174 protein-coding genes, 7 tRNA genes, 2 pseudogenes, 1 riboswitch and 1 other annotated feature (2 of these 185 only partly in view) are annotated in these 230,686 nt (G+C 32.3%); of the genes and pseudogenes, 29 read left to right on the top strand and 154 right to left on the bottom strand.

Features of this window, described 5'->3' with window-relative positions; translation table 11 throughout:
• From nifH (EHE19_RS09510) to EHE19_RS09355, 32 genes are all read right to left on the bottom strand, one after another.
• Positions 1 to 572, bottom strand: partial view of a nitrogenase iron protein gene (gene nifH / locus EHE19_RS09510; RefSeq protein WP_137696164.1) — the 5' portion only. Its footprint begins 292 nt before the window's first position; only the first 572 of its 864 coding nucleotides appear in the window; the start codon lies at positions 570 to 572; its stop codon lies beyond the left edge, outside the window.
• Between the two features lie 544 nt (positions 573 to 1,116).
• A complete protein-coding gene (locus EHE19_RS09505; protein WP_137696165.1) occupies positions 1,117 to 2,073 on the bottom strand; it encodes an ABC transporter permease in 957 nt (318 codons plus the stop codon).
• Complete coding sequence (locus tag EHE19_RS09500) at positions 2,070 to 2,870, bottom strand: ABC transporter ATP-binding protein (RefSeq protein WP_137696166.1); 801 nt, start codon at positions 2,868 to 2,870, stop codon at positions 2,070 to 2,072. The genes EHE19_RS09505 and EHE19_RS09500 overlap by 4 nt, the downstream gene beginning before the upstream one ends.
• Before the next feature lie 28 nt (positions 2,871 to 2,898).
• The gene (locus tag EHE19_RS09495) at positions 2,899 to 3,975 is read right to left on the bottom strand and encodes an ABC transporter substrate-binding protein (protein WP_137696167.1); all 1,077 of its coding nucleotides are present in this window, start codon (positions 3,973 to 3,975) and stop codon (positions 2,899 to 2,901) included.
• 370 nt (positions 3,976 to 4,345) lie between these two features.
• Positions 4,346 to 5,923: a nitrogenase component 1 gene (locus tag EHE19_RS09490; RefSeq protein WP_137696168.1), complete on the bottom strand. Its 1,578-nt coding sequence runs from the start codon at positions 5,921 to 5,923 to the stop codon at positions 4,346 to 4,348.
• A gap of 5 nt (positions 5,924 to 5,928) precedes the next feature.
• The gene (locus EHE19_RS09485; RefSeq protein WP_137696169.1) at positions 5,929 to 7,263 is read right to left on the bottom strand and encodes a nitrogenase component 1; all 1,335 of its coding nucleotides are present in this window, start codon (positions 7,261 to 7,263) and stop codon (positions 5,929 to 5,931) included.
• A gap of 230 nt (positions 7,264 to 7,493) precedes the next feature.
• Positions 7,494 to 8,423: a cysteine synthase A gene (cysK, locus tag EHE19_RS09480; protein WP_137696170.1), complete on the bottom strand. Its 930-nt coding sequence runs from the start codon at positions 8,421 to 8,423 to the stop codon at positions 7,494 to 7,496.
• 18 nt (positions 8,424 to 8,441) lie between these two features.
• Positions 8,442 to 9,317, bottom strand: a complete 876-nt coding sequence (gene nifH, locus EHE19_RS09475) for a nitrogenase iron protein (protein ID WP_137696171.1) — start codon at positions 9,315 to 9,317, stop codon at positions 8,442 to 8,444.
• 522 nt (positions 9,318 to 9,839) lie between these two features.
• The gene (locus EHE19_RS09470) at positions 9,840 to 10,202 is read right to left on the bottom strand and encodes a NifB/NifX family molybdenum-iron cluster-binding protein (protein ID WP_137696172.1); all 363 of its coding nucleotides are present in this window, start codon (positions 10,200 to 10,202) and stop codon (positions 9,840 to 9,842) included.
• Between the two features lie 92 nt (positions 10,203 to 10,294).
• Entirely contained in the window at positions 10,295 to 11,176 is an 882-nt protein-coding gene (locus tag EHE19_RS09465) for a radical SAM protein (protein WP_137696655.1), read from the bottom strand.
• Between the two features lie 193 nt (positions 11,177 to 11,369).
• Positions 11,370 to 11,855, bottom strand: coding sequence for a GNAT family N-acetyltransferase (locus tag EHE19_RS09460; RefSeq protein WP_137696173.1), 486 nt, complete (start codon positions 11,853 to 11,855; stop codon positions 11,370 to 11,372).
• Between the two features lie 582 nt (positions 11,856 to 12,437).
• Positions 12,438 to 12,836 (bottom strand): pyridoxamine 5'-phosphate oxidase family protein, encoded by a 399-nt coding sequence (locus EHE19_RS09455; protein WP_137696174.1) that lies wholly within the window; start codon positions 12,834 to 12,836, stop codon positions 12,438 to 12,440.
• 232 nt (positions 12,837 to 13,068) lie between these two features.
• The gene (locus EHE19_RS09450) at positions 13,069 to 14,151 is read right to left on the bottom strand and encodes an ABC transporter substrate-binding protein (protein WP_137696175.1); all 1,083 of its coding nucleotides are present in this window, start codon (positions 14,149 to 14,151) and stop codon (positions 13,069 to 13,071) included.
• Between the two features lie 94 nt (positions 14,152 to 14,245).
• On the bottom strand, positions 14,246 to 14,926 hold the full coding sequence (locus EHE19_RS09445; RefSeq protein ID WP_137696176.1) for an ABC transporter ATP-binding protein: 681 nt from the start codon (positions 14,924 to 14,926) through the stop codon (positions 14,246 to 14,248).
• Positions 14,923 to 16,140 carry an ABC transporter permease gene (locus EHE19_RS09440; protein ID WP_137696177.1) on the bottom strand — a complete coding sequence of 406 codons (1,218 nt, stop codon included), beginning with the start codon at positions 16,138 to 16,140 and terminating at the stop codon, positions 14,923 to 14,925. The genes EHE19_RS09445 and EHE19_RS09440 overlap by 4 nt, the downstream gene beginning before the upstream one ends.
• Positions 16,112 to 16,552, bottom strand: a complete 441-nt coding sequence (locus tag EHE19_RS09435; protein WP_137696178.1) for a DUF4418 family protein — start codon at positions 16,550 to 16,552, stop codon at positions 16,112 to 16,114. Before EHE19_RS09435 ends, EHE19_RS09440 begins: the two co-directional genes overlap by 29 nt.
• 319 nt (positions 16,553 to 16,871) lie before the next feature.
• Positions 16,872 to 17,657 carry an ABC transporter ATP-binding protein gene (locus EHE19_RS09430; protein ID WP_137696179.1) on the bottom strand — a complete coding sequence of 262 codons (786 nt, stop codon included), beginning with the start codon at positions 17,655 to 17,657 and terminating at the stop codon, positions 16,872 to 16,874.
• Positions 17,651 to 18,685: an ABC transporter permease gene (locus tag EHE19_RS09425; protein WP_137696180.1), complete on the bottom strand. Its 1,035-nt coding sequence runs from the start codon at positions 18,683 to 18,685 to the stop codon at positions 17,651 to 17,653. Before EHE19_RS09425 ends, EHE19_RS09430 begins: the two co-directional genes overlap by 7 nt.
• Before the next feature lie 240 nt (positions 18,686 to 18,925).
• On the bottom strand, positions 18,926 to 19,786 hold the full coding sequence (locus tag EHE19_RS09420) for a Cof-type HAD-IIB family hydrolase (protein WP_137696181.1): 861 nt from the start codon (positions 19,784 to 19,786) through the stop codon (positions 18,926 to 18,928).
• A gap of 239 nt (positions 19,787 to 20,025) precedes the next feature.
• Positions 20,026 to 20,184 (bottom strand): YezD family protein, encoded by a 159-nt coding sequence (locus EHE19_RS09415; RefSeq protein WP_137696182.1) that lies wholly within the window; start codon positions 20,182 to 20,184, stop codon positions 20,026 to 20,028.
• Positions 20,185 to 20,836: 652 nt separating this feature from the next.
• Positions 20,837 to 21,877 (bottom strand): NAD(P)-dependent alcohol dehydrogenase, encoded by a 1,041-nt coding sequence (locus EHE19_RS09410; protein ID WP_137696183.1) that lies wholly within the window; start codon positions 21,875 to 21,877, stop codon positions 20,837 to 20,839.
• A 381-nt stretch (positions 21,878 to 22,258) separates the two neighbouring features.
• Positions 22,259 to 23,272, bottom strand: a complete 1,014-nt coding sequence (locus EHE19_RS09405; protein WP_137696184.1) for a sugar ABC transporter substrate-binding protein — start codon at positions 23,270 to 23,272, stop codon at positions 22,259 to 22,261.
• 87 nt (positions 23,273 to 23,359) lie between these two features.
• A complete protein-coding gene (locus EHE19_RS09400) occupies positions 23,360 to 24,361 on the bottom strand; it encodes an ABC transporter permease (RefSeq protein WP_137696185.1) in 1,002 nt (333 codons plus the stop codon).
• 1 nt (position 24,362) lies between these two features.
• A complete protein-coding gene (locus tag EHE19_RS09395) occupies positions 24,363 to 25,874 on the bottom strand; it encodes a sugar ABC transporter ATP-binding protein (RefSeq protein ID WP_137696186.1) in 1,512 nt (503 codons plus the stop codon).
• A 433-nt stretch (positions 25,875 to 26,307) separates the two neighbouring features.
• Positions 26,308 to 27,435, bottom strand: coding sequence for an ROK family transcriptional regulator (locus tag EHE19_RS09390; protein ID WP_137696187.1), 1,128 nt, complete (start codon positions 27,433 to 27,435; stop codon positions 26,308 to 26,310).
• A 786-nt stretch (positions 27,436 to 28,221) separates the two neighbouring features.
• Positions 28,222 to 28,863, bottom strand: a complete 642-nt coding sequence (locus EHE19_RS09385) for a DedA family protein (RefSeq protein ID WP_137696188.1) — start codon at positions 28,861 to 28,863, stop codon at positions 28,222 to 28,224.
• Between the two features lie 497 nt (positions 28,864 to 29,360).
• Positions 29,361 to 30,455 carry a serine hydrolase gene (locus EHE19_RS09380; RefSeq protein ID WP_137696189.1) on the bottom strand — a complete coding sequence of 365 codons (1,095 nt, stop codon included), beginning with the start codon at positions 30,453 to 30,455 and terminating at the stop codon, positions 29,361 to 29,363.
• 162 nt (positions 30,456 to 30,617) lie between these two features.
• Positions 30,618 to 31,364: a GntR family transcriptional regulator gene (locus EHE19_RS09375; RefSeq protein WP_137696190.1), complete on the bottom strand. Its 747-nt coding sequence runs from the start codon at positions 31,362 to 31,364 to the stop codon at positions 30,618 to 30,620.
• 251 nt (positions 31,365 to 31,615) lie between these two features.
• Complete coding sequence (purB, locus tag EHE19_RS09370) at positions 31,616 to 33,043, bottom strand: adenylosuccinate lyase (RefSeq protein ID WP_137696191.1); 1,428 nt, start codon at positions 33,041 to 33,043, stop codon at positions 31,616 to 31,618.
• 364 nt (positions 33,044 to 33,407) lie between these two features.
• Positions 33,408 to 34,409: a M42 family metallopeptidase gene (locus EHE19_RS09365; RefSeq protein ID WP_137696192.1), complete on the bottom strand. Its 1,002-nt coding sequence runs from the start codon at positions 34,407 to 34,409 to the stop codon at positions 33,408 to 33,410.
• Between the two features lie 109 nt (positions 34,410 to 34,518).
• Entirely contained in the window at positions 34,519 to 35,574 is a 1,056-nt protein-coding gene (locus EHE19_RS09360) for a M42 family metallopeptidase (RefSeq protein WP_137696193.1), read from the bottom strand.
• A gap of 204 nt (positions 35,575 to 35,778) precedes the next feature.
• Complete coding sequence (locus EHE19_RS09355) at positions 35,779 to 36,831, bottom strand: M42 family metallopeptidase (protein ID WP_137696194.1); 1,053 nt, start codon at positions 36,829 to 36,831, stop codon at positions 35,779 to 35,781.
• Between the two features lie 846 nt (positions 36,832 to 37,677).
• Here EHE19_RS09355 and EHE19_RS09350 point away from each other — a divergent pair.
• The 6 genes from EHE19_RS09350 (at position 37,678) to EHE19_RS09325 (ending at position 43,680) form a co-directional block, all read left to right on the top strand.
• Positions 37,678 to 37,754: transfer RNA gene (locus EHE19_RS09350), tRNA-Ile, on the top strand.
• Between the two features lie 44 nt (positions 37,755 to 37,798).
• Positions 37,799 to 37,874: transfer RNA gene (locus tag EHE19_RS09345), tRNA-Phe, on the top strand.
• A gap of 395 nt (positions 37,875 to 38,269) precedes the next feature.
• Positions 38,270 to 38,629: a hypothetical protein gene (locus EHE19_RS09340; protein ID WP_137696195.1), complete on the top strand. Its 360-nt coding sequence runs from the start codon at positions 38,270 to 38,272 to the stop codon at positions 38,627 to 38,629.
• Between the two features lie 287 nt (positions 38,630 to 38,916).
• A tRNA-Tyr gene (locus EHE19_RS09335) sits at positions 38,917 to 39,001 on the top strand.
• 994 nt (positions 39,002 to 39,995) lie between these two features.
• Positions 39,996 to 41,876 (top strand): ABC transporter ATP-binding protein, encoded by a 1,881-nt coding sequence (locus tag EHE19_RS09330; protein WP_137696196.1) that lies wholly within the window; start codon positions 39,996 to 39,998, stop codon positions 41,874 to 41,876.
• Positions 41,848 to 43,680, top strand: coding sequence for an ABC transporter ATP-binding protein (locus tag EHE19_RS09325; RefSeq protein ID WP_137696197.1), 1,833 nt, complete (start codon positions 41,848 to 41,850; stop codon positions 43,678 to 43,680). Before EHE19_RS09330 ends, EHE19_RS09325 begins: the two co-directional genes overlap by 29 nt.
• A gap of 193 nt (positions 43,681 to 43,873) precedes the next feature.
• Here the strand turns inward: EHE19_RS09325 and EHE19_RS09320 are convergent, their stop codons facing one another.
• The 4 genes from EHE19_RS09320 to EHE19_RS09305 all read right to left on the bottom strand — a co-directional run bounded on the left by EHE19_RS09320 (position 43,874) and on the right by EHE19_RS09305 (position 47,053).
• On the bottom strand, positions 43,874 to 44,437 hold the full coding sequence (locus EHE19_RS09320) for a hypothetical protein (RefSeq protein ID WP_137696198.1): 564 nt from the start codon (positions 44,435 to 44,437) through the stop codon (positions 43,874 to 43,876).
• 151 nt (positions 44,438 to 44,588) lie between these two features.
• Positions 44,589 to 45,089, bottom strand: coding sequence for a hypothetical protein (locus EHE19_RS09315; protein ID WP_137696199.1), 501 nt, complete (start codon positions 45,087 to 45,089; stop codon positions 44,589 to 44,591).
• Positions 45,090 to 45,092: 3 nt separating this feature from the next.
• Positions 45,093 to 46,019 (bottom strand): 4Fe-4S double cluster binding domain-containing protein, encoded by a 927-nt coding sequence (locus tag EHE19_RS09310; RefSeq protein WP_171003489.1) that lies wholly within the window; start codon positions 46,017 to 46,019, stop codon positions 45,093 to 45,095.
• Between the two features lie 257 nt (positions 46,020 to 46,276).
• A complete protein-coding gene (locus tag EHE19_RS09305; RefSeq protein WP_137696201.1) occupies positions 46,277 to 47,053 on the bottom strand; it encodes an MBL fold metallo-hydrolase in 777 nt (258 codons plus the stop codon).
• Between the two features lie 505 nt (positions 47,054 to 47,558).
• Here EHE19_RS09305 and EHE19_RS09300 point away from each other — a divergent pair.
• Positions 47,559 to 48,836 carry a nucleotidyltransferase gene (locus EHE19_RS09300; RefSeq protein ID WP_137696202.1) on the top strand — a complete coding sequence of 426 codons (1,278 nt, stop codon included), beginning with the start codon at positions 47,559 to 47,561 and terminating at the stop codon, positions 48,834 to 48,836.
• 128 nt (positions 48,837 to 48,964) lie between these two features.
• Here the strand turns inward: EHE19_RS09300 and EHE19_RS09295 are convergent, their stop codons facing one another.
• The 8 genes from EHE19_RS09295 to EHE19_RS09260 all read right to left on the bottom strand — a co-directional run bounded on the left by EHE19_RS09295 (position 48,965) and on the right by EHE19_RS09260 (position 63,376).
• Positions 48,965 to 50,632 (bottom strand): ribonuclease J, encoded by a 1,668-nt coding sequence (locus EHE19_RS09295; RefSeq protein WP_137696203.1) that lies wholly within the window; start codon positions 50,630 to 50,632, stop codon positions 48,965 to 48,967.
• 85 nt (positions 50,633 to 50,717) lie between these two features.
• A complete protein-coding gene (locus EHE19_RS09290) occupies positions 50,718 to 51,908 on the bottom strand; it encodes a glycosyltransferase family 4 protein (protein WP_137696204.1) in 1,191 nt (396 codons plus the stop codon).
• A gap of 651 nt (positions 51,909 to 52,559) precedes the next feature.
• Positions 52,560 to 52,633: transfer RNA gene (locus EHE19_RS09285), tRNA-Gln, on the bottom strand.
• A gap of 111 nt (positions 52,634 to 52,744) precedes the next feature.
• Complete coding sequence (gene addA / locus EHE19_RS09280; RefSeq protein WP_137696205.1) at positions 52,745 to 56,623, bottom strand: helicase-exonuclease AddAB subunit AddA; 3,879 nt, start codon at positions 56,621 to 56,623, stop codon at positions 52,745 to 52,747.
• A gap of 3 nt (positions 56,624 to 56,626) precedes the next feature.
• Positions 56,627 to 60,094: a helicase-exonuclease AddAB subunit AddB gene (gene addB / locus EHE19_RS09275; RefSeq protein ID WP_137696206.1), complete on the bottom strand. Its 3,468-nt coding sequence runs from the start codon at positions 60,092 to 60,094 to the stop codon at positions 56,627 to 56,629.
• 66 nt (positions 60,095 to 60,160) lie between these two features.
• Positions 60,161 to 61,153: a CPBP family intramembrane glutamic endopeptidase gene (locus tag EHE19_RS09270; protein ID WP_137696207.1), complete on the bottom strand. Its 993-nt coding sequence runs from the start codon at positions 61,151 to 61,153 to the stop codon at positions 60,161 to 60,163.
• A gap of 169 nt (positions 61,154 to 61,322) precedes the next feature.
• The gene (locus EHE19_RS09265; RefSeq protein WP_137696208.1) at positions 61,323 to 61,547 is read right to left on the bottom strand and encodes a hypothetical protein; all 225 of its coding nucleotides are present in this window, start codon (positions 61,545 to 61,547) and stop codon (positions 61,323 to 61,325) included.
• Between the two features lie 92 nt (positions 61,548 to 61,639).
• A complete protein-coding gene (locus tag EHE19_RS09260) occupies positions 61,640 to 63,376 on the bottom strand; it encodes a flavin monoamine oxidase family protein (RefSeq protein WP_137696209.1) in 1,737 nt (578 codons plus the stop codon).
• A 387-nt stretch (positions 63,377 to 63,763) separates the two neighbouring features.
• Here EHE19_RS09260 and EHE19_RS09255 point away from each other — a divergent pair, with 387 nt between their 5' ends.
• The 3 genes from EHE19_RS09255 to EHE19_RS09245 all read left to right on the top strand — a co-directional run bounded on the left by EHE19_RS09255 (position 63,764) and on the right by EHE19_RS09245 (position 68,790).
• Positions 63,764 to 64,183, top strand: coding sequence for a CBS domain-containing protein (locus tag EHE19_RS09255; protein ID WP_137696210.1), 420 nt, complete (start codon positions 63,764 to 63,766; stop codon positions 64,181 to 64,183).
• 645 nt (positions 64,184 to 64,828) lie between these two features.
• On the top strand, positions 64,829 to 66,565 hold the full coding sequence (locus EHE19_RS09250; protein ID WP_137696211.1) for a putative bifunctional diguanylate cyclase/phosphodiesterase: 1,737 nt from the start codon (positions 64,829 to 64,831) through the stop codon (positions 66,563 to 66,565).
• Between the two features lie 488 nt (positions 66,566 to 67,053).
• Positions 67,054 to 68,790 carry a putative bifunctional diguanylate cyclase/phosphodiesterase gene (locus EHE19_RS09245; protein ID WP_137696212.1) on the top strand — a complete coding sequence of 579 codons (1,737 nt, stop codon included), beginning with the start codon at positions 67,054 to 67,056 and terminating at the stop codon, positions 68,788 to 68,790.
• A 480-nt stretch (positions 68,791 to 69,270) separates the two neighbouring features.
• On the opposite strand, the gene EHE19_RS09240 is transcribed toward EHE19_RS09245, so the two are convergent.
• On the bottom strand, positions 69,271 to 69,777 hold the full coding sequence (locus tag EHE19_RS09240) for a flavin reductase (RefSeq protein WP_137696213.1): 507 nt from the start codon (positions 69,775 to 69,777) through the stop codon (positions 69,271 to 69,273).
• 301 nt (positions 69,778 to 70,078) lie between these two features.
• Between EHE19_RS09240 and EHE19_RS09235 the strand changes: the two genes are divergently transcribed.
• The gene (locus tag EHE19_RS09235; protein WP_137696214.1) at positions 70,079 to 71,785 is read left to right on the top strand and encodes a putative bifunctional diguanylate cyclase/phosphodiesterase; all 1,707 of its coding nucleotides are present in this window, start codon (positions 70,079 to 70,081) and stop codon (positions 71,783 to 71,785) included.
• Between the two features lie 213 nt (positions 71,786 to 71,998).
• Here EHE19_RS09235 and ppdK read toward each other — a convergent pair whose 3' ends face one another.
• The 17 genes and pseudogenes from ppdK to EHE19_RS09150 form a co-directional block, all read right to left on the bottom strand.
• Positions 71,999 to 74,632, bottom strand: coding sequence for a pyruvate, phosphate dikinase (gene ppdK, locus EHE19_RS09230; protein WP_137696215.1), 2,634 nt, complete (start codon positions 74,630 to 74,632; stop codon positions 71,999 to 72,001).
• A gap of 341 nt (positions 74,633 to 74,973) precedes the next feature.
• Positions 74,974 to 75,171 (bottom strand): annotated as a pseudogene (gene rpoZ, locus EHE19_RS19745) (DNA-directed RNA polymerase subunit omega); the annotation flags it as partial.
• Between the two features lie 229 nt (positions 75,172 to 75,400).
• A complete protein-coding gene (gene gmk, locus EHE19_RS09220; protein ID WP_137696217.1) occupies positions 75,401 to 76,006 on the bottom strand; it encodes a guanylate kinase in 606 nt (201 codons plus the stop codon).
• A gap of 9 nt (positions 76,007 to 76,015) precedes the next feature.
• Positions 76,016 to 76,294 carry an extracellular matrix/biofilm regulator RemA gene (remA, locus tag EHE19_RS09215; protein ID WP_137696218.1) on the bottom strand — a complete coding sequence of 93 codons (279 nt, stop codon included), beginning with the start codon at positions 76,292 to 76,294 and terminating at the stop codon, positions 76,016 to 76,018.
• A 347-nt stretch (positions 76,295 to 76,641) separates the two neighbouring features.
• On the bottom strand, positions 76,642 to 77,523 hold the full coding sequence (locus EHE19_RS09210; protein ID WP_137696219.1) for a YicC/YloC family endoribonuclease: 882 nt from the start codon (positions 77,521 to 77,523) through the stop codon (positions 76,642 to 76,644).
• 217 nt (positions 77,524 to 77,740) lie between these two features.
• Complete coding sequence (locus EHE19_RS09205; protein ID WP_137696220.1) at positions 77,741 to 78,112, bottom strand: response regulator; 372 nt, start codon at positions 78,110 to 78,112, stop codon at positions 77,741 to 77,743.
• On the bottom strand, positions 78,084 to 78,872 hold the full coding sequence (locus EHE19_RS09200; protein ID WP_425314302.1) for a 16S rRNA (uracil(1498)-N(3))-methyltransferase: 789 nt from the start codon (positions 78,870 to 78,872) through the stop codon (positions 78,084 to 78,086). The genes EHE19_RS09205 and EHE19_RS09200 overlap by 29 nt, the downstream gene beginning before the upstream one ends.
• On the bottom strand, positions 78,833 to 79,786 hold the full coding sequence (prmA, locus tag EHE19_RS09195) for a 50S ribosomal protein L11 methyltransferase (protein ID WP_137696221.1): 954 nt from the start codon (positions 79,784 to 79,786) through the stop codon (positions 78,833 to 78,835). The genes EHE19_RS09200 and prmA overlap by 40 nt, the downstream gene beginning before the upstream one ends.
• Positions 79,787 to 79,905: 119 nt before the next feature.
• Positions 79,906 to 81,042: a molecular chaperone DnaJ gene (gene dnaJ / locus EHE19_RS09190; protein ID WP_137696222.1), complete on the bottom strand. Its 1,137-nt coding sequence runs from the start codon at positions 81,040 to 81,042 to the stop codon at positions 79,906 to 79,908.
• 747 nt (positions 81,043 to 81,789) lie between these two features.
• Positions 81,790 to 83,643 (bottom strand): molecular chaperone DnaK, encoded by a 1,854-nt coding sequence (gene dnaK, locus EHE19_RS09185; protein ID WP_137696223.1) that lies wholly within the window; start codon positions 83,641 to 83,643, stop codon positions 81,790 to 81,792.
• Positions 83,644 to 83,702: 59 nt separating this feature from the next.
• A complete protein-coding gene (grpE, locus tag EHE19_RS09180; protein WP_137696224.1) occupies positions 83,703 to 84,299 on the bottom strand; it encodes a nucleotide exchange factor GrpE in 597 nt (198 codons plus the stop codon).
• A 29-nt stretch (positions 84,300 to 84,328) separates the two neighbouring features.
• Complete coding sequence (gene hrcA / locus EHE19_RS09175) at positions 84,329 to 85,384, bottom strand: heat-inducible transcriptional repressor HrcA (RefSeq protein ID WP_483313997.1); 1,056 nt, start codon at positions 85,382 to 85,384, stop codon at positions 84,329 to 84,331.
• Between the two features lie 396 nt (positions 85,385 to 85,780).
• Entirely contained in the window at positions 85,781 to 86,641 is an 861-nt protein-coding gene (locus EHE19_RS09170) for a DUF7847 domain-containing protein (protein WP_137696226.1), read from the bottom strand.
• 26 nt (positions 86,642 to 86,667) lie between these two features.
• Positions 86,668 to 87,495 (bottom strand): aminotransferase class IV, encoded by an 828-nt coding sequence (locus EHE19_RS09165; RefSeq protein ID WP_137696227.1) that lies wholly within the window; start codon positions 87,493 to 87,495, stop codon positions 86,668 to 86,670.
• 299 nt (positions 87,496 to 87,794) lie between these two features.
• Complete coding sequence (gene yfbR, locus EHE19_RS09160) at positions 87,795 to 88,385, bottom strand: 5'-deoxynucleotidase (protein ID WP_137696228.1); 591 nt, start codon at positions 88,383 to 88,385, stop codon at positions 87,795 to 87,797.
• Positions 88,386 to 88,788: 403 nt separating this feature from the next.
• Positions 88,789 to 89,931 carry an HD domain-containing protein gene (locus EHE19_RS09155; protein WP_137696229.1) on the bottom strand — a complete coding sequence of 381 codons (1,143 nt, stop codon included), beginning with the start codon at positions 89,929 to 89,931 and terminating at the stop codon, positions 88,789 to 88,791.
• 532 nt (positions 89,932 to 90,463) lie between these two features.
• Complete coding sequence (locus EHE19_RS09150) at positions 90,464 to 90,979, bottom strand: hypothetical protein (RefSeq protein WP_137696230.1); 516 nt, start codon at positions 90,977 to 90,979, stop codon at positions 90,464 to 90,466.
• A 217-nt stretch (positions 90,980 to 91,196) separates the two neighbouring features.
• Here EHE19_RS09150 and EHE19_RS09145 point away from each other — a divergent pair, with 217 nt between their 5' ends.
• On the top strand, positions 91,197 to 92,039 hold the full coding sequence (locus EHE19_RS09145) for a hypothetical protein (RefSeq protein ID WP_244648367.1): 843 nt from the start codon (positions 91,197 to 91,199) through the stop codon (positions 92,037 to 92,039).
• 26 nt (positions 92,040 to 92,065) lie between these two features.
• On the opposite strand, the gene EHE19_RS09140 is transcribed toward EHE19_RS09145, so the two are convergent.
• The 7 genes from EHE19_RS09140 to EHE19_RS09110 form a co-directional block, all read right to left on the bottom strand.
• Complete coding sequence (locus EHE19_RS09140; protein ID WP_137696232.1) at positions 92,066 to 92,830, bottom strand: energy-coupling factor transporter transmembrane component T family protein; 765 nt, start codon at positions 92,828 to 92,830, stop codon at positions 92,066 to 92,068.
• Positions 92,827 to 93,627 carry an energy-coupling factor ABC transporter ATP-binding protein gene (locus EHE19_RS09135; protein WP_137696233.1) on the bottom strand — a complete coding sequence of 267 codons (801 nt, stop codon included), beginning with the start codon at positions 93,625 to 93,627 and terminating at the stop codon, positions 92,827 to 92,829. The genes EHE19_RS09140 and EHE19_RS09135 overlap by 4 nt, the downstream gene beginning before the upstream one ends.
• A gap of 107 nt (positions 93,628 to 93,734) precedes the next feature.
• Positions 93,735 to 94,574, bottom strand: a complete 840-nt coding sequence (locus EHE19_RS09130; RefSeq protein WP_137696234.1) for an energy-coupling factor ABC transporter ATP-binding protein — start codon at positions 94,572 to 94,574, stop codon at positions 93,735 to 93,737.
• An 87-nt stretch (positions 94,575 to 94,661) separates the two neighbouring features.
• Positions 94,662 to 95,222 carry a tryptophan transporter gene (locus EHE19_RS09125; protein ID WP_137696235.1) on the bottom strand — a complete coding sequence of 187 codons (561 nt, stop codon included), beginning with the start codon at positions 95,220 to 95,222 and terminating at the stop codon, positions 94,662 to 94,664.
• Positions 95,223 to 95,486: 264 nt separating this feature from the next.
• Positions 95,487 to 95,903, bottom strand: coding sequence for a YjdF family protein (locus EHE19_RS09120; RefSeq protein WP_137696236.1), 417 nt, complete (start codon positions 95,901 to 95,903; stop codon positions 95,487 to 95,489).
• Positions 95,904 to 96,072: 169 nt separating this feature from the next.
• Entirely contained in the window at positions 96,073 to 96,666 is a 594-nt protein-coding gene (locus EHE19_RS09115; protein WP_137696237.1) for an HD domain-containing protein, read from the bottom strand.
• A gap of 140 nt (positions 96,667 to 96,806) precedes the next feature.
• Entirely contained in the window at positions 96,807 to 97,685 is an 879-nt protein-coding gene (locus EHE19_RS09110; protein ID WP_137696238.1) for an AraC family transcriptional regulator, read from the bottom strand.
• Positions 97,686 to 97,809: 124 nt separating this feature from the next.
• Between EHE19_RS09110 and EHE19_RS09105 the strand changes: the two genes are divergently transcribed.
• The 3 genes from EHE19_RS09105 (at position 97,810) to EHE19_RS09095 (ending at position 100,984) form a co-directional block, all read left to right on the top strand.
• Positions 97,810 to 98,979, top strand: coding sequence for an iron-containing alcohol dehydrogenase (locus tag EHE19_RS09105; protein WP_137696239.1), 1,170 nt, complete (start codon positions 97,810 to 97,812; stop codon positions 98,977 to 98,979).
• An 11-nt stretch (positions 98,980 to 98,990) separates the two neighbouring features.
• Positions 98,991 to 100,016, top strand: a complete 1,026-nt coding sequence (locus EHE19_RS09100; protein ID WP_137696240.1) for an SDR family oxidoreductase — start codon at positions 98,991 to 98,993, stop codon at positions 100,014 to 100,016.
• Positions 100,017 to 100,249: 233 nt separating this feature from the next.
• On the top strand, positions 100,250 to 100,984 hold the full coding sequence (locus EHE19_RS09095) for an SDR family NAD(P)-dependent oxidoreductase (RefSeq protein WP_137696241.1): 735 nt from the start codon (positions 100,250 to 100,252) through the stop codon (positions 100,982 to 100,984).
• A 368-nt stretch (positions 100,985 to 101,352) separates the two neighbouring features.
• Here the strand turns inward: EHE19_RS09095 and EHE19_RS09090 are convergent, their stop codons facing one another.
• From EHE19_RS09090 to EHE19_RS09065, 6 genes are all read right to left on the bottom strand, one after another.
• Positions 101,353 to 102,264 carry a dockerin type I domain-containing protein gene (locus EHE19_RS09090; RefSeq protein WP_244648365.1) on the bottom strand — a complete coding sequence of 304 codons (912 nt, stop codon included), beginning with the start codon at positions 102,262 to 102,264 and terminating at the stop codon, positions 101,353 to 101,355.
• A gap of 121 nt (positions 102,265 to 102,385) precedes the next feature.
• Positions 102,386 to 103,513, bottom strand: a complete 1,128-nt coding sequence (locus EHE19_RS09085) for an AraC family transcriptional regulator (protein ID WP_137696242.1) — start codon at positions 103,511 to 103,513, stop codon at positions 102,386 to 102,388.
• Between the two features lie 773 nt (positions 103,514 to 104,286).
• Positions 104,287 to 105,762, bottom strand: coding sequence for a carbohydrate-binding protein (locus EHE19_RS09080; RefSeq protein WP_137696243.1), 1,476 nt, complete (start codon positions 105,760 to 105,762; stop codon positions 104,287 to 104,289).
• A 138-nt stretch (positions 105,763 to 105,900) separates the two neighbouring features.
• Positions 105,901 to 107,601 (bottom strand): extracellular solute-binding protein, encoded by a 1,701-nt coding sequence (locus EHE19_RS09075; RefSeq protein WP_171003490.1) that lies wholly within the window; start codon positions 107,599 to 107,601, stop codon positions 105,901 to 105,903.
• Positions 107,602 to 107,782: 181 nt separating this feature from the next.
• Positions 107,783 to 109,492 (bottom strand): response regulator transcription factor, encoded by a 1,710-nt coding sequence (locus EHE19_RS09070; protein WP_137696245.1) that lies wholly within the window; start codon positions 109,490 to 109,492, stop codon positions 107,783 to 107,785.
• A 64-nt stretch (positions 109,493 to 109,556) separates the two neighbouring features.
• On the bottom strand, positions 109,557 to 111,317 hold the full coding sequence (locus EHE19_RS09065; protein WP_244648364.1) for a sensor histidine kinase: 1,761 nt from the start codon (positions 111,315 to 111,317) through the stop codon (positions 109,557 to 109,559).
• Positions 111,318 to 111,850: 533 nt separating this feature from the next.
• Positions 111,851 to 111,948, top strand: a riboswitch (guanidine-I (ykkC/yxkD leader).
• Positions 111,949 to 111,999: 51 nt separating this feature from the next.
• On the opposite strand from EHE19_RS09065, the gene sugE reads away from it, so the two are divergent.
• Positions 112,000 to 112,323, top strand: a complete 324-nt coding sequence (gene sugE / locus EHE19_RS09060) for a quaternary ammonium compound efflux SMR transporter SugE (RefSeq protein WP_137696246.1) — start codon at positions 112,000 to 112,002, stop codon at positions 112,321 to 112,323.
• A 365-nt stretch (positions 112,324 to 112,688) separates the two neighbouring features.
• Here the strand turns inward: sugE and EHE19_RS09055 are convergent, their stop codons facing one another.
• From EHE19_RS09055 to EHE19_RS09035, 5 genes are all read right to left on the bottom strand, one after another.
• Positions 112,689 to 113,261: an HD domain-containing protein gene (locus EHE19_RS09055; protein WP_137696247.1), complete on the bottom strand. Its 573-nt coding sequence runs from the start codon at positions 113,259 to 113,261 to the stop codon at positions 112,689 to 112,691.
• A gap of 84 nt (positions 113,262 to 113,345) precedes the next feature.
• A complete protein-coding gene (locus EHE19_RS09050) occupies positions 113,346 to 114,620 on the bottom strand; it encodes a glycosyltransferase family 4 protein (RefSeq protein ID WP_137696248.1) in 1,275 nt (424 codons plus the stop codon).
• A 152-nt stretch (positions 114,621 to 114,772) separates the two neighbouring features.
• Positions 114,773 to 114,848 (bottom strand) — tRNA-Thr (locus EHE19_RS09045).
• 234 nt (positions 114,849 to 115,082) lie between these two features.
• Positions 115,083 to 116,405: a GDSL-type esterase/lipase family protein gene (locus tag EHE19_RS09040; RefSeq protein WP_171003491.1), complete on the bottom strand. Its 1,323-nt coding sequence runs from the start codon at positions 116,403 to 116,405 to the stop codon at positions 115,083 to 115,085.
• A 591-nt stretch (positions 116,406 to 116,996) separates the two neighbouring features.
• Positions 116,997 to 118,661, bottom strand: a complete 1,665-nt coding sequence (locus EHE19_RS09035; RefSeq protein WP_137696249.1) for a CehA/McbA family metallohydrolase — start codon at positions 118,659 to 118,661, stop codon at positions 116,997 to 116,999.
• Between the two features lie 645 nt (positions 118,662 to 119,306).
• Here EHE19_RS09035 and EHE19_RS09030 point away from each other — a divergent pair.
• Together EHE19_RS09030 and EHE19_RS09025 are read left to right on the top strand one after the other, a co-directional pair.
• The gene (locus tag EHE19_RS09030) at positions 119,307 to 120,959 is read left to right on the top strand and encodes a flagellinolysin (RefSeq protein ID WP_171003492.1); all 1,653 of its coding nucleotides are present in this window, start codon (positions 119,307 to 119,309) and stop codon (positions 120,957 to 120,959) included.
• A gap of 144 nt (positions 120,960 to 121,103) precedes the next feature.
• Positions 121,104 to 121,340: a hypothetical protein gene (locus EHE19_RS09025; RefSeq protein ID WP_137696251.1), complete on the top strand. Its 237-nt coding sequence runs from the start codon at positions 121,104 to 121,106 to the stop codon at positions 121,338 to 121,340.
• Between the two features lie 128 nt (positions 121,341 to 121,468).
• Here the strand turns inward: EHE19_RS09025 and EHE19_RS09020 are convergent, their stop codons facing one another.
• From EHE19_RS09020 to ileS, 4 genes are all read right to left on the bottom strand, one after another.
• Positions 121,469 to 122,101: a TraR/DksA C4-type zinc finger protein gene (locus tag EHE19_RS09020; protein WP_137696252.1), complete on the bottom strand. Its 633-nt coding sequence runs from the start codon at positions 122,099 to 122,101 to the stop codon at positions 121,469 to 121,471.
• A gap of 450 nt (positions 122,102 to 122,551) precedes the next feature.
• Complete coding sequence (locus EHE19_RS09015) at positions 122,552 to 122,866, bottom strand: DUF5665 domain-containing protein (RefSeq protein ID WP_137696253.1); 315 nt, start codon at positions 122,864 to 122,866, stop codon at positions 122,552 to 122,554.
• Positions 122,867 to 123,184: 318 nt separating this feature from the next.
• Positions 123,185 to 124,264: a 3-dehydroquinate synthase gene (aroB, locus tag EHE19_RS09010; RefSeq protein ID WP_137696254.1), complete on the bottom strand. Its 1,080-nt coding sequence runs from the start codon at positions 124,262 to 124,264 to the stop codon at positions 123,185 to 123,187.
• Between the two features lie 297 nt (positions 124,265 to 124,561).
• Positions 124,562 to 127,354 (bottom strand): isoleucine--tRNA ligase, encoded by a 2,793-nt coding sequence (ileS, locus tag EHE19_RS09005; protein ID WP_137696255.1) that lies wholly within the window; start codon positions 127,352 to 127,354, stop codon positions 124,562 to 124,564.
• Between the two features lie 192 nt (positions 127,355 to 127,546).
• Positions 127,547 to 127,930 (bottom strand) — a binding site (T-box leader).
• 432 nt (positions 127,931 to 128,362) lie between these two features.
• On the opposite strand from ileS, the gene EHE19_RS09000 reads away from it, so the two are divergent.
• The gene (locus EHE19_RS09000) at positions 128,363 to 128,869 is read left to right on the top strand and encodes a hypothetical protein (protein ID WP_137696256.1); all 507 of its coding nucleotides are present in this window, start codon (positions 128,363 to 128,365) and stop codon (positions 128,867 to 128,869) included.
• 32 nt (positions 128,870 to 128,901) lie between these two features.
• On the opposite strand, the gene EHE19_RS19575 is transcribed toward EHE19_RS09000, so the two are convergent.
• On the bottom strand, positions 128,902 to 129,060 hold the full coding sequence (locus EHE19_RS19575) for a hypothetical protein (protein WP_171003493.1): 159 nt from the start codon (positions 129,058 to 129,060) through the stop codon (positions 128,902 to 128,904).
• A gap of 166 nt (positions 129,061 to 129,226) precedes the next feature.
• Positions 129,227 to 130,651, bottom strand: coding sequence for a MocR-like pyridoxine biosynthesis transcription factor PdxR (gene pdxR, locus EHE19_RS08990; protein WP_137696257.1), 1,425 nt, complete (start codon positions 130,649 to 130,651; stop codon positions 129,227 to 129,229).
• A 142-nt stretch (positions 130,652 to 130,793) separates the two neighbouring features.
• Between pdxR and pdxS the strand changes: the two genes are divergently transcribed.
• Together pdxS and pdxT are read left to right on the top strand one after the other, a co-directional pair.
• Entirely contained in the window at positions 130,794 to 131,672 is an 879-nt protein-coding gene (gene pdxS, locus EHE19_RS08985) for a pyridoxal 5'-phosphate synthase lyase subunit PdxS (protein ID WP_137696258.1), read from the top strand.
• A 116-nt stretch (positions 131,673 to 131,788) separates the two neighbouring features.
• Positions 131,789 to 132,367, top strand: a complete 579-nt coding sequence (gene pdxT, locus EHE19_RS08980; RefSeq protein WP_137696259.1) for a pyridoxal 5'-phosphate synthase glutaminase subunit PdxT — start codon at positions 131,789 to 131,791, stop codon at positions 132,365 to 132,367.
• 205 nt (positions 132,368 to 132,572) lie between these two features.
• Here pdxT and EHE19_RS08975 read toward each other — a convergent pair whose 3' ends face one another.
• From EHE19_RS08975 to EHE19_RS08965, 3 genes are all read right to left on the bottom strand, one after another.
• On the bottom strand, positions 132,573 to 134,495 hold the full coding sequence (locus EHE19_RS08975) for a rhomboid family protein (protein WP_137696260.1): 1,923 nt from the start codon (positions 134,493 to 134,495) through the stop codon (positions 132,573 to 132,575).
• A gap of 197 nt (positions 134,496 to 134,692) precedes the next feature.
• Positions 134,693 to 135,343 carry a response regulator gene (locus EHE19_RS08970; protein WP_137696261.1) on the bottom strand — a complete coding sequence of 217 codons (651 nt, stop codon included), beginning with the start codon at positions 135,341 to 135,343 and terminating at the stop codon, positions 134,693 to 134,695.
• Entirely contained in the window at positions 135,343 to 136,527 is a 1,185-nt protein-coding gene (locus EHE19_RS08965) for a sensor histidine kinase (RefSeq protein WP_137696262.1), read from the bottom strand. Before EHE19_RS08965 ends, EHE19_RS08970 begins: the two co-directional genes overlap by 1 nt.
• Before the next feature lie 483 nt (positions 136,528 to 137,010).
• Between EHE19_RS08965 and EHE19_RS08960 the strand changes: the two genes are divergently transcribed.
• A tRNA-Lys gene (locus EHE19_RS08960) sits at positions 137,011 to 137,086 on the top strand.
• 77 nt (positions 137,087 to 137,163) lie between these two features.
• Positions 137,164 to 137,239, top strand: a tRNA-Lys gene (locus tag EHE19_RS08955).
• 356 nt (positions 137,240 to 137,595) lie between these two features.
• On the opposite strand, the gene EHE19_RS08950 is transcribed toward EHE19_RS08955, so the two are convergent.
• From EHE19_RS08950 to EHE19_RS08910, 9 genes are all read right to left on the bottom strand, one after another.
• Positions 137,596 to 138,018, bottom strand: a complete 423-nt coding sequence (locus EHE19_RS08950; protein ID WP_137696263.1) for a hypothetical protein — start codon at positions 138,016 to 138,018, stop codon at positions 137,596 to 137,598.
• 298 nt (positions 138,019 to 138,316) lie between these two features.
• Positions 138,317 to 138,934, bottom strand: a complete 618-nt coding sequence (locus tag EHE19_RS08945; RefSeq protein WP_137696264.1) for a cyclase family protein — start codon at positions 138,932 to 138,934, stop codon at positions 138,317 to 138,319.
• A gap of 242 nt (positions 138,935 to 139,176) precedes the next feature.
• Positions 139,177 to 139,815 carry a phosphatase PAP2 family protein gene (locus tag EHE19_RS08940; protein ID WP_137696265.1) on the bottom strand — a complete coding sequence of 213 codons (639 nt, stop codon included), beginning with the start codon at positions 139,813 to 139,815 and terminating at the stop codon, positions 139,177 to 139,179.
• Positions 139,816 to 140,104: 289 nt separating this feature from the next.
• Positions 140,105 to 140,647 carry a rubrerythrin gene (gene rbr / locus EHE19_RS08935; protein ID WP_137696266.1) on the bottom strand — a complete coding sequence of 181 codons (543 nt, stop codon included), beginning with the start codon at positions 140,645 to 140,647 and terminating at the stop codon, positions 140,105 to 140,107.
• 249 nt (positions 140,648 to 140,896) lie between these two features.
• Positions 140,897 to 142,417 carry a GH39 family glycosyl hydrolase gene (locus EHE19_RS08930; protein ID WP_137696267.1) on the bottom strand — a complete coding sequence of 507 codons (1,521 nt, stop codon included), beginning with the start codon at positions 142,415 to 142,417 and terminating at the stop codon, positions 140,897 to 140,899.
• A 493-nt stretch (positions 142,418 to 142,910) separates the two neighbouring features.
• Positions 142,911 to 144,281 (bottom strand): AAA family ATPase, encoded by a 1,371-nt coding sequence (locus EHE19_RS08925; protein WP_137696268.1) that lies wholly within the window; start codon positions 144,279 to 144,281, stop codon positions 142,911 to 142,913.
• A gap of 291 nt (positions 144,282 to 144,572) precedes the next feature.
• Positions 144,573 to 145,760, bottom strand: coding sequence for a P-loop NTPase (locus EHE19_RS08920; RefSeq protein WP_137696269.1), 1,188 nt, complete (start codon positions 145,758 to 145,760; stop codon positions 144,573 to 144,575).
• A 493-nt stretch (positions 145,761 to 146,253) separates the two neighbouring features.
• Positions 146,254 to 147,999, bottom strand: a complete 1,746-nt coding sequence (locus EHE19_RS08915; RefSeq protein WP_137696270.1) for a putative bifunctional diguanylate cyclase/phosphodiesterase — start codon at positions 147,997 to 147,999, stop codon at positions 146,254 to 146,256.
• A 1,266-nt stretch (positions 148,000 to 149,265) separates the two neighbouring features.
• Complete coding sequence (locus EHE19_RS08910; RefSeq protein WP_190530508.1) at positions 149,266 to 149,757, bottom strand: hypothetical protein; 492 nt, start codon at positions 149,755 to 149,757, stop codon at positions 149,266 to 149,268.
• A gap of 119 nt (positions 149,758 to 149,876) precedes the next feature.
• Here EHE19_RS08910 and EHE19_RS08905 point away from each other — a divergent pair, with 119 nt between their 5' ends.
• The gene (locus EHE19_RS08905) at positions 149,877 to 150,230 is read left to right on the top strand and encodes a DMT family protein (RefSeq protein WP_137696272.1); all 354 of its coding nucleotides are present in this window, start codon (positions 149,877 to 149,879) and stop codon (positions 150,228 to 150,230) included.
• 7 nt (positions 150,231 to 150,237) lie between these two features.
• Here EHE19_RS08905 and ybaK read toward each other — a convergent pair whose 3' ends face one another.
• The 24 genes from ybaK to EHE19_RS08785 all read right to left on the bottom strand — a co-directional run bounded on the left by ybaK (position 150,238) and on the right by EHE19_RS08785 (position 183,001).
• Entirely contained in the window at positions 150,238 to 150,714 is a 477-nt protein-coding gene (gene ybaK / locus EHE19_RS08900; protein ID WP_137696273.1) for a Cys-tRNA(Pro) deacylase, read from the bottom strand.
• A 67-nt stretch (positions 150,715 to 150,781) separates the two neighbouring features.
• Positions 150,782 to 151,480, bottom strand: coding sequence for a DUF1287 domain-containing protein (locus EHE19_RS08895; protein ID WP_137696274.1), 699 nt, complete (start codon positions 151,478 to 151,480; stop codon positions 150,782 to 150,784).
• Positions 151,481 to 151,630: 150 nt separating this feature from the next.
• Complete coding sequence (locus tag EHE19_RS08890) at positions 151,631 to 152,764, bottom strand: glucose-1-phosphate adenylyltransferase (RefSeq protein WP_137696275.1); 1,134 nt, start codon at positions 152,762 to 152,764, stop codon at positions 151,631 to 151,633.
• Positions 152,765 to 152,886: 122 nt separating this feature from the next.
• Positions 152,887 to 153,063 (bottom strand): hypothetical protein, encoded by a 177-nt coding sequence (locus tag EHE19_RS08885; RefSeq protein WP_171003494.1) that lies wholly within the window; start codon positions 153,061 to 153,063, stop codon positions 152,887 to 152,889.
• 366 nt (positions 153,064 to 153,429) lie between these two features.
• Positions 153,430 to 154,284, bottom strand: coding sequence for an orotate phosphoribosyltransferase (locus EHE19_RS08880; protein WP_137696276.1), 855 nt, complete (start codon positions 154,282 to 154,284; stop codon positions 153,430 to 153,432).
• A gap of 200 nt (positions 154,285 to 154,484) precedes the next feature.
• Positions 154,485 to 155,186 (bottom strand): histidine phosphatase family protein, encoded by a 702-nt coding sequence (locus EHE19_RS08875; RefSeq protein ID WP_137696277.1) that lies wholly within the window; start codon positions 155,184 to 155,186, stop codon positions 154,485 to 154,487.
• Between the two features lie 324 nt (positions 155,187 to 155,510).
• The gene (locus tag EHE19_RS08870) at positions 155,511 to 156,431 is read right to left on the bottom strand and encodes a dihydroorotate dehydrogenase (protein ID WP_137696278.1); all 921 of its coding nucleotides are present in this window, start codon (positions 156,429 to 156,431) and stop codon (positions 155,511 to 155,513) included.
• Between the two features lie 153 nt (positions 156,432 to 156,584).
• A complete protein-coding gene (locus tag EHE19_RS08865; RefSeq protein ID WP_137696279.1) occupies positions 156,585 to 157,379 on the bottom strand; it encodes a dihydroorotate dehydrogenase electron transfer subunit in 795 nt (264 codons plus the stop codon).
• A 522-nt stretch (positions 157,380 to 157,901) separates the two neighbouring features.
• Positions 157,902 to 161,114, bottom strand: a complete 3,213-nt coding sequence (gene carB / locus EHE19_RS08860) for a carbamoyl-phosphate synthase large subunit (RefSeq protein ID WP_137696280.1) — start codon at positions 161,112 to 161,114, stop codon at positions 157,902 to 157,904.
• A gap of 54 nt (positions 161,115 to 161,168) precedes the next feature.
• Positions 161,169 to 162,248 (bottom strand): carbamoyl phosphate synthase small subunit, encoded by a 1,080-nt coding sequence (locus EHE19_RS08855; RefSeq protein WP_137696281.1) that lies wholly within the window; start codon positions 162,246 to 162,248, stop codon positions 161,169 to 161,171.
• 139 nt (positions 162,249 to 162,387) lie between these two features.
• Positions 162,388 to 163,341 carry an orotidine-5'-phosphate decarboxylase gene (gene pyrF, locus EHE19_RS08850; RefSeq protein WP_137696282.1) on the bottom strand — a complete coding sequence of 318 codons (954 nt, stop codon included), beginning with the start codon at positions 163,339 to 163,341 and terminating at the stop codon, positions 162,388 to 162,390.
• Between the two features lie 110 nt (positions 163,342 to 163,451).
• The gene (locus EHE19_RS08845) at positions 163,452 to 164,738 is read right to left on the bottom strand and encodes a dihydroorotase (protein ID WP_137696283.1); all 1,287 of its coding nucleotides are present in this window, start codon (positions 164,736 to 164,738) and stop codon (positions 163,452 to 163,454) included.
• Entirely contained in the window at positions 164,722 to 165,663 is a 942-nt protein-coding gene (locus tag EHE19_RS08840; protein WP_137696284.1) for an aspartate carbamoyltransferase catalytic subunit, read from the bottom strand. The genes EHE19_RS08845 and EHE19_RS08840 overlap by 17 nt, the downstream gene beginning before the upstream one ends.
• A gap of 12 nt (positions 165,664 to 165,675) precedes the next feature.
• Positions 165,676 to 166,212: a bifunctional pyr operon transcriptional regulator/uracil phosphoribosyltransferase PyrR gene (gene pyrR / locus EHE19_RS08835; RefSeq protein ID WP_137696285.1), complete on the bottom strand. Its 537-nt coding sequence runs from the start codon at positions 166,210 to 166,212 to the stop codon at positions 165,676 to 165,678.
• A gap of 326 nt (positions 166,213 to 166,538) precedes the next feature.
• Positions 166,539 to 167,453 carry an RluA family pseudouridine synthase gene (locus tag EHE19_RS08830; protein WP_137696286.1) on the bottom strand — a complete coding sequence of 305 codons (915 nt, stop codon included), beginning with the start codon at positions 167,451 to 167,453 and terminating at the stop codon, positions 166,539 to 166,541.
• Positions 167,454 to 167,499: 46 nt separating this feature from the next.
• Positions 167,500 to 167,985, bottom strand: a complete 486-nt coding sequence (lspA, locus tag EHE19_RS08825; RefSeq protein ID WP_137696287.1) for a signal peptidase II — start codon at positions 167,983 to 167,985, stop codon at positions 167,500 to 167,502.
• 323 nt (positions 167,986 to 168,308) lie between these two features.
• On the bottom strand, positions 168,309 to 170,006 hold the full coding sequence (locus tag EHE19_RS08820; protein WP_137696288.1) for a peptide ABC transporter substrate-binding protein: 1,698 nt from the start codon (positions 170,004 to 170,006) through the stop codon (positions 168,309 to 168,311).
• Positions 170,007 to 170,064: 58 nt separating this feature from the next.
• The gene (gene pgeF, locus EHE19_RS08815; RefSeq protein WP_137696289.1) at positions 170,065 to 170,931 is read right to left on the bottom strand and encodes a peptidoglycan editing factor PgeF; all 867 of its coding nucleotides are present in this window, start codon (positions 170,929 to 170,931) and stop codon (positions 170,065 to 170,067) included.
• A gap of 292 nt (positions 170,932 to 171,223) precedes the next feature.
• Positions 171,224 to 172,009: a TIGR00282 family metallophosphoesterase gene (locus EHE19_RS08810; RefSeq protein WP_137696290.1), complete on the bottom strand. Its 786-nt coding sequence runs from the start codon at positions 172,007 to 172,009 to the stop codon at positions 171,224 to 171,226.
• A gap of 170 nt (positions 172,010 to 172,179) precedes the next feature.
• Positions 172,180 to 173,742, bottom strand: a complete 1,563-nt coding sequence (gene rny, locus EHE19_RS08805; RefSeq protein WP_137696291.1) for a ribonuclease Y — start codon at positions 173,740 to 173,742, stop codon at positions 172,180 to 172,182.
• A 428-nt stretch (positions 173,743 to 174,170) separates the two neighbouring features.
• Positions 174,171 to 175,025, bottom strand: coding sequence for a bifunctional methylenetetrahydrofolate dehydrogenase/methenyltetrahydrofolate cyclohydrolase FolD (gene folD / locus EHE19_RS08800; RefSeq protein WP_137696292.1), 855 nt, complete (start codon positions 175,023 to 175,025; stop codon positions 174,171 to 174,173).
• Positions 175,026 to 175,196: 171 nt separating this feature from the next.
• On the bottom strand, positions 175,197 to 177,290 hold the full coding sequence (locus EHE19_RS08795; protein ID WP_137696293.1) for a YgiQ family radical SAM protein: 2,094 nt from the start codon (positions 177,288 to 177,290) through the stop codon (positions 175,197 to 175,199).
• 1,154 nt (positions 177,291 to 178,444) lie between these two features.
• Complete coding sequence (locus EHE19_RS08790) at positions 178,445 to 180,235, bottom strand: tetratricopeptide repeat protein (protein ID WP_137696294.1); 1,791 nt, start codon at positions 180,233 to 180,235, stop codon at positions 178,445 to 178,447.
• A 150-nt stretch (positions 180,236 to 180,385) separates the two neighbouring features.
• Positions 180,386 to 183,001, bottom strand: coding sequence for an FtsK/SpoIIIE family DNA translocase (locus EHE19_RS08785; protein ID WP_137696295.1), 2,616 nt, complete (start codon positions 182,999 to 183,001; stop codon positions 180,386 to 180,388).
• A 460-nt stretch (positions 183,002 to 183,461) separates the two neighbouring features.
• Here EHE19_RS08785 and EHE19_RS08780 point away from each other — a divergent pair, with 460 nt between their 5' ends.
• Complete coding sequence (locus EHE19_RS08780; RefSeq protein ID WP_137696296.1) at positions 183,462 to 184,088, top strand: hypothetical protein; 627 nt, start codon at positions 183,462 to 183,464, stop codon at positions 184,086 to 184,088.
• A 551-nt stretch (positions 184,089 to 184,639) separates the two neighbouring features.
• Here EHE19_RS08780 and EHE19_RS08775 read toward each other — a convergent pair.
• The 7 genes from EHE19_RS08775 to EHE19_RS08745 all read right to left on the bottom strand — a co-directional run bounded on the left by EHE19_RS08775 (position 184,640) and on the right by EHE19_RS08745 (position 190,166).
• Positions 184,640 to 185,104: a DivIVA domain-containing protein gene (locus EHE19_RS08775; protein WP_137696297.1), complete on the bottom strand. Its 465-nt coding sequence runs from the start codon at positions 185,102 to 185,104 to the stop codon at positions 184,640 to 184,642.
• A 122-nt stretch (positions 185,105 to 185,226) separates the two neighbouring features.
• On the bottom strand, positions 185,227 to 186,012 hold the full coding sequence (locus tag EHE19_RS08770; RefSeq protein ID WP_137696298.1) for a YlmH family RNA-binding protein: 786 nt from the start codon (positions 186,010 to 186,012) through the stop codon (positions 185,227 to 185,229).
• Between the two features lie 23 nt (positions 186,013 to 186,035).
• Positions 186,036 to 186,323 (bottom strand): YggT family protein, encoded by a 288-nt coding sequence (locus tag EHE19_RS08765; RefSeq protein ID WP_137696299.1) that lies wholly within the window; start codon positions 186,321 to 186,323, stop codon positions 186,036 to 186,038.
• 29 nt (positions 186,324 to 186,352) lie between these two features.
• Positions 186,353 to 186,814 carry a cell division protein SepF gene (locus tag EHE19_RS08760; protein WP_137696300.1) on the bottom strand — a complete coding sequence of 154 codons (462 nt, stop codon included), beginning with the start codon at positions 186,812 to 186,814 and terminating at the stop codon, positions 186,353 to 186,355.
• An 81-nt stretch (positions 186,815 to 186,895) separates the two neighbouring features.
• Positions 186,896 to 187,603, bottom strand: a complete 708-nt coding sequence (locus EHE19_RS08755) for a YggS family pyridoxal phosphate-dependent enzyme (RefSeq protein ID WP_137696301.1) — start codon at positions 187,601 to 187,603, stop codon at positions 186,896 to 186,898.
• Complete coding sequence (locus tag EHE19_RS08750; protein ID WP_137696302.1) at positions 187,600 to 188,853, bottom strand: biotin/lipoyl attachment domain-containing protein; 1,254 nt, start codon at positions 188,851 to 188,853, stop codon at positions 187,600 to 187,602. The genes EHE19_RS08755 and EHE19_RS08750 overlap by 4 nt, the downstream gene beginning before the upstream one ends.
• Before the next feature lie 23 nt (positions 188,854 to 188,876).
• Positions 188,877 to 190,166, bottom strand: coding sequence for a methionine gamma-lyase family protein (locus EHE19_RS08745; protein ID WP_137696303.1), 1,290 nt, complete (start codon positions 190,164 to 190,166; stop codon positions 188,877 to 188,879).
• A 541-nt stretch (positions 190,167 to 190,707) separates the two neighbouring features.
• On the opposite strand from EHE19_RS08745, the gene EHE19_RS08740 reads away from it, so the two are divergent.
• Both EHE19_RS08740 and EHE19_RS08735 read left to right on the top strand, forming a co-directional pair.
• Positions 190,708 to 191,607: an RluA family pseudouridine synthase gene (locus tag EHE19_RS08740; protein ID WP_137696304.1), complete on the top strand. Its 900-nt coding sequence runs from the start codon at positions 190,708 to 190,710 to the stop codon at positions 191,605 to 191,607.
• A 250-nt stretch (positions 191,608 to 191,857) separates the two neighbouring features.
• Positions 191,858 to 192,448 carry a MerR family transcriptional regulator gene (locus tag EHE19_RS08735; protein ID WP_137696305.1) on the top strand — a complete coding sequence of 197 codons (591 nt, stop codon included), beginning with the start codon at positions 191,858 to 191,860 and terminating at the stop codon, positions 192,446 to 192,448.
• A 132-nt stretch (positions 192,449 to 192,580) separates the two neighbouring features.
• Here the strand turns inward: EHE19_RS08735 and EHE19_RS08730 are convergent, their stop codons facing one another.
• From EHE19_RS08730 to yicI, 19 genes and pseudogenes are all read right to left on the bottom strand, one after another.
• Positions 192,581 to 194,257 carry a pyridoxal-dependent decarboxylase gene (locus EHE19_RS08730; RefSeq protein WP_137696306.1) on the bottom strand — a complete coding sequence of 559 codons (1,677 nt, stop codon included), beginning with the start codon at positions 194,255 to 194,257 and terminating at the stop codon, positions 192,581 to 192,583.
• A 960-nt stretch (positions 194,258 to 195,217) separates the two neighbouring features.
• Positions 195,218 to 196,483, bottom strand: coding sequence for an ACP S-malonyltransferase (fabD, locus tag EHE19_RS08725; protein ID WP_137696307.1), 1,266 nt, complete (start codon positions 196,481 to 196,483; stop codon positions 195,218 to 195,220).
• Between the two features lie 245 nt (positions 196,484 to 196,728).
• A complete protein-coding gene (locus EHE19_RS08720; protein ID WP_137696308.1) occupies positions 196,729 to 198,318 on the bottom strand; it encodes a hypothetical protein in 1,590 nt (529 codons plus the stop codon).
• Positions 198,275 to 199,024 carry an ABC transporter ATP-binding protein gene (locus tag EHE19_RS08715; RefSeq protein WP_137696309.1) on the bottom strand — a complete coding sequence of 250 codons (750 nt, stop codon included), beginning with the start codon at positions 199,022 to 199,024 and terminating at the stop codon, positions 198,275 to 198,277. The genes EHE19_RS08720 and EHE19_RS08715 overlap by 44 nt, the downstream gene beginning before the upstream one ends.
• 317 nt (positions 199,025 to 199,341) lie before the next feature.
• Positions 199,342 to 199,530 carry a cold shock domain-containing protein gene (locus EHE19_RS20140; protein WP_425314309.1) on the bottom strand — a complete coding sequence of 63 codons (189 nt, stop codon included), beginning with the start codon at positions 199,528 to 199,530 and terminating at the stop codon, positions 199,342 to 199,344.
• Positions 199,531 to 199,556: 26 nt separating this feature from the next.
• Complete coding sequence (locus tag EHE19_RS08705) at positions 199,557 to 201,698, bottom strand: TIGR03986 family type III CRISPR-associated RAMP protein (protein WP_137696310.1); 2,142 nt, start codon at positions 201,696 to 201,698, stop codon at positions 199,557 to 199,559.
• Between the two features lie 16 nt (positions 201,699 to 201,714).
• The gene (locus tag EHE19_RS08700; RefSeq protein WP_137696311.1) at positions 201,715 to 202,119 is read right to left on the bottom strand and encodes a hypothetical protein; all 405 of its coding nucleotides are present in this window, start codon (positions 202,117 to 202,119) and stop codon (positions 201,715 to 201,717) included.
• Complete coding sequence (locus EHE19_RS08695; protein WP_137696312.1) at positions 202,110 to 203,567, bottom strand: RAMP superfamily CRISPR-associated protein; 1,458 nt, start codon at positions 203,565 to 203,567, stop codon at positions 202,110 to 202,112. Before EHE19_RS08695 ends, EHE19_RS08700 begins: the two co-directional genes overlap by 10 nt.
• A 1-nt stretch (position 203,568) precedes the next feature.
• Positions 203,569 to 205,194 (bottom strand): RAMP superfamily CRISPR-associated protein, encoded by a 1,626-nt coding sequence (locus tag EHE19_RS08690; RefSeq protein ID WP_137696313.1) that lies wholly within the window; start codon positions 205,192 to 205,194, stop codon positions 203,569 to 203,571.
• Positions 205,195 to 205,205: 11 nt separating this feature from the next.
• Positions 205,206 to 205,844 (bottom strand): RAMP superfamily CRISPR-associated protein, encoded by a 639-nt coding sequence (locus EHE19_RS08685; protein WP_137696314.1) that lies wholly within the window; start codon positions 205,842 to 205,844, stop codon positions 205,206 to 205,208.
• The gene (locus tag EHE19_RS08680) at positions 205,841 to 207,388 is read right to left on the bottom strand and encodes a Cas10/Cmr2 second palm domain-containing protein (protein ID WP_137696315.1); all 1,548 of its coding nucleotides are present in this window, start codon (positions 207,386 to 207,388) and stop codon (positions 205,841 to 205,843) included. The genes EHE19_RS08685 and EHE19_RS08680 overlap by 4 nt, the downstream gene beginning before the upstream one ends.
• A 4-nt stretch (positions 207,389 to 207,392) precedes the next feature.
• Positions 207,393 to 209,342 (bottom strand): TIGR02221 family CRISPR-associated protein, encoded by a 1,950-nt coding sequence (gene csx2 / locus EHE19_RS08675; protein ID WP_171003496.1) that lies wholly within the window; start codon positions 209,340 to 209,342, stop codon positions 207,393 to 207,395.
• A gap of 648 nt (positions 209,343 to 209,990) precedes the next feature.
• Positions 209,991 to 210,233 carry an RNA 2'-phosphotransferase gene (locus tag EHE19_RS20055; protein WP_342343343.1) on the bottom strand — a complete coding sequence of 81 codons (243 nt, stop codon included), beginning with the start codon at positions 210,231 to 210,233 and terminating at the stop codon, positions 209,991 to 209,993.
• Positions 210,202 to 210,486, bottom strand: a pseudogene (locus EHE19_RS20050) (RNA 2'-phosphotransferase); the annotation flags it as partial. The pseudogene EHE19_RS20050 and the gene EHE19_RS20055, both read right to left, overlap by 32 nt.
• A 951-nt stretch (positions 210,487 to 211,437) precedes the next feature.
• Positions 211,438 to 211,818 carry a hypothetical protein gene (locus EHE19_RS08665; RefSeq protein ID WP_137696317.1) on the bottom strand — a complete coding sequence of 127 codons (381 nt, stop codon included), beginning with the start codon at positions 211,816 to 211,818 and terminating at the stop codon, positions 211,438 to 211,440.
• A gap of 18 nt (positions 211,819 to 211,836) precedes the next feature.
• On the bottom strand, positions 211,837 to 212,109 hold the full coding sequence (locus tag EHE19_RS08660) for a hypothetical protein (protein ID WP_137696318.1): 273 nt from the start codon (positions 212,107 to 212,109) through the stop codon (positions 211,837 to 211,839).
• A gap of 259 nt (positions 212,110 to 212,368) precedes the next feature.
• The gene (locus tag EHE19_RS08655; RefSeq protein WP_137696319.1) at positions 212,369 to 212,590 is read right to left on the bottom strand and encodes an RHS repeat-associated core domain-containing protein; all 222 of its coding nucleotides are present in this window, start codon (positions 212,588 to 212,590) and stop codon (positions 212,369 to 212,371) included.
• 379 nt (positions 212,591 to 212,969) lie between these two features.
• Entirely contained in the window at positions 212,970 to 215,117 is a 2,148-nt protein-coding gene (locus EHE19_RS08650; protein WP_137696320.1) for a beta-glucosidase, read from the bottom strand.
• Between the two features lie 685 nt (positions 215,118 to 215,802).
• Positions 215,803 to 218,148 (bottom strand): alpha-xylosidase, encoded by a 2,346-nt coding sequence (yicI, locus tag EHE19_RS08645; RefSeq protein ID WP_137696321.1) that lies wholly within the window; start codon positions 218,146 to 218,148, stop codon positions 215,803 to 215,805.
• 599 nt (positions 218,149 to 218,747) lie between these two features.
• Between yicI and EHE19_RS08640 the strand changes: the two genes are divergently transcribed.
• Positions 218,748 to 220,325 (top strand): sensor histidine kinase, encoded by a 1,578-nt coding sequence (locus EHE19_RS08640; RefSeq protein WP_171003497.1) that lies wholly within the window; start codon positions 218,748 to 218,750, stop codon positions 220,323 to 220,325.
• 6 nt (positions 220,326 to 220,331) lie between these two features.
• A complete protein-coding gene (locus EHE19_RS08635) occupies positions 220,332 to 221,873 on the top strand; it encodes a response regulator transcription factor (protein WP_137696323.1) in 1,542 nt (513 codons plus the stop codon).
• 390 nt (positions 221,874 to 222,263) lie between these two features.
• Here EHE19_RS08635 and EHE19_RS08630 read toward each other — a convergent pair whose 3' ends face one another.
• The 6 genes from EHE19_RS08630 to EHE19_RS08605 all read right to left on the bottom strand — a co-directional run.
• A complete protein-coding gene (locus EHE19_RS08630) occupies positions 222,264 to 223,730 on the bottom strand; it encodes an alpha-L-fucosidase (protein ID WP_137696324.1) in 1,467 nt (488 codons plus the stop codon).
• A 330-nt stretch (positions 223,731 to 224,060) separates the two neighbouring features.
• Positions 224,061 to 224,873: an alpha/beta hydrolase gene (locus tag EHE19_RS08625; protein WP_137696325.1), complete on the bottom strand. Its 813-nt coding sequence runs from the start codon at positions 224,871 to 224,873 to the stop codon at positions 224,061 to 224,063.
• A 214-nt stretch (positions 224,874 to 225,087) separates the two neighbouring features.
• Positions 225,088 to 227,109, bottom strand: coding sequence for a beta-galactosidase (locus EHE19_RS08620; RefSeq protein ID WP_137696326.1), 2,022 nt, complete (start codon positions 227,107 to 227,109; stop codon positions 225,088 to 225,090).
• A 572-nt stretch (positions 227,110 to 227,681) separates the two neighbouring features.
• Positions 227,682 to 229,460: an extracellular solute-binding protein gene (locus tag EHE19_RS08615; protein WP_137696327.1), complete on the bottom strand. Its 1,779-nt coding sequence runs from the start codon at positions 229,458 to 229,460 to the stop codon at positions 227,682 to 227,684.
• Positions 229,461 to 229,539: 79 nt separating this feature from the next.
• Positions 229,540 to 230,448 (bottom strand): carbohydrate ABC transporter permease, encoded by a 909-nt coding sequence (locus EHE19_RS08610; protein ID WP_342343342.1) that lies wholly within the window; start codon positions 230,446 to 230,448, stop codon positions 229,540 to 229,542.
• 73 nt (positions 230,449 to 230,521) lie between these two features.
• Positions 230,522 to 230,686, bottom strand: partial view of an ABC transporter permease gene (locus EHE19_RS08605; RefSeq protein WP_137696329.1) — the end only. Its footprint extends 792 nt past the window's final position; the window shows 165 of its 957 coding nt (coding positions 793-957); its start codon lies beyond the right edge, outside the window; its stop codon occupies positions 230,522 to 230,524.

The raw sequence follows: 230,686 nt of genomic DNA, 5'->3' as shown, positions 1-230,686 counted from the left end.
CTGTTACAGATGATTCCGCCTAAACGAACGCCACCTTTTTTTGCATATTTTTGAATACCCTTTGCAATATTGTTAGCCGCATATAATGCCATCATCTCTCCGCTTGCAACTATGTATATCTCCTTTGCTTTGCCTTCTCTAATTGGCATTGCAAAACCACCACAAACTACATCACCAAGTACATCATAAAATACATAATCCAAATCATCAGTATAAGCACCCAAACGCTCTAATAATCCGATTGAAGTTATAATTCCTCTTCCAGCACAACCAACACCAGGCTCAGGACCACCAGACTCTACACATCTAGTGCCTCCAAATCCTGTTTTGAGAATGGATTTAAGTTCAATTTCTTCTCCTTCTTCTCGTATTGTATCAAGAACAGTTCTCTGAGCCAAGCCACCCAATAATAACCTGGTAGAATCTGCTTTTGGATCACAACCTACAACCATAACCTTTTTACCTAGTTCTGTAAGTCCTGCTGTCAAATTTTGAGTTGTGGTGGACTTTCCAATTCCACCTTTTCCGTATATAGCAACCTGTCTAAGCTTACCCACTATTCTATCCTCCATAATTATTATTTTTATTATCTATATTCTTATTTTTCATAGTTACTAAATAGGAATACTATGATTTAAATTATATATCCAAATTTACCATTTGTCAACTACCAAACGGAATTTTTAGATAACTTTTCCATTATTTTATTTTTAGTTTATATAACTGAATGCAGAAGACGTTATAATTAACAATATTTAGCCGTTGCAAATTCAGCAAATACTTGCGAAAAGCCCATTTTATAAGCTTGCACTGAAGTACAATTATGGCTTGAGTTTTTTCAGTAATGTTCACAAATAATTAAGAACAACGAGTAAGTTAACTCGTTGTTCTAATTTATTTTTAACTGAGTTGGCAGATAAATTATTATATATGGCTTATTGATACACGAGTCCCACTAAGCAGTGCCGTAATTTATCCTTGATTTTTATAGGTACACGAGTCCTAGTAAACAGTGCAGTAATTTATCCTTAGCTTATTTGTTACGCGAGTACAACTTAGATAAATGGGCTACTGGTTAAAGATATTTGTTTTAATTTGATGGTAAAGAATAGCTAATTATACCGTTTTCCATTTAACAACCCTTTTCTCAACAACCGAAATCAGTGTATTTAAAATAGTTATTATAATTCCTATAAAAATAATTCCTGCTACTACCCTTGTATAATCTGCATAATCAGAGTACTTTTTGATAAAAAAGCCCAAGCCCGACCTAGCTCCAATCATTTCCGCCATTACCAATACCATAAACGTAGTTGATAGTTGAACTCTCAAACCTCCAACAATTGCTGGTACAGAATATGGAAGAACAACTTTTAACAACATTGTATAGGTACTTACACCCATAACTTTTGCAGAATCGATAATTCTCCTGTCCATTGATCCAACTCTTATAATCATATTCATAAAAGTGGGCCAAAATAATCCAAATGCAATGACTGCTATAGATGCACTTTTAAAAGTGGGCAGCAATGCTATTAAGTAAGGAGTATAAATCATAGGCGGTATTGGACTAAATACTTTTGCAACTGGATATAAATCATTTCTTAATCTTTCGTTCCATCCAACAAAAAGTCCTAATACATTCCCAAGCACCAAAGCAATGGTGAATCCCACAACTAACAAAAATAATGAACTGAATAAGCCTGAAAACATAAGCTTATATTCTATAATAAATACATTAAATACATTTTCAGGTGAAGGAAACAGTACCTTGGGTACCAAATCAAAAATTCTAGTTGATAACTCCCAAATAATAAGTAGTATGAAAATAGCATATGTAATGTCTTTAACATGTTTCTTTTCATTAAAGCGTGTCAATTGGTATACATAAAATAACCATACAGCTGTTATTACAATAATAAACATTAATGGGCTATCAGTTTCTCTTCTTCCATCTATAAAAAGAAGCAAAATCAATATGGAAAAGAGAAGCGTAACTATTGAGAATACGGGGGCTAGTAGGTTTATTTTTTTTCCTTCATTTATTTCAATTGCTTCATTTACTTGGCTCATAATACAACCTCCTCTCCTCCAATTCTTTCTCCAACCTCATAATAAAATAGTTCCATCAACTTCATATGTATTTCAGAGTATTGTTTAGATCTTGTAATTTCTTCTCTGGTTAAACCCTGTTTAAAAGAAACTTTAATTTCCTCTTTTATCCTCTTTGGCTCCATGAAAATAATTCGATCAGCCAAAATAATAGCTTCATCAATATCATGGGTAACAAAAACAACTGCTTTCCTATTCGCATTGTTTTTACATAAATCAATCGTTAAGTTCTGTAGAGCAATACGATTCTTTGGATCAATGGCGCCAAAAGGCTCATCCAATAACAATATTTCTGTATCCATTGCTAAGGTCCGCGCTATAGCAACACGCTGCTGCATTCCTCCTGACAATTGATAAGGATACTTGTCAACATAATCACCCAATCCAACCTTCTTAAGAAATTCAATGGCACGTTCTTCAATCAATGACTTTTCTTTGAATAAATTAGCTTGCTTTATTCCAAAAGAAATATTTTTTTTAGCACTTAGCCATGGAAACAAAGAGTAATGTTGAAATACCATTCCTCTATTAGTTCCTGTTCCCACAACCTGCTTTCCATCAATTAATACTTCACCCTTTGTAGGAAAACTCAAGCCTGCCAGCAAAGATATCAACGTACTTTTTCCACAGCCAGATGAGCCGATAATACAGACAAACTCTCCCTCTTCAATTTTTAAATTTACATTATCTAAAGCTAAGAATGATTTATCCGAATCCTTATATTCCAGCGAAACATTTTTTATTTCAACCTTACTCAATATGCTTCCTCCTTCCTGAGAATATCAATTAATCATTTTCATCTGAGAATGCCTTCAAAGCCAAATAATCTTTATCATCAGGATATCTATCCAAAATATCCTCTAAGGCTTCCTTGAATATGCTAACGTTAATATTATCTTCAATTTTAAAACTTTCGTTTCTAATAACACCCTCTTGTTTCAAAAATCCGTAGAACTCAGCCACTTTTTTTGTAGCAGGTGAGGGATTATATCTTGAAGCATATTTACCATAAAGGCCTGATTCAACATACTCACGGCTTTGACCTGTTAATTCCTCCATTACTTCAATAGCCTTTTCATGGTCACTTTGAATAACTTTATAAGCACGGATTAATGCTCTTTGATAAGCAACAAAAGCCTCTTTCTTATTTTTAATAGCTTCACCGTTAGCAGTTTGTCGGCAACATGGATAATAAGGTGATAAGTCTCCAACTCGAATTCCTACTGTTAATCCCATGGATTTAGCAATTGAAACACCATCTGACGTAATATACCCTACATCAGCAGTTCCTTTTGCAACCGCTTGAATAATGGGAGTATTATCGGCAAGATCACTCATTATAATATCTTCTCCAGGAATAATACCATATTTACGGAGTTGGTTTCTAATTACAAAATCACCTGTAAATGATCTTCCTGTAGCCCAATTAGCATCCTTCCAATTTTTTAAATCAGAGAATCTTTCAGCATTTTCTGGCTTTGTAACAACAGCACCACCCTCTTGTGCTGAACCTCCAAAAATAACCAAATCAGAACCTTCTGATATAAACTGCAGCTGTTGTGTAATTCCGACCGGCGAAATATCAACTTTTCCAAGTTTCACAGCAGTAATTGCATCAGCTGCATTTTGTAAGGTCTCACACTCAACGGTTACACCTTCTTCGTCAAAATAGCCAAGGCTATATGCAGTACTGGTCAGTGCAGCTTTAATAGTTGCAGGAAACCATGCTACCTTTAGAGTTCCTACATTTTTTTGCGAGGAACTGCTGACTTTTCTTTCATTCTCACCTCCACAAGCAGATATGCTTAAAACAAATACCAGCAATAATATAATAGAAATTAGTCTTTTAGTATGTATTTTCATATGAACTCACATTCCTTCCGCTTCACCAAATAAAAACATAATGAAACACACTGAGAATTTTATTGATAATATAACAGAAATATATTGGGATAAACTAAATAGTACGAAGGAGGAATTATAACTGTTTCCTCCATTCGTAAGAATCAAATCAGAAAATCATAAGAATCAAATCTGAAATTAAAAGATACGATAAAAGCATTCTTTTTCCAGGTAAAAAACCTGGAAATAATGGGCCTAAAGTGACATATATTAATTAACATACTCGCATCATCTAAATTATTGGGTAAATTTGGGTAAACCAAAATTGACATATATTAATTAACATACTTTAAAAACATTCCATGCAAAATATGTACTGCCCATTCCTTTATTATTCATTTAAATTACTATCAACAATATAGTGATATGGATCCTTTTCATACCATTCTTTCTTAAATGGCAGTTCAACATTTCTGCCTAGATTTTTTGAATAATTAGGGTTAGAAACAGTTCGTGCAATTCTTCTAGATAAATCATAAGCCCCTCTGTATCCAAAGAAAGCAAATCTTTGTGCAAATAATGTAATGGAAGGTATTCCTGACTTAGTAACCCACACGCCAACACCTGGATGTGAAATGGCTATATCGGGTTTTAATTTTCTAAGAACATTAACCAATTCAGATGGCTGATTTGAAATACTATTAGAAACATCCCCAATTTTTTCCTCTATTTCACTAAACAGTTCATTTCCGAAGGAATCATAGTTAAAGTTTCTAAAACCAACCACTTCCATGCCCAATTCCTTTGCCAATAAGCCAGTGGCACCAATCCTTAAATAACCTCCGCTTATAAGAACTCTTTTACCTCTTACTTTTTCTTTTATTGGCTCTAAAGCAGCAAGTACTTTAGCTTCTTCCTTTTCGATAATTTTCTTTGCTTGTTCTTCTAAACCAAAGAATTCTGCTATTTCTAATATAAATTTAGCAGTTGGGCCAAGCCCTACTGGGATAGTTGGTAAAATATACGGCATATTAAACTTTTGCTTTAAGAATTCAAGGAAATATACATCATGTACATGACAGAAGCTTACGTTTAATGCTGCCTCTGTAATATGCCTCCATTCATCCGGTTCCTTAAATTCCACAAAAATCTGAACATTTAGTCCAATGGCTTCTAATAGTCGCTTAATTTCTGCTTCATCAGCAGGCCCAATTGACCATGCATTATATAGATTTACTGTACGGCTCTTTTTGTAATTATATTGCTGTACCTTCAGTTCATAATCCTTATCATTTTTATCAAAAGGATAGTAATCTACATATGGAATTGGCTCAAATTTAAATTTCTGTAAAATACCATGGTAAACAACATCATAAGCAGAAGAGAAAACCTTTGCTTTAAAGCCGGGACAGTGTAATGGCACCAATGTTGCAGCCACATCACTTTGCAGCTGATTTACCACTTCATCAATATCATCACCTATGATTGATGGTGTACATGATGTCAGAATAAAAATTGCCGTTGGTCTGAATCGTTTGTCTGCATCTAAAATAGTTGCTTTTAGTTTTTCTTCCCCACCTGAAATTACGTCTGCCTCTGTAAGATTCGTGCTGAACCATCTTGCTCCTTCCATTTTTACACCGCGTGCTGCGCCGTAGGCCCTTATACTAAAATCTATAATATGACTTTGTGAACCGCATCCAACAGGTCCATGCAAGATAACTACTGAGTCTTTTACAGAAAAAGATATTAATGTGGATACCGTCATTTGACAAATAGAGGCTTGTGAAAATTCTCTATCGCAGTTTTGTAAGCACCCCTTTTGGGCACAATTTGTTAAACTACTGGTGCAACCACCATAGGCAAAGCCAGTACGACGGCTAATTTCTCTACTTTCGGGGAATTTTGAATCAAAGTTCACATCAAAAACAACTGAAGTTTGTTTTTCAACCTTATTTGTATTAGTCAAATTTATCACCTTCCTGAAATTTGTGCAGTAATTAAATCTTCTATGAGATTTAATCCGCCATAAAATCCTGCATACCCTTTTGTTATAACTATTCTGTTTATTATAGGAAAACTTATAGACAATAAATTTCCATTGAGTACTGTTGATAATTTTCTATCTATGGTACTTCCCAAGACAAATGCTGGAGAAAAGGTTTCGTAATATTTGTCTGACTTGAACTGAGGATTGTTTTGTTCTATATACTGCTGAATTCGATATGTATCTGTTTCAAAAACAAGTTCTGGTCTTTCTGCAAATTCTATTTTTTCAAATGCCTCTACAATTGTAGCTTTTTGGTCCTCTGTCAATTCATCTGTTATAAAAACATAACCTGGAATCCAACCAATTTCATTGTCTAAGAATTTTGCATACGGCAGAGCCTCAGTTCCATTAGCAATTACAACCGCATAATTTTGAAAATCAGTATCGGCAATTACATCTGTCGCCCTATCAACGTATTTATAATAGCTGCTTGATTCTTTCTCTAGTACAGCTTTAACTTTATCCTTGTCTAGCTGTAACTTTTCAGCAACTTGATTAATAAAATCAACAGTTGCCAGATTTCCTATTGGCAAGTCTGTAATTAAATAATCAATATCATGGGATTCTTTTATTGCTTTAGCAGCATCTACTCCGTATAACCTAGAAAGTACAATATTCAAAGAGGCTTCTCCTGCACTAAGGATATTTTCTTGAGTTTGGTCATGTGTGAAAAAAGTATTGGCCTCTACACCCACAAGTGCAAGTATTCTTTGAATTTCCTCTAAGTCTCCCCTAAAGAATGGGTCGTAGCCTGGAACTAAGCCTAAAATATTTACTAAATTCTTTTTCTTTGTTTCTTTTTTGGGTATGTATTGTTCAAAAAGCACTTCTATGAGTTTAGAATACCCATAATATGAATTGCCTTGGAACCCTCCTGTATCAATGAACAAAATTGGCTTTTCTTTTTCACCTATTTCGTTTAACACACTCTTGACATCATCACCGATAATATCAGTCATACAAGTGGTTGTTAACACATATAATTCCCCATCCATTACTTCAAATGTATTTTTGATTTCTGTAGTCAACCTGTCTACGCCACCAAAAATTATGTCTGACTCTCCTATATTAGAACTAGGTGCTCCAGATCCTCCACAATATCCTACTCCCAAGTAGCCCCCTAGCGAATATGCATTTGCCAAACTACCTCCGCAACCTTGCGCTCCATGTATTATGGGAACAGTTTTAGGTAAAGCACTGAGGGTTGCTAAAACACCACCTAGCATACATGAAAATCTTGGCCTTTCTATATGTGACATGCAATTACTCCTTTCCAAATATCAATTATTTTAATAGTATTTCCAAAGTATCAATTATTGCTTAAAGCCATTTAACATAGAATTTCAAGGCAATGCGCTTTTTATTTAGGCAAATAGTGCTTTAAAGCTGGCTTTAATCAATTGGTTTATATTATGCTTTCTCTAAAATATAGCTTTAGCTACATACCAAAAAATATATTTTAGACCGTTTCTAGCCCGTTAATAATTGACTATGAAAACAATTTAGTTGATAAATACCTTTCTCCTGTATCTGGTAATAAAACAACAACGTTTTTCCCAGCATTTTCTTTTCTTTTAGCAATCTGAGTAGCAGCAAATAATGCAGCACCTGAAGAAATTCCAACCAAAAGGCCCTCTTTTCTAGCGACCTCTCTAGAAGCTTCAATTGCTTCCTTATTTTTTACTCTAAATATTTCATCAATTACATTCCTATTTAAAATATTTGGAACAAAACCTGCACCAATTCCCTGAATAGGATGAGGTCCGGGAGCCTCACCAGACAGGACAGAGGAATCATATGGCTCAACAGCAACAATTTTTATATCTGGGTTATATTTTTTGAGTTCCTCACCCACTCCAGTTACTGTTCCTCCTGTTCCAACTCCTGCAACAAATATATCAACCTTTCCATCAGTATCTTCAATTATCTCTCGAGCAGTTGTCTCCCTATGAATCTGTGGATTTACCGGATTATCAAATTGCTGAGGAATAAATGAATTTTCAATTTGTGCATTTAATTCTTCTGCTTTTCTGATAGCAGCTTTCATACCCTGTTCACCTGGAGTTAATACTAATTCAGCTCCTAATGCACTAAGTAGCCTTCTTCTTTCAGCACTCATTGTGTCTGGCATTACAAGAATAATTCTGTAACCTTTAGCTGCCGCAACAAATGCAAGACCAATTCCTGTGTTTCCACTTGTAGGTTCAATAATTGTGGACTCCTCATTAATAATTCCTCTTTTCTCTGCATCTGTAATCATTGCAAATGCTATTCTGTCCTTTACACTTCCAAGCGGATTGAAATATTCCAGTTTACCAATTAAATTACCTGATAAGTCTTTGTCCTTTGAATATTTGTTTAATTTCAAAAGTGGTGTTTTTCCTATTAAATCAACAAGACTTTCTGCTATTTTACACATATTCTTACACTCCTTTAATTATATTGATGCCCCAATAGATGTAATATTTCCCTGTTCAACACTTAAGAGATAATCACCCCATTTTGCAGCCCATTTTCTCAATTCTACTGTATCAAGAGGAGCAGGCGTTTTTGACTCTTCATGGCCTGCGATTTTTCTTGCTAGTGACCGATAGACATCTGCCTGTTTAGAAGTTGGCGCTGCCTCAATAGTTGTCTTTCCTTGCAACTCACTTTGAGTTACTGTGACAGATCGAGGAACATATTCAATAATCTGAGTTTGTGTTTTATTTACAAAATCATCAATTATTTCTTTTGAGAATGGACTTCCCATAGAATTTGCTATTACACCGCCCAATAACGCTCCGCCAGAACTGGAATATTTACTGATTCCTTTAAACAGATTATTTGAAGCATAAACAGACATAAAGTCTGATGAGGATACAGTAAATACATGTTCAGCTATTCCCTCACGAATAGGCACTGCAAATCCACCACACACAACATCACCTAACACATCATAAATAACTATATCTAAGTCTAATTCTTCAAAAACCTTTTGCTGCTTAAATAATTCAACTGCAGTTATGATTCCTCTTCCTGCACATCCTACACCTGGAGCTGGCCCCCCTGCTTCAACGCAGTAAATGCCATTAAAGCCTTCAAATATAACATCATGTGCTTTAACAATTTTTTTCTCTCTTAATGTGTCTAATACAGTTGGAATATATTTACCATCTCTTAATGTATTTGTAGAATCACTTTTTGGGTCACACCCAAATTGCATTACTTTTAGTCCCATTTCAGACAAAGCTGCGCTTAAATTTGATGTAGTAGTTGATTTTCCAATTCCTCCTTTTCCATAAATTGCAATTTGCTTTATTTTCTTCTTCACAAAAATTCTCCTTTCTTTATTTAGCGGTTATCTTCTTATATGACACTATTAACCACTAATGTATTTGAAAATTGTTAAAGCTGCATCAACAGTAATTGCTGTGAATTTGCTAAGATTAATAATTTTAAGTTTTTGATTTGAATGCATATCATCTCAATTGACTTTTATCTTTATGGATACTAAATTGACAACAAGTCATCTAATGTTTCTTTATAAAAAAAGAGGTTTCAGAAAATATAATCCTTTTCCAAAACCTCTAGTTTTCTAGTCAGTTTCATAATATAAATTTAATTTATTACTGCGTTATAGAAATAATACTATTCTTTTCATAGTTTGTCAATATGATTTGTATGAATTTAGTTAAAAAAATATAACCTTTATAGTGGCATATTCACTTTTTTATTCATTGACTTTCTTACTTAGAACTAATCCCAATAAGCTATATAAAGTGTTTTAACTTTCCTCAAGCTAAATTGAAATAAAATAGTATTACTATAACTTGAAAATAAAACTTGATTTCATTTATCTTGCAATATCATTAATCATTTTATTTATTTTCACATATGAAATTAATTTTGTAACAGCATTTTCTATAATGTCAGGTATAATATATACGCTTATTCCTTGCTGGTTTAAGGCATTTTCAGCAATTTTACCAATTCTGCTTACCAGAACAAATTCACAATCAGATAATAAATTTACATTTCTCTGCATTGCATCCTCATCATGATCTCCACCTTGACATATTGGAAGCAATTTTCGAAGTTCAATGGCTTCAAACTTATCCTCATCATTAACCTCAATAATATAAAACTTATCTGCTCTTCCAAAATGCTGATTTACTACTTTACCATCAGTGGATGCTACTGCTATCTTATATGACATGTTTCCTCCATTCAGACCAAAACGTCTATTCTTTCAATTTTCCATTTTAAAAAACTCTTCTCATAAATTCTTTTTTCAAAAATATTTTTCATTTATCCATGAGAAAAAGTTTCTTTAAGAGAGATTCTTCTTTGATATATCTGATCTCCAAAATCACTTTCTCCAGGGACGCCTATTGCATCAGCTCGACATCTTTGGCAATGTCTGAACACATCTATGTACTCACCTGCTTTGGTTCTTGCAGCATCAATTTGTGCACAGGTCGGAGCAGGAATATCAGCTAATTCAAACTGTGGAATGAGTGGAATAATATTATAGATAGAAGCACCGGCTTTACTTACTATCTTTGCAATTTCTTCAATGTGATTATCATTTATTCCTGGAACCAATACACTGTTTACTTTAACAGTAATTCCAGCTTTAGCTACTTTTTCAATACCCTTTATCTGATTTTCAATAAGAATTTTAGCTGCCTCTACTCCCTCATACTTTTTGCTATGATATACAATTGCTGAGTTAAGCTTAGCCTCTATCTCTGGGTCAACTGCATTAACTGTTACAGTAAGAGAATCAATTCCAACTTCAATAATCTCGTCTGCTCTCTCATATAACAGAAGGCCATTTGTACTCATACATTTAAGCAAATTAGGATAGTGTTCTTTTACCAGCCTGAAGGTTTCTATTGCATTATCAGTGGCAAGAGTATCACCTGGACCTGCTATTCCTACAACTGTAATCTCAGGACATAGTTCTAATGCTCTTTTAATAACACCAAGCGCTTCCTCCGGAGTAATTACCTTTGAAGTAACCCCTGGTCGCTGCTCATCATCATTAATCTTTCTGTCGCAGAACTTACATTGTATATTACATCCTGGACTAACTGGAAGATGAATTCTGCCTTTATTATTTTTGTGTCCACCAAAGCACGGATGGGAAAGCTTTAAATTTTCATAATTATTTGTTTTTGTCACCATAAATATACCCATGCCCAACATTTCGCACAAGAACATCAAGGAAATATGCATTTCCTTCACAAAAAATGGCATGTGCTCGGCAATTCCTTTTCTATTTTTTTAATTTTATTCGTACTACTCTTTTTTATTCGCAGTACTCATTACATTTCAAACTGTAATAACCATTCTTTTCTGTAATACCAAATTCCTTATACTAAAAAATCAACTCCATGTCATACCAAACTGCTCCCCCATGAACTGATTTTGAGGCTCCTCTATTTATAAAGCCCATACCTTCATAATAGGATATCAGTTCATTTTTGCAAGTAAGAATTACGCCTGCTCTTCCTTCATCTTTTGCAGCTTCTATCATTGTCTGTACAAGCTTATGGCCTATTCCTTTTCTTCTATGCTCTTTCAAAACATCTAATCCAAAAATCATTTGATACTTTCCGCTTTCGTTATGTAATGAAGCATCTTCAAACATTTCATCCCTGATTGTTCTTTCATCGCTAACAAAACCATTAACAAAGCCAACTATTTCTCCATCAATTTCTGCTACATAAAAATGGTTTATAAAGATATTCATTCTACTCTCGAAAGTACTTTTTGATGCTGCCTCTGCTGCTGGAAAACATCTCTTTTCGATGTCCGCAATAGCATCAATATCATTTATATTTGCTTTTCTAATCTTTAGCATTTGAATCTATTTCGCTCCTTATAAATTACTGTTGTTATAGAATTTAGGAATAGGGATTAATGAAAACAAGAAATAATTTAATCAATATTAAACCCTTAAATAGTACTATTAATAAGTACTATCGCGCAGTATAATCTACGGCTTTTACCGGTAAATACTGAAATAATTTTGGTTAAGAACAAGCACTGCAGCCGACCGCATAGCCAAGACATTCTGTATAATTGGTAGCTGCCTTTTGGTAAAAATGTATCTGGTGTTGTGACTGTATCAAAGAATGAAGATTCATTTGCTAAATCCTTACCTAGATCCACATTGATTGCTTGGCACCTTTGCCAGTAGCAGTGAATGTATGAGTTGTTGAAGAGTTAATACTCACAGCTACTTATATAGGCAGTGTCGGTTTAAATACTTGTTCTTACCTAACTATTTCTAGCATCAATTTCTAACTTAATTTAGAATCGCTTCAGCATTAAAATGTATTGCACTCAATTACTATTTCTTATTAATTCATTAGTATACAGAACATTATTTCTAATTTTAATTCTTTCTAATTTCATTCTTCCTATAAGAGGTCTGAAATATTTAGAAATTAATAACTTTATGTTCACCTAAAAAATTCAAAAATTCTGCTTTTGCGTTTTCAATATAAAATAATTCTAGTCTAGGTCCATTTTCCTTTGAATAAAGGGCCTTCAAATTAGGATTTCTCTCAAAAGCTTTCTCTAATAATTCCTCACTGGTTTCAAATACTGCATTTCCACTTAATCTCAGCCATGTATTATCCTTTGAAGTTGTTGAGATCTCAAATTTCGGATTCTTTTGCAATTGCTTAAATGTTTCTTTTTGATTTCCTACTCCAAAATAAAGTTTTTGCTGATGCTTCAAAAAAAAGCCAAAAGGTCTTACTTTTGGAGTATCTCCATCTACTGTAGCAATATAAAACACTGGATTTTCTTCTAAAAACTTAACTACCTCGTCCATAGCTCTTCTCCTTTGCATTTAAAATATTATTAATTATATTAGTTAGATTATATTAAATTTATAATCAATTATTCAAGTTTCCTACACCACCAATACCAAACTAGAAAGCTTACAATAAAGCTTACAATAAAGCTTACAATGTAAGAATCAATTATACTTTCGAGTTATTTTGTCAACAAACCATTATTAGGTTTGAACGCCGATATATTTTGGTGTAGGAAAGCTGAGTTAATTATTTTGAAACAAATTTTTTCGCTGCTGTATCATAAGTTATACTGTCTGGAACTCCCTCTAATTTTGTAAAATGAACTGACGAAAAGGCTTCTACATCAGTATCTTGCTTTAAATCCCCAATTGTTTTTAACTCCAATGCTGCTGCCTTAAAGGTTTCCAGTCCACCGCTAACTGATGGTGAATAGTTATATGAGTCTAGTAATTGAGCATTTGTCTCCAAATCTCCAGAGCAATACCCACTATCAATTTGAATTTTTGCTGCTTCCTTTGGACTGGCCTGTATAAATGCAGCTGCCTTCTGCATTGCTCTAGTATACGCTGCTGCCGCCTTTGGATTTTTAGTTGCTAAATCTATTGTTACATATGATTCACAGCAATACTCTCCTAAGAATTTTTCATCTATCGCAGTATCCAGAATCTTTTTAAAGCCGTATTCTTCTTCTGCTTTATATGCAACAGGATCATGAAGTGCAACCGCATCTACTGCCCCATTTGCCAAGGCTAATGGTAAATCGGTTAAAGCATATGGTACTAAAGTCACTTCCATGTTATCAGTTGTAACTCCAATTCCTACATCATTAAGCTTTCTTTTAATATTCATTGTTGAAGAATCAGAAAGCCCTGGAACACCAATTTTTTTACCTTTCAAATCAGCAACCGAGTTAATTCCTGAATCAGCTGCTACATAATATTTGGTACATCCTGTATGTAACCCAGTAGTAAATGTAATATCTAATCCATTATCAATTGGCTGAATTAAGCTTGCTGTCAAACCAACAGCAGCATTAATTTTACCTGCAGCTAATAATTCAGCTGCTTGGGATAAATCCACCTCTTCCATTTTCCATGAAACACCTGCTGCTTTAAATTCCTCTTCAAAATACCCGTTTAAATAAGCAAGATGAATTGGTGCTAAGCATAAAGAACCCTTTGCAAATCCTATCTTCACTTCTGCATTACTATCAGCTTCTTTACTGGCGGTTTCTGCGGTGCTTTTTCCACAACCTATTACTGTACTAACAACTAACACCACCATTAATAGCAATAAACTGCTTTTCTTAATTAAAATTTTAAGTTTCATAAATTACATCCATGCCCTATATTTTTTATTGAACTCTATTAAAATATGAACATGGACTCACCCCTCCTTTTTATATTATTTTGTATTCTATCCATTATCCATAGCAAACCTTTTGCGCATAGTACAATTTTCCATTTCTTATGTTATGAATAATGTGATGTGATTCAATAAATTTCATATCATGCGTTGCTACTACAATGCCTTTTCCCTCTAAATATAAATCTTCAAAAATATTTCTGATAATATTTGCATTTTTTTCATCTAGGTTACTTGTAGGTTCATCAGCAAGTATTATCTGCGGGTTACTAACAATTGTTCTAGCAATAGTGACTCTTTTATATTCACCTCCCGAAAGTTCTTTAGGATACGCATCAACTAGATGGCTTAATTCCAATTTGTTTATAATATCTTCAACTTGCCTGTAATTAACTTGTTTTTTTGCTATTTCTAAAGGAAATATAATGTTATCATATACAGAAATATTGCTTAGAAGACTTGCGCTTTGCATTATATATCCAATAGAATTTATTCTCATACTTGTTCTCATAAATTTTTTATTAGAATAAATGTCCATATTATCTAAATAAACACTTCCGCTAGATGGGGCTAGCATACCTGCCAAAATATTAAGTATAGTACTTTTTCCACTTCCAGAGGTTCCAAAAATGCAATGATATTCCGCAGGTCTTATGGTAATACTCACATCGATTATCCCACAAGTATTGTTATCAGCCCTATCAAATGTCTTTCTAATATTTACAGCTCTAAGTATCATCCGTTTTCCTCCTTTATGAGTTCTTGCGCTTCCATCTTACTGAATTTCCAAAATAATTGAAATGATGCAGCCACGCATACCAATACATTGATAGTAAACATTTTAAAACTCATAGAAACAATAATTCCTGCACTTGGTAACAAATAAGGAATAGTAAACAGACTTTTTATTTGCATATGAAAGGGAAAAATAACTCCGCAAACAATTAAAATCCCAACTATGCTTGCAATAACTACAACATAAAACATTTCCCATACAAGTATATTAATAATTTTTCTTCTGGAGACACCTACTGATAGCATACTGCCAAATTCATGCCTTCTTAAATATATTGTTATAGAGAATATTGCATATAATGATACAGTGGCTAACAGTATAAACAGTACCTTTATCAAAGTTCCATATATATTAATATTTGTAAGACTATCTGAAAATTTTGTTAACAATTGATTTGTTGAATAAACAGCAATTTCTTTATCTCCATATTTTTTTTCAATATTTTCTTTAACCTTATGCAGTCCATATCCTTCAGCAATATTCAGTAAAACCATGGAAATTACATTGCTATCACTTCTAAAAGGTAATAGCCTTTGATAAACAGGATCCTTTGCTATTTCAAAAGCAGCCTCATAGCTGATAAACGCACTGTTGTCATATCCCATTCCCGTTTCTTCTAATACATTAACAACTGTAAATTCTCTTCCAAAATACTTAATTTTATCTCCGATCTCTTTAGTTATATTAGTTCCCAATATAATTTCATCATCTTTTAGTGAAGTAATGCCATCTCTTTCCAGCCAAGGTACTACAGTAAAATCTGCATTAATATCAAATGCAATTAGCTGCATTGGACTGTCACAGCAATCAGAACTTAAAGATGCCAAATAAAGTTGTGAACTAACCTTATCAACACCTTCAACTGCACCAATTTTGTCTAACCAATTTCTATCAAAATTTACAGTACAGGGTCTGCCTAAAAACAAGGCATTTTCAATGCTTGAAACAAAAGTATCTGGTACGACAATAATATCCGCGCCTATTCTTTCGCCAGTTTCTTCGATTCCCTCTCTCATGCTTAAAGTTAAAAACTCACTAAGAAATAATGCAATAGTAGTAACCACCAATAATACGAATATAATCATTGTGCGAAAGCGCTGATATAGCAAATTACTTAATGCAATACTCCTAATAGTAATTTTTCTGTTCTGCCTCATTTAACTTCACCAAATTTCTTTTATGACTTTTTATTAAATAGAAAATGTTAAATACTGAAATAATTATTAGTAATACTGAAATCACATATATAGCCGGAAAGCTTACAGCTTGGCATGCCATTGTTTTCATAGAGCATCCGCCAATCAAAATGCTTGGTATTAATAGAGTTATAATACCAATTGGTATTACAGCAATAGTAAGTAATAAGCTTTCTCTGATGGTTCTTGTAAAAAAATACAAAATGGCTATAGCTATTAAAATAATTGCGATACCAACCACAGCTTTTGTACTATAGTAGCATTTCATTGGCTTTTCCATAACCTCACATACCTTGAAAATTGTATTTGGGCCAACTATCAATAATAAAGCAGTTATTAAATAAATAAGCGAAGTAATTAATCTGTTCTTCATATATATACCAATAAACCTTTCTTGATTATTATTTAAATTAATGATTTTCTTATCCTCTTTGAACTGGATAAAAATAAATAATTCTCATGTTGCTCATAATTTGCATTTTAATTTCGAACAATCATATATCTGTAACAGTTAAAATTTAGATATGTAATGCATTTTTAATGCTAACTAAAATCAAAGGCTTTGAGTCCAAGGTATTTATAACTCTGAGCTTTTTTCGAGTTTAGTAAAATTTTTACAACTCTAAACTTTTTCGAGTTTAACAAAATATTTTAGATTTGAACCATAAAAAGTTAGACTAACAGAAACTCTCTTATAAGAAGTAATCAGGAGCCTTAATCTCTCCTCCAAAATGTAGTATTTCAAGTATTTCTGTTCTATATTTTAGGAACGCATCTTGATTTCTGGCTCTTGGTCTTGACAAATCAATATCAATTATTTTTTCTATTTTTGCCGGTCTAGGTGACATTACAACAACTTGATCCGACAAGTAAATTGCTTCATCAACATCATGTGTAACCATAATCATTGTCATTTTGTGTTCTTCCCAAATCCTTAGCAGTTCATCCTGCATATTCATTCTTGTAAATGCATCTAATGCTCCTAGAGGCTCATCTAATAATAATACTTTTGGATGCCCTACTAATGCTCTTGCCAACGATGCTCTTTGACACATTCCACCTGATACTTGATGGGGATAGGCTTTTTCAAATCCTTTTAATCCTACTAAATTAATATATTCATCTACATCATCTTTCTTTTTCTTGTATTCATGTCTTGCACGTAATCCAAATGCTATGTTTTCTCTAATAGTCAGCCAGGGAAATAAATTAGCCGCCTGAAATGCAAACCCTCTTTCATAGCTGGGTTTAACTATTTTATTCCCATCTAGAAATATTTCTCCTTCATTTGGAATATCCAACCCTGCAATTAGTCTGAGAAGTGTAGATTTGCCACAGCCAGAGGGGCCAATTAGCGATACAAACTTTCCTGGCTGTACTATTAAACTCAGTTTATTTAATGCTACAATATCTTCTCCTTTTGAATCAGGATTTTCAAATATACGAACCACATCTTTAATGTCAATTTCTCCTACCATTTGATAACTCCCTTCTGCCATACCAAAATCCTATCCCTAACCTTAAACAATAAAGTTAATATTGTTGTACATATCACAGCTATAATTATCAAACCTGCATAAACTCCAGGATATACCATCATTTGCTTCTGCCAGTTTATATACCATCCAATTCCGCAAGAACTTCCCACCATTTCTGCCGTCATAAGTGTAATAAATGATGAACATGTTCCATAAAAAATACCGAGAAATATATTTGGCATAGCATTTGGAATTCCCACTTTAAATACCTGATATAAAGTGCTAGCTCCCAGTGTTCTAGATACTTCAAAATAAGCATTGCTAGTATTGTGAATACCACTGCTGGTCATTAGTGCTGTTGGAAACCATACTGCAAATGCAATTAGAAATACACTTGCTGAATATGAAGTAGGAAAAGTTGATAATGCAAGGGGTACCCATGCAGTTGTTGGTATTGGACCAAGTATTCTTGTAACAGGGTTTAGCCAATAGCCAGCAGTCTTACTAAATCCTAATAGTATGCCTGTTATAAATCCAACAATTCCTCCGCAAACAAATCCCTTAAATAATAATTTTAGTGAATACACAATACATTCAAGTAAAAATATCCTATCTTCAACCAAGGTACCAAGTACCCTATCTAACGAAGGGAAAAACAATTTTGGAAGAAATGCATATTTGAGAGTGATTATATTTAATATATTTAGAAAGAATATTACTCCTGCGTAAAAGCCACCCTTATATATAATTTTTTTATCTATTTTCTTATTGAAAAAAGAAATTATGTAAAGTACAGCATATATAACTAGGACTGTAATCAAAAAGTATGTAAAATAAGGTTGTGAAGTTTTCTTTTGCTGTCCGGAATCTTCAATGAATAAATGACATATTAAAGTTATTGCTACTGCTAATATTGGGAGAATTTTTTTAATTTGATTGATCATATTCTTACTGAGTTTCCAACTTTTAATGTTTATTTGATATCTCTTATTCTCCAAAGTCTTGCTTTCACTTACGCCTATCACCATTATTTACCCCTTCCAATTATTAGTTTATAAAGCGAATATATTATTTTGCTATCAATCAGCAAATTAACTTACATGCGCTTAATACTGAAAATAATTATTATCAAATCTAATGCTTTGAAAGTTCTTGAGTTCTTGAATATAATTAATTTTTCTTTTATTTAATTTTTTCTTTTATTTATATCTTTCTTTGCAAGGATGACTAAGCAATTCTTTCTAATCAAGCCTCCCGGCGGTTTTTATTCAAGGTGTAAGGATTAGCGGCGGTTGGCAGCTTATAAACCTGTTTATTGCATGTGCAACACCATCTTCTTCATTACTCAAGGTTATATAATCAGCTATTAATTTTACTTTCTCATCTGCATTACCCATCGCCACTCCAATCTCCGCCATTTCCAGCATTTCAATATCATTTTCGCTATCACCACATGCCATTATTTGCGACTTTTGAATTCCCAAGCTATTTGCTAATCTCAAAAGAGCCAGCCCTTTTCCTGCGTTTGCTGCATTAATTTCTAAATCTGTTGGAATAGATGAAGTTATTTTAATATTATGAAACTCAGTAAGTACATTTAGAATCCTATTCTTTATAAAAGTTGATTCTGTCATTATTGATATCCCTGTAATATCATTTTCCCTGCTTGCTATGAAGCTAATAATATCATCTACAGGACTTCGGCTATTCTTGATATAAGATTCTAATGGAGTTCCTCTATATTTTTCACTGATGTTGTAAAAATGCTGCTTCTGAGCATATCCAATACCATCAACAAAAACTTCAAATTCCACTTTCTCATTTATTTTTTGAATTTCGGAAAATACTTCAATTACTGTTTGATTTTTTAAATAAACGCCATCTATGTCCCTTTGAGCCTTTATATCAGTTGTTACTGCACCATTAGAAGTAATTATGTATGAACTGTGAAATAGCTGCAAAATAGCATCTGGAATTCCACTCTTCGGGCGTCCCGTTATTGGTACTACAACTACTCCTTTATTCATTGCCTCCTTGATACTATCTTCATTAACTTTTGATAATAATTTTTCGTTATCTAATAATGTTCCATCCAAATCTAAACCAAGTAGCCGTATTCTATTTGACAAGCATTCTCACCTTTTTCCTTATACGAAGAGTAGTTTGTTTCAGTAACAACTTGAAGCTTAAGTCAATTATGCTAATATTCCATTTGGACTACAAACTTAAATCTGCCATCTAACATCATCGAAAATTTATCCAATAATAATTACTTTTGAAATTTCTTATTTTTCATAAGTATAAAGCTATATAAAAAAAGGTCTTGATATTTGCACAAGGCAAATGTCAAAAACCTCTAGTTGTCTAGTCAGTTTTTAATCCTTATTTTTTCATTTTTTTCTATCTGAACAATTTTACCATCCTGTATATTTACAGTTACAGAACCATACTTAATTTTATTTATATAGTCCAATAAAAGTTTTATATTTTCTTCTTCTAGTCTTCTGTTAATGTCACTATTTTTCAAAAGCCCCACCCCAATTCCATACTTTTATACTAGGATTACTATGAATTCTTTTTATTATTTATACCATATTTAACCATTGGTGTCAATGGTTATTTTCAAAAAATATTTTTACAATTTTTACATTGTTACTATTCAGCCTATGTCAATACTATATACAAAATATTAAACCGCTTAAATAGTACTCCCGTACAATATATATCTATTGCTTGCTCACGAAATTGATGCTGAAATAATTGCAGTGCAGAACAAGCACTTCCGCCGACCGTATTAACAAGGCATCCTTGTCTCGGGTTAATACTCACAGCTACATCATGTAGGTGTGTCGGCTGCAATACTTGTTTCACCTATTATTTCTAGCATCAATTTCTAACCGAGCCTCGCAATTAGATATATATTGCACTCGCGTACTATTTATTGAAATAATTATGGATATACAGAGATGTATTGAAAAGTATATACTAATTAATGTAATTATTTTGGAATTAAGTCATTGATAAATTTGAATACTTATAGACTAGGCTGAATAGTAACCACATTTCAAAGGTATTGTTAGGTATATACAAAAACTCCTTCTTACTGCCATAACAATATGACAAAGAAGGAGTTTACTATTCAAATATTAAATTTAATCTGTTGCTAAAAAATAATTGCTCTAGTCTATTTTTATTACTGCTTTTACCACATCCTGCTTATTGTTTATTACAAAGTCAAAAGCTTTCGCACTTTCCTCAAAATCAAACTCGTGAGTAACTATTCCTTTTATATCAATAATACCTTGTGCTAATGCTTTAATTGCAATTGGATATATATTTCTATAACGGAATACAGATTTTATCTGGGCTTCCTTTGCCATAATTTTAGCAAAGTTGAACTCAATGATATCTTGTGGAGCCATACCAACGAGAACAATAGTACCTCCATTTTTTATCAGATATGGAGTCTGAGAAATTGTTCTAGCTGTTCCAGCTGTTTCAATAACAATATCCACTCCAGTTTTATTTGTAAGCTTTTCCACTTCTGCAAAAACATCAGCCTCTGCCGCATTAATAACAGTTGTTGCTCCAAGCTTTCTTGCGTACTCTAGTCTTTTAGGTATTACATCAACAACCGTAATATCAGTAGCGCCAAAGGCTTTGCAAGCCAGAAGAGTTACTAGACCAATAGTACCAGCACCAAGTATTACAACAGAATCTCCCAGCTTAACTCCACCCTGCATTGCAGCATGCATTCCAACTGACAATGGCTCAACTAAAGCGCCTTCTTTTGTAGTTATATTATCAGGAAGTTTAAAGCACATATTTTCAGGAAAGGCAATGTACTTCATCATTGAACCGTGGTATGGCGGAGTTGCTAAAAACTCAACATGGGGACATAAATTATATCTTCCACTTTTACAAAACTCACATTGTCCGCAAGTTATTCCAGGTTCTAAAGCTACTTTGTCTCCAACCTTAAGGCTTTTAACTCCACTTCCCAATTCTACAATAGTTCCAGCACATTCATGTCCAAGTATAAAATCGCCATCAACGACAAAATCACCTATTTTTCCATGTTCGAGATAATGCACATCTGATCCGCATATTCCAACATATTCTAATTTTACAAGTACATCTTTTTCCTTAAGCTTGGGCATTTCAATATCTCTTATTTCCATTTTTCTAAGACCGGTCATATATGCTGCTCTGTTTTTCACTATATATCATCCTCCTTTAGTTAATGTAAATTAGTATCTAATTTATATTTTTTATGTTGAATCAATTAATTATGTTTGTAATCTTAGTAAACTTCTGAATCAAAATAACTTAATTCCTCAGCGAAAATTGTATGGTGTTCATACTTATATAAATAGGAAATTTGTCAGATTTGAAAAAATAGATTTAAAGAGACTTTTTTAGTACAATATTTGTATTAAAATGTATTCCAATCAAATTCTTATCTTAAATGTTAAATTAGAGTAAGATGCATGAATTAGTAGTTCATGCATCTTATTCATTAAAATATTTTTACTGATTAACTTTCCCAGTTGAATTACTGTGTTAGTCTTATCAATGAAAGTTAATTTTATTTTAATCTACTATTTAATAGCTCCTGATTTTTTATGCATTTCTATAAATTCTTGAACATTATCTTTAGTAACTAGTGGATTACCAATATCAGTATCAATTTGCTTTTCTGCACCTGTCAACAGCTTGTTACTTGTATCTAATAGCTTTGTTGCAAGATCATATGCACTCTGCATACAAGTAGAAGTCATTTTACCTTCCTGTATCAAAAGACAAGCTTCTGCAGTACCATCTACACCATAAACTAGTAAATCTTTGTATTTTGGATTGTCTTTAACTACTTCGATAGCACCTGCAGCCATATTATCATTCATTGAAATAACTGCATCTATTTTGTCATTTGCTTGTACCCAGTCTTCCATATATTTCATAGCTTCATCTTTGTTCCAGTTTGCAATTTGTTCACCAACTATTTTTACATCCTTACGTTTGTCAAAGAATTCTGCTTGCCAGCTCTTACGTCTTTCATCAGCATGGAAGTTACCAGAAGGACCATCAAGTACTACTACATTTGCGTTTTGAGGAATTTGATTTATCGCAGCACGCGCATTTACTGCTGCTTGTTCATATGGATTAGCATCTACGGAAGATGCACCTTCAATATCTGAAATTCTTGCGTTTGTAGTGATAGCAAATATACCTGCTTTAACTACCTTTTCAACATATGGCCTTTGAGCTTCGCCATTGTTAGGTTGTATGATAACCAAATCATATTTGTTAGTAATAGCATTTTCAATCATTGAATTTTCTTTTTCATCATTTGCTTCACCATCAAATACGTCCAACTTAATATTTGGATATTTAGTTGATTCTTCCTTTACAGCATTTGCAAGCCATGCTGCAAATGAATCTGATTGCGCACGAGCAATATATGCTACCTTATATTGTTTTTCTCCAGCACTAGTAGATCCAGCTGCTGATGTGTTATTAGCTGTGTCATTATTGTCTTTTCCAGTAGTACCACATGCTGCTAATAAAGCCGCTGCTAATAGCATTGAAATAAAACCTAAACGTCTCTTCTTCATAATTTACCATCCTTTTCTTTTAATATTATAAACAGGTATACCTGTTTAATACTGTTTTAATTCTACAAATAACGGATTTTAAAACTCTTATGCCTTTTCAGATTTATTTTCTTTATCCTCAATTCTACCCAAGGCACTCTTTGTTCTGCGATTCTTTGATTGAATATCATAAATAACTGCTAATGCAATTATTGCGCCTCTAACTATCTGCTGCATATATGAATCTACGTTTGTCAAATTCATTATGTTATCTAAGAAACCAACTATAAAAGCACCCGCTAATGTACCTGCCGCAGAACCAATACCGCCAGAGAAGCTTGTACCACCAATAATAGCTGCTGTCAGTGCAGTCATTTCAAAACCAACGGCGCCATTAGGAAGACCTGCGTTTACACGTGACATAAATAATACACCAGCAATTCCTACAAATATTCCATTTATAATAAATGCTTTATATTTAACTCTTGAAACATTTATTCCTGAAGCAACAGAAGCTTCTTCATTGCCACCAACAGCATATAGCGATCTTCCAAATCTAGTATGGCGTAAAATATACCAAGTTAATATTGCAATTACTATTAGAAAAATTATTGGAATAGGAATTACTCCTAATGATCCTTGACCAAATACTATAAAATCTCCTAGTTGAAGTATATTTTGGCCTTTTGTAAAAAGAAGTGCTACTCCCCTTGCCATTGTCAGCATTGCTAAGGTAGCAATAAATGGAGGAGTTTTTAAAGAACTTACCATAATAGCATTAATAAAGTTACATACAACACCAGTTATAATTCCTACAAGCATTGAAAGAATCAGTGAGCCTGTAGCTTTATATGTTGAAACGGCAAATACACCCGAAAGTGCAAGCACAGAACCTTGTGAAAGGTCAAGCATACCGCTTATAATAAGCATTGTTTGTCCAAATGCCAAAATTGTTGTTACTGCTAATTGTCTTGAAATATTTGTTAAGTTGTTTGCTGTCAGAAAGTTAGGATTAGCAAAAGAGCAAATAACAAATAGAACAAAGAGAATCATAAATATACTATATTTTTTTGTTACTGTACTCAAAACATTATTTTTTTGTAAACTCATTTTAATTCACCTCATTAGATATTAGTGTTCCGGTAGCATATTTCATTATAAGTTCCTGAGAAAAGTCTTTTCTTTCAATTTCACCGGTTATGGTTCCCTTTGACATTACATAAATTCTATCGCACATGCCTATTAGTTCAGGCAACTCAGAAGATACCATTATTACCGCCTTACCCTCTTTAACTAAATTTGTCATAAGCTTATATATTTCAAATTTAGCCCCTACATCAATACCTCTGGTTGGTTCATCAAGAATTAAAATATCAGGATTTCTTATCATCCATTTTGCCAATACCACTTTTTGTTGATTACCTCCGCTTAAGGATTGTATTGTAGTTTCAAGGGTAGGAGTTTTAACCTTCATTTTTGTAAACATATCAGTAACTATATTGTGCTCAACCTTTTTATGATACATCATTTTATAAAATACCTTCTGCAAAAATGTCAGAGTAGTATTTTCCCTAACAGATCTTACTGGTATAATTCCATATCTTCTTCTATCCTCAGAAAGCATTACCAGTCCATTATTTATTGACCCTCGTACATTTTTAATGGAAACTTCTTTACCTTTAATTTTCACAGAGCCGGAGGTTATAGGATCAAGTCCAAATAAAGATCTCATTACTTCTGTTCTTCCAGCTCCCATTAGTCCTGCAAAGCCGACTATTTCTCCTTTTTTTACATGAAAGTTTACATTATTAAAAACACCTTTACTATTTAGCTTTTTAACCTCAAGTAAATTCTCTCCCTGTTTCACCTCTTCTTTTGGATAGGTGTTTGTGAGTTTACGACCAACCATTAAAGCAATCACTGTTTCAATATCTAATTCTTCTTTAGGATGGCTTTCTACAACTGTTCCATCTCTAAACACTGTTATTTCATCAGCTATTTGAAATATTTCATCCAATTTGTGTGAAATATAAATTATGCTTACGCCTCTAGCCTTCAGTTCTCTAATCTTGACAAACAGCTTTTCTACTTCTTTTAGAGTTATTGCTGAAGTAGGCTCATCCATAATGATAATATCTGATTTATAAGAAATTGCCTTTATTATTTCTAACATTTGAATATCAGATACAGTTAAATCCTTTAATAAGGTAGTTGGTGAATAGGGTAAATTCTCTAATCTTAATAGTTCAGTAGCTCGTTTTCTTACTAGTTTCCAGTCAACGCTCCCAAACTTGTTTACCGGCAGATTCCCAAGAAATATATTTTCCTCTACTGTCATTTCAGGAACATAATTCATTTCTTGAAATATCATTGAAATGCCAAGACTTCTAGCTTGAATGGGATTGCTAATCTTCACAGGCTTTTCATCAATGAATATCTGACCACTATCTGGTTGATAAATGCCATTTATGATTTTCATTAATGTTGATTTTCCTGCGCCATTTTCTCCGCATAATACATGAACAGAGCCTTTTTTTACAGTAAAATCAATCTTATCAAGAGCCTTTACTCCTGGAAAGGATTTTTCAATTTTTGAAACTCTGAGTTTAATATTATTTTCCATATCCTTCTCCTGTAATAAATCTTGAATAATGCAAGTTATTTAAAACATTTTCTTTAAGACTTTTATAAATCATTTTTAATAAGTATTATTATATCTTCAACATAGTAAAAGTCAATATATTTTTAATATATTTTTCAACTTTTTTTGACATTTTGCACAATGATACGCAAAATCAAGTTTTTACTAAACAGTTTATTACCAAAAACATATATTACTAATAATAATGTCCATGTATAAAAATCCAAAATTTATAATATCTTAGGCTATTTAGATATTATTACAATCTTGAATAATTAAATTGCATACAAAGCCATTAATACTTAAGATAAATAAAAAATAAAAAAGACTAAATGCTTTTTCTTAACATTTAGTCTATCCAATATACATTTATTGTATTTAAAAATATTATTAGTATTATTTGGTATCCTTTGTATTATATATTTTTAATAAAATCTTCCACCAGTATTAATGCTGCTCCAACTGCTGTAGTTTCAAGCTTATATTTACAAACCCTCAAATAACTACCATCAACCTCAAAGGTATTGTATTTAGAAGCTAATTCCCTTATTTCACCAATATAATCATCCATATAAGCACCAGCATATCCTCCTAAGATAACATTGCAATCAAACAACATTCTCAAATTATTAACAGCAATAACAAGATGTGAAACATATTCCTCCCAAATAAGCTTCTGCTCTTTGTTTCCTATAGAAAGGAGTCTGAAAAACTCAGCGATATTCCCATTTGTACTATCAGACAAGAGTTTTGCTGAACAATATGCATCAACACAACCCTTTTTGCCGCAATAACAAGCTCTGCCGTTTGGTACAATTGTCATATGACCAAACTCACCACTTCTATTATTATATCCCTCATAAATATTTTTCTTTATGATGATTGAACCTCCAACAGAATTATTTAATGATAAATAAACTACATTTTCAAAGGTTTCATCACCCCACATTTCTGCAAAACCTGCTGCATTAGCGTCATTGCTAAATACACATGGATAAGGTATATACTCAGAAAAAGCACTAACCTTCCCGCCTTTAAAATCAATAACTGTTGCATAGCTTACAGTCTCTCTGTCTGGTGCTATAATAGCAGGCAATGCAATACCAACACCTAAAATATCTTTTGTATTTATATTATAATCTTCGATAAATGCTTGAACATAATTGCCAACACCTTTAAAATACTCTTTTGAGTTTATAAATGGAAACTGGCGTCTTTCGTTTTTTATGACTTTTCCACTTAAGTCAATTAACACAGCACCAATATGATTTCTTGTTACATCAAGCCCAATTGCATAACGGGCAGTACTATTGTAAGAAATAGCTTTAGCCTTTCTCCCGCCAGTAGATTCAAAAAGCCCAGTTTTTATAACTAACCCTCGTTCATATAATTCTTTAATATTTTGAGTAACCGTGGGTAAGCTCATATTTAACGTATACGCAATTTCTTGAATAGATATGGGCTCATGCCTATACAAAAATTTATATATAGTTTGTCTGTTTATTTTTTTAATTTCAATACTATTTACTCCATTATTGTTCATACGCCTTTTTCACCTAGTTTTATAAATGGCTTTTATTAATGTATCCATATTATTATATTTTTAGATAATTTTCAATATTAAATAATTAATTTTTTAACAAAGTAAAGATATTAATTCCATAATAGCTAGCTTTATAAATGAAAAGGCCCATACAGATAGTAGTCACATTTGTTGTCTGTATGGGTTTGTTTTTATTTACTAAAAATAATTTCTCTTTAAACCATCTAATAAAAATCCTTCCTTACGAATTATTTTATTAGATGGTTCATAGTAAAAACTGTTAAGTATGAAAATTTTTTCTTTGCCTATTGAAGCTAATTTAGAGGGTTTTCATTAGATTTGTTCTAATGAAAAAAGAGTATGCCTATTAAGTAGGTATAAGTAGGTTTCTAGGCTAGTAATTTATTTATCACTATTTAAATAAACCAATACCGACTAAAAATGGAATTCAAAATATTAAAAGAGCGTAATATCCACTATCTGGAGTTACGCTCTTTTAATTTCAATTAGTTATACTTATATTACTAGTGTAATACTTAATTATTATTTTAGAATCAATGTTATATATGCTTTTCATAATTATATATGATACACTCAATTAATGATTTAAACATATGTTATATGAAATGGTGTTATATGAAATGTACGATAATCATACCATGTAATTGCCTTCTCTTCAATCAATTGACCTATAGCTATGAAAAGTAAAAAATTTTAGTATTGATAAATAATTTTAAAATAAAAGAAAATAAGGTAAATATCATCTTCTAAGTATACCGATAATACTTATTTACAATTTTCAGCCTTAACTTTTTTAGATTTTTTACATTTGTAAATTATAAAAATTAATATTGCAAAAACTACAACTACAATTACTGCAACTAAATTAAATATTGAAAAAAATTTCTTTACTTGTTCCACATTATGACCTATAAATCTTCCAAGTAAAAGATAAATGAACTGCTGTAAGAAAATCGAAAAAATAATATATGGGAAATATATTCTTCTTTTTACTTTGAAAACACCAGAGAATAATACCATAATTGAACTAGTTCCAGGAATGAATTTACTTATTATTAATCCATATTTCCCATACTTATGAAAAACCTTTTCAGATCTTTTAATGTGCTTATCACTAATATATTTAAGAACAATTTGATACTTTAAAACTTCACTTCCCTTTTTATATCCAAACAAATAGACAATAAAGGAACCCAAAATACTTCCAAGTACTGAAACAATACATACAGAATAAAAACTATAATTACTTCCAACAGTTGTTAAATAACCTTCCAGTACAATAATAACATCAGATGGAAACGGAGGAAAAATCAATTGAAGTACGCCAGTTATAAAAATAAATATATATGTGAAAACAGGATTCCCGTTAATTATAGTTTGAGTAAAGTAAAGTAAAAAGCCATCCATTAAAAATTGTTGCCTCCTTAGAATTTAGCCAATAAATTATAACGCCTAGATTTTCAAAAATTCAATTAGATTAAGCGGCATTTAACAAGGCTATATATATCTACTGTAAAAACAAAACCGTACCCCAACGCTTATACAAAATAGGGATTTTTTTGTTATACTAATTATACCCAAAACTAATCATTTTGTCTGTTTATTTAGTATCTATTCGCTTCATAAATAAAAATTCTATTGAATCAAAATATGAATCAAAACATCATCATACTAAGTAAAACAAGTTACTCAACTTTAAAATAAATAAATAAAGCTACTACTAAGCTTATCAATGGCTTATTGACAAAAAATACTTATCAAAAATTTTACTTTTCATTTGAAAAGCAAACGTAAAATTTTTCAACTGGAATAGTTGAGTAACTTATCTTAGTTTTATTTTAGTATAATTTGATAAGGTCTCCCTACCTATAATTTTAACTTAATAACTTCAACTAAAAATGAAACTAATTAGCATATTCTTCCTCAAAATCATAAATTAATTTTGACAAATCTGCAATAGCCTTTGTAGCTGCGTCTACGTTTACATTATCACTCATTATTGACAGCACATAGGGATGAGTTGCAAAAACAATTCCAACATCATTTCTAGTGGATACCTGATTGCCTATCTTATGGGCTACTTTCACATCCTTTGGCAGCTTTGCGTCTATTCTGTCACTCCAATCGGTAGTTTCCATGTAGTTAATTAATTCACCATATACTTCTTCATTATTTAAATATAGTTTGTATAAATCCTGAGCAATCTGAGCCATATCATAAGGGCAGGAACGATGAGTTTTTCCATAATGAACCTGGCCTCCAACTTCATCAATATAATTTCGAACATTTTCTATACCCAAAAGTCTAATAAGCATGTTTACTCCACAATTGTCAGATTTCTGAATTGAAAGCCTTGAGGTTTCTCTAACTGTGTATTCTGTTCCATATGGAGAATTAATTATAATCCCAGTACCATACTCTAAATCCTCTTTTTTGTAAACTAACTTGTCTTCCATTTTTATTTTGCCTGCTTCAATATTTTTATACAATAGTACGTTTATTGGCAGCTTTGACGTACTAGCTGCAATATATTCTATTTTATCATTAACATTTACCATTTCTCCAGTTGCAAGGTCGATGAAGGTTACTCCATATTTGCCAGGTAGCTTAGAAGTAAAATCGGTAATAAGCTTTTCTAGTTCATCCATTTTCCCGCTCTTTGGTACTGTTCCAACCTTTGGTAAAACACCATGATCCTTTGTTGTCACTGTATTGGAATCGACATTAATTTGAGTTATGTCAGTTGTATTGCTTGCTGTTTGAGCTGTGTCTGTTGACACTGCATCTGTAGTTTGTGGAGAGTTGTCACTTGTTGATGTTTCTACTGCGGATGTTGTATTTGATTGCTCAGATCTTTGTTTTAAGTTATCAAAATTATTTTTATTTAAGTATAAATATGCTCCCAAAAATGCAGCAATTATACAAGAAATAGCTAGTGTAGCAACAAGAACTCTTCTCCTTTTATGTTTTTTGTCTTTTCTTAAATAATATGAACTCATAAAAATATAGCCTCCAAAATATAAATATATATACTATTTATTAATGTATAGTGCGAATTATATAAAAACCTTGCTATGAAGTTATAGTACTAGTTTACTGGTATTTCCGTATAAACCAACCTAAATGTGTTACTTCCAAAATATTAGTTAAATTAGTATTGATTATACTGGCTTGCTTCCTTCAAATAGAATTCTGCAATTGTCTGCTCTATACTTTGAACAAACATATTCTACGCATTGTCCGCTTTTTGAATACAAAGTATTTTGAACCCTTATCAAAGGTTGTCCAGGCTGAACCCTAAGTATTGGAGAATCATTATTATCAGCAAAAATCACATCCAATATACTTTTGCTCTTGTCAGGAATTAATGGATATTTCCCTCTTAATATGTCAAGTGATGATTTCCCATCCTTCAGTTGAACAACAATATCAGGAAACAAATTAACAGGTATGTAAGATTTATTGAAGGAATACACAGAATTAGGCTGGTTATCAATATATGATAAATAACTAATTTGTGCTACCGGCATACTGGTATTGTAATTGAATATATTGTTTAATATCTCAACAGAAGAACTCTCAATAACATTAATATCAATAATGTTTTTCTCAGCTGGAGATTTGCAATCCAGAATAGAATCAGTAAAACCATTAAAGTTTTTAATATCAATTATCTTCTTCTTACCAGAAACAAAGGTTCCTTTACCCTTCTCCTTATATAGGTAACCACTGCTTGTCAATTCGCTTATTGCTTGCCTGACAGTTGGTCTGCTAATATCATAAATTTCACATAAATCCTGCTCAGATGGTATCTGAGTATTTGGAGGGTATTCATTACTCTCTATTTTTTCTAGAATTAAGTCTTTTAATTGCAAATATAATGGGATATTGCTAAATTTATTTATCATCTGCACACCTCTCAAATAAACCAAAAGATAGGATGATGTAATGACATCCTATCTTTAACATATCTTTAATTATATAAGACATTATGCAGTTTATCAACCGATAAATTTTTATCAACTGATAAATTATTATCAATAGATAAGCTTCTATCTATTCAGAAGACAATCCAATAGTTTTCTGCTATTGAGAAATTGTCAAATATGTATTGCAGGTCTTCTATTATAAAGTTGGAATTAAGATAATCCCAGAAAGTCTAAACTTTTAAGTCCACTACAATATCAGTTACATCAGCAGTAGCAAGTACTTTTTTTACTTCATTCTCAATAAACTCCTCTACCTGTTCTGCACATCTTCCTATATAGTGCTTTGGTTCAAGTACGGAATTGAGTTCCTCAAGAGACATTCCAAACATTGGGTCATTTGCAATTCTTTCTATCAAATCATTTTTTTCTCCATCAACTTTTACTCTCTTGCCTGCTTCCATAGAATGAGTTCTAATCTGCTCATGAAGTTCCTGTCTGTCCCCGCCACGTTTTACTGCTTCCATCATTATATTTTCAGTTGCCATAAATGGCAGTTCTTCCATCACATGCTTTGCAATTACTTTTGGATAAACAACAAAGCCGCTTGCAACATTAATATATATATTTAATATTGCATCTGTAGCCAAAAAGGCCTCTGGTATAGAGATTCTCTTATTAGCTGAGTCATCAAGTGTTCTTTCAAACCACTGTGTTGAAGCTGTAATAGCAGGATTTATTGCATCTATAATAACGTATCTTGCTAGAGAACAAATTCTTTCACATCTCATTGGGTTTCGTTTATAAGCCATTGCAGATGAACCAATTTGCTTCTCTTCAAATGGCTCCTCCATCTCTTTCATGCTTTGAAGGAGTCTCATGTCATTTCCAAACTTATATGCACTCTGAGCAATAGCACTTAACACACCTAAAACTCTGCTATCTAGTTTTCTAGGATATGTTTGTCCAGATACTGCAAATACTTTTTTGAAGCCCATCTTTTCAGCAATCAATGCTTCAAGCTTTTTAACCTTTTCATGATCACCATCAAATAAATTAAGAAAACTAGCTTGAGTTCCTGTTGTACCCTTTGAACCTAAAAGCTTCATATTATCAAGAGTATGATCTAAGTCCTCTAAGTCCATTAGTAGTTCTTGAATCCATAAACAAGCTCTTTTTCCTACTGTAACTAATTGTGCTGGCTGGTAATGAGTATAACCTAAAGTTGGCATAGCTTTATACTCTAATGCAAAATCAGAAAGCTTTTTTATAAGAATAAGCAACTTATTTCTGAGAAGCTTTAATCCCTCAGTCATGATTATTACATCTGTGTTATCACCAACATAGCAGGATGTAGCACCAAGGTGAATAATACCCTTCGCATCTGGACAAAGTTCCCCATATGCATGAACATGTGACATTACATCATGTCTGAACTGTTTTTCATATTTTTCAGCAACTTCATAATTAATATTATTAACATTGCTTTTTAGTTGATTAATCTGTTCATCAGTAATATTTAAGCCTAACTCTTTTTCAGCTTCAGCCAAAGCAATCCAAAGCTTTCTCCATGTTGTAAACTTCATATTAGGTGAAAAAATATACTGCATTTCATCACTTGCATATCTAGCGTTTAAAGGACTTTCATAAACGTTTTTCATTTAAAAATTTTCCTCCATTTAATACTATATTGTTACAAAGCTTTAATCATATAGTCAATTATTCTAACATTAAATTACAGCAAATATATCATCAATCTTTAATTAAAGCCAGCAGTTTCTCTGCAACATCAAATATTATACAACAAAATCCGAATATTTGCATTATAAATATAAAAAATGTTCGAATTTTTGTTACCACTTCTTCACTCTTTTAACTTTTATTATTATTTGCTTTTGTTAGCAGCTAAAAAAATTAATACGGGTGGTAAATATTTGAAATTCCTTATTTTAGCTTTAGTTCATGTAGCAATATAATTTCGCCAAATGCAAATACAGTCTCTCTGTTCTCTTCATTCTAAGGAAACTAAGCTTTACTTGCATACAATCCAGCTAGCTTTACGCAATTTTTCAAATCTTCTAAGCTTATCATTTCAGACGGTGAATGAACATATCTGCAAGGTATGGATATCCCTCCGCAGGGTACTCCATTACCAGTAGATTGTATGGCTCCAGGATCACTTCCTCCTCTATCAAGCAATTCCAATGTATATGGAATTCCATTGCTCTTTGCCAATTCTTCAAGTTCCCTTCTTACCTGAGGATGGGCGATATAGGCACTATCCTTGACTTTAATTGCAGGCCCTCTGCCTAATTTAACTTCTCTGTCTTTGCACTGTGGAGTGTCTCCAGTAAGTGTAACATCTATTGCAATTGCATAATCAGGCATTATTCCGAATGCAGCTGTTTTAGCTCCCCTTAACCCAACTTCTTCTTGTGTAGTAAAAACATAATAAATTTCATTATCTGTTTTAGGAAGAGTTTTGGCTAGTTCAATCAATATAGCACATCCACTTCTATTGTCCATTGCCTTTGAAATTGCATGATCACCTTGAACATAAAAATCTCCTACAAAAGTGGCGGTGTCTCCTATTTTAACTAATTTTTCTGTCTCTTCTTTACTTTTACAGCCAATATCAATGAACATTTTGTCCAGCTTAAGATTTTTAAAATCTTCAAGCTTTTCTTCTGCACTTATAGTGCCAATGGTGCCATTTTTAAATCTAACCCTCTGAGCCAAAGCATTAAAGGCTGATACTCCACCAATATTAGAAAAACGTATAAATCCCTTTTCATCAATAAATGTGGCAATAATACCTATTTCATCCATATGCGCTGCCAGCATAATCTTTTTTGCCTGACCATCTGTCTTACTTTTCCCATTCTTGATAGCAATTAAATTGCCCATATTATCAACTTTTATTTCATCAACATATTTTCTTATCTCCGAAGTAATTACATCTCTTATTTCTTCCTCATTACCTGATACACCAAAAGCTTGAGTTACCTTCCTTAATGTTTCCTGCATGGTACCCTCCATATTAAATAAAATTATTTACTCAACTATCCCAGTTGAGAGTCTAATATTATACTTAAAAATCATTTAGTTTATATTAGAAATTCTCAAAGTTTGTTAGTTAACAAATCAGTTTATCAATAGTTTTTAAAAAATCCTTATCCTTATTCATTTCTTTTAATGCTGCAAGAGTAAGCCTCTCTACACTTTCATAATCACTCCTGCACATTACCGATACAGGTGAATGTATATATCTACAAGGTACAGATATAGAAGCTATTTTGACACCAGTACCAGTTCTTTGAATCTGTCCTGAATCATTTCCGCCTGTAGTTGTTTGCTTAAACTGGAACTTTATATTGTTTTTAGTTGCTACATCACTTAGGAAGCGCACCATTCCTTTATCGCAATAACAGGTTCTGTCCATTATTGTTAGTGCAGCGCCATTTCCTAATACAGTTGAATAGTCATGGGGCTCTACATTTGGAACATCAGAACATGTAGTTCCTTCTATTACTAATGCAACATCAGGCATTATACTATAAGCAGCTATCTGTGCTCCTCTTAATCCAACTTCTTCCTGTACAGTAAAGCAAACATACATATCAAAATCGAATCTATGCTTTAAAACCTCAATTAAAACAGCACATCCAACCCTGTCATCAAGTGCTTTTGCCTTTATACAATCTCTTCCAAGTTCCACAAACTGACTGTCAAAAGCTATATATTCTCCGAGAGGGGCAAGTCTTTCAGCTTCCTCCTTTGTTTCTGCACCTATATCAATATATAAATTCTTAATTCTGGTTATCCTCTCTCTCTCTTCCTTTTCTTGTTGATGTATTGGCTTTGAGCCAATAACTCCAGCCAATTTTTTATTTCCTATTAACACTCTTTTACCAGGAAGGATTCTATCATCTACCCCTCCTACTGCCTTAAACTTAATGAAACCCTTATCAGTATGTCCCGATACAATAAAACCCACTTCATCCATATGAGCAGCCAGCATTACTTTTAATTTGCCAGTATTGCTTGCTCCCTTTTTATAAGCAATAACATTTCCTATAGAATCCACTCTAATAGAATCACAATATTTATCTACTTTTTGGATAATAAAGTCTCTGACTTCTTTTTCATTACCTGAGACACCATTTAAGTCTGTAAGTTCTTTTATAAGCATACTAACCTCCACGCACCATTTGCGTTATTAATTTAGTAAATCTAATGTGGAGGTACGCATTATTTTTTGCATTTCATCCACATTATTCAAGCCATCCTCCGTTTTATTCTACTTACACCATCAATAACCATTAGTGGTTTTTGCGGTTCGAAAAGGAACCTTGTTCACAAAAACCTTATTTTAGAGCCGTTTAATCTTGCCTTATTATATAATTGAAATTAACTCTTCTAACTCAGTGCTTCCTATCTTCGCAAATTCCGCTACAAGTCTGGCAGTATATTTAATATCCTCAATATTTAAAGTTTCAACCTCAGTATGCATATATCGGATTGGAATGGATAGCAGTGCCGTAGGTATTCCTTTTGTACTAACCTGCGTCGCCCACGCTTCTGTTCCTGTATCACCAGCCTCCACCATTTTTTGAAATGGAATGGAATATTCCTTTCCAAGTTCAAACAACTTATTAACCATTTTGGGGTGTAGATTTGGTCCAATTGAAATTTCAGGGCCTTTTCCAGGTGTAGAGGAATAATCCTTAGATAGGTCAGGAATATCACCGTGACAAGCATCTATTACAATTGCTGCATCAGGCATTAATGAATATGATGCCGTTATCACTCCAACCAAAGACGCCTCCTCCTGTGTTGATGCAACAAAAATAATATCATTTTCATGTTTAATATTTTTTAAATTTTCCAATATCATTAGTAAACATGCTACACTGGCTCTATTATCTAAAGACTTACCGCTTACCTTTTGCTCATTCATAATGGTAAATTTAGATTTAAATGAAACAATATCACCCACAGAGACAATTTCTTTAAGTTCTTTTCCTGTAAATCCCGTATCCACAAATAAGTCATTTATTTTAACAGGTTTATTCGAGTCTTCTGCCTTCATCAGGTGAGGCGGTGTAGCACCTATAATACCTATAACATCTTTCTTTCCATGAATTATTACTTCCTGTGCCAATAAAATTTTACTATCAATTCCACCAATGTTTGCAATTCCAACAAAGCCTTTTTCATCTATAGACCTTACTAGAAATCCAATCTCATCAATGTGGGCTGTGATTATAATTTTTTTTGCTTTGTCACTAGTTCCCTTTTTTAAACAAATTACATTTGAAAATTTATCAACCTCTACATAATCGCAGCAACCTTTAAATAACTCCGCAACCTTCTCAGAAGCAGCTTTTTCAAATCCAGCTACAGCAACTAACTCTGATAAGTATTGCAAATTCTCAGTTATATTCATGTACTAATCCTCTTTCCTATTGAAATAGTTTAAAATAAATTGCCTGTTTCAAATGCTGTTAAAAGCACTTAGCAATAGAATATACCTTTTTGAAACATGCTTTCTAACATGCTTTAAACAGAATTTTGATATAAATTAAATTTTGTTAACCTTTAGTGATCATAATACGCTAATACTTTGACTTATAAAAACTAAAGCCAGCAATAATGGCCTGTAAAAAAAATATTTATCTACTATTTTTTACTTTACTATTAAATTATTTAAATCTTTATTTATATTATTAACCTATTAATAAACATTAAAAAATATATTTACATCAATAATAAAATTTATATCAATAAAAGATATATCAATAAAATTTTTTAAGTAAATACATTTCAGTATTACATTTTAACAAATTTTTCTTTAAATTCATAGGTGGTTCATTGGAAAATGCAAAGTTTATAGTTCTAACTTCTAACCAATTTATTTTCAACTGAGTATGCAGATAAATACTTATTAAATATACTGGTAAACGAGTACAACTTAGATATATAGAGTACTTGATTAAAGATATTTGTTTGAATTTGTAGGTGAAGAATATTTAACTATGCAGTTAAAGCCACACGATGTAGGTTTTAGTCTTACGATGAAGCATGGATTCTGAATGTAGTAAGGTGCATAATTAACTGTGATGAACCAAAACTAATTCAACAAATATCTTGAGAGCAGCCCATTAAGATAGTTTGCACGGAAGTACCAGAAAACCAGTACTATAATTTTATTAGCAAATTCTAATAATATTTTTATATTTTCTATTGACATAATCTACTTTTTTTATTATACTAAGTTTCGTTCGTTTCTTGAGGGCCTTTAGCTCAGTTGGTTAGAGCAACCGGCTCATAACCGGTTGGTCCGGGGTTCGAGTCCCTGAAGGCCCACCATTTAACTCTTTAACTTGTGTACATATAATTAAATATCATTAAGCGCCCAGATAGCTCAGTCGGTAGAGCAGGGGACTGAAAATCCCCGTGTCGCTGGTTCGATTCCGGCTCTGGGCACCAATAAAAAAGCAAATTTTGAGTGATTTCAAAAATTTGCTTTTTTATTTTTAATATATTATCAATTTATGTAATCTACTTTATATAGAATTTCTCAAAATGATACTATCAAAATTCATATCCCATATATTCTTACTTTTTAATCAGCAATATTTTTTCATTAAAATCTTCAACATTACAATATTTCAATTTTTTTAAGATTTCAAGTGTCAATTCACATACATTATAATAAGTTAATTATGTCATAAATAAAATTAGAATTGCATTTCTTTTAAAACAACAGAAAATTTCTTTGTATTATATCGAATTTTCTGTGTAAATTATTGTGTTTTGTAAGTATTTAGTTTATAATGTTTAAAATAGTAGAAATTTATATTTTAAGGAAAGGATTGATTAATATGTATAGTTTTGATTTGAAAGGTAATGTACTTATAATTAATAACTCAGGCCTTTTTTCTGAAAATGAGGCAACTTCATTTATGGCTGAGTATTCCCAAATAGTAAAAACAATAGACACAAAAAAAACAACTTTGATTCTAAATGCTACTGAATTAAAAGTACTACCTCAAAAAATGATACCATTGCTGGAAAAATGCACAGAACTTTACATGAAAGATGATTTTAAAAATATTTTCTTAATCGAATTTTCTTCTTTAATAACCAATTCACAAATAAACAGAGTTGCTAAGACTTTAGGTTTTGACCAACGTTATAAAATGTTTAAAACGGTAGAAGAAGCTCTAAAGGCCGCAAAGTAAATGATGAATGTTAAAATTCAAAACAATTAACTGCTAGAAAACACAATTCCATAACATGAAAAAATAATATCTTTATATATAAAATTAATGCTAATATATAATACTCAAAAAGCGTCTAACAATTCTTATGAGATGATTAGGCGTTTTTTGCTTAATAAAAAATTAGTAAATGATATAACATTAGAAAATAATTTTAAAAATTTTTAAAAAAACTGTTGACATTTTGAATAAATTAATGCATAATCTTACTTGTCGCAAAAATCTGTGACATTTTGCTAAATGAGCATGGAAGGGTTCCCGAGTGGCCAAAGGGGGCAGACTGTAAATCTGTTGCGTCTCGCTTCGATGGTTCGAATCCATCTCCTTCCACCATAAAAAGCCTTGTACATTCGCGATTACGCTGTGTTCAGGGTTTTTATTTTATGTTATTTTAAATATACATTGCTTGATTAGGTGTGCAACAAGCTTGAAATCAGGCTGAAGCAGTTTTTGCGGAAGATCCTGAAGGTTGTTCTTGCTGAAATCAATGACCTGAAGATGTAAAATAGAATATATTAATCAAGAATATTTCAATTGTACAACTAACTCTTTTTATTTTTGCTTTTGCCCTCAATAAAAAACAGATGGTAAATGCAGAAAATTTTAAGAATTAATAATGTTAGTATCTAGCAATCTCTAATTTCTTTCAACTGTTTCTGTAACAAACCCAAACCATTGATAAATTTTAGCATTGTCAGGCTTTTCACATTAGGAAAATTAAGTTAATACTATAAAGAGTACCTTAATAGCAAACTATGTTAAAAATAACAAATTCAAATCCAAAAAACTATTGACACAACTTATCATTGTGTAATACTATTACAAAGTAAGTGTTTTTACTATTTTTAATTTTACTTACAAACAATTCTACGGTGAAAGGAGTGTATTAAAAAAATGAAAACAACTAATATATATGAGGTGTTTTTTTATTAATTTAATATTGAACCTATATAGTTAGTACTTATATACTTTCTATTAGGTTAACCATTTGAGTAACCGTCATTTATAGAAATATTAACACGATGAGTTGATGAGTTATCGTGTTTTTTTATTCCCTATTTTTGTGTATTTTTTGAAATACATACTTATCTAAGCTTTGTTGCAGGCAAGTAAAGCAAAAGGTTTTACAGCAGCCAATGATAAATTTACTACATAAGACGTATAAGCTGGCTCGTTGTACTGTTACTTTACTTATGTAAATCATTGTTTATAAAAGATAAATATAAATGATAATTAACTCTGTGGAAATAATATAAACGTTTAATAAATTTTAGTTCTCCAACTATAATTTCAATAATTTTGTTTTATTTAGGCGTGGGAGGATATTATGGAACAAAACAAAAACGGCAGACTAAAAATGCTTTTTTCTTTTATTAAAGGCTTTAGATGGCTATTTATTCTTGCAATTTTTTCAACCATGCTTGCAATTATTTTTAACTATCTTATGCCACAGATTATCAAAATTATTATAGACTCAGTAATTGGAACTGAGCCATTAAAGCTTCCAAAAATAATTTTAAACTATATCAACTTACATGGTGGCAGAGATATGCTTAGAAGCAACCTTCTCCTCTGCTCCCTGGCAGCTCTTGTTTTGGCAATATTATCGGGTGCTTTTACATATCTATTTAGAGTTTGTATAGCAAAAGCATCTGAGGGTACTATCAGAAAGCTTCGAAACCACCTGTTTGATCACATTCAAAAGCTGCCTTATAGTTGGCATGTTAAAAATCAAACTGGTGATATTATTCAACGTTGTACCTCTGACGTTGAAGTAGTAAGAAATTTTTTATTGTTACAGTTTATAGAGATGGTCAGAACGGTTTTTCTAATAGCCTTCTCTCTCCTGCTGATGTTTTTGATGAATGTAAAGCTTTCACTGATTGCTCTTGCTTTTATACCAATTGTAATAGCCTATTCAGCTATATTCTACAAGAAAATTGCTGATAGGTTTAAGTTTGCTGATGAGGCCGAAGGCGCGCTATCTGCAATGGTTCAGGAGAACTTTACAGGTGTACGTGTTGTTCGTGCTTTTGGAAGGCAAGCCCATGAGATTGAGAATTTTGATGTTAAAAATGATTATTTCGCAAATTACTGGATTAAGTTAGGCTTTTTGCTCAGTAAATACTGGGGTATCGGTGACTTTTTCTCAAGTCTTCAGGTAATGCTTATTATAATTTTAGGCTCAATTGAAGCTGCTAACGGTGTAATAACCTTAGGAGAATTTTTAGTTTTTATTTTCTATAATTCTATGCTGGTTTGGCCAATCAGAAATTTTGGAAGAATACTATCTGAAATGAGTAAAACCAGTGTTTCCCTCAGCCGTATCAATGAAATTCTTTCTGAAGAAGAAGAAAAGGATTGTGAGGATGCAATTACACCTGATATGACTGGTGACATTGAATTTAAAAATGTTAATTTTGATTATGAAGGTATTAAGCCTGTTCTTAAAAATATTTCATTTAAAATTAAGTCTGGTACCACCTTTGGTATTTTAGGAGGAACTGGCTCTGGGAAATCAACACTTATGTATTTACTAGATAGGCTTTACGAGCTTCCTGATGAATGTGGGAGTATAGAAATCGGCGGAGTAAATATCAAAAAAATCAAGCTGGATTATTTAAGAAGCAATATTGGCTTTGTGCTTCAAGAGCCCTTTCTTTTCTCAAAAACAATTAAAGAGAACATTGATGTCTTTAAAAATACTAATGATATTGAGTTAATTCGCCACAATGCAAGCATAGCAGCTGTTGATGACTCTATACTTGGGTTTTCTAAAGGCTATGATACCATTGTAGGAGAACGTGGAGTTACTCTTTCGGGCGGCCAAAAACAAAGAGTAGCTATTGCAAGAATGTTAATGCAAAAATCACCTATCATGATTTTTGATGATTCTCTGTCGGCTGTAGATGCTGAAACTGATGCAAAAATTCGTGCACAATTAAGTGAAAACACTGCACATAGCACAGTCATTCTTGTATCACATAGAATTACCACACTAATGCAGGCTGATGTAATTATGGTTCTTAATGATGGTCAAATCTCAGAAATAGGAACCCATTCTGAACTTTTGGCAAATCAAAATGGAATTTACAGAAAAATATATGATATTCAGAGCAGCTTTGAAACAGAGTTTTTAGATGATGCTAAGGATGAGCATTTAGGGGGGGTGACAAATAATGGCATTTTTGGAAGAGGAAGAATATAAAAAGCCCTTTTCATTTAAGGTATGGGCAAAAATAATACCATTTGTAAAGCTGTACAAAAAACAATTTTTTTCAGCAATGGGCTTTTTAATTTTCTTATCAATTATTGATGTAACTTACCCATTATTTCAAAGATACGCAATTAATAATTATATTATACCTGCAAAAGCAGAGGGTATTTGGAAATTTGCCGCTTTATACGGTTGTGTTATTTTAGTGCAGGTATTTGCTGTAATCGTGTTTATAGAAAATTCAATGAAGGTAGAACTAAATGTTGCTAAAGCCATCAGAAAGGCATTGTTTGTTCATCTTCAAAAACTTTCCTTTAGTTATTATAATACTACCCCTGTAGGATATATGATGGCAAGAGTTATGAGTGATACTGGGCGTATCGGACAAATGGTATCATGGGGTATGACAGATATTTTATGGGCAGTTGTATATGTAGTTGGTGTATTCATTGCTATGCTGATATTAAATTTCAAGCTGGCACTGTTAGTTATGTGTGTAATCCCAGTTATTGCACTTATTACAATGTATTTTCAAAAGAAAATTTTAGATGTAAACAGAAAAATCCGAAAAATCAATTCCAGATTGACCGGAGCCTTCAATGAAGGTATTACAGGTGCAAGAACCTCTAAAACACTGGTTATTGAAGATAAAAACCTAAAGGAATTTTCGGTAATTACTGATAAGTTCTATTCTTTAACCATGCGTGCTACTATACTTAATGCTATATTTATACCTTTAGTACTATCTTTCAGTACTCTTGCAGTTTGCATTGTGTTGGTACGGGGTGGTTATTTAGTTATAAATGATGCAATGGAATTTGGAACACTTTCTGTTTTTATCACCTATGGTATAAGTATATTTGAGCCAATACAGCAAATAGCCCGTGTATTTGCTGATTTTGTTTCTACTCAAGCTAATATTGAACGTGTAACAGGATTAATTGAAACTGAACCTGATATAACTGATACTCCTAAGGTTATTGAGAAATATGGTGACAATTTTAATCCTAAAAAGGAAAATTGGGAAACTATAAAAGGTGATATTGAGTTTAAGAATGTTTCCTTCAAGTATCCAGATGGTGATGAATATATACTTAAAGATTTTAATCTCAAGATACCTGCTGGAACCACTGTAGCAATTGTAGGTGAAACAGGTGCAGGAAAAAGTACCCTTGTGAATCTTGCTTGCAGATTCTTTGAACCCACAAAAGGTCAGATTCTGATTGATGGAAAGGACTATAGAGAACGTTCACAGCTATGGCTTCATAATAATATTGGCTATGTACTGCAAAGTCCACATCTGTTTTCTGGAACAATTCGAGACAACATTCGATATGGAAAGTTTGATGCAACAGATGAAGAGATTAATGCCGCCATCAAGCTTGTGGCTGCAGATACAATTATAAATAGTATGGATAAAGGGCTGGATACCAATATTGGTGAAGGCGGCGATCGGCTGTCCACTGGTGAAAAGCAGCTTATATCCTTTGCTAGAGCAATTATAGCTGATCCAAAAATATTTGTGCTAGATGAGGCAACCTCTTCAATTGACACTCAAACAGAGCAGTTAATTCAGAACGCCATCATGCACATATTAAAAAACAGGACTTCCTTTTTAATTGCTCATAGATTATCAACAATCAAGAAAGCCGATATTATTCTAGTGGTTAAAAATGGTAATATTATTGAGCGTGGAACCCATAATGAGCTATTAAAACAAAAAGGCTACTACTTTTCACTATATCAAAAGCAATTCGAAGAAGAGACTGGGGCAGCTATGCTTGATAAAAGGTAATTTATGAATAATATAAAAAGGTTCAGATTAAGTATTCAACTTTGTCTGAACCTCTTATTTTACCTCAAAATATGAGTTCTAATTTTATGAGTGCTAATCATTATATAAGCCTTGCATGGTAATTTTATAGTATTGTCTTACTGGTACTTCCGTACAAACATACCTAAACGGTCTACTCACAAAATATTTTCTATCAACTCAAGAGCACTGAATTAACTAGAGAAAAATCACCCGCATAACGTGCTTTATCTTCTGGTAACTCTTTGTACTCAGGCTTAGCCTCAATTATATCAATAATTTTTCTAACAATGCCATTTAATAAAAGCACCTCATTATCTTTATATTTATCATCAAACGATACTTCACCAGTTTCTACATTTATTGAAAATGGAGGTATATTATTAATAGTCCAAGCAATATTTTTCTTACTTCCTTTATATGTTATTTCTAGATTATACTTAACTGGAAGAGAACAATAAACATACTCTGGAAAGGATTCAGGGTAATTAAAAATATCAATTTTCTGCATTTCACTAAGTATGGTTTCCATTTCATCCTTACTTAATTTCATTTTGATAATAGGTGAGCCTTCTTTTGTATATGTATCATCATAGGTATTTATCACACTTCTTCCTTCAACATTATATTTTAGTATAAAGTCAAAATTGGAGTCTATATCCGTACTTCTATACATAGCCATACCAATAGCACCTGTCATTATAATACCAATTAAAAGCCCAACTATTGATCCTTTCATTAATTAGTCCCCTTTCTCTTCACTTATCTAATATTAAACTATTAGATTAAGTTAACATCCATCAACTTAAATGTACTGCTTTATAAAACCTAGATTCAAATCAAAATTTTTAGAAGTGAGAGACTTGTTTTTGCTGCGTTTATACTAGTTGCTATTCATTTAATCTAGATTCCTGTAATTTTTTATACTCATCCTTTGCTTCAATTAGTCTAATAATCTTGTTTGCCATTCTGTCTAATAATAACACTTCATTATCTTCATAAGTATCTAAATCAAAACCGAAAGGAGGCATATTATCTAGACTCCAAGCAATAGTTTTCTTTTTTCCGTTATAGGTTACTTCTAGATATTGTTTCATTGGAAGATTTACATGTCCATATACAGGAAACGCTTCCGGGTAATTAAAAATATCAATTTCATGCATTTCATTAAGTATAGTTTCCATTTCATCATTGCTTAATTTCATTTTGATAATAGTTGAACCTTCTTTTATGTATGTATCATCATAGGTATTTATTACACTTCTGCCTTCATAACCATACTTCAGCATAAAGTCAAAATTGGAGTTTATATCTGCACTTCTATACATAGCCATACCAATAGCACCTGTCATTATAATGCCAATTAAAAGCCCAACTATTGAACCTTTCATACCTTAATCCTCTTTCTCTTCACTAATTTCAAATAATACTCTTAGATTTCTAGGTATTGCCTTTGTAATGTCAGGCCACTCAGCCATTCCTAATATCTTTGCTTTCATCTTAAGCTCGTCTGAGTATTCACTATAAGGAATTCCATCAAGAAGCATGTTAGTTTCCTTTTCGTCAAACTTAATGGGACTCATGACATTATTTTCACACCCCTCGTTCATAGGGCAAATTAACTGACATTTAAGGCAGTCGTAAAGGCAATGATGCGCCGATTTAGGTAGCCATTCTGGAAATTCCTCTACACCTTCATTAAGACAAGACAAACATTTATCATTATCTATCAAAAAGCGATCAGTTCTAATGGCTCCTGTTGGGCAATTGTTTACACATGCCATGCAATCTGTACATGCATCCGCATAACTCATTTTATTCCAATTGTCCTCTTCACATGGAATGTCAGAAAAATATGCAGCAAGTCCAAAATTACTGCCCATACCGTCTATATAGCAAATGTTGTTTCTGCCATAAACTGCAAGACCACATTGTGCAGCCATTCTCTTCATAGGAATGCTATATACCGGTTCAATATGATAATTCTTAGGTACAAGAAAATCACTTAAATATTTTCCGGTATTTTCAAAATCCGATGCTACAATTCCATAAGCACTGCATTTCTTCCCCTGTCTCTCAAACTCTAATTTTGCATATGTAGGATGTGGTATAGCAACTAAAATGATGGATTTAATAGTAAAATCAACCTTAGGTAAATCAAAACTATACATATTCTGAATAATAAATTCATGAAAACCGTTTAACTCATCATTTTCCTTAAATAAATCAATTTCTTTTTTTAGTGTTTGCAAGTGCTTTATTGGTACTACCTGAAGTTTATTACCATGTAATAGTGCTTCTTGCTTTAGTGCTTCAATCATAAATGTATCCTCCATTTATACAATTAGTATATTTCCTAGTTTATAAATAATTACACTATATGTAATCATTAGTCTAATTCCCTATTTGTTTTAGATAAATGATTTCATCATTACCTAACACACAAAAATACCTATAATAAAATTTTATAAAACTGGTGAAATAATATATAGCTGTAATCTACTTGGTAAGTCTTTTTTTATTACAAACCTCTTTTTTTTATTTGGAGATAAATAATAAAATATAATAAAGATATATATTATTTAATACGTTCTGGATTATATACTATCTCACATCTTCCGCGTTTGTAAATCAATCCATAAAACGCCCTATTATTATATGGTTTTCCAGTACTCCCAGATAAAATGTCATTTATAGCAGCTTCTAGTTCATCAATAAAAGATGCTGCTTCATGATTTTTATGTCCCATATAAATAGTGTCAAAGTCATTACAATATGATTTTAAAGCCTTAACAGTTTTCAGATATTCAGAAAGGGTAGTTGATTCTTTTAGCTGCATCCACACATGTGATATAATTCCATCTCCTGAAAATAGTATTCTATGCTTCCTGTCCAATAATCCAATGCTGCCTGCTGTATGCCCTTTTAATGAAATAACCTCTAAAATATTACCTCCTATATCAAAGGTCTTACCAGGTGTTATAAATTCTAAGTTTGCAGTACTTTCACACCACTGCTTAAGTTGCTCATCTGACAAATTATATGCAGCTTTCTTTTCATCCTTTACATAGTATTTTATTTTTCTATGTTCTTCGTATAAATCCATATCTTCTCTGCTAATATATGCCTTATCAAAATAATGAGCACCAAAAGCATGATCTATATGTCCATGTGTACATACTACAATTAGTGGTTTTGGGGTTATTTCTTCCACAGCTGCCTTTAAGTTCAAGCAGCCATATCCTGTGTCAATTACAATAGCAGCTTTATCACCTTCAACCACATAAATACTCGTATCATCATCTACTATTGTTGTTACTTGGGGAGCAATTTGTGTTATAGTGTATTGGCTCATCTAATCACCTCATAGTATTTTTAAATTTTATATTATATACATAATTTAACATTTGCATTGATATATAGCAAGTAATTTCAAATGACTAATAAAATAAACATGCAATAACCATCCGACACCCCTTAATTACCTTAACTTTCTCAGTTAATTTATTGGTGTCTGCAGTTCTCAGTAGATGCAAAGTTCTTCCTCGGACGTTGAAAAGACTACTCAGTGAAGAGTTCAAATCATTCGTCCACATAGTTTCTTCATTCATCATTCTCACATCGAATCATGCATCCTTATTTGTTGCATAAATATAAATTAATTCAGCTCAAGTAATTAAAATTGAAGTTATAATATTTTTTCATTAACACGATTCTAATTTTCTTATAAACCAATTTTAAATTGCAAGTTGAGTATTAAATGCTTAATTGATATAATAACCATTGATACTTAGGCTTGTAAGTATTTCACCACTAAGTATTCACAAAATTTTGTGCCCAAAACGACATGGGAGGTTAATATGAGTGTACTTGGTATTGTTACAGAATACAATCCTTTTCATAATGGTCATAAATATCATATAGAAAAATCAAAAGAAATAACTGGTTGTGACACTGTTGTTTGTGTTATGAGCGGTAATTTTATTCAACGTGGTGAACCTGCACTCATAAATAAATTTGCCAGAGCAGAAATTGCCCTTCAAAGCGGAGTTGATTTAGTTATTGAATTACCTCTTCCTTATGCCATGTCAAGCGCAGAAGCTTTTGGTTTTGGAGCTGTCAAAATATTAGATAGTATAGGTGTGGTTGATTGTATCTCCTTTGGAAGTGAGCATGGTAATATTGATTCTCTAATATCCATTGCCGATATTTTAGTAAAGGAGCCCGATGAATACAAAGCTGAGTTGAAAAGGCAGCTCTCATTAGGATTATCCTTCCCTGTTTGCAGGCAAAAGGGTATTGAATATTATATAAAGCATCATTTGGTTTCAGAGCATACAGTTAATCTTTCTTCCCTTCTTGAGACTTCAAATAATATTTTAGGCATTGAGTATCTAAAGGCACTAAACAGGCTAAAAAGCGCCATTAAGCCATATACAATTGAAAGGGTAGCAAATCAATACAATTCACCTGTTATCACAGGGGACATTTCAAGTGCTACTGCAATAAGAAACAGTATTTTTAATATTTATGATGAGCAAGAGCAGCAATTATGTCCTAATACTGTTCAGGCTATACCTGATATTACCAAAACCATTATAGAGAGAGAATTTAAAGAAGGCAGAGGTCCTATTAACATTAATTCATTTGAAGACATTCTTCTTGCATTCTTGAGGTATGTAAGTATAGAAAAGCTTGGGAAAATAACTGGTATATCAGAGGGTCTTGAATATAGAATCAAAAAAGCTGCTGATTCTTCTGGCAGCATTGACAGCCTTTTATCAAATATATGTACAAAAAGGTATACAAGAACTAGATTACAAAGAATATTATTCTCTCTACTCGCTGGAGTTACAAAGGATGACATGGATTTATTCCAACAGGATGGAGGACCTCAATATGCTAGAATATTAGGATTTAATAAAAGAGGCCGAGAAATACTTACGAAAATTAAGAAAAACTCTATATTACCTATTGTTACAAAACCTGTTGACTATAAGAATTCTTGTAACAGACTACTTAAAAGAATGCTTGAAATTGAAGCCCAATCAACTGATTTGTATGTTCTAGGCTATAAAAATCCAGCCTTCAGAAAGTCTGGACAAGAATATACGCAGAATATTGTTATAATAAATTAGTTTAAAACCATTTAGTGGCTGTTGCAAAGCAACTTTTTTCTGTATACCCATCTTATTGCATGAACATGAAATAGTAAGCAGTAGCAATTTTTTGCTTTGCAACAACTCCAATAGGTTTTTATAATTAATTATATCTCCATTATTATTGGCAAAATCATTGGTTTACGCTTTGTTTTCTGATAAATACAGTCTTTTAAATCCTCACGTATAGCAGACTTTCTAATAGACCAATCACCGCGGCTTTTGCCTGCACTTTTATTGACAGCTTGTTTTGCAATTTCTTTTATCTGATCCATCAAATCTTCTGATTCACGAACATAAACAAAGCCTCTTGAAATAATATCAGGGCCTGCTACTACATTGCCAGTATCACCTTCAATAGTAATAACAACCACAATCAAGCCATCCTGTGATAAATGTCTTCTATCTCTAAGAACAACATTACCAACATCTCCAACTCCAAGTCCATCTACAAGGACTCTTCCAGCTGTAACACTTCCATTTATTTTGGCAGAATCATGGGTTAACTCTAGCACTTTACCGTTTTCTAATATGAATACATTTTCACTTGGCATTCCCATTTTTATTGCCAAATCAGTATGCTGTCTCAAATGCCTGTGTTCTCCGTGTACTGGCATGAAAAATTTTGGTTTAACGAGATTATGAATAAGCTTTATTTCTTCCTGACACGCATGTCCCGAGACGTGAATATCAGCTAATGCCTCATATACAACTTTAGCACCCTTTTTAAACAGTTCATTTACAACTCTTGAAATAAGTTTTTCGTTACCAGGGATAGGTGAAGCTGAAATAATTACTAAATCCCCAGGATATATTTCTACTTTTTTATGTTCTCCAAAAGTAATTCTTGTTAACGCAGACATTGTTTCACCCTGACTGCCTGTAGTAATTATTACAAGCTTATCAGGAGGAATTTTATCCATGTTTTCCATATCAACAAGTACACCCTCTGGAATAATCAAATAACCAAGTTCTATTGCTACATTAACAACATTTACCATGCTTCTTCCAATAACAGTAACCTTTCTACCATATTTAACTGCAGAATTGATTACCTGCTGTACTCTATGAACATTTGATGCAAAGGTTGCAACCAAAATCCTACCCTTGCAGTCAGCAAAAATTTCATTGAAGGTTTCTCCAACAGTACGTTCAGACATTGTATAGCCTTCATTTTCTATGTTAGTGCTATCACACATAAGTAATAGAACACCTTTTTTTCCAAGTTCAGCAAATCTTGCTAAATCCATTGTTTCGCCTTGTATTGGAGTATAATCAATCTTAAAATCTCCAGTATGAACTATAACTCCTAATGGAGTGTGTATAGCTAAAGATACCGAATCAGCAATACTATGAGTATTATGAATAAATTCTACCTTAAAAGCTCCAAGGTCAATAGTTTGACCTGCACAAACAGTCCTTAAATCAGTAGTATCTAGCAAACTATGCTCTTCAAGCTTGCATTTTATTAAACCTATAGTCAATTTTGTTCCATATACAGGAACATTTAATTCTCTTAAAACATATGGCAGTGCTCCAATATGGTCCTCGTGTCCATGGGTTAATACTATTGCCCTAACCTTTTCTTTATTTTTAACTAAATAAGTCACATCTGGTATAACTAAATCAATTCCCAGCATTTCATCCTCAGGAAATGAAAGCCCGCAATCAACAACAACAATATCATCACCATATTCAAACGCAGTAATATTCTTGCCAATTTCCTGCAATCCACCTAATGGTATTACTCTTAACTTTTTTTTACTTTTTGACACAATTAATCCTCCAATTTTACTATAAAAAAATAACTACTTATACTAACTAAATTGGTTTATTTCGGAAATGTTTCCTATATAGCTATTATTTAGTTTTCTTTTCGCTGCTAAATTGAGAAATAACATATCTATATTCTTCAGAAATGGTTTTTGATATATTACTCCAATTATAATATTTTTGTACCTTTTCTAATGCTGCATTGCAAATTTTTTCTGACAGTTCATGATTTTTTAATAATTCTAAAATACAATCAGCTAAAGAATTTGAATTTCCGCTATAAAATTTCATTCCATCTTCTTTATGATTTACAATTTCATTGAGACCTCCAGCATCAGATACCACAACAGGAATGCCTGCAACCATTCCTTCTAGTGCAACGATACCAAAAGGCTCGTAAGTACTCGGAAAAACAGCTATATCCGAACACATATAAAGTTTTAACAAAACCTCCTCACTTACAAAGCCAGTAAAGTAAATTTTTTCGTTAACATTTAACTCATGGCTAAGTTCTATTAAATTATTTAAGCACGGTCCTTTGCCCGCAATTACAAACTTTACATCATTAAATTCACGTAATATTTTAGGTGCTGCATTTAGTAATACATGAACACCTTTTTCATTAACAAGTCTTCCCACATAAAACACTATTTTTTCATTTGGAGAAGCATAATTTTTTCTAAACTCTAAATCCTTAGATGTATTTTTAAATTTATCTAAATCAACGCCATTGCTAATAACTCTAATCTTATCTGAATTAATATTGAAAACGGATATTAATTCATCCTTCATATATTTACTGTTGACAATAAGAGAATCAGACTCACTCATCAACCATTTTTCTATATTATTTATTGTTCTCGATAAATCGGTATGTATTCCATTATTTCTTCCATATTCGGTAGCATGTATTGTTGAAATAATCGGAATATCATAAGAATGCTTTAATACCCTCGAAGCATACGCCACAAGCCAATCATGAGCATGAACTATGTCAAATTCATAATTTTGGAGAAGCTTTACCGCATATTCAACCATCGCAAAATTAAGCTGCATAACCCACTCTACAAAAGTGCTTGATGGATTATTGTAGACATGTACTCTATGCACTGTTACATTCTTATCAATCTCATATTCTTGTGTATAAGGCTCCCAGCATGTCAAGACATGAACATCATTGCCAGCTTCGCCTAAATTTTGAGCTAAATCATAAACTACTCGAGATATTCCACCTATTATTCTTGGTGGATATTCCCAAGACAGCATCAATATTTTCATAAATATTTCCTCTTTTAACGAAATACTAAGTATCTATAAAATTAGTATCTATATTATTCTATCATACTAAAGTACATATTACAAAATACATTTTAGTAATCATTATATATTATTGTAATCATTCTATGTTTTCACATAAAATACTAAGCTATAATATATTTTATTTATATTAACTATTAACGCGTTGTGCAAATTATTTTATACATCTTTCAAAATATTTTAAAGTATTGGCTTTTTCCGAACAAATATAATCTAGGTATAAAATTATAGTACTGATTACTAATACTTCTGTGCAAACTTACCTAAATGAGTTACTCACAAAATATATAAAACACAGCATATCAATGTTCAAATATTATTTTGCCAATAGCATTTAGTCATATTACAGAATATAATGTTATAGTAGTAAAATTAATATCTAAATAAGAAAATTGCCCCACTTATTGACACTACTATTATTTACTTTGTATAATAAAACTATTATTAAACGTAAGAGCTCTTTTGTTTTACCCGGACGATAAACAAAGAAATTTAATTCAAAAAAGCAGAAGCTTTGACTTCTGTTTTTTTGTTTTTATAGAAAATTATTAGCTATGATGATAGTTTTCTATAAAAATAAAAAAAGTATTTCAACATAAATTGAAATACTTTTGGCTGCGGGTCAAGGATTTGAACCCTGACAAACTGAGCCAGAGTCAGTCGTGCTGCCATTACACAAACCCGCAACGTCATCAACAAGAAGTATTTTAGCACGATAAATTTAAAGTGTCAACACTTTATTTATATTTTTCTGAAAGTATTTTTATCTGTTATCACGTTACTGTGCTGCCACTATTCTACATTTCAACAAATTCCCCAACTGAAAATAAATATATATATCGTTCACTTACAGACAAACCTGTTAGTAGTTCCAAAGCTTTAGTGTAATAAGATATCTGAATGCCATATTTCCTTTTTATATTCTCGATTTCCCCTTTTTTAATATAATCTGTTTTATAATCAATTAATATTATTTTGTTGTCTTCTTCAAAGTAGCAGTCAATTACGCCCTGCAGCAGTATATTATCATCAGTAATTAATTCCGTGTCAGCTGCAGGATATAGTTCTTCAAAGGGAAGTTCAATATTAAATGGAACCTCTCTGAAAAAATTCCCAGACAATAGCATTCTTTGACATATAGGCGATGAAATAAATGCTTTAATTTTGTTAACATTTACGCTCTTTGCCTGCTTATCGGTTATCAATTCTTTTTGAACCATATTATTTATTTGATTTTGAATATTATTATCATAAAAATCAAGGTGCTGCATTACAAAGTGCATGGTTGTACCTTTTTCTGCTGAACTAAGTCCTTTTTTCTCCTGCAAAAACAAGGGTTTTTTTATACCAACCTCTCTATTTATTGGAGCATCCTCACCTTCATTATTTATATTAAAAAATCTTTTTATCTCAGTAACTGATATCTTTGATGGTATACTTGCAAAATTCTTATATTTATATTTCCAATCCAAACGCCTAACAAGTTCTTCTCTGCATCTAATCTCTGAAGTATTGCTTTTTAGCCAGTCTATAGCGTCTGTTTTTATTGTACTTTCCTGCTCCACAATATTAGGTACAGCTACATGCTTTTTATTATAGAGAAAAATCTCCCATACTGATTGGTCGTTTATTCTAAATTGACCCAGTTCCTTTCCAATACCAGCTACTTTCCGAAGCTTATCCGAATTGATATGCCTCATTGCGCAAGGACAAATCCAATCTAAATAATTTTGAGCCTTCATCATATCGTGTGCAGGAAATTTTTCAGTGTTGTTTAATGAAACAGAAAGCCATTTGTTTGCCGACCTCTCCAAGTTATTTACCGCACCTGTTAAAATAAGCTTCTCTCTTGCTCTAGTCATTCCAACATATAAAATACGCATTTCTTCGGAAAGAGTTTCTTTTTTAAGCTTCTCTGCAATAGCTAATTTAGGTACAGAAGGATATTTTATTCTCTTTTTATAATCAACATAATCAGGCCCAAAACCTAACTCTTGGTGAAGTAAAATACCCTTGTACATATCTTGAAAATTAAATTTCTTGCCGCAGCCGCATAAAAAAACAACAGGGAACTCCAAGCCTTTACTTTTATGTATGCTCATAAGTCTCACTACATTATCATTTTCACCAAGTATCTTAGCGCTGCCCAAATCACCTTTGTTTGTCTTCAATTTATCTATAAAGTTTATAAAATTAAACAAACCCTTATAGCTGGTATTCTCAAACTGAAGAGCCCTTTCAAATAGCACACGTAAATTTGCCTGTTTTTTTTCACCATCCTGCATTGCACCTACTATGCTAAAATATGCAGTATCATCATATAGCTGCCAAATCAGCTTATGAGTAGACATATACAATGACATATCTCTCCACTTTGCTAAGTTATCCAAAAACCTTTTTGCCTTTTCACTACTTGTATTAGCATTTTCAAAATTACTATTGCCACTCGTTTTGTTTTCCTGTAATGCTAATATTTTTAAAGCTTCAAATAATGAAGACCTTTTGTCAGCAAGTCTCAGTTCAGCTAAATCATTTGTACTGAAATTCCCTATAGGTGATCTTAATACAGATAAAAGGGGAATATCTTGATATGGATTGTCTATTATCTGTAATAGAGATAAAACCACTTGTACCTCTGGTGTTTTGAAAAATCCACTTCCTGTGTCTGAAAATGTAGGTATTCCAGACTTTGAAAGTTCTTCTGAAAAAATGTCTGTCCAATTTTTAGTTGTTCTAAGCAGTATTACAATATCTTTAAACTGTAAGTCTCTATACTCATTTGTTTTTTTGTCTAAAACACTAAATTTCTTTCCATTTTTATCAGGCTTTAACAGTTCAACTATCCTGTTTGCAACCATTCTAGCCTCCTGTTGAAGATTGTCTAATATCTCATCCTCATCAAGTTTTTCATCAATTTCTGTTTCCTCTCCATAGCTTTCGTTATCTGAATGTTCAAAATTAATCTCATTATCTCTGTCTACAGTTTCTATTAAGTGAAGTTCTACTTCACCGCCTACCTTCCTGCTTTCATCAAAGTTTTCAGTATAGCTGGCTCCAGGATTCAATTTTTCTATATCTGAGTAATCAAGTTCACCGATACTTTCCGACATTATTTGTTTAAAAACGAAGTTAACTCCATCAATTACCTCTTTTCTGCTTCTGAAGTTTTTAAACAGTAATATCTTTCTATACAAGCTATTCTCTGCATCAGAATAGTTATTATATTTCTCGAGAAATAATTCAGGCTTTGCCTGCCTAAATCTATAAATGCTCTGCTTAACGTCCCCAACCATAAATACATTTGGAGTACCTATGTCTTCACGGGATATCATTTTTATAAGGATTTCTTGAACTAAATTGCTGTCCTGATATTCATCAACCAATATCTCTGAATACTTCTCTTTATAAAAATTTGCCACCTTAGTAGGATGAATATTTCCTTCCTCATCAACCTCTGAAAGTATTTTTAAGCATAAATGCTCTAAATCATTAAAGTCAACTGAAGCCCTTTGATTTTTCTTATTTGTATATTTATTGCTAAAATCTAAAATAAGCCTTGTTAAACACTTTAGAATTGGATGCATTGCTTTTAAATCAGCTATTATTTCTGCTGATTTAAGCAAAAAAGCTTCTTCTTTGAGACTTTTAATATATGCCTTTAACTCATCTCTGATTTTCTTGACTTCTTCCTGAATTTCCTTGTCGGCATCCTTACCGCAACGTGGTAATGTACTGAACTCAATATTTGAAATAAAGTTATATATTTCGTCCCACCTTGAGTTAGTTAATATCTCACTATTTTCTGCTTCTTCCTTTTCACTGTTAAACTTATTATCCTTATTTAAATTATTCTTATTTAAAGCGACACTAAATTTATTTATTAATGTACGCAGCATGTCTGCATCATCAATAAATACAGGTAAATATTTTTCCAAACCCATTGCAAATTGCAGCTTACTGCAAGCCTTTTCCATTATTACCTGTAAACCCTCAAGACGCAATTTTATTGTTTCTAATAAGATTTTCCCCCACATGGTATTTGCAAAATCGCAGTCCTCGTCTATCATATAACTTTCAAGCTGTTTATTCAGCCATTGCTGCGGCCATGGATAACTCTGTACAAAACTATATACCGAAAGCACCATATCCTGTATTTTCTGATCATCCCTGTTACTTCCAAAGGATTCTAAAAGTTCAATAAAGTCTTGATTTTTTTCCTCTTCTTCCTCATATATTTCTTCAAATAACTCATTTAGAGTTTCAATCTTTAAGAGCGTTGCCTCAGTCTCATCAAGGATTCTGAAATTAGGGTCAATATCAATACTCTGAAAGTTATTTCTAATCACTTCAAGGCAAAAGGAGTGAATTGTAGTTATTGAAGCCTTGTTAAGAAGTGCAAGCTGTCTGCGAACATTCTTTGAAGCTTTGTTTTCCTCAATAGTTTTTGATATTGCGGCTCCAATTCTCTCTCTCATTTCAGTTGCAGCAGCATTAGTAAATGTAACTACAAGCAATGCATCAATATCTATAGGATTTTTTTCATCAATTATCTTCTGAATTATTCTTTCTACAAGAACAGCTGTCTTACCAGCGCCTGCTGCGGCTGCGACTAACAAATTACAGTTTTTTTCTGTTATAGCGCTGAACTGCTCCTTTGTCCATTTCATTTCAGACATTTATTACTCCCCTTTGTTTTGTGCTTTTTCCTCTTTTGTCAAGCCCGCCATTAGCTTCCATACTTCTTCGTCTTCCTTGTCATACAATATGTTAAAGCTATTTTCCTTCTGAGTTAAGTCAAATTGACATATAGATGAAAAGCTGCAATATTGACAGGAAGTTACTTTCTTCTTTTTATATGGTTTAATAGACACATTTCCCTTCATCATTTCAGTACACATATCCTTTAGCAGCTTTCGTATATAGTTACGCAGCACAAAAAACTGTTCAAGTGATGCTGTTGAAGACTTGCCCAATGTATCTCCCTTATTAATCCTTGCCGGTATTATTTTTGAACTGCCCTCTATAGTATTGTCCATATGCTTGATTAGTTGTACATCAGCAAGCAGCAAACCTTTCATCTTTAGCTTTTTCATTATAGACATTTCTATTTCTTCAGCAGTAGCCGTATTATTAATATTTATTATTGGATCATCAATTTTAAAATAAAGCATTCCTGCAGGAATAACCTTGTCGCTATTAGTTTTTTCAGCATTTTCCCAAAGCGCATCCATATATGTTATTAACTGCATTTGAAGTCCATAATAGACATCACATAGCTTGAAATCCTTACTTCCCGACTTGTAATCCACTATTCTTAAAAATGTTCCATCATCTGTTTTTAACGCGTCTACTCTATCTATTCTACCTACTAATGTGACTCTTTTTCCTGATTCAAGTTCAATAACTATTGGAGGATAGTTTCCCCCTTCACCAAAATCAATTTCATAGCCTATCGGATCAAAGCTGCTCATTCGTATATGTTCGGCAATAAGCCAAACAGACCTTGTTACAACGCGCTTAAGTCTGGAAGTTAGAGTTCTAAATCTTCTAGATGCACCAATAATAGTATTTCCCATACTATCTAACAGCTTATCCACTATTATAGCAATTTGCTCTTCACACCATTCCTTATCAAAGGTTCTCCATGAAATATTTTGTTCCTCAAGCATTTTAGAAAACCTTTCTATTACTGTATGCATAAAGGTTCCAACATCAGGAGGACTCATTTGATATATTTTTCTCTCCCTTGCCCCCAAGCCATACTGAATATAATATGCAAAAGGACAAGCTGTGTATTTCTCAAGTCTTGAAACACTTGAATAAGCATTACTGCCATATAACTCCTGAATTTTTGATATATCAACTGGTAAAGCTATATTTTTATATTTTAATGCCTTTAGCATTACTTGGCATCTTTCATTCCAATCAGGCTGCTTAAAAAACCATGAAAACACTTCAAGCCATATTTCACTTATATCAGCACCATCATTTTTTTGTCTTAATGCTGACACTAATTGGTTAAACGCAGGAATAGGTGCTGTAATAGAAGCAATAATTTGATTCTCACTTAATTCCTTTTGTAAATTACTTTTTTCAGTTATCTTAGGAAATAACTTTTTAATTCTAGAAATTATAGTTGAGGGTCTCATGTTTTTCCCCTCATGGTCTGCGATAGGCCAACTTATTCGCAAAAAGTTTTTTGGTGTTGTTAAAGTTCTATAAATAAGCTGCTGCTCATCAAACACTTGAGTTTTTGTGTCACTTGCCAGTTCAATACCATTTTTGTTTAATATAAGCCTGTCTGCATCTGATAAAATACCTTCTTTTATTCCCGCAGAAGGAAAAATCCCATCATTTGTACCCAGAACATATAGAGCCTTTATTTCATGGCTTCTTGAATGTTCCACACTACCTACTAAAACCTGATCAAGTGATGCCGGTATAGTAGAAATTTTATATTCAGCTAATCCTATTTTTAGGGTATTAGTAAAGCGCTCAAGCCCAATGGTTTCGTCTCCCATTACTTCAACTATCTGGTCAAAAACATCCATTAATATATTCCAAACCTGCTCGTATTCATTAGCAAGCTTTAGCAAGCCATTATTGTTAAATTGCTTTATCTGCTCTTCAATCCTGTTTTGTACGCCAATTTCAATTAAAAAATCATAAAGACATGAGCAAAAATCTGCTGCCCTTTTTCTTCCCTTTACTTTACTTCTAAAACGTAAAAGTGGCTCACAAATCTCAACTCTTGTCCTGTTTATCTCCAAAAGCAATTGATCATTATCAATGCTATGTTTATCATCTGCTACTAACTCAGGACTAGTTTTCCAGTCCGTATTTTGAGTCCATCGACTTCCCCTTATTCCACATGCCAAAACATAATTTTCTAGTATATCAATCTTAGTATCGTCAATTCCTGTTAAACCTGATTTTAGGTAACGAAAGACAGTTTCATATGACCAATTTTCAATAAATATATCAAGCATGGATAGCACCAATCTCACCAACGGATGATTGGTTATTTCAGTTTTTGAGTCTATAAAGCAAGGAATTCCATATTGTTCAAAAATCACCTCAATTAAATTTTCATAACCTGCTAGATTTCTAGTAACTACTGTAATATCCTTATATCTTAAGCCATTGTCACGGCACTTACTAATAATATCCCTTGCACATTCTTCAATTTCAGAATATATATTAATCGACTCAAAAAGTTCAATATCTTTAGTTGGTTTCTGATAGCAACTATATGAATATGAATTATAATTAGCCTCTAGCCATCTTAGTTCTTCACTAACCTTAAATCTAGGCGGAACATCCCCATTTAGTCCAATTGGCGAAAGCACAGAGGTATTGCAATTTGCAGCAATACTAATAAGCTTCCTGTAAGCTTTTTTTGCTGAAGAAAAAACATCTGATAAATCAATTCCTCTTTCATCCTCTAATACATCAGTGCAAATAGTAATATAAAGCTTGTCCGCTTTTTGCATTAGCTTTGATATTACAGCATACTCCTGAGGTGTAAAGCCTGAAAAGCCATCAATCCAGATTTCAGCATTATCATACATTTGAGTTTCGTCAAGCCTACCAGCCAATAATGTAAGTTCATCGTCTGCATCTCTATATTTTTGGGATAAAATATTTTCAAATTCTGAATATATTAATTTAATTTCATTGAGTTTGTATTTAAGATAGTTCTCTTCATCTAAATGCTTTATAACAGAGTCCAGATTGTCTGGGTGAACATCGTATCTTTTCAGTTCTGTAATCAATGTAGATATAGTATTTACAAAGCCCTTACAATTAGCTGACTTCTGAAAAATTGCAAATTCATCCTTCATTTTATCTAAAATACGGTAAATAATCATGCACTTTCCAGCTGGATGAAGGTGCGGATAGGTGATTCCTCCTACTTCATTGAGCACCCTATATGCCATCCTTCGAAAGCTAAGCACCTCTGTTTTGAGAATACCACCAGTTTTGAGAACATTAATCAAATCTCGTTCTGCCTGTAAGGTATATTGTTCTGGAACAAGCAATACCAATTTTTTAGAGTTGTTTTCAAGCAGTTTTAATTTAATCTGATTCAAGCATTGGAATGATTTTCCAGAGCCTGCTCTTCCATAAATAAATTGAAGGCTCATATCTTACTCCCTTTTATTTAAAATCAGCAAATAGTTTTGCTAATTTAGTGTTTATCTTAATAGTCTTTAGGATTCAGAAGTATTCTCTTCTAATAAACTCTGTTCAGAATGCATATTATTGTGGAGAAGGCTTCTGCGTTCACCAATTAATTTTGCTGTAATAATATAAAATAGGACACCTACTATTGTTGTTGATATAAGTGAGCTAACAGGTTCAAAATTTGAAGTAAAAAATACTGTATTTGTTGGTAACACACCATCTGGATAGCTTATAAGTATAAAACAAATAAGGTTATTGACTGTATGAGCTCCCATTGCCGCCTCAAGAGAATTTGTCTTAATTGTTATTAAAGCCAACACCAAACCAATAACAAAGTAATTTAAAACCGTACATACCGTACTAAATACACCTAATTTAGCGGAAGCATAAATTTCTGGATTAGCAAGGTGTGGTAATGCAAACAAGCCGCCTGAAATAATAGAAAGAATAATACCATTCTTAATTTTAAGCCCAAAGCCTTGAATTACATAGCCCCTAAATACAAATTCTTCAGTACAGGCTTGAATAGGAGTCATTATTAATATAATAGGCAAAGCTATCCAAAACTTTGATGCATCAAATGTTATAGAATATGTCTCCGGAAAAATAAAATAATCTATAACTGAACCTAACAATAGCAAAACCCCATATACAAAAAATCCGATAAAAAACCTGCTCCATTGAATTTTAGGTTTTGTAGTAATCAAGGTTTTAAATGGTCTATAATGAATAAACTTAACTGCTATAAAGGCACCAAAAAGCATAAAATATATCGTAAAGTTAGTCAGAATATAATTTAGCATTGGTGGGATATATTTATTAAATAAATCCATAGAACTTGTCATATTGACAATATCAAATAAAGCATCTTTATTTGAAAAAAGTATAAAAAATATCGGTATTGATACTATAGTTGACCCTATAAAAAGATAAAAATAAAGAATAATCGCTACTGATGACACAAATCTTGAAGGTCTAATGTCTCCTGTTTTGGCCATATCTTCGTATTTTGTTATCATGATTTCATCCCCCTTAATTATGCCAAATAATTAGATTTATCTTACAACAAATCATTGATAAGTCTTCCGCTGTAGACTTTTAATATTCCAGTAATTGAAAATTGTATCAACTAGTTCATTATAACATTCTCTATTTCAAATTTAAATCACTATATTTTTATGCCTATTATCATTCTCTATTAATTTTTTTCTTTAAATATCTAGTTAACTTAGTTATTACATACTTTACAGAGAACTCAATAGATACATATCCCAAATCAACATAAGAATGTAAGTACATGTTAAATCTAATGAAAGAATCATAATTTTTATGACCTCCATTGGCAAAGGAGGCCACAAGCTGCTTATTAAACTTATCCACCGTATATCCCTTAATTAATTCCCTATTATTCATTAGTACTGTTTGCATGAGGTGGATATCAGATATTCTCTTATATTTGAGAACTTGATTGATTATTCACTTATTACTTAATATATTTAAAAGTATCAGATATCGTTTATATGAGAACTCACTAAAGCATTAGCAGCCTCCATTCCACTCTGAAGAGCTCCTTGCATCCAGCGATGTAATGGAGACACATGTTCTCCTGCAAAGAAAACCCTATTATCGTATTCAGGAAGCGTCATTTCCCAAGAGAATAATTTTTTTTGCTGAGGTGTGAAATAACAGAAAGCACCTCTAAACAAAGGATCCTCACTCCAAACTTGAGTCTTAGAATCTGTAACAATAGAATCCAATTCAAATTTTGATAAACCATGTACCTCTTCAACATCACGCTTAATTATTTCAAATCGCTCCTTATCAGTTATATTACCTAATCTAACAGAATCCAAATTAAAATTATATGATGCAAGAAATACCCCAGGATTTTCAGCTTTATTTGGGTTTTCTGCTTCATTATAGTTTAATTCACTTTCTGTTTTAGTTTGACTATTTACAGAGTCTGATGGATACCAAATGGTTGTAATAGGAAGATCTGTGTATGAGCCGCCTCCAAATATGCCTTGTTCCTCCCAAAATCGTTTATTACAATTAAAAATAGATTTTAGAGCATTTCCATAATTAACTTCTTTTATAGCTTGCATTTTTCTGCTTCTAAACATGGGTTTTATATCCATTGTTCTAAGTACAGAAAATGGAACAGCACAAATAATGTAATCAAAGTCCTCATACCTAATTTCTTGTGAAGTATTGTCTTGATATGATAAAGTCACATAACTATTTTCTCTGCGGTAAATTCCCTTAACAGTATTGCCTGATTTCCATTTAACCTTTCCTAGCAGCTGTACAGGAATACCTGGGTAATACTCTTGAGGTTTACTACTTAAAAAGGATTTATGGAATGCAAGAGGTAAATTAACTAATCCATCAATAATCTCATACATAAACCAGAAGTTAACAGGAAAATACTCTTGAACAAAGTCAACATAATTATTATATAGATACTCCCCTCCAATGGGAAATAAATTGGATAGAAGGTTTATAGCACCCTGACTTAGATTTCTGCTCTCAAACATTTGCCTAGTATTTAGACTGTCCCAATATAAAAGCGGCTTACTATATGTTTCCTTAGTTTTGAGTATTTCAATTCTGCTGCTAGGAGGAGCTTTTAGTATTGGTGCCTCAATTGCATAATAACCTAACTCCTGCCATGCAGTTCTTCTTTCCATAGGTGTTAAGTTATATGTAGGATAGATATATTTCTTTACATTTTCACCATAAGCATCATTCCTAACTCTTGTCTGATGCAAATAAATAAAGGTATTAGGGTCAGTTTGCCTAAAGGGTCTTGTATTAAGCTTGAATAAATTTATGTAATGCCAAACAGTTTCATGATTTACTGGAATACGCATGGGTCCAAGTTCCCCATATAGCTTTTTGTCTTTATCAAAATAATATGTATAGACTCTTCCTCCAATACGTTTATCAGAAGCCTCAAATATAGTAATGTCAAAGCCTAGTTTTCTTAATTCAAAAGCAGAAGACATTCCCGCTAAGCCACCGCCTATTATACCTACCTTTTTTCCTTTGAATTCACCTGGATTGGCAAGTAAAGTAATACTCTTAGGCGGAGATAAAGCTTCAGTTATATTATGGAAATCTTCAGTGTGACAAGTTCTATAAAGAGCATAATATGACATTTTGCTGCGTTCTTCATCTGTAGGGTTATCCGGTTGAGGAGGTCTTGGAATATTTGAATAGAGAACATTTGGACAAATCATTGCTAATCACCTTTAAATACATTTGTCATCCTATTAAAATGTATGAAAATACATATTTAAAGGTGCATTTAAACCATTATTCCTATACATGGTATTATTAATTACCATTATTAATTACCATTGTTAAAAAGAAGTCTTTAAAAATAAATTGAATTACTAAACTGTTGTAGGAGTTTTAACTTATGGAAAGAAAAGTCAATTAATTTAATAATTAATTTATTTTTTTTACCACTATTAGTAAATTTACTAGCAACTGAGTTTACATTCAAATCATTCAAATTTTAAACAATTTAAGTGAAATTATTTTCCACGTGTCTTTACTTTTAACCTTGGGAAATATAAATACTGAATATAGCTGTTAAATAATATATGAAAGGTTGATGATTAATGAAAGTAAAAGATGTTATGACTAAAAATGTCACTTATGTTAATCCAGCAACAACTGTCACAGAAACTGCAAATCTTATGCAGCAGTATAATGTTGGTGCAATTCCAGTTTGTGATCAAAACGGTGTAGTTGGAATAGTAACTGATAGAGATATCGTTGTCAGAACTATTGCTCCAGGTAAAAACCCACAGATGACAGCAGTTAAAGATGTGATGACTACAGGAGTTTCAACAGTGTCACCTGATATGGACATTAGGGATGTTACAAGAAAAATGGCTGACAGCCAAATAAGAAGAGTTCCTGTCATAGAAAATAACACATTAGTAGGAATAGTGGCTCTTGGAGACGTAGCAGTTGATGCAAAATACGATACTGAGGTTGCTGAAACACTAATCAATATTTCAAAGCCAACTAAATAATAAAAACATTAATAAAGATAATTGATTACTTTTAAAGCCATAACAATACTAAGCTTCATAAACCGCTAACGCATTAAAAACCCAAAGACTCGAAAGTGCACTATGTAATCACAAACTGTACTTTCGAGTTATTTGGGTAAATAGGAAAAATTGAATTATATTACTTATACGCGAATACAACTTAGATAAATGGTTACTCGATTAAAGATATGTTTGAATTTATTAACGAATTTAATCGATTTTTATCGAAGCACTGTCAAATTATTTCACATCCGATATCTTTTTAGTAATTTTCATACTAAAATATATATCTTTACTTTTAAAGTAAAAAGTATATATAGTTTAAAATTCTCTTATCCTTTTGCATTTACTTTTTTGGTTAATTTTACCAATTAATTACCGCCTAAAAGTATCTTTTTCATGCAAAAACACCAAATTTTCAATAATTCAACATAATTATTTAACATTTTTATACACTTTTGTATGTTTAGTGTTGATGTTTGTAGTCATTTTATGGTATTTTATAAATATGAGCATTTAGTTCGGTAAATTATTGAATATAGTAAACTTGAATTATATTTCTAACAATTTAAGTTGCTTTTCTCCAAAATAATAATAAATTACACGTGTACGGAGGATTATTTTATGAAAAAAAATGATTCGATTCTAAATGACTTTAATAGGTCAAAAAATCTGTCAAGTTGGACTTTAATATTTCCTGTTTTACTATATTTGTTTTTACTGGTAGTTGCCTATCAAGTAAATAACCGTCAGATATCTGTCCAAATAGGCACTGCTATAATCCCATATATATCACTGGGCGGAATAATATCTCAATTTCAAATGCTATTATTTATACTAATTGTGGTTTTTTACAGAAAGATTGGATTAGTCTCTGTATTGATTTTAAGTACCATTCAAGCCACTTTATTAGTTCTTCCAATTATTTATGGCAAAGTTTACACTTCTATTGCAGGTATTGCAATTTTGATTTCTAGTGCTGCGGTATCAATACTGATTTATTTTTACTTAAAAAGATTAGACAGTAATCAGAATACAATTGCTAAATATGCATTCACTGATACACTTACTGGTCTACCTAATCGCAGAGCCTTTAATGATTATTTGAGCAAGCTTATTGCAGAATATAGCAATGATGATGATAAATTTGCATTAGTAATGATAGATTTAGATGATTTTAAGAATATAAATGATTCAGTTGGACATGATTCAGGTGATGAAATTCTTAGTGAAGTTGTTAAACGTTGGAAAATAGTTCAAAGCGCTGATGATTTCATTGCAAGAATTGGTGGTGATGAATTTACTATCATTATAAAGAATTATGGTTCTGAAGAAGAGTTAGAGAGAAAAATTAAAAAATATTCAACCGCTATATCAAGCAGATTTATAATTAATCTTAACTACTTTTATATTTCAGCTAGTTTTGGTGTTGCTTTATATCCAAAGGATTCAAAAGATCCATCAGAAATTTTCCGTTACGCTGACATAGCTATGTACTTTTCCAAGAATAGCGGTAATGTAAACATTACTATGTACAACCGTTCTATGACTGATACAATAGAAAACAGTGTTGCACTGGAACAGAAGATTAGGATAGCATTGGAGGAAAATAATCTTTATTTTGTCTTACAGCCCCAATATGATACTAAAACAAGAAAGATTAGAGGCTTCGAAGCTCTTGTTCGTATGAAGGATGAATACGGTAATATAATCAATCCTGCTTCATTCATTCCAGTTGCAGAGAAAACAGGACTTATTACTAGTATCGATAACTGGGTTATAAGAAATTCAATGTTATTTTTCAAAAGAGTTTTAGATATAACTAATGAAAACCTTATTCTTTCAGTAAATATCTCTGTACTTCATTTATTAAATAAAGGTTTTTTAGACGAGATACAACAAATGCTTAACGAGACAAAATTTCCTCCAAGTAACCTTGAAATAGAAATTACAGAGTCAGTATTTATATCCTCAATGGCGAAAGCTATTGAAACGTTAAATGAATTAAAGAAATTAGGTGTGTGTATTGCATTAGACGACTTTGGAACAGGTTATTCATCCCTCAGCTATCTATCAAAACTCCCTATAGATTTATTAAAAATAGATAAGTCTTTTATAGACGAACTTCTGGTCAGTGAATCTGGAAGGAATTATGTTGAAGCAATTATTTCAATAGGTCATATTATGAATTTTTCTGTAATATCTGAGGGTGTTGAAAATCAAAAACAGTTAGATATACTCACCAATCTCGGAAGTGATTTTATGCAAGGATACCTATGGGGAAAACCAATGCTTCCAAAAGATGCTTTAAAGCTATTAGGAGTATCAGATGAAATAATAAAATCTACATTATTAGCTTAAAAACTAGCTTAAATTTTTAGTGTCACTTATATAACTTTCACAAACTAAATTAAAAGCGCACATTTCCATTGGAATTTATTTGGAACACATTTTAATTAATGTGTTCCTTTTTTATCTTTAATTTTTTTACATTTTTGTGCTTTATCGCTAAATTATTGTATAATATCTACAATTTTGTATAAATTAATTACATTTTTGCAGATTTATGTTGATATTTGTTGTATGTTTATGTTATTTTATTACTAAGGAATATTGTATATATCAATGTGATAAAAGTTCTAGAATAAAAGGTATATTAATAGCAGAATTTTTTTATATCTCTAAATTAGAAATTACTTTTGTACTAAAATATGGTTAAGACAATGGCAACCCTTTTAATTTGATAGGAATTTATTTTATAGATACTATCTGAATATTTGAAGTAAAAATTAATATTTAATAATTAATTATTTACAGTTGAGATAAAAAGTATACAGGAGACATAATATATGACACAATATAATTCATTTGATAAGGAGTTTTCAAAATCAATACAATTGCCATCAAAATCAATTCAATTACCAAGCTGGACTATGATTTTTCCTATTCTTTTTTATATATTAATTATGATAACTACAACTTATATTAATAGATATCAAATCAATTTAACATTATTTAATATAGTTTTTCATTACTTAACAATTAGTGGGATGTTAACTCAATTACAAATGTTTCTTCTCATAATAATGGTTATATTTTATAGAAAAAAAGGATTTCAAAATGTCGTTACAATTTGTATTATTCATACTATTATTTTAGCAATTCCGTTTATTTTCCTTCAAGCATATTCATCAATTGCTGGATTAGCGGCAATATCTACATGCATAACTGTAACCTTATTAATCTATCTATACTTAAAGAAGTTAGACCTCAATCAAAATATCATTGCAGAATTTGCTCTTACTGATACACTTACAGGTCTTCCCAACCGCCGCAAATTCAATGACTATTTGATAAGACTAATTTCAGACTGTAATGATGATAGCTTTAAATTTGCATTAGTTATAGTAGATATAAATGATTTTAAAAACATTAATGATTCAGTTGGACATGATGCAGGAGATGAAGTTCTCTGTCAAGTGGTAGAACGATGGAAAATGGTTCAGGGAAAGAATGATTTTATAGCAAGGCTTGGCGGTGATGAATTTATCATAATTTTAGAAAATTATGGTTCGGAGTATGATCTAAAACAGAGTATTAAAAAATATTCTGTAGCCATATCCGATAGATTTGTAGTAAAGGACACTTACTTCTATATTACAGCTAGTTTTGGTGTCGCTCTCTATCCACTAGACTCAAGGGATTCCACAGAATTGTTCCGTTTTGCTGATGCAGCTATGTATTATGCAAAAAATATCAGCAGCATGGATATATGTCTGTATAATTCATCTATGACCGAATCAATTGAATATAATGTAGCTTTAGAACAAAAAATTAGAAGGGCTTTAGAAGATGATAAACTATACTTTGTATTGCAGCCACAATATGATACTAAAACAAAAAGGCTTAGAGGCTTTGAAACTCTGGCTCGACTTAACGACGAAAATGGAAATCCTATAAGCCCTGCAATGTTTATTCCAATTGCAGAAAAAACTGGTCTAATAACAAGTATTGATAACTGGATTATTCGTAATACAATGATTTTTTTTAAAAAAGTTCTTAATAAAACTGATAAAGACCTGTTGCTTTCAGTGAACATATCTGTATTACATTTACTGAATAAAGGTTTTATTGATGAAATTAAACTCATGCTTCAAGAAACAGAATTCCCTCCAAATCAGCTTGAAATTGAGATTACAGAATCTGTATTTATTTCATCAATATCTAAAGCAATTGAAATATTAAATGAATTAAAAAATATGGGTATCCGAATAGCACTTGATGATTTCGGAACAGGATATTCATCACTCAGTTATTTAACTAAGCTTCCAATTGATATACTTAAGATTGACAAGTCCTTTATAGATGAGCTTCTTGTCAGCGATTCCGGTAGAAATTATGTTGCAGCAATTATTTCCATAGGGCATATAATGAATTTTTCGGTATTATCTGAAGGTGTAGAAATTCAAGACCAGCTAGATATACTTGCTAATTTAGGAAGTGATTATATTCAAGGGTATGTATGGGGTAAGCCTATGAATACAAGTGATGTGTTAAAGCTTATTGGAATAACTGAAGAATTATAATAAATTTAAGCTATTCTTAATAACATTCCCATCATCCATGGTTCATAGTGTACCCTCAATCATGTAGATCATTCTGCAAAAACTTGGAGCTTGCTGAACAATTAAAACATAATGAATATTGTTTTACTAATTTCAACAATATTAGAATGTATTCATTCAGCAAGCTTTTCTCATATAACATTAGCTTTTTATTTGATAGTGCCAACATACCTAAAAAATTATCTTTAAAATCATTCTAGTTCGTACAATATTGTTCTAAAGTTAGATTCATTTCATAATCAACTTCAAGTCAAAACTGCTTATAATTCCAATTCTTCAAAACAAACAGCTAATAAGACGAAGGACTGTGACCTTTATTGACTATAGAAAAAGCAAAAAAGTATACCTCCCTTTAGCTTTCCCCATAAGAATTAGTTCTCTTTAGCACCAATATTATGGATTTACTTATCTAGTATTTTATAAAAAAGAATCAAGCTGAGATTACTCTTTTACCAAAACTTTAATAATTTCTGATATATACATAGTATGATAATCTTTAGAAGGATACCATTTATCATCATTTTCTTTTTCATCAAAATTGTCAGGAGTCATATCACAATGGTATTGTTTTTTACATATCAGAATCATGTTAGCTTCTTCAAAAGCAACTGTTCCATCTATAAAGTATGGTGTTAAGCCAGCTTGCTCTACTTTATTTGTATCTCTTCCCGATACTGTCCCACATATGTTTAGAGCCTTCTTGTAGGCTTCATCATAAAATGAAATTGTAAAAGTTTCATTTGCATCAACAAACTCCTTAGTGTATCTTTGAGGACGTATATAAGTTGTTGCAACATTCTTTCCCCACATAATTCCAAGGCCACCCCAGCTGGCTGTCATTGTGTTGAACTTCTCATTATTACCTGCCGATATCAGCATCCACTCTTTACCTATCTTTTTAAATGGATTAAATAACAAATCTTCTACCTTAATTTCTTTAAAACTCATAGTTCTCCTGCCTCTCTGAAATTAATATTCAAATTAATATACAATATATGTTAGTATATTATATTTTATCACCAATATAACACTCTTACAATTAATAACTATATTTAAGACAAACACTAAAACATTATGAAAATGCCAATCTAAGCTAGTTGATATTGATATTTACTCGTATATTTGTTATTGTATAATAAAGATGTATTTTGCCATTTTGTATCATGTTTTGTTATTTACAGATTTTAAATAAGCTTATCTGCATGCTTTTTGATTTTTTTAATTACCGGATAATAAAGGAGCATACCTTATGAAACATAGTAATAGCCTTCCCCAAAAAAAGCAACTCCCAAAATGGACAATAGTAATCTCAATAATTATTTATTTTATTATTTTCATAGCAAATATGCAAATTAATAAGTTTGATATTTCTTTAATGATAGGAGAATCTCGCATACATTCATTGTCCATAAGTGGTATTTTAGGACAACTTCAAATGTTTATTCTCGTTATCATGGTTACATATTTTCAAAAACAAGGATTTACTACTGCAATAATTCTTTCTATTATTCAAATATTTATACTTATTTCAACTATAATTAGGGTTAACTCTTACTCGCCTGTTTCAGGATTAGCTGCTCAGATTACAAATATTAGTGTTGTATTTATAATCTATATATATTTAAAGCAACTGGACATGCATTCAAAAACTATAACTAAGTACGCAGTCACCGATGCACTGACAGGACTGCCTAATCGCCGTGCCTTCAATGATTATATATCTACGCTTATCGAAAATCACAATTCTGAAACTGAGAATTTTGCATTAATCATGGTTGACTTGGACGATTTTAAAAACATTAATGATTCAGTTGGACATGATTTAGGTGATGAAGTTCTATGTCAAGTTGCAAAAAGGTGGAATTATGTTAAGAATAAAAATGAATTTATTGCCAGGCTTGGTGGTGATGAATTTATAATAATTATAAAAAATTATGTCTCTGTAGAGGATCTAACTCAAAACATAAAAAAATACTCTAACGCTCTGTCAGAGAGATTCATTGTAAAAGATAATTATTTTTATGTTTCAGCAAGTTTTGGTGTATCCCTGTTTCCTAGAGACTCAAAAGATTCATCAGAAATATTTCGTTTTGCCGATGCTGCAATGTATTATTCAAAGAATATCAGCAACGAAGATATTTGTTTGTATACACCTTCTATAACTGAAATGATAGAAAATAATGTTATACTAGAGCAAAAGGTTAGAAAGGCATTAGATGATAATAATTTGTACTTCGTATTACAGCCACAATTTGATACTAAAACAAAACAACTCAGAGGCTTTGAAACACTAGCTCGTATGAAAGATGAAAATGGTAATCAAATAAGCCCTAATTTGTTTATTCCAATTGCAGAAAAAACGGGAATTATTACTAGAATTGATAACTGGATTATATACAATACCATGTTATTTTTCAGAAAAATATTAGATAAGACTACTGAAAAATACATACTTTCAGTAAATATTTCTGTACTGCATTTATTGAATAAAGACTTTTTAGATGAAATTAAACAGATGCTTGATGAAACTGGATTCCCTCCAGAACAACTTGAAATTGAAATTACAGAATCAGTATTTATTTCTTCTATATCAAAAGCAGTTGAAATACTTAATGAATTAAAGAAAATTGGAATTCGTATAGCACTTGATGACTTTGGAACCGGTTATTCATCACTCAGTTATTTAGCTAAACTCCCTATCAATATGCTTAAAATTGATAAATCTTTTGTTGATGATCTTCTTATTAGTGAATCTGGAAGAAATTATGTTAATGCCATTATTTCAATTGGTCATATAATGAATTTTGAAGTCCTATCAGAAGGTGTTGAACTGCAAGAGCAGCTTGATATCCTTGCTAATCTTGGGAGTGATTATATTCAAGGTTATGTTTGGGGTAAGCCTATGGAGACAAATGATGTCATAAAGCTAATTGACATTATTGAAAAGGATAGCTAGTTGAACTAGCTGGTTATGAATTATAAAGATGCAGGGTATTATCTCTTAGATTGCTAAGAAATAATACCCTTCTTTATTTTTCCAGTGTATCAAATTTCCAGTTTACAGTTGTTCTATCCTAACTATTGACATAGAACACATAAAAGGAGTATGCATCCTATTCAAAGATAGCCTGCAATACTCCCCTTTTATACAATATTATTTCTAGCTATATCAGCCGCCTAGCTTTTCCTTTAGAGTTGCTTGTGCAGCAGCAAGTCTTGCTATTGGCACGCGGAAAGGCGAACATGATACATAGTTGAGTCCAGCATTCTGACAGAATTCAACTGATGAAGGATCTCCTCCATGCTCACCACAGATTCCAAGCTTGATATCAGGTCTTGTCTGTCTACCAAGTTTAGCTGCCATATCAATCAGTTTGCCAACTCCAGTTTGATCGATCCTAGCAAATGGATCTGACTCATAAATTTTCTTTGAATAGTAATCATCCAAGAACTTGCCTGCATCATCTCTACTAAATCCAAAAGTCATTTGGGTTAAGTCATTTGTACCAAATGAGAAGAACTCAGCTTCTTTAGCAATTTCATCGGCTGTAAGTGCCGCTCTAGGTATTTCTATCATTGTTCCAACTTTATATTCTAGTTTGACACCTGCTTTTTCAATAACTTCATTAGCAGTTTTTACCACAACTTCTTTTACAAATTTTAATTCTTTTACATCTCCTACTAATGGAATCATTATTTCAGGTATAACTGACATCCCTTTTTTATTTACATTGATAGCAGCTTCTATAACGGCCCTTGTCTGCATTTCAGCAATTTCAGGGTAAGATACTGCTAAACGACAGCCTCTATGTCCCATCATTGGGTTAAATTCATGTAAGCTAAGAACTATACTCTTTAACTCATCAAATGACATTCCCATTTCCTTTGCAAGAGCATCGATATCTTCATCCTCTTGTGGTAGGAATTCATGCAATGGTGGGTCTAAGAATCTGATAGTTACAGGATAGCCTTTCATTGCAGTAAATAGGCCCTCAAAATCGCTTCTCTGCATTGGCAAAAGCTTATCAAGAGCTTTTCTTCTTTGCTCTTCTGTCCTTGATACAATCATTTCTCTCATTGCAGAAATTCTATCAGCATTAAAGAACATATGCTCTGTACGGCAAAGACCTATACCTTCTGCTCCAAACTTCATTGCTTGCTCAGCATCAGCAGGAGTATCAGCATTTGTTCTTACTTTTAATGTTCTTATTTCATCCGCCCACTTCATAAGTGTAGCAAAATCTCCAGTCACTTCTGGTTCAACAGTTGGCAGCTGTTCTCCGTAAACATTACCAGTTGAGCCATCTAATGATATCCAATCACCTTCTACATACTTCTTTCCATTCTTGTCAATGAAATATTTCTCTTCTTCATTTATTTTTATATCACTACAGCCAGCAACACAACAAGTACCCATACCACGAGCTACAACTGCAGCATGTGAGGTCATACCTCCGCGACCAGTTAATATTCCCTGTGATACATGCATACCCTCTATATCTTCTGGTGAAGTTTCAAGTCTAACAAGTATAAGTTTGCTTTCACCTTTTTTAGCAGCTTCTGTAGCGTCCTCTGCTGTGAAGTAAATCTTACCTGTTGCAGCACCAGGTGATGCTGGAAGTCCTTTAGCAATTACAGTTGCTGCTTTTAGTGCCTTAGCGTCAAAATTAGGATGTAGAATAGCATCTAACTGCTTAGGATCAACCTTCATAATTGCTTCTTCCTTAGTAATCATGTTTTCTTCCACTAAGTCAACTGCAATTTTTAACGCTGCCGCAGCTGTTCTCTTACCATTTCTGGTTTGAAGCATAAATAGCTTACCATTTTCTATTGTAAACTCCATATCCTGCATATCTCTATAGTGCTTTTCCAATATACCAGCAATCTTTACAAACTCTTCATATGCAGCAGGATTAACCTCCTTCATTTGCTCCATTGGTTGAGGAGTTCTGATACCTGCAACAACATCCTCTCCCTGTGCATTCATTAAAAACTCACCATAGAGCTTCTTTTCACCTGTTGAGGGATTTCTAGTAAAGGCAACACCTGTTCCTGAATTATTGCCCATATTTCCATAAACCATTTCCTGTACATTTACTGCTGTACCCCAATCTCCAGGAATATCATTTAATCTTCTATAATAAATAGCACGAGGGTTGTCCCAAGAACGGAAAACAGCCTTTATTGCTTCCATAAGCTGTGTTTTTGGGTCTTGTGGAAAATCAAACCCTTTTTCATTTTTAAATAGTACTTTATACCTCTTTACAACTTCCTTTAAGTTTTCTGCTGATAAATCCGTATCAAATTTTGCATTGTTTTCTTCTTTTACATCGTCAAGTATTTTTTCAAACTTAGCTTTTTCAACTTCCATTACTACATCAGAGAACATCTGAATGAATCTTCTGTAGCTGTCATATGCAAATCTTTCGTTACTAGTAAGCTTTGCAAGTCCCTCTACAACTAAATCATTTAACCCAAGATTTAGAATTGTGTCCATCATGCCAGGCATTGAAGCTCTTGCACCAGATCTGACAGAAACTAAAAATGGATTTGTTGGATCTCCGAATTTCTTACCAACAACTTTTTCTGTCTTTTCTAGCATTTCATAAATCTCATTTTCAATTTCTTTTGCAATAGTCTTGCCATCGCTATAATATCTTGTACAAGCCTCAGTAGTTACAGTAAACCCTCTTGGAACCGGAAGTCCTAAACCAGTCATCTCGGCTAAGTTAGCACCTTTTCCTCCAAGAAGATTTCTCATTTTTGCATTCCCTTCATTGAAAAGATAAACATATTTTGACATAAAAGCCTCCCTGCAAAAAATATATTATAACAAAACCGTACAATAACGATTTTTGTTTTCACTGTATAACCCGGGTTTATAAAATTTCAGACAAACCAGTATAATGTAAAAGAATAAATATAACCTATACAAAATACCATGAACATTTTTGTATTTAGAAGAAAAAATCAGTGAGAGCTCTCAACTGACATAATGGCATACTATTCTTCTATGGTTGATTCTTCAAAAATAACTTCATCTAAAGGAGTTTCTTCTAAAGAAATTTTTTCTAAAGAAGTTTTTTCTAAAGAAGTTTCTTCTATAGGAGTTTCTTCTGAAAGAAATTTATCAACTAAGTTTTTCTCTTTACTTGTTCTAACATAAGTTATTTTTCCTTCTGCAATTTCATTAATAGCAATAGTAACTTCCTTTTCAGAATTTACTTTTGAAAGCTTAGGCGCTCCGTCAACTAACTGTCTTGCTCTCTTAGCAGCTTCAACTACTAATGTATATCTGCTATCTGCAGTCTTCATCAAATCATTTATTGATGGATAAATCATTATAAATACCTCCAGTTTTGTAAAATCTTTTAAAAATATATTTATAAATTTTCACATTAATTTTAGTCAACTTTTGCAAATAAAATATTATCTGTGAGAAAAATGATATCAAAGTTATGTTACCAAGTTAGCAACTTATTTTAAGTACATTATTAAATTAAAATAAAATCCCACACCAATATTTTACACTATAAAAGTTCTTTAACTTTATATTAATTGACCATCAACCTTATTTAATAAATGTATTTAACAGTTCTGTATTTCTTGATGGTTTTAATCGCTCAGCATCTAATATTTTTTCAATATTTAAAACAGCGTTATCAACACAATCATTTAAAACTAAATAATCATATTTTGATGCATATTTCATTTCCTTATATGCCTGTTCCAATCTTTTTTCGATAACATCACAGCATTCAGTTCCTCTGCAGACTATTCTTCTTTTTAATTCATCATATGAAGGTGGAAGAATAAATATCAGAACACATTCGGGATACTTCTGTTTTATTTCAAGAGCGCCTGCAACAGTTATCTCTAAAACAACATCTAAGCCATCCTGAATGCAAGATTCAACATATGATTTTGGAGTTCCGTAATAATTATCACAGTACTTATCCCATTCTATTAAACCATCATTATCTATCATGTCTAAAAATTTACTTTCTGATACAAAAAAATAATTCTTACCTTCTATTTCACCCTCACGCGGTTTCCTTGTAGTTGCCGATACAGAATATTTTACAGTCTCTCTGTGTTCTAATAATTTTTGGCAAACTGTTCCTTTACCTGCCCCAGACGGACCAGACAATACAACTAATAACCCCTTTTGTTGCATAGCGTCCTCCTAATCCTCTATTGTTTCATCATCATTATCACTTGTATCAGCGTCCTTTGTATTCAATCTGTGAGCCACTGTTTCAGGCTGCACTGCTGATAAAATAATATGATCACTATCAGTAATAATAACTGCTCTTGTTCTTCTGCCATATGTTGCATCTATTAACATTCCTCTATCTCTTGCCTCTTGAATAATCCTTTTTATAGGCGCAGATTCAGGACTTACTATTGCAATTAATCTATTTGCAGAAACAATATTGCCAAATCCAATGTTTATAAGCTTCATACTATCCTCCCATGCCCAGTTGGGCGTTATATATTATTTTTATTTTATGGGAGGAACGCCTCTAGTTCAAAACCAATATATGTTTTTATTATCGGCTATCCTCCCATGCCAATTTAGGCGTTTATATTTTATTTAACTATTTAAAATAATAACTTAAAACACGCCATGCATAATCTAAACTTCAAAAACCACTTGTGGTTTTTGTGGCTCGAAATTGCACTATGTTTGCACAAACTTATTTTTCGAGCTCCTCCCATGCCAATTTAGGCGTTTATATTTAACTATTTAGTGTAGTAACTTGAAAATATGCTATGCTTAAACAAAACTTCAAAAACAGAATATCAACTCTATTCGATATTCTGAATTTGTTCTCTTATTTTCTCTGTTTCACTTTTAAGTTCAAGAACATTTTTCGTTATAATTATATCATTTGACTTTGAGCCGATAGTGTTTATTTCCCTATTTATTTCCTGAACTAAAAAGTCAAGCTTTCTTCCTATGGGCTGCTGCTGTATACTTAATATATCTCTTAGCTGTGATAAATGACTTCCAAGTCTTACTAATTCTTCATCAATACTACATCTATCAGCAAAAATAGCAACTTCCATTGCAATTCTGTTTTCATCAATTGTTTGTTGGCTCAAAAGATCCTTTATCCTATTTTCAAGCTTTAGTTTGTATTCAGAAACAACTTCAGGACTTCTGTCAGATATATTTTTAATTATATCTTGCATATTATCTGCCTTTTGCAACAGGCTTTCTCTTAATTCATTGCCTTCCTTTTCACGCATTTGAATTAATGATGATATGGCAGTCTCTAATGCACTTTTCAATACTTTCCAAAGCTGTTCTTCATCGTCTTCATTTTTTTCAATTCGTAGTACATCTGGTAATCTAGATACTAAAGATACACTTATGTCATCAGCTAAATTATACTTGTTCTTTAACTTTTCAATAGCCTGTATGTAAGCATCAGCTAAAGCCTCATCAAGTGTAACACTTTTTGAATCCTCAGAACGGTCTTCAAATGAAATAAAAATATCAACTTTTCCTCTAAATATGCTTTTTGATACTATCTCTCTAACACGTTCCTCTAAAAAAGCAATCTGTCTAGGTAACTTAATATAGAAATCTATATATCTGTGATTTACACTTTTAATTTCTACAGTAAATTCCTTACCACAATCACTAAAGGTTCCCCTACCGAAACCAGTCATGCTCCTAACCATAAATTCCTCCACTAGATGAGCTTTAAAATTAACAATCTCGTAAAGTATTATAACACAATTTCATATTATTTAAAGAATTTTTTACTTATTTTCTTTATTTTTTTCCAATTTGCTTCAAATTGCTAACCCATATGAAATATTTGCCAATATTTAAATTGATTATACACAAAATGGAGGATTTGAATCCTCCATAAATTAAACTTTTTCTTTATTATTTTTATAGCTTTAATACATTTTCAATGGCTTGCTGTACTCTGGATTTATCAAAGGGTTTAACTACAAAGTCCTTTGCTCCCATTTTTATTGCATCAATAACCATTCCTTGCTGTCCCATGGCAGAAACCATAAGTATTTTTGTGTTTGGGCTAACCTCAGTTATACCTTTTATTGCCATAATACCATCCATTTCAGGCATTGTTATATCTAATGTAATAATATCTGGTTGATACTTTCTTGCCTGTTCAATAGCTTCGAATCCATTTGAGCCTTCTCCAACAACTATGTAATTAGAATTCTCTTCTATCATTCTTTTTATTAATGTCCTCATAAATACTGCATCATCAACAACTACAAATTTTATTTCTCCCATTTGATACATCTCCTAGTTCATACATCATTAGTGATAAAGCAACAATCCCAGCCGTCTCTGTTCTAAGAATCCTTGGCCCAAGAGTTAACTTATTAATACCCTTGGATTCAGCTAATTGTATTTCCTGTTCAGTATAACCGCCTTCTGGGCCGATAAAAATTGAAGCTGTTTTAACAACTGAGTATTTTGACACTATATCTTTAAGACCAGTTGAACTTTCCTTCTCATATGGAATTACTGACAAATCAAAGCTTGAAGCTATATTGACAGCATCAGTAAACTTAATAGGCATACATATTTTAGGAATAATTCCTCTATTCGACTGTTTTGCTGCCTCTAAACTAATCTTTTGCCATCTAGATACTTTATTTACGGCATCTTTGTCAGTATTAATTTTTGTAATACATCTCTCATTTATAACTGGTACTATCTCATTTACTCCGATTTCAATACACTTTTGTACAATCAAATCCATTTTGTCTGCCTTGGGTAATCCTTGAAATAGGGTTACCTTTAGCGCAGATTCAGTTTGATTTGGCTCTTTATTAATAATGTCAGCTATAATATAATCATTAGTAACTTCAGTTATCTCTGAGGAATAATCAAAGCCCTCACAGCATACTGTTATAACATCTCCCTTTACAGTTCTTAAAACCTTTTTCAGGTGCTGATAATCTTCACCAACGATAGTTATTTTATTATCTCTTATCTGTGAACTATTTACAAAGTATCTTGACATTTGAACACCATTGCTACCCATTCACCTATTTCCAGGGTTTCTATACAATCCAACCTGTTTTTTGCACAAGCTTCTAAAACTTCTAATTTTCTCTCTTTTATTATACCAGATGTAATAAATAAAGAATTATTTCCTTTTAAATAATAAGGTATAACTGATGCTAAGTCAATAATTACATTTGCTATAATATTTGCAACTATAATATCATATTTTTTGTCATTCTGCTTAAAATCAGTTAGAACGCCTTTAAAAACTGTTATTTTTGAACTTTCATTGTTTGTGGAAATATTTTCATTAGCAACCCTTACTGCCACCTCATCAATATCAATAGCATCAACCTTTTGTGCACCAAGCTTTGCAGCAATAATGGACAATATACCTGTACCACAACCAACATCCAGTACTTCAAATTCATCTTTCATATACTTATCTAATAATTTTGAACACATTTGAGTTGTTTCATGGGTCCCTGTTCCAAAAGCCATTCCAGGATCCATTTCAACTACAATATCATTCTGTTCAGCATCGTAATGTTCCCAAGTAGGCTTAATAACTATTCTTTCTGTAAGTTTAAATGGCTTATAATATTTCTTCCATGATGTGGACCAATCCTCGTCTTCTATTTCACCATAGCCATCTATGCCTTTACCAACATCAAGAAATTGGGATATATTTTCTAAACCATCATTTATTTGCTTTAGGAGATCATTTATATCTAAGCTATTTTGAAAGTAAGCCTTGATTATAACATCCTCACCTAATGATTCAATAAACTCATCATCAGCATAATCTAAAGTATCTGTTTTTTGAATTTCTTTTCGTATATCAAATGGATCCATTATTGCAATACCGCCTGCACCCATTGATGTTAACAGTTCAGAGACAGCCTCACTTGCTTCATTAGTTGTATTTACACGTATTTCGTACCATTTCATAAAATACCCATGCCCTACATTTCTTGTTTAACACTAACGAAATGTATATTTCCTTGACAGAAACAGCACAGGCTTGGCACCTCCCTATATTTTATATTTTCTGTTTTCACTGCTAAGCTTTATTTGAATGCGTCCTTCATTTTGTCAAAAAAGCCTTTCCTTTGCTCATGAGTGTCATCGCCGCTAATTTCAGCAAACTCTCTTAATAGTTCCTTCTGTCTTTCACTTAATTTCTTTGGAACTTCAATATTAACCTTAACATATTGATCTCCACGACCATTACCACGTAAATATGGTATTCCTTTTCCTCTAAGTCTAAATACCGAACCCGTTTGCGTTCCCTCAGGCACAGTGTATTTTACTTTTCCATCTAATGTAGGCACTTCTATTTCCGCTCCAAGAGCCGCCTGAACAAATGTAATTGGCTCATCACATACAATATCATTTCCTTGTCTTTTAAATAGAGGATGGGGTTTAACTCTGACATTTATTAATAAGTCTCCGTTTGGTCCGCCCTTTGAACCAGGATCCCCTTCTCCTCTTAATGAAATTGTCTGTCCATCATCAATTCCTGCAGGAATATTAACTTTAATTTTAACATTATTTCTAAGCTTTCCTTTACCATTACATGCTGGACACGGATCAGTAATAATTTTACCTTCTCCACGACATACATCACAGGTTTTTTGATTAATAAATTGTCCGAATGGCGTATTCTGTCTGATTTGTACCTGACCAGTTCCATTACAATGCTTACAAGTTGATGCTTCTGTACCTGGCTTTGCTCCTGATCCAGTACACTTTGAACATATTTCCATTCTTCCTATCGTTAATTCTCTTTCTATACCAAAGGCTGCTTCTTCAAAAGAAATTTCTACTGCATATTTAAGGTCTGCACCCTTTTGAGGCCCTCTTCTTGACCTTGACCTTCCACCAAAGCCTGAACCTCCAAAGAAGGATTCAAAAATATCGCCAATTCCTCCAAAATCAAAATCTGAGAAACCTCCAGCTCCTCCAAAGCCATTTGGATCAACACCTGCATGACCATATTGATCATATCTGCTTTTCTTTTGAGGATCACTTAACACCTCATAAGCTTCATTTATCTCTTTAAACTTAGCCTCTGCATTTTTGTCACCAGGGTTAACATCAGGATGATATTTTTTTGCTAAATTTCTATATGCCTTTTTTAGCTCCGCATCAGAAGCACTTTTACTTACCCCTAATACTTCGTAGTAGTCTCTCTTTTCTGCCATAAATTCAACTCCCGTCTAATACATAACATTAAAATCCCTCAGAAAAATCAAGTTGCTTACTTCACCGGTATTATTTTCTAAAGCATAAAACAAGCCAGAGCCTAAAATTACCAGCTTTGGCATTTATTATCAATTAAAAAATACTTAATGTTAACTAAATTAATCTATAATTGGTCTTAACTATTTTAAAATACTTCCGTCGTAAAATTACGTTTACTTGTGGAATTAAATGTTAAAACCTCCACAAATACAAGAATAATTTTATACCTAAGCTTAGTTTAAAGTCAACTTAAAAAATGATTCTCCCAAAAACGAGTTAATTTATTAACACACCTATTCAAACAAAAATTCTATAATTACTTGCTGTTAAATTCTCAAAAAGCTTCTCGTAGTATTTCTTATACGTTACTCCATATAAATTTCTGTCATAAAATCACTTGCGGTTTTGTGGTTTGAAAACTCAGCTATATGCAAATAATTTCCAAACATCACCATCAGCATTATATATAGAGAACGATAAATACATGAATGCAGACTTTTTAATTTTCAACTTTTAATTGCTATAGGGGCCTATTACAGCCCCTATATATTATAACACCTAGTTTCAAAATGAAATTTCTCGGTTGTAGAAAAATTCATTAGAATCAGCAGCGTGCAAGTGAGGCGGAAAATATTCTCACCGTCTAAAAACCAAAGCGGTACCTGCCACTTATAGAAGTAGGGACATATTCTTGCCTCACTATATATTTATTTATCCTCATCAACTACTTTGTAGTCTGCATCAACCACATTATCATCTGCTCCGCCTGCATTACCCTGCTGCCCAAAACCAGCTCCACTAGGATCAGCACCTGGTGCTCCCTGTGCTCCAGCTTGTTGATATATCTTTGATGATATTTCATAAAATGCTTGCTGCAACTCATCAGTAGCCTTCTTTATTGCCTCTATGTCAGTGCCTTTTAGTGCTTCCTTAACACTATTAACACCTGACTCTATTTTTGCTTTATCTTCTCCAGATATTTTATCTCCAAGATCTTTTAAAGATTTTTCTGATTGATATACTAATGAATCTGCATTGTTTCTAACGTCAACTTCTTCTTTTCGTTTTTTGTCTTCAGCTGCAAACTTCTCAGCTTCCTTAACAGCCTTTTCTATATCTTCATCTGAAAGATTAGTTGATGCTGTAATAGTGATTTTCTGTTCGTTGCCAGTTCCTAAATCCTTGGCTGATACATGTACGATACCATTTGCATCAATATCAAATGTTACCTCTATCTGAGGAACTCCTCTAGGTGCTGATGGAATACCTGTAAGCTGGAATCTTCCTAAGCTCTTATTATACTGAGCCATTTCTCTTTCACCTTGAAGAACATGTATTTCAACACTGGTTTGACCATCTGCTGCAGTTGAGAATACTTGGCTCTTTTTAGTAGGAATAGTAGTATTTCTTTCAATTAACTTAGTGAATACTCCACCAAGAGTTTCAAGTCCTAATGATAATGGAGTAACATCTAATAAAAGAAGTCCTGTAACATCTCCTGTTAATACACCAGCCTGAATAGCTGCACCAACAGCAACACATTCATCAGGGTTAATTCCCTTAAATGGTTCTTTACCTAAATACTTTTTAACTGCATCTTGAACAGCTGGAATTCTTGTAGATCCACCAACCAACAAAATCTTATCAATTTTGTCTGGAGTTAAGCCAGCATCCTGCATAGCCTGTCTTGTTGGAATCATAGTATTTTCTACTAAGTCTGCTGTTATTTCATCAAATTTTGCTCTTGTAAGTGTTACATCTAAGTGCTTTGGACCTGATGCATCAGCTGTAATAAATGGCAAGTTTATGTTTGAAGTTGTTACACCAGAAAGCTCAATCTTAGCCTTTTCAGCAGCTTCCTTTAATCTCTGCATTGCCATCTTGTCATTTCTTAAATCAATTCCATTTTCTTTCTTGAAGGTGTCTGCAAGAAATTCAATAATTCTATTATCAAAGTCATCTCCACCAAGTTTGTTATTTCCGTTAGTAGCTAAAACTTCAAATACACCGTCTCCAATTTCAAGTATTGATACGTCAAATGTACCTCCACCCAAATCATAAACCATTATCTTTTGATCTTTTTCTTTATCAAGACCATATGCAAGAGCAGCAGCTGTAGGTTCGTTAATTATTCTAAGTACTTCAAGACCTGCTATCTTTCCAGCATCCTTTGTTGCCTGTCTTTGAGCATCACTGAAATATGCAGGAACAGTAATAACAGCTTGAGAAACTGTTTCACCTAAGTATGCTTCTGCATCAGATTTTAGTTTTTGAAGTATCATAGCTGAAATTTCTTGTGGAGAATATTTCTTTCCATCTATTTCAACCTTCCTGTCAGTACCCATATCTCTTTTTATTGAAATAATTGTTCTTTCTGGGTTAGTTACAGCCTGTCTCTTAGCAACCTGACCTACCATACGCTCACCAGTCTTTGAAAAAGCTACAACTGATGGAGTAGTTCTATTACCTTCAGGATTTGCTATAACTACAGGCTCTCCACCTTCCATAACCGCTACACATGAATTTGTAGTACCTAAATCTATACCAATTACTTTTGCCATTAAAAAATCCTCCTTAATATATTAACAAAATGTATTCAAATTTGAGTTATTCAAAACTATTAATTTGCTACCTTAACCATACTGTGTCTTACGACTTTTCCCTTCATTGTATAACCTTTTTGAAATTCTTCAATTACAACATTAACTCCTTTTTCTTCATCCTCCACATGCATTACAGCATTATGAAGTTCAGGATTAAATGGATTGTCTATTGCTTCAATTGGCTTGACACCTAGCTTCTCTAAACATTCCATCATCTGCCTCATAACCATTTCAACGCCTTCTTTTAGCGGATTGTTTTCCATTTCCTCAGCAGCTTTTAAAGCTCTTTCCAGATTGTCAACCACTGGCAAAATAGTATTTACAGTGTCAATGGCAGCATCAAGACTAAGAGCTTCTTTTTCTTTTAAAGTACGTTTTTTATAATTATCAAATTCAGCAGCTATACGTTGAACTGCATTTTTATACTCCTCACACTGAAGGTTCTTTTCCTCAAGTTTTGCTTTTAATTCCTCAATTTCAGTATTAACTGAATCTGTTTGACATTCCTCACCGCAATTACTAGATGAATCAGAATCACAACTGTTATTTGCTGTTTGCTCATTTTCATCTATATTAATTACTTCTTCATCTTTTGAATTAATATCTTTTTTCATTATCCAGTATTTACCTCCTTAATTTTTAACTATCCATCACCCAAGAGCCGTAATATCTCTTGATTAATTTTATTTCTTATAAAGTTCATTGAAGAAACAACCTTTGAATACTCCATTCTTGTAGGGCCAATAATGCCTATAGTACCTATTACATGATCTCCAACACTATATGAGGTTGTTACTAAACTGCATTCCTTTATACCTTCTATATTGTTCTCATTGCCAATCTGTATTACTATATCATTATTATTATATAAAGTATTAACAAGAATGTCTGAAATTAACTTCTTCTCATCAAGTATATTTAAAAACTCTTTTGCCTTCTGAACCTCTCTAAATTCAGGAAAGTTCAATATATTTGTAGTTCCCTCCAAATATACCTCAGGATGATCAATTGTTTTAATCAAGTCTTCAATACCGTTGAGAATTGGATTAATAATACTATGAGGTATAGAAATAAATTTCTCAACCTCAAACCTAATATCATTTGATGCAAGCATTTTAAGAGTATATCCTCTTAGCTTATCATTTAACAAATTTGATATTTGAATTAAAGAATCAGGAGTAATTCTATCATCAACTCTTACTAAATTATTACGTACAATATTTGTGTCTGTAACAATAATAACAAGAGCCTTTCCTTGTTCAATAGGAACAACCTGTACTGCTTTTAATGCAGATTTTTTTGAATGAGGAGTCAATGCCATAGTAGTATATTTTGTAAATTTTGACATTACTACTGAAGCATTTCTTATAAGCTGACTAAGTTCATTAATTTTGACGTCCATAGCATTTTTTATGTTTTCTATATCATCTTGTGAAAGTTCATTAATCTGCATTAATTTGTCTACATATAGCCTATAGCCCTTATCCGATGGAACCCTGCCAGCAGAAGTATGTGGTTGTTCTAAAAAACCCATTTCCTCTAAATCAGCCATTTCATTTCTAATGGTAGCTGAACTTAGACCAAGTTCATGCCTTTTGGCAATAGTTCTCGAACCAACAGGCTCAGCTGAAGTAATGTAATCATCAATAATGGCTTGTAGTATTCTAAGTTTTCTATCGTCAAGCAGCACGTTTATCACTCCCTTTGCTTCCAGCATTTTTTACTTTGTTGTTAGCACTCTAAGTTATTGAGTGCTAATTTATATATTAAAAATACCATTAGCCCTTGTGTTTGTCAAGTACTTTTCCAATAATTATTGCTATTTTTTGATAAAGGAGTTAATATTCCGCTTCTTAAAAAATAATCTAGTATATAGGTTTATATACTAATTCAATGATTTGTATAAATAATAAGTACTAGAATTATGTAAATTATGGTAAATGACATTTACTCATCCTTATGCTTGTGCCGCTAAACCCACATCATAAAAAACCATACTCTTTGGAATATAAATAATTGATAAAAATAACCTTGCTCTACATAAGACGTAGAACAAGGCTATAATGGCAAAAATCATACTTCTTTGCTATTGCTTTTACTCAATAGGATTATTTATCTGCTGGAAATTATCAGCTGAATAAAATCTACCTGTCTTAGCGCGATAAATTTCAAAATAGTAAACTATCAAAACAAAATTTGCTAATCTACTAATTACAGATGATATTACTACACCAACAAATGGGAAAATGCCCAATATAGAACCAGCTATACCACCACCTAGTGAAATTAATATAGTAATACCTAATATTGGCCAAAAGCTGCCATTAACTGTTTTGAAGGAATTTTTCAATCCCTCAATAATTCCGCTATCCTCTACACAAACTGCTGGGAACCACAAAATCATATAAATTCCTAAAGCAATATTTCCTACTATGAATGCAAAGTAGAAAAGTAACATTAGCAGTATACCTGCGATAGTTGAAACTAATGCCGCAATAACAGAAGCTATAACCACAAGTATAACTAAAACTAAAACTAATCCAATACTTATAGCAATGCTTAGCAAACCAAACTGTATATATCTTCCTATATATTTTGACATACACTGTGTGAAATCGCTTAGAGTTGCATTTCCTGTTTCATATTTTTTATTTATTAACCCATAAGTAGCAGGATAAATTAAAATAGAAAACAACAAAAGCAGAAATCCTCCAATAGTAACACAAATAATCATTGGCATACTAATCAATTCATCAAAAAAGTTCGCGCTAATGTCTAAATACTCGCCTCTCAAAACGCTCATAAATATTTCTGTATACTTTTGGGCCAACTTAGCAGTAAAGCCAGCAGTACCTATTTTAATAATTAATGAAGGTATTGCCATTGAAATTAAAAGTGGTATTGCCAATAAAAAATTATTTAATGTAAATTTGAAAGCATTTTCAAGGTACCTCACAATACTTACCCCCCCTATTATTTTAATTAATTTTCATTTATATATGAACTGACAAGGCTATTATACCCTACCATCACATGTTGAGTTGTAGGATTCTTTGCAGAATCAATTTCATAATTATCGATACATCTTATTGGTAAAACATTTATTGATGTACCTGTAATAAAAGCTGCATCAAAACTGGTCAAGGAATCTACTCCAATAAGCGTCTCTATTACTTCATATCCAAGCTTCTTACATACATCGACCACGTATTTTCTGGTTATTCCCACCAAAATATAATCTTCAGGAGAAGTATATATTTTATTTCCCTTTACAAAAAAAGCATTTGATTTTCCGCCTTCAGTTATTTTTCCTTCATCATTAACAAGCAAAACCTCAAAAGCCTTTTTTTCTTCAACTACACGCTTAATTTCATCCTTGTAGCTAGTATTAATAATCTTTATGTTTGGATTAGTTCTTGTCAAATTGGCAGTACAACAAACTACACCATTATCGTATTCTTGTTTAGTAGGATAATAGAACTTATTAATGCAAATAATTGTTATCTGCTCAGCTCCATATTGAAGCACAATTACTTTAACATTACAATCAGAAAATGAATTTAGAGCACATACCTTTTTAATTTGATCTTTAAGATCTCTTTTAGAAATTGCCAACTCATAACTGGCTTTATTCATTGAACTTTTTAATCTCATAAAGTGATCTTCATAAAAAAGAGGTATTCCTTTAATTATTTTTAAAACCTCATAAAAAGCCTTATATTTTTCAGACGTATAAAGTGCCAGACTCTCTTTTTCTACAGTTTCTCCGTTTATAATGCATAAATTACCTATATTTTCATCGAATGTCATCTTAATGCCCCTTTGTTTTTGGTTTTGATCAGTAAAAATATGTGTTAAGTAAATAATAATAGAATGTTAAAATTACTAAGTAAAAAACATCCTATTCACTTAGCTATTTTTGCTCTATTCAATTTTAATAACATATACTTTTTTTGTCAATTAAATTACTCAACTTTCCAATTTAAAGTCTGTTGGAATTCAAAACTTGTCAATGGCTTGTTTCCTGGCAATAAACTTAAAATGAGTGATTATTTTATATACTTTAACACTTTAGTTTTTCAAATAAAAAGTTGAGTTTTGTAAAAGCACTAATCGATTTCATCAAGGGATAAGTTAAAACTAGGCATAAATTTTTCCATAAAATACGCCACCTCTTCAAGGTCAATTTTCTCAATTGTTTGCAATATTGCTTCACTTGCTTTTTTAAACTCGTTATTACCAGCCTTTACTTCCTCAATACATTTAATGTATGCTGCAATTCTATCAGCAGCCTTTACCAGCCTCCAACATTCTAAATCATCAGGATTCTTGAAAAACAATGAATAATATTCATCCGTCATTTCTTCTGGGAGCATGGAAATAATTTTCTCTTTGGATATATCCTCAATATCTTTATAAATTTTATTTATTTGTGGATTATAGTACTTTATTGGTGTTGGCATATCACCAGTAATAATTTCATTGCAATCATGAAACATTGCAAGAATAGCAACTCTTTCAGGATTAATTTCACCATTAAAATAGATATTTCTGATTACTGCCAGTCCGTGGGCAATAATTGCCACTTGAAGACTATGTTCCTGAATATTCTCTGTATAGGTATTTCTCATAAGTCCCCATCTGTTTATGTATTTCATTCTAGATAAAAACGCAAAAAAATGATATTTTTCTTGACTCATACTAACCTCCAAACTAGTTCGAAGTTACACCATATAAACTAATACTGCTACACCACAAATACTACAAAGTAGTTTTTGTAGTTCGAAATAGTACTATGAATAAGCAAATACATCCACACTGCAAAACCACTTGTGGTATTGGCGCTTGAAAGTTCAAAATAGTACCATGTATAGTCAAAGACTTCCACACTGTAAAACCACTTGTGGTTTTGGCGCTTGAAAGTTCGAAATAGTACTATGAATAAGCAAATACATCCACACTGCAAAACCACTTGTGGTATTGGCGCTTGAAAGTTCAAAATAGTACCATGTATAAGCAAATACATCCACACTCCAAAAAACACAGAGTGGTTTTTGAGGCTTGAAAATGCACTATGTTTGTACAAACTATATTTTCAAGCTGTTACATCCAATAAATTTCTTCAAAGCAAGCTCTAGCAAAGGAATCTGTCATTCCTGCAACAAAATCAACTACCTTTTGGGCATCACTAACCGACTCATCATACCCTTTATCTATAATATATTTATAAAACATTCTATAAACCTTATTATCCCTATATTGTAGTTTTTCAAAGTCAGAAAGGCTTTCAAGCAAATTGTCAAACAATCCTTCAAGGGTATTTTCAGCAATTTTCTCATAGCGAGTAATTTTATCTGCTTTATATATAAGCCTCACATTTTCATTAATAAGCTTTTCTAATGCTTCGCCCTTTGACTTGCTTAGTTGAATACAGTCTTTTCCATAGCTGTTTTCTATCATATCACACACCAAAGTATTAATAATTTCCCCATTAGTGTTTCCAAGTTCATTTCTTATATCCTTAGGTATGTCTTGCATATCCATAAGCTTGACTCTAACTGCATCTTCTATATCTCTTCCCACATATGCAATCTTATCAACTAATCGTACAATACACGCCTCAAGAGTATATGGCGAATCGGTGCGTTTAACATTTTTTAATGAATCAGGAGTTTTGCTTAAATCTCTATGCATAATAAATTCATCATAATTCTCTCCGCAATGTGATACAATACCGTCTTTTACTTCAAAGGTAAGGTTAAGTCCGCAGCTTTCATAAATCTTTTCTTTTGATATTCTAGTTGCAAGCTTTTCAACCACTCTTAAGCTATGTAATTCGTGTTTAAAGCTAGCATTTTTGTCTATTTTCTTCACACACTTGTCAAGAACACGTTCACCACTATGTCCAAAGGGAGCATGTCCTAAATCATGTCCTAGTGCTATTGCATATGTTAAATCCTGATTCATATTTAGAGTTCTAGCTATTGTGTTCGCTATAGATCCAACATTAAGAACATGTTCCATACGTGTACATATGTGATCATTTTTTGCATTAAAAAAAACTTGCGTTTTATGTCTCAACCTTCTAAAATCCATAGAATAAAGTATTCTATTTCCATCACGTTCATAATCTGTTCTTATGGGACATTTCTCTTCATATAATAATCTCCCATATGAGTTTACACTTTTTGCAGCAAAAGGGCTTAACATATTCTCCTGCTGCTCTCTCAACTTTCTCCATTCCATATACTCACCTCCAAATAAATTATAATACTTAAATTCATTATAATTTTTTCGAATACAGCTAAATTTTATTAGAATCAGTGGTATTTCATCGAGTCAGGAGTAATGTCTGAAGTTCAAGTACAATCAATCACACAAATATGTGAAGGACTTTTCTTATCGATAAATACCTATATTCAATATATAACTTTTTATATAGTAGAAAAACTTTACTACATTCAGCAGCCAATTCATCAAGTCAGAGTTATTTTCATCCTTTAACATCTCAAGAACTACAGGCCACTTATGAAGCAGGTGACATTTTTTGCCCCATTATAATATCTGGCTTCAAAAATAAATTTTAAATTATTTTAAATTTTAGAAGCATTTTATTACATTTAGCAATTATTTTATCAAGGCAGGAGTTATTTTCATCATCTCACACCTCATACACTACAACTTTTTAAATATATGAAGTGATTTTCCTGCCTCAATATAATATAACATAAAACTATATGAAAGTATTCAAGAAAAATTCAAACGCTTTTCTTCAATTCTAATATTTAGTACCCTTTCTTGAGTAGCCGGTAAATACTAAAGCTATACCAGCAGCAACCAAATAAATAGATATAAATATTCCAATTAAATTTGATGAAATAGCACTAAGTATCATCACTATTTGAAAAAATACTCCTATACCACCAACAATTAGACCAGCAATAAGCAACCCTTTATCTCTTTTTGAAAATATGTACATTTGTAAAAGCCCAACTGCAACTGAAATTATATACACAGGCCATGTGTACCTTGAAAAATGCCAATCCGTTGAAGCTTCAAACATAAAAAGCAGCCCTATTGTTGTTATAATTCCTCCTGGTATTAGCAAACCTGGCTTCGAACCTTTAAGAAAATAACCAAGTTCAAAAGTCAATCCAATAAGCAGCACTATAAAAACCCAGAAATCATAGGGATCAAACTTAATAATCCTGATATCAAAAACCGTGTTAAGAATTAGAGCAATGACCCCTAGAACAATTAGTAATAAACCAGCATAATAATTACCCTTTTTCATAATAACGTCCTTCCTTTTGTGTTCTCCATGGCAATAAAACTCGCTTTGAATTAATATGCCCAAACTAATATAAGTGGTTCTGTTACATATTATATACACAACAATATACATATTTTATTTATCTTTTGTCTGATAATATTTAGCAGTAATGTATTGTCAACTATTTTTTACAAATACTAATTTCATCAAAATATGGTTTTGTACAAGGAGTGATTATGTGAATAGGATAAGTCTAAAAACGAAAATAGCTATAGCCATTTTTTCTGTATTAATAGATTTATACTGCTGTTTCATATTCATAAATATGTATAATCGTATTTATTGGCCTGCTTCACCACAAATAGACCTATTACCTATACTTAAAAATTCTAAACTAAGTGAACAGGACTATTCTATAATATTTTCACAAACTGGTCTTTCAAAGTTGGCTATTGACGATTTACTTGCTCAAAAGGACGGAAAAAACCTAATCTCATCATATCAAAAAAGCTATTTTACAAAGCGCAAAATTTATACTGAAAAACTTAACCCATTTACCTCACAGGAGAATATATTTATTAATAAAGAATTAGATAAAAATAACGGCAGTATTCAATTAGCACCTTTAAAAAATGGAGATATACTATTTACAAAGTCCACCCATACACTCTATTGGAGACATGGACATTGCGGACTTGTTGTAGATGCAAAAAACGGCATTGTTTTAGAGTCAATAGAGCCTGGTACCATTAGTAAATATCAGAAGATATCAAAATGGCAAACATATTCAACCTTAAAAGTTCTCAGACTTAAGAATGCAGATCAAAAGGAACTAGACGAGATAGCTAAATATGCAGATAAAAATCTTATTGGATTGAAGTACGGTATATTAGCATCAAAAAAACAAAGTAATAAACTTATATCCGTAAATTGCTCACAAATTATTTATCAAGCATATAAACACTTTGGTTATGATATTGACAGCAATCAAGGCTTATTTATCACGCCTGAAGATATAGCAAAAAGCAATCTGTTGTCAATCGTACAAATTTATGGCTTTAACCCAGAAAAAGACTGGTAGAAGTTACAGCAAAACATCAAACCTAATTAAACAAATGCCACACTTATAACAAAAACAAGTATTGATACTAATATTACAGTATAATCACTCAATCTGAAAGTGTATTTCTTGTAGCCACTGTTTCTCTTTCGGACATTAAAGCCTCTTAACTCAGCTGATATGGCGCTTCCTTCTATACGTTTTACTGATGAAATCAGAAGTGGTACACATAATGGCAGCACCAGCTTTAATTTCTTTATTGGATTTTTTGTGTCAAATTCAACGCCTCTTGCTGTCTGGGATTCTATTATTCCATTCATTTCATGTTCAAATATAGGTATAAAGCGTAAGGCAGTTATAAAAGCAAAAGCATATTTATAAGGTATATGCAGCTTTTGTACCAATACATTCGTCAAATCACTCATTTTAGTAACTGTAAGCATTATAATTAGTGGCATTGTTGCACCTATAAGCCTAAAAACAAGCAATGTTGAAAATTTAAGTCCAACATCAGTAATGTAAAGATTTAGAGGCAATTGCAGCAGCTTATCCCCTGTTCTAATTAATAGTACTTGTATCAAAAACAAAATAAGTCCTATTTTTAATAGGGTTACCAATACCGAAACAGATTTCTTTCCAATGCCTGCCATATACCCAATAATAACATTCAGAGCTATTATAGCAACTGCCATAATTAAATTACCATTTGCAAAACTGCTCATACAAATCAATAAGGCAAGCAGCATTTTTGTTAACGGGTTTAAATTATGTATAATTGTATTACCTTGAGAATACTCTAAAATTCCTTTCAAGCCTTGCACCTACTCTCTATTTTTTCAGTCATTTCGTCAATGGTTAAAACACCTTGAAAATCATTACCAAGCCTAATTGCTAACTCTGCAATTTGCGGTGCAGCAAGAGATGCTCTTTTTAAAATAGATGAATTAACCATAACCTTGTTGCAGGTATCATCCTCTAATATTCCTTTTTCCCCAATCACCATTACTCTCTTTGCGAAATCTGAAACCAACTCCATATCATGACATACCATTATTACAGTAGTACCTCTTTGGTTTAGTTCTTCTATGATATTCATTATATGCATACATTCCTTATAATCCAAACCAGTTGTAGGTTCATCAAGAACTAAAATTTCAGGTGAAAGCGCAATGATTGAAGCAAGTGCTACTTTCTGACGCTCACCCCTGCTCATAGAAAAAGGATCCTTATCAGCTGGAAATCCAAATCTCTCAATGGTTTCCTTACATCGTCTTTCTATTTCATTTTTATCATCTAATACACATTTCAAGCCAAATGCAATTTCGTCCTTTACAGTATTCTGGCAAATCTGTCTGTCAGGATTCTGAAACAAAAATCCAACATGCTTAGCTAGTTCACTTGTTTTTGCCTGCTTAGTGTCTAAATTTGCTATTGTAATATTTCCAGAAGTTGGTTTTAAAAGTCCATTAAAAAGCTTCATAAGTGTTGTTTTACCAGCACCATTTCTGCCCACTATAGCAACAAATTCGCCCTTTTCAATTGTAAAGCTTATATTTTCTAGAATTTTATTTTTATCATATGCAAAAGAAACATTGCTGAATTTAATCATTTATGACCTCCATGAACTATTAAAACACAAATATTATAAGAGCAATAACCACTTTAAAACGCTCATGCTCCTCTATAAACCCTTTATTATTTTAAGAAATATTTTATTCATAAAATAACATTTTTTACCATTACTTCGGCCTCATCAACATTAACAGGTACAGGACCATCATATAACTTTTTCTCTATTAAATTGGTGGCTAAAGTGGCCACTCTCGGACAATTAACTCCTATTTGACGAAGCTTTTCAGTATCCTTTAACACCTCATGAGGCTTTCCGTCTAAAAATATACTTCCTTCATTTATTATGAGCAAGCGTTTTGAAAACTCACTGAGCAACATAATTTTTTGCTCTACTACAATAATGGTTATCTTCATTTTTTCATTAAGCATACGCAGCATATTATAAATTTGAAGACTGCTTTGGGGGTCAAGTTCTGCTGTTGGCTCATCTAAAACCAGAATATCAGGCATAAGAGCCGCCACTGCTGCTATTGCGACCTTTTGCTTTTGCCCTCCACTCAAAGTGCTGATATTTCTATATCGCAGTTCTTCTATTCCTACCATCTTAAGTATGTCAGTTATTCTCTTTTCAATATCTTCATGAGGCACACCGAAATTTTCAAGTCCAAAAAGAATTTCGTCTTCAACAACTGAAGAAACCATTTGTCCATCAATATCCTGAAATACACTGCCTACACTTAAGGCAAGCTGAGATGGCGAAGACTCTACTGTATCTAGTCCATTTACATTTACTTCTCCATAAAAGTCACCTTCAAAATGATGTGGTATAATACCGTTTAATGCATATGTAAATGTAGATTTACCAGCGCCGCTATTCCCTATAATTCCAACAAACTCACCTTTTTCTATAGATAAGTTTATTTCCTTTAACGCAAAATCTTCACTTTTCTTATACTTAAATGAAAAATCCCTAAAATCAATCATATTCTCACCGTTTCTATTTTAGATAAAAACCAATTATTATAGCATTTTAATTTTTTGAACTTTACACAACTCATTCATAATCAAAACTTAATTAGCAACAGTTTCGCCACGTCCTAGTGCAAGTTTTAATGGTATAAATAATATCTGAACAATTATAGAATTTAATAAAGCCGTTCCAAGTATAATTGTTATAAACACACTAATTGGAATAGTTGTTACACTTGCGCCTGAATAAAAAGCCGCATATAGAACTCCTATAAAAGTAAATCCGCTAGCTAGCGTACTTAAGAAAGTACAAATTATAGGTTTTAACGAGAACTTACCAATGCTCATAGGAATATAAAGAAGCAGAACCATTACTATTGCTCCAATAGGTTCACTAATTAAGTTTATATAAGGAGTACCTGGAAATACCTGACATATAGCACCTGCTAAAATCCCAATAACGACTGCTTCAATAAATTTAGGCTTAATCAAAAGTATTGCTAAACAATACATAGCAATTATGAAATTAGGTTTCATAACTGTAAACATAGACCCTACAAAGAGTTTTAACACTGCACCTACTGCAAGCAAAACACCCACTAAAATTACGTCTGAAATTGATAATCCAGATTTTTTTTCTTTAACAACAACTCTTTTTTCCATAAAAAAACCTCCACAAAATAATTTTATCAAGTAGAGGCTGAAATTCTAATTTTAACAAACAACACAAGTCGATATATTCTAACTAAATAATACAATATTTTTTCAAATTCTTGACAAGAAAAATATCACAAAAACATATTATTAGAAAACAACTTGCTTGTTTCTCATCTCGTCTAATCTCATCTAATCTCATCTCTACTTATATTGAATATAGCATTTTAGACAGGTTTTTGTCAATATATAATAATTATATACAGTTTATGTTTACCTCCCTCTGTGTTTCTCTTTCTTTTTTTGTTGTTTAAGCTTGTACTTAAAAAGTTTTTCTTCTTCTGATTTTTGTTTGTTATACGCTTTTCTATGCAATACTGCTTGCTCATGCTGCAGCTTCAAGGCTTGCTGTGCTTTAGTACCAACTCCTGTCTGGGATAGTTGCTTATTTATTGCTCTCTGCATTCTCTTAGGATTTATTCTTCCCTCTGCCTTTACACATTGTCTTACAGGTGGGCTAAACCTTAATTTACTCCAATTATTTAATAAGTAATAATATACCTCATAATCCTTTGGTTCCTCACCAAATACTATTCTTGCTGCCTCAAGTAAATTATTCACTCTGCGTTCGTAAACACCAACCCAAAAAGGGTCATCAAAAAAAACTGTCAGCTTACTCGCTGAGTCCATAATAGCCTCCTATACATATTTTATTGAAGTCAATTACTATCGGTTATAATGCAGCCATATGCTAAAAAACTATCCCGTATTTATAAAGAAAATAATGCTGTCACAACAATAATCATTGATTTAGTCCTCAGAATTTACTTTATTCTAAAAAATGAATAACCTCTGTTTCTCATTTCCTCTCATCTAAATATGAAGCTTGCAAATCAGCTATATGAAGCATTACAGCAAATGGAAATTGCTCATACGCATGACTCAAGCTATATGAGCCGCCTTTTACTGCATCATCAAATCCCCCCATATGCCACCTGATAGCAATAGACTCTTCTCTTGAAAGACGCATAAAACCTGAAATTATATAAACTGACTTTTCACCATGTCCATAAGGCAACCTATCGTTAATTACATATGTAGCAACTTTTTGCCATACTCCCTTTTCATCTTTTTTGTTTCTATATTCTATCTCATAGAAATTAACTTTACATAAATCATGCAAAAGTCCGCATATAGCAACTTTCTCCTTTTCTTCTGTTGAAGCTTCCTCAAAGTCTTTATAACCTTTTTCTCTGCAAAATCCATCTGCAAGGCGTTTGAAAACATTTATACTGTGTGTACAAAGTCCGCCTTCACAAGCTAAATGATACTTTGCTGATGCTGGTGCAATAAAGAAGTCTGAGCTTTCCAGCCACAATAAAAGTTTTTGAGAACCTTCTCGTTTTATATATTTTGTAAACAACATTAAAAATTCATTCTTTGCCTCATTCATTTATTTACTCTCCTATTTTATGTAATTAGTGTCTCATTACACCATAATAAATTAAATGTATTATTGATTTTTGGGAAGTTAGCTTTTATCTACTTAACTATATCAGCTTTTTATATCAGTTTTTTATGTCATTTTACATGTCAATTTTTTATTCTGTAATTAAGTCTAAATTGCTTTGGAGTCACACCCTTACGAGCCTTAAACACCTTAATAAAATGACTGCAATCTGAAAAACCTGTTTCCTGACTGATATAATTTAAACTGTAGTCTGTAAAAATCAGATAATCTTCAGCTTTACTGACACGTATATATTCAATAAAATTCTTACAGGACTGACCATATAGTTCTCTAAATCTTTTTGCAAAGTAAGAATAGCTCATACCGCACTTTTCTGCAAGTTCCTCAACCTTTAAAGATTCAGCAGAATGTATATCAATATACTCACTAATAGAATGTATAGATTCATTCTCACTATGTGCTTTTTTTATTTTTGTAGTATCAAAGCCTTTACTGCGCCAGTACCTTAGTATTTTCATAAGAAGAGTATAAAGCTGAGCATTGAGAAGCATATCATATCCATAATCCTTTTTATTTATTTCAGAAATACAATTTTCAAATATATATTTTATATCAAATATTTCAGTATCCTTCGCTGACATATAAATGCTTGCTTCTTTAAAATTTCTGGCAGCACTAAAAATCAAACTCATTTTTGGCGAATATTCAGTTGTAAGTCTAATTCGATTAATATCAAATTTCAAAACAGCATATACAGGTGGTTCTGTATCATCTGAATAAATAGAATGAATAGACTTAGAATGAATGATAATCATATCATTAGGATTTAGGTAATACACATTACCATCTGACATCACCTTTATTCTTCCTTTAATCATATAAATAATTTCTAAAAAATAATGCCAGTGTGATTTTACCGGAAAGTTCTCTTTTTCTGAATTAAACATAAAGCACTCTATTGGAGAAACAAGTGTATTACTTTCTTCGAATAATTTTTTCATATGCACCCCTAGAATAGATTTGTACAACTTATTATAATTTTTATTATAGCATTTTTTTTAATAACTGGTATCATATTATAGTATTTTTAGAATCAATACATTTTTAATCAAGGAGATAAGCATTATGGATAATTTTACTTTTTACAGTCCCACAAAATTTGTCTTTGGCAGCAATACAGAATCACAGTGCGGTTCTCTTGTAAAAGAATTTGGTGGAACAAAGGTATTAATCGTTTATGGCGGTGGTTCGGTGGTTCGTTCTGGGCTACTAGACAAAATTAAGCAATCTCTTTCAGCATCAAGTATCAATTATTCAGAACTTGGAGGAATAGTTCCTAATCCCAAAGATGATAAAGTTTATGAAGGAATTGATATATGCAGAAATGAAAAAGTTGATTTTGTGCTTGCCGTAGGCGGAGGTTCTGCTATTGATACTGCCAAGGCTATTGCAGCTGGTGTTCCATATGATGGAGACTTTTGGGATTTCTTCAGTGGAAAGGCTTCAGTACAAAAGGCACTTCCAGTTGCAACGGTTCTTACAATTGCTGCTGCAGGAAGTGAAGGTTCAGGTAATACTGTTATTACAAAAGTTGATGGTATGCTTAAGAGAGGTGCTGGAAGTGACTGCCTCCGCCCTGTTTTTTCTATATTAAATCCTCAGCTTACAGTAACTTTGCCTGCATACCAGACAGCCTGTGGTGCCGCTGATATCATGGCTCATGTTTTTGAGCGATATTTTACTAATACAAGGGATGTTGAAATTACGGACAGGCTTTGTGAAGCAGTTCTACTTACCATGATTAACGAAGTACCAAAGGTTATCAAGCATCCTGATAATTATCAAGCAAGAGCAAACATTATGTGGGCTGGTATGGTTGCACATAACAATACAGTAGGAGTTGGAAGAAGCCATGATTGGAATAGTCATGGGATTGAACACGAACTTTCAGCACTCTATGATTGTGCTCACGGTGCTGGACTCGCAGTTATTATGCCTGCATGGATGACTTATGTTAAAAACCATGATATTATGCGTTTTGCTCAAGCTGCTGTAAGGATATGGGGCTGTGAAATGGACTTTCAAAATCCAGAAAACACAGCTATAGAAGGTATTACAAGATTTAAGAATTTTTTAAGCTCAATTGGACTTCCTGTCACCTTCAAAGAACTTGGTGCTAAGGAAGAAGATATTCCACTTTTAGTGAAAAACTTTGGTATAGGAAATGGAAAAACTGGAGGCTTTGTACCTCTTGGAAAAGATGATATTGAAGCGATATACAGACTGGCACTTTAAGGAGGTAAGACATGAAGATACTACTGATTGGTGGTACTGGCACTATTAGTACTGCAATTTCCGAAAAACTAATCGAAGAAAAACATGAACTTTATCTATTAAATAGGGGCAATAATAATATAAATTTACCAAAAGGATTTCACTCAATCTGTGCCGATATTAATGATGAAGCAGCAGTTGCTCAAAAGATTTCAGGAATGAAATTTGACTGTGTAGCAGATTTTATAGCATTTGTACCATCACAGTTGGAAAGGGATTATCGCCTTTTCAACGGAAAAACAAATCAGTTTATTTTTATTAGTTCTGCATCCGCATATCAGAAGCCGCTTTCCAATTTCATTATAAATGAAGGAACACCGCTTGCCAATCCTTACTGGGAATATTCGCGTAACAAAATCGCCTGCGAAGAGTATCTAATGAAAATGTATCGTGAACAAGGATTTCCAGTAACAATTGTACGTCCAAGCCATACTTACTGTGAAAAATCAGTACCCCTCGGAGTTCATGGCAAAAAGGGTAGTTATCAAATTATAAAAAGAATGTTAGATGGTAAACCTGTTATCATTCATGGAGATGGAACTTCACTTTGGACTATGACCCACAGTCGTGATTTTGCTAAAGCCTTTATAGGACTAATAGGCAATATTCATGCAATTGGAGAATCTGTCCAAATTACTTCAGATGAAACACTTAGCTGGAATCAGATTTACAAATCAATTGCTAATGCGCTGGCAGTAGATTTTAAACCTTATTATGTACCATCTGATTTTCTTGCAAAGGCTGGAGATTTCGATTTTGAAGGAAGTTTGATTGGTGACAAGGCCAACAGCGTTGTATTTGATAATAGCAAGCTAAAAAGACTTGTTCCTGAATTTCAGGCAACAATAAGGTTCGATACAGGAGTTAAAGAATGTATTAATTATATTCTGAGTCACAAAGAATGTCAGCAGGAAGATGTTGATTTTGATAAGTGGTGTGACAAAGTAATAAATTCTTTAGAAACAGCACTTAGCCTTGTTAAAGAAAGCGGTTATTAGTATGAGAAAAGGCAGCCAAAGATCTATACAGGTTGATTCTTTGTCATTAAGTATTTTTAACTATTTAATTTATCAAAACTTATTCGCTTAGGTGAGTGTGGAAAGTTTTCATCTCATAACTGTACAAACTAGTGCTGTTTGAGTAGTAAAAGATATGCGTACTTTTACAAAGGAGATTTTTCACAAATAATATCATTATAATTTTATGTCCAAAATGGGCATTGGAGGTAAACATGGTAGATGTAAAAGGAAGATGGGCGCTTATCACAGGAGCATCTAGAGGAATCGGATACCTAACAGCGCTGTTTATGGCATCAAAAGGCTGTAATCTAATTCTTCACGCAAGAAAAAAAGAAATATTAGAACGATTAGCTAAAAAGGTTGAACTATTTGGGGTAAAATGTTATACCATGGAAGCTGAATTATCTAATCCCGATTCGATTAGAGCAATGCTTCAAAAAATTGACGAAACAGGTGTTCAGGTAGATATTGTTCTTAATAATGCAGGTCTTCAAGTAACTTATAGAACAGACTACTTCAAAACACCTTCAGAAGATTATGACTTAAGCTTCCGTGTTAATACAACTGCACCAATGATGATCTGCTATCATTTTATGCCGAAAATGATTGAACGTGGTTTTGGTCGAATTGTGAATACAAGCAGCGGAATTAACGGCGAACCACAGCAGGGACCTTATTCAGCATCAAAAGCAGCACTTGACAAAGTAACAAAAGACTTGGCACTAACTGTTGATGGCACAGATGTAATGATTAATCTTGCCGATCCAGGCTGGTGCCGTACAGATTTGGGAGGGCCAAATGCACCAAATAGCGCTGAAAGCACTATTCCCGGTATATGTGTAGGCGTCTTTTTGGATGATAAAAAAAGTGGTCGTTGGCTCAGTGCACAGGACTATACTGGCTTAACAATAGAGGAGGCTGTTGCGAAAGCCATGAAAATATCCTGAGTTGCAATAAATTCATAAAATAAAAACCTTTTCTCCTATCAAATTAAATTATATGATTCAATTAGATGTAAAAACTTTCTTGTTAATGATTAATGTTTTTGATTCTATAAAATACAAATGATAGGGCTGTAGTATTTAAAGCTTTATCATTAATAAGGTCAATAATTGCCTAACAATGCAATTATTGACCTTTAATATAATTTGTGCTCCTCAACATATTTCTAGCTTCTCCTGTCATCAATTTATAATATAATAATCAGGATAGCCATATTAATAATATATTAATTCTTAACCAAACTCACGTTTCAACATTTTAATTGGGGGAAAATCTTAAAACGCAATAATGTGACTAAAATCAATAAACTATATTAATTGCTGGGAAGCGTAGTTATAGTACCGAGTAAGTATTTCTTCATAACTGCAAAGTCAAGAGCATCTACTGAATTATCAGCATTTAAATCAAAAACTTTTGTATATGTACTCTGTGGATTCATTAAATGTTGCTTTAATGCTGCAAAATCTAATGCATCAACGCTTCCGTCTTTGTTATAATCTCCTAATTTTTCTTCTGGTTGTTGAGGAGTATCATCACCGAAGAAATTAACTCTTTGCATTTCAGCCCATATAGCATCAGCTGTTGCATAACTACCTGCTTGAGTTGGATGAATACCATCAGATAATATGTACTGTCCGTATTTTCCTTCAAAAGTAGGTCTTAAATCAAAGAAATATCCTTTTGGTTTTGTTGAACTAAGTACAGTATTCTGAATCATTGGTCTTAATCTATTTAAGTTAGGATTAAGCAAACCTGCTAAACCTCCCTGAGCATCAGGGTAGAACATATAAAACAATTTAACCGTTCCACTTTTTTCCATTTCTTTTATTAAGGAATTAAAAGCACTGGCAGCTCCGTCAACACTACCCATCATACAGTCGTTTCCGCCACCATCCATGATAACATACTTAACAGTACCTGCATTTACACCATTTTTGTACTGTTGAGGAATAGTAGGTGATGTTCCTCCATTAAGCAATGTTCCACTTACTGAATTGTCACGGAAACGATCATTTGCATCTAAGATTCCTGCTTTTCTAGCATTTTCTTCTAATCTCTTTGTAATATCATGTGATAAAGCGATAAAAGAATCACCAATTACAAGAACCTCGCTTCCTTTGATTTTAGTTGCAGCTGATACTTCAGCAGGTGTTATAATTCCACCAACTAAAGCACATACAATTGCCACTGCTGTAAATTTACATAGCATGTTTCTCAATTTCATTGCATCTCTCCCCTTCGTAATAAATTTTCAAAAAAACTTATTTCTCTATTTATAGTTATATCATAGGTGTTTTTACTTATCTTGACTTTTGGGGTGAGATTATTTGATAAATATAGTTATTTTATTTTGCCAAATTATTAAAATTATAGTTTTGTTTATCTTTCCTATATCTAAGTGGTGACTTACCTACTTCCTTTTTGAAGCTATGAGAAAAATAGTCTGAACTACTATATCCTGATAGGATTGCTACTTCCTCAATTTTCAGGTTGGTTTCCGCCAAATATTTTTTTGCTCTGTCCAGCTTTATACTAGCAACTATTTCACTGAAAGTTTTACCAGTGACTTCACTTAGGCATTTCCCAAGATAGGAGCGCTCATAATGAAATTCCTGAGCCAATTGTTCCAGCGTCAGTGAATCGCAATTATTCTGTATGTACTTATACACTTCAGGAAATATATCATAAAAAGGCTTTTTTTTCTGAGGTGTAACACAAGCAGAGTAGCTTTCAATACCTCTGATTAAATATGTACATAATATTTGGATGTAATTGCAAAAAACATCTTCAGAATATTTATCTCCGCACATAAACTCATGAAATAAATGCTGAAAAATAAATCGCATATCCCTGTCGTTGGATATAGTACATAATAGATAATTTTGATCACAATTATCAAATCTTTCATGTAAAAGAGTTGATAATACACTATTATGCTTTAATAAATCAAAAAAAACTTTCTGAAATATACTTGGATCTATTGATACCATTAATATTACATCATCATCTGTATGATATGCATTGTAATTTCTATTTGGCAAAGTTAAAAATAGATGGTTTTCCTTTAATTCATATTGCTCATTATCTATCGTTAATTTCATACTACCTCTTAAAACATAAGTAATAGCAAATACATTACTAGTATAATATCTTTTTGAACGATAGCTGCTTTCTCTGAAAACCATAGCCGAAAATTGCATTGGCATATGATATGTATTTTTCTTTTTTTCTGGTGGCAGCAAATAGGTAATATTAATTGGTATTTCATCGATTAAACGACAAAATTCATCGATGTCATCGAGGTCCCAGTCCAAAAAATTAGGAGGCGGAAGATATCCCGTAGTTCTTCCACTTTCCTTTAAAACTATAACTGCCTCATACAGGCTAAGTTCTAATTGCTTTTCATCATAATATTGCTTTATTATTTGGTTGACATCTCTGATTTTGACATATTCACAACTATCTTTTTTCATATAAAGTCCCCTTAAATATTTGTATAAGTCAATTACTATAAGTTTAAAACTGCTATTTTTTATTAAGTCTTAATGAAATTGACTTTAATAAAATACTCATAGAAAGTCCCCAAAATTGTCATTATAGCAAATTTAAATTTATATTAGTCCTTTTTATTAATAAATTATTATTAATTATCTTTAACTTGCGTCAATTCAAAGTTGTTAACCCAGCTTAATTAACTAGATAGCTTTTAGCTAACTTAATAGCTGATTGATTTGATATATTTGTTGTGCAGTAACTAAAGCAGCATTACATCAATATATCTGAGTTAAATTATTATCATAGCTTATTCATGATATAAATTGACTTTACCATTTAGGACATGGAAATACTGCTATCCATATCCTAAATGGTAATAATTTGTTTTAAACCCTTAATAGCTTAGAAAAAACTTTAATTGCAATCCCCTGTCAATAATATGCATTCTCGATATTACTTACTTCCTTATTTGATAATAATAAATCGAAATTAATAATTTAAAATTAATATTTGCGCCCAATAAATAATGCAATCTAGCGCAAATCATTTTTTATGCACCCTTATTTAAGCCAAAGCTATAGAAATCATATTCAATTGTCTCCATCAATAAATAGCAAGCCTAAGTGCAATTTTGTCCCTATAAGTAGCACTATCAACACCATCTGAGCAATTCGATTATTATATAAAATCACAGTCTCAGCAAATGAAGTAAGCCTATCACGAGATTTTAAGCACAGCTACTTGTGTATTTTTATAATTTTTGTTGTATTGGAAATTCATTGATTATGCCCAACAAATATTGTTTTACTAGCGCAAAATCAATAGCATCAATTTCTCTACTGCCATCTACATCAGCTAATGCTGTAAATTCATCTTTAATTAGCTCTATTCCTAAAAGGTGCTTCTTTATAAGTGTGAGGTCTATTGCATCTACTGAATGATCACCATTAACATCTCCTGGTCTTCCCTGTGGAATAATTTGTGGTTCAAATCTGAAATTATTTATATTAATTAAGTATCCTTCTCCTCCAGTGAACTTCAGATAAAGATCATGCTTTCCACTTACACCACTAACTTTGCAAGTTGCATCAGTATATATCTGCCAATCACCAGTTCCTTTTACTTCACAGGTTCCTATCAGTGTGCCAGTAAGACTATCTAGTCTAAGTTCAATATTTCCTCCCTCAGTTGCACTGGCAACTCTAGCATAAAATCTTCCAGCACCACTGCCAAAATCAACACTCTTATAAACAGCATAGTCACCATTATGTATGAACCCTATATTCTGTCCGCCTTCAGCACAAGTTTCTGTTTGAATTCCTGACATTTCATCATAATTCTCTGCTTCAATTAAGTCAAAAGCATTCTTAGGAGTCACTGGAATATCAACGTCTTTAAAGATTAACTGTGAGAATTGATATAAACCATCCTTCCAGAAAGTAAAGTCATGATTTCCAGGAGCACTATACCATACATGAGGCACATTATTCTGAGTCATATAATTGTGCACTCCTTGTGCTGTACTGTATAAACCATCCTGTTCACCGCATCCAACCCATATTACTTTCATTTTTGCAGCAGTTTCAGCTGGGTTTGGAATCATTTTGCTAGGTGCATATGTATTAGGTGCTGGAGAAAAACCTCCTGCATAAGCAAAATAGTCCATATATTTCAGACCAAAGTTCAAGGATTGTCCTCCACCCATTGATAATCCAGCAATAGCTCTATTTAAGCGATTAGTAAGCACTGGATACTTTGATTCAATATATGGAATTAAATCATTTAATAAATCGTACTGAAAGTTTTCAAAAGCTGCTTGGTTTTCTGCAGAATAAATATCTCCAACTGCTCTGTCATCTTTCTTAGCACGACCGTTAGGCATTACTACAATCATTGGACTAAGTTTATTTTGTGCGTATAGATTATCTAGAATTACATTTGGACTTCCGCCATTTGGCCATTCAGTATGGTCTCCACCTATACCATGTAGCAAGTACAAAACATTGTACTTTTTGTCGGTTGAATACCCTGGTGGTGTATAAATTGTAGCTTTACGATCTGCACCAGTAGTTTTGGAGTAGTAAGTTATTGTGGTCATATTACCATGAGGAATATTGTTGTTTACTCTGTCAAAACCTGATGGTGGTGCAGCAAAGGAAACACTCATACTCACAGTAAATAATGCCAATAATACCCCTGTGAACACTTTCAAAAACTTCTTCTTCATTATTGTTAGCCCCCTTTTAAAAAAATAAATTATTGTGGAAAAATGTTTAAAAAACGTATTTTTCCATTCTTTCAATTATATTATAAGGAGACTTTTTCCATATTTACACGTACATATTTTTACTTTGTTAACATTTCTTTACCTCTTTATTAAATTTATCTCCTTAGTTATTTCCTTACCACCCATTTTGTACCAATTTTCTACAAATATCTCAAATTGATCTATAGGTGCAGCACCCATAATAATTTTTGTAAATTCTTCTCTTTCATATTCAAGTAATACTTCATTTTTATCAGCCATAGTTTTTGTTGGTAATAATCCAGTGAATCTTTCATACATAAGTGAATTACTCTCTTTATAATTCTTTAATACACTATATACGCCGTTTACACCATAAATTTTTTCCCATCCCCATTGCAATTTGTCACCTTTGGCATATGCCTCAACATTAGACTGTATAATTTTAGATTCAGGTCTGAGTTTAGAAAAATTATTACTTTTACGAGCCTTTTCCAATTCTAAAAAAGCGGTGAGATTTTTATATTGAGGATGAGGTGTTACTGGTGAAAACTTCCATACACCCATATTATTATTTTGAGCAGGCATATAGTATTTTTCAAATTCATTAGTTGTTCCACAGGTCTTTTCCAAAAACATATTTACCAATTTCACCACGGCTTCGGGATGACTATATCCCTTTCTGACTGCAAAGTATAAATTGGTTCTGAATTTCAGCGGTACCATTACCTTTCTTCCATCTGCAGAAACCAAAGAATACGCAGTCCAATCGGCACCATCATTGTTAAAGCTATTAATAAGAGGATATAAGGGATTCCATTGCTCACCAAACTGAATGCCGCACTCCCCTTTTGTAATGGAATGAGCTACATTTTGAATATCCATTACACTGAACTCTTTGTCAATTTGTCCATCCCTATACATTTCAGATAACTTTTCGAGAGCTATTTTAGTTTCAGGCTGTATACTACCATATACTAGCTTTCCTTCCCCATTTTCCAGCCAAAAATTAGGATAAGAATGATAGCCTGCAAAAAAACCTTCCAAGCCCATGCAAGTATTATACAAGTATTTTGTTATTGCAAGTCCGTAGGTATCGTCCTTACCATTACCATCAGGGTCTTTTTTTGTAAAGTCATGAGAAATTTTTATCAGTTCATCCATTGTCTCTGGAGGCTTAAGTCCCAGTTTTTTTAACCAATCTGCACGAATCCATAAAAATTGTGCACTTTCAATTGAATCATCAGCATTTGGTATAGCCATTAGTCTTCCGTCTATCGTAGCTGATTCTAGTATAGAATTTTCAGCCTGAGTGTATATGTTTTTTGTTAGTTCAGATGCATAGTCATTATAATATAAAGTCATATCCTCAATCATTCCAGAGTCAGCAAGCATTTTCAGCTGATTTGCATTAACTGGCATAACATGTGGTAAATTTCCTGATGCAATTGTAACATTTATTTTTTTATTGTAATTTTCTTCATTATATCCGCCATTTGCAGTCCAATCATATTTTATGTTTATGCCTAATTGTTCACTGTATAATCTGAGCCATCGGTTGTCTTCTATTGTTTCTCCAGGTGTGTTGGGCAAAATATTATTTAGTATATCATCATCAACAGCTCTTACAAAAGAAATATCAATTGCTGGGCTGTATTTGCCTAAAGGCTCTTGGTTAACTACACTTAAAGAGACAGCTTCATTAATATCTGCGTCTCTGTTAATAAAACCATCATATCTGTTAAAGATTAACAATAACATAACAAATAATAATACGCTGGCTGCTATAATTATATTTGATTTGAAATTGTTCATCTTCATTGTTTTTCCTCCTAACATTTTTGTAAAAGAATGATTTTCTGCAGCTAAATACTGTATACTTTTTTATGCAGCTAACCTACACACATGGTGTCTATCACAAAAATTGGGTTAAAGAGGTCTGTGTAGAACCTCTGCTTGGCGTAAGGTTCGCATTTTTGTCACTTGTATAATTTTCTTTATGCTAATAGTTCCTTATTTTTTCTGATAAAAGTTTATCCTGATATTCTTGAGGAGAATACCCAGTTACTTTTTTAAAGAATCTTGAAAATGATGCAGCTGATTCATATCCCACCAGCTTTGCAGCTTCATTAATTTTCATATTTGCATTTTCTAGGTATTCCTTGGCCTTTTTTATTCGTGCATTATCTATATATTCAGATAAATTTGTTCCCATAACCTGCTTATACAAGCGTGAAAGATAGGATGGATTTAAAAATACTTTTTCAGCCAATCTCACAAGTGACAATTCTTCATTTAAATGCTCATCAACATATTTCTGTATATATGTAATTGTATTATCTGCCCGTTTTTCCTGCTCTGCGCTCTGGAGTGTAAAAATAACCTTTGATAGCTGATAAATATAGTCGATTTCCTCTTTCCACGTTTTACGGCTATCTAACTTCATTAGACTTGATAAATCCATCATAGAAGTTATTTTTTCATTAAGTCTATAACGGTTAATATAAGACAAAATGCTTAGAGATACTTTATAATATGCTTCAATAGCCACATTGCAGTTTTTACTGTTTATTAATTTTAATGGCTCTAGCAATTGGGAAAGCACTTCAAAATACTTGTCCATCTGTCCCGACTCAAGATACATTTCAATTGTATCTAGCTTCCATTGCCTCACATTTTCAAGGATTTCTATATTGTTATTTCCAATTATATCTGAATTACTTCCTCCAACATCACCTTTTATTTCGTTATCTATTAAAAGCATCTCAATGCCAGTACCAATCTTATAATTAAGTAATTGAGTAAGAGAAATGTACTTTTTAGATACCGTTTCCCAACTGCAGGGCTGTCCACTTAAGGCAAAGCTTATTGAGGCACCAAGAGATTCCATACATGCATTTTGCACAGCTTCAAGGGTTCCTTTCAAAAAGGATACAATTCTCTCATATAAGGCATTTATATTTTCTCCATTTTGCTCATCAGTAAATGAATCTTCCTTGGGCTGTGCAAATATTATAAGTCTATAGTTTTCATCAAGCACACAAGTACTCTTGATTTTAGTGCTTAAATAATTACTTATAATAATTCGTACTGAATACAGATATTGAATCTTGTCCCAATACAAAAAATCAGCAGATATGTTATTTACCTGTCCCAAAAGCAACAGCACAGGTTTGTCGTGGAACATTTTAATATCTAGTTGTTCAAACACCGACTTACTAACGCTTATTGATTTATCCTCATTAATCAAATGGATAAAATAATCTTTTTGAAAAAGTTCTAACGCAATACTTACTTGTTCCTTTGCTCTATTAAGCAAATCTTCTGCTTTTATTTCTGTCCGTATGTCATCAATGGCATTTTCAACTGCTGAGACTACTTTATCTATATCCTCATTTTTTAAAATATAACTAACTCTGTTATGTTGAATTGCTTTATAAACATACTCAAATTCGTCATATCCCGTGAGAAATATAACCCTGCATTGAGGCCAGTTTCTATGTATTTCATCTAGCAACTGCATACCATTAATGCCTGGCATCATTATATCGGTAATAACTATGTCAATTCTTGTTCTTTTGAGCCAATGAATAGCATCTTCCCCTGAATAAGCTTTATAAATATCCAAATCAAGATTTTTCATGTTGCTGAATATTTCATATAAGCCATTAACTATTATTGCCTCATCATCTACAATAAGCAGTCTGTACATAATAAATCCATGCAAATCTTTGGCAGAAAGGACTGACAAAACACATGGACTAAGCCACCTCCCTTTATTGATTTTGATAATAATTGTCCAGTTCATAACCATAGGGGATTTCTATTCTCAATATCACTTTCAATCCACCCAGTTCACTTTTAGAAACCATTACTCCACTATTTTGGCCGTATTCCAATCTTATTCTGCGGTGAATATTAATTATCCCTGTAGTCTCAATATCATTTCCTGTATACAAAAGTGCATTTTGCAGTTCCGCTATATCATAATCTGTCATACCACAGCCATTATCTTCAACAATAATATCCAGCCCATTATCATTTTCCAAAAAATCAATTACTATAATCCTGCTGTTTTCTAATTTATTCAAGCCATGATTAAACGCATTTTCAATAATAGGCTGAAGAATAATCCTAGGAACCTTAAGTTCACTGTATTTTTCAGGATATTCCCCAAATTTAATCTCCAATGCTCGCGAAAACCTCATCAATTGAATTTCAGTATATACCTTAGCATGTTTAACCTCATCACTAAGGGGTATTTTATCTGAGGAATTCCTTGTTATAAATTGAAAATACTCACCAAGCCGTTTGGTGAAAATAGCCAAATTCTCATCCCCAGTTTTAGCCATTGTATTTATTGCAAAAAAACTATTGTACAAAAAATGAGGATTAATCTGTGCCTGTAATTGCTTTAACTCAGCTCTCTGCATCAGAATTCTTTGATTATAAACCTGATCTATTAATGTATTTAAATTTTCCATCATTTTATTAAAGCATTTATAAAGATATCCAAATTCATCATTTTGATCATGTTGAATATTAACTTTTAAATCTCCGTTTTCAACCTTGTGAAATGATTTCACTAATTTTATCAGAGGTTTATGAATTAGTTTATATGTTGATATAGAATAAATCAAAATAATACAACAAACTGCTATTGTAAAAGCCCATGCCCATATATAAAAACTATTAAAAGGCTTTTCAACTACTTCTTCAGGAATACATTTTAAATATATCATATTTAGATATTCTGATTTAACATACAATATATAATAAGACTTATCATCAATATTATATAATTTCATTCCTTTAGTTCCACTTGAAAATATACCATTTATAATTTCTTTTTTTAACAGTAAATCCTCCTCTGCTTGATTAATAATCACAGTACTGTCAGATTTATCTATGAGGACTGAACCAATTTCATCGTACATATTAAACTTGCTTAATGCCTGTATAAAAGCTTGCCTATTAAGTTCTATGCTAATTATATAATCAGGAGAGTTCATTAAATAATTGTTCTGTTGATATGTACTTAAATAAAGACCATCTTTATATTTTATAATTTGTGCTCCTTTTATTCCAGCTGCAGACCTGATATTTTCATACATTTCATAGTCAAAATCATTAATGCCGTTATTAGAAGAAATTGTTTTTTTTACATTTCGTATATATACATTGACATTCTTTATGTAGTTACTGCTATTTTTTATTGTAACCAATCTCCGATGAAGTTGTCTCAAACTTTCATTAATTTCATACTGCCCCATTATTCCGTATCTAGCTGAGAGTTTATTTAGGTTTTCATCATTTAGGCAATCATACTGTAGAATTTTTATTCTATCTATTTCCATTTCAAGGCTTTCAAGATAAAAAGAAACCTGTGCAATATTAGTTTTTGAAATTTCATTTCTTACATTATGCAAACTCCATTTATATATATACATTCCAAGCATATATATAGGAATCATTATAATCAGAAAAGTAATAACTAATCTAAATAATATACTTTCCCAAAATTTAGTGAACTTCAAAATATCACCTCGTTTAAATTAGCATAGCAATAAACAGTTTCTTTTTTCTTATAAGCTTTATTTTCAAAATAACTTTCACTAATACAAACTTCTTTATTAATTTTGTTTCTTCTCCAATTTTCGGATTGTAATCTTATATATATAAAACACTAAATTAGTCACATTGCCCAATTTCTACATAATATATTATATTTCATTATATATTTACACACAAGCCACATATTCATCAAACTATTAAATAGTAGAACAATTATTTAGTTTATGCGGTTATATGCTAATAATTTATTAACCATCAAATTATTAACCATCAAAAAAACACTAGAAAGTATTTTATGGCCATAAAAAACATTATTTCGAATCAGTTCCTACTACACTATGATTAAGTAAATACCACCGACATTGGCAAAAACGCTTGCGTTTTTGAGACTCGAAAATGCACCATGTATGCACCAATTATAGTTTCGAGTTAGTAATTGACTATTATACCAAAAGTAATTATAATGAACTTACATGCAAATCTAATATCAAACTATTAAAATGTTTTCTAGGGTTCCGCAGTAAAGCTGGCCTGTGACCGAGAGAAAACTCGCAGCTTTTAGCTGTGTCACGGAAGGACAAAAGCCTGGGAGGTATCAAGATGATATCTTGCAGGCTTTAATTTTGCTTAAGGAGGAATTTATTTATGGCTTGGGTTTATCTTATAATTGCAGGAGTTTTTGAAGTAGTTTGGGCAATTGGATTAAAATACTCTCATGGCTTTACAAAGCTATATCCATCACTGATTACAATTGGTGGAATGCTTATTAGCTTTTATTTATTATCACTTGCAACAAAATCACTTCCAATTGGTACAGCCTATGCTATCTGGACTGGTATCGGTGCTTTAGGTGCTGTATTGCTGGGAATCATTCTTTTTAATGAGCCTCTGAATTTATCAAGAATTATTTTTCTTTGCCTTATATTAATTGGAATAATTGGACTGAAATTTACCACGTCAGCAAATTGAGTGTTAAGCCATTTAATAAAAATTATCCATTACAGATTATCAACTTAACTTTCAATTAATTATTATAGATATTTACAATTTAGATATTTGTAATTTACGTATTTGCAAAACAGAGTTTAATGAATACTAGGTTCTATATCAATGTTGGAGCAGAAAAGTGAAATAAAAACTTAATTAAAAACTTATTGAAAGGTCAATCACTTTAGCAGGTTCCGGATAATTTTCCAAAATATAAACCATCTACTTACGATATAACTTTTATCAGTAGATGGCTTTTTTTCGTAAAGTGATGAATTAATTCTAGCTACTATTTAATATTTTCGTGTAATTTAGTGTTAAATCACTTTATTTTATTGCTTAATTTCTTATTTAGTTAATTCTTTTATTAGCTTTTTTAATTTTTTATAATTTTTATTATTCTTGCATTTTTTATGTAGCTTTTTAAATAATTTATAATATTTTTTATAAAATGCATTTGGAATATCTATATTTATCTCGGAAAAATAATCTTCTATTAACGATAAACTAGCCTCGCATTTATCTTTAGCATCTTTTTTTCCTTTGTTAAATTTATCTAGCTTATCACATATTCGTAAAACAGCAGCTTCCAACGAATACTCTTCATCGGGTTCAAAATAATCTCCTGTATGTGCTTTTATAATGTTACAGACAGGATCTTCATAACTAAAACCATACTTTGATAATACCGAAGATGCTTCTATATGATGATTATATCTTTTATTACCACATTCATTATATTTTGCAATATCATGTAGCCAAGCTGCTTTATGTAATAGTTGCTCATCTAAACACAATTTTTCCTCAAACTTATTACATAAGTTAACTACTCTTTTAGTATGTTCTATTAATTCATATTCTTTTTCTTGATCTAATTTTAACTTACCAATATAATCATAAAAAATACTTTCAGCAATCATATTTAAGTATTACCTACCCTATTTATTTATAATTTTTCATCATATCATATTACATTTAGATTTATCATAAACTTTATAAAAAGTCTATAAATTAGATGCCATTAAGTTTTCATTTGAGGAAATTGCTTCATTATAAGCAACAACTGTTTTTTTAGCTGCAGTCTCCCACTTAAAGCAGTTTTGAATATAGCGTTGTCCATTTTGCGCAACTTCTTGAAATCTATCCTTATTATCTAATACATATGCAATCTTAGCACCAATTTTTCCAGGCTGATTTCCATCAACATAAAACGCACAAGGCTTATTTTCGTATTCAGCAAATAATTTAGAATATCCATATCCCAAAATAACTAGTTTTCCAAACGACATAGCCTCAGTGACAGTAGTGCCAAAGGGCTCCTTAGTAATTGAAGGAAAAATGCATACATCAGCAATTGCATAATGATATATAAGACTGTTTATATCAATTATTTTATAATATGCATAAATATCTTTTTGCAAACCATAATTATTAATTAATGCTCTAACCTTCGCATTCCTTCCCGACCCCACTAATACAAGTTTAACTTTATGTCCATTGTTAATTAATATTTTAACTGCTCTGATTAGATTAAAAACACCCTTGCCCTCTGTAAGTGAACCTACATATAGAATTACTTTTCTATCATCAGCTATATTAAGTTCTTTTTTTAGTTCTGTCATTTTTTGTTTTGTAGAAGAGCAATTTAAATCTACTTGCTTAAATAAATCAACCTCACATCCATTAGATATTATCATTAGCTTTTCAGGACATATTCCATAACGCAAATTTTCTGCGTACATCTCCTCAGTAAGAACAATAATCTTTGCGGCAAGCTTTTCCATAGCACTTTCAGAAAGTTCTATCAGTTTAAAAGGATCACGTCTCCACCAATCAGGCATTCTTGCAAACTCTTCTCTATGTTTATGAAAAACAACTGGTATTCCAAGTCTGCGGGCGCATAAAAAGCCTGTAATACTATAAATCAAGCTATGTAACACTATCACATCAAATGCTTTATTATGGTGGCGTTTCTTTATAAATCTATAGAATTGAAAATTATTAATAAAAGCATTTATAAATAAAAGAAGACGACTTAATAAAGATGATTCTATCTTTTCTCTATACCTCATTAAAATTTTTTGAATAAAATTCATTGGACGGTAAACTAAAATACCATTTACATCTTGATGCTGCGGCAAATATCCCGTATTAGTTGTAAAAACACTCATGCTAGTATTATCTACCTGATTAATATACTTAATACCCGTCTCGGCATATCTGCCAATCCCACTGCGTATATTTGGTGGAAATTCATTAATTAAAATAGCAATTTCCATCTATGATAATCACCTCTTGTAAGTCTAAACTTTGTTTTTATTTAGCTTCATATTTAGATTCAATCTCTGTTCCTAATTTTGATTAAGTTTTAGTATTAAGTAAATTTTAGGATATTGATTGACTTCAATTTCTTGAATAAAGTCTAATATTATGGAGCTGGTGAGCGGAATCGAACCGCTGACCTGCTGATTACGAATCAGCTGCACTGCCGACTGTGCTACACCAGCATTTAATTATATGACCAAAAAAATACAGTAAATATTTGCTAGGTTTGCCACAAACATATTTTAGCACCATAAAAAACAAAAAACAATAGATAGCACAATTTTACTGGCTTCTAATAACAAATTTAGTTATTACTAAGCCAATATTATAAAAAAAGAGTTCTAAGTTCAGAACATATATTTCATTCTAAATCTTAGAACTCTTTAAATTACATTTTTAATTATATTTACATAATTCTACCATCCCAAATCAGCCTTAAGCTGTTTTGAAAGCTTATCTGCCATTAATTGATGAGTTTTTACTGATGGATGCCAGTCCTCACCCAATCCGTTAGCTTGATCCTGCTGAGGAAATTCAATAAAGTGTACATTCTTATCACCTGAAGAATTCTTATTAGAAACAACCTCTCCAACATATTTCTTCATATTTGACAACTGTTCCCCTGATAACATTGGACCTACTGCACAATATATATGAGCATCAGGATACTGGCTGCGAACTTTATCTACAAGCTTTAAATATTCTGATTTAAACAAAGTTCCATCAAGTGCTACTGTACTGATATCATTAGTTCCAAGATTGATAACAACTACTTGAGGAACCCACTTGGTATAATCCCAAATTTTTGATTTATCATAAGGCAATATTCTTGGATAAATTACAGGCATTGGTTCATCTTTATTTCCGCCATAATTTTGTACTACACCCTTACCAGACCATGATACAGTTATAACATCTGCACCTAAAGTTCTGCCTGTTATAGCTCCATAGGCCATATATGCATTTTCATTTTTTGTAGTAAAGCTTTGGTACTGGCTTGTGCCTTCATTTCCATAACCGCAAGTTATTGAATCACCTATAAATTCTATTCGTTTGGATGATGCAGGAGGTGGTGCTAAAAGACTTCCCCCAGTAACAGTAAAGCCTAAAAATTGCACCTCACCTACATGTGCCTCTGTTCTCTTAACAAGTTCAACGGTGTGCGTTCCGTTTGTTAAGCCTGACGCAAGAGTATATGTAGCTGAAGAACCTGCTGGTGTATTTATTGGTGTTTTTACAACTCCATCTATTATAACATTGAAATAATTATCTCCAGAGGATTTTAATTTTACACTAATTCCTGTTCCTGTAAAATTAGCTTTAATGGTAGATGTTCCCCAAGCAAATTTAGGTCCTGCAGGATCACTGGTGTCAAAGCGTCCAATGTACAGAACACCCGGAGCAGCAGGTACTGAACCTTCAGGAAGTGTATTTATTGTACCTAAAAGAAATTTTTTGAGAACAGCAAAATCTAATACATCTATTTTACTGTCAACATTAAGATCCATATAAGCCATAGGTTCTTGAACCTGATCTAACAAATGCTTCTTTAGCAAAGCAAAATCAATAGCATCAACATTATTGTCTTTATTGTAGTCACCATATAGAACTCCTGAAATTGGTTCTACTGCTATGTCAGCTGCAGTGGCAACAGATGTTACAGATAGCATTGCAGTAAAAAGTATTGCTAATACAACTGCAAAGGCTGTTATTCTTTTTGCCTTTTTATTTCTTATCATTACTAAACATCTCCTTCTAACAAAATTATTAAGTTTTATAAAGCTATAAATCCTGTTTGATTAGCAATATAGTATCTTTAGTATATTATTATTTATCATATGTTTTTATTTTACAGGCATCCCTCCTTTATTCAAACTTTATAATGTAATTGCCATATTTTGATATTATTCATCTTAATTGTATAGTTATGCCAACAAAAACACAAGAACCTACATGAAAATTATTCTTCTTACTACAATTCAGATTACTATTCAATTTTTTACAATACTATAATATACTAGGCTAATTTAGTTGCTGAATAGTAATCTATATATCTATTGATTCCAGAATGTGCAATGCATCTTATTAGACATTGCAGGTGTAAGGCAAATAAAGTTTACCGCTTTAACCTAACTATTGACATAAAAAGTGACATAAAAAGGTCCTATGCTGTACGCACTAAAAAATGACGTAACCTTTTACAAGTTGCGTCATTTTTTATAAACAGTATTTAGCATACAACTCTACTTTCCATATTTAATTTATTTACCTGTTATTTTAAAAAAGAGTTAGTGAGTAATACATATATATGTTAAATGCAATAAAATATTTTATTCAAACCATATAGGTGTTGTATAAGCTCTATGACCTTTTTCATTTTCTTCTATGCAATATGCCCTGAGATAGCAATCCTTATCAATTTGCATTTTAGTGGTAATTGTGCCTTTACCAGCGCCTACAGCTGTTGAATAAACTTGCTGTTCAGATATCCATCCAGCTTTACCTTTCATTATATAAATATTTAAGCCATCTGTAGTGTCTGAATATGATAAATGTAAATCTATAATCCCAGTACCAATAGAAATAGTATCACCCATCCAATACCAGGTAGATTCTCCCGCTTTTCTAACCCAAAATGCCAGACCAGGATAAGTTGTCACATATTGGTGTCCGCTACTTAAGCTATTTTTTATATTAGAATGGGACAGTTTATCAGCATATATAACGGTGTAACATTTTCCAAGGTTGTTTTTGGATTCAGTATCACTGCCTGCAAAAGGAAAAATCTTTTCGCCATGTAATAGTCTTTTATCAACCCATCTAGTGGTTGAACCATTATTCATGTCATTCCAGCCCCCATTGAGAATTTCCATACCTGTTTCTCCATGGGTGTATGCATATGTATTTATATTAAAATTCCAAGGCTCTATCTTACCCTTTCCCCAATTGGCATGATTAATTGTAACTAGTCCGCCATATTTTTTAAGCTGATTAATACCTTGCTGTGAATCAGGTGATGACGCCTTTCTGAAAATATCAGTAGAGCATGGCACGAAGGTTTCATTCATAATTCCATTACAATGACAGGTATCGTAGGATTTGGTATTATTTACTAGTTCTGCACATGAAAGTTCTTCCCCATAAAGAAATGCAAATGAACTGTCCGACAAATCCCTTACAGTACTTTTTTGAGTTTCATATTTTTTTGAATTCAGACAATAGGCATGGTCTGTAAGAGTCAGCCAATCTAATCCAGCTACTATTGCAACATCTTTCAATTCCTGTATAGTGTATATTCCATCTCCAAAATAGTAATCCCATGTATATGTAGAATGTGAATGAGTATCTCCAAAATACCAATTTCCATTACCTATATCAGGTGAAAGGGGAGGCTTTTGAAGAGTTATGTTTTTCTGTAGTTTTACAGCTTTTTCAATACTTACTGTTTTTCTATCTCTAAGACTTTCCCCTTCTACTTTCAATGCCAATTCCATAGTTTCATTTTGAATAATTTCTTCAGCCATCTCATTTGTTAATTTAAATCTTAAGTATTTCGTACCACTTTTGAACTGTTTGTATCTAGATATTAATTTTCTTTGTTCTTCTTCTGACAAATAATCTGTTCTATTTCTAAGAGCCTCAATAGTTCGCAATGAATCACCGCTCGCTTTTAGTTCTTCTCTAAGTTCAGTTCTATAATCCTTCTTATTTATTGTCCATTTTGTGCTTTTTATAATAATCGAACCTTTTGACCTTGTGTTTGTAACAGCTGCAATAACAGTAAAACCTCTAGGGTTGCATATTATGGGCGGAGTAATAAATGATAGAGCTAAATCATCGCAAATCTCATTTAGATTTGTATTAGAGTCAGAATTATGTATATTTCCCATATTAGTTTTTTTATTTAATTTTTCATTTGATGTTGATTTAAATGCTGAATCTGCATTTGATTTGGAGTTACTGGTATTAGACTTGTGATTTTTAGTAAATGCCAAACCAAAAATAAATGAAATAAATGGAATCTTAATATGTACCCCTCCCTTAAAACACTAAATATTTTAATTTTTCAGTTGGCTTTGATTGTATAAAAAGTCAATTACCAATTAACTGGATAAAAACTCATCAATATAAGAACTTATAATCATAAAAAACTCATCATTAAAAAGCTTCAATGCAAAGACCTTTAAACGTAATTGACTTTAGAAAAATTATCTCTGTTATTTAGTAGAATTGGTATTCTGGCAAATAATTTATAGAGTAGTTTTTAACAAATCAACTTTTTCACATTTTCTATTATACAATTGGGAATGTTGAATATTTAATTAAAATTAGTGTTATGCTGGGTTGAATTTTATTCCCTAAAATTCATTATATGCATCAAATACTTTAAAAATTACTGATTTCTCATTCCAGCAAAATCTTTGGAAATAATTATATATACGCATATATTATTAGTTTGTGTTTGGTTAAATCCAATACATGTATTTGTCTATCTCTTCATAAGGAAATAAACATACTGAGAGCCAAATACCTTTATTCCCAGACGGTTCAAGTAAATTAAGCTAACTCATTTATTAATTATATGTCGTTTTATGTCGATAAATAAATGTAATAAAATTTTTCGGCAAGGAGGTGAACATATGAGAATAAACAATAATATTAGTTCTATAAATGCCAATCGCTCTTATGGTATTAATAATACAAATACACAGAAATCCTTAACAAAATTATCCTCTGGTTTGAGAATTAATTCAGCCGCTGATGATGCTGCTGGATTGTCTATATCTGAAAAAATGAGAGCACAAATACGAGGATTAAATCGTTGCAGCAACAATATTCAAGATGGCATTTCGCTTATACAAGTAGCAGATGGCGCTCTAAATGAAGTGCATTCATTGCTCCAAAGAGGCAGAGAACTATCTATTCAAGCAGCAAATGGGACACTCACTGAATCTGATAGAAAAATGATTCAAGAAGAAACCTCTCATATTATATCTGATATAGATCGAATAGCAAATCATACAGAGTTTAATACTCTTAAGCTTTTGAATGTTCCTAAGTCAAGCGCTGTTGACAATCAAATTATTACAGCATTGAAAAGTGCCTTGCTGGAGCAAGCTGAAGCACGAATTCTTTCTGAATACGGTCTTTCAGCAGATGGTCAAAGTTTACAAATTATATTAGAACAGACTCCACAGCCTTATTTGGCTGCTGTCTCCTTCAACCTAGATGCATCTGGAAAAGCAATTAATCAGAAGCTTCATATTGATGTTAGTGCTTTTACTCCTGCAACTTTGCCAAATGGTGGAACCGCACCTATATACAATGACCGTATTATTGCCCACGAGCTAGTTCATGCCATTATGGGTCGTACAATGAACTTTGGGGCTCTGCCAACTTGGTTCCAGGAAGGAGCCGCAGAGTTTATCCACGGCGGAGATGAAAGACTTTATGTTGATTCAAAAGGAAGAACAGATTTTGCGTCTGTGGTCAACGAATTAGCCAGTTGGGAAAATACCTCCATTGATTATTCTGCTGGCTATGGAGCCGTTCGTTATATGCATGCTCAAATAAAGGATAAAGGCGGCATTGGAATAAAGGATGTTATGACATATCTGAGCAATAATCCAACAAGTACACTTGATGAAGCACTTGCATCCGCATCTAATGGCTATTATACTAACCTATCAGCTTTTACTGCTGATTTTGCTGCTAACGGAGCTGCCTTTTTGGCCGGTTTGACTCTTACTAATGCTGATACAGGTGCTATAGGAGGTTATGATGCTGATGGTGGAACTCCTTTAGATGCTGAAAGCGTAATTGCAGATACTATCAACTATACAGATGATCCACTTTTAGGATTTAGTGAAATATGGCCAAATTTAACACCAAATAGCTTATCAAGCTTACAAATCCAATCAGGAGCCAATACTGGAGATGTTCTGAATATAACATTAGCTGATATACGCAGTACAACATTGGGATTAACAGATGTTGACGTTGTAAATCAAGCCAGTACTGCTATTGATAGTTTTGATTCTGCAATAAATAGTGTTTCTCATGTTAGAGCAAACTTTGGTGCTTTACAGAACCGTCTTGAGAAAGCAATGTCAGTAGCCGAAAACAGTGCAGAAAACTTAACTTCCAGCGAATCTCGTATTCGTGACGCAGATATAGCCAAAGAAATGATGGTGTTTACAAAAAACAATATCTTAGCGCAGGCTTCTTCTGCTATGATAGCTCAAGCCAATCAGCAGCCTCAAGCAATTCTGCAGCTACTTAGAGCTGGCTAATATATGTATATACTATTAAATTTGTTGCTCTTAACTAACAAACTTTGGTAATTATATTGTTTTCTAGTTTCCATAATTAAAATTTAGATTTTTATGGTATACTAATATATATAATCAATATTTACAAGTCGAAGGGATGAATTTATGTTAGAATATTGCAAATGTGGTTCTCTTATGATTAACGGTAGTTGTACTCACAAAGGTTGTAGCAACAATTTAACCAGTACGTTATCAAAAACAAAGAAAACCCGTACCAAAGCTTCAACAATTACCAAAGCAACAAAATCAGCAGTTAATTCAGCAGTTAAAAGTACAAAAGTACCTAGAGCTTCAAAATGTATTACTTACAAGTTAAGCGACTTGTCTCCACTTGAGGAATAAGAACTTGCTGTATAAAATTAAATAAAGTGATATATAAAAATTCTTTACCCTCTATAGAGTAAAGAATTTTTTATATATTGCAAATTTGTATATAGTACTTACAAAGGTTTTATTTAGTCTTTATACATCTAGGGCAGTTGATTTCTGTATTGTTGGTTAGAAATTTTATCAATCTCTTCCACTATTCCCTGATTATCCAGTTCATTAGTATAATACTCCTCATAATCCTCATATCCTCCCATATCCTGAGGTGTATCTGCAGAACCATATTTCATTAAATCATTAAGCTGATCAAGCCCCTCAAATTCATCATCTTCACGCTTATTCAAGTACTTTCTTCCAAATGGCGCATCAAACACCTCATCATATGACATGTCAGGTGTATTTATTTTTGAAGCTTCCTCTTCCTTTTCACAATCAATACAAAATTTAGCAGACGGCATTGCCTCTAACCTTTCATAAGGAATTTCCCTTTTACAGCTTTCACATTTACCATACGTTCCTTTTTCAAACTTGTTTAAAGCTCTGTTTATATCATTTAACTTACTTTGTTCATGGGCCTTAAGAGCCATGTTCATTTCAACAGAATATAACTCACTTCCCAAATCAGCTGGATGATTATCATAATTTGAAAGTTCATTAGGAGAGTGTTCGCTCATCACAGCCTCACCATTTTCATTCATCTGGCCTAATGTTCTGTTAATTCTATTGGCTTCATTAATAAGCTTTTCTTTTAAGTAGTACATTTTATTTTTATCCATACTAACCTCCCACGCCCCATTTAGGGCATAATTTTTGGTATAGCTTTCGTGGAGGTACGCCATTTTTTCAATACTAAAATCCACTTCTTAGGTGGCTAACCTCCCACGCCCCATTTAGGGCATAATTTTTGGTATAGCTTTCGTGGAGGTACGCCATTTCTTCAATACTAAAATCCACTTCTTAGGTGGCTAACCTCCCACGCCCCATTTAGGGCATAATTTTTGATATAGCTTTCGTGGAGGTACGCCATTGTTTTATTTCTAGAATCCTCTTTTTTGGTGGCTAACCTCCCACGCCCTATTTAAGCAATAAAATTTAGTGAAGCTATCTTGGAAAACCTATCATTTTTACACATAGTCTTTATTTATTAACTTATACTAACAAAAAGCCACTTGTGGGTTTTTGTTGCTCGAAAAAGCACAATGCTTTCAGATACTGCTTTATAGCTACTATCTTGGATTATTCATACTGTTCTGAACAATTTCTACTATGTCACTGATAAACTCACCTATATACGGTAAATTGATAGTTACAATTGACTTAAGAATATAGAGCGTAATTGCACTCAAAATTGTAAAGCCAATAGCTATTCCAAAGCCTCTTGCTAAACCATTTGTAAAATTTGCCCATAACATTTTTCTAGGGTGTTCAATGAAGTAAACATAATCTACAAATTTCATTTTTTCCATTTTTAATGACATTTCATCAACTTTTTTAACCAATAGATTTATTAAAGACTTATCGTTAGCTTTCTCCTTTGACATCTATTTCCCCTTTCAATTTCTACTTGTTACGAAACCCCATTGTTTCCCACATATAAATCTATAAAATCCAATACTAATTATTGTTTTTTTCAAATAACCCAACTTATTTTATGCAATTATTTATCTTTTTATTTAAAAGGTTATAAACCTATAATTGTTGAATATTAAAAATATATTTGTTTTATTTTAAGTAATTCATAATACAATAAACGACCACACAAGAAATATTTCTACTCTTATATGGTCGTTTCAGTTTGCTGTTCTACGCTAACTATTGACATAGAACCCATTTTAATTATAAGCAATTGCAGATTCAAACTATCTTGATAAATCTAACAGAACCTTTTTAATTAATTCACTATCTTCAATATTGCACTGGAATACTTCTCCAATTCTGCGTGGCAAAACGAATTTTAGCTTATTGTCTTTAACTTTTTTATCATAAAAAATATGACTGTAAACGGTTTCAACATCTAAACCAGGTAATGATATAGGCAATTCCAGCTTCTTGAGAATTTCCTTTACATTCTCAACCAATGCTTCTGTTACAACGCCTAAATAATATGCCATTCTGTATGCGCCAACAATACCAATTGCAACACATTCACCATGCAAAAGTTCAAAATTTTGTGCTGTTTCAATAGCATGACCAATTGTGTGTCCAAAATTTAGTATTGCCCTTAAATCACTTTCTTTTTCATCTGCCTCTACAACACTGCCTTTAATAGAGCAATTCTTTTTCGCTAAATATTGAAGTACATTTTCATCATAACAAAAGATATTATCTGCATTATCCTTAATGTATTCACAGTATTCTGCATCTAATATAAGTCCGTGCTTTATTACCTCTGCTAAGCCTGCTGAAACCTCACGTTTTGGTAATGTTTTAATTGTGTTCACATTAATAAAAACTAATTTGGGCTGATAAAATGCTCCTATCAAATTTTTATGACCTTCAAAATCAACGCCTGTTTTTCCTCCTACACTACTATCTGCTTGGGATAAAAGAGTGGTTGGAACCTGAACGAAGTTTATACCTCTCATATAGGAAGCTGCAGCAAAGCCTGTAATATCACCTACAACGCCTCCTCCTAAAGCAACTAACGTATCAGTTCTATCAAATTTATGCTCAACTAGCTTTTGATATATACCATATATAGCTTCTAAGGTTTTATGCTCTTCGCCGGGAATCAAAACATGTTTGTAAACCTCAAACCCATTACTCTTCATTTCTTGTAAACATATTTCTGAATAAAATTTATCAACATTTTCGTCAGTTACTATTAAAATTTTATTTCCAGTTCTCAGCGACAATACTGATTTCCCCAGTTCATCAAAACTTGTTGTAATAAATATTGGATAACTTCTCTCTTTTAAATTTACGGTATGTCTTATCATTGCTGCTCCCCCAAACCAAATTATTAATCAACCTTCGCACATTAAAATATCCAATTAAAATATCCATAGCTATAAAGACTTAATACTTTTTATTCAGCATGCTAGTTTGCAACTATCTCATGTATGCAAACATTAACTATTCTCTTTCCAATGAATTGCCTTCCCCTATGCAAATTTATCGATAGCTGCACCTACAATTCTAACCATAAATGCCGTTTCATTAAGTATAGCATAATAGACAATTGGGACGAAATATGCCTTACGCAAGTTCCGTCCCAATTTTGGTAAAAGTATCACTTAATCAACTACGTCTGCACATCTCTTACAGAGAGTTGGATGCTTTTCATCCTTGCCAACAGTTTCACTATACATCCAGCATCTTTCACATTTTTCTCCAGGTGCTTGTTCAACTGTAATCTTGATATTAGGCATTTCATCACCCTGTTGTGCTTCTGCTGTAGCTTCTGCCAAGCCTTTTACTGAAGCATCAGAGATAATAAATATTGTAACTAACTCATCTTCTATGCTCTTTATAAATTCGTAATCTGCACCATCAGCAAATATGGAAACCTTTGCATTTAATGAGTGTCCAATTGTTTTATTTGTTCTCGCAACCTCCAGAGCCTTTGAAACATCTGAACGTAGTGCAAGTATTTTATCCCATTTTTCAGCTAATGACTTGTCAATATACTTCTCGTTAATTTCAGGCCAATTGTTTAACTGCACGCTTTCAATATCGTCACTTGCTTTATGAGGCATAAACTGCCATATTTCTTCTGTAGTAAATGCAAGAACAGGTGTTAGCATTAGTACTAACGCATGTAATATTTCATACATAACAGTTTGTGCTGCTCTTCTTTCCTTTGAATCAACTTTTGAAGTATAAAGTCTGTCCTTTATAATATCCAAATAGAAATTACTCATGTCAACAACACAGAAATTGTGAATTGAATGGAACATTGTATGGAATTCATACGACTTATAGGCTTCAGATACTTTTTGGTTAAGCAAAGCTAGCTTGTGAAGTGCCCATCTATCTAATTCACATAATTCTGAGTAATCAACGCTGTCTGTATTTGGGTCAAAGCCATTTATATTTCCTAAAATATATCTAGCAGTGTTTCTTATTTTTCTATAAGATTCTGATAACTGTTTTAACAATTCCTTTGAAATTCTAACATCTGCTGTATAATCAGATGAAGCAACCCAAATTCTCAGTATATCTGCGCCATATTCTTTAATAACATCAGCAGGGTCAATACCATTGCCTAATGATTTTGACATTTTTCTGCCTTGACCATCTACAACATATCCATGAGTTAGAACTGTTTTAAATGGTGCATTTCCTTTTGTAGCTACAGATGTTAATAGTGAAGACTGGAACCAACCACGATGCTGGTCGCTTCCTTCTAAGTACATATCAGCTGGTGATGATAAGCCTTCTCTAGTTTCCAATACAGCTGCATGGCTAGAACCACTATCAAACCAAACATCCATAATATCATTTTCTTTTGTAAACTCAGAATGACCACATTCACATTTAGTGCCTGCTGGTAATATTTCAGAAGCTTCTAAAGCATACCAAGCATTTGAGCCCTTTTCTCTAAACAAATCTGCAACTGCCTTTATAGTTGCATCATTAATTAATTCTTTTCCACATTCCTTACAATAGAATATCGGAATAGGTAAGCCCCAGGTTCTTTGTCTGGAAATACACCAGTCACCTCTGTCTCTTACCATGTTTGTAATTCTTTCTTCACCCCACTCAGGAACCCATTTAACATCTTTTATAGCCTTAAGAGCTTCTTCTCTAAAGCCGTCAATTGATGCAAACCATTGTTCAGTTGCACGGAAAATTATAGGGTCCTTACATCTCCAGCAGTGTGGATATTGGTGAGAAATTTTCTCTTGAGCCAATAATCTTCCATCCTGAATTAATCTTTCTAAAATAGCGCCATTTGCCTTTTTATAGAACAATCCTGCAAAAGGTCCAGCTTCCTCTGTCATAACACCCTTGCTATCAACTGGCACAATTACTGGAATTTCCTTATATTTCTGACATACTAAATAGTCCTCTACACCATGACCGGGAGCTGTATGAACGCATCCTGTACCAGCTTCTAATGTTACATGGTCACCGAGTATTACCATTGAATCTCTATTAAGAAATGGATGTCTGCATTGTATTCTTTCTAAATCTCTTCCTTGATATTTAGCTACTATTTCATATTCTGATATTTCTGCAGCATTCATAGTCTTTTCAACTAATTCAGTTGCTAGAACATAATATTCGTCATTTGCTTTAACTAGTGAATACTCAAAATTCTCATTTAAGCAGATTGCAAGGTTAGCAGGTAATGTCCAAGTTGTTGTTGTCCAAATTACAAAATTAACCTTCTCCTTATCCGCTACTCCTTCAAAAATACCCTTGTCATCTCTAACTTGGAATTTAACATATATCGAAACTGTAGTATCATCAGCATACTCAATCTCAGCTTCTGCTAATGCAGTTTCACATTCAGGGCACCAGTAAACAGGCTTTAAGCCTTTATAAATATGCCCGTTTGTTGCCATTTTTCCAAACACTTCTACCTGTTTTGCTTCAAACTCAGGCTTTAATGTAATGTATGGGTTCTCCCAATCAGCTCTTACACCAAGGCGCTTAAATGCATCTCTCTGAACATTTAAGTACTTCATTGCAAAGCCTTCACAAGCTTCTCTGAAAACAACAGGCCCTACTTCATGTCTCTTTAGTCCAAGTTCTTTGATAGCTCTTTGCTCAATTGGAAGTCCATGAGTATCCCAACCTGGAACAAAAGGTGCATGGTAACCTGCCATGCTGTGGTATTTAACAACTATATCTTTTAAAATCTTATTAAGTGCAGTTCCAAGGTGGATTCCACCATTTGCATAAGGTGGTCCATCATGAAGTATAAATGTTGGTTTTCCTTCTGTTTTCTTTAGCTGCTTATTATAAATGTCCATTTCTTCCCATTTCTTAAGGAATTCAGGCTCTCTTTGAGGCAAATTTGCTCTCATTGGGAATTCTGTCTGTGGTAGATTTAAGGTTTTTCCATAATCTTCTGGCATTTTCTTTCCTCCATAATATAATTTAATTTTCAATAAAATAATTTAGTTTTCAATTAATGCGTCAATTTTTCTTGGTACAAGCTAAATAATCACTATAACTGCGCAAGCTTCAAGTTAGCCTCCATTTTACATGTACCACCGACTATTCAAATAGTCTGCTAATATTTTTTTAATATAATAAAGCCTCATCCACATAGGGACGAGGCTATTTTCGCGGTACCACCCAATTTATTTGTAATATGCTATGAACAGAATTGTCAGCTTATGTTAGAACTATTCGCTATACAGCTTAGAAATGTCCATCAACTTTGTAGCACCAATATCCACTAAATAAAAGCAAAAATATTAGCAACTAAAAAATCAGTTAGACAACGTAAAGCTTACAATCCAACTACTAAAGCATATACACAATCACTTCATTATATAACGGCTTATTAACCGGCACACCTTACACTAATAAAATTTCAGGCTGCAATTCATGGATGATTTTCAAAAACTTGAACTTATGAGATTTCACCAAACTCTCACTCTCTTTGAAGCCAACTGTTTTTTACTCTTTCCAATCATCATTATTAACATATTTATTTATTAATTCTTCCCATTAAATATGGAAATTTTCATCACAATTACTATTTATAATACATCAACGAAATATTTTCGTCAAGGTGGTTCATCTAAAAACAATACATGTCTTATTTAAAATTAGTAATTACCAACCCAATTGCTAATACAATTACAAGTATAAGTAGTATTTTAAGTCTCCCCTTTTTTACTCTCACCTTTTCACCTATTCTAAAACCTAAGCTTTCTAAGATTAATATAATTATATCACCCAGCATATCTTTGTACCCTTTACATATAAAATATATTCCTACTCAAGCTTTCTAGCTATGAAGCAGTCCTTATACATCTTATTTTATCATACATAATGTAATTCACAATGCAATTCACATAAGTCCAGCCAAATGAATACTATGTAGTGTGATTTAAACTTGAAACGAGAGAATTATGGGCTATGATTATAATAAAATAATTTTAAATATAAAAAACGGTAAGCACAGCAGATTAGGTATTGGCTCATCAAGGATAGTCTATGATTTAAACGATGGCTTTGTTGTTAAAATTGCTAAGGACATCCGAGGAATTTTTCAAAATGAAGCTGAACATAAAACCTATTTATCTCATAAATCCGTTCTTTTTGCAGAAGTAATAGATATTTCTGAAGATAATCGCTTTTTGATTATGCCAAAAGCAGAAAGAATAAAAAATATTAATACTGTTTTAAGGTATTATCGTGTAAAAAGCATCAAATCCCTTTTTTACAAAGATAAGCTTATTATCAGTGACATACATGAAAATAACTTAAGCAGGAACGACCTATACAGAGTTTCTAGTTGGGGTCTTATAAATAATGTTCCACTGATAATTGACTATGGATTAACACATAATATTTTTAAAAAGTTCTATGGTTACAATAGGTTTTTTAAAAAATACAAGCCAATACATTACTTCTGAATTTTATATTTGCAATATATAATAACCCACTTCTATTGGGTATTCATATTATGCAGCTTATTTAAATAATTATTTATTATCTGTGCTTGCCCTGTCGCAGTGCTTGACTTGACACCAGCATCAATTCTGCCATAGAACATGTCAGGTTCAGTAATTAAAGGTGTTCTTACTCCGTTAGTAACACTAGACACCTCAAAAATACCATTGTTATTTGCATCAATCCAGTTCTCAGATGTATCTGCAATTCCATCACCGTTTGAATCTACATCAGCAAAGTAGTAGTCAGAAACACTTATAGTGTAAATTTTATGATTATTATTGCGTAAATTGTTACTATTTAAGCAGTTTACTGTTGATTTATTTTGTACATTTTTGATTTTCTGCCAGACATTTCTCTAAAATTGTCATACCTTCTCTTATCTGCTCAATATCAGATGATGCAAAACTAAGTCTTATATAATTATCTCTATTTTCATTATTGATGTCGTAAAAAATACTAGAAGGTATTAGTAAAAGTCCTTTGGCTTTGCACTCATCATATATTTCTCTGGCTGACATATATTTTGGCACTCTAATCCAGAAATACAAGCCCCCATTAGGCTTATTGTACTTAATGCCATAAGAACTTAGTTTTTCTAATCTGCTAAGCATAAACTCATATTTGCCTTTATATATTTCTCGCATATAATTTTGATGCTCATCCCATTTTCCAGTTTCAAAATATCTTTCTAGCGACCTTTGTATAAGTCCAGAGGATGAAATATCACTGGCATGTTTTATTTTAGTAAAATCACTAATCAGCAAATCAGGAATTACCATACAACCTACTCTTAGTCCTGGCATTAGTATTTTTGAAAAGCTTTTCAAATACAGGACATATTCATTTTTTGTATCTAAAGCCTTAAGTGTCTCCAACCTTTTGTTTTCGTAGCAAAGATCCGACATAGAATCATCTTCAACAATATAAGTATTATATTTTCGAGCAAGTGCAAGCAAATCCTTCAGCTTATTAGTACTGTAAGATATAGTAGTAGGATTTTGAAAGCTTGTCATAACATAAATTAGCTTTGGCTTACATATCCTGATTTTCTTTTCCAAATCAATTAAATCTATTCCATCTTGTTCAAGATTTACTCTTACTACTCTTGCTCCTCTTGATTTAAAAACAGCTATTGCTCCATCATAAGTTGGGTTTTCTGTAATTACATAGTCTCCTGAATTTATAAGCACCTTTCCTATCAAATCTATTCCCTGCTGTGACCCTGATACTATCTGAATATTATCTTCATTTTCCATTTTTATTGAATATTTATTATTCAAGTAAGTAAGTAAAGATTTTCTAAGTGGTTTGAATCCTTTACTATCTTGATATCCAAAAGCAAAGCCCTTATCCCTTTCTATAACTTCATTTATACATTCTTTAAAGGATTCTATCGGGAATATTGAAGGATGCGGCGTTGCACTTGCAAAATTGATTATAGAAGTCTTATCTGATATACCTATGTCACTTGAAGAAAATAACTCTTCCTCATGCAATTTGCTACCTGATACATAATAGCCGCTTCCCTTTTTAGCAGTAATATATTTATTATTTTCTAGCTGCTTATAAGCATTTATAACAGTGACATTATTTACCCCTAACATCTCAGCAAAGCTTCTAATTGCAGGCAGCTTCTCCCCAGTTTTTAACTGACCTTCAGCAATTAATTTCTTTAAATAATCAAATAACTGCATATACTTAGGCTGACCCGACTCAGTAAATTGTATCGATACATTTATCATTTTATCCTCCAATTTTATTAAATCATATTGACATACACTATATAATGTGTAAAAATATTCAAAATTAATTTGATTTGATACTAATCTGTTACGATACAATTAAGTATAACAAAAATTTCTAATAATGTAAAGGAGACCAACTATGTCTGAAAGATATGAATTAAATAAGAATCTCGCACAAATGCTAAAAGGCGGAGTAATAATGGATGTTGTAAATGCCAAAGAAGCAGAAATTGCTCAAAAAGCAGGTGCTGTAGCTGTAATGGCTCTTGAAAGAGTTCCATCTGACATTAGAAAAATGGGTGGAGTTGCAAGAATGTCTGACCCTAAGATGATAAAAGAAATTCAAAGTGCTGTATCAATTCCTGTAATGGCAAAGGTTAGAATAGGACATTTTGTTGAGGCTCAAGTTTTAGAAGCCCTGAATATTGATTACATAGATGAAAGTGAAGTTTTAACTCCTGCTGATGAAGAATTTCACATTGACAAGCATAGCTTTAAAGTTCCATTTGTTTGTGGTGCCAAAAATTTAGGAGAAGCCTTAAGAAGAATCGGAGAAGGTGCTTCAATGATAAGAACTAAAGGTGAAGCTGGTACTGGAAATGTAGTAGAAGCAGTTAGACATATGAGAACAGTAACTGCTGACATCAGAAAAGTTCAAAGCGCTTCTAAACAGGAATTAATGACTATTGCAAAAGAATTGGGCGCTCCATACGATCTGATTTTATATGTTCACGAAAATGGAAAGCTGCCTGTAATCAACTTCGCTGCTGGTGGAATTGCAACCCCTGCTGATGCAGCTCTTATGATGCAGCTGGGCTGTGACGGAGTATTTGTAGGCTCAGGTATTTTTAAATCTTCTGATCCTATAAAAAGAGCTGCAGCAATTGTTAAGGCCACTACTTATTACAATGACCCGCAAGTTATTGCCGAAGTATCGGAAGAATTAGGAACTGCAATGGATTCATTGGACATAAGAGAATTGTCAGGCAATAGCCTTTTAGCTTCAAGAGGATGGTAATATATCTAAAATAGATATATCTATATTTAAACTATAAGTATTGGTAAACTTCTGAGGTTATAGAAGGTAAATAAATAACCAAAACCAAAAAAATTTTTTATAAAGGAATATCTGTTATGAAAAAAGTAGGTGTTTTAGGCTTGCAAGGTGCTGTTTCTGAACATGTTGATAGACTTGCCAAGTTAGAAAACGTAAAGCCCCTTGTAGTTAAATACAAAAATGAAATAGAAGCTGTCGATGCTTTAATTATCCCTGGTGGTGAAAGTACAGCTATTGGAAAGCTTTTAGCTGATTTTGAACTAACCAGTACCTTAAAATCCAGAATACTTTCAGGAATGCCTGTATGGGGAACTTGTGCAGGAATGATAATCTTGGCAAAAAAGCTATGCAACGATGAAAGACGCCATTTGGAGGTCATGGATATTGAAGTTATGCGAAATGGCTACGGAAGACAAATAGACAGTTTTTCCACCACAGTGAATTTACCAGAATTATCAGCCAATGAGATTCCTTTGGTATTTATACGAGCGCCATATGTGGTAAATGCAGCCCCCAATGTAAAGGTTCTATTGCGTGTAAATGATAAAATTGTAGCATGCAGGCAGGAAAACATGCTAGCTACCTCCTTCCATCCAGAACTGACAGAGGATTTAAGCTTTCATAAGTATTTTGTGGATTTGATTAAGGCAAGTTAATATTAAATGAAAAGTCTCCCCCAATCAATTGGTTTATATGTTTGTTTTAGGCTAAGCCTCACCAAAAATAACATACATCCTAGAAGCGTTCAAAGCCTTTGTCATTATAGATAAAGGCTTTGAACCATCTATTAGCTACAATTCAATAAAAAAACTCATGCCTTAAGCAATTTTAAGACATGAGTAATATTTATTCAAATAGAATCTATTTACTCTTCTGTATATTTTCTATGTCAGAAAGCATATTGTTAATAGCATTCATATTGGGAGAATCAAGTTCTTTGGCTTTTTGAAGATGTTCCTTTGCCTTATCTAAATTTTTAGCATCCTGTGTGTTATAGTAAATTGCGCCCAAAATAAAATGTCCATGTTTCGGGCTTAATTCTATTAATTGGTTTGCATGTTCTTCAGCTTCAGTAAATTTTACAGGATTGCCCTGAGCAGCTTCTGATAAGGATAAGTTCCATAATACCTGTGACTTTTTATCGGTATCAAGTTCTTGCTTTAATAATTGTTCTGAATGCTCTTCGCTCTCGTTATATTTACCCTGAGCTAACTCCGAACCACTAAGAAACACTAATGTATCAATTAATATATTAGAATTTTGCGGATTCATTTTTAATAATTCTTCTGCATGTTCTTCGCACTCGTTATGTTTACCTTGAATATTTTCTGATTTTACTACGCTAAAAAGAGCATTTATTTTGGTATTATTATCAATATCATATTTCAACAACTCTTCCGCATGCTTTTCACTCTCATTATATTTATCTTGAGAATTTTCAGATTCTATTAAAATTTTCAAAACACTTATTCTTAATTCATCATCTTGAAAATCCTGATTAAGTATTTGTTCTGCAATCTTTTCTGCTTCTGCATAATTTTTCTGAGCATAATAGTTATCTAAAGAAACAATTTGAGAAATAAGCCTATTACTTTCATTGTTAAAGCTGTAAAAAAGCCCTCCAATCGTTACTAAAAACACCAATATTAGCGAGCCAATTCTAACAAGCCTGTCCTTAGAAGTCTCTTCTTTAGCAGTATAAACCACACCAGTAGTTAAAAAGCCTCCAACTAACCCACCAAGATGTGCGCTGTTGTCTATTCTCTCATTCATAACACCATAGACAAGGTTTATTACCAATATAGTTAACAAGTTAGCACCAAAACTGCTTTTTAATAGTGAAGGTCTCTTTATTGCAAAAAACAGCATTGCTCCTAGTAGTCCAAATATTGCACCTGATGCTCCTACTGCTGGATAAATATTAAAAGCAAAGCTTGCAATAGAACCAACTAGACCTGCTACGAAATAAATTACAATCATTTTTACATGCCCAAATAATCTTTCAATCTGAGTTCCTATCATATAAAGTGAATAGCAATTTAACAACAGATGTACTTCGTTTGAATGTAAGAACATTGCTGAAATAAATCTCCAATATTCCCCTTCTAATATAAACAAATTTATTTTAGCACCAAATGGAGCTAAAAGATTAACATATTCTGTATTTGTTGTAAAAGATAATATCCTCAAAAGGAGCCATACCAATATATTTGCAGCTATTAGGACATAAGTAACCCAAGGTGTTTTTGCCTTAAATTCAATTTGAAAATCTTTACTCCTCTTCACTAATAATTCTTTTATGTCTTCTATTGATGTCTCTTTTTCATGTAGATTTTTTGCAAAAAATTTATTTATTGCTTTAACGATATTTCCATCGAAAGTTGGCTCATTATAATGCTTTCTAACAATTTTATTTGAAATATCAACTGACATGCACTTAAAAAATTTCTTTTCTGTTATATTATCTATCTGACTCTTTTCAATTATATCTAACACTTCATCATTAGGTGCATTGTCAAATAAAAATAGCTTTAATACATATGCATTTCTGCCATTTATACTATCTAGCATAGCAGATGAATTTTCCATAATTCGAGCCAATTGCACATTATCAAACCTATCTGCATCAATCACTTCAAGAAATACTGTAGTACCTTGATAATTTTTTATTAAGCCTGCTGAACCATTACTAAAATCTAGTGCTTCATCATTTGTATTTATTAAATTAAAACTATATTTCTCAATTAAGTATTTAATTAGAGAATTTGTAAAATTGGTTTTCATTAAATATGTGACTCCTTACATAAATTAATTGACTTGAAGCTAAAATTGGTTGCATCAGGTTATTATGAATATATACAATCTGAATATATAATATGAAATATGTAAAGTTCAACCATTTAGCTTAATTTCTAATTTTAGACATAAAAACACATATTAATATTATGTTAATCTCAATAATCCTATATTATTTATTATCTCTAAGTTTTAATATTATGTTTAAATGCATAAATGGCTGCTTGTGTTCTATCATTTACATCAAGCTTTTTGAATATGTTGGAAATATGATTTTTTACAGTCTTTTCACTAATAAATAGTTTTTTTGCAATTTCTTTATTTATTAATCCATCTGCAATTAATTTCAAAACCTCTATTTCTCTATTTGTAAGATTTTTTGTAATAGAGTTATCATGCTCAATAAGTGTTATCCTATTAAACTCCTTAACCAGTTCACCTGTCATGTTTGGTTGAATATATGTCTTTTCATGATAAACACTTCTAATTGCTTCTATTAATACTGATGATTCCGCATCTTTTAACACATAGCCTTCACAGCCTTGTTGTATAGTTCTGAACAAATATTCTCTATCTTGGTGAAGGGTTAGTACAATAATTTTACAATCACAATTTTCTTCCTTAAGAATTTTTATTGCTTGCAGACCATTTAATACAGGCATATTAATGTCCATTAAAATTATATCAGGTTTATCCTGCCTAGCAAGCAATACTGCCTGTTCTCCATTAGCTGCCTGAGATACAACCTCTATGTCATCCTCTAGTTCAATAATAGTCTTTAGACCTTGCCTAACCATAGCATGGTCATCCGCAATCATTACTCTAATTTTATCCATTAATTAGGAGCCTCCTCTTCATTTATGAGCGGTATTTGTATTTTAAGTGTAGTTCCTTTACCTATTTCTGATTTCACTTCAAATTCACCTTCAAGTAATGCTACTCTCTCCTTCATACTGTAAAGCCCAAATCCTCCGCTTAAATCAGACTTGTTCTTTTTCTTATTAACTCGTACTGCCTTAGTGTCAAATCCAACTCCATTATCAATAATGGTTATTATCAGCCTCTGTTCAACACGTTCTAAGAGGATTGAAGCAGATTTTGCTTCTGAGTGCTTTAAAATATTATTTAAAGCCTCTTGAACTATTCTGAATACAGTAAGTGAGATAGCAGGCTTTAATTCCACATCAACATTTCTAACTTTTAATGTAACATCTATATTGGTATCCTCTTTAAAAGATATAACATACCTTTCCAATGTAGGCAAAAGCCCTAAATCATCAAGTGCCATCGGTCTAAGATTATAAATTATCTTCCTAACTTCTTGAAGGCTATCTCTTGTAATCTTTTTTAGATTACGCAGTTCGTCCTTTGCTTCACCGATATTCTTGTCAATAAGCTTTTCACAGATTTCTGCTTTAATTACTATGTTAGACATAGATTGAGCAGGTCCATCATGAATCTCACGAGCAAAACGCTTTCTTTCATCTTCCTGTGCTTCTATAATTCTAATACCCAAATACTGCTTTTGCTGTAAATTATCAAGTTCTTCTCCAGCATCTTTTAGCTCTCCGCTTAAATACTCAAGAGCTATCCCAACATGTCCTATCAGATTATCCGCACGTTTTAGAGTTTTTGTTGAATCTTTAATTCTCACCTCAATATCATTACGTCTTTTGATCAAAAATCTCTCTTGTTCACGCCTTACGGCAAGCTTGACAAGCAAATTATCAGCATCTTGATACGCCTTTTCCAGTTCACTCTGGCTATATTTATTAAAATCTCGATTTACATCGAAGAGCTTTTTCTTACTTTGCTTTAAGTCGTGTTCTAGTTCTTCGATTTCACTTATGATTTCAAAAACCTCTCTTTTTAATACTTCTAGTTCGTCTTCAAGCCTTTTTCTATCTAACCTTGTGTTTTCTGCAATTTCTATTATTTCTTTTTTGCCCATATCAAGAGCCTTGATTGAGTCATTAATGATTTTATCCATTTCAATTGCATTATGTTTGTAGTTTAACATTATTTTATCACTCTCTGTTTTTGTATAAATGTATATAAAAAACTGTTATGTACCATTTCATTATAGATATATTCTACCTAATAACTCATTTGTCCACAATACATTTACATATTTTTATAACTATACCACACAATTAATTTTAAATCTGATTGTTCAGCCAACACACCACATATTATATAACTTTCTCAACTTTTTCAGAAAGATACGGACAGTTTTACCATTAACATAACTTTCAGCTAATTTCAAACTACTATGCTTTTTTCAATTCTTTATTAAAGATAATATACAAATCTCCTTCTTGACAATATTTATTTCTAATTTTTCAAGAAGGAGAATTATTTTATAACTACAAGACTAATAACTTTTCAAATAAGTTAAGACTTTTTTACTAAAATTTTTTTAAATAAGTGTTGACAATACCCAACTAACCTCTTATAATGTAAAAGTGCTTAGACGAGATGTCCGAGTTGAGCACTAATAAATGCGCCATTAGCTCAGTTGGTAGAGCACCTGACTCTTAATCAGGGTGTCCCGGGTTCGAATCCCTGATGGCGCACCACAATAATTTTTTTGATTATTTGATATTTTGTAATTACATATTAAAGCTTTTTTTAGTTATATTATTTTATTAATCTTGCGCCATTAGCTCAGTTGGTAGAGCACCTGACTCTTAATCAGGGTGTCCCGGGTTCGAATCCCTGATGGCGCACCATAATATGTAAAAACTCGCTGTTTTAGCGAGTTTTTTGTATTCTCAAATTTTTTATTTTTTACTAATATAAAATAATGATAGAAAATGAGTATAAAGAGACTGGCCTAAAAACACATCTATAGAACAGCTACACACAGAATCGGCAGTACCAATCCCCTTAAACCTATACCAGCTACTTTATTGTACCACAATTAAAACCAATTTAGTTTTCATTGATTTTGGAAAGATACACTATCATAATTGTCTATATAAACAAAAATAATGTAATCAACAGAAAAGCACATAAAAAGTACGCTGGTGCAAATAATTTACGGATAATCTCGAAATATTCGCTGAAATAAATTCAGTATAGAGTATTACCATATAACTTCTAAATATATTTTATCTGCCAATAATGACCATCCATAAATAACATGATACTTATTATCATATAATTGCTTTATATCTTTATGATTATCAACATATTCAAAAAGATTATTTTTTATTATCGCACCTTCTATTGAATCTATCTGACTAAACAATGCCTTATAGTCATCAGAAGACAACAATACTGTTTTATGCTCTCTTTTGTCACTGTCTATCAAGCCAATATACAAAGACTGCAGTTTCCCATCTATAATTATTTGAGCTTTATTTAATGAATCTGAGTACTTTTCTATGGTAGAAAAAGTCCTATTTTGGAGTTCCTGTTCATTTGTAAATTCTTTTTCGAGTTTTTCATTCCTCTTTTTTTGTTCAAGTTCTTTTCTTCTGATTTGTGCATCTCTTAATTCTGGCATATGTTTCCTCCCTAAGTCCTCTTATTAAATTAAAAGTTCATTCAATAGACTATACAAATTATACTATATCCTCGATATAATTTCATTATTATGCCTAGATTAAAAATGTATTTTTTCGATTGTAGAATACATTTTATCCTTGGATTTTTTTTATCATCTATTTTAAGCCAGAAATACTTATCAGCAATGGTATTAAAATACCAAAAACAGTTAGTATGCACCAAAAAATCAAAATGTTTTTATTACAATATATAAATTATATAAATTTGTATTCCAGTTATTTATAGTTCTCAGACTATTATAGAATTCTGGCAATTGCCCTTACCATACAAGAATCGGTCTTAATTTTCAAAGGAAATGCCATCACCTCAAAACTGTCTTCATCATTAATCTTTTCTAAATTAGTAAGGTTCTCCAATATTAAAACACCGTGGCTCAGCAAATATTTATGAACATCAAATGGAAATCTGTCTGGTGAGGGCATATCAATGCCAAGTATTTTTATTTTATTTCTAACTAGCATTTCACAAAAACTCATATCTAATATAGGATGCTTAGAATAGTACTCTTTCAATCCATAAAATTTATCCATTCCAGTATGGAGAAGGACAATTTCTGCTCCATTAACTATATCTAAATGCGACTCTTTTAGCTTGATTAAGTTTTCATTATGAGAACGAATAATACACCCTTTGCCACAAAAGTTTTCCAATTCAAAATCACATAAATATTTATTTACATCTAGCATGTGCATAGGCCCATCCAAATGAGTACCTACATGCATTTCAGTTTCAATGCTGTGATTATTATAATTATCTGAGCTATATATCCGAGTTTGTACCAATTTTAAGCCTGAATCTCCAGGATATACTGGCATACCATTTTCAATTGTGTGCGATAAATCAATTAATCTCATTTATTTTTCCACCTTTTATTTATATGTTCTATGTTTGATTGTCAAAAATGTGTTACGCAATTAGTAAAAACATTAAGGGCCTTAAGTATATTCCATCCTTTGGACCCATAATAAACCTATTATATTTACATTTATATCATTTTATATAATTCTATTATTTATATACAATTTCCTCTATATCAAAAATAAATCGTTTTAATTGATACAGACTATATAAAATCAATTTATTCAAGGCTATTCTTTTATGCTTTGTTTTGGCACTTATATTTCTTATATTTCAAATCAATAACAATACTAAAAGCACCTATCCATGCAATACCAAGACTATATCCGCCTAAAACATCACTTGCATAATGCACCCCCAAATAAATTCTACTAAATCCGATAAGTAGAATTAGTAATAAAAATAATGAAATTATGATGTACTTCCATTTAGATTTGCAATTTCTAAGGCATAAAAAAATAAGCAAGCCATAAAAGCTCATAGAAATCATTGAATGCCCGCTAGGAAAGCTATATCCTTTAATTTCAATAAGCCTTAAAATATCTGGTCTACTTCTTTGAATAATATTTTTAATGCCTTCATTTAGCATTGCTGATAGCATGATATTAATAATAATCATTGAAATATTAAATGAATACTTTTTATTTATAAGTATAGAAATAAGGAGAATTCCCGATAAATATTTTAATAATTTAGATGAGCCAAAGAAAGTAATAAGCTTAACAATCTCTGTTAATTCTGGCGATATAATTTTTGATATCTCATCATACACGTAGCTGTCAAATTTATCAGTATTTTGAGTTAATACCATAATCATAATAAAAATAAATATTGCAAAAGGTAATCCTATTGTAAGTAAATATCTTAATGTTTTCAAAAAAACCTCCAATTAGCGTTTTTAACGTTAACTTTCTGATACCTATTAAATGGCTATATATTGTTTCTTAGTAAATTTAACCTTAATATATTATATAATAATTTTAAAACTAATATTATCAATAAAAAAGAAATCAATCCTTCTAGAATTTTTGTTTACAGTTCTACTCTACTATTGAAATAGAACAATAAAAAAAAGAATCCAATAGCCGCGTGTAAAAATTTCGGATTGGACTCTTCTTTATTAATTTATACTATATTAATTTATACTATCAATCTAAAAATCAATTTTAATAATTCTTTGCCTGTAGTTGGAAATATGCTTGTGGATGAGCACAAACAGGACAGATATTAGGTGCACTTTGTCCGATATGAATATGTCCGCAGTTTGCACACTGCCAAATAACCTTTTCACCTTTAATAAATACTGTGTTTCCTTCAACATTCTTTAACAATGCGAGGTATCTTTCTTCATGTTCCTTTTCAATTTTAGCAACACCTTCAAAAAGACGAGCTATATCATTAAATCCCTCTTCCTTTGCTTCTTTAGCAAATTTTGCATACATGTCAGTCCACTCGTAGTTTTCGCCTTCTGCTGCATCCTTAAGGTTTGTAGCAGTATCTGCAATGCCGCCGTCATGCAAAAGCTTGAACCAAATTTTTGCATGTTCCTTTTCATTGTGTGCAGTTTCTGTGAATATTGCAGCTATTTGTTCATAACCTTCCTTTTTTGCCTTTGATGCATAGTATGAATATTTGTTATGAGCCATAGACTCACCTGCAAATGCTGCTTTTAAATTTGCTTCTGTTCTTGAACCTTTTAAATTACTCAATTTATCATTCCTCCTATTATAATAATTAGTATTTAATAAATTCAGTTACCTTGAAGTCTTATTCTTCAAACTAGTTTGTATTATTATCATTTAGCGAGTTCTTTATGCTATTTATTGTATAAAGAACACTATAGACTTAAATTAACTGACTTTAAATAAATATACCACAAATTTATTAATAAAAAACAAAACAATTTGAAAACTTTTTATTACATATTTTTATTTAGAAAAAAGGCTAAATGCTATAAATTATAGTTCTCCTTTTAAAGTTCTTTCGTAAGAATATCCCCTATCGGTCTTTCTTTCTACTCTGTTTAACTCAAAATAAATAACTGCATTTGGGTTTAGAGTTACTTTAATTTCTGTTATAGAATTAACTGGTACAATACTTTCTGATTTTATCAACGGTACTGCGTGTTCTTTTAATATAGCCGTCTGTTCAGCAGACAAATTAGCTGGTTCTCCCATATCATGCCAGAGTTTTAGAGGATTGCAGCACTCTTCATCAACCGTTTTGGTAATTAAACAATATTCGTTATATTTTACTGGTAATTGCAACAAAAGCTCCATTATTTCACCGTTATACTTAAAATCAATATTCCACAAAACACCGCGATAGTTCTCATTTGGCAATTGCATAATAATTGCCTCCTCAGAACGATGTACGCATTTTCCCTGAAGTTTTTTGTAGAAGGCAAATGTCCAGAAGGTAGGCTTTGGAATACAGTTATTAGCTACCATTCCAAAACCGCCGTGAAACGGAGTGAAAGGCACCCCTTTTTCCTCAAAAACATCGCTAAAGGTCCAATAACTATATGATACATGTTTATCTCCTAAACGTGATAAAACTGCTGCTATATAAGCTGCATTCAGATTGGTATCATGGATTGTGCAATTAGGTAAATATGAAGTGCTGTATTCTGTTATATGTATATCAATTCCCTTGAATTCAGGAAAGCTTTCAATTATTGCTTTTGTTTTATCTAACGGCTCAAGCCAAAAATCAATATCACAAAGCTTTACATATGAATAGCGCCCCACTTTATCAGGAGGATGCGGTATATAATTATGTCTTGATACAAAATCCAAAGGAAGCTTCTTATCACGAACAAATTCTAGAAATGCTCTCATCCAAATCTCATCCAACTGACCACTAATTGCAGGCCCGCCAACAATAAAATCTGGATCTACTTCCTTTATAGCAAGTGCAGTATGCTCATATAATTTGAAATAAGACTGCATATCGGCATCCTTCCAAAAATCCTCTTGATTGGGTTCATTCCACACCTCAATAGGCCATTTCAGTACCTCTTCCCTTCCATAGTGTTCAAGGAGATGTCTCAAAGTTGCCTGCACCATGTCTGTCCATTCCTTGTGGTTTTTTGGAGGTGTAATATTTGCCTTCCATTCAAATGTAGTAGTTTCTCCAGAAGAAGCCATGTGCTCCGGCATAAAAGTCAATTCTAAGAATGGTCGTATTCCAAGGCTTAGATAACTGTCAATAACCCTGTCTAAATAGGTGAAATTATACTCAACAGCATCTCTGCCCAATTCATCCTTATAGGTATGAACAATGGACATATCAGAAAAGAACAAGCCATGTCCACGAATATATTTAAAGCCTATTGCCTCCTGTACCATCTTTAATTGTTCATAATATTCCTTGTGCAGCGCCAAAAACATTCGTCCTGTTCCAACACAAAAATCCATACCATTGTGAAAAGGTATCTCATTTTCCTGATTAACCAGAATTCTCTTTTCTTTACTCATTCTAACCTCCTATTCCACATTTGGGAACTTAAATTTAATAAAACATTTATAATAACCTCTGCTTAGCAGAGGATAATGCCTTTTGACAAATCACTTACACACTACCAAAAAGCAATTGTGATTAAAATAGAAAAATTGCTAACTTCATTAAAGCCCATTTTAAGGATATTCGACATATATTATTAATTTCCTCTAGTATGTACCATTAACAGTTCAAACAATTATTTAGCGGTAAAATCTAACTTAACTTGCAGATATAAAATTATTACTTTTATAGGTACGCGAGTACAATTTAGATAGATAAGTTATTCAGTTAAAGATATTTGTTTAAATTTTTAAACAAAAAGGACAAAACTCTGCCTATTAACAGAATTCGTCCCATAATAAAACAATTTTAATATGTCATGTATCAATTGCTTTTGCTGCAGTTCATCAACCACAAGTAAATCATTTAAAATATGACAAAAGCATAATTGTTAGAAATTATTTAATCCTACTTTCTTTTAAGGCTAATCACCTTTTGCTCATCAGTTTCAAGGCTGCCTTTCAAAAAAGAATCCTTTGTCCAGCTAGCTACTTTTTCAAACTCATTCATATTTAATTTCCTAATCTTGTTATCTCCGCTATAATCCTTTTCTGTCAGGTATATAGCAATTTGATCGTTTGCTAATATACCATCATCCATTAATTTAATTAATCTGCGAATCATATGTTCACTATGTGTTTCAATTAAGAAACTCTCATTATTATTTTTAATTGTTTCAACAAACAAATCAGCTAAGCAATCCTGTGCTGAAGGATGTAAATATAGTTCCGGCTGTTCTACCACTGTAAAATTAGGGGTTCTACTAATTCTTGAACATTCTTTATTATTTTTAATTATAAATGTTTGTACTAAAATAGGTATCAGCTGAGACAAGCCCTGACCCATATCAACTATATTATTTCTTGCATTAGTCTTTAAATCGCGAATCATTATTTTAAATAATTGACCCTCTAAGTCCTCAATATCAAGAGAAAAGTTCATGTAAGTGGACAACCAATCTGATACCTTATTGATTATACTTTTACCATGCCTGTAATCCTGCCCCAATATTACTGAGGTATACTCTCCACATTTTCCCACAGAATCAACTACGCTATCTGTATACCTATAGTACCTCTCAGGCGTCTTTCTTAATGAGTCTATATAAAAAATCTTGTTAGCTAACATACTAAAATAATTTTGAAGAGTATTGCATATCTGAGATGCCAATTCCAAATTACTATTATATTTTGGGTTATTCACTTTTTCAGTGTTGGACGTATCTAGCATACATCTAATATCTGGAATGAATTTATCAAAAAAGTATTCATTTGGATCAATTAAATGTTCCTCATACCCATTAATATTAAATATTAGATTGCTTGTATAGTCATTTGAGGTAAACTCCACAATAGGTTCCTCTCTTGAGGTTAAACTCAGAACAAATTCGTTTACCACAAGTTTTCCATCCTTATGAGCTATACTTGTCTTTAAAATCATATCAGAGTCCATAAATTTATCAAATTGATCCTGCACAATTAATGGTCTAAGGCTAGACCTTCTAAATTCATTATAGCTAAATACGACTTCAAACTCTATTGCTTCCCCCTTTCTATGATTATAAACAACATCTTCATAATTACCATAATCAATGGAACTTCCATAAAACAGCACAGGCACTGACGTGGCATCAATAAATGTTTGCTTCAAAACTAATGGGAACCTAGAAATGCTGCTTTTCCCAGAGCCATTTTCACCTACAAAAACTGTTATAGGCTTAATCTCAATTTCACCAGTATCTATAAAGCCTTTAATGTTTTTTAGCCTAAAACTTTTCATATTGATGTTCTCCTTTTAAGTGTACTAATTTTAAAGTATTAATAACTCGACATTATAACTATAATTGTGAGTTCTTTTAACCTATTAACACTCCCATTATATTCCCACTCAGACAATTCGACATAAATGTTCTATTTCCTTCTATTAGTGGTATATAATTATAGTTATATTATTACATAATAAACAAAAAAAAGTAAGCTTTGTATTTAAAACAAAGCTCACTTTTTATATTTTTTTTAGTATCATAATTTTTGGGGATAACTTATCAAAATTCAAATTATTTTTACAATATTATTTTGATGCTAAAGTACCTTCAAGATAGGCACTTATAGCTTGATCTATATCTCCACTCACTCCAGATATAACTTCTATATTATTTTTAATTAGATTTTTCTTTGCACTGTCACCTATTCCATCAATAATTACGGCCTTAACACCTTTAACCGAAAGAAAAGTAGGAAGTAATCCATGTAAGTTTCCCGCTGTAGATACTTCAGATTTTTTCTTTATAATATTATTCTCAATATCAAAAAATGTAAAATTTTCACACTTCACAAATTGTGAAGCTATATTGTTTCCATCTGTTGGAATGGCAACTCTTAATGTTCTTATTACCTTTCCAACGCCTAATTTCTTTTCAATTGTTGAAACAGCATTTGACAGATAGTTATTGTTAATCTTCTCTGCCTCTCCCTTATCACATAATTCTGCAACAAGAGGGTCTATAGGAATCTTTCCAAGTACAGTTATACCTAATTCTTCTGCTATTTCATCTATCTTACTTTCACCAAAAATTTTAATGTTCTTACCGCAATCTGGACATTTGAGATAACTCATATTTTCAACAATGCCTAAAATAGGTATATTCATTGCTTTAGCCATATTATATGCCTTTTTAACTATCATTGAAACAAGGTCTTGAGGTGAAGTAACAATTATTATACCATCTAAAGGTATAGACTGAAAAACTGTCAAAGGTACATCTCCAGTCCCAGGAGGCATATCTAAGAATAAATAATCAATATCACCCCATATAACATCAGTCCAGAACTGTTTGACAACTCCAGCAATTACAGGTCCTCGCCATATTATTGGAGATTCATCTTTATCAAGTAAAAGATTTACTGACATAACACGTATTCCATTATTTGACTTTTGAGGATACATTCCCTCTTCATTTCCTTTTACTTTATCATTTATGCCCAAAACTTTAGGAATAGAAGGACCTGTTATATCAGCATCTAATATACCAATATTGTATCCCTTTTTTCTCATCATAACTGCTAAAGAAGATGTTACTAATGATTTACCTACTCCACCCTTTCCACTAACAACACCAATTACTCTTTTTATGGAATTAAGCTCGTGGGTTTTTTCAATAAAACTATTTTCTTCTCTTCCGCAGCCTGTGGAACATGAACCTTCGCAACTCTCACTTTCACAATTTGAATTTCCACAGTTGCATACTTCATCGCTCATTCTATCACCTCGTTTTTTTATATTACACTTATGCATTTTATTTGCCTATCAATTATTAATACTCATATTTAAAAGTTTCCTTATATTTATAATTTTAAACATTAGCTGCTATATTACTTAAACTTTATACATAAAATTTAATTAGTTCGGTGAAATTGCGTATGCAAACTTTTCATACAACTAATTTATACAATTATTTATAACCCAAACTTTCAAATGAAAAGCAGATCTATACTTTAGATTATCAAAGGCCTTTTATGCAGCAAACTTATTATATAAATATTTACATTTAATTTGATAATGTTGCCAAAACTGATATTATTCAGTTTCAATCAGTATATCCAACTGTGAAGTTTGAGTAATTAGTTTATTTAGAATTATTATCTACATAAACAAATAATTATATTTCTTATATTGCAAAATAATATTCAATTTATTTTTAAACAAGTTTTAACAGTTAATTCCTAATTTATAGATAAAGCATAGAAATAATCTATGCTCCTCTTTGTATGGACTTTATTTTCAACCCTGGTGCTTTAACCAATTTTGCTATTTCGCTTTTTGGTAATGGCCTTGAGAAAAGATATCCCTGCATCTTATCACAATTATACTTCTTTAAATAGTCTAATTGTCCTTGAACTTCTACCCCTTCAGCAATAACAGACAATCCCATTGACTTACCCATTGAAATAATATGTCTTGTAATAGTTTTATTTTCAGTCTCAAAGGAAACATTATCTATAAAACACTTGTCAATCTTTAATGTATGTATAGGCAGCTGCCTCAAATAATTCAGTGATGAATAACCCTTACCAAAATCATCAAGTGCGATTCGTATTCCTATATCACTAAGCATCTGCAACTTTTTATAAACATTTTCAAATGACTCAATTAAAATTGTTTCCGTTAATTCTAATTCAAGACACATTGGAGCAATATTATAATATTTAAGAATTTTTATTACCTTATCAGTAAAATCTTCCTGTAAAATCTGAATAGGCGAAATATTAACTGACATTGTCATATTTTGATTTCCGCTTTTATGTAATTGACTTAAGAATTCACATGCTTGAATTAATACCCATTCACCTAGAGGAATTATTAAATGAGTATCTTCTGCAACCTTTATAAAATCCATTGGAGATACATTCCCTAATTCTGGGCTTTTCCATCTTATCAATGCTTCAAGACCAGTTATACTATTATTATTTAAATCTAACTGCGGTTGATAGTATAATTCAAATTCTCGTTTTTCCATTGCTATATACAAATATTTTTCTAAGTTCATCCTTTCACTAAAAGCTACATTCATACTGTCGTGATAAATTTCATATCTGTTCTTTCCACTCTCTTTGGAGGTATACATAGCAATATCTGCAGCTTTCATCAGTTTACTTATACTCTCTCCATGTTCGGGATACACTGCTAATCCAATACTAAGACTAATATGTATATTGCAGCTTTTTATTACAAACTCTTTTCTAAAGCTATTTAAAATATTTGTAATTAAGCTTTCTGCTTCTTTTTCATTTAATGCTTGCAGAATAACAAATTCATCTCCGCCTAATCTATAAAGAATACCTTTGTTATTCATATTTAATAATAATCTTTCACTTGCTTTCTTTATTAATTCGTCTCCAAAATCATGTCCCATTGTATCATTTATATATTTGAAATTATCCAAATCAATAAGTATTAGTGCTGCTTTTTTTGCAGGCAAATCTGAAAATAGCTGAGAAGCATTTTCATAAAGCGCTTGTCTATTAGGCAGCCCAGTCAATACATCATGAAGAGCAAGGTGAGTATATCTTTCCTCGCTCTCCTTTAGATTTTCTTGAATCACTTTAACTTCATTCCGTTTGAGATTAATTTCATTATATACTTCTTGCAGTTTACTATTCATACTAGCTAGTTCAGCGTTTACAATTAAAAGCTGTTCTTTTATAATTTTTGTTTTCTTTCTATACACTATAGCTGCAATAATCACAATTAGAATGGATGCAAAAATAAATATGCTAATAGTTTGTTCCTTATTTGCAGTAAAAAAAGACATTTCATTTTGATCAGTCTCAAATGGTGCCATAGTAAACAATGAAATTCTATTCAAGGAACTATTTTTGTCTGATACACGAGCGTTTTCCTGATTATTAATATAGCTACCAAATAAATACATCATGGTAACTAAAATAGCTACTGTAAAAGCTGCTATAAGTACCTTTGAAAAAATTTTTACTCTCATATCTGCTTACCTCATGTTTCTATAATAGTCCAATCAATAGTAAAACTCGAACACATTTCATCACACACTTGATGCTGTCATCTTTCGATTTTTGCTAATTGAATCCGTTAATTAAGTTAGTTTATAAGCTTATCCGTCCCACCCTTATTGTAGTTATGTTAATTTTTTTGCATATTGAATTGGTTAATTACAGTTAGTTTCTGGCGTTTATCCATATCACTCTTGATGTCGTTATGTTTGATTTTTAGCAAGTTGAATCGGTTAATTACAGCTAGTTTCTGGAGTTATCTGTCCCCAACTATTGATGATCTTATCTTTTGTTTTTGCTATTTAAATCCGCTAATTAAGTTAGTTTTTAGTGCTTATTCGTTCCTCTCTTGATGATTTTATCTTTCGTTCTTTTGCTATTTAAATTCGTTAATTAAGTTTATTTTTTAGAGTTTTGCTATACCCACTATTGATATTTTTATCTTTTGTTTTTGCTATTTTAAATTCGTTAATTAAGTTTGTTTTTTGAGTTTTTCTGCACCAACTATTAATGATGTTTTTATCTTTTGTTTTTATTATTTAAATAGGTTTAATAAGTTTTTTTCTAGAACTTATTCGTCCACACTATTGATGTCGTATCTTTTGTTTTTTGCTATTTAAATTCGTTAATTAAGCTTGTTTTTAGAGTTTTTCTGTACTCACTATTAATGATGTTTTATCTTTTGTTCTTTACTAATTAAATATATTAATTTCAACTAGTCTCTAAAGCTTATCCAACTTTTGATAATACTATCCTTATTATTAGGTATTAGATTTCTTTAAATACAATTAGTATAATGTCAATCTTATCTCTATCGACTTTTCTCATTAGTATAGGTATTAATTGCGTCTATTATAAAAAATATATAAATAGCTAATTAATTCATATCATTGATTTATCTATACTAATATTATACCATATTCGACTTTTTATCAATATCTTTTCGACATTTTATATATGTTTTTGACACAATATTTAATACATTTTCGACAAATACATTATTTGGTATATTTTTATATAATCTTCTAAGCACTTAAAAATATATATGTTAAATAAATAATTAGAAAATTGAAAAAAATAATTGCATTAATTAGTGATGATACATAAATCATTACTAATTGATGCAATTATTGATAGAAAAAATATTAAGTTTGCTTGCCCAAATAGGCTTTTTGATAAAATTTATTTTAATTTTTATAAAGTTAAATTTTTATTAAGTTAAAATAATATATTGAAAATTAATTCTGAACTTCCAACCCATGGGCTTTTGCAAGAGCATTCAGTTCTTTTATGAATAAAGCATATTCGGAATTAGCTTCTGTAATTATTTTACTGCCAGCAGATACAGTTTCATTGTTGCTATTTTTAAGTCCGTCAAGTATTATAGCTAATCCATTTTTTTGCTTTGTCATAGCTGATATATACTTATTGTGAAGATTTCTTACCTCTTGTGTTGCAGGAACTATTTTCTTAGCCTCTGCAATTAAATTATCTGAACTAGGAAGCACTTCCTCCTGTATTTTAGTAATCACAGTTTGGATATCAGAATCTTCAGAGTTACTAATATCATTCAATAAGGTTAAATATGTGTTTTGGATTTTTGATACAGCTTGCATTTGATTATTCATATAATATGTTAAATCATCTGCTACAGGATCTGATGCGCAGCCAGTAAGTAACGTTAAAAAGACACTGACTATTGTAATAGCACTTTTAATTTTGCATGTCATCATCATTTTCCTCCGTTGCTGTAATTTTATTGCATATTTTACTTGAAAAACTCTAATATTGGCTTATAATGATATTTGTGCTTTTTTTATAATATAGTTTTTATAGTGAGGTATTACATATGCATTCAATTGTGAAATTTTGGCCCTTTTTACTACTAGTTGTATCTAATGTTTTTATGACTTTTGCATGGTATGGCAATTTAAAATTTAAAAATGCTTCAACCCCTTTATTTATAATTATACTTATAAGTTGGGGTATCGCTTTCTTCGAATATTGCTTTATGATACCAGCAAATAGGATAGCATCAAAAAATTTTGATACTGCTCAGCTAAAAATAATTCAAGAAGCCATTACTCTTGTAGTTTTTGGTGTTTTTTCTGTTTTATACTTAAAGGAAAGCTTTAAGCTTAATTATTTATTATCATTTTTTTGCATACTAGGTGCTGTATTTTTCGCCTTTAAGAAATTTTGATATTTTGCTATTCAGCAATATCAGCAACTTCAGCTTTTATGAAGTCTATCAAGGTCTGGGGAGGCAGTTCTAACTGAAAACCAATCTTACCTGCACTAAATATGATTGTTTCAATATTTTCACATGAACTGTCTATTACAGTCTTGTAATCCTTTTTCATACCAATTGGAGAGCATCCTCCTCTGATATATCCTGTTACCTTGTTAATTTCATCCATCCTAATCATTTCAATTGATTTTTCTCCAACTGCCCTAGCTGCAGCTTTTAAATTTAACTCTTTGCTTACAGGTATTACAAAAACAAAAAAAGCTTTGCTAGCCCCTCTGGTAACTAATGTTTTATACACTCTTTCAACTGGTTGTCCAATTTTTGAAGCTACAGATACACCATCTATCGCACCATCTTTATTATCATATGTATATGTATTGTACTTTATATGTGCACTATCTAATATCCTCATTACATTTGTTTTTACTGTTGCCATATGGCTCATTCCTCCTTAGAAACATATCTTGTCAATTTCTCTAAATTATAACACAAAATATTGCTATCTACTCTAATAAATTTTCAGGAATAGGAAAACGGTAATGCCCAACTATTCGTTTGTCTTTACTCCATTTTTGTAATAAATCTTCTTCCATTGGATAAGTACTTGAATTATGTATAATATATGGTACTCCATTTTTCTTTCTTTTATCAGATATTATAGCTACATGATCACTATTTCTTATAACTACAATATCTCCAGCTTGCCATTGGTATAAATTTTTAATATTATATGGCTTAACTTCTGTTGTCAAGCTGACAGCATACTTTTCAAAAAAAACATGTTGATTTTTAACACGTCTAAAGTCAATATTGGGATCAGGAATTACCACTCCGTTAATATAATCTTTAGTATTTTCTAAAATATCTTTATCCATATTTGACTTTAGATCATAGCCTGCATTCTTAAGTGCTCTCCAAATAACATCAGTACAAACCCCTTCTGTTTTAGGGGGGTATCCTCCTTCATAATAATTGCTTTTATACTTTGTTTTATTTAATATCTCTAATCTGGCTCCCTGTACAATATCATCCATATCAGAAATTCCGTCATTGTCCATATCACCTTCACAAATAATTTTATCAATTACCACTTCTCTTTTTACAAAGAAAAAAGCGTCATGAAAAACAATATAATTGTAACATAAAAATGCTGCTACACATATTGTTAATGCAATTGACGCTATTAATAATTTATTATTCATCCAATCACTCCAACTGCCTTTTAACAGCTAAAATGCCAAATCTATAAACTAAAAAATTTCCTTGTTTTATTATTATATTTATAAATTGATTTCTATACAACTAAATTTTTATATCTAGAATATGCAAAAATCTGTTACTCATCATGAGTCCTATTCGATAATCTGCCCCTCGTCTATATAGTAAATTTTACTATCTGAACTATTTTCATTACTTATTATTGGAGATTTTATCCATGAATTACTACCTGCAATTGTTCTGTTAATAGTTACATTATCCTCTATTCTTACATTAGACATTATAACAGAATCCCTTATAACAGCTCCTCTTCCAACAAATACACCTGGAAAAATAACAGAGTTATTTACTTCTCCAAGTATATAACAGCCCTCACCAAGCATAGAAGAATTTACTTTAGCGGTATGATTAATATATAGGGGCGGTACAGTAATATGTTCGCAATAAATTTTCCACGAAGGATCATAAAGATTCAATTTATTGTCTTCTTCCAGTAAATCCATATGTGCTTTCCAAAAGCTGTTGACAGTTCCAACATCCATCCAATATCCATCAAATTTGTATGAATTAACATTAGCATCTGAGTTCATTAGCTTCGGAATAATATTCTTTCCAAAATCATTTGATGAATTATCATCCTTTTCATCCTCTATAAGACATTTCTTAAGAAAATCAGTATTAAAAATATAAATTCCCATAGATGCAAGATTACTGTTTGGTTCTTTTGGCTTTTCTTCAAACTTAATTATTTTACCATTGTCATTTACTTCCATAATACCAAATCTACTTGCTTCTTTCCATTCAACACTTGTAACTGCAACCGTTACATCTGCAGACTTTTTTATATGCTCATCAAGCATTTTAGAATAATCCATTTTATATACCTGATCCGCCGAAAGTATAATAACATATTCTGGATTATGCATATCTATATATTCAAGATTTTGATATATAGCATTTGCAGTTCCTTTATACCAGCAGCCTCCTTTTTCGTTCATATATGGAGGAAGTATTGTTATTTGTCCTCTGCCATTATGCATATCCCAAATACCGCCTGAATTTATATGGGAATTTAAAACTAATGGCTCGTACTGAACAACAATTCCAATTGTATATATATTTGAATTAATACAATTACTTAAAGCAAAATCAATAATTCTATATTTGCCACCAAAAAGTACTGCAGGTTTCGCTAATTTTTTTGTAAGAGGCTTTAATCTTTCGCCTCCTCCACCTGCTAACACCATCGCTAACATTTTTTTAGTCATATTCGCTATCATCCTTTGTAGTAATTTTTTATGTTGTAAAACCACACATTCCTGAAAATAAAATAAATACAAAATTTTTCGATATAATTCTTACAATATTTAGCATTATTTAGAAAGCAATACTAATAATAATACTGCTTTTCTGTATAACTAATACTATTGTTAAGCGTTTTATTGTCTTCTACATTTTGTAATTGTGTAACTCTTTCAGAATGATGACTAGCGTATTTATATAGTACTTTGCGATCGCCTTCATTTAACTCTGTACTTTTTTTTTGTTTTTCTATTATGTTATCCATATACTTAATCACCTCGAAATAATATATGATATATACTTCTTAACTATTACTAATAAAAACAAAATTTTTAACAATTATTTGAATCTAAATATTAATTATCATCAATATTGTCCCCATTAAGAAAAAAAGAATTTATTAAAATAGCCCTTTCTCAATTTTAATTATTTGCTTTCTTAACAAACATTTAATAACACTCCAATTTTTTTAAATTAACAAAATAAAAGAGCCCTTAAATTACTTGTAAAAGCATTTTAAGAAACTCCTATTTTTACTTTAAATAGCTAATTTTTACACTACTTATTTAAAATTGTTAAATTACTTAATTAATCATATATTATTAATAATGAATTATATTCAAAAGTTGATTTATAATCCATAAATGTTTTGTTCAATACAGATTTTTGCACGCTCCGCTGTTTTAGGATCTGATTTCAATGAATTCTCTAAAAACTCTGGGTGTTCCTTTAAAAAGGACCTCATTGTCTCTGTTGGGTCATCTAAATATTTCATCAGCATATGGTGCTGAGTTGCTGTAATGTGTCCTTCCTCTAGCGCACCATCAAACAAATCTTCATTAACCTTCATCAGAGCATGTGATGCAACACCAGCACTCTCTAGCTTTTCTGCTCCACCCTGCAGCCTGTCAATAACAACAAGACTATATTTCAAGTTTCCGTTTAGCGCAGTAATAGCTGGTATCCATGCTCTTATATAGCTTGATGCTTCTGTAATAATATCAGCTATATGTAGTACATTTGCATTTTTTAAATCCTTTATTTCAGAAGAAATTCCATTTTGATATAAAACTGCTGACAAATCTTTAAATATTGTAATATGAGGCAATTTTAATAAATTAGCAATTATTAATGAAAAGAACCAGTCTCTTCTTTCTCCGCCTGATATATAATCTATATTTTTCAAATCTATATTTTCCTTAATATAATCACACATTGATGAAATAAGGCCTCTATATATTTCATCTGATTCAAAATTCTTGTATGCAAGTTCAAGAATTACCTCTGAGCACTCCATTTTGTTTTCCTTGCATACATCAATAACCTTAAGCAAGCTATTTGCCTTTTCCTCACTACCGTATAGAAAGTGTGTATTTATATAGTAGGGACCTATTTTAGACGATGTATACCAAAAAGGTTTATTTTCAGGACAAACTCTAACTGCATCTGTTTTAAAGAGCCAAGTTACTAGCTTATTATTATCCATTTTTCTCCTCCTAAATGTAAATTATTATTATGGTATTCTTTATTGAAACATTACTTATTTTAATATGGTTTCTTTTAATATAGTTTCTTTAATATGATTTCTTTTAATATATTTACTTTTATTATGTTTTCACAATGTAATCCTCTTAATCCACAAATACTATTATTTACTAACTTTCCAGATGAATTTTTCGTATTATATTAAAAATCACTAAGCTTCTTTTGCTTTCTTTTCTTTTCCATAAACTCCTGCCACCACTGTTGATTCTGAACTGTACTCAACTCAAAATCAAGATGATCAGCATCACCTTCCATCAATACTTCAAATTCATCTTTTTCATTATCATAATCAACTACTGTAACAGATGTATTATCATGCCAATATATATTTTTCATATGTTCAAGTGTACATCCGTAAAATTTGCAAAGCATTGTACGTATCGCTCCACCATGCGTTACAATGCAAATATTCTTACCCAAATTATTTGAGATAATACTTTTCACTTCTTTTATAAGTCTCTCATATAATTCAACAGTACTCTCACCATTTGGCATCTGATGAAGATGGGGTTCATTTTCCCATGTATAGTTCTCTTTTGGATATAATTTAGGAATATCATCAAATGATATATTTTCCCAGTCTCCACCATTTATTTCCTTCATCTTATCGGTTCGAATTATGGGTAGCTGCTTTATATCTGCAATATACTGAGCTGTCTGTAATGTACGAGTCAAACTGCTTGAATATATAATATCAATAGGAATATCTGCCAATCTTTCAGCTACTTTCTTAGCCTGTTTATGGCCTTTTTCAGTAATCTTACTATCATACCATCCATGAAATACTCTTTGTAAATTACCTTCTGCTTCTGCATGTCGTACAAATATTAGCCTTGTCTTCATGTTACCTCCAAAGCGACATATATTCTATGTTTATTAATTATATCAAATCTGATAGCAAATGTTTACTTATCATGTTAAATTATTATTATTAAAATTTATATTATTATGCAATAACATATGTAGCACTTACAAATGGTATAACTCAAGAAGTACTTTTGCCTTTAAAAACTAATGTATAAATTATATATCTTAAGTTAGTGTAAAAGCATAAGCCTAATCAAAAATATGTCCAGCAACTTAAAAGCCTTCTTCAAATAAAATAAAAATGGCTGACTTTTTTATATTCCTATAAATGTAAATTAGCAGTCAACCTTTTTATTATAATTAATTAAGCTCTAGTTTTCCAATGATATCATATATACTATTATAGTTATACCTCTTTAAGTATTGTTCGATTCCTTCTTTAATTTCAATTGGACATAACGGATTAACAAAATTAGCAGTTCCTACCATTACAGCCGATGCACCTGCCAATAAAAATTCAATTGCATCATCGCTGGTGGAAATACCTCCCATACCAATAACAGGTATTTTAACTGCTTGAGCAGCCTCATAAACCATTCTTAATGCTATTGGCTTTACTGCTGGACCTGACATACCTCCAAAATTATTTGCCAAAATAGGTCTTTTTTTGTGTATATCAATAGCCAAACCTAGTATTGTATTTATTAATGAAATACAATCCGCCCCAGCTGCTTCAGCTGCCATTGCTATTGACTTGATATCAGATACATTTGGCGTTAGCTTTACTATTAATGGCTGCTTACAATATTTTTTTACATTTGAGGTTATCTCCTCTATCCCCTTTGGCGTAGTTCCAAAAGCCAGACATCCTGCTTTTACATTTGGACAAGAAACATTAAGTTCAATTGCATCAATTTCTGAAGACCCAAGAATTTCAGCCATTTCACAATATTCTTCTATTGTATTACCTGCTATGTTTGCAATTATTTTTGTTTTATATTGTTTCAGAAACGGTAAGTCATCCTTGATAAATGCATCAACACCTGGATTCTGTAATCCAACACTATTTAATATACCAGCAGGAGTTTCTGCTATTCTTGGCGGAGGATTGCCCTTTCTTTCCTTTAATGTAAGTCCTTTAACAGATATACCACCAAGTTCATTCAAGTCAACATATTCACTGTATTCTTTTCCAAAGCCATAAGTGCCTGATGCCATAATAAGCGGATTTTTAAAATCTATTCCGGCAATTTTTACACTTAAATCTACTTTATTCATAATTAATTTTGCCTCCTAAAGCAAAGGTCAATATTTATATAAGCTAACTTTATATTTTAATATTAAATAAAAATATAAAGTCAAATAATTTTCAACTAGAAAATATGAAAGCATGTTCTGTACAAATGCTGCTTTTTATTTGCAAAATAGTAACCATTATTCCCAGCAGACATCTGTGCTCCAAAATACTGGGCCGTCTTTACAAACATGACTAAAGCCCCACTCATCTTCTCCTTGCTTTGTTTTGCAAGCACATACCAGACAAGCACCAATACCGCAGCCCATTCTCTGTTCCATCGACACTTGGCATGCTATATTATTTTTTTCTGCTATAGCTGCTACCTTGCGCATCATGGGCGTAGGGCCGCAAGTATAAATCAAATCCAGCTTTTGTCCCAGCTTGCTAAGTTCAAGTATCCTTTGCTCCAGCAAGTCAGTCACAAAAGCCTTGCTCCCATATGTTCCATCATCAGTAGCTATTTCCACATTTTGTGCTGCGGCCCTAAACTGGTTTTCCAGCACAACAGCAGCTTTAGTTCTAAAGCCCAGCAGAGCTGTCTTGTTTTCTGCTTTACTGCTCTTGAGTAAATATAGCAGAGGAAAAGTTCCTATTCCACCACCAACAACACAGATATTTTTATATTTGTCATCTATCAAAAATGGATTCCCTAAAGGGGCCATTATGTCAACATCGCCTGCACATTTGTGACATAGCTTTTCTGTGCCGTTGCCTTTTATTTGAAACACAATATCAAAGGTGTTTTTGGCTTTATCAACATCACAAATGCTTATAGGTCTTCTTAGCAAAGCATCTATTCCACCGCATTTAACATTAACAAATTGCCCGGGCAATGCATTTGCAGCAACATACTCAGACTTAATAGTCATTTTAAATACGTCCTGACAAAGCATTTCCATATTATCAATTTGTTCCTTTAAAACTTTGGACATTATTATCCTCCGCCTCCTCTTTTATAATTCTCCACTAACACTGGCAAAGCACTTGCATTTTGTGGCTTGAAAATGCACTATGTTAGTACAAATCACCCAAACTAATTTTAACGTAGCTAATACAAAACAACACTTTCTGCATACCGATGCATTATTGCATGAAAAAGTACTAAGCAGTAATATATATCTACTTGCGAAATTTAGTTAGAAATTGATGCTAGAAATATTAGGTGAAGAACAAGTATTGCACCCTACACATCAGAAGTTAGTGGCTGCGAGCATTGCCCCCAAGACAGGATGTCTTTGTAAAAAATTCGGCAGAAGTGCTTGTTATTAACCATAACTATTTCAGCATCAATTCGTGTAAGCAATAGATATATATTGCACGTGAGTACTATTTAAACAGTTTACAATAGATATACTAATGTTTCTTGTTTACACAACTACCACACTGGTAAAAAACTTGTGGCTTTTGATATTCGAAATAGCACAATGTTTGTATAAACTAGCTTTTTCAAGCTGTTACTCAAAAATACTCAAGTTCAACACATCTAGTTCTCCCAAAGTTTTACCCAGCTTCAAGCACTTTAATATTGCATTTGCTGTATCAAGTGAAGTTAAGCATGGTATTGACATTTCAACTGCCTTTCTTCTTATCTTGAAGCCATCTCTATCAGGCTTTCTACCCTTTGTAGGAGTATTGATTATTAAACCTATTTTACCTGATTGAATCAAATCCAAAATATTTGGTGAGCCTTCATCAAGCTTTTTAACTGCATTAGTAGCAATACCTTTGTGATTTAACATATTTGCAGTCTTTCCTGTACCATATAGTGTGAAGCCAAGCTTTTCAAAGCCTTCTGCAATCTCTGCTAACTCAGGCTTATCAGTATCTCTTACTGTCATTAATATTCCATCACCCTTTTGAGGCAATTTTATACCTGAAGCAATTATTCCTTTATAAAGAGCTTCTGGGAAATTGTCTGCTATACCTAAAACCTCTCCTGTAGACTTCATTTCAGGACCTAATGTGGTATCAACACCATGAAGCTTTTCAAATGAGAATACAGGAACTTTAACAGAAACATAATTTGGTTCTTTATACAAACCTGTACCATATTTAAAGTCACTGAGTTTTTTACCCATCATAACTTTAGTGGCTAAATCTACCATAGGTATACCTGTAACCTTGCTTATATACGGAACTGTACGACTTGATCTTGGGTTAACCTCTATTACATAAACCTCATCATTATATAAAACATATTGAATATTAACCAAACCTACTACATTGAGTGCTTTAGCCAATCTTTCTGTATAATCAACGATAATAGCTTTAGTTTTTTCACTAATTGTCTGTGAAGGATAAACGGAAATACTGTCACCAGAGTGAACTCCAGCTCTTTCAAGATGCTCCATAATGCCAGGAATAAGCATATTTTCACCGTCACAAATAGCATCAACTTCAATTTCCTTACCCATCATATACTTATCTATCAATATAGGATGCTCTTGAACAGTTCTATTAATTATTTCCATAAACTCAATAACATCTTTGTCACTGAAGGCTATTTCCATTCCCTGACCGCCAAGTACATAGGATGGCCTTACAAGCACAGGATATCCTAACTCATTTGCAGCAGCTAATGCTTCCTCAAGTGTAAATATTGTTCTTCCCTGTGGTCTTGGAATGCCAGTTTTTTCAAGTATCTCATCAAATTTTTCTCTATCCTCAGCAGCATCAACACTTTTTGCTTCTGTACCAAACAATTTAACTCCATAATCATCAAGAGTTTTTGTCAACTTAATTGCAGTTTGACCTCCAAATTGTACAATAGCACCCTTTGGGTTCTCTGCTTCAACAATATTAATTACATCCTCAGGAGTAAGTGGTTCAAAGTAAAGCCTGTCTGATGTATCAAAATCTGTACTTACTGTCTCAGGGTTGTTATTTGCTATTATAGTCTCGTATCCCATATCCTTTAAGGCCCATACAGAATGAACTGAACAATAATCAAATTCAATACCCTGACCAATTCTTATTGGACCTGAGCCCAAAACTAATATCTTTTCTCTATTTGAAGGTTTAACCTCAGAATAATTATCATAAGTTGAATAGTAGTATGGGGTTTGAGCTTCGAACTCAGCTGCACAGGTATCAACCATTTTGTAGGTTGCAACAATTCCTTCTTTCTTTCTTAATTCAGTAATTTCTTCTTTTGTTGAATTAGTGAATTTAGCAATTATGCTATCTGTAAAGCCCATTTTCTTTGCTCTTCTTAATACAGCTTTGTCCAGCTGATCAATTTTAAGTGATTTAAGTTTTTCTTCCATAAGCACAAGTTCTTTTATCTTGCAAAGGAAGAAGTAATCAATTTTAGTTATATTATGAATTTCATCAAGTTCAACTGAACGGCGTATAGCTTCTGCAATGACAAAAATTCTTTCATCATTAACATCCTCAAGCTTTTTCACAATCTCATTACCATCAAGCTGCTTGTATATATCCTGCTCTAATGTAAATAATCCTAATTCAAGTGAGCGAATAGCTTTCATTAAGGCAGCCTCAAAGGAACTGCTTATAGCCATTACTTCACCAGTTGCTTTCATTTGTGTGCCAAGAGTTCTCTGCGCTTTAACAAATTTATCAAATGGCCATTTTGGTATTTTAACTACTACATAGTCCAAAGTAGGCTCAAAGCAAGCATATGTTTTACCTGTAACAGCATTTTTAATTTCATCTAGACCATATCCAATAGCAATCTTTGAAGCAACCTTTGCAATTGGATAGCCTGTTGCCTTTGATGCTAATGCAGAGGATCTGCTAACTCTAGGGTTAACCTCAATAACTGCATATTCATAGCTTGTAGGGTGAAGAGCAAACTGTACATTACATCCTCCCTGTATCCCTAAAGCAGATATAATTTTTAGTGCCGAGGTTCTAAGCATTTGATATTCTTTATCAGCCAAGGTCTGAGATGGTGCAACAACTATACTGTCTCCCGTATGTACTCCTACAGGGTCTATATTTTCCATGTTACATACAGTAATAACATTACCCTTACTATCCCTCATTACTTCATATTCAATTTCTTTCCAGCCGGCAATACATTTTTCTATAAGAACCTGATGAACACGGCTTAGTCTCAGTCCATTCTCACCAATTTCTCTAAGTTCACTTTCGTTATTTACTATACCGCCGCCTGTTCCTCCTAGTGTATATGCAGGTCTAACAATAACAGGATATTGTATTTCATTGGCAAATGCAATTGCATCCTCAATAGTTGTTACCACTTTACTTGCAATACAAGGCTCACCTATTCTTTCCATGGTATCCTTGAAATCCTGTCTGTCCTCAGCCATTTTAATAGCTTCAGTTGCAGTACCTAAAAGCTTAACTCCCTGTTCCTGCAAAAAACCCGATTCAGCTAATTCCATTGCCAAGTTTAGTCCGGTTTGTCCTCCAAGAGTTGGCAATATACTGTCAGGTTTTTCAGCAATAATAATATTTTTAACCACTTCTGCCTTGAGTGGCTCTATATATACTTTATCTGCAATATTTGCATCAGTCATTATTGTTGCAGGATTACTGTTTACTAATACAACTTCGATTCCTTCTTCTTTAAGTGCTTGACATGCTTGCGTTCCGGCATAGTCAAATTCTGCAGCTTGTCCTATGATAATTGGTCCTGATCCAATAACCAGTACCTTGTGTATATCTTGACGTTTAGGCATTTAATATTCCTCCACCCTAAAAATTTTTATTAAAGTTAAAAATTCTATACTGAGTTACTTGCTTTTTGATTGTTCAATCATATAAATAAATTCATCAAATAGATATGCTGTGTCACCTGGTCCTGGAGATGCTTCTGGGTGGAACTGTACAGTAAACAACGGTGCGTTTTTATATTTAATTCCTTCAATAGTTCCATCATTCATATTAATATGACTTACACTCATTATTTCTTTGTTAAGTGAAGACTCAATAATTGTGTATCCGTGATTTTGTGAGGTTATATAAGTCATGTCCTTTTCAACATCTTTAACAGGATGATTACAACCTCTATGTCCATACTTAAGTTTTTCTGTCTTTGCTCCATTTGCCAATGCTGTCAGCTGATGTCCTAAGCATATCCCAAACATTGGCTTTTTACCTATAAGATTTTTAATAGTTTCTATTTGAAATTGGCAATCCTGAGGGTCTCCAGGTCCATTTGAAAGCATAATACCATCTGGATTAATAGCCAATATCTCATCTGCATTAGATGTAGCAGGGAAAATAGTAACATCACATTTCCTGCTTAATAATGACCTTACTATGTTCTTCTTCAAGCCATAGTCCAAAAGAGCAATTCTATAACCATCACCTGAATAATGCTTTACTTCAGGTGTAGTCACTTGCAGAACTGGTTTACTTATAGTATATTTCTTTAGCTTTTCCAGCTTTTCTTCAATTTCAGTCAGATTTTCAGCTGTAACTATAGTACCCTTCATGGTACCTTTATCTCTTAAAATTATTGTAAGTTCCCTTGTATCTATTCCCTCTAAGCCAATTATCTCATTTCTCTTAAGATATTCATTTAAAGTTTCTATTGACCTCCAATTGCTTGGCGTTTGGCAAAGTTCTCTTACAATAAAGCCCTTAACCTGAGGTTTAAAAGATTCTACATCATCTAAATTGACACCGTAATTACCTATTAAAGGATAAGTCATACATACAATTTGTCCACAATAGGATGGGTCTGTAAGAACTTCCTGATATCCTGTCATACCAGTATTAAATACAACCTCTCCAACTACATCCCCTTCCATTCCAAAACTATTTCCCTCAAAAACTGTTCCATCTTCCAGTAATAAAAAAGCCTTCATATTCCACCCCTATATATATTTTTTACACCTTAACCGTTTCATCTATAAAAAATTAATTTGTCTATTATATTTTTATAAATAAGAAAATAACTTTACATAATATAATATCCATATTAATTTATTTCTTAAGCTAAACCTCTTATTTTTGATTTAAACCTTCATTTAATGCCGAATTAAGGTCATTTTTCATTCTAATTACTTCAGCTCTTGAAGCATCGGCAAATTTCTGTTCATTATATTCATTTTTCCAAATATCGGATTTATATGCACACATTACACTTCTTGATGCATTTACTATTGCCCCAAGCCTATCTTTTTGGAATGAATTTACACAATCTCTTGCTGTACCTCCCTGAGCTCCATAGCCAGGAACTAATATATATGCTTTCTTCATTATTGACCTAAGCAGTTTTGCCTGATTGGGATAAGTAGCACCTACAACAGCACCAACACTGCTATACCCATATTTACCCGTAACTGGCTTTCCCCACTCATATACATATTCAGCCATAATTTCATATATACTTTTGCAATTTTGAGTAACAAGATCTTGAAGCTGACCTGAAGATTTATTTGAAGTCTTTACAAGAACAAAAATACCTTTTTCATTATTTATACAATCATTTATAAAAGGTTTGATGCCATCCTCACCTAAATATGGATTTACTGTTAGTGCATCCACATCAAATGCCTTTTGTTTAATTTGCTTGTCAATTTCTGTTATTCCTAAGAATGCATTTGAATATGCTTCAGCAGTGGTACCAATATCATTACGTTTGCCATCAGCTATAATTATTAAACCTTTACTCTTAGCATATTTGCAAGTTTCATCAAAGGCATAAATACCATCAACACCATACATTTCATAATATGCCAGCTGAGGCTTTACAGCAGGAACCAAATCATATATTGCGTCAATTATCATTTTGTTAAACTCAATAATTGCCTCTGCACAGCCCTTCAAATTTAAACCGTATTCCTTGAAGGTTTTGTCCTTTATAAACGCTGGTATATATTCCATTTTTGGATCTAAGCCAACTACTGTTGGATTATCCTTTTCTTGAATACCTTCTATTAATCTGTCAATAAACATCTTAACTTCCTCCGTTTTCTCAATATCATTTTATCCGATGCCTACCACCACTAATTTTGAGCATTAAGTGATAATAAGCAGCCCATGACCGGGGACTACACATTCTATGATTACAAAAGTACCTTTTCTCTAACTATTGGATTTCCGTTTACAATTGTATATTGCGGCTGTCCATAGAGTTTGAATCCATCAAAAGGTGAATTTTTACTTTTTGATTCAAATGTACTTGTATCTACAGTATATTGTTCATTTATGTCAAAAATTAAAATGTCTGCAGATTTACCTATTTCTATTGTTCCTTTATTTAAGCCCAGCATTTTTGAAGGATTTACACACATTTTGTTAACTAGTTCTTCAACTGTAAGATGCCCAGGTTTTACTAAATATGTTATTGCTAACGGAAAGGCTGTTTCAAAACCAACCATACCATTAGCTGCGAGCTTGAATTCAACATTTTTTTCATCTATGTGATGAGGAGCATGGTCAGTTGAAATTATATCAATAGTGCCATCCTTTAAGCCTTCAATAATTGCCTCTACATCTTTTTGAGTTCTAAGAGGTGGATTAACTTTTGCGTTAGTATTAAAGCCTTCGCAAGCTTTCTCTGTCAGTGAAAAGTAATGTGGACATGTCTCTGCTGTAACATTAACTCCTCTTCTTTTAGCATTTCTAATCAAATCTACTCCAAGTTCAGTGCTCACATGTGCTATATGAACAGTTGCTTTTGTATATTCTGCGAGTATTAAGTCTCTTGCTATCATTACCTCTTCAGCAGGAGCAGGGTTACCTTTTAATCCAAGTATTGAAGAATAGTAGCCTTCATTCATAAGACCCTCATCAACAAGATCTAAGTCTTCACAATGCGAAATTATTGTTATATCAAACATAGATGCATATTGCATAGCCTTTTTCATTAAAGCTGAATTGTTGACAGGTCTGCCGTCATCAGAAAGTGCAACTGCTCCAGCAAACTTTATTTCACCTATTTCACTGAGTTCTTCACCCTTTAAGCCTTTTGTTACTGCTCCAATAGGATATACATTCACAATTCCATCAGTTTTTGCCTTATTTATAATATACATTATCATTGCTTCATTATCTAAAACAGGATTAGTATTAGGCATACATGCTATAGAAGTAAAACCGCCTTTCGCTGCACTTCTAGTTCCTGATTCTATATCTTCTTTATACTCAAAACCTGGTTCTCTTAAATGACAGTGTGCATCAACAAGTCCCGGTAAAACATACATTTCCTTTGCATCAATAATTTCACAGCCTGTTGATTCTATTTCATTCTCTATTTCAACTATAATTCCATCTTCTATAAGAATATCTGAAATTCTGCTAGTTGCAGATTTTCCATCAAATATACGTCCATTTTTAATTAGTAACTTCATTATTTGTGCCCCTCCTAGTCAAAAGATATAGTAGAGCCATTCTGATTGCAACCCCATTTGTAACCTGTTCATTTATAAAAGACTGCTCTCCGTCAATGACTGAAGATGCAAGCTCTACTCCTCTATTTACAGGTCCAGGATGTAAAACCAAAGCATCTTCTTTTGCAAGCTTCAGTCTCTTGTCATCAATGCCAAAGAATCTTGAATACTCTCTTATTGTAGGAAATAATCCTTTTTTCTGACGCTCTAACTGAATTCTAAGCCCCATAACCACATCAGCATCTAAAATTGCTTCCTGAACTGTGCTATATACCTTAACACCCAATTTATCAATATCTCTTGGAATCAATGTTGCCGGCCCTGATATGCTAACCTCTGCTCCAAGCTTAGTAAGTCCCCATATATTACTTCTAGCTACTCTGCTATGTAGGATGTCTCCAATAATAGCAATTTTCAATCCTTTTATTGTTCCCTTTTTCTCAAGTATAGTAAACATATCTAGAAGAGCTTGTGTTGGATGTTCATTCATTCCGTCGCCTGCATTAATAACAGAAGCTTTAATATTTTTAGCAAGAAGATGTGGTGCTCCTGACATTGGGTGTCTAATAATAACAACATCCGAACCCATCATATTAATTGTATTTCCAGTATCAATAAGAGTTTCTCCTTTTGAAACACTGCTGCTTGATGCTGATATATTTGCAGCACTTGCTCCCATATATTTTGAAGCAAGTTCAAAGGAAAGCCTTGTCCTAGTACTATTTTCATAAAAAAGAGTTATAATTGATTTTCCTTGTAGATGAGCAGTTTTTTTATTGTTTGAAGTTACAATATACTTCATTGTCTTGGCAGTTTCCAATATATATTGTATCTCCTCAGCTGAAATATCTCTAAGTCCAAGTAAATCCTTAGATTTCAAATTCATACTCCATTACTCCTATTCTTTGTTTGTAATAGTAACACTATTTTCGCCATCAATCTCTTTCACATTAACATGAACTATTTCACTTCTAGAGGTTGGTACATTTTTACCTACATAATCCGCTCTGATAGGCAGTTCCCGGTGTCCTCTATCAATCATAACAGCCAGCTGTATCATCTGAGGTCTGTTAATATCCATAAGTGCATCAATTGCAGCTCTAACAGTTCTTCCAGTATAAATAACATCATCAACTAATACTACTTTTTTGTTTGCAATATCAAAATTAATTTCTGTGCCGTTAATAACCGGATGTTCATTTAGCAAACTCAAGTCATCACGGTAGAGAGTAATATCCAATATACCTACAGGAATTTCAGTATTTTCTACTTCTTTAATTTTTGCTGCAATTCTTCGTGCAAGAGGTACACCTCTTCTTTGAATACCCATTAAAACAAGGTTTTCAACACCCTTGTTCTTTTCGATAATTTCATGGGATATTCTTGTTATTGCTCTTGAAATAGCACTTTCATCCATTATTTCTGTCATTTGCATATCAAATCTCCTTTCCTCTACCTATGATATTTGCCTAATTTTTTTAAACTTATGTATTCATATAGAAAAATGTATTTATACGTTAAAAAAGCTTCTTGCCAAAGGCAAGAAGCTTAAACATATCACAAATATAATCTCACATATATAATCATATAGATGTATAAACGATTATACAAAATAATGTCTGTTTAAAATCTCACCTTATTGCCTCTCTGGACAAATTTAAAGGTAAAAATACATTATTGACTTAACTCAATATTTATATATTGAAGCTTAGTTTTTACTAAAAGTAATAATATCATAACAAATTAAGGTTGTCTATAAATTTATTTCAAATTTCTTAATTCTTCTACAAGCTTTTGAAAGTAATCTGGTACATCCGTTTCAAATTGCATTTCTTCACCAGTAATTGGATGTTTAAATTGTAATCTGAACGCATGCAAAACCTGACCATGGGTCTTAAATCGCTGTTTCTTTCTGCCATATACGGCATCCCCAATTATTGGGTGATCTATATAGGATAAATGCACTCTTATCTGATGCGTTCTGCCTGTTTCAAGCTTAAGTTCCAAATAGGTTGCAGTAGAAAATCTCTCACGTACTGTAAAATGAGTTATAGCTTCCCTGCCGTTTTTCAGATTGACACTCATTTTTTTTCTATCTACAGGGTGTCTGCCAATTGGTGCATCAATTCTGCCATTGTTTTCATAAATAATGCCTTCTGCCAAAGCAATATACTCTCTTCGAATATCGTGGGTTTTCAAATCTTCCGAAAGTTTTTCATGTGCCTTATTGCTTTTTGCAACTACAAGAAGTCCTGAAGTATCTTTATCAATTCTATGAACGATACCTGGTCTAATCACTCCATTAATGTCCGACAAGCTATCTCCGCAGTGTTTCATCAGAGCATTAACCAATGTACCTGTATAATTGCCAACTGCCGGATGTACAACCATTCCCTTTGGTTTATTAATTACAATAATATGTTCATCCTCATATACAATGTCTAATGGTATATCCTCAGCTAAAATATTCAGCATTTCAGGCTCAGGTACATTAACAACTATATTATCTCCAGCTTTTAGCTTAAAATTCTGCTTTACCTTTTCTCCGTTTACAGCTACATTCCCATCCTGACAAAGCCTTTGTATATAGGTTCTGGAATAGTCCTCCATATTTGATGAAAGCCAAGTATCTATTCTTGCATCATCTATATCACATTCTAATATTATTTCTTTCACTATAACCCTCCAAAATTCTATCAATTAAATACTTCCAGTATTTCTATTATTTCTCTTCTATAGTCTCCGTACTCTGTTCCTCAACTGGCTTGTCCTCTTTATAAATAAAGAGAATATATACTGCTAAGAAAATAGTTCCCACAACAACAAGCATGTCTGCTACATTGAAAGTTGGAAATACATAAGAGCCAAAATGGAAATCTATAAAATCTGTAACACTTCCTTTAGCTATTCTATCATACAAATTGCCCAATGCCCCACTGAGTATTAACGATAAAGTAACTCGTAAAAATTTATCTTTGTATTTAAAAATAACAAAAAGTACTGCTAGAGATACCAGTGAGGTCATTATAATAAGAAATGTTGTTTTGCCTTGTAATATACTAAAGGCTGCACCCTTATTTTCAAGATATCTAAAATAGAAAAAATTATCAATAACAGTTATTGGCTTGTCTGCTAATGCATCAATTGCCCACACCTTTGAAGCTCTGTCAAGAATAAATCCTAAAATAACTATAATAGCCCAAATCATAAAAACCTCCCACGCCAACTCTCGGCATAAAATATAAATTATCTATCGTACAGACCTTTGTACAACTAAGTCTAACTGCATTTTTGTGCAATTCCACTTGCCTACACAATAACAAAATAAACTCTATTACACAATCACCTATACCTTTAAAAAGCCAAGGCTTTTGCTACCGTAAAGATATGTTTATACAACAGCAACACTGCAAAAAAAACACTTGTGGTTTTTGTGGCTCAAAAAGCACCTTGTTTTCACAACTCAAACCGTCAAAAAGCCTTTGGATTTTTGCTACTCTAAAATAAATATGTTTGAAAAACATATTTATCTTAGGGTTTATACCATTTCGAAATATTATTATACTTATCCCACACATAAGGGTTTATTGCCCCTCTAACACTCTTGTTATACATAACACTCTCATTTAGGAAGAATAAACCTATATACGGTCTATCCTCTGATATTACATTAATTAGATTGATATAGCTAGCTTTTTGAGATTCTATATTATTGTCAATTAATATGCTTTTAAGAATATTATCCACGTTAGGATTGCTGTAGCCTGCAACATTCAATCCACTGTTAATTTCATCAGTAGAATATGCAAAGGACAAATCAGGAATAGATGAAATTCTATATCCCATTAGTGCCATATCATAATTGCCTGTCTTTATGGTTTTTTGAACACTTTCCCAAGGAATTTTTGATACCTCAACACTAATTCCATTTTTATTCAATTGAGAAGCAATTTCTTTAGCCACTGTATTCCTAAGATTGTTATCATCATTAACAATAAGCTTTATTGACAATGGTTGTTTCGTAGTCTTCTTAACATATTTGTTAATCTCAGAATTAAATACATATCCACTTTGTTCAAGCAAATCTGTTGCTTTTTCTATATCATTATCATGTTCAAAATCCACCAGTTGGTATACCCATGAACTAGGCATTACTGGTATTTCAGCTGCCACTGCAATACCCATAGCTGAAGAATCTATTAGCTGTTTTTTATTAATCATTAAATTAATTGCATTTCTAACACGTTTATCAGCAAACGGACCCTTATGAAGATTTAAAGATAAAAACTCATAATTCCTGCCAACAAATCTCTTTAATACAATATCTGTTCGCCCTATATATTTTCTATATTCACTGTAACTAGCAGGTATAGCATCAATATCCCTAGTTTGAAATGAATTAAATGCAGTACTAGAATTTTTAAATATCTTTATTTCCACTTTAGAAATATAAGGCGGCAATACAGAATAATTTTCTTTAGCATTAACCTTTTCAGCCGTTGTATCAACATTATCATTAAGTCCAGTAGAATACCACCACTGTTCATTTTGCCTTAGTTTTATAGATGTTTTGGGGTCATAGGAAATAAAACTGTAAGGACCTGTCCCAATAGGCAATAGATTCTTTTCTGAGTTTTTGTCGCTAATCTTCTCATTAAGAAAGTGATGCGCAGGAATAATAGGAAAAACTAATTCATTTTTAATAAATGAATATGGGTGCTTAAGCTTTATTATAACTGAGTTGGAATTCCCAACATCAACAGACGCAATGTTTTTCACATTTTTCAAATAGATGCTGTTATTCTTAGCATCCATTATTGTATTTATTGTAAAAACAACATCCTCAGGCTTAAATGACATCTTATCATGCCACTTAATATTATCTTTTAGAAAAACTGTCAACGTTAATCCATCTGCAGATAATAATGAACTTTTAGCTAAGACTGGAACAGGTTGTCCTGTATGGTCAAGCTTATATAAGCCTTCAAATATTAGCCCAAGAAAATCCTGTACATACATATTGTTAGTCAAGATAGGATTCAGTGTATCTATTGGAGTTGTAAACAATTTAACTGTTCCGCCCTTTACAGGTCCCTTATCAATAACTTCATATTTATCTTCATAAACATCATTATCATTATCAATTTCAACTTTTTTATTTAAAGAACATGCACTAAGCAGTATACTAATCAAAACTAAAAACGTAATAATCTTTGCTTGTTTTTTCATTCCTTCTCTCCGTACTTACCTTATCAATATTTTATCAATATTTTACGCTAAAAAAACATTATTTTAACATCATAATTGCAGCAAGGCTTCCTGTTTTTCCGTTGTCACCTCTATACGAGAAAAAAACATCATTATTGCATTTAGTGCAGATATCACTAATAACAACATTGTTCTCTGGTACCCCTGCCTCAACTAAAACCTGCTTAATTATCCTCTGCAAATCAATATGATATTTTCCTGCTCTGAAATCGGTATACTTTTTACACCAATTAAATTTATGCAAAAAACAATTATATACATCAAAATCCACTTCAAAGCAATCCTTACAGATTGATGGGCCTATTGCAACCTGTATGTCCTCAAAATTACTTCCATAAGTATCTTTCATTAGCATCAAGGCTTCGTATGAAATATTTTTAACAGTGCTCTTCCATCCAGAATGAACTGCAGTTATAGCCTTCTTAACAGGATCTAGCATTAATACAGGTACACAATCTGCGTAAAAAGTCACTAAAGGAATTCCAGTCTCATTTGTAGACAGTCCATCGAAACCAATTATGTCACTTTCAGCAACTAGCCCCTTGCCTGCATCTGCTGAATGCACTACCCTTATTTTGTTGTCATGTACCTGATTGGACAAAACAATTTTATCAAAGTCAACACCTATTGCATCTGCAATAATTCTATAGTTCTTTAAAATGTTTTCTTTATTGTCCTTTCTATTAAAACTTAAGTTCAGTGAAGTACACTCACCTTCACTCACACCACCAAGTCTGGTAGTAAAGCAATGGGTTAATATATTATCATATTTTTTCAGATTTTTAAACTCCAAGTATACTAAATCTCCGACCTTATTAAAAATAGTATTTTCATTAATTTGTCTATTTTCAGAGCCTTCCGAAAAAACACTTGAAAGAAATGACATAACCTAATGCCCCCTTAATAAATTGCTTTTATTCTTTAAGCATGTGCCATTTTCATTACCTTAAACTTTACAATTGAAAACACTGCTTAAAGCCTAGTAATTTCTGGTGTGATAGCAATATCAAATAAAAAGTTTTTAACTCGACTTTAGAATGAAAAAGCCAAACTGCTCTTAAGCTTACCAATAGTTTGTTAAGAAATAAAATAACTTATTTCATTAAATTACTCAGCTTTACGATTGATAAGCTTGAATATTTGTAATTTTCAACTAGGAAAGCTGAGTTAAATAAGTTTTAATTATCTTCAATAATTTCAGATATTCTCTCTATTTTCAGACACTTTCCTGTTTTTTCATCAACCTCAAGATAAATAGCATTAAATTGAATTCTACCTTTTGCCACTTCAAATTTTTGAGGCATTCTATTTATGAATCTTTCAATAATTAAATCTTTTTCTACACCAATTACTCCATCATAAGGTCCAGTCATCCCAACATCTGATATTAGCCCTGTACCAAATGGCAAGATTCTCTCATCGGCCGTCTGTACATGAGTGTGTGTACCTGCAAGACAACATACCCTACCATCTAAATACCAAGCAAGCGCTATCTTTTCAGACGTAGCTTCTGCGTGCATATCTACAAAAACAACTTTTGTTTTAGATTTTATTTCTTGGATTATTCTATCGGCAGTTAAAAACGGACATTCAATGGAATCCATGTATACTCTGCCCATTAGATTTAATACAGCCAATTCCATTCCGTTTGATTTTATAATGGTGTAGCCTCTGCCCGGCACATTGGCAGGATAATTAGCGGGCCTTACAATTTTATCCTCAGAATCAATAAAGTTTAATATTTCCTTTTTTGACCAAGTATGATTTCCCATCGTTATACAATCCACACCAGCTTTATATAACTCTTGGGCAATTATATATGTTATGCCGCTGCCAGCAGCGCAGTTTTCTCCGTTAGCAATGCAAAAATCTATTTTGAGATCCTTTTTAAGTTTTGGAACACATTCTTTTACTGCTTTCCTTCCTGAATTTCCATATACGTCTCCTATAAAAAGTATATTCAATTGATTTCCTCCATATAAATGCAAATTAGTATAATGATATAGTTTATTTCTATATTGATAATTATTATTTTTCCATATAGTATTATAATACATAATACCATAAAAAGTAATTACATATTTAAATAAACAAAAAAGCGTGATTTACACGCTTTCTTGTTTATTTAAATAAATTATTTAGCATATTCAATAGTTCTAGTTTCTCTAAGCATAGTAACCTTTATTTGTCCAGGATACTCAAGCTCATCTTCAATCTTCTTAGTTATTTCTCTTGCCTTTAGAACCATATCAGCATCATTTACAATCTCAGGCTTAACCATAATTCTAATTTCTCTTCCTGCTTGAATTGCAAAGCATTTATCAACTCCCTCAAAGGAATTTGCAATTTCCTCGAGTTTTTCTAAACGTTTGATATATGACTCTAATGTTTCTCTTCTAGCTCCAGGTCTAGCAGCAGAAATTGAATCAGCGGCCTGAACCAGCACAGAAATAATGTTTGTAGCCTCAACATCTCCATGATGAGACAAGATTGCATTAATAACATCTGCACCTTCTTTGTACTTCTTAACTATGTCAGCACCAATAGTGACATGTGAACCTTCAACTTCATGGTCAATTGCTTTACCAATGTCATGAAGCAAACCCGCTCTTTTGGCCAGAGGGATATCGACTCCTAACTCAGCTGCCATAACGCCTGCTAGATAAGACACTTCAATTGAATGGTTAAGTACATTTTGTCCATAACTGGTTCTAAACTTTAACTTACCAAGCAGTCTTATAAGTTCAGGATGCAAACCATGTACACCTGTTTCAAATGCGGCGTTATCACCGGCTTCTCGGATTGTATTGTCTACTTCTTTCTTAGACTTTTCAACCATTTCTTCTATTCTAGCTGGATGAATTCGTCCATCAAGAATTAATTTTTCAAGAGTTAATCTTGCAACTTCCCTGCGAATAGGGTCAAATCCTGATAAAATAACAGCTTCAGGTGTATCATCAATAATTAAATCAATTCCTGTTAATGTCTCCAAAGTTCGAATATTTCTTCCTTCACGACCAATAATTCTTCCCTTCATCTCATCATTAGGCAAAGGTACAACAGAAACTGTGGCTTCAGATACATGATCAGCTGCGCATTTTTGAATAGCTGTAGCCAAAATGTCTTTGGCCCTTCTATCTGCCTCTTGTTTAGTACTCATTTCAATCTCTTTGATAAGAGCAGCAGATTCGTGCTTTACTTCATTTTCAACATTTCTTAGTAAATACTCCTTAGCATCTTCAACAGTCAAACCAGATATTCTCTCCAGTTCCTCTGTTTGCTTTCTAACAAGTTCTTCTGTGCGTTCTTGCATTAGTTCAAGCTCTTTTGTCTTTTTGTTCAGAGCTTCCTCTTTCTGCTCAAGTGCTTCTACTTTCTTGTCAAGGGATTCTTCCTTCTGAACCAATCTTCTTTCCTGCCTTAGGAATTCATTTCTTCTTTCCTTGATATCTCTATCAATTTCAATCCTAGTCTTGTGGATTTCTTCCTTAGCTTCAAGCAGTGTTTCTCTCTTTTTGTTCTCCCCTTGCTTCAACGCCTCACCCACAATCCTCTGTGCTTCTTGCTCAGCACTTCCGATAATGGCTTCAGCTTGTTTCTTTCTAGCCTCAAATCCTCTTTTGTAAAATATAAATGAAGCAATAACTGCAATAACTATTCCAATAGTTAATCCAAGAAATAATTCTATGTCGCACACCTCCTCCTTATTCAGTTTTCAATGCTCAAATTTCACAATTCATTTTTTTAATAATTAAGTATCTGGAATTAAAGTTGGAAAAAATACAGTGAACTTTCTGTATCGTAACAATATACCTATAATCAAAAACTAAGCATACATACTAGGGCTATACTAATACAAACTAAGGTGTACTAGTATTCGATATGAGATGTAAAAATAAACTACAAACTGCATATATAAAATAGCCTAAACAAGCTTAATAATTCAATGATTAATTATACAATACAACCAACTTAATGCCGTGACAATTTAATTTTAATCGTTTTTGATTTTTATGTCAAGAATTAAAAAGTTTATCACAAATTTAACATACCTTTTTTGTGACATTTTCATAAAAATCATAATTTAAGTAAACTAACTATAGTTAAGCTAATAGACAAACTTGATTACATATTGTTTTGTATTAGAGTTGCTTTTACAGTATTCTGCATTAGCATTGCCCTAGTCATTGGCCCTACTCCGCCTGTAACCTTTGTAATAGCAGAAGCAATCTCTGAAACAGTTTGGAACTGCACATCTCCAACCAGCTTGCCATCTGCACCCCTTGATACACCAACATCAATTACAACGGCGCCCGGCTTGACAAATTCAGGCTTTATAAACTCTGCTTTACCTATTGCACATACTAATATATCAGCGTTTTTACATATTTCCTGAATATTAGTAGTTTTTGAATGACATATTGTAACTGTTGCATTCTTTGCTAATAATAAAATTGCCTGTGGTTTTCCCACTATATTGCTTCTTCCCACTACTACGCAATTTTTACCTTCAATTGGTATATCATTTGCCATTAATAGTTCCACAACTCCAGCAGGTGTACATGGTAAAAATGTAGGCTTGCCAATCATAAGATTTCCTACATTTACAGGATGAAAACAGTCAGCATCCTTTAATGGATTAATTGCTGCAATAATCTTATCCTCGTTAATATGCTTCGGAATTGGCAACTGTACCAGTATTCCATTAACAGTAGGATCGTTATTTAATGTGTCAATCAAACTCAGCAATTCTTCTTCTGTAGTAGTTGCAGGTAATGCATACTCAAAGGATTTAATTCCTATTTCAGCACAGTCATTTTTTTTATGATTTACATAAACCCTTGAAGCAGGATCATCACCAACTATGATAACTGCAAGACCTGAGTTAATGCCTTTCTGTTTTAATGCTTCAATCTCTTGTTTTAATCTTTCTTTTACTTTTCCAGCTAGTTCTGTTCCATTTAATACTTTTGCAGACATATATTTTTCCTTTCTGTATCAAAGAAATACTTATATAACTCACCTTTCAAATGAAAAGTCTATCAATATTAACACTTTTCAATGTTTATTGCATAATTATTGCAACGAAAATTGAGTAATTTAATAGTATTCCTAAGTAATTTTTGATAATTTTTACTAATACATTTTAATTTATCGCCTTTTTCTTGTCAATTGCTTTGTGCTCTTTTGCTTATTCTGTACCTTAGCGTCATCATAGCCCTTTTTAACTTTTTTCTCATTTTTATTCATTTCATTATTATTAAGTTTTGAACTGCTTTTTTTCTTCTTTTCCAAAGTACTGTTTCGAGCTGTTTTTTTGTGAGCAGCAGTTACTTTTTCTTGTTTTTTCTTGTTGCCATTCTTATTGTAATTCTGCTTTTTTGAAGATTTCTCAGAATCAGAATTTGCTTTTACCATACCTCTTAATGGCTTCACAAGACAATGCGGACCAAATCCAATTAAATCCTCTCTATTAGCTTCTTTTAAGGCCTCAATAACAATATGGTAGTTCTCCTTTTTCCTATATTGCAGTAAAGCTCTCTGCATAGCTTTTTCTTTCACAGTCTTAGGAACATAGACCTTCTTCATATTTCTAGCATCATAGCCTGTATAAAACATGCAGGTAGATAATGTCCCTGGAGTAGGATAAAAATCTTGTACCTGCTCAGGCATTATATGGTTCTCTTTTAAATATACTGCTAACTCCACAGCTGCATTCAAGTCGCTTCCAGGGTGGCTTGACATTAAATACGGAACAAGATACTGCTCTTTATTAATCCTTTTGTTAATATCATAAAATTTCTTTACAAATCTATCATAAAGCTGACGCTTAGATTTTCCCATTTTGTCTAAAACTCTGTCCACCACATGTTCTGGTGCAACCTTAAGCTGACCGCTGACGTGATGCTCACACAGTTCTCTAAAGAAGGTATCATCCTTGTCATACATCAAATAGTCATATCTGATACCCGAACGAACAAAGACCTTCTTAACATTAGGAAGTTCTCTAAGTTTTCTTAGCAAGCTTAAATACTCAGTATGGTCAACTATAAGATTCTTGCAGGGTTCAGGGTACAAACACTGTCTATCCTTACATACACCATGCTTTATCTGCTTTTTGCATGCTACATTTCTAAAATTAGCAGTAGGACCACCTACATCATGTATATATCCTTTAAAGCCTTCAAGCCACGTAAGCTTTTTAGCCTCATTAATAATTGAAGCCTGACTTCTCTTTTGAATAACCCTTCCTTGATGAAAATTTAAAGCGCAGAAGGAACATCCTCCGTAGCAGCCTCTTTGACTGGTAATGCTAAATTCAACCTCAGTAATTGCTGGCACTCCACCATACTTCTCATATACAGGATGATATGTTCTCTCGTAGGGCAGTGCATAAACCCTGTCCAATTCACTTACTGACATAGGCATTGAAGGCGTATTTTGAACTAGATACCTGTCGCCATGCTGTTGTACAAGTATCTTTCCATTAATTGCGTCCTGCTCATTATATTGTATTTTAAATGCCTCTGCATATGCTTTCTTGTCATTTAAAACCTCATCATAAGACGGAAGTACAGCAATTTTTTTTGTGCCTTTGGAATCAATAGCATTTTTTATATCAAGCGGAAGTTCATCATATCTTGCTATATATGCGCTTCCAGCGACATTCCTTATACTTGTGATTGGTATATCTTTCTTTAAAAGATTTGCTATCTCCACAATTGATTTTTCGCCCATCCCATATAGCAATAAATCTGCTTTTGAGTCAACAAGAATTGATCTTCTTACCTTGTCATCCCAATAATCATAATGTGCAAATCTCCTGAGGCTAGCCTCAATTCCTCCTATAATAACTGGCGTATCCTTAAATATTTCTTTAATTTTATTGGCATAAACAATTACAGCTCTATCAGGTCTAAGTCCCGCTTTTCCTCCCGGCGAATACAAATCCTGCGACCTTTTCTTTTTACTTGCTGTATAGTGATTGACCATAGAATCAATAACACCTGAAGAGACAAGAACTCCATATTTAGGACGTCCTAACCTTTTGAAATCATCGCTGTTCTTCCAGTTGGGCTGTGCAATTATTCCAACCTTGAAACCTTCACTCTCAAGTACTCTGGTTATAATAGCATGTCCAAAGCTAGGATGATCCACATAGGCATCACCGCTTATATACAAAAAATCAAGCTGTTTCCAGCCTCTTTCATTCATATCCTCAAAACTTATTGGTAAAAAACTCATTTGCACCTCATGCTTTCCAAAATTATTATTTATATTATTTACTAAATCTTTACTCTTTTATAAACACTGATTATCAAAGCATTGATAAACGTTAGAACATAATATTAACTATTATATAATATATAAATCAATTACTAAAGACCAAAAAAGAATAATAGTAGGTATAAAAGACTCTTATCCTATAGGTAATTTGAGGCATATTAATCCAACTATAAAAATCTGTAATATTGAAAGTTCTCTTTCATATTGGAATATTTATAGTTTTTACAACTTTGTAATAACTATATGATATTTTTATATAGAAAATAGTATTATAATAAAAATGAACAGGAGGATGAAACATGGCAAATATCCTAATTGTTGAAGATGAATTGCCTATTAATGAACTTACAGGACAGTCGGGACCATTTCAGCAATTGTCATTTGTACTCTGACTTTCATCGGCATTACAAATTCGGTAAAGGCAGCAGTAGTCAACAAGACACAATTAATTCCTACCACATATAACATAGAAGACAGCAATTTACAATAATCCGTTGAACCAAATGGCTACGCAAAAGCTGCTTATCGGGTGTAGCTTGCAAAGTATTCTGGCAAAACTTATGCAAAGGATATGTCTGCAGAAGCTGCTGCAGAACTTGAAGTACAGATTTAAGGAGACTTTTCGGCACCGATATGAACAGCAAAAGTGTCCTATGACAGCTGTGTTAAAGATATGAAAGCTTTCGAAAGGCAGTGCAGACAAAAGGCTTTGGATGAGTTAAAAAACGGAAATATTATCCTATTATAATCACTGAAGAGGATATTTCAAAGGTTACTGAAAAATAAAACTACCACAAAAAGTTTAGAAATGTTCAAAATATCTTATGAACCTTGCAGGGTAAAATATAGTACATTCATGCTTCATTGTTTCGCTGGAGTTTGCAAAACAAAATTATCTGTATACCGATTAAACTGTTTAAATAGTACTCCCGAGCAATAAATATCTATTGCTCGGGAGTACTATTTCTTGCGATTTTTATTATTGATATATTATTTCTTGTTTTGCTACAGCTACTGATAGAATCAACTATTTTTCACCCACAAATTCAAGCAATATCTTTAATCAAGTATCCAATTTATTAAAGTTGTATACTCGTAACAGTTTACTTAGTTTATGATATCATCTCCATAAAATCCGAATTCATCAATATATAGTCAAACACTCTATTTTGAAAGATTTCCTTCTTTATATTTGGATTAATGTTTATGGCCTTTTTCAAATTATCAATTGCAATATCCTGCTTTTTCATTAATGCATAAACCGCTGCAATATTATAGTATAGTTCGCCATCAGTCATATCCTCGTTAAGAGCCTTTCCATATGCCTTAATAGCATTGTCATACTGTTTTAGTTCTGTTAATGCAGCACCAAGATAATAGTAAACTTCATTGTCCTCAGGATTAATCTCAATTGCCCTATTGAATGCATCTGCTGCATCCTCATACCTTCTCAAATCAAATAGCACAACGCCCATATTATAGTATAATTTATAGTTTGCTGGACTTGCCTTTATGCCCTTTGCATAAATTGCCAAAGCCTCAAACTGCCTGTGCTGCTTAGAAAACAAAATACCAAGATTGTTATAAGCATCTATAAAATCGGGTTTTATTGATATTGAATTTTCATAACATTCAATAGCCTTATCATATTCCTTTGTTTCTTCATATATTAAAGCCATATTAAACAAGCTGCTATAGCTCTTAGCATTCAACATAATTGCCTTCTGATACTCTGAAATAGCTTTTTTATACTCTTGAGTCTGATAATAGCAACCTGCAAGGTTATAGTGCCCGTTGAAATCATCTTCCCTTATGCCGATATACTTTTTATATAATTTAGCAGCATTTGCAAATTTTTTCTGAGACATAAACAGCCTGCCAAGCTCTGTATAAGCATCTGGTACATCAGGCTTATTTTTTATACACTGTTCAAAGCACTCTTGAGCTCTGTCAGCATCTTTCATATCAACAAACAGTTTACCCAACAATAGCCCTACTGTATAGTTACTGCTATCCTTTTCAAGAATATCTTCATAATATTTGACTGCTTCGCTGTTTTTACCATTTTGCACTAGTACCCTTCCAACGCCTTCCTTTGCACTATCAAATGAAGGATTAATTTTCAAGGATTTTTCAAAATTCTCTAGGGCAAAATCTACTTTCCCCATATTTAAATATGTAACTCCAATATTATAATAAACAAGATATTCTTTAAATTTAATATTTGAAACATACTCTTTAGTTGAAGAATCCACGGAACTGGTTTTCTGGATTTTGGAGAGTAGTTGTTCATTAAGTTCAAGTACTTTTCTATAATGTGAAAGAGCTTCGCTAAGAAGACCCTTCTTGAAGCTAGCGTTGCCTAAGCTGAAATATAAATTTGACGATGTGCTGCAAAGGCCAATAAGATTGCTATTAATTTCATATGCAGCATCGTAATTACTGTCATTATAATACGCCTCAGCTTGTACCAACTTTTTTTTCATGCCCTTAAGTAAATCTTCTTGAAGTCGTACAAGTTCTGATATAGTTTCATCTACAAATAAATCATTTGGTAAGACACTCATTATTTCAGAAGAACTATTAATTTCATTTTTTTCACTTTTATCAACTGTTATTAAGCCTTCATAGCTTCCTTTTACCTTAACTTTTTTAATCATTGTGTAATAATCAAAAGCTACTATACAGCATGGAATAACTATTCCAAAGGTAATATAAAAAAGTTCCACCCCTGTACTTGTTTGAACTCCATTTATTACTGAAAGCAGTACAATTGTCAGAGCCGATAACTGCAATGTAAATGAAATGAGCGAAACAATACTTTTAGTTTTAATAAGCCTGTAAAACACATATGCAATTAATAAAACTATTATAAGCATATTGAATGAAGTTAATAGGAACATAAAGCACCCCCCGCGTGTATTTTATTAGAATCTTTTGCAAATTACAGCTAGTTGAAACACTTTTTTGCCAATGCTTTTTGCATTGTAAAAAATTCTACTATGATATATATTCCGAATATTGCAGTTATATTAATTTTGGGGAAATAATATTTACTTTGCTTGTTGTTGAGTTTCCTGTTTTTCACTTTTTTGTTCACTCATTTGCATCTCAATCCATTGCTGCTTGGTAATCAGCACTTGACGAGGCTTACTGCCTTCAAAGCGACCAACAATGTTTCTCGCTTCCATCTGATCAATTATCCTCGCTGCTCTAGAATATCCAACCTTAAACTTTCTTTGTATAAGAGAAACAGATGCTTGTCCTGCATCAACAACCATATCTATTGCCTGATTCAAGAGAGCATCATTATCACCTGAATTAGCATCATTTCCCACATTGCTGTCATTTATTTTTTCAATAATATTTTCATCATATGACGAGTATCCCTGCGTTTTTATGTACTCAACAACTCTTTCAACCTCAGTATCAGATACAAATGAACCTTTAACTCTTAAAGGTTTTGGTTCTCCAACAGGATAAAAGAGCATATCTCCCCTGCCAAGCAGCTTCTCGGCTCCACCCATATCAAGTATTGTTCTAGAGTCTACCTGAGAAGATACTGCGAAAGAGATTCTTGATGGTATATTGGCTTTGATAACACCAGTTATTACATCTACAGAAGGTCTCTGTGTGGCTATAACTAAATGCATTCCAGCCGCTCTTGCCATCTGAGCTAATCGGCATATTGCATCCTCAACATCGTTTGGTGCTGCCATCATAAGGTCAGCAAGTTCATCTACAATTATAACAATCTGAGGTAATATGCCTTGTTCATCATTTGCCTTGAGCATAGCATTATACCCCTTTAAATCCCTAACTCCTTTATCTGCAAACAACTTATATCTATTAATCATTTCCTGTACAGCCCAATTTAAAGCCCCCGCTGCCTTTTTAGGGTCTGTAACCACAGGAATAAGTAAATGAGGAATTCCATTGTAAATACCCAACTCAACAACCTTTGGGTCTACCAATAAAAGCTTTACTTCCTCTGGTGATGCTTTAAATAAAATACTCATAATAAGACTGTTTATACAAACACTCTTTCCTGAACCAGTTGCACCTGCTACTAATAAATGAGGCATTTTTCCGATGTCAGCTACAACCGTTTCTCCAGAAATATCTTTTCCAACAGAAAATGCAAGCTTTGATGGATGATTTGTAAACTCTTTGGACTCAAGAATATCCCTTAATAAAACCGCCGACATTTCTTTATTTGGCACTTCAATTCCTACAGCTGCTTTCCCTGGAATTGGAGCCTCTATCCTAACACCAGCAGCAGCAAGATTTAACGCTATATCATCAGATAGATTTACAATCTTACTTACCTTAACACCAGGACTAGGCTGCAGTTCATACCTTGTAACTGCTGGTCCACGGCTGATATTTATAACTCTTGCCTCAACTCCAAAGCTCTTAAGTGTATCCTCAAGCTTCTTTGCACCCTCTAGTGCAATATTTTTTAGCGCCTTAACATTAGATAAATCTTCTTTGCTTGCATCTAACAAATCAACAGAAGGATAATTGTATACTATTGGTTTTACCTCAATAGGCGGTATTGTCACTTCACCGTCGTCCTGAGCATTATCATCATTTGAATTAGTTAGAATTTCATTATCAGACATGTTGGAAGCAGTCGAATCTGTATCCATTTCCAATATATCCTTTTCATTTTGATTATTCTCTATATAATCATTGTGGTTATTATCTTCATTTTGGTTTAGGTTATCGTCATTGTCATTAGAAAAGTTTGCTTTATTAATATCCGAAATAACCAGCTCATCAGCAAGTTCATTAAAGCCTGTAAAGCTAACTGTAAATTCCTCATGCTCATTGTTTTCATTAATAATATCGGAAGCTTCATCAATTGAGACAGAACCATCTGATTCGCCAGCAGCTTCATCCTGGCTTAACTTTTTACGCACTTTATTTGCTCTGTTTTCTCTCTCTATTTTGAAATTAATTATCTTTTTCTTGTTATCAAGATCTTCATTTTGTATTGCTTCATCAGCAAGTTCAGTGTATTCTTCAATTTCTTTTTGCCTTTCAGCTTTTCTTATTTTTCTTTTCTCATTTGAAGCTTTAATTTTTTTTGAAAAATATGCAGATACCTTTCTAAGAAATGCAGCCATCGAAACATTTGTTAATAAAATAACATCAATTATTGATATGGTTGTCAAAATAATAATTGTACCTAAAACTTGAAATGTCATCAACAAAGGTAAACTAAGCAATCCGCCTAATACTCCGCCACCTTCAGCTTTTGTTCCCTGACTATAAAAATTAGCAATACTTCTAAAAAATGTTCTTCCTGTATATTCATCATAATCAAATATTGCCACCTGCATAAACGCTGATAATAAAACAATTAATACACTAAAATAAATAACTCGTAGTTCAAATATATGAGTATTCTTTTTAAATATCATTGCAACCCCATATACAATAAATATAAATGGGCATACATAAGCCGTTATACCTAAAAATCCAAGCATTAAATTAGTAATTCCATTACCAAAAACACCCATGGAATTTGAAAAAATAAAGCTAAACAGCGCCAAAATCCCAAATGCAAATAGAATTAAGCCCAATATTTCATTTTTGTATTTTGAAAAACCACTTTCAACTCTTCTATATTTTCTCTTCTTTTGTGTTTTTTTGACTTGCATTTGTGCACCTCTCATATTTATTAACAGTATTAGCTTAATAGCTATGTTAGTTTGGCTATGTAACATTCAAACGAAATTATACCACATTTCTCACTTATTATCTAGAACGGGTTTTGGGCTGCCCAACCAACAGTTTTGGACCACCCAACCAACACGGGTTTTATGCCTTCCAACTAACCTTACTAACAATTGTTACTATTCAGTATTTTATAGTACAATGTTCGGCAAATGCTTTTATAAACTTTAACATAAAATTGATGATGCAACTTGTTCCATTTTAATATAATAGTGTATAATTATGGAAATAACATTAAAAATGAATAACTTAATAGCAGAGAAAATGTGTTTAGCCCGCAAGAATTAATTTATACTGCAAAAATCACTTACTTCTTTATATCTTAGTATCTCCGCTAGTAATCATCATTTTTATAACCATAATTAGCTTAGGAGGATAATAGCTATGAAAAAAGTTGACATACTTCTTTCTCTTGAAAAGGATGAATTGCCAGAACTAGCAAAAACAATTGACAAAAATGATATTTCTCTTCTTATTGAACTCCTTAATGAGAAAAATGATAAAATAAGATATGCTGCTTTTCTTTTACTTCAAAATCGTTCTATTTATTGTAATGATGTGTATTTATATTGGGATACATTTAATGAGAAGCTGAAAAATGAAAACTCATATCAAAGAAGTCTAGGCGCAATGCTTCTCGCCGAAAACGTAAGATGGGATAGCCAAAACAAAATTAATAATAGTATTTCCAGTTACCTAATGCTTTTAAATGATGAGAAGCCAATAACAATTCGTCAATGCATTCAATCTCTAAACAAAATAATACCTTTTAAAAAACATCTTCATATTTTAATTGCCGCAAAACTTATGTCTATAGAAATACTTGATATTAAAGAAACTATGCGAAAACCTATACTTACAGATATATTAGGAGTTCTTATTGAAATCAGGAAATACCAAACTAACAATGAAATTGAAAATTACATTAATAAAGCTCTTTTAGGTGGAATAATTGATAAGAAAACAAAAAAACAAATCGAATTGTTATTGCAGCTTACATCAAATTGCTAAACAAAACAGCTTTTCACTAATCAAAGATTTAATCCTGAATTGATAATTACATATACAATTTCAAATATGAGTTAATGAACGATAAAACTATAATAAAAAAACATAAAGAACATTAGCTAATTTAAGGCACAGTAGCACAATTATTTATTAAACCTTAAAAATTACTATTAGCATCAAAATACTATATAAAATTTTTTCTTTTAAGAAATTTCATTACACCAGCAACGTGTAAACAAGGCAGAAGTTATTTACACTTAAAAGAAAACTCAATTGATACCTCATATATAGGAAATACTTACATTAAATGATATTTTTTACCAACACGATAAAACCATAATATATTAAATAAAGGAAATTTATCAATCTTTACATTGTTACAAAAAATGATTAACTAATTACAATATAAAAATAATGGGGTTTATCTTCAACTCCCCTTCGCATGTTATTAAAATAATTTCGCGTAGGTTGTATATATAAATTTCCTATATTACATAAAACAATTACAAATATTTAATCCAAAGTTTATATTAGCAAACATAATTCAAATATAATTACTCTAAATCAGTATCATCACTAAATAATTGTTTTGATAACTCAAGCTGAGATAATATTAAAGTCTCAGATTTAGTTTTGAAAAGGTGAAGTCTCTTCTTCATTTCCTCATACTCAAAACGGATTTTTATTACTTCTTGATTTGCATCATTTATTATCTTTTGAGCCCTGAGTTCAGCTTCTTTGATTATATTTTCAGCCTTCTCATATGAGTTCTTCTTTATTTCCTCACCTGTTTGCTGTGCAACTATCAAAGTGTTTTGAAGAGATTCTTCAATGTTCTTATAGTGTTGAATTCCCTCATTTAAAACAGAAATCCTATCTTTAAGCTCTATATTTTCTTTTATGTAAAGCTCATAATCCTGAATTACATTGTCTAAAACACTATTAACCTGGTCTTCATCATAACCTCTAAAACTCTTCTTAAACTTCATATTGTCAAGATCATTAGGAGTATAATTCATAGTCACGCATCCTTTCATAAATGCAAAATTTTAGGTTGATTGAGTGAATGTATGTGTAAAAGTTTTCGCAAAAAACTTGCTAATCTAAAAAAATCTAAATAGAATATTTTTGTTGGCATTATTTATTCAAATTTTTTAATCACTATACTAATTCTATCCTTCTTGGTAGTTCCAACTACTTTTTCTAAAACTATCCTGCCTTTACCCCGAATAGATATTGTATCTCCTTCTGATAATTGCTTTGAAGGATTTTGAACAACTTCCCAATTAACATTAACTCTTTGCGCTTTAAAATATTCTAAGACCTTTGTTCTTGAAACACCAAATCCACTAGCTGCAATTGAATCAGCTCTTAGGGAAGCTACTGTGGTATTAATAACTTTTTCCTTCTTTTGAGGAGGAGTATACTCATACAAGTTCAATAATTCACAGCTAACCTTTACATTCCCAATTTTGTCCAAATTGTATAAAATATATTCTGCAATTTTATCAATTAAAAAAACATCTGCATGAGATTGGCAAACTAAAATATCGCCAATTTTCTCTCTTTTTATGCCAAGTCCCATCAGAGAACCTAAATAGTCTCGATGAGATAATGGTTTCTCCATTGAAGGAGTAATTCTTAAAAAACTCAAAGGAGAATTGCTAAGCACAATATCCTGATCAATAATATCAGTGCTAATTACAGCTATCACTCTTTCTGCACCCTCATATCCGCCTGTAAACGTATAAAAAACATCACTTACCTTGTCCAAAATGCGCTTGGCAATAGCCGCTTCATAAGGAGAAAGAAAATCCGAGTACACAAAAGAGGAATAACGGCATTGTTCAACTTTATCTAAAAGTCTGGAAACCAGTACCTTATCCTCAATCTTTGAAACCATTTTAATTAGTATATTTTTATCCATATATTTATCTAATATCTAAAAAATCACCATAATAATCTAAAAACCATAATTATCAAATTCCTAACCACATCACATAGTAAAAAAGCAACTATCGGAGAAAAATCAATCATTGACAACATTGAGTTGTTCAAAAAACTTGATCTTCTGAGCATACCACGTATAGGGGCTAGTATAGGTTCCGTAATCATATACAGCAAATCCACAAGCTTATTGTTTTTGGATATAGGCAGCCATGACAATAACACTCTTGCAATAAGAGCAATTTCAAATATCTTTAATACATAGTCAACTGCTATATAAATTGCGTACATCAAATATCCTCCAATAATTACATTATAAACTATTTAGCCCATGGAAAAACTGTCTTGTTTTTAATCTCGTCATCTAAATCTCCACTAACATCTACACTGTTTGGAGCTATTACAAATATATCACAGGAAACCTTCTGGATTGAACCATCAAGTGCATAAATAGATCCGCTCAAGAAATCAATAATCCTCTGAGCATCCTGCTTTTCAATTCCCTCTAGATTGATAACAACAGGCTTATTGCTCTTTAAGTGATCACAAATATACTTTGCATCATCAAAGGTATCTGGTTGAGCAACAACCATCTTGAACTGATTTCCATTATGAATATTTACTACCTTACCAGACTGCTGCTTCTTAGAATTGTTAAAAAAGTGTGTTTGAATAGGCTCGTTTTTGGTATCGTTATAGGTTTCTTCCTGAAGATCTAAATCCTCATCATCTATAGCTTCCCATCCAACGAAATTGAACACCTTATTAAGAAGTTTTGACATTTCAAATACCTCCTGCATCTTTTGTAAATTATATTTTTATCCTTATGTGATCCTTATGTAATTTATCTTGTAAAATGTAAATTACACTTTAGTATAATCTCTCTTTCCAAATATGTCAGTACCAATTCTGACAACATTCGCACCCTCTTCAATTGCAACTTCAAAATCGTTACTCATACCCATGGAAAGATAATCCATACTAACATTATCTAATTTTTTCTGCTTTATGTCAATATATATGCTATAAAGTTTTTTAAAAACATCCCTTATATCCTCTGTATTTTCAGCATATGGAGCAATTGTCATCAATCCTCTTACGGAAATATTACCATATTCAGAAATTATTTTAATAAATTCATTTACCTCCTGAGGACTAATGCCAAACTTACTCTCCTCACCAGAGACATTTACCTGCACTAAAATATTCATTTTTTTGCCAATTTTTGATGCTCTAGAGTGGATTTCTTTAGCCAATTGGATACTATCTACAGAATGTATCAAATCCACTTTATCGACAATATATTTGACTTTGTTTGTCTGTAAATGTCCAATTAAATGCCATCTGCATTCAGATGAAAGCTTATCATATTTTTCAAGAAGTTCTTGAACTCTATTTTCCCCCATATCTAAAATTCCATAATTATATACACTTTTAATTCTTTCAACATCAACAGTCTTTGTAACAGCGATTAATTTTATATCTTCGGCTTTTCTTCCGCTTTTCTCAGCAGCCGCCTTAATTCTTGACAATACATTGTCTAGATTTTCTTTAATACTTAAATCAATCAATTTATTATCTGCCCCTCCTGTATATTTAATGGATTTAATATATATTTTTTGTATAATAAAACTGATGTTTGTCCATCAATCTCATCAATAATTACTGCATCGCTATTCATGCCATTAATACGAACTTTTACTTTTTTTGCAGTCATACCATCTACCAAGAATATTTCAGCAGTCCTATTTTTCTTATCAATGTTCATCAAGCAGCTGTGTGGAACCTTTAATCCGCTTGAACTTGATAAAACAATATCAGCATTTATTCTCCTTAGCCCAACAGTTTCATTTAGTCCAGTATCAAATCTAAATGCAATAATTCTTTTACCATCAATAACATCTGAACTGTAAATTATTTTTGAATCCATGCTGTAACCTGTATCATTTATCCTAATTGTTACATTTCTATCTAAGGCAAAATCGCTGCTTTCACTTTCATTTACTGCTGCTATAAAATAACTTTCTAAGCCCTTAACCAGCTTTGCTATAGGTTTTCCCTTCTTAGCATCTATTATATTAAAATCTCTGTTTGTCTCTTTTGTAATTATCATATCTAATGTTTTGGGAGTAGTATTTCTTATAGAATCAGGAGTCAGAACGCTTTCATACCCATCAACCGCAAAGGATATTAAACCTGCTGAATTTGTTTTTACTTCTACAATATTTTTATTTAATTTGTTTTCAATAGCAGCCTTTTCATTTTTCAATTTGTTAATATATGCTGCTGATTTACTGTTATCACCAAAAACATCTGACTTTTTATAAACAATACTGTTTATTTTATTAATTGTATCATTGCTTTCAACCAAGCTTCCTCTAACTGATTGCTGGGCTAATTCCTTTACCTTGCTTATTATTTCGTTATCCATTTTATTTAAATCGCCTGAAAACTTGGATACATTCTCCCGTTGTGCCTCTTGTGCTCTAGCTATTTCTAATTCCTTCTTTTTTAATTCTTCATACGTGGAAACAGGTACATTCTTAACTACCGATGCAATTCTATAATAGGCAGGTACCTTTTCCCCTTCAGCAGCATCCATAACGCAGCTACCTGTATCTGGTGAATTAATAACCTCTTCATTTCGCACAAAAACACCATCTATATTTTGTATTTCTTCTATTGTTCCAATTCTCAGTAAATCTGTTTTAACGCCATTACTATTAACAATATAGAGCAATGCTGGAAGGTATATCAATAAAAACACTATCAAAATAAGTGTACCTATTTTAACACTCTGCTTTTTGAATACACCCTTCATTTGCTTGCCTCCTAAAATAAAATCTATTTTACCATTCCTTGATTAATTAGCTTCTGTAATGCTATCATGTTTCCCAATTTGACATGCTCATATACTAATCCACCCTGCATGTATGCGATATAAGGCTCTTTAATTGGCGCATCTGCACTTAATTCTATTGAAGAGCCTTGAACAAAGGCACCTGCCGCCATAATAACCTGTGAATCGTAACCTGGCATGTCCCACGGCTGAGGTGTTACATAGGAATCAACAGGAGAGCCCTTTTGAATCCCCTGACAAAAGGCAATTAAGCTATCTGCATTATTAAACTTGACTGCCTGTATTATGTCACTTCTTTTTGCCTCAAGTGACGGTAATATTTCAAAGCCTGCTAGTTTCATTAGTGCAGCACAAAATACTGCTCCTTTAAGGCTCTCCGACACTACATGAGGCGCCATAAATAATCCCTGAAACATTAGCCTATTGTTTCCAAGAGATGCGCCAACCTCTTTACCTAAGCCTGGTGACGTCAATCTATAGGCACATTGCTCAACCAATTGGCGCTTTCCAGCAATATAGCCTCCTGTAACTGCCAGTCCACCCCCGGGATTTTTAATAAGTGAACCTGCAATAATATCTGCTCCAACTTGAGTTGGCTCAACCTCTTCAACAAATTCACCGTAGCAATTGTCCACCATTATAATAATATCTGTATTTATTGCTTTAATAGTATCAACTATATTTTTTATATCCTCAATGCACAGTGCATCTCTCCATGAATAGCCTCTAGAGCGCTGAATCATAGCCATTTTTGTTTTAGGAGAAACAGTAGCTTTAATTTGCTCTAAATTAGGTTTGCCATCCGGCATTAAGTTCACCTGTTTGTAGGTTACTCCAAATTCTTTCAGGGAACCACAGTTTTCTCCCCTAATGCCAATTACCTCTTCAAGTGTATCATATGGCTTTCCTGTAACAGCAACCAGTTCATCACCTGGTCTTAAATTTCCAAACAGACACAATGCTAATGCTTGAGTTCCTGAAACAATATGATGTCTTACAAGTGCGTCCTCAGCACAAAACACATCAGCATATACGCTGTCTAACACATCTCTTCCTCTGTCGTCATAGCCATAGCCCGTTGTTCCATTAAAATGTGAATCGCTGAGTTTATTATCCTGCATTGCCTTAATTACTTTTAGCTGATTTATTTGCTTAATTTCATCTATACGTTCAAATACAAGCTTTGCATCCTTCTCTGCCTGCTCTGCCATTTCAATAACCTTATCGTCTATTTCAAAATTTTTCTTTAGATATTCTATTGTGCTTGAATTCATTTAATACAATCCTCTTTTTCTATTAGTTTTTGCTTTGCCCATACTTAAATTTATATCGAAAATTATAATAATTAAACCATTTTAATGTTGAGCATTTTTCCTATAAGCATTATATACCATTGCCAAGTATATAACCATATTTTATCTTTATATTTTCTGCAGTTTTATAAATTATCACATTATTAAGAAAAAATCAAATATGACTATTGATGCTGAAATAACTCAATTGAAATAACTTAATAATATTGTTCTTCCAGCTTCTTTTCATAACGGCTTTTAAACTGTATAATAAATATGCTTTACATCTCGAGAACAAAGTTAGTGACAGCATTGTGCTTTTTTGAGTAGAGTAAAGCCACAAGTGTCTTTTCACTTATTTTTTCATTGCTGTTAGCACCAGCAAAATACTTTACAACTCGAAATTAAAGTTAGTGCTGGCATTGTGCATTTTTGAGTAAATGGGTTGAAAAAATAACATTTTCTATATACCAATGTTTTATTGAAATAGTACGTGAGTGCAATATATGGCATGGAGGTTAATATGATATTAGAACATACTATAGACAAAAATGATGTAGGAAAGCCTGTAAGGTTTATTTTAAGAAATAGGTTGCAGCTTTCCACAAAGTTTATCAATAAACTAAAACTACAAAACAAAATTACGATAAATAATATACCTGTTAAAACCAATTATATTGTAAGCGAAAATGAGGTACTTAAAGCTGAACTTGAACTTGAAGAAGACTGCGATAATATTGAACCTCAAAATATTCCTATAGATATTATCTATGAGGATGATTGCCTTCTAGTACTTAATAAACAGCCAGGAATTGTTGTTCATCCAACCTTTAATCATCCCAATTCAACTATTGCCAATGGAATTGTTTATTATCTTAAGCAAAAAGGAATTACAAAAAAAGTCAGACCAGTTAGCAGACTTGACAGAGAAACCTCCGGCATCATAATATTTGCAAAAAATCAGTTTGCGCAAGATGTTTTAATACAACAAATGCAAGATAAAATATTCGAAAAAGAGTATTTAGGCATTGTTCAAGGTATTCCTGTCAACAAAAAGGATACAATAAATCTACCTATAGAAAGAAAGCCTGAAAGCATTATGCTAAGATGGATTTCAGTCACTGGGGCACCATCTATTACTCACTATGAGGTGTTAAAGAGTTCTCCACAATACAATACAGCTTTGCTTAAATTTAAGTTAGAAACTGGCAGAACACACCAAATTAGAGTTCACTGTCAAGCAATGGGCTTCCCCATTTATGGAGATACACTGTATTCAGATAACAGAGATTTTCTAATTTCAAGACAAGCTTTACATTCTCACACTACTAAAATTCTTCATCCAGAAACTAAAAAAGAAATTATTTTTAATGCTGAGCTTCCTGAAGATATAAAAAGTGTCTTGGAAATAATGGGCTTATAATTTGGTAATATTTTACACAACATATCTCTTGTGTTATACTAATTTGCATATCAAGGTGTAAGCAACTTATTACATTAATTCATCTTTCCTAGTTGCAATTTAAGTTTTTTAGACTTATCAATTAAAGTTCAATGGAAAGTTGAGTTATTAAATCATTTATCCTCGTTGTATAAAAATGAGCATATTAATTAACTTCACCTTATACAAATGAAAAAATAATCATGTTAGTGTGATTCAGGAGGTACTTTCTATGGACGTTTTGAAAGAAAGATATTCAATAACGGAGTTAAGTGAATATTTAAATATTACAGATCATGCTTTGAGGTTTTATGAAAAAGAATTTGGTCTGAAAATTCCCAAAGATTCAAGAGGCAGGCGTTATTATACAACAAATCATGCAAACTTAATGTATCAAATTAAAACTATGCGAGACCAAGGACTCGAACTTAAAGCAATTAGGAAAATCCTCGAAGATGAAAACATTATTGAAGAACAGCAACAGTTCTCTAAGTTTAATGGTGAAAATTTGCCAGCAGTAATAAATTCTAGTTCTAATCAACTAAGCAGTCAAGAATTAACCACAATAGTGGAAACCTTAAATACCATAAAAAATGAACTTTTAGGCAATGTTTCAGCGGAAATTCAATCCTCAAGGGAATCTTTGGCAAAAGATATATTAAAATCTAAATTAGAACTTGGAGCTTGCATTGAAAATAGCAATCGAAAGTTGGAAATTAAGCTTGATAAGCACTTTCAGGAAGTAGATAGATCCCTTACTGAATGGAGAGAGAGAAAAAATTCTTCTTTATCAGGAAAGTTGAAGAAGTTAATTGGAAGATAGTGCCATATCTATATTTTACAGTACTATATTTACCTGTAAAGACATACATTGGCACTACCTATTTTCATTTTTGTTTGCAATTAATATGACAATGAAAAACTCCTGTTTTAGAAACCCTGCTTTAATCACTTTTTATCTGCAAACAAATGCCCGAGGTCTATGTAAAACTTCGTAAGGAGAAAAATCATCTCTGCACTTATCATATTCCATTTTTAAATCAAAAAGTTCCTTTATAATACCGGTCATATTTTCTTTATTTGCAAGCGGAGACATTGGAAATGCTTTAAGAACTCCAATTTTAACTCCGCTTTTTGTTACATCATAACCCTCAGAGTATTCTAAAGAAATGGAACACTCGCCTTTTGCCTGCTTATCAATTAAATAAAGAAAAAAATGATAAATGTATTCAGCTATGCCAGCTGCACTTTCGCTGTCCATATCTGAAATATCATTATATTTCAGATTTTCTCCCGGTTGTTTTATTATAAATAGTGTTACAAAACCTTCTGTTTTATCATTTATAACTTCAAACTCACAATTCTTCTTAAGAGAGTCTTTTATATATTCACCAACAGTCATCAGTGAGCCTATTACTTTTTGAAAGCCTTCATAACCAAAGCACTTCAGCGTAGTAAGTGCCGAAATAGGCCCTGTTCCCGCTCTTGACAATTCCATTGTATATTGGAACGGAGAATAATTTCCATATTCTAATTCATCTAACTCGATTGGATGAACATCACCCAATTTAAATATCTGCGCTTTATCTCTGGACATAAAAACACTTGATGTATATGGACAGAAACCAGTCTTGTGAAAATCTGCGGCAAATGAATCGGCATAGGTAATTTGTGATATTCTTAAATACATTGACCTAATTTTTGATAAAACCTTTGCGTCAAAGCTAAGTGTATTCCGATTAAAATCATAGTTTTCAAAAAATAACCATGTCCATCCAATAACCGAATCCACATGTACATGAGGTAAATAATTTAGAGAAAATTTCTCAGCCAGCCTATCCCTCATTTCAACAACTTCTTTTATAGGATCAACTGTCAATTGCAGAGTAGTTCCTCCATTAGCCAGAATGCACGCTAATATTCCACCCTTTTTAATACGCTCGGAAATGATTTTTTCTGACTCTTCAATTAACATTCTTCCGTTATCATCTACAGGCAGTTTTAGACAATTACTTTTCCCAATCCCTAGCCAATCACATACTTCTGCGTGGCAGGGATGCCCTTGACTGGTTGATACAACAAAAATGTCTCCTTTTATACCATTTTTACTGATATCCTGTGAGCACTTCTGAAGTCCTACCTTTACAGCATACATAACTGTAGATTTCCCACCAAATGTAAAAACCCCATGTGAATCTTCCCAATCCCAACCAGCCAATTCAGCTAAATATTTGCAAGTTTCCAACTCAGACTTTATTAAATTTCCTGTCAGCATGTCCTGTGCAAAATTAGGATTAATAAGCATAGTATATGAGCCTGCTGCAGCTGCTGGTAAATTAGCAGGTGGATTTATATTTATCATTGTTCCAGGGTAATTCCATCTAACAGTTCCTTTAAAAAGCTCAGATATTTCCTCAAAGACTTCTGTGGGTTCTCTGCTTTCCAGAGATAGCTTACACCCTTTTAAATAATCATAGTAGGAACACTCAATTTCTCCGTTAAGTCTGCTTTTATCTGTATCCACTTGCTTACTTACAAAACTATCCAAGCTACTTATCATTTCCATGTATCGGCTAATATCTTTACTATTTGGATCTTGAAAATATCTAATAATTTTACTCATCCCTTTCATATTTTTTGTCCTGCTATAATTCAACAAATTATATAAAACTTAAAAATATGCTTTGCTTTTATAGATTAAATCTTCATGAATGCCATAATCATTTAACTGAATAAAACTTATAATCCTAGATAGTAAGTTAATTTAGCTGTATCACCTTCCTTTTGATAAGGAAATTTGCTTTGCTATTAATATAGCCGAATTTTTTTCATTATCATGGTACATAAATGGATAGCCCAAGAGAGAACTACTTTACTCTACGGCAAACCACTCTTTGTTTATTCCCCCCTCTGAAATGAAAAACTCAATTTACTATCCACTGAGTATTTGAAAATTTCAGAAATAGGTTAACTTAAGACTATTTCTACAAACACCTTTCAATAACTCACTTTGGTCAAAAAGCATTAAGCTGGTACAAAGTTAATGTAAAATACCCCCAATAAATAATCTTTTCTCACATTATCAAACGCCAATAAAACTCCAAAATATAAGCATAGTAAATAATTTACAAACATAGACATACTTATACATCAAAAGATTTCAGTTAATTACATATCAATCATTTTATACAAAAATTCAAATTTTTAATATTTTAACTTAATAGTAATTTTATGTCAATAGGACCAATTGTATATTAGAGCCCCATATAAGCCTAAAAAATAAAGCAAAAAAATACTACTAATAGACCAGCGAAAAATAGGACTGGTTAATTAGTAGTAAATTTTCAATTGCACTTCGATAAACAAATTATGTTAAAATTTCAAGGCTTTGAATGGTAATTTGATTTGTAAATTCCTGTTAACATACTTCTTTCCATTTCATCTTCAGTTAAAATTAAGGAAATATTTATTTATATTGTGATGAATCTTCAGTTTATATTCAATGCATTGTGCAAAATAAAATGCCCAAAATCAAATTCAGGTTCGTCATTTCTGTATTGAAATATACTTAAATGCTATTTATAACACCACTTCAAGCTGGAAGAATAAATTGAGGGAACAGACTTCGGGTTCCGCTTTCGTCAAACACTTGATTAAACTTTTCAATTTGCTCACTTATAGGTGTTCTTTTTGTATTTAATACCGATTTAAGCATCTCTAATGCGTCCTGCATTTGTTCTAAAGTAGGCTCTTTACCTTCCTTTTCTAAATATAAAAGCATTTCCTGAATCCTTCTGTATGGAATAACTACTCCATTTTGATATTCATCGTTATCCCAATTACTGTTTTTAGTGCAAACGGCGATGGCTATGCATTTTTCAATCAATTTTATTTTGCTAGCTTTTTCCTCTGTATTTAGGTTTTCACCAGCTATTTCTTTTAATGAGAGTACATCCTCTTCTGTATCAAATGCATAACACTTTATTAGTTTGCTATTACTCTTCATCAGATTTTTTAATACCGCTTTAGGGCCTAGTTCAATACCAAGTTCTACTCCTTGTTTTTCCAAGTATTGTATTATTGATTGCCATTGTACAGGTTCTGTGATTTGCAATTCTAGATTTTTAATAATCATACTGCTATCCTCATAAGGCAGAGCCGTTACATTAGACAAAACAGGCCATTTTAGTATACTATATTCATAGTTGCTAAGTTCCTCTTTTAATCTCTCTGCTGCCTGTTTCATTAATGGACTATGAAATGGAGCACTTACACTGAGAGGTGTTATTCTTCCTCCCTTTTCTTTAAGTCTTTTTCCAACTTCTTCTACTGCATTTTTATGCCCTGATATAACAATTTGATTAGGAGAATTATAATTGGATATAACTACCAGGTTATTATCTCCATTTACCAAGAGACATTCTTCTTTAATTATTTGCTTTTCCAAACCACTAACCGCTGCCATCGCACCAATTCCAGCTGCTGCCGCTTCCTGCATAAATTTTCCGCGGTTACGTACAATTTTTATAGCATCACTAAACTTTATCCCCCCAGCACATGTTAATGAAGTAATTTCACCTAGACTGTGTCCGCATAAGTAGGAGGGTTCTACTCCTATTTCTTGCATATATACCTTAAACATCGCAACACTGGTTGTCAAAATTGCAGGTTGAGTATTTTCTGTTCTTGTAAGTTCTTCCATACTTCCCTCAAAGCATAGATTTCTAATATCAAAGCCCAGCACTTCATTTGCTTCTTCAAAGGTTTCTCTTACAACAGAGTATTTTTCATGTAAACTCTTTCCCATACCTACATATTGAGACCCTTGTCCGGGAAATAGTAATGCTACTTTTTTCATAAATATATCTTCCTTTCGGTTTTAATAATAACAATACATGTATAAAATAAATTACATAAACTATTATAATTAAATTTCAAATTTCGAACATTAGCTAAGACTAAGTGTTATACCTATTTACACATATACTCATAAACTCAAGCGTTGAATACCTTATAAGTCTATATGATATTAGGTAAGGTATCAATAATAATGAATAGTTGAAAGTCTATTAATAAATTTTATTAATACTTTAAGGCTACTTACTACTCTATATTCAAAATCTGCTTTTTATTATTTCTGGCATATAAAAATCCAGTAATTGCAAATAAAATAAGAAGTGTGGCTCCCATTATAAAATTCACAGAAACATTTTTTATTGTGAACAAAGCAACTACTGGTATCAAAATACTTACAAAGCTAACCAGCATTGTCACTAGTGCAGAAGCACTTTGCTTTACTACAGTTACCTCATTGTCCCACTTCATTACTGGTAAAGCTAAATTAACAGTAATTCCTGCAACTGCTGAAAAAAGAATATATACAGCTGGGATTAGGACTATCCATACTCCTCCAATAAAGCTAGGCTTTGCTGCTATAATACTCAAAATAACCGCAATTATATAAAAGGGAAATGCTATACTAAGATTGAGTAGAATTTTACTATCGAATATATCCTTACTTTTAACTGGGATTGTTTTTGCAATCCACCATTGTTTTCCTTCCATTGAAATAGAAGCTGCCGTTGTGGGCATAATTGCTCCCATTGCTCCTATAATAATAGGTAATGTTTTTTCTACTACACCAGGCAGTTCCATTGCAGCCTCTAATTTTTCTGGTCCCATAATAAGCAAAGCAACAGCAGCTATTGCCATAAGTAAATAACCAATTAATGTATTTGAAACATATACACTAGAAGCAAAGTATCTCTTTAGTTCCCTATAAAATAGTGCTTTTACTGGTGATGCAGTCTTAAGTTCACCCATTGAATAGTTGTTTTTGGCGGAACTTGCATTAAGGGTTGAACATATGACAGTAAAGTAACGCTGCAATATGAAAATTGTAAGAGAGAATATCCCAACCGATGTTATAATTAAAAGCAGAAAATAACCTATATCTGCATTTACAGAAGCTTTGCCAAACCATGCAGCCGGAGGATATATGCTCTGAATTTGTGTGGAAATAAGTGAAGCATAATTCTTTAATACCTCTTCACTTAAGCCTTCAATTTTATTCCCAGACAATGAACTAAATAGGATAATTCCAACTGCAAACAAAATAGTTAACATTGCACTGATTAAGCTTTTATGCTTCATACGTGAGCTAATAGCTGTAATTCCAGCCCCTATAGCAGTTGCAAGGGTTATTGGCAGAAGAGGTAAAAATAGAGTTCCTATCACGCTAAAGATATAGAACATAATACTTGGAGTCTCAAACATCCCATAGAAAAAAATCCCCGGAATCATAATTAGAAAACTCATAATCAAGTTAGTTATATACATTGTAAAAAAACGGCTAACTACTATAGCTGTTCTTGATACAGGAAGAGAAACTAATATTTCATAGTTGTTCATTTGAAAAATAACACTTCCAGCTTTTAAAAACGAGAAAAAAAGTATAACAAAACTTATGACTACAAATAAGTATTCTGGTATAACCCTTGCCATTCCAAGTGTTGATAGTCCTATACACAGGGCCGAAACATAAGACAAAAGCATAATGATTAAAAACACCCAAATTAACGTCATTCCAATCCAGCGTTTTTTGACCTTTTTATCCTTGCTAAATCGAAATTCATTAAATCCAAATAAATTATAAAGCTGAACTGCTGTCAGCTGACGAATTTGTCTTAGCATTTCCAACCACCTCCATAAATACTTCTTCTAATGATTTCCCTCCAGTCAGCTTTTCAGTTTCACCAGACACAATTAATTTACCTTCCTTGATAATAGCTACCTTGTTACAAAGCTTTTCCGCCACGTCAAGCACATGAGTTGAAAAGAATATAGCTACACCATTTTTGCACATATCATACATAATTTTCTTTAAGGTAACAACTGCCTCTGGATCAAGGCCTACAAAGGGTTCATCAAGAATAAGTAATTTAGGCTTGTGTATCAGCGCACCAATAATAGCAAGCTTCTGCTTCATACCGTGTGAATAAGTGGAAATAAGGTCTCCTAATGACTTTGTCATATTTAAATCAGCCGCATATAATGAAATTAGCTTTTCACGTTCTTCTTTACTTATTCTAAAGACATCCGCCATAAAATTCAGATACTGTATACCTGTAAGATATTCATATAAATCCGGATTATCAGGAATATAGGCAAACTTGGATTTACAGAGTATTGGATCCTTTTTTATAGAAACACCGTCTATTAATATATCACCCTCATTAAAGTCAATAATGCCTACAACAGATTTGATAGTAGTTGTTTTTCCTGCACCATTATGCCCAATAAAGCCATAGATATCTCCTGCCTCCACATCTATTGACAAATTGGAAACAGCTACTTTACCACCCTTATAAATTTTTGTAAGATTTTTAATACTAAGCATATAAGTCCTCCGATTCTCATTACTTTGCAGTTTATGCCTGCTTTTTTATATATTGTAATCCAAATTATTGAAATATTATCAAATCAATAAAATAATTATAACAAAGTTAGAAATAAAGTGCAGGGGGGTATAAACTAAAAAATATAAAGCTATCTATTCCTTTTTTCCATTTCTTTTTTCCATAAACTACTCAATCAAATCAATCCTTAATATAAATATATCAGCATTATATATCGTAAAGATTAAATAATGCTGATATAAACTCTGAAATATAAGAATGTGGATATATATGACTGCATATAGCAGAAATTAATTGGTCATTTATTGATTTTTCTTACGTTCATAGCTTTATCTCGTTCATTCATATCTTTTCCAATATTAAATTCTATTCTGTCTCCTTTTTGTAATTCATTTCCTTTAACAACATCCCTTATATGAACGAAAATATGTTTCTCTTTTGTAAATCCAAAACCTCTTTCGTTAAAGTTTGTAAAAACATCTTCCAGTTTATATTGAGAATATTGATTTAAATTTATTTGTTTTGAATATTATTGTTTCTCATTTTTTGTTTTGTATGTTCTGAGTTCGGATATATTCGTACAGGCTCTATAAATTCCCCTGCTTCATTAAAGAATTCATTTGCACAAGGCAGTGGATTACGATTTCTAAACTCTTTTTTGCTAATTTCCATATAAACTCGGTCATACGATAATCTGCTTTCTCTCTTATGTACGTTCTGATATAACTGAATGATTTCGTCCTTATCAAAATCTATATCAAAATCTCTTTTTAGCTTATCTTTGTATGCATTTCTAAATTCATTCAATGCATCTTCAATCATTTCATTTTCTTTTGAATATGTCACTTCTAATGTGTTTGCTTCAATACCTTCTGGATTTAGAAAATATTCTTTTATTGAATTATCCTCTTCGCTTTTGTAAAAATAGTTTAACTTAATCTTCTTGACTTCAATAGCTCCATAACCATAAGGCTTTCCTTTTCCGATGGTTTGTTGCTCGTTTTCATTTAGCTTTAAAGCACAAATAAGCAAACCCAATTCATCTTTCGTTAGATTTTCAAAATAAATTTTTCCAGTAAACTCCGCTTTAGGTTGAATGGCTTCAAATTTTGTGAAAATATTTTTAAATTTTTCCCTTTTGGACAAAATTTCATCTGATATCTTACCAATATTTTCTCTTTTCCAATAAAACTTATATCCTCTTAATTTAGCATCATCACTATTGAAAGTTGTAAGTCCATTATAGCCTGATACTTTCACCTTTTTTCCTATCTGGTTCAAATATAATTGAAAAGAAGTTCCATGAGGTCCTAACAATATTGCTTCACAATTTTTTAACTTATCTCCACCTCTTGTACATATACAATTTGTTATATTTATTCTGCTCTTGTAATGTTCAGTCTTAGCTTTCTCGTCCTGATTATTGTCAGCACACACATATCCAAACATACTTTTTACATAGTCATATATAGGAGTACTTTCTTTTTGAGTGAGACATGACATTACACTGTTTTTATAAAATATGCGAAAATATGGTGTGGGTCCAAATCCAACCAAGCGTTCATCTGTTAATTTATAAAAAAATAATTTTTTGTGTTTTTTACCTATCAGATAGTTATTACCATCCATTGGCAAATTATAGAATTCTTTATTTTTCCCTAATAGCTTACTTCTGTTATTAAAATCTTGCAAAAATGATAATGCTAAATCTAATGGTATCTGAATTGGTTCTTTATCAACGTCTTCATCAGCAGATACTAAAAAATGATGTGTTTTACCATCAATATAGGATGAATTAATTAGGGTTCCAATATACTTACCATCTTTATCAATTTGTGGAGTGCAGCCTTCCAAATTAAAATGAATACCTTTATGATGATATGGTTTATATTCAGTGTTTAAATTTTCAGCTTTCTTTTTTTCATTATTCCACTTTTTTAACACTTTGGGTACATAATCCTTAGCATACTCTTTCAGACTTTCTTCAGCTATTTCTTTTTTGAGTTCTTCTATTTTCTCTAGATCTCCATAACAAAGTTCAATTTTATTTTTGTATTCCTCTTTTTTTGAAAACTCAAAGGTCTCAACCTCTTCCAAATACATATATTCATTATTATTTAAGCAATTAGCCCTGCGTAATTCATTTTCATGAATTCGAAAATATGTAGTCCCTGAATCACCAAATTCTTTTACTGGTTGAATTTCAAGATGTTTTTCGTCTTTCCAGTAAATATACCCTGCTTTAACTCCATCTGCAATACGCATACCATTATCGTTTGTCGCATTCATTTCTTTGCTATATTCTTCTTTAACATTTATGCAATTATCAGCAAATGTACGATATAAATATGTATCATCATCAATAAACTCTGGATAAGAAAAGCTTAGAATTTCAGCATTTGTGCGTAACATACCACGAATTGTACTTCCTGGAATAGCAATATTACCATATCCATCCCTAAAAAACTCATCTACATTATTTATATCTTTTTTTCCGGAGCCTATATGTAACTCAGTAAAATTTTCTATTGTATACTCAATGTTACCTGTGTACGTTCCATCTTCATAACGATTAAAAGCCTTTAATTTATCTGGTTTTTGCATTTTTCGTTCTGAAAATGGTATAAAATTATATGGTGCAAATGTGTCACCCATTACAAATATCTCCTCTCTATCTGGTATATCCACACAAACAAGTCATTTTAATAAATGCTTGTCCGTCATCATCTTGTCCTATGTAGTGACGAAGCTTAATTTCTTTTCCATATTTACTTCTCAATATTTGCGTTTCTTCGATATACTTATCTTTATCCTGTTCCTCTTTTCTTTTTACGAACACTCTTAATCTATCTTCATACTGATAAATATGCAGTTCTTCATCTTCATTAAAAATTCTTGCCTCTAAGAGCTGTGAAAAATCTATTTTCTGATTCTCAACTTCTCCTATATCCATTTTATCCAACTGTTGATACCAAACATATTTAAGTTTGCTTTCATTTTTTATCTCAGTATAAAATTCATTCGCCATTTCTATATTTAAAAAATTTCCTTCTAAAAGATATTTATCTAATTGCATATTTCCTCCTGTTCTTGTAAGACTTTTAGATATTCAGTTAGCAATGCTCTATCTTCTGGTTTCAACGAAATTTTAACTTTATTACCTGTCTTACTAAATTCCATTACAATATTGTGAAGCCTTTTTTCTGAATCCATTATTCCGTATATTTCTATTTTCTCACCTGTAAATCGTCCATATCCTACACTCACTTCACTTCCAATTGCAATATTCCCAGTTCCAAGTTCACGTAAAAACAAATAAATCAATGAAATTGCTAATCTATCTGTTTTCTCTTCTCCTTCTCCTAATAATAAGTACTTAAATTTTATTTCTACATTTTCACCACATATAGGCTTTTCGGTGAACTTACTGCCATTCATAGTTCCACCAAGCCATCTGTCTATTTTTATTCTATTATAATAAGAATCCTTTGCATTGTTCTCACTAGTTATCTTAACATCTGTAGAAAAAACCCGACCACGTTTCTTTTCTTTTTCATCTTTTGTATCTGTAGACAAAACTTGACCACAATTTTTTTCTTTTTCTTCTTTTGTAAGCGCTGAACGATCTCCAAAAATATTTATTTCACATTGTTCATCTAATTCAAATAAATTTATAAGTTTTTCAGAAAATGCTCTTAATGCTCCTTTCATTGTAGATGCAGGTATAATATATTGATCCTTTGACTTCATATTATATGTAATATTTACCGCATCTTTATCAGTTTCATTTATCTTTTCAGATATAATCATTCCTTTTACTAAAAGTGCATTATTTATATTTGCTGTCAATTTAAAATCAATGAACCCATCAGGTGCATTTGAGTCACATTCTTTTATATCACAGCGTTCGAAAAACTGTTTCCTTTTATTTGGTCCCTTTAAATAATTTATCATATCCTTTTCATTAGAAAGGTCCCATTCAATCACATCTATACATTCTCTTCCATTACTATCAGTTTGTATTTTACATATTCCAGCACCATTTGTTTTCTTACCTCCAAAGGTAATATGTTTATGTCTAATTCCCTTTACAATTAACTCGAACAGTTCTTTAACTTCTGAATCTTCAGTACTAGATTGGCAAAATGACTCTATAATCAAATTAAATGTTGCACCTTCTGAAATATAAGTTCCTGTATACTTTTTCTTATCCTCAGCTCCTCCATACACTCTGTCCTGACAGATACCATCTCTTCTCTCAAACTTATATTCTTCTACTTGTGCATCATAAAAATACACTTTGCTTTTCTGTTCGTTATTTCCCAAATAGCTTAATAAATTTTCTGCCTCAGTGTTTCTTTTAAAATAAGCTTTTATTGCACCTGCAATACTACTTCCTGGAATCACAGGATTTTCATTTATATCTGTGGCTATTTCTAATAATGCATCTTTATCTGTTCCTATCTGCAATATTCCCTCGGTTTTCATGCCTATCCTTAATGCTCTAAAATACCGAAACTCCATACTATTCCCCCCTTTCTCTCATATAGAAGTACAAAATATTTTTCAAATACAATTTCTTCTTTTCAAAATTTGTTATTTCCTTTGAATATATTCCGCACAATTCTACTCTATTATTATTTAATCCCGAAATAGATGATGTAAACTTAGTTTTGTCTTCTGCCATATCTTTTAAATAATTAAATAAATTTGTACCATTAATATAACTATTACTATATACTTTTTTTGTAATACTATTATTTCTTTTCTCAATATTCTGAACAAAATTTTTTAGTTCCAGTTTATTTTTATCCTCTGTGTTATCATTTAAATTCATCAAAAAATAATATAATTCTGATATCTGAGAATTACTTAAACTTAAACTTATATTATGTACATTACTCTCTAGACTTTTTAAACTATAACCCACATTTCTAAAGGCATCACGAACTCTTTTTTGATAGATATTATTTACTAATCTTTGTATTGTTTCCTTATCTTCATTATCTAATAATATTTTATCTTCATTAACATACTTTTCTTCAACATACTTTTCCTCGTCCTTGTTTTCGTAAACTTTCATTTCACTGCATTGCATATCCATGTTGAAGATAATCTTCCCGAAACCTTCCTGCTTTCTTTCACCGATACCACGCTTTTCAATCTCCTTAGCTCTTTCTTTATCCCAATTCCCTTCAAAAGAATATACAAAAACACTCCCTGCTGCTACAGCTGATTGCTGAACTAGTCTGCCGTTCCATTTAAAATTGAATCCATTAGTAATTGTTATATGTGTAAATGCTTTCTCAAACTTTATATTTTCTAATCCTAATGCTGTTTCTAACAAGCTTTCTGGAATATAGGAAGCAACACTTCCATCTTCATTTTTTAGTAATAGATTTGACAATGCATAAATTGTAAAGTACTGTTTTTCCAATTTGTCTGTACTTGGTTCTACTCGCTTTTCTCTTTTTAAAACGCTATCTTCTTCTATTTTTATGCAGTCTAATATTAAACATCTTCCATACCCACTGCTCTTTGAACCTCCGATATAGATAATATCATTTTCCTTTATAACATCCTTTATTTCATCTTCATGTTCTTCTGAGTATCCTATCATGCAAATAAAAGTTTGATCTCTGTCTATAGCTTCATAACGAAACAACTGACTATCTTCACCATCATCACCAATGTTAATATGCAGATTATCAACCATATTAACGGGACATATATTACACTTTTTACTTGTTCTTTTTATAAAACAAAACTGTCCAGTACCAACATTTTTTTCTTCTTCTGATAATTCACTTTTATCTCCCATTATTGTTTTTACGCTTAAACCATTCAGTCCGTTTTTTCTTAAATCATCTTTCTTGGCAAAATATATCATGGGAACTGGAATGGATTGATATGCCTTTCCTTCCCAATAGCCTGCAATCATTCCGTCACCAAAATAAACATCTTTTAAAAGCCAGTAATCATCTTCTCTCAATTCACTTAATCCGTTTTTCTTTATGTATTTTTGTATAAACATACCACGAATAGTAGACCCAGGTATATAATTTAATGCCTTTTCCACATCTGTTTGACCCCCACCAAATCCCAGCTTAACTGGCTGTTGTGTCTGTATGGTCAATTCCATGTATTTCATTTGTCTCCTCCTTATGCTGTATGAATATATTGTTCTGTCAAATTTTTATCTCCAAGGCTAATTTCCAAGTTTACCAGCCCTTTTCCTTTTGATTTATAAGCACCTATATGCTGAATCATACCAATAGAATATGTAAGCACTTTTTGCTCTAAATCAGATAAATTTCTGTCACAATATAAAGTTGAATAAAATATAAATCCAGCGGTAATCATTCTGCATCTACGAAGTGAATGCTCTTTTGCTACTCCATCGTTAAGCTCTGTAAAGGTATAACTAGTTGTGAAAGCATCCGTTATTTCCTCTGAAAATAGTTTATTATCTTCTACACTTTTCTGAAGAATAGATTGTACTCTTTTACTTACTTTAAAATCAGAGAATTTTAATATGCCTCCATGCTTTTGTTTTTCCTGTGAATCGCTTCCTAGTAGTTCATCAATTATAGTTTTGCCATCTTCTTTTGTAATCTCAGGCAGCAGATTGACTACCATATGCATTTTCTCTCTAACATGTCCTTTAAAAGTTTTTGCCTTCAAATATGGGATTCCATACTGATCAGTTATAATATCATTGTCGAAAACTCCTGGAAGTGCTTCTCCGTTTCCAAACATGGTATCAGACAGCAATTTCATTTTTAAATTATATTCAATCATAATCCACCTCCATTTTCTTCGCCAAGCTTCCAGAAGAAGTCTAGAGCTTCAATAGCATCCAATGCAATACATCTGTTTTCTTCGTAGCACTCTTCCAATTTTAATGTTTTTCTCAATTGACGGTTTCTTAAAAATTCTTCTGTTGCTTCCCTTCCTTTTCTTAATTCAGTGCGTAAATCTAATATATTTCGCCTGCCTATATCTGAATTTTTCAATTTTGATATAAAATCATATAATTGAATTAATTTGTTAGAAGAAAAATCAGATATTTCAAATGGTTTATTTGTTAAATAACAAGATTTCGTTTTATAATTTTTTTGACGTATATTTTGAATATCACCAGATATTTCTCCTTGAGCTATATGAAAATCTAAACAACAAATATCTGAACCATTAATATTAGCTTTTGCATTATTACATAAACTCTCTGCCAGTTGGTGTGCCTTAAAAAATGGATATCCTTCTTTTACTATTGCTATACCTGCACAAGCACTCATTTTCATTGTACTTCTCACACCACATGCATTAAATTGAATTTGATGTTCATTAATATAAGATAATAATTGATATGTAAAATCAATGGCTATTCGCGCATCCATTACATAACACACATCATCTCCAGCCTGTATTAGCGGTCGAAAAGGCATAACTTTGTCTTCTATTTTATAATCATCCCTTTTCATTAATTTTGGAATTGACTCTCCTAATAATTGTATTGTTGATTTTAATGCATCTTTGTATAAAGAATCAATTTTATTACTAAAATCTAAGTACTCCTTTTTATACTTTTCATTAAATTGTTCTGATGGAGTATCTTCTGTATCATTAAAAATTCTCTGGAACTTCTCCAACTTTTTACCCATACCATTTCCATCGACAACTACTACTGCAATATAACGCTTCTCATCCTTCTTCCCACCAAGTTTATTGAATTCTCTTGGAAATCTGTAATCTGAGAAATTATCTGGCATTAGTTCTTTAAAATCTGTGATTTCTGTACCATCAACTGCCTTTAATTCTTTATCTATATAATTAACTGCATTTAATTTTTCATATGTTTCATTAGAAATTAATCTTTTTTTTCCATCATCATTTATAGAATCATTTGCTGGCATTAATGATGAAGTACATATTTCATTAATTCCTAACCCATATAGTCGATAGCTTGCTTTACGAGCGCGCTTTTTTTCCTCCAACTTTTGATATAACCGTTGTATCGCATCAAATATAAATTCTTTTTCTTTATCGTATTCTTGTACTGCCATAAAAATTTCAACGCCATGATAATTTTCTAATATCTCAAAGCTATACTTATAAACAAAGTTTTTTGCCTCTTCCAATTTAGAAAAACAGTATATATTCTTGCCTCCTCCTGCAAATATCTTCTCCATACTGCATTTCAATTCTTTTTGAATATCATCTGGTAAACTTTCTGTAATTTTTCTAATATTAATTGAAGCTCCTATATTTTCTTTCAATTTATTGGATTTAAATATGTAATTCTGTTTTTGAGATACTTCACTTACAACTAAATATTCAATCATAGGTTCACCTGCTTTCATCTTTCTGTTTTTTTATACCTTTAATAACTAATTCAATTAGCTTATTGTATTTACATTCAAGTTGATCATTAATTTCTTCGTAAGAATATGGCAGTGGCTCATAATATGCTTCTGGCTTTTGTTCCTTTTTCTTAAACCAATTTGGGAGTTGTGAAAGAAATCCAAAATGATTTATACTATTACGTATTTTAGAAAGGGCAATTTCTTTATTAGCATTATCCTGTTCAGTATCATCTTTTGAAAATTCAACAAGGTCTTCTGATAGAGTATCATAGATATCATAGGCAATTTTTATTCTATCAAGAATTAATTCTCGTGCCTTTTTAAATACTGGTTGTTCAAAATTAATTAGATTTGCATCACGTACATTTGATATTTTTATATATACTTCGAGTGTACATTCTTCTTTTTCTAACTGCTGTCGAAGTACTCCCAATAATAATTCACACTTTATTTTTCTATTAAGAATAACTTTTTTAATTATACTGTCTATATCGTTACTATAATTATTGCCGTTTCCTAATGCATAGTTCAGCAAGTTTTTTAAATCATTTTCTGATATCTCTATTGCTTCTATATTAGAATCATTTTTTGAAACTTTTTTATCTTTAACCAACTCCATTATCCAAATAAGTGTTAATTTTTTGCTATCATTTTTATCTTTGCTATTCTTATTTGCACATAACTTCTTTAAAATATTTGCCGCAATGGCTTGTCTATCAAAATCTAACATTTCATTTAAACCATATGTAACACATATTAATGTTTTAACCGTCTCTTCTAAAGCAGTAAAACCTTGCTGTGGCAGTTGTTTATTAATTGCCCATTTTACAGCAGCTAATCCTACTGCAAGATTAGCATTTTGGTTATAGTATTCTCTAAAAACCCGTTCCAGCTTCTTACCCTGATTCAGATTCCCATACTGCTCTTGTTCATTTGCTAAATCTTTTACATTATTAATATCAAAAAACTTCGTATCATTATCAATCGCATTTAAAAGTTGAAGCAAAGGAGACATTTCTCCTGACTCCGAGTTGCTACTACAAAGTTTATAATATTTCTTAAACTTATCATAAGCATATTTAATGGAACACTTAAATTCATCACTCTTATTTTGTGATGTAAAAACTTTGCCTCTTGAAGTTTCCAAAGTATTCGTAAGTGATACTAGACCAGAAATACATTCTTTTAAATTTTTTCCTCCAATTTTCTCTCCATTTTCGCACAAAGAGTTTAATAAATTGCTGCTTCCATTCTGTAACAGTGCCTGAGTGGCAGAAGACCAATCTAATATTGTATTAAATGGCAATAAATCAAATATTGGCATTTTTTTATAACTTTCATCATCAATTAGAGAATTGCATTGTTTACCCATTTCATAAGCACCATAAAATATTCCTCCTACCGTTACATTTTTAAGATTTTTTGCAAATTGTAAAACTGCCATCATCTGTAAAGGAATACTTCTCAAGCCATTAGTAATGTCTACATACAGTTCATCTCCGCAATCAATTTTTTCTAAAATTATGTTAAATATTTTCCATAATTGTTCTGTATTTTTCCCTTCTGGAATCTCTTCTATTACATAATTCAATTTTCCATTTACAGAATACTTATTTTTTAACACCTCATCTAGTCCTGTTTTTATTATTTTATACTCTGCTTTTGTATATGTTTCAGGACGAATAATTTTTTTATTTTCAATTTCCTTTAAGTCATCTTCTGTATAGGTGTATGAATTCCAATTTTTTTCACATGCTTTTTTAGTTGAAAAAATTGTAATCTTATCCATTTCTACTCCTAAATCCTTTAAACAATCTAAAATAGCATGCTGGCAATATTGATATATTGTTTTACTCGTCTTATCCTGATATATATACTTAAATTCCGAGTAAAAACTTGCACCTAAAACTGATATGAAATGCCTTTGACCCATAAAGTCCCTCCGTCGTATTTTATATATGTAAAACAGTAACATAATACGTAATAAATAATTAAATTATTACATATATTCTTAATAATACCATAATTATCTTATAATACATACTAATTTATGTCAATTAATTGTAAATATAGAAATAGAATTTAAAATTTGTCGGGATTGAATTCAATAAAAAGAAAGTCCCACTAATAGGAGATGCAGTACATATGTACTTCATTTCTTATTAATAGGACTTTCCCACCATCTTTTATCAATGTGGGCTAGGTTGATTTAATTGTCAGTCAGTTATCATACAATACCAAAGGTTATATTATTAATAATACTTAGTTTTGATATCTTATTATCTTTAAAATACTATAGTGTTTAATAATTAATTATCATCAGAAGACTTTTGAAGCTTGTTATAATTTTTCAAAATCGTTTATAACGTGTTTTACTGCAGAATCAGTATCCAAAAACGGAACTTGTAACATTAGTAACATCAATTGTAACTAATTCAATTCTGTCATCATCTTGTTCTATAAAACTATTTTATATTCCTCCTATTTCCATGTTCCAATACTATGTACAGTTCAGTATCAAGATGGACATATGACCTTAGTACAGTCCACATAATCCGAAACAGTGTAACCTACTAATCACTCAAAAACTAATATATTTACTTGGTATAGCATCGGCTAGCCAAACTTTATCATTGCCAAGATAGAACTTTACACCTTCAGTCCATGCTTTAAGAGCCCGTACTTTTAGTAACGTGGGTTCATCATCACGTCTTTTGCCTACCTGTAATGCTGTTTTAGTGTTAACAGATAGATGTATATACTGTCGGCTCCAAGGTAATAATCCATTTCTTTTATTGCATGTATAAAACGTCTGCAGTACCATGGTATAATATTTCAGGTTGTGCTTTAGGGTCTTTTAAGATTTTTTGAGGAAATGAGTGTCCATATAGCGCCCTAATTTTGCTGTCCAATATCTCATGGCGTTTTTTATCAGATTTTTCTATCATTACATGTAAATCCTGTTCACTTAACTCTTTCCACTCCATGCACTTATGTAAGGAAGAAAGCAATTGCCCAATATCAACCCAGCCTTCATCATCTAATTCTAACTCATATTCCCATGGGGCATGACGTAATGCGTATGATACTTTTTACTTAAATTTAAAATAATCCAAAACTATACCTCTCAAAATAAAATACTATTATACGGGAATAAAATCACCCCCATATCCATTATCGGCTCATTGTGACAATAGATATACAAATTACAAATTAAAACTCAACGTATAAGAAAGATGTCATATCAGTTGAAACTGTACAACAATTATATAATATTATGCTTGTATACTTTAAAGACTAGTCTTCAGAAACTTCAATGCTCTTACAAGCAAATTTGATGATATTTCCATCAATTAATTTGATATTTATAGATACCAATAACATCAATTTTTCGTGACCATTTCATAACCTAATCAATAATATCTGCAATATATAGTGGAACATTATCTGCTAATTTTTTACGCAAGCATCCCATATGACAAAATAACTGTTGTTCCTGCTGTAAATCTTGCTCTTTATCCCAATTAGATACTACAATAAGTACTGTAATATCAATTTGATTAGATTCTATGCTTTCAAAAACAGCATTGATATTCCAGATTACTCATACTCCTGACACCTCAATTCCATACATTTCTAAAGTAGAAGTTTCCTCTTTCTCACCATGACTTGTTTGCATTATATCACAACTTTTTATACAAAAGTCATAAAAGTCAATTTTTTAAATAAGCTAATGTTGATTTAAACTGTTAATCCTCTCCACCTACAATCGAAATCGGCGGCGGGGCTTGATCTCTATCATTTACTATCAAAAAAGAAAGTCCTACTAAGGGAGTAGTAGTATATATGTACTCTATTCTCTCTTTAATAGGACTTGATTCTAAAGGTGGTTTATCCCGCCGCCCTATTTTGAAGGTTGGCAGAGTTTATTCAGTTTTATTTACTTATAATGTCAGAAGTATTAATTAAAATATTTAGCTTTGTTATCTCAACAGCGGTAATTTGTTGTAGCGTATAGTGGAACATTTCTATTCAATTGTAATAGCTTTCTTTCCGCTTAACTCAATTGTCTCAAATTTATCCTCATCTACTTTCACAAAAGCCTTGAGTTTTATAGAAATATCATACTCCCCTGGTTCAATATCTATGTCACTACAATCTTCATATACGTCATAGACAATGTAATGCGGTTTTTGCTTAGATACTATAAAGGTATCTCTGGGTAAGCCTAATCGGCATGAAGTATATGTTCCGACCTTAGCATCCTCCCCTTGTAGAAGGAGTATCTCCCTTAAATCAATCTTCTCAGCTATCTCTACTTCTTCATCTGATGATAGTTTTATTACAACAGGAATTGATTTTTCTGTAGAACTATAGCTACTATTTAGTAAATTAATATCTAGTCTCATTTAATTTCCCTCCATCCATTATAGTAGTTCTGGAAGATTCCTAAGTCTTTTGGAGATAATCCTTTGCGGTGTCATACTTGGACTACCCATCATAGCGAAAGTTCTTAAAGTATCGTATATTTCTATAGGATTTGTTATCCAATTGTATGTACCTATTACAGTACCTGATAAAGACTGGTATACAGCCATTCCAACATTAGTTTTTATTGGGTTTTCAACATGAAGCCCAATGCTGTTATTATATTTCTGGTATGCTTCAAGTTTTTGATTTGATTGTTCCCAAGATAACATAAAATCGTCTAAAGCTGCTGCCTTTACATTTATTGAACTTAAAGCTTTGTTTCTAACAGTTCGTATTATTTTCTTTCTTCTGATGACATGCTTTTATATGCACTATAAGCATTTGAAATATCTTTAGCTATATTTACAGCCGGTTTAATGACATTATCGTTTGTCCATTCTTTAGTGGCATCCCAAGCTTCTGAAGCCTTTTCAGTTACATAGCTTACACCATCAGAAATTTTTTCACCTAGCCAATTTGCACCACTCTTTAATCCGCCCCAAATTTCCTCAAAAAGTGTCCCGAAGGGTCATAATATATCATTGGGTTATTTGCACAATAGGTATACAAATTCAAACTAAGCGTGTCACTTCTATCACCCAAGTATGTATCTTCCTGCAAGAATCTTGCTGTCTTAGGGTCATACATTCTGGCGTTGAGGTAGTATAAGCCTGTTTCATCATACTGGTAGCCTGAGAAGGTTGTCAACACTTATCTAATTCACAATAACTCCAGAAAATAGAACCTATAAATAGACTTTTGTCTGCTTTATAGGTTCCATTTTATTGGTGGGGTAGAATTATCAATGAAATGTTTGGTTTGAAATAATTGCGTTAAATATTTGATTAAGCGAAGCTTATTTTGCCAGAAAACCAATACCATGTCGGTTTTAGCACACTACGAACCATGGATGGTGAATGTGTGCACCGTCGAATTTACTTCGATAAATCATTACTGATTTTAATAATTATTTCGTTAAAAAACCATTGATAATTCTACCACACCAATAGATTTTAATGTTCTAAGTTTGAGTGATTTATTTTAATCAACATATACCCATTAAGTGCTTTAAAATTAACCTTTGCAACCTCTAATAACAATATTGCTGCTTCAATTCTATTTCACCCTTCAAACGAATGTCTCTAGATGAACTTCCCACTCGAATTTCATAAATTCCTGCTTCGGTCTGAAATTGCTTTTTATCGGTATTATAATAGCCAAATGCTGTTTTATCCAGCACAAGCGTAACTTTTTCTTTTTGCCCTGGTTCTAATGCAATTTTTATATATTGCTTTAGTTCCTGTGCAGGGCGGTTTATGGCAGAATTTGTGCAGGCTACATATAACTGTGCAGTCTCCTGACCTCCGCGGCTGCCATTATTGGTCACTTCAAAGTTAACACTTATTTTTACATCCTCTGTTTCTTCAACTTCCAAGCATAAATTACTATAATCAAAAGTGGTATAGGACAGCCCATGACCAAAACAAAATTCCGGCTCTATTTTGTAGGTATCATAATAACGATACCCAACATATATGCCTTCACTATATGAAACGGTCTTTCCTCCAGGAAATTCACCCAGTGAATAAGCTGAACAGTCACTTAATTTTTTAGGGAATGTCATTGGAAGCTTGCCGCTTGGATTAACTTCACCAAGCAAGACCTCTGCCAATGCAGTTCCGCCTTCCATTCCTCCATACCAGCACCATACCACTGCTTTTGCAGCTTGAATCCATTCACCCATTTCAACTGGTGAACCTGCCATCATAACTACCACAGTATTAGGATTTACCTTTAATACTTCTTTAATCAATGTATCCTGCTCATATGGAAGCTTCATATCCTTGCGGTCAAGACCTTCTGAGTCATAATCGTGATTAAGACCACCAACAATAATTACCTCATCTGTAACTTTTGCTAAAGCTACTGCTTCCTCTAGATGCTGTCGTCTCTTGGCTTTTATTTGGTCATCAATTGTTTCTGTCCTTCTAGCCTGTACAACATCTTCTAAACTAGTTTCCTGCCAGTTAATATCATTTTCATCCTTTTTAGGTTCTACATAATATCCTCTTGCATAAATTACTTCTGTATTGCCTCCAAGCTTCATTTTTAATCCCAATAGGGGAGAAATTTCATACAATGCTTTAATTTCAGAACTTCCTCCACCATTTGAATGTATTCTTTCTGCATTGTCACCAATTACCAGTAATTTTTTAAGTTTACTTTCCTGCAATGGAAGCCTGTTATCCTCATTCTTTAATAAAACAACCGACTCTCTTGCTACATCAAGTATATCCCTTCTATGCTCGGGTGTGTTAAATGCTCCCTTACACCTTGAAGTTCCAAACATTTTGAGTTTATGCATCATGCGAAGTATTCTTCTTACTTTCTCATCAATCAGTTTTTCCTCTATCTCACCTTTTAAAATAGCCTCCTTCAGCGGTTCTGCCATATAGTATTCGTCAAAATTATATGCAACTGACATTTCTATATCCAAACCACTTTCTGCAGCCGCTTTTGTATTATGAACGGCTCCCCAATCTGATATAACACAGCCATCATATTTCCATTCTTCTTTTAAAATTGTGTTAAGCAGATATTTGCTTTGGCAGCAATGTTCACCTCTTAGGAGGTTATAAGCCCCCATCAGTGAATAGCTGTCAGCTTCGCAAACAGCAGCTTTAAACGCCGGAAAATAGATTTCATTTAATGTGCGGTCATCCACTAAAACCTCTACCCAAAGACGTTCGGTTTCTTGATTGTTTACGGCAAAATGCTTTACACATGCAGCTACATCTGATTTTTGAATACCTTTAATTAACGGAACTGCTGTTTTCGCTGTTAAGTATGGGTCTTCGCTCATATACTCAAAGTTTCTCCCGCAGGCAGGACTTCTCATAATATTTATGCCCGGTGCCAATATAACATCCTTTCCCCGGCCTCTAGCTTCCTCTCCAAGCACTACTCCCAGCTTGTATGCCAAATCTCTGTTCCATGTGGCAGCCAAAGCACTATTACAGGGAAGATATGATACAAAATCATCGGAATGTCCAATTACCCTCCAACAATCATCTTCAAATTCAAAGCGCACACCCATGGGCCCATCTGATAATTTCAGTGATGGTATTCCCAAGCGTTCTACCGCTCCTGTTCTGAATAATCCGTTTCCATGAATCATAGAAATCTTTTCATCTAAAGTCAGTTGTTCCAATAATTTCTCTATTTCTGTCTCAAACATATTATGTCCAGGTCTCACATTTCACAAATACAATAGAATAAATGCAAGTTACTGGGCACCCCCTTTAAAAAAGTATGCTTACGTTATCATTTTGTATTCAATTAGGCTAATTTACTCTTTGTTTTAATTAATTATGAACTGAGTTCATAGGTAAAATTACTTATTATTTATTACTGGTACGCGATTACAGCTAAGTTAAATGGGGTACTAAGTTAAAGTTAATAGTTAATTCTACCATGAGTTGTTGCAAAACAAGAACTAATTTATATCAACATTAAATTGCTTAAATAGTTCTCCCGTGTAATATATATCTATTGCTTGCTCCCGAATTTGACACTGAAATAATTGCGGTGCATAACAAGTACTTCCGCTGTTTCGGCTACAATACTTGTTCTTTACCTATCATTTCTAGCATCAATTTCTAATCAAGCTTCGCAACTAGATATATATTGCACTCGCGTACTACTTCTTACAATAAGTTATTGTATTCAGATAGTTTTGTTTTGCAACTGTCCCTCAAAACAATGCATCATAGATGCTAAAATGTGGTATTTAACTATTATGAACCAATACAAATTCAACAAATTCTTAGTAGTAACCCATTTATATTATTTTGTATGGAGATACCATTAAACCAGTACTACAATTTATCCGGCTATAATCATAAATTATTTTGTACAAAAAATTATTTTATTGTGCAAACAATTTCTAACACTCCATTTTTGGGCTTAATAACTGTATCCTTCCCACTATAGATTATTTCTGCATCGGAAGCTTTTATATTAGTTTCATTTACAAAACAAATACTGTAGGCTTTCTTTGCCTTCACCCTTACAGTAATTTTACCGTCTTTTTTAAGAATGGAGGCTTCTAAATCTTTAGTACCGTCCATATTGTAAACTACTGTTTCGGCGGTTTTTCCTTCTACTAATTGATAAACCCTTAGCTGAACGCCATCACCATAGTCATAATCGGCTCTATCGTCATGGGCACCCACTGCAATTATTGAGTTTTCTCTAACCATAAGCGGAATACTTAAGTAGCTGTGCTTCTCTTTTATCCATTTTGAGCCTTCCACTTTTTCGCCAGTAAAGAAATTTGTCCATATTCCTTCAGGCAAATAATATTCGGCCATGCTATTACTGTTAAATATAGGAGATACCAAAAGCGCATCACCGAGCATATACTGCTTATCTAGGTAATGACAATTCCTGTCTTCAGTAAACTCAAGAACCATGCTTCTCATAGTTGGAATACCAGATTTAGAGGTTTCAACAGCTGTTTTAAATAAATAGGGCATTAGTGACGCTTTTAATTTTGTAAAGAAACGTACTACATCCACTGCTTCTTCGTCATAAACCCATGGCACACGGTACGAGGTGCTTCCATGTAAACGGCTGTGGGAAGATAATAAACCAAATGCAGCCCATCGTTTATATACATCAGGTGTAGAAGTATGTTCAAATCCACCAATATCATGACTCCAATAACCAAATCCAGACATCATTAATGATAGGCCACCACGCAGGCTCTCTTCCATGGATTCATAATCCGACCAGCAATCTCCTCCCCAGTGAACAGGGAATTTTTGTCCTCCCACAGTTGCTGATCTGGCAAACAATATTGCTTCTCCTTTACCACGCTTCTTCTCCAGCAAATCATATACCGTCTTATTGTACAAGTATGTATAATAATTATGCATTTTGATGGGATCAGAGCCATCAAAATAAACCACGTCGGTAGGAATCCTTTCACCGAAGTCTGTTTTAAAGCAGTCCACGCCCATATCCAATAATGCTTCCAGCTTATCACTAAACCATTTACAAGCCTTAGGATTTGTGAAGTCAACAATTGCCATACCTGGCTGCCACATATCCCACTGCCATACGTCTCCGTTAGGACGTTTAATAAAGTATCCGCCTTCTACGCCCTCTTTAAATAGAATTGATTCCTGACCAATATAAGGGTTAATCCATACACATATTTTTAAGCCCTTTTCTTTTAGTCGTCTAAGCATACCAACTGGATCAGGGAAAACACGGTTATCCCAAGTGAAATCCGACCAGCAAAACTCCCTCATCCAGAAGCAATCAAAGTGGAATACACGCAGAGGAATTCCTCTTGAAATCATACCGTCTACAAAATCTGTAACCGTTTCTTCATCGTAATTTGTGGTAAACGAAGTAGATAACCATAGCCCAAAAGTCCAAGGTGCAGGCAAAGACGGCTTACCAGTTAAATCTGTATATCTAGTCAATACATCCTTCATTGTAGGTCCATTAATAAAGAAGTAATCAAAATATTCTCCAGGAACACTGAATTCAACCTTTGTTACATTCTCTGTTCCTATTTCGAAAGAAACCTTTTCTGGGTGGTTAACAAATACACCGTATCCCTTATTAGTAATATAAAATGGAATATTCTTATAGGACTGCTCTGTAGACGTACCTCCATCAGCATTCCAAATATCAACAGTTTGCCCATTCTTAACAAATGGAGTGAAACGCTCTCCTAATCCATAAATCAATTCTCCTACAGAAATACTTAACTGCTGGCGCATGTATGTGTTTTCAAGGCCACCCTTATCATATGCGAGGCCTCTCCAGTCTGTCTTCATATAAGCTAAGTCTCGCCATGCGCTCTTAGCCAGCTGTTCATCATCTCTTTTATAAATCATGGACCAGTTTTGTTTATTTATAACAAGACTTAAACTTCCGCTTGATATAATAATTTCATTATCATTTTCTATAGTTTGTATATTGTTATTTTCATCATAGAATAGTTCAAATTCAGGTGTTTTCGATACAACTCCCATGTAATGGTAAGTCTGAACTCTGATAACCTCAGGCATTGGAGAAGAAATCCTTATTGTTAAATTTACTCCTCCTAATGTATCTCCTCTATGCTTAATCTGATAAGTTGGAGCACAAAGCGTTACGCAGTCCTTTTCAATTTTTGCATTATAAACCTGTTGGGGTGAGAAACATTCTGTTCCTTCTTTTTGCAGCCAGCATCCATTGCTAAATTTCATTATGAATTTTGCTCCTTTCCCATATAACTTACCAGTAATTATAATACATAACTAAGAACTAAAATACCTTAATTATTCTAGTTAATACACTTTCATTTTCAGTGTTTTTTTGACGTCAACCCATTAATAAATAATAGAAACCAATATTTGAATTAGCCAGTTTAATAGTAAACTGAACAATAATATAGAGGAGCAAAAGCGCTATCATTTTTTACAAAATCTGAGACTATTTTAGCTAATTATGTTACAATATAGTATATTGCAAAAATGGTCAATTCAGTATATTTTACACTAATCTTTTTTTACTATAACGCGTAAACATTTAATAATATAAATTTATGGAAAGAGATATGATTATGAAGATATTAACTGCTTTTAGCAAGATATTTCCATATAGGAAGGTAAAAAAACAATTATACTTCATATATTGTAGTGCTATTTTAATACCAATCCTAATCATTGGTTTTTTCTTATTATTTTACACCAGAACACTATTGCTGAATCATTATCAAAATCAAATTTCAGCAGATAACCTCCGTGTTAAATCAATTTTATTTGAAGTAACAACCTCAGTATATAATATTTCTGATGAGCTTTTTATGGACAGAGATTTGCAGAAGCTTTTAGCAACCCGCTACAACAGTAAACAAGAGGCTGACAAAAGTTGCAGCAATTACACTAAGCTAAAGAATTATATAAATAGAAATACATATATATCCTCCATCAAGATTTACACAAACAATCCAACAATATATAAATATGATTCAATAATACAATATGCTTCTATAATACCTGTAACTAAAGAGATAGAAAAAAATGAATGGTATCAACAGGCAATAAATAGTGCTGATATTACTTGGAAAAGCTTAAGTTCCCTTGACTACTGGAATCATATTTCTCAGGAGTTAAGTCTGATTAGGCGAATTCCAATAATATCAACTAAAGAATATGCCGTTTTAAAAATTACAATCAGTAACAATTATTTAAAAAACAGAGTACAGAATACTTCCCTGTTTAATACAGTATCAGTAAATAGAGATCCTGTTTTTTTCAGTACACAAAGAAATTTATCGGGAGAATATCTGACAATACCCATAGACTATGAAAAAAGTCAATATCAATATTCAGGTGAACTGTACTACGAAAACAAGAAGAGCATGGCAAGTATATCTACCCTGCTTCCATATGCATCTAAAGATAGGATTTATATATCTACTTTAGATTTTAATGCTTTCCCCGACGTTAACAATATAATTATATTATGTGCTGCCATAATGCTGTTGGCTTCAGCATTGCCTTTCTTTTTAATTAAACATTTTACAAATAATTTCAGCACTCGTATTATTACACTTCGGGAAGAAATGCATAAGGTTAGCAAGGGTAATTATCATATACTAGACAATATAAGAGGAGAAGATGAATTGTCTGAAGTTTATTCAGACCTTAAGGTTATGATACAAAACATTCAGAAGATGGATGCCCAAATGTATGAAGCAAAAATACAGGAACAGGACTTGAAAAACCAGCAGCAAAAAATGGAATTCAAAATGCTGGCAAGCCAGATAAATCCACATTTTTTGTATAATACATTGGAAACCATACGTATGAAAGCTCTTGCAGCTGGAAATAAAGAAGTAGCTAATGTAATTAAATTATTAGGGAAATCTATGCACTATGTTTTAGAAAACACAGGTACTTCATCCACCACCTTAAAAAAAGAACTGGATTACATATCAATTTATCTGACAATACAAAAGCTTAGATTCAGTGACCGTGTTAATTATACCTTAAATGTAGCAGAGAATATAAATTTAGAAGAATGTCAAATTCTTCCTCTTTTATTACAACCAATAGTTGAAAATGCCATACTGCATGGCCTTGAAGGCACAGAAAACAATGGGCAGATTGTTATAAATGTCACAACAAAAGATGATGAACTTTTACTAATTGATATCTTTGACAATGGACTTGGAATGACTAAAGAGGAATTAGAAAGCCTTAATAACAGTATTCATGTATATGAAAAGAAGTCTACATCTAGCATTGGACTTTATAATATTAATAAAAGAATTAAATTATTTTATGGAGAAGCTTACGGAATGGAAATCAAGAGCACTCCTTTTGAAGGAACTCTTGTGTCACTTACACTTCCCTTACTTAATATGATGGAGGAATAATTTAAAATGAAAGTTTTTATTGCAGATGATGAATCAGTAATATGTGAAGGGTTAAAACATCTTATTAATTGGGACGAACTTGGATTTACAATTTGCGGGGAAGCAAATAACGGTGAAGATGCACTAAATAGTATTATAAAACTAAATCCTGATGTTGTTCTTATGGACATACGTATGCCCAAATTGCAAGGAACCCAAGTAATACAGTTTGCCAGAGAACAGGGCTTTAAAGGTCATTTTATTATATTAAGCGGCTTTTCCGATTTTAAATATGCCCAAACTGCAATTCGCTATGGTGTTGAATTTTATATTACAAAGCCTATTGACGAAGACGAACTATATAATGCGGTACATACTGTAAAAGAAAATATTCAAAAAGAGCGAATGAATGCCAATACGCTGATTCAATATCGTGAAAAGGCAAGATACACTATATTGCGCGATATCCTGCTGAATACAGGTGACGTTTCAGGCATTAATCTTGAAGAAATCAGGCTGTCAGCTAATGAGTACCAAGTGGTAATTTATGAGAACTACAATCAGAATACCTACAACCTTATTTACGATTTTGCAGACCTGCTGAAAGTAACCAATCAAGGGAATAATTCCTTTGAACATATAAAAATTCATGAAAAAGACATTATACTTTTAAAAGGAACCTTTACACTTAATCATTTCCATACCTTTCTAAATCATTATGAGACAAATCCTCAGAAAGGTTCTCCTTTGGATTCGTTATTTATTGCCTACGGTCGTAAGGTTACCAGTGTTGAGGATATTCATTATTCCTATGAAGATGCTCTAAACTTAATGAGCCGACGTTTTTTCTGTGAAGAAAATCAGCATACCATCGGCTATGAGCAGCTTCCAAAATGGGATGATAGCTTCTTTGAAATAAATGAAGCCCAATCCACTGAATACTGCAGACTATTAACAAACTATATCCAAAGCTTTAACCGAAGAATGATAGCCGATACCTTGTCTGCGCTGAAAAGGAACTTATATTTTGCAAATACAAATATATCTAATATTAAACTTTTTTTAACTGATATTTATCTTCAAATTAAAGAAAATATAAACCATATTTACAGCACAATAGATATTCCATTCCCAACAAATTCATCAGTTATTGATTTTATTGAAAGAAAGTATTATCTATATGAAATTATACTTTTCTTTTCAGAGCAATTTGAGATGATAATAAATGCAATTGGTAATTTTTCTAGTGACAGTATATTAGATGATATTGTTTACTATATTAATCATAATTATAGAGAAAACATTAAATTGGAAACTATTGCGCCGTTATTTGGCTATAACAGCTCCTACCTTGGGAAAATATTCAATAAGAAAATGGGAGAAAACTTTAATTCATACATTGACCATGTAAGAATAAACCATTCAAAAGAGCTATTGCTGCAGAAAAATTTAAAGGTTTACGAAATTTCAGAACTTGTTGGCTACAAGAATGTGGACTACTTCCATAAGAAGTTCAAGAAATATGTTGGAGAAAGCCCCGCTGAATTCCGCAAAAGAAACAATACTTGACACTGCTTGCCTGTATGTAAATATTCGTCATAAATTTCAGTGTACGTTCAAAATGAAGCACCAACATTTTGAACGTAACATTAAAATTTAAATTAAAACAAATTCATATTCGTATATAGCACGGCAATTCTTGCAGAAGACAACATTAACATTAAAAAACAGATTATGTATTGGTGCTGCTGCAATTCAGAACCCAAATAAGTTTTTTTGATTTTTAAAAGCTAGAACATCTGAATTATGTACGTATGCACTAGCTATTTAAGATAAATTATGCCTGTAAGCGCTAGCTATTTAAGATAAATTATGCCTGTGTATGTGCTGGCTATTTAAGATAAATTATGCCTGTAAGCGCTGGCTATTTAAGATAAATTATGCCTGTGTATGCGCTGGCTATTTAATTTGAATTTTGAATACTACAGGATAATCACTTTTAACTGTCTTAGTTTCAATGGATAATCCTTGCGTATTTCGTTTCCAAATTGGCTTTTCATCAAATCCAAGTATACTTACAGAATTAATAATACCGTGAAATTCAGGTATATTCTGATTGACGGATTCTGCCAGCGACTTAATAATTACCTTACCATCCTCGGGATAATTTAATACTGCAGCATATATACATTTTCCCGATACAGTAAAGCGAATATCTTCTCTTGTATATTTCTTAGCTTCATTATCGCTGAATTGTCCTTCAATTTCCTTTGTAGGACCTTCTGAAGATTTTCGCCATACCTTAGTATTATAAATTGCTTCACCATTTACTTTCAGCCATTCCCCGATTTCCTTTAGTATTTGTGCATCAGTCTTTGGAATTGAGCCATCTGCTCTAGGACCTATATTAAGCAGCATATTTCCATTTTTACTTACTACATCAATCAAATCACATATAATTTCAACAGAAGTTTTGTAATCCAAGGAATCGGTGTAGCACCAAGAATTCCTGGCTACCGCAGTATCTGTTTGCCAGTAAAAAGGCTTGGGATTGGCAAACTTGCCACGTTCTAACTCTACAATACCACTTCCAAACATCAATGCATCATGCTTGTAACATACCGCAACCTTTTCTCCCCACTCAAGTCCCCTGTTGTAATAATAAGCTACCAGTTTTCGAAGGTAGGGTTCAAATGCTACGTGCTGAATCCACCAATCAAAATATAAAATTTTTGGTTTGTATTCATCAATTATTTCACAAGTTCGAACTAACCAGTCCTGCAGAAATTCTTCATTGGGATACGGTTCACTAAGCAAATCTTGAAAATCAGGTTCTGGCATTGCAGGCCAATAAAAATCCCCTCGCTTTAAGGGTTCTTTAACATCACTGTCAAATTTTTTTCCATTGCCCATAAAAAACCAATGCTCTGCACGATGGGACGATGTACAGAAAACAAGTCCTTCCTGCTCTAAAGCTTCTTTAAGTTCTCCCAGCACATCCCTCTTTGGTCCCATTTCGTATGAATTAAAGTGAGAAATTGAACTTTTATACATCTGAAACCCATCGTGATGCTCAGCTACTGGGAACACATACTTTGCTCCTGACTCCTTTAATAATCTTGCCCATTCCTTAGGATTAAACTTTTTTGCAGTAAACATCGGTATAAAATCTTTGTATCCGAAATCTGCTTGTCTGCCATAGGTTTCAATATGATGTTGAAAAGCTGGCATACCTTCGGTGTACATATTTCTAGAATACCACTCATTAGAATACTCAGGTACACTGTAAATTCCCCAATGAATAAATATACCAAACTTAGCTTTTTTAAACCATGCTGGCACCTCAAAATCCATCAGAGACACCCAATCGTCCTTATAGTATCCCTTTTCAATAACATCGTCTATTATTTTTAAATACTTGTACATGCTAATCACTCTTTCTTTGAAACTGATTAAATAGTACTCCCGTGCAGTATATATCTATTGCCAGCTCACGAAATTAATGCTGAAATAGTTGCGGCTCATAACAAGCACTTCCGCCGACCGTATGACACTCGACATCCTGTCTCGACTCAATACTCACAGCTACTTCCTGAAGCTGTGTCGGCTACAATGCTTGTTCTTCACCTACTATTTCTAGCATCAATTTCTAACCGAGCTTCGCAATTAGATATATATTGCACTTGCGTACTATTTCTCGTATTAATCGTCATCTTAGCATTATCACCTCTACTTTAGAAATGAAAAACACTTGTGCTACAAGTTTTCCATCCAGACCTCAAGCAGTGATATCCAGCTTTGACATTCTTTCTGAATTCCATACCCATTAGGGCAGGCGGTTTCTTCATTAGCAAGTCCCAAACCATGTCCACCTACTGGATACATATGAAACTCCGTGGGTATATTTTTTTCTCTTAACGCCATTACAAAAAGAAGTGAATTTTCAACTGGTACACAGTCATCAGGAAATGTATGCCATATAAATGATTTTGGAGTATCTTCATTCACTTGCTTTTCTAGTGACATTTTGTCTACAAGTTCATCATAACGTTCTCCAAGTAAATTTTGAAAAGAGCCTCTATGAGCAAATTGACCAGAAGTAATAACAGGATAACTTAGTATTAAGCCATTTGGCTTTAAATTCTCTGTCCTTTCATTTACCGCTTCTGACAAAAAGGCCTCTTTCCAAAATACTCCGTAACTAGCAGCCAAATGACCTCCTGCTGAAGAGCCTTGAATAATAATTTTATCCTTATCAATATGCCAAATTTCTGCATTTTTTCTTAAGAGTGAAACCACTATAGCTAATTCCTTCAATGCAGTGGGATATACTGAAGGTGCACATGAATATCTAAGAATTGCAGCATGATAACCCATTGCCATAATTCTAACAGCTAGAGCCTCCGCTTCTCGGTCTGATGTCATTGCATATCCTCCGCCTGGGCAAATAACCACAATTGGTCTAACCCTGTCTTGCTGTATTTCTGCAAAATTATCCAGTATATACGTATATAACTTTGTATCTGGCTGTGAGCCATCTACCTGAATCTTTATTACTTCATGTCTCATAATTTTATCCTTTCTAAAAACAACCAGTTGCAATAGCATTTCCATAAAACAATTGCTATTACTTTAAACTAAAAATCTTTAAAGCTTTGTGCCAAATGCCTCATATTTTACATATAACAATTGCTAATATTTTATATATCAAAAAGTTAAGTTAAATGCTATTTAACTTCTAACTTCAGTTATACTATAACAAACACAGCTTTTTCCCGAATGCTTATACTTCTAATGCTTCTAATATAACAACTTCTTTCGCTTCTAAAATAATTTTCTGTCCCTTTTTGTATGCTGTTTTTGATAGCAAATCCACATAATTATTTTCAGAATAAAGAGTTTTAATTTCATTAGAATGATTTAGCAGAAACACACAGCTCCTACCATCTTTAATTCTTTTTACTGCTTCTACCTCCTTAGGTGTATCCCAAACAGGCAGCACATTCTTTTCATTGCAAACTCCCTTCATAAATTCTCTGTAGAAATTATTATCAGAACGAGTACCGACATAGTAAGCAGTGCCTTTACCAAAGCTATTCTTTGTAATGCAAGGAGTGTTCTGATAGAAATCAGTCTGATAAAAACTCAAAGCCTCTGCCCCTTCTAAATGCATGATATCGCAAAGCAGCTTCGCTGGATACTTAATATTATTGAATATAAATGAATTTTCAATTCCATTTGGAAGAGCATCAGTCTCTTCAACCCAAACTCCTAAGATATCTCTCAATTTTCCTGGATATCCACCGGTTACAATCAAATCATTTTCATTTACAATTCCACTGAAAAAGGTGGTAATAAAAGTACCTCCTTTATATACATACTCTCTTATTTTCTCATCATAATTGCCCTTTGTCATGTAAAGAATAGGTGCTATAACTATTTCATATTTTTCAAGTTCATCATCAACACCAATAATATCAACCGAAATATTTCTATCATGAAGTGCAGTATAGTAATTCAAAACTTCATCACGGTATTTCAGTTCACAGCTTGGTCCTGCAGAGTATTCAACTGCCCACCAGTTATCCCAGTCAAAAACCAATGCAACCTTAGAATCAGAACGTAAACCCAAAGTTTTATCACCTAAATGCTTCAATTCCTCTCCCAATGAGGCAACCTCTCTAAATACTCTTGTGTTTTCATTGCCCACATGGTCAATTACCGCTCCATGCAGCTTTTCACAAGCACCAATGCTTCTTCTCATTTGAAAAAACATAACAGTATCAGAGCCATGCGCAATTGCCTGATAGCTCCATAACCGCATGACCTTTGGACGTTTCAGTGCATTATATGCTAACCAGTTTGTAACACTTGGGGTCTGCTCCATAAGCGCAAAAGGCATACCTCCTTTTAATCCACGAATCAAATCGTGATTCATAGCCATATCAGCAACAGAAGCATCATTTGCAGGGTAGCTGTCCCAAGATGCAAAATCCATATATTTTGCCCATTTATGATAATCCAGTGGCTTATAAAAGCCCATCAAATTAGTCGTAATTGGAATATCAGGAGTTATTGTTTTAATGACATTATACTCAGCCTTGTAACACTCTAATATACTGTCAGAATTGAATCTTCTATAATCAAGGGAAATACTTTGGAACATGGTTCTATCATATTCAAAATGTTCACTTAACATATTGGGCAGTACTATTTCATCCCAATCATAAAATGTATGCCCCCAAAATGCTGTATTCCACACCCTATTTAATTCTGTTAAGGTTTTATATTTGTTTTTTAGCCATAACCTAAATGCCTTTTCACAATTTTCACAATAGCACTCTCCGCCGTATTCATTGGAAATATGCCAAGCCACAATATTGTCAAAATTTTTATAGCGGTTTGCTAATTCTTTGGCTAGTGCCACAGAGAATTTTTTATATGTGACACTGTTTGGACAAGAATTATGTCTGCCGCCAAATTTACGCTTTATACCATTAAAATCAGTTCTCAAAATATCTGGGTATTTTTTAGCCATCCATGCAGGATGTGCCGCAGTTGAAGTAGCCAAGCACACTTTTAAGCCATGAGATTTTACTAAGTCCATGATTTTGTCAAGAAGTTCAAAATTATAGGTATCTTCATTGGGCTGCAGTAATGCCCAGCTAAATACATTGAGCGTTACAATATCAATTCCTGCCAACGAGAACAATCGCATATCTTCTTTCCAGATATCTTCTCCCCACTGCTCAGGATTATAGTCTCCTCCATATACTATTTTGTTGATTTTGCTGCTGTTTATCATATGGTTATCCTTTCAAAAAAACTTACTATCGAATTTAATTTATCAAATTCAATTATGCTTTATAAAGCCTAGCATAAAATAAATTTAATTTTAAAAAATTACACTACATCAGCAGTGAGTATGCCAAACATGAGATATTAATATCGTCTGAAAACAATGTGAGATGTTGTAAAACAAGAAATAATAAATAAACAAGTAAACTGCCTAAATAGTACTCCCGTGTAGTATAATCTAATGCTCACTCACGAAATTGACGCTGAAATAATTACGGTGAAAAACAAGTACTTTAGCCGAACGTATGACCAAGGCATCCTGTCTCGGCTCAATACTCACAGCTACATCCTGTATCTGTGTCGGATACAATACTTGTTCTTCACCTACTAATTCTAGCATCAATTTCTAATCGAACTTCGCAATTAGATTATATTGCTACTTTGTACTATTTCATGCAACAAGACATCAGTATACAGAAAATGTTATTTCGCAACATTCTCATTTTTTCTTGGCTAGCAATAATCCTCTAGTTTTAGGAAGTTCTCTTTTAATTGCTTCTATAGTTTATATGTACAAAATTATTTTGACGCAGCTGCTGCAGCTACTCTTGCTGCATTCTGATCCTTAGCATTTTTCATGTCTATTGCTAATACTTTATCATAACCAAGACCCTTTACAGTTTCCTGCATCTCTTTTTGTAAACTATAGAATTCATCATCACTTGATGCAAATACCATTTTCCATGAGTACTCAACAATAATGGATCTGCATTGTCCTCTTAATGTCTTGATTTCTGAATCCTCGGCTGGAGCTATATAGCTGCTTCCAGGAGCTACAAGTACTTGATTATTTTTTTCTAGGTATTCAAGTGTAGTCTTAGCACCCATCTTTGCCTGCCAATCCTCATCGAGAGCAGTTTTATTCTTCTCTAATACAGAATCCCACAGAGTATAGTTATATGGAACCCCTGTATTTGGATTAATATCACTTGGCAATACAGTAACAAAATTTAATGCAGAAACACCATCTTTCCATGTACCTCCACCCCATTCTTCAGGTACTGGAGTGTTACCGCCTTCATAGAAAGCTTTCCAACCAAATTCAGTTAAAGCAGGTTTACCATCAACCATTTCCCAAGTTAAGCCTTCTGGACCACTTGAACCTATGTTTTGAGTACAGGATATAAGAACTCCTTCTGGAGAGTATAACCAGTCAATGAAGTCCGCTAATCTTTCAGGGTCTTCCGCTTTGCTTCCGATAGCCATAAAGGTCTTATCTCCAACTGGTCTGCAGCCATAAGAGAAAATCTTCATATCATCAATAGGAGCAATCATAAAGCCCTTACCTTCTGCTTTATTTTCAGGAGTATTAAATGCAGACTGACCCAACCATGGCCATGGTGAATATAAAATTTGTCCATCCTGATATTTTGTGTACATAGTATCGTAACTCTGTGTTGTAGATTCAGGGTCAACAAGACCTTCCTTATTTGCATCATAATAGAATTTCAACACTCTGCTATACATTGAATCTGAATCAATAATACTCTGATAATCAGAACCATCTGCCTTTGCTAATACAAATCCCAACTCATCATATCCATACAGACAAGTTGGCTGTTTTGCCATACACATCATGTTGCCGTCCCAATCTTTAAATAATGAGATAGCATATGTCTTTTTCCCTGATTTACTAGTTGGTACTGCCTTCTGCATTGCTTTAAAAACTGGCAGCAAATCCTCTAATGTTTTGATTTGAGGATATCCTGCTAACTTGTATGCATCCCAACGAACATATGGACCAAATGTTAAATCAAGACCTTCTGAAGGCGTTGTAGCAGGCTGCTCAGAAACAGACGCTGGAATTCCATAAACTCTGTCTCCATCAACCATGCTATTTAATGAATCTATTGCTGCTTTATATTTTGATATATTTTTTCTTGACGCAAACAAATCTGTAACATCATATAATAAACCTGCTGTAACAACATCTTGCATTCTGCCGCTTTCTGCACTAATAATAATTAAATCTCCCAATTCTCCCGCAGCAGAACGTGTCTGGAACAAAGTATCACCACCGCCTGCCACATTAGGTGCTATTATATTAAGTTCCATGTTGAATTTTTCTTTTACTATTTTTGCATACCAGCCTGACATTATCCCCTGATAATTTGCTAAGCTGTCAAATACATCAACAGTGAGAAACTCTGGATATTTAGCGGCCCCAGTTGCTGTGCTGTCTACTGTTTTCGGCGCTGTTTTGTTTTCAGCTTTGTCTGCAGACGTATCACCGCAGCCAACAAGCACTGATGTCATTAGTATTCCAGATAATAACACACTCAATAACTTCTTTTTCATTTCTTAATCCTCCTACTTTAATAAAAATACTTATAATTAGCAAAATAAATAATATTCATTTATTTTGTTTTGCTCTTTATTAACCCTTAACAGCCCCAATCATAATACCTTTTACAAAATATTTTTGGAAGATTGGGTAAACAAATAATATTGGCAATACTACTATAACAGTTACTGTCATTCGGATAGAAGTTGGTGTCTGCTGAGTTGCTAAAACCATTAAATTATTGGATGACCCCATACTGTTCATAATCAAAGCTTTCAGAGAATTTGCTTGATTAATATAGCAATATAGCAAGTATTGCAAAGAATATAATTTTTGATCCGTTACATAAATCAAAGTATCCTGAAAAGAATTCCATTGTGCTACAGCCGAAAAGATTGCAATAGTAGCCAAAATGGGTTTACTAGTTGGCAAAATGACTTTACTAAACACAGTAATAATACCTGCGCCATCCATCTCTGCTGCTTCCTGAAGTGAAGTTGGTATAGATTCTATATAAGTTTTTGCAAGTATGATATTAAATGGCTGTACAATAGCCGGAAGAATGTACACTAAGAAATTGTTTGTAAGATGCAGAGTATCCATGGTTATAAACATAGGAATCAATCCAGCATTGAAATACATCGTAATAACAATAAATCGGTACCAAAACTTTCTAGCCCACATTTTGTGCTGGGTAAACATAAATCCTAAAAATCCAGAAACCAGCACAGTTAATGAGGTTCCGATTGCTGTTCTTGCTAAAGATATACCCGCAGCAGGTAGTAACCCTTTTAATTTGAATACTTCTATGTAATTTTTAAAATGTATCTGTTTAGGCAAAAAATTAATTGCACCATTTGCGCTTAAGTCATTTGCACTAATTGTATTAATAACCAAGTAATAAAAAGGATATATACAAAGTATTGTAATTAAAGTAAATACAGTATAATTAACAACTGAAAATATTATATCATTTGTTGTAAGTTTATTTTTTTTAGACATTGAAATCATCACATTTCCTTTCTAAATTATAGGGACAGTTTCAAATTCGCCTATAGCAATTGACTTTATGCTGCTAAATAATAGATTCACCGCGTACCTTCTTAGATAATAAGTTTACTCCCGCTAACAGTGTAATGCTGACAATACTCTTTAACATTCCAATTGCCGTTGCCAGTGAAGGACTATTACCTCCGCCTATTCCAATATTGTACACATATAAATCAAGAACCTGAATATG

The sequence above is a fragment of the Ruminiclostridium herbifermentans genome (genome assembly GCF_005473905.2).
Lineage (GTDB): Bacteria > Bacillota > Clostridia > Acetivibrionales > DSM-1351 > Ruminiclostridium > Ruminiclostridium herbifermentans.
Note: the sequence above shows the minus strand (reverse complement) of the source record. Positions and strands in the feature narration are given on the sequence as shown.

Coding starts and splice junctions, on each gene's coding strand:
- EHE19_RS09505 (WP_137696165.1), bottom strand. CDS start 2,073: ATGAGCCAAGTAAATGAAGCAATTGAAATAAATGAAGGAAAAAAAATA.
- EHE19_RS09495 (WP_137696167.1), bottom strand. CDS start 3,975: ATGAAAATACATACTAAAAGACTAATTTCTATTATATTATTGCTGGTA.
- EHE19_RS09485 (WP_137696169.1), bottom strand. CDS start 7,263: ATGTCACATATAGAAAGGCCAAGATTTTCATGTATGCTAGGTGGTGTT.
- cysK (WP_137696170.1), bottom strand. CDS start 8,423: ATGTGTAAAATAGCAGAAAGTCTTGTTGATTTAATAGGAAAAACACCA.
- EHE19_RS09470 (WP_137696172.1), bottom strand. CDS start 10,202: ATGTCATATAAGATAGCAGTAGCATCCACTGATGGTAAAGTAGTAAAT.
- EHE19_RS09465 (WP_137696655.1), bottom strand. CDS start 11,176: ATGGTGACAAAAACAAATAATTATGAAAATTTAAAGCTTTCCCATCCG.
- EHE19_RS09460 (WP_137696173.1), bottom strand. CDS start 11,855: ATGCTAAAGATTAGAAAAGCAAATATAAATGATATTGATGCTATTGCG.
- EHE19_RS09455 (WP_137696174.1), bottom strand. CDS start 12,836: ATGGACGAGGTAGTTAAGTTTTTAGAAGAAAATCCAGTGTTTTATATT.
- EHE19_RS09450 (WP_137696175.1), bottom strand. CDS start 14,151: ATGAAACTTAAAATTTTAATTAAGAAAAGCAGTTTATTGCTATTAATG.
- EHE19_RS09445 (WP_137696176.1), bottom strand. CDS start 14,926: ATGATACTTAGAGCTGTAAATATTAGAAAGACATTTGATAGGGCTGAT.
- EHE19_RS09440 (WP_137696177.1), bottom strand. CDS start 16,140: ATGAGGCAGAACAGAAAAATTACTATTAGGAGTATTGCATTAAGTAAT.
- EHE19_RS09435 (WP_137696178.1), bottom strand. CDS start 16,552: ATGAAGAACAGATTAATTACTTCGCTTATTTATTTAATAACTGCTTTA.
- EHE19_RS09430 (WP_137696179.1), bottom strand. CDS start 17,657: ATGGTAGGAGAAATTGACATTAAAGATGTGGTTCGTATATTTGAAAAT.
- EHE19_RS09425 (WP_137696180.1), bottom strand. CDS start 18,685: ATGGTGATAGGCGTAAGTGAAAGCAAGACTTTGGAGAATAAGAGATAT.
- EHE19_RS09405 (WP_137696184.1), bottom strand. CDS start 23,272: ATGAAGAAGAGACGTTTAGGTTTTATTTCAATGCTATTAGCAGCGGCT.
- EHE19_RS09400 (WP_137696185.1), bottom strand. CDS start 24,361: ATGAGTTTACAAAAAAATAATGTTTTGAGTACAGTAACAAAAAAATAT.
- EHE19_RS09395 (WP_137696186.1), bottom strand. CDS start 25,874: ATGGAAAATAATATTAAACTCAGAGTTTCAAAAATTGAAAAATCCTTT.
- EHE19_RS09390 (WP_137696187.1), bottom strand. CDS start 27,435: ATGAACAATAATGGAGTAAATAGTATTGAAATTAAAAAAATAAACAGA.
- EHE19_RS09385 (WP_137696188.1), bottom strand. CDS start 28,863: ATGGATGGCTTTTTACTTTACTTTACTCAAACTATAATTAACGGGAAT.
- EHE19_RS09380 (WP_137696189.1), bottom strand. CDS start 30,455: ATGAGTTCATATTATTTAAGAAAAGACAAAAAACATAAAAGGAGAAGA.
- EHE19_RS09375 (WP_137696190.1), bottom strand. CDS start 31,364: ATGATAAATAAATTTAGCAATATCCCATTATATTTGCAATTAAAAGAC.
- purB (WP_137696191.1), bottom strand. CDS start 33,043: ATGAAAAACGTTTATGAAAGTCCTTTAAACGCTAGATATGCAAGTGAT.
- EHE19_RS09365 (WP_137696192.1), bottom strand. CDS start 34,409: ATGCAGGAAACATTAAGGAAGGTAACTCAAGCTTTTGGTGTATCAGGT.
- EHE19_RS09360 (WP_137696193.1), bottom strand. CDS start 35,574: ATGCTTATAAAAGAACTTACAGACTTAAATGGTGTCTCAGGTAATGAA.
- EHE19_RS09355 (WP_137696194.1), bottom strand. CDS start 36,831: ATGAATATAACTGAGAATTTGCAATACTTATCAGAGTTAGTTGCTGTA.
- EHE19_RS09340 (WP_137696195.1), top strand. CDS start 38,270: ATGTATAGTTTTGATTTGAAAGGTAATGTACTTATAATTAATAACTCA.
- EHE19_RS09330 (WP_137696196.1), top strand. CDS start 39,996: ATGGAACAAAACAAAAACGGCAGACTAAAAATGCTTTTTTCTTTTATT.
- EHE19_RS09325 (WP_137696197.1), top strand. CDS start 41,848: ATGGCATTTTTGGAAGAGGAAGAATATAAAAAGCCCTTTTCATTTAAG.
- EHE19_RS09320 (WP_137696198.1), bottom strand. CDS start 44,437: ATGAAAGGATCAATAGTTGGGCTTTTAATTGGTATTATAATGACAGGT.
- EHE19_RS09315 (WP_137696199.1), bottom strand. CDS start 45,089: ATGAAAGGTTCAATAGTTGGGCTTTTAATTGGCATTATAATGACAGGT.
- EHE19_RS09310 (WP_171003489.1), bottom strand. CDS start 46,019: ATGATTGAAGCACTAAAGCAAGAAGCACTATTACATGGTAATAAACTT.
- EHE19_RS09305 (WP_137696201.1), bottom strand. CDS start 47,053: ATGAGCCAATACACTATAACACAAATTGCTCCCCAAGTAACAACAATA.
- EHE19_RS09300 (WP_137696202.1), top strand. CDS start 47,559: ATGAGTGTACTTGGTATTGTTACAGAATACAATCCTTTTCATAATGGT.
- EHE19_RS09290 (WP_137696204.1), bottom strand. CDS start 51,908: ATGAAAATATTGATGCTGTCTTGGGAATATCCACCAAGAATAATAGGT.
- addA (WP_137696205.1), bottom strand. CDS start 56,623: ATGTCTGAAATGAAATGGACAAAGGAGCAGTTCAGCGCTATAACAGAA.
- addB (WP_137696206.1), bottom strand. CDS start 60,094: ATGAGCCTTCAATTTATTTATGGAAGAGCAGGCTCTGGAAAATCATTC.
- EHE19_RS09270 (WP_137696207.1), bottom strand. CDS start 61,153: ATGATAACAAAATACGAAGATATGGCCAAAACAGGAGACATTAGACCT.
- EHE19_RS09265 (WP_137696208.1), bottom strand. CDS start 61,547: ATGAATAATAGGGAATTAATTAAGGGATATACGGTGGATAAGTTTAAT.
- EHE19_RS09260 (WP_137696209.1), bottom strand. CDS start 63,376: ATGATTTGTCCAAATGTTCTCTATTCAAATATTCCAAGACCTCCTCAA.
- EHE19_RS09255 (WP_137696210.1), top strand. CDS start 63,764: ATGAAAGTAAAAGATGTTATGACTAAAAATGTCACTTATGTTAATCCA.
- EHE19_RS09250 (WP_137696211.1), top strand. CDS start 64,829: ATGAAAAAAAATGATTCGATTCTAAATGACTTTAATAGGTCAAAAAAT.
- EHE19_RS09245 (WP_137696212.1), top strand. CDS start 67,054: ATGACACAATATAATTCATTTGATAAGGAGTTTTCAAAATCAATACAA.
- EHE19_RS09240 (WP_137696213.1), bottom strand. CDS start 69,777: ATGAGTTTTAAAGAAATTAAGGTAGAAGATTTGTTATTTAATCCATTT.
- EHE19_RS09235 (WP_137696214.1), top strand. CDS start 70,079: ATGAAACATAGTAATAGCCTTCCCCAAAAAAAGCAACTCCCAAAATGG.
- ppdK (WP_137696215.1), bottom strand. CDS start 74,632: ATGTCAAAATATGTTTATCTTTTCAATGAAGGGAATGCAAAAATGAGA.
- gmk (WP_137696217.1), bottom strand. CDS start 76,006: ATGCAACAAAAGGGGTTATTAGTTGTATTGTCTGGTCCGTCTGGGGCA.
- remA (WP_137696218.1), bottom strand. CDS start 76,294: ATGAAGCTTATAAACATTGGATTTGGCAATATTGTTTCTGCAAATAGA.
- EHE19_RS09210 (WP_137696219.1), bottom strand. CDS start 77,523: ATGGTTAGGAGCATGACTGGTTTCGGTAGGGGAACCTTTAGTGATTGT.
- EHE19_RS09205 (WP_137696220.1), bottom strand. CDS start 78,112: ATGGGAGAAATAAAATTTGTAGTTGTTGATGATGCAGTATTTATGAGG.
- EHE19_RS09200 (WP_425314302.1), bottom strand. CDS start 78,872: ATGGGTAGCAATGGTGTTCAAATGTCAAGATACTTTGTAAATAGTTCA.
- prmA (WP_137696221.1), bottom strand. CDS start 79,786: ATGAAATGGTACGAAATACGTGTAAATACAACTAATGAAGCAAGTGAG.
- dnaJ (WP_137696222.1), bottom strand. CDS start 81,042: ATGGCAGAAAAGAGAGACTACTACGAAGTATTAGGGGTAAGTAAAAGT.
- dnaK (WP_137696223.1), bottom strand. CDS start 83,643: ATGGCAAAAGTAATTGGTATAGATTTAGGTACTACAAATTCATGTGTA.
- grpE (WP_137696224.1), bottom strand. CDS start 84,299: ATGAAAAAAGATATTAATTCAAAAGATGAAGAAGTAATTAATATAGAT.
- EHE19_RS09165 (WP_137696227.1), bottom strand. CDS start 87,495: ATGACATTCGATGAAAATATAGGTAATTTATGCATTATAAACGGAGAA.
- yfbR (WP_137696228.1), bottom strand. CDS start 88,385: ATGAGTCAAGAAAAATATCATTTTTTTGCGTTTTTATCTAGAATGAAA.
- EHE19_RS09155 (WP_137696229.1), bottom strand. CDS start 89,931: ATGGAATGGAGAAAGTTGAGAGAGCAGCAGGAGAATATGTTAAGCCCT.
- EHE19_RS09150 (WP_137696230.1), bottom strand. CDS start 90,979: ATGAAAAAGGGTAATTATTATGCTGGTTTATTACTAATTGTTCTAGGG.
- EHE19_RS09135 (WP_137696233.1), bottom strand. CDS start 93,627: ATGATTAAATTCAGCAATGTTTCTTTTGCATATGATAAAAATAAAATT.
- EHE19_RS09130 (WP_137696234.1), bottom strand. CDS start 94,574: ATGATTGATTTTAGGGATTTTTCATTTAAGTATAAGAAAAGTGAAGAT.
- EHE19_RS09125 (WP_137696235.1), bottom strand. CDS start 95,222: ATGGAAAAAAGAGTTGTTGTTAAAGAAAAAAAATCTGGATTATCAATT.
- EHE19_RS09120 (WP_137696236.1), bottom strand. CDS start 95,903: ATGGACTCAGCGAGTAAGCTGACAGTTTTTTTTGATGACCCTTTTTGG.
- EHE19_RS09115 (WP_137696237.1), bottom strand. CDS start 96,666: ATGAATGAGGCAAAGAATGAATTTTTAATGTTGTTTACAAAATATATA.
- EHE19_RS09110 (WP_137696238.1), bottom strand. CDS start 97,685: ATGAAAAAATTATTCGAAGAAAGTAATACACTTGTTTCTCCAATAGAG.
- EHE19_RS09105 (WP_137696239.1), top strand. CDS start 97,810: ATGGATAATTTTACTTTTTACAGTCCCACAAAATTTGTCTTTGGCAGC.
- EHE19_RS09100 (WP_137696240.1), top strand. CDS start 98,991: ATGAAGATACTACTGATTGGTGGTACTGGCACTATTAGTACTGCAATT.
- EHE19_RS09095 (WP_137696241.1), top strand. CDS start 100,250: ATGGTAGATGTAAAAGGAAGATGGGCGCTTATCACAGGAGCATCTAGA.
- EHE19_RS09090 (WP_244648365.1), bottom strand. CDS start 102,264: ATGAAATTGAGAAACATGCTATGTAAATTTACAGCAGTGGCAATTGTA.
- EHE19_RS09085 (WP_137696242.1), bottom strand. CDS start 103,513: ATGAAAAAAGATAGTTGTGAATATGTCAAAATCAGAGATGTCAACCAA.
- EHE19_RS09080 (WP_137696243.1), bottom strand. CDS start 105,762: ATGAAGAAGAAGTTTTTGAAAGTGTTCACAGGGGTATTATTGGCATTA.
- EHE19_RS09075 (WP_171003490.1), bottom strand. CDS start 107,601: ATGAAGATGAACAATTTCAAATCAAATATAATTATAGCAGCCAGCGTA.
- EHE19_RS09070 (WP_137696245.1), bottom strand. CDS start 109,492: ATGTACAGACTGCTTATTGTAGATGATGAGGCAATAATAGTTAATGGC.
- sugE (WP_137696246.1), top strand. CDS start 112,000: ATGGCTTGGGTTTATCTTATAATTGCAGGAGTTTTTGAAGTAGTTTGG.
- EHE19_RS09055 (WP_137696247.1), bottom strand. CDS start 113,261: ATGATTGCTGAAAGTATTTTTTATGATTATATTGGTAAGTTAAAATTA.
- EHE19_RS09050 (WP_137696248.1), bottom strand. CDS start 114,620: ATGGAAATTGCTATTTTAATTAATGAATTTCCACCAAATATACGCAGT.
- EHE19_RS09040 (WP_171003491.1), bottom strand. CDS start 116,405: ATGATAAGAAATAAAAAGGCAAAAAGAATAACAGCCTTTGCAGTTGTA.
- EHE19_RS09030 (WP_171003492.1), top strand. CDS start 119,307: ATGAGAATAAACAATAATATTAGTTCTATAAATGCCAATCGCTCTTAT.
- EHE19_RS09025 (WP_137696251.1), top strand. CDS start 121,104: ATGTTAGAATATTGCAAATGTGGTTCTCTTATGATTAACGGTAGTTGT.
- EHE19_RS09020 (WP_137696252.1), bottom strand. CDS start 122,101: ATGGATAAAAATAAAATGTACTACTTAAAAGAAAAGCTTATTAATGAA.
- EHE19_RS09015 (WP_137696253.1), bottom strand. CDS start 122,866: ATGTCAAAGGAGAAAGCTAACGATAAGTCTTTAATAAATCTATTGGTT.
- aroB (WP_137696254.1), bottom strand. CDS start 124,264: ATGATAAGACATACCGTAAATTTAAAAGAGAGAAGTTATCCAATATTT.
- ileS (WP_137696255.1), bottom strand. CDS start 127,354: ATGCCAGAAGATTATGGAAAAACCTTAAATCTACCACAGACAGAATTC.
- EHE19_RS09000 (WP_137696256.1), top strand. CDS start 128,363: ATGGGCTATGATTATAATAAAATAATTTTAAATATAAAAAACGGTAAG.
- pdxR (WP_137696257.1), bottom strand. CDS start 130,651: ATGATAAATGTATCGATACAATTTACTGAGTCGGGTCAGCCTAAGTAT.
- pdxS (WP_137696258.1), top strand. CDS start 130,794: ATGTCTGAAAGATATGAATTAAATAAGAATCTCGCACAAATGCTAAAA.
- pdxT (WP_137696259.1), top strand. CDS start 131,789: ATGAAAAAAGTAGGTGTTTTAGGCTTGCAAGGTGCTGTTTCTGAACAT.
- EHE19_RS08975 (WP_137696260.1), bottom strand. CDS start 134,495: ATGAAAACCAATTTTACAAATTCTCTAATTAAATACTTAATTGAGAAA.
- EHE19_RS08970 (WP_137696261.1), bottom strand. CDS start 135,343: ATGGATAAAATTAGAGTAATGATTGCGGATGACCATGCTATGGTTAGG.
- EHE19_RS08965 (WP_137696262.1), bottom strand. CDS start 136,527: ATGTTAAACTACAAACATAATGCAATTGAAATGGATAAAATCATTAAT.
- EHE19_RS08950 (WP_137696263.1), bottom strand. CDS start 138,018: ATGCCAGAATTAAGAGATGCACAAATCAGAAGAAAAGAACTTGAACAA.
- EHE19_RS08945 (WP_137696264.1), bottom strand. CDS start 138,934: ATGAGATTAATTGATTTATCGCACACAATTGAAAATGGTATGCCAGTA.
- EHE19_RS08930 (WP_137696267.1), bottom strand. CDS start 142,417: ATGAGTAAAGAAAAGAGAATTCTGGTTAATCAGGAAAATGAGATACCT.
- EHE19_RS08925 (WP_137696268.1), bottom strand. CDS start 144,281: ATGAAAAGTTTTAGGCTAAAAAACATTAAAGGCTTTATAGATACTGGT.
- EHE19_RS08920 (WP_137696269.1), bottom strand. CDS start 145,760: ATGAGCGATGAAGTATGCAACTGTGGAAATTCAAATTGTGAAAGTGAG.
- EHE19_RS08915 (WP_137696270.1), bottom strand. CDS start 147,999: ATGAGAGTAAAAATTTTTTCAAAGGTACTTATAGCAGCTTTTACAGTA.
- EHE19_RS08910 (WP_190530508.1), bottom strand. CDS start 149,757: ATGACATGCAAAATTAAAAGTGCTATTACAATAGTCAGTGTCTTTTTA.
- EHE19_RS08905 (WP_137696272.1), top strand. CDS start 149,877: ATGCATTCAATTGTGAAATTTTGGCCCTTTTTACTACTAGTTGTATCT.
- ybaK (WP_137696273.1), bottom strand. CDS start 150,714: ATGGCAACAGTAAAAACAAATGTAATGAGGATATTAGATAGTGCACAT.
- EHE19_RS08895 (WP_137696274.1), bottom strand. CDS start 151,480: ATGAATAATAAATTATTAATAGCGTCAATTGCATTAACAATATGTGTA.
- EHE19_RS08890 (WP_137696275.1), bottom strand. CDS start 152,764: ATGACTAAAAAAATGTTAGCGATGGTGTTAGCAGGTGGAGGAGGCGAA.
- EHE19_RS08885 (WP_171003494.1), bottom strand. CDS start 153,063: ATGGATAACATAATAGAAAAACAAAAAAAAAGTACAGAGTTAAATGAA.
- EHE19_RS08880 (WP_137696276.1), bottom strand. CDS start 154,284: ATGGATAATAATAAGCTAGTAACTTGGCTCTTTAAAACAGATGCAGTT.
- EHE19_RS08875 (WP_137696277.1), bottom strand. CDS start 155,186: ATGAAGACAAGGCTAATATTTGTACGACATGCAGAAGCAGAAGGTAAT.
- EHE19_RS08865 (WP_137696279.1), bottom strand. CDS start 157,379: ATGTCCAAAGTTTTAAAGGAACAAATTGATAATATGGAAATGCTTTGT.
- carB (WP_137696280.1), bottom strand. CDS start 161,114: ATGCCTAAACGTCAAGATATACACAAGGTACTGGTTATTGGATCAGGA.
- EHE19_RS08855 (WP_137696281.1), bottom strand. CDS start 162,248: ATGAAGGCTTTTTTATTACTGGAAGATGGAACAGTTTTTGAGGGAAAT.
- pyrF (WP_137696282.1), bottom strand. CDS start 163,341: ATGTTTATTGACAGATTAATAGAAGGTATTCAAGAAAAGGATAATCCA.
- EHE19_RS08845 (WP_137696283.1), bottom strand. CDS start 164,738: ATGAAGTTACTAATTAAAAATGGACGTATATTTGATGGAAAATCTGCA.
- EHE19_RS08840 (WP_137696284.1), bottom strand. CDS start 165,663: ATGAATTTGAAATCTAAGGATTTACTTGGACTTAGAGATATTTCAGCT.
- pyrR (WP_137696285.1), bottom strand. CDS start 166,212: ATGCAAATGACAGAAATAATGGATGAAAGTGCTATTTCAAGAGCAATA.
- lspA (WP_137696287.1), bottom strand. CDS start 167,985: ATGATTTGGGCTATTATAGTTATTTTAGGATTTATTCTTGACAGAGCT.
- EHE19_RS08820 (WP_137696288.1), bottom strand. CDS start 170,006: ATGAAAAAACAAGCAAAGATTATTACGTTTTTAGTTTTGATTAGTATA.
- pgeF (WP_137696289.1), bottom strand. CDS start 170,931: ATGTCATTTCTTTCAAGTGTTTTTTCGGAAGGCTCTGAAAATAGACAA.
- folD (WP_137696292.1), bottom strand. CDS start 175,025: ATGTCTGCAAAAGTATTAAATGGAACAGAACTAGCTGGAAAAGTAAAA.
- EHE19_RS08795 (WP_137696293.1), bottom strand. CDS start 177,290: ATGAGTTTTTTACCAATAAGTTTTGAGGATATGAATGAAAGAGGCTGG.
- EHE19_RS08790 (WP_137696294.1), bottom strand. CDS start 180,235: ATGTTCCTATTAACTTCATTCAATATGCTTATAATAGTTTTATTAATT.
- EHE19_RS08785 (WP_137696295.1), bottom strand. CDS start 183,001: ATGCAAGTCAAAAAAACACAAAAGAAGAGAAAATATAGAAGAGTTGAA.
- EHE19_RS08780 (WP_137696296.1), top strand. CDS start 183,462: ATGAAAAAAGTTGACATACTTCTTTCTCTTGAAAAGGATGAATTGCCA.
- EHE19_RS08775 (WP_137696297.1), bottom strand. CDS start 185,104: ATGAATTATACTCCTAATGATCTTGACAATATGAAGTTTAAGAAGAGT.
- EHE19_RS08770 (WP_137696298.1), bottom strand. CDS start 186,012: ATGGATAAAAATATACTAATTAAAATGGTTTCAAAGATTGAGGATAAG.
- EHE19_RS08765 (WP_137696299.1), bottom strand. CDS start 186,323: ATGTACGCAATTTATATAGCAGTTGACTATGTATTAAAGATATTTGAA.
- EHE19_RS08760 (WP_137696300.1), bottom strand. CDS start 186,814: ATGTCAAAACTTCTTAATAAGGTGTTCAATTTCGTTGGATGGGAAGCT.
- EHE19_RS08750 (WP_137696302.1), bottom strand. CDS start 188,853: ATGAAGGGTGTATTCAAAAAGCAGAGTGTTAAAATAGGTACACTTATT.
- EHE19_RS08745 (WP_137696303.1), bottom strand. CDS start 190,166: ATGAATTCAAGCACAATAGAATATCTAAAGAAAAATTTTGAAATAGAC.
- EHE19_RS08740 (WP_137696304.1), top strand. CDS start 190,708: ATGATATTAGAACATACTATAGACAAAAATGATGTAGGAAAGCCTGTA.
- EHE19_RS08735 (WP_137696305.1), top strand. CDS start 191,858: ATGGACGTTTTGAAAGAAAGATATTCAATAACGGAGTTAAGTGAATAT.
- EHE19_RS08730 (WP_137696306.1), bottom strand. CDS start 194,257: ATGAAAGGGATGAGTAAAATTATTAGATATTTTCAAGATCCAAATAGT.
- fabD (WP_137696307.1), bottom strand. CDS start 196,483: ATGAAAAAAGTAGCATTACTATTTCCCGGACAAGGGTCTCAATATGTA.
- EHE19_RS08720 (WP_137696308.1), bottom strand. CDS start 198,318: ATGCTAAGACAAATTCGTCAGCTGACAGCAGTTCAGCTTTATAATTTA.
- EHE19_RS08715 (WP_137696309.1), bottom strand. CDS start 199,024: ATGCTTAGTATTAAAAATCTTACAAAAATTTATAAGGGTGGTAAAGTA.
- EHE19_RS08705 (WP_137696310.1), bottom strand. CDS start 201,698: ATGGGTGACACATTTGCACCATATAATTTTATACCATTTTCAGAACGA.
- EHE19_RS08700 (WP_137696311.1), bottom strand. CDS start 202,119: ATGCAATTAGATAAATATCTTTTAGAAGGAAATTTTTTAAATATAGAA.
- EHE19_RS08695 (WP_137696312.1), bottom strand. CDS start 203,567: ATGGAGTTTCGGTATTTTAGAGCATTAAGGATAGGCATGAAAACCGAG.
- EHE19_RS08690 (WP_137696313.1), bottom strand. CDS start 205,194: ATGAAATACATGGAATTGACCATACAGACACAACAGCCAGTTAAGCTG.
- EHE19_RS08685 (WP_137696314.1), bottom strand. CDS start 205,844: ATGATTGAATATAATTTAAAAATGAAATTGCTGTCTGATACCATGTTT.
- EHE19_RS08680 (WP_137696315.1), bottom strand. CDS start 207,388: ATGATTGAATATTTAGTTGTAAGTGAAGTATCTCAAAAACAGAATTAC.
- csx2 (WP_171003496.1), bottom strand. CDS start 209,342: ATGGGTCAAAGGCATTTCATATCAGTTTTAGGTGCAAGTTTTTACTCG.
- EHE19_RS20055 (WP_342343343.1), bottom strand. CDS start 210,233: ATGGTACTGCAGACGTTTTATACATGCAATAAAAGAAATGGATTATTA.
- EHE19_RS08665 (WP_137696317.1), bottom strand. CDS start 211,818: ATGAGACTAGATATTAATTTACTAAATAGTAGCTATAGTTCTACAGAA.
- EHE19_RS08660 (WP_137696318.1), bottom strand. CDS start 212,109: ATGTTATCTTGGGAACAATCAAATCAAAAACTTGAAGCATACCAGAAA.
- EHE19_RS08650 (WP_137696320.1), bottom strand. CDS start 215,117: ATGTTTGAGACAGAAATAGAGAAATTATTGGAACAACTGACTTTAGAT.
- yicI (WP_137696321.1), bottom strand. CDS start 218,148: ATGAAATTTAGCAATGGATGCTGGCTGCAAAAAGAAGGAACAGAATGT.
- EHE19_RS08640 (WP_171003497.1), top strand. CDS start 218,748: ATGGACAGAGATTTGCAGAAGCTTTTAGCAACCCGCTACAACAGTAAA.
- EHE19_RS08635 (WP_137696323.1), top strand. CDS start 220,332: ATGAAAGTTTTTATTGCAGATGATGAATCAGTAATATGTGAAGGGTTA.
- EHE19_RS08630 (WP_137696324.1), bottom strand. CDS start 223,730: ATGTACAAGTATTTAAAAATAATAGACGATGTTATTGAAAAGGGATAC.
- EHE19_RS08625 (WP_137696325.1), bottom strand. CDS start 224,873: ATGAGACATGAAGTAATAAAGATTCAGGTAGATGGCTCACAGCCAGAT.
- EHE19_RS08620 (WP_137696326.1), bottom strand. CDS start 227,109: ATGATAAACAGCAGCAAAATCAACAAAATAGTATATGGAGGAGACTAT.
- EHE19_RS08615 (WP_137696327.1), bottom strand. CDS start 229,460: ATGAAAAAGAAGTTATTGAGTGTGTTATTATCTGGAATACTAATGACA.
- EHE19_RS08610 (WP_342343342.1), bottom strand. CDS start 230,448: ATGTCTAAAAAAAATAAACTTACAACAAATGATATAATATTTTCAGTT.